The following is a 196,124-nucleotide window of genomic DNA, read 5'->3' as shown; positions in this document are numbered from 1 at the left end:
AATGCGCGAAGTCCATCAGGGCCCGAGGTCGTTTAATCCTCAATTACAGGCCGGATATATGGGCGCAATATTTTCTTTATGTTACTGGTGAATTTTTTCTTGCAATACGGGGCGGACCATATATGACCCCGTTCTGCCCCGCCGTACGGTCGTTATTTTAAATTTTCCCAAGCATCGGGCTCATTGCAGGCATTTCTGATAATTTTATCGTCAGCTTTAGAAAATGTTTTAAAAATACGAGATTTATCCTTAATGAATTTTGTAGGTAGCTTTAGCCCTTTTCTTATTACAGATTCGCGATTGAAGCCACCTATAAAATAATCTAGAAGCTTTGGTAGTTGGATAGTAAAAGGTGTTTGCGTGCCTAATACAGTTATTTCACTACCATCGCCATTGTAATAAAAATCAAATTCAGGATCCCCAGGATAAAACCAAGTACAAATCAGGTGTTTTTCACCAGGCTTAATGTTGCCTCTAAATACTTTGACAACATCCACTTTTAGTATGACTACAGATAACGATTCTCCAGAAGAAGTGACAAATCCATTATCAATCTTTTTATAGCCATCTGTTTTTGCGAAAAAAATAGTATCTGATTCAGGCACAGAAATTGATTCGACGACAACTAAAAACCTTTGATTGTTAGCTTGCACATAAAGCGGTATAAATAAAACAACGACTGTTAATATCAAAAAATAGCGACCTAATTTATTGAAAATTATTTTCATAATAGTTTCTGTATTTTTGTTTTAGCGCATCACTTGCATGATCATACTCTTCGTTAAATAATTCAGGAGTAAACCGAGGATCAGAGGGAAAAGCATTATATTCCAACTTGTACGCATCTGCTTCATCAAAGCTTATTGGAGGGAGATGCGAAATTTCGTGTAAAACCGCAGCAGGCTTATTACAAAAATAAATATTTGGATCTAACTTAAAGCTTAGATAAATAATTGGTTTATCAGGATGTCTTCCGCCACAACTGTCTTTATAAATTGGAGGAGGTTCACAACTGACAGTAGCACTATCTAATGTTGATTGAAACTTATCGCCAATGCCGAATTCATTTGCTTTTTTAGTAGCAACTTCACAGTAATTTTTTACCTTTTTCTCTTGTCTAGGAGAGCAACCTAGAGTTTTATATAGACCCAAAGGATCAATAAAATTAACCGGATTATTCTCAACATAGGTGTAGGTATTAATCCCCCCCGCCAACCCAATCGGGTCCGATTGCAAATAGCGGCCGAGTTCGGGCGAGTAATAACGGGCCATATTGTAGTGCAGGCCGGATTCGGCGTCGAAGTACTGGCCGGGGAAGCGCAGGTTCTGGCTGATGGCGGCTGTGGTGGTCTGCATCAGGCCGAAGGGTTGGAGTTGGGCGGCCCAGACGGTTTGCCCGGCGGCGTTGCTGGCTTTCAGCGGCACGCCCAGGGGGTGGTTGTGAAAGTAGTAGATCGGGCTGTTGGCGGCGCTGCCGTCGATGCGGGCCAGCGGTTGGCCGTCCAGGTAGGCGTAGTGGCTGGGCGTGCCGGCGTTTTCGGCCAGTAGCTGGCTGCCGGCGTAGGCGAAGGTTTGCAACGGTTTGCCCGGCCGGGTTTTGCCGACCCGGCGGCCGAAGGCGTCGTAGGCGTAGCCGGCCAGTATGCTAGTGCCGCCATTGATCTGCACCAGACGTTGGTCCGCGGCGTACAGGTAATCGACCGGCGTGCTGAGCACATTCCAGAACGACGATTTCAGTTCGGTTTGCGAGCGGTCGATTGCGCCGCGGGCGTCGCTCCGGAAGTGGTTGAGTTGTTGGCTGGTCGCTGGGCTGCCCATCACCGTCCCCAACAATTGCTGGCTGTCCGGATCGTACCGGTAATCCGCCGTGCCGCCGCCAGGGCTGGATTGCTGGGTACGGTTACCCACCGCATCGTATTGGTAATTTTGATTTTGCAGCGGATTGGCATGGCTCAGAGCGGTTAACTCCCCTACGGCGTCGTAGGTGTAAGTTTGTTGGGCCAGACTGGCGGTTTCGTCGTTGCTCAAGGTCATGTTACCCAGGCTGTCGTAGCCGTATTGCTGGCGGAACAGGTTGCCGGCGGTCTGCCGGGTCAGGCGGTAATCCAGGTCGTATTGGCGGCTGTCGCTGAGGCCGTTGCCGTAGGTCAGGCCGGCGACCGGGCCGAACGGCAGATGGACGATGTTGTCCGCCAGCAGCCGGGTGGTGGTGGTACCGGATACGGTATCGGCGACTTGCAGGCGGCGGACTTGTCCGGCGGCGTCGTATTGGTATTGCAGGCGGCGGCCGCTGGCGGGCTGGGTTTGGACGAGGCGGTCGTCGGCATCGTAGCCGAAAGCCAAATCGCTGAGTACGGCGCCATTGGATGGTTTGCGTACCGCGCTGCCGAGCAGGTTGCCGCGCAGGTCGAATTGGTAGCGGGTGGCGATATCGCCGCGGCGGGCGTCGGTCAACCGGCCTTGCTGACCGGCAATATTGCCGGCAGTGCCGTCGTAACCGAATTCGGCGTCGGCTTCGCTGCCCGGATAGTCGATGCCGAGCAAGCGGTTGAGGGCGTCGTATTGGTAGAGGGCGGTGACGTTGGCGGCGTCGGTGGTTTGAGTCAGGTTGCCGGCGGCGTCGTAGGCGTATTGAGTCGCGCCGGTGTTGGGGCTGTCGAGGCGGGTCAGGTCGCCCAGGCCGTTGTAGGTGTATCCGGTGTTGTGACCGGCAGCGTCGGTGACTTGGGTCAGGCGGTCCTGAGCGTCGTAATAGTAGTCGGTCTGGCCGTTCAAGGCGTCGGTGGTGCGGATCAGCCGGTCCAGGCTGTCGTATTGGCGCTGGTTGACGTGGCCCGCGGCATCGGTGGTTTGAGTCAGATTGCCGTTGGCGTCGTAGGCGTAGCTCGTGGTTTGGTTGTAGGCGCCGATGTCTTGTTGCAGGCGGGACAAGGCGTCGAATACCCGACTGCGGGTTTTGACGACGGAGCCGCTGCTATCGAGAATCTCTTCTTTGGTCCGATTGCCGATGGCGTCCAGCGTGTAATGAATCCGCCCGCCCAAGGCGTCGGTAATTTCGGTCAGGCGGTGGGCGGCGTCGTAGGTGTAGCGGAAAAACACGCCGCTGGGCCGGGTGACTTTAGTCAAATTGCCGGCCGAATCGTAGTCGTAGCGGCTAATGTTGCCACCGACATTTTTTTGGGTCAGCCGGCCGCGGGCGTCGTAAGCGAAGCCGATCAACAAGCCGTTGGCTGCGGTCAGACCGAGCGGACGGCCGTTGGCGTCGTAGGCGGTAAAGGTGGTGGTGTGGCCCAAGGCATTGCTGATCTGCCACAGGTCACCGATATGGTGGGCGGCCGCGGTATCGGTGTAATAGCGGTAGCTGGTGACGTCGCTAACGTCGGTCCGCGGGCCGTCGGCGGTCAGAATTTGGCCGAGGCTGTTGTAGGTGTAACTCCAACTGCGGCTTTGTTGGCTCGCGGTATCGGTGACGGTCTTGCGCAGCAGGTTGCCGCCGGTGTCGTAACTGAAGCTTGTGCGGCGGCCGGCTTCGTCGATTTGAGTCGGCAGCCGGTAGCTGGCGTGCCACTGGGTACTGACTTTGCGGATGCTGCTGCCCGCGGTTGGGTTGTACGCCGCTAAATTGGCGGGACAACCGGAACCGGCCGGCAAGCCTTCCAGGCGCACGGTTTCCAGGTTGCGGCTCAGGTCGTAAGCGTAGCAGCTGAGGTTGCCGTTGAAGTCGGTTTGGCTGGCAAGGTTGCCGTTGGCGTCGTAGCCTTGACTCCGCGAAATTGAGATACCACCATTCGTGGTTTGATTAATGCCTGTCGCTTTGCGCACGTTTAGCACATTTTGAAACGTAAAATGTTTAACCGTGTTAAAGCTATCCTTCGCATCAGTCGTACCGTCTCCGTTATACGTCAACTCAACTTGTTCAACATCTCCGGCGTGCTTAGAAAGGTTTGCCCGGCCTTGGGTATCGTAGGACCATGTTGCATAGCGATTGCCGTTTTCGTCGGTAATGCCCGTGAGCGCATGAGGAAACGATGTGTTTTCGTAGTGATATTGGCGAACGCTGTTATCCTGATATTTAACTTGACTGAGGTTACCCGAATTATCGTATTGATACTTGGTGGTCAATCCATCGGGGTAAGCGATGCTACTGATTCTGTTTGCTGAGTCATAGGTCAATTGCAGACTATGACCGAAAGGACCGGTAACCGCAATTAGCCGTTGATTACCGTCGTATCCATATGAGGTAACTCTACCGTCCGGCGTCATACTCGATTGAATACGTCCTTTATTGTCGTAACGTTCTTTCGAACCTTGGCGGTCGGCCAGGGTAAAACCGTTGCTATCTTGCGCCAAAGCCAATTGAGTATCGGCATCGCCGGTCCATAGACCGTTAACTAATTTAAATACTTCCGATCGGCCGTCGGCCTGATTGATTGCAACTCCAGTGCCTGTAACGATTAAACTGGAGCCAAGTTGATGGGACCACCCGTAGCCTAATTGATTTGCGGATCGAAACATATTTCCGCTGTTATAAAACCGAATAAAAGACAATCCGGTGCCGACATCGGCATAATCTATTTCTTTTTGAAACTTGTTCCCGGTTGCTGCATCGCACGGATTTCCAAGCTGCGTCGTAATGTTTCCTTTATTGCAATCGCCAGACTCCCCCATGCTTTTGCGATTATCAGCTCCAGGACAGGTGTTGTTTGCATAGTCCGGTGGCGAGCCGTCTGGACAAGAAAGATTCGCTCTACATGCAAAGCCTCCACCGCAGCTCGTATTCGTACAGCGAATAATTAAACCCTGCCCGATATTAGTACACTGAGATGGGGTTAGATACATATCGGGATGCCCTGGCCATCTTATATGCCAATCATCAATACGCCCGGTTCCGGATGGAGGCATTGACAATTTTCCGGGGGCATAACCGTAGTCATACCAACTATCGATGGTTGCAGGATAAGTTGCATGCGCTAGAGGCCCGAAACACAACAGCGCAATAAAAAACAAATCCAATTTTTTCATCAATGTTGAACTCACCGTTCTAATCTCCATTTTAGGTCCGCCAGAATTGCATCTGAACTATTCGGCAATTCCGTTTTTACATTTAACCGCTGAGCCAATCTACCAAAGTGCCTTGTAAGCATATCCTCTCATGCGATTAGGCAAAGTCTGTAGTGCCTGATAAAAATCGACAACCGAGTAAATGGTATCGATCCGGCAGCGAGACGCAACGATCACGACCGATGCTTCTAACGGCAGTATCCTATAGGCTCGCCTTATCGAGTTGAAGACATTCCAAAAGGGCGAGTTCAATTCGGTTTACGAGCGGCCTACCACGTCGGATTGAGCATTCCGGTTTTGCAGCCTGCTGGCGAGGAAACGGCATTGGCATAGCCGCCTATACTTGGCAAGTCCTAATTTTGCGAAGCGCAACCATGGCTCCGGAAGACGATATTACCCGTATGCTGCCGCTGGACGACGTCACCATCATCAAGTCGCGTCCGCAACGCCGGACCTCGGACGACGTTCCGGAGGCTGAAGATCATTACGGCGGCGATTATGCGTTGCGCGGCGCGGTCGGTGCCGGCGGCGTCGGCCGGGTGTTGCTGGGTTTCGATCAGCGCATCGGCCGGGAAGTGGCGATCAAGGAAATGCTGGATCAGGCCGCCAACGAAGACATGGCCTTGAATGCGCGCTTTCTGCGCGAAGCCCGTATTACCGGCCGGCTGGAGCATCCGAGCATCGTCCCGGTCTACGACCTGGGCGTCAAACAAAGCGGCGCGCCGTATTACGTGATGCGGCTGGTGCGCGGCGATACGCTGGCCAAGGCCCTGAAAGAATGCAACAACGAGCCGTTGGCCGAACACGCCTTATCCAAACGCCTGGCCCTGCTGGACCGGGTGATCGACGTCTGCGAGGCCCTGGCCTACGCCCATTCCAAAGGCGTCGTGCACCGCGACCTCAAACCCGGCAATATCGTGTTGGGGCCGTTCGGCGAGACCATCGTGCTGGATTGGGGCCTGGCCAAAGTGGAAAACGAAGCGGAAACGCCGCTGCCGGCGTCGCACCCGCAACACCACGACGCCGACCTGACCCAATTCGGCGACATTCTCGGCACACCGGCCTATATGGCGCCGGAGCAGGCCGATCCGGAGTTTGGCGAGATCGATGCCCGCTCCGACGTGTTCGCCCTCGGCTGCATCCTTTACTACCTGCTGAACGGCCGGCCGCCGCTGCAAGGCAATGCCGACCAGATCATGTCGCAATTGGTCTCGGCGGCGTCGATGCCGGACGCCCGCAATCCCAAACTGGCCGCCCCGGCCGAATTGATCGCGATCTGCAACAAGGCCCTGTCCAAACGCCAAAGCCTGCGCTTTAAAGACGCCGGCGCGCTGGCCGAAGAGTTGCGAGCCTTCCGCGACGGCCGCCTGGTCAATACCTATGCCTATACCCGCGGCGAATTGCTGCGCCGCTTCATCGCTCGCAACAAACTCGCGCTGTCGGCCAGCGCCGCGGTGTTGGTTTCGATCCTGGCCGGCGCCGGATTGGCTTTTAAATTCGGGGTCGAAGCGCATCAAGCCCGGCAATTGGCCGAAGCGGAAGGCGAAGTAGCCAAGCAACAGCAGCAACGCGCGGAACAAGCGCTGGCCGACGTGACCCGCATTTCCAACGCCAACCTGAGCAGCGCCGACACGATTGCCGCAAAAATCCGCGCCGAATTGGAAAACACTCAGGCCGGCTTGGTGCAAACCGCCGCGCAGTTCAAATCCGCCGCCGAACTGGCCGGCGCGGGGCCGTTACTCGAAAGCTTGTTGGCGCAATTGCCGCGCCTGACCAGCGTAGCCGCAACCCGCGCACCGGGTACCATCGTCGCGGTAGCGCCGGCCAAATACCGGCAAGCGATCGGCAGCGATACTTCGCAATTGGAGCACAACCGGCAGGTATTGCAAACCGGCGAACCGGCCCTCAGTCGAGTCTATCCGGCACCGGAAGGCTATCAGGCCATCACCTTGGTGGCCCCTGTCAGAATCGGCAACACGCTAGCCGGCTTCGTTTCCGGACGCTTTAAAGCCGCCGAGTTATTGGGTGAGTTATTGGCACCGGAACTGCAACTGCCGGGCCGAACCATCTGGGTGATACAGGACGACGGCTTGATTTTGTTCGATACCGACCGCGACGAAATCGGCCTGAATCTGTTCCGCGAGGAACGCTACGCCGCGTTGCCGGAATTGCGCGAACTGGCCAGACATATCGCCGCCCAGGATGCCGGCGTCGGTTACTACCAGAATCCGGCTGCATACAGCGGCCGCCGTATTGGCTCATGGGTCAGCCTGAGACCGGTCGCCAACCGGGAATGGAAAGTCGTGGTACTGGAAGCGTGGTAAGCCAGACCAGAAACCGCGAGCGCGCCGCGTCCGGACCCACTATACTAAGCGCGATTCGCTTACGTCGTTGATACTGCCGATGCTCAAATCTTGTTCGGATTTTCGGATTTGCCGTTCCGCCGGCCCGTGGCTGCTGGCGCTAGCGCTTGGTCAATTGGCCGGTTGCGCCAGCACCGAGAAGGCGCCGCCGCCGATGACCCTGCCGCAAACCGAAGGCGGCAACCGGATGGCCGTGGCCGAAGCGCTGCAATTGCAGGGCGCGCCCTATGTTTACGGCGGCGAGTCGCCCAGCGAAGGTTTCGATTGCAGCGGCCTGGTGTATTACGTGTACTACCGCCAAGGTTTGCGCCTGCCGCGCGATACCCAATCGTTGGCCCGGCAACTGCCGGCCGTAGCGCCGGAACAGCGCCTGCCCGGCGACCTGTTGTTTTTCAATACCGAACGACCCTACTCCCACGTCGGCATTTATATCGGCGGCGAACAATTCGTCCATGCGCCGAGCGCCCGCAGCGGCCGGGTCATGGTCTCCGACCTGCGCCAGCCGTATTGGCGCGAGCGCTTCATCGGCGTGCGCCGGCCGCTCAACCGCCAAGCCTTGTCTTTCAACGACCTTGGCGCCGGCTGCGGCTTCAATTAAATTTGGCGTTTACCGCCAATCAACGCCGAAAACTCGTCGGCCGGCATCGGCTTGCCGAACAGATAGCCTTGCGCCTGCTTGCAATGGTTTTGCCGCAAATACTTTGCCTGTTCTGCAGTTTCCACACCCTCGGCGATAACTTCGAACTTTAGAATCCCGGCGATCGAAATGATCACTCGCACGATCGCCGCGGCATCGTCGTCGTGCATGATGTTGGCGACAAAGGATTTGTCGATCTTCAGTTTGTCGAATACGAACTGTTTCAGTTGGTTCAAACTGGAATAGCCGGTGCCGAAATCGTCGATCGATATCTGCATCCCGGCGTTTTTTAAACGCGCCAGAATTTCACGCTTTTGCTCCGGATGGCGAATGAACAGGCTTTCGGTCAATTCCAATTCCAGATACTCGGCCGCCAGCCCGGATTCGCGCAAAATCGCGATAACTTGTTCGGCGAAACCGTCCCGGTCCAACTGCTTGGCCGAGACGTTGACCGCGACCACGAACGGCGGATGGCCGCTTTGTTGCCACTGCCGGTTCTGCCGGCAAGCCTCGCGCAGCACCCAGGCGCCGATCTCTTCGATCAAGCCAATCTCCTCCGCCACCGGAATAAACTGGTCGGGGGATATCATACCCAGCTCCGGATGCCGCCAACGAATCAAGGCCTCGGCGCCGATCACGCGGCCGGAATCCAAATCGATCTGCGGCTGGTAATGCAGAAAGAATTCGCGGCGCTGCAAGGCCCGGCGTAAATCGCTTTCCAGGCGCCATTTGCTGGAAACCGCAAACTCCATGCTCTGTTCGTAGAAGCAAAAGGTATTGCCCTGCTCCTTGGCCCGGTACATCGCGGTGTCGGCGTGCTTAACCAGCAGGCCGCTGTCCTTGCCATCGTAAGGGGACAAGGAAATGCCGATACTGGAGCTGATATAAAACTCCTGCCCCATCAACGCGAAGGGCTTGGCGATGGCATTACAGATTTTTTGCGCCACCGCCGCGGCATCCTGCGGATTGCCGATATGCTCCAGCAACAGAATGAATTCGTCGCCGCCGAAGCGCGACACCATATCCTCGCGGCGGACGCAGGCCTGTATCCGTTCGGCGGCGGCCTTCAGCATCAGGTCGCCGACATCGTGGCCCATGGTGTCGTTGGTCAATTTGAAGCGGTCCAGATCCAGAAACAGCACCGCGTGCTGGGCCGGCACCGCCGCCGGTTTGGCCAGCACCCGGTTCAAGCGCTCCATAAATTGCACGCGGTTGGGCAGATTGGTCAACGGATCGTGGTAGGCCAGCCGATTCAGGCTGCGCTGGCTTTGGCTGGCTTTCAGCAAATGGGCGATGCGCTTGCGCAACACCGTGAAATGAATCGGCTTGGGAATGAAATCGTTAGCGCCGGTGGAGAAGGCCAATTCGACCGAATGTTCGTTCTCCAGTGCCGTGATCATCAGAATCGGCACCTCCGCGCCGTGCGGCAATGCGCGGATGGCTTTGCAAGCGGCGAAACCGTCCATTTCCGGCATCATCGCGTCCATCAAAATCAGATCGGCCATTTGCCGCGCGCACAGAGCCACGGCCTGCCGGCCGGTGACGGCCAAATCGACGGTATAGCCGTCCTGTTGCAAGATGTCCTGCAAAGCCACCCGCAAAACCCGGTCGTCGTCGGCCACCAGCACCCGCGGCCCGATCTGCGCCAACGCTTGCTCGCCGGCCGGCTCGGCGTCGATTTCCACCAGCAGCAGCCGTTCCAGCGTGCGGAACTCGGTCAGCAAGCTCTCGGCCATGCGCTCGGCGCCCGCGGCCAAGGCGCCGCTTTCGGCCGCCAATTCCAATTGGCGGGCCGTTGCCGCCAGTCTTTCCGCGCCCAAACTGCTGGCGGCGCCTTTCAAGGCGTGCGCCAGCTCCCGCAACCGGCCCAAGTCCGCGTCCCGCACTGCCTGACTGATTTGCGCGATCTGCGGCGGCGCATCCTCCACAAAAAAGTGGATCATTTTGGGGTATGCGCCGCCGACTTCCTCGCGCAGTTGTATCAAGCTTTCGCGGTCCAGGGTCGCCGGTTCGGCTCCGGCAGATGCCGTCGCGGCATCGCTTGCCTCGGCCAGCGGCAGCCGCCGATTTTCGCTGTGGTTAAGCAATTTTTGCCGCAAGGCCTTCAGCTTGATCGGTTTAGCCAGAAAATCGTCCATGCCGACGGAACGACACTGCTCTTCGTCGCCGCGCAGGGCGTTGGCTGTCATCGCGATGATAGGCACCCGACCCGGCGCCCCCGGTAACGCCCGGATACGGCGCGTGGCTTCAAAGCCATCGATGCCGGGCATGTGGCAGTCCATCAGTACCACGTCGAACGCTGCGCCTTCCGCCCTCTCCAAGGCTTCCGCCCCGGAGGCCGCGATTTGGTAACGGCAACCCAAGCGTTCCAGCATGCCGGCCGCCACCATTTGCCCGGCCCGGTTGTCCTCCACCACTAAGACGTTCAAGGCCAATGCCGATCTGTCGAAGGCCGCTTGCAATTCTTCACCACCGGTTAAGACCTGCGAACAATCGGCAGTCAATACGTCATATAGATCGGCCGCCGTTACTTCCCCAGGAAAACGGACCGCTAAATACGGTAAATCGGGCAGCCCTTCTACGGAGGCGGAATGATTCAACACGATGAACCTGGTCTCCTCCCAGCCGCCGCCAATCCGCTCCAGCCATTGGTGTGCCGAAGCGCTTGCCATATCGACCACTGCAAAACGGTAGGCTTGACCCTGGTCGCGGCCGACCTGCAACAGTTCAGCCGCATGACAGTCGAAACCGCTAAGGTGGTAACGAACCTGCCATTCTGCGAGATTGCCCGTCAGGAAACGGCCGGTTTGCTCGTTATCGGTCACTACCAGAATGTTCAGGTGAGCAAAACAATCCCGTCGCGCATTGGACAAGATTACGCTACCGCCCGGAGCCCGGAACGGTAAACTAAACCAAAACCGACTCCCAAGGCCAAGCCGGCTGTCGACCCCGATGTTCCCGCCCATCAGCTGTACCAGCTGTCGGCAAATTGCCAGTCCCAGGCCCGCACCTTCGTAGTGGCGGGTAGTGGAGCCGTCGGCTTGCACGAAAGCGTCGAAAATCCGGTCTTGCGCCTCTGCCGGAATCCCCATGCCGGTATCGGTAACGCTAAACGTCAATAGCAATTGGCCGTCGCCGGCCGACGACGACGCCACGCCGATTTCGATCTCGCCTTGATCGGTGAATTTCAGTGCATTACCGACCAAATTGAGCAAAACTTGGCGGACTCGGCTCGCTTCGCCGGTCAGCTGTTCCGGCACACCGTCGGCAATTTCATAGCGCAGCTGCAGGTTCTTGCGTCTGGCCTGGGCCGCCATCAGTTCGACCACCTCCTGCACGATTTCCTGCAACACGAAATCGCTGGACTGGGACTTCAACATGCCGGACTCGATCCGCGAAAAATCCAGAATGTCCTCGATCAATTTCAGCAGAGCTTCGCCGGCGTTACGAGCGACTGTCGAGTATTCCAGTTGTTTGGGCGTCAGTCCCATGTCTTGCAACAACTCCAGCATGCCCAACACCGCATTCAACGGCGTCCGCAACTCGTGGCTGACATTGGCCGCGAATTCGCCTTTCAAGCGGGCCGATTCCAAAGCTTTGTCGCGTGCGCGCTCCAATAACTCCTCGCGGGTCTCCAAGACCTGCATCATGGCATTGAACGCCGCCCCCATGTCGGTAATATCGCGCGGCCCGGACAATTTTGCTCTGACATGCTTCTCGCCGGCAGATGCCTTGCCCATCCGCTTCGCCAATTGCTGGATCGGCAAGGTCAGGCGGCGGGCCATGGTCAGCAAAAACACGAAAGACACCAGGGCGGCGGCGGCGGAAACCGCCAGGGTGACGAATTGAATCTGCCGTTTCATTGCCAGCAAGGAGCGTTTGCCGACCGCCAACCGCACATAGCCGATCAGTTCCTGCGCCGGGCTCTGCGCCTCGAACGGCGACGCCGTTTCCCCGCCGCGTCTGGCGAAAACCGGCGCAGCAAAATACCAAGCGCGTTCTGTTTCCGCCACCAATTGCAAGGTTTCGGGCCAAACTGAACCGTTGTCTTCCGCCGGCAACGCCGACTCGCCCATCTCCAGCAAAGCCTGACGATCCGTGTTGTAAATCGCCACCCCCCTGACATCCGGCGAAGACAGAAACCGTTTGGCCGGTTCTTCGGCATTTTCGCGGCTGGCATAGAGCAGAGCCACGGTGCTTTGGGCGGCGAAGGCTTCCGTCGACTGCCGGCCTTGCGCCAACCATTTGTCGCGGACCACGCCGTACGACAGCTCGGAGATACCGAACGAGGACAACAACGAAACCACTAAAAGGCCGCAAGTAAAGGCTACTGCCAGTTGCTGCAGAAAACTCGACCGGCGAAAACTGAACCCCAATCTTGGCGGCATCGGACTTAAGGCGTCGGAAAAACCATCGCGAACTCGCGCCGCGTCTGATTGGAAAACTGTAAACCCAGGTGCTCGGCCGTGCGTAAGTTGACGGCCACCAGCAAATCCTGCAGCAACTTGACCGGCTCGAGTCTGCCGCCCGGTTGGGTTTGTTGGATCGCCATACTAGCCAGACTGCGACCCATGCCGAAATTGTCCGGATATAAGGAGAACAGTGCGCCTTTACGGACGTGGTCCAGATTGCTGGAAAACACCACGAAATTCTTTTCCCAGGCCTCGCGCAGCACTTCCGGAAACAGCGACTGCTCGTCCAATACCGCATTTTCCCGCGGCAACCACAAAGCAATCGAATTATCCTTGACGTCTACCAGTATCTGGCGGAAAGAGTCGGATGCATCGCGCACACTGGCAGTCGGCTGGGCCTGCAACACCAGCCCGCGTTCCTGGGCGGCTTTTTCGGCGTGCCGAATCTCCCAGGCGGTTTGGCGAGGATCGTAAATCACCGTTATTTTCTTCACATTCGGCACCAGTTTTTTCAACTGGTCGAACATCGCTTCCGGTGCCGGTGTCAGGCTGATACCGGTCAATCCCTGTGGTGCTTCTTCCGGCCGGACAACGGTGGCGCCAATCACCACCGGCAACACCCCGACCAGGCCCTTGGCCATGGCCAAGCCGGCCCGGCCCAGTGTAACCACCACGTCGATGCGATCGTTCTTCAAGTCGGCGATCAGCCGTTCGGGCGAGGTATCGCGCTCGCTCAGCAAATAATGGGCAACCGGCCGGCCCAGTTCCTGCTCCATGCCGCGAGCGATTTCCAAAAACACCGAACGGTAGGGTTCGCGCACGTCCGGGTAGACGATCGCCACCGCGGGCGCTTGCGCCAACGCTTTCGCACAGCTGCACGCCAAAACCAGGGTCAGCCAAATCGGTAACATTATTCGGTCGAACAAATTCGCTCCTGGGTTATGCTTTCGCTGGGAAGGGGGGGCAGTGGCCGGCGCCTCAAAATTTCACGCTGATTTCGCCGTAGAAACTGCGCGGCGCCAACGGCAAGTCGTTGGGAATGCCGGGCTGCGGACTGCCGGCCAAACTCGGTTCGCGGGCGCTGACGTCGAATAAATTGCGCACCGAGAAGGCCAGTTCCATATGCTTGGCCAGATTTTGCCGGCGCAGGGTCAAATCGACCCAGGTGTAGTCGGCCACCGGCTCACGGCTGTCGCCGAAACTGCGGCTGCGGCCGACGATCCATTTGGCCTGCGGGCTGAAGCTCCAGTCGGGTAAAAACTGCCAGTTCATCCTAAGATAAAGCTGATGCTGCGGCCCGTAACCGGCATCGTGATGCAAGGTTTCGTCGCGGCTGCGCTGGTAGGCGTAGTTGCCGACCAATTTCAGGGTATCGGCCGCCTGCCATTCCGCTTCGAATTCGCCGCCGTAACCCTGTTGCGCCCCGCGGTTCTGGGCCGTGGCGGTGGTGGCATTGCTATCCGGCACGAAGCGGATGATATCTTTCCACCAGTAGCCGAAAAAATTCAGGCCCAGACGTAAACCGTCGGCCGGGCGGTAATCGAAGCCCAATTCCAGATTCTCCATGGTCTCCGGCTTGAGTTGCGGATTGCCGATCTGGGCCGGATTGTTCAGGATGTACATTTCCTGGAACGACGGCGCCCGAAAGGCCGAACCGTACATCAATTTTGCGGTCAGGTCGTAATCGGCCTCCCAGATCAAGGCCGCCCTGGGGTTGAAGGTATTGCCGAAATCGGAATAGCGGTCGTAGCGGGCGCCGGCGGTCAAAGTCCAGTCGTTGGCGAAATTCCACTGGTCCTGAAAAAACAGGTAGGCGATTTTACGGTCCACTTCCGGAATGAAGGTCGACGCAGTCCCGGACACGTCGATTAGCGGAATGCCCGGCAACGACGGTATCGGCAGCCCGGACCCCGGATCGATGCCGAAATTCTGACTGACGCGGGCCTGGAACAGGCTGTCGTAATTGAAGCCGATCCCGCTACGGATCTGGTGCCGGCGAAAACCGCTGTAGGCCAGCATCTGGCTGATTCGGACGTGGCGCTCCCACACTTCCGGATTGCCGATATAGCCGTTCGGAAACGTGACCGGGGCGCCGGCGCCGATTTGGCCGTTGGCGCCGATCGGCAACCGGGTACCGGGCGGAAACAAGGTCAGATTGCGTTCTATTTCCTGGCTGGTTTCGAAATAGCTGGCCTGGCTGGTCCATTCCCAATTTTCGATATCGGTATTTTGGTAGGTGATATCGGCGTTCCAGCGGTCGCTGCCGTAGCGGGCCGTCGAATCCAGCGTCTGGGCCACGCCGGAACCGACCCCGAAATTGCCGCGGTGTTGCAGGCCGCCGCGAAATCGCCAATGGCCGCGCGCCAAATCGATACGGGCGTCCAGGTTCTCGCGCGACAGGCTCAGCGGCCCCGGCGCCAGCGAGGCGCTAGTACCGAACAGCCGGTCGAACTGGGTTTGCAAATCGGCATCGACCACCGCATTTTGTCCGGCGGTATTATGGTATTCCACCGCCAAAGCCACGTCGAAGCCGGCCCACTCGGCGCCGTGCAAGGCCCAACCGTCGTAGCTATCGAAACTGCCGACGCGGCCGCCGATTTCGCTACCGTCGATGTCCTGGCGGGTTTTGGTGATGACGTTGATTACCCCGGCGAAGGCGTCGGCGCCGTACACTGCGGAGCCCGGCCCACGCACCACTTCGATCCGGGCGATATCGCGGATCGGCATGCCGCCCCAAACTTCGCTGCGGCTGCCGGTGTAGGAATTGGTGATCGGGATGCCGTTGACCATCATCAGCACCTGTTGATTGAACTGCGAGAAAATCCCGCGGAAGGTGTAGATCGGGTTGTAACCGATGGTATTGCGCTGCACATGCAAACCGGGCACGGTTTCCAGGACTTCGTCGATATCGGTGGCGCCGATGGCTTTGATATCGTTGGCGGTAATCACCGTGGCGATCGACGGCGCTTGCGAAATCGGCTGTTTGTAGCCGGAGGCGATACTGACCATTTCCTCGCCGCCGTAGATCTGCGACAGCGCCCGCTCCTCCTCTTCGGTCGACACCGGTTGCGCCGTAGCGGCCGTGCCAAAGCAAGCGGCGCAGACGGCGAGAAACAGAAAGCGGGGCATGGTTAACTCCTGGGTGAAATCTTTTTTGGATTAATTGTTATCGATCACCACAGCCAGCGAGCATACAACAAAGATCCCGCCGAGTGTCACTAGGGGCAATTTTAGACTAAATCGACCGAGCCCGATGCCAACGCCATCGCTGGCCGGATACCGGCCGGCCGCTACTCGAGAACCGGCGGATTTGCCGGGTGCGCCGCCATCGGTGGCGCTGGAGGGGAGTTAAACGCCCGGCGCGGATAGCCGCCGGGCGGGAAAGCAAGGCGTTCGGCTAGCTCAAACTACGCCAGCCATTCGACCACTTGCTCCAGGCTTTGCCGGGTTTTCGGCCGCGGCGGCGGATTTTTCCGGTAACCGAAAGCCACCATATACGCCGCCACCCACTGCGCGAGATCGACACCGGCCTGTTCGGCCAGAATCCGCTCGACTTCGGCACGCTCGAAGCCCTCGATCGGACAGGAATCGATACCGATCAGCGCCGCCGCCGTCATCATATTGGCCAACGGCAGATAGGTTTGGCGGGTGGCCCAATCGGTCAGCGTGCGCTCCGATCCCAGCAGATCGAAATCGCTGCGCTGGAATTTTTCGATCAGGCCGCTACGCAACTGAATAATGTCTTCCGGATAGTGCTGGACTTCGCGCATCATGTACTGCAGATAGGCGCTGTCGTAACGCATGAAGTAACTCTTGCGCACCAGGGTCAGCACTACGTGGCTGGCGGTCGGCAATTGCTTTTGCCCGCCCCAGGTAAATTCGCGCAGCGTTTCGCGCAATTGCGGATTTTGCACCACCAGAAACCGCCACGGCTCCAGCCCGAACGAACTCGGCGACAGCCGGGCCGTTTCCAGGATAAAGTCGAAATCGGCGCCGGGGATTTTGCGTTCGGCGTCGAATTCCTTGCAGGCGTGGCGGAAATGAAACGCGTCGAGAATGTCCTGTTTGCTAACGGCCATGACTTACAAGCTATCGCCCACTTCGCGTTGGTAAAACGGCCATTTGGTGACATGCAGATGCTTGCGGATCGGCGTCTTGATCACCGACACGCACAACGCGATCGAAAACAGGCACCAGACCGCGCAATACTCGTTTGGATCGTCGGTGGTAATGTCGGAAATCCACGGCCCTATCAAATAATGGAAGGCGACGAAACGCCAGGAACCGTAAATGATCGGCAAATAAAACGCCGCCAGGATATAGGCAAAGGCATGCAAGCCCCAGTTGAAGCCGAGCAACCATTCCACCGGCTGCGACATCAACCCGTTCAACGGCATTTGCCAGGCGATGTGCCAGGCGCCGGATACCGAGCAAGTTTGGGTACCGCAGAAGCCTTCGGTACCCGGCACGCAATCGCCGGCCCAGGCGAAAGGGTACATTTTGATCAGCATCGCCAACGAACTGATCGCACACAGCGTATAGACCGTGGTGCGAATCTTTAACTTGACGCTTTCCGGCACGAAGTACATCGCCACCATATTCACGAAGAACGGCTGAAACGCGATATGTAGATAGCCAAGCAGGGTCAACACCTGATTATTAGGGTTATCGCATAAATCGATATAAACGTATGTCGCCGCCTGTAGCAGTTCCATCAACGCAAAATAGGTCAACGGAATCCACAGCTCTTTTGACTCGCCCTTGTACGCCACGAAAACGGCGGTTGCTAAACCTGCGGCAGCCAAAACGCCTGACGCCTCTCCACTCCAGCACATCGGAAAACACCCCTTTGTTATATTTTTAGTTATTAGGTACGGATACCTTTTCCGACTCGAGACCGGAACGGCAAAGATAGCCATGGTTCTAATTGTGAACCAGTCACAAAGGGGCGAAATTATTACATAAAACCGTAGCCGCTAAGCCGGATTTTGCCGTCGGCTCAGTACAAATCCAACGGGTCGACATCCAGAGACCAACGGACTTTTTTTGCCTCCGGGAGTTGGTGGATTCTGGGGACCAGTGCATCCAACAAGCGGTGCAAATCTTTGCGCTGCGCACTTTGCAACAACAATTGGTAACGGTAGGCGCCGGCGCGCCTTGCCATCGGTGCCGCAACCGGCCCCAAGACTTGGGTACTGCCGGCACCCAGCTCGGCGATTGCGCTGCAGACGGCCTGCAGAAACCGGCGCGGCGCATCGCTGCCGGCCGCTTGCGCCCGCAACAGGGCCTGGTGGCTGAACGGCGGCAAGCAAGCCTGGCACCGCTCCTGCAATGCACTGTCGGCAAAGGCGCGGTAACCCTGCCGCAACAAGGTATTCAGCAGCGGATGTTGCGGCTGGCGGGTCTGCAAAATCACCCGGCCCGGCCGCTCGGCCCGCCCGGCCCGGCCGGCCACCTGCACGATCAATTGCGCCAGGCGCTCCGCACCGTGAAAGTCGATACTGAACAGGCCGCTATCGATGTCCAGAATCGCCACCAGCGTCACGCCCGGAAAATGGTGGCCCTTGGCCAACATCTGGGTACCGAGGATGATGTCGGCCCGGCCGGCGTGGATTTGCTCCAGATAGCCCTCCAGTGCGCCTTTGCGTTGCGTCGTGTCCTTGTCCAGCCGCACTAGGTGTCGTTCCGGGAACAATTCGGCCAGAGTCTGCTCGATACGTTCGGTGCCGAGCCCCAGCGCCTGCAATTCGCCGGTGTTGCAGGCCGGGCAGAGTTTGATCAGCGGATGCTCGGCACCGCAATGGTGACAGCGCAACAATCGCTCGGCGGAGTGGATCACCAGATTGGCGTCGCAGCGGCGGCAGCGCGATACCCAGCCGCAACCGTGGCAGATTTGTACCGGGGCGAAACCGCGCCGATTCAGAAACAGCAATACCTGCTGCCCGTCGTCCAATGCCGTACGCATTTCCGCCAACAACGGTTCGGACAGGCCGGATTGCAGCCGCTTGTTGCGGATATCCAGTAACTGAAAGCTGGGCGCCACCGCCGCGCCGGCCCGGTTCGGCAAATGCAGCAAGCGGTAGCGGCCGTCGGCGACATTGGCCAGACTTTCCAGCGACGGCGTGGCCGAGCCCAGCAATACCGGAATATCCAGCATCTTGGCGCGGGCCACGGCCACGTCGCGGGCGGAGAAGCGAAAGCCCTCCTGCTGTTTGAACGAGCTGTCGTGTTCTTCGTCGAGAATGATCAGGCCCGGCCGCTGCATAGGAGTGAACAACGCGGAACGGGTACCGAGCATGATCGCCGCCCGCCCCTGCTGCATACTCAACCAGGCCTGCAAGCGCTGACTGTCGGTGAGTTTGGAGTGGGTCGCCACCATAGCCACGGCGAAGCGGCGACGAAAGCGTTGTTCGAGTTGCGGCGTCAGACTGATTTCCGGCAACAGCACCAAGACCTGCTTGCCCTGCGCCAATACGCTGGCAATGATCTGCATATAGACTTCGGTCTTGCCGCTGCCGGTGACGCCCTCCAGTACTGCAACCGAAAACCGCCCCAATCCACCAACCACATTGTCTATCGCCGCTTGTTGCTCGGGATTGGCAAGCAACGGCGACTCGGCGACCGGATCTGCCGCGGCCGGCGTCAAATCCAGGCGCTCGACCAAGCCTTTATCCAGCAAAGCCTTCAATGCCGCCCGCGCGTCGGTAAGCGCGGCATCCGGCAACGGCCCGGTCTGCAAGCGTTGCAACAGGGCCAGTTGCTTCGGCGCTCGGCGCAGTTGCTGCAAATCGGTTTGCCGGCCCAAACGGCTGAGGCCGTATCCGTATGGTAATTCCAACAGGGCCGGCCGCCCCTGGCGCAATGCGACCGGGAACGCGGCGGCCATTACTTCGCCGAGCGGGTGATGGTAATAGCGGGCGGCCCAGTGCAGCAGTTTCATATCGGCCTCGGACAACAGCGGCACCGAATCTAAAACCGCAATTGCCGGCTTCAGACGCTCGACGGCTACGGCCGACTCGGCCGCCACGGCCAGCAAAACTCCAACTTGCGAACGCCTGCCGAACGGCACCAGAACTCTGCTGCCCGGACCCAACTCGGCCCCGTCATATCCTGCCGGCGGCAAGTAATCGAAGATGCGATCTAATGGTACGGGCGCCGCAACTTTCAAAATTAGTTTGTTGGAGGCGTCACAGTTGGACATATTTGATGAGGCGTTTTTGATATAGCGCCGCTAAGTGTTTAACGACATTGAAAAAACTCGAGTTACCCACAAAATCTGTGGATAACTCTGTGGATTAGCTTTAAGCCCTGCCGCTTAGTGTCGGTTTTTATTACAATTTTTTTAAATTGGGCAAATTTCAGCCAGACAACTAATCCAATTAAAATCAACAAGTTACCAGAAAAACTAATCTGTGTTATTTGTCGGCAGGCACCGAAATAGGTCGACAGCGGGCGCGCCCCGTTTTTGTGCATAACCTGTTGAGCGACTGTGTCGATACGACGCAATCGCGCAAGGCTTGCCACCCGGCAACGGCTTCATTCGCTGACCGGGCGATCGCCGCCGTTAACGAATTGCAATCCGCCCCAGGCCGCCAGCAACAGAAACGCCAACAAGGTCCAGGCCGGAATACTGAAACCCAACAGAGTCCAATCCACTTTCGCGCATTCACCGGTACCGCTCAGCATCAATTTGACGGTATCGGCCAACGGAAAATGCTGAAACATGTATTCCAGACCCGGACTGCATTCCGGCACCTCTTCCGGCGGCAAATGCTGCAGCCAAACGTGGCGAGCCGAAACACTGGCGCCGCTCAAGGCAGTAACGGCGCTCACCACCGCATAAACCTTACGGCCGCGATTATGCAGGCCGGCCAGCAAGAACACGACGCCGGTCGCCAAGATTGCCAAACGCTGGGATATGCATAGCGGGCAAGGCTCCAGCTCTTCGACGAATTGCAAATACGCGCCGACGCCCAACAGCGCGGCGCAAGCCGCAAAACCCAGTAAGAAAGCAATGCGGGGGCTCAGTTTTATAAAATTCATACGCAAAAATTAGCCAAGTAGAGTGAACGAATCGGTTAAGGTACGGCCTGCCGGACTGGCACCCTGAGGCCCAATGCCGTTTGGTTGCGCCGCTCGCGCCGCCCGGATGGGTGCGCAGTTTGAGGTAAGCGGGCGGTTTAAGCGTTCGCTGCCGGACCAGGCTGAAGACCAACCGTTAAGCCTTAGCTTACTAAACCATCTCCGCCCGAGCCGGGAAATCCACCCCCGCACCGGACTTGCGGATAACATTACCACCTTTAACCCCCGGTTTAATTGCCGCATTTTTCCAGCGTCGCAGCCGAAATACAGGATACCACCGATGCCGTCAGTTGAATTAGCCAGCCTGATTGGAGCCAGCCTGCTGTTGATCAGCGTTTTCTCCAGTAAGTTGGCGGCCAAGGTCGGCATTCCGTCCTTGCTGTTCTTTCTGTTGACCGGCTGGCTGATCGGCGAATTCGGCGGCCCGGAATTGCGTAGTCCGGAAATTGCCAAGTTTATCGGCGATTTCGCGCTGATATTCATTCTATTCACCGGCGGCCTGGATTCGCATTGGCCCAACATCCGGCCGGTGTTGTGGCAGGGACTGTGTCTGTCGACGTTCGGCGTCTTGATCACGATGCTGTTGCTGGGCAGTTTCGCCTGGTTTATTTTGGGCTCGTTCAGCACCTTTTCGCTGGGCGTGCACGGCATCAGCCTGCAACAGGGCTTGTTACTGGCGGCGATCGTCTCGTCCACCGACGCGGCGGCGGTGTTTTCGGTGCTGCGCTCCAGCCACATTGCCTTGAAAGGCAAATTGCAACCGCTGCTGGAACTGGAATCCAGCAGCAACGACCCGATGGCGGTATTGCTGACGGCCAGCCTGCTGAATTACTCGGCCGGCGGCGAGGCTGCGTTTCTGCAGGGCGGCAGCTTTCTGGCGATCCAATTGACGATAGGCGTCGGCATCGGCTACGCCGCCGGCCGCTTCATGGTCTGGCTGCTCAATCACCTGGGTCTGAGTTCGGCCGGCCTGTATGCCATCGCCTCGATTGCGTTGGTGTTGTTGACTTACGCAGTCGCCACCTTCACGCACGGCAACGGCTTTTTGGCGGTTTACGTGGCCGGCATCGTCGCCGGTAACCGCAAGGTGATTCACCAGCAGTACATCAACGCCTTTCACGACAGCTTCGCCTGGCTGATGCAAATCATCATGTTTTTGACGCTGGGCATGCTGTCGGTGCCTTACGGCGCCGAACTGCCGGCCCTGGCCAGCGTCGCCATGGCAATCAGCTTGTTCCTGATGTTCGTGGCGCGCCCGGTCAGCGTCTTCGTCAGCCTGTGCTGGGCCGACATCGGCTTCAAGGAAAAACTGCTGGTGTCCTGGGTCGGCCTGCGCGGCTCGGTGCCGATCGTGCTCGCGACATTTCCGTTGGCGGCCGGTGTGAATGAAGCGGGCGAAATTTTCGTGCTGGTCAGCTTTATCGTGGTGATGTCGGTGTTGCTCCAGGGCTTTTCACTGGCCGTATTTGCGCGCTGGCTGGGCTTGGCCGAGAAACGCTAGCCGGCAGCGCGTCGCCTATTTGGGACCAACATGGCAATACTCGTTTTCGACGTCTTGTTTGAACGCCCTGATTTCCCGAGACGGGCCCAAAATGACCAAAATATCGCCGACGTTGAGCCGACGGTCGATTTCCTCGCCGACGAAGTGCAAGCGGTCGCTGACCTTTTTATTGACGATGCCGATCAGCAGTAAGTTGTATTGCGACCCCAGTTCCAGTTGACTGGCATGCATGTTTTCCAGAAAGCTGTGCTCTGGAATCGCCACTTCGGCCAGATGCAAATCGTGGCGGCCGAACACGGTGTGGTCGAAAATTTCGGTGATATCCGGCCTTTTCAACATGTCGTGAATCTTGCGGCCGCAGATTTCATAAGGATCGATAATCTTATTGGCGCCGGCCGCAATCAGCTTCTCGGCCGATTCCGGGCTATCGACGATGGCGACGATGTTCAGATTCGGGTCCAGCGCCCGCGCCGACAGGGTCAGGAACACGTTTTCCGAATCGGTATCGAAAAAGCAGAACAATGTATCGATGTGGCCGCCGACGCCGGCCAGCCGCAAATCGTCGTCGCTGCGGAAATCGATGTTGGCGGTCTCGAAGCCGTTTTCCCGCGCCAAGGCGGCTTTGACCGGGTCGTGGTCGATCACCACGATCCGGTAAAACTCCTTATCCAAGCGGCTGATGGCCTCGAACGACAGCCGGTTATAGCCGAACACGGCGATCTGTTTCATATCGACTTCCTGGCAAACAGGCGGCGCTGCTCGACCTGATCGCGAAAGTGGTCGATGCCGTACTTACGTCCCAACAGCACCAGGATGTCGCCGCGACGCAAAATGAACTGACGGGCCGGATTGAAATAAAAATGCTGCTGGTTCACCGGGTACTTGTTCTTGTGTTTCAAATGAATCGGATTGGCGCTGATCACGCCGAGCAAAGTTAATTTACGTTGCTCCAGATCGAGCTGGCCGATATTTTGGTCCTCCAACGGCGATTTCTCGCTAACCAACACCGACTCCATCACAATGTCGCTCTGGCTTTGCAGAATGCCGGAAATCGCTTCGAAGGCCACCGGCTGGCCGACGAACTCCGCAGCCAACATCCCGGCGATTTCGAACGGCCGGATCACCTGGTTGGCGCCGGCCTGATACAACTTGTTAACGTTGTCGTGGCGGTTGGCGCGGGAAATGATGCGTAATTCCTTATTCAAATGCCGGCTGGTCAGCGTGATGTAGACGTTGACCACATCGTCGCCGGTAATGCACAAAATCGCCGTCGCCCCGCGGCAAATGCCGGCATTCAGTAATACATCGTTATTGCTGGCATCGTTTTCGATGGCTAAATACCCGCGCGATTTTGCGGCCTGCACCTTGAACGGCGATTTGTCGATGATGACGAATTTCTTCTGCTCTTCGTGCAAATGACGGGCAATTTCCTGGCCCACCCGGCCGAAACCGCAAATAATGATGAAGTTATCGTAATGCGCCAACTCGGCATAGGTGCGGCTTTCCCGGACCGACAGCATTTTTTCGCTGAAGGCGGCAATCAGAATCGAGGTGAAGAACGACAACACGCCCAGACTGGCCAGAATCAGAAAAATCGTCACCCACCGCCCGCCGGTAGTCTGCGGGGTAATATCGCCGAAACCGACGGTCGCCAGCGTGACGACGGTCCAATAAAACGCATCGAACAGGGTGTTGACGCCGGCATTATTCTGGTATTCGAACATGTAAATCGACACGCTGGCGATGAAGACCAGAAAGCAGGTAAAGATCAACAGTGTGGTCAATTCGAAACGCTTGCTGGCCAGCGCGTCGGCAAACAACTTGGCGCTATCCGAGTATCGGAACAGCTTGAATAAGCGGAAAATAATGAAAATCCGCAAAATGTCCAGCGGCCGGTAACTGGGTAGAATTGCCAGTACGTCGATCACGGCAAATACCGAGGTAACGTATTCCAGATCCTTGGCGACCAGTTTTTTGTAGATCCCTGACAGCTTGAACGGCAGATTCAGGTACAGGGCTTTTTCGTATTCTTCGATCACGATTTTGTAGGTGTCGGAATAAATCCAGCCCCTGAGCAGATATTCGACGATGAACACCATCAGAATCGCCAGCTCGAAATAACCGCCCATCTTGCTGTCGGTGTGCTCGATGTCGTAGATCAAAAAGATCACGCTCGACACCAGCAACAGGATCATCGTCGCATCGAAATACTTTTTGCGCCGGCTTTGCCGATTTTCCAGCAAATCGAAAAAGAACGCCTTGCTGCACTTGTACCAGTGCGCCGCTTTCAGGTAGTACGCGCAATAAACGACGAGTTTGGCGAACATGCTTATTTCTTGAATTCGATGACTTTGCTGGCAGGATTAAGATTGATTTCGTCGATCACGCAGTGCGGTCCGGCTTGCAAAATATACATTACCGCATCGACCACGTCGTCGGCATGCAACGCTTGGCCGGCCTGCTTGCCGGGCATAAATCCCAACGACTCGAAAAATTCGGTATCGACCATACCGGGGTTGACCAGCGAGACCCGCACCGGACTCTTGCCGCATTCGTCGCGCAAAGCCTGGCTGAAACCGCGTACGGCGAATTTGCTCGCGCAATAAATGCTGCCGTTACGACTGCCTTTCAACGCGGCCTCGGAACCGATGTAAACCAAATTGGCGAAGGGACGCTGCTTCAGCTTGGGTAACAACAAACGGGTCAGACAGGCTTGGGCGGTAAAGTTGACCGTCATCAGCCGTTCGATCTGCGCCGCGGAAAACTGCTCCAAGCCGCCGAACTGGCCGTAGCCGGCGGCAAACACCGCCGTGTCCAGTTCCGGCGCCAGTTGCTGTATTTGTCTGGCGGCGGCCGGTAAGCGTTCCAGTTCGGCCAAATCCATCTCCACCGCGGCAAAACCGGGATGCTCGGTCTGGAATCGCCGGCCATCGCGCGACAAGCCGACCACGCGATGGCCCTGGGCCAACAAACGCCGGGCTATCGCCCGACCGATACCAGAGCTGGCGCCGGTGACCAGCACGTTGCGTTTTACAGCGTGCATGGAAAAAACGCATCTTGCGGGATGTATTCCAGCAGCATCCGGCTGCAGTCCGCCATCATGGCCTGCTCCAGCTCGGCCCGGTAGCTCACCATCCCCGCCGCGGTTTGAAACGGGCTGGCAAACAATTTTTCGTCCGGGTACAACTTGTGGATTTTCTTGAAATACTGATCAGGCAAGCGAAACACCCCCAGGCTGGCCGAATGCAGTTTGAACGGATCGATCTTAGCGAACACCTGCTCGAATAGCTCGCGGTAAATCTGCCGGTAGTCGTGCTGGTAGATCACCGGATCGAAACGTAACCCGATCGGCCAGCCCTGCCGCTGCAGTTTGGCTGCCGCTTCGATACGTTTGGCGACGGGAGGCGCCTTGGCTTCGACTTTGTCGGCCACGACGTCCGGCGCCAGACTGAATGCCACCACGCAGCGCGCCACCGGCTGCCGGTTCAGCAAGGTTCTGATCTGGGTACTCTTGGTGCGCAGTTCCAGCCAGGCGTTAGGCACATCGGCGAACAGCGGCAAGAACTGTTCGGCAAAACCGGTGACCGGCTCGAAAGCCAGGCTGTCGCAATCGTAGCCGGAGAAAAAATACACGTCGTCTGCCGGCGTCTCGGCGCAAATCTCGCGAATCCGGGCCTGAAAATCCTCGTAATTGACGAATAACACGTAATTGGCCGACTGGTACATGCCTTGCAGAAAGCAATAGCGGCAGTCGTACAGGCAGTTCAGCATGTGGGAGAAGTAGTAATTGCGCTGACCGCCGATGCCGTAGCCGGCAGGCGCCGGTAATACGAATTTCTGGAATTTCTCGGCCAAAATCAGTGCCGGGCGTTGCTTTTGCAGGCGAAAATTCTGCGCCTTGGGATTGAACACTTCGCCGAAGCGCTCGCAAAACACGGTCCGCGCCTTCGGAAAACGCTCCCGAATCGCCTGAGCACGCGGGTGAGATTCGACAGCGGATTCGATGTACAAGGTATCTATCATCGGCAGCGGCACGGAGGCGGAATTGGCCCGGCATTATAAAGGATGGCGGGCCTTAGGGAGCGGAACATGCCGTCTGCCCCCAAGGGCGGGAGACTGTCGACCGCTTAGGTGTCGTCTTTCGCCGGCACGGCCGATAAATCGGTTGTAGCCGACTTGGCTGCCGCTTGCTTGCGGAATCGGCGTTTTTGCCATTGCGCGACGAAGTAGGCGCTGCCCGAGAGCGTACCGGCGGCAGTCGCCAACCAACCGAAGATCGGCGCCAGCGTGACGATCAACGGCTCGTCCACCAAACCCAGCCAAACTCCGAATGCGCTCAGTCCGGTTGGTTGCACCGCCGCGGCGGCAGCGGCGGACAAGCCGGCAACAATGCCGGTGGCCATAGAGACATGTTCAATGCGGGCGGCGATTCGTTCGTGATCCATGAGCGACAAACCAATAACTAACAACGGACTGCTTGCATTTCAGTGCGGATTGAAATTGGCCCGCATCCAAATGCCGATTACAAATTATTCAATCTTACTCCAAAACGGCCAATCCGCAATCCCAGAATTATTTACTTAAAAGAAATAATAAATGAATTTTTGACACCATTGTAAACCCGAAAAACAAAGCATAAAGTTAACCCAACGCAGCCACTCGCCGATCCCCGATCGAAGGAGCAAAAAAATGAACACCCCCACTTTTTACCGCGACATCACCACCGGCCTGTTTTTCGTTGCCGGCATTCTGAGTTTCGTATCCGGACAATTCATTCTATCCACCATGCTGTTCGGTACCGCGTCTCTAACGGCCAATTTGCAAACAGCCAAACCGGTGCGCGTCTGATTTTGTTGTGCCTCCTCGATGTGAAGAAGTAACCTCGACGGCCCCCACTTTTGCTCAAGGTGGGGGCTCTTTTTGTCGCCCCCCAACCTTGCCGAAACGGCCTCGCCTTGCACCGCGTCACGGCTTCTGCCGATACAACAACCGATTGAAATGATCGGCGTCCAGCGGCGGACTGAATAAATAGCCTTGTACTTCGTCGCAGGCCAAATCCTTTAGAAACGCCAATTGCTCGTCGGTTTCCACCCCTTCCGCCAACACCGTAAGCCGCAGACTATGGCCCAAAGCCAATATTGAACGGGTAATCGCGCTGTCGTTGGCGTCCTGGGGGATATCCATCACGAAGGGGCGATCGATCTTCAATTTGTCTACCGGTAAACGCTTCAAATAACTCAGCGAAGACTGGCCGGTACCGAAATCGTCGATCGCCAATGCCACGCCCAGGCCGCGCAACGCCTCCATGACCCGGATGTTGCGCTGCGCCTGACGCATGATGTAAGTCTCGGTAATCTCCAGCTCCAGATAGTGCGGCGATAAGCCGGTTTCCGCCAAAACCCGGCCCACCATTTCCAACACATCGCTGCGTTCGATTTGCGCACCCGACAAATTGACCGCCATCCGCTTGAAGCTAGTGCCGCCCTCGATCCAGGTCCGGGCTTGGCGGCAGGCTGTGCGCAACACAAACTCCCCGATCGGGACGATTAAATCGGAATCTTCCGCAATGACGATAAACTTGTCCGGCGGGATCATGCCCCGCTCCCGATGCCGCCAGCGCACTAAGGCTTCCGCCCCGATCAGCGCGCCGTCCGCCAGCGCATACTGCGGCTGGTAGTGCACCTCCAGTTCGCCGCGTTCCAAGGCATCGCGCAATTCGCCCTCCAGAAACAAGCGCTCTTTGGCCCGCTCGGTCAAATGCGATTCGAAAAACTGAAAATTGCCGCGCCCGCGTTCTTTCGCTTGATACATGGCCAGATCGGCATGCTTGACCAAGGTGGTGTAGTCATCGCCGTGGCCCGGAAACAGGCTGATGCCGATCGAGGTGCCGATTTCCAACTTATGGCCTTGTACCAAAAACGGTTGCGCCAGCGCCTGCAACACCTTGCCGGCGACAATTTCGGTATCGCCCAAGCTGGGATTGTTATCCAACAGGATGATGAACTCGTCGCCGCCCAAACGCGCCACGGTGTCGCCTTGACGCAAACTATCCTTCAAACGCTGGCCGGCCATCCGCAGCACCTCGTCGCCGACCGGGTGTCCCAGGCTGTCGTTGACGTGTTTGAATCGGTCCAAGTCCAGAAACAGCAATGCCAGGGATTGTTTGCTGCGGCGGGCGACCGCCAAGCCATGTTCGCAACGCTCGCGAAAAAACTGGCGGTTGGGCAAATCGGTCAACGCGTCGTAATAGGCCAGATAATGGATGTGTTCCGCGTTCTGCTTTTGTTCGCTGAGATCGTAAAACACACTGATGTAACGAATCACCCGGCCGTCGCTATCGCGTACCGAAGAAATGTTCTGCCACAGCGGGATCAACGCGCCGTCCTTGCGCCTGTCCCAAATCTCGCCTTGCCATTTCCCTTCCCGCCGCAACGAAGTCCATAGATTTTGGTAAAACTGCTTGGTATGGCGGCCGGACTTCAGCACGTTCAGCTTGCGGCCGATCACTTCCTCCGGCGCATAACCCATAACGCTACTAAAGACTTGGTTGATCTTCAGAATCTGGGCCTTGGCATCGGTAATCAGAATTGCATTCAGACTGTTATCGAACACGCTGGCCGCCAGGCGCAATTGCTCGTCGACCAATTGTTGATCGGTAATGTCCTGCACGGTACCGACCGAACGCAACGGCCGGCCCTCGGCGGAGTAATAATTCTGGGCGCGAACGTGCACCCATTTGACGCGGCCGTCGGCAAACCGTAAGCGGTACTCGATATCGTAGGGCACCAGGTTGTCGACGGATGCTTTAAAAACCCGGTCGACTTGCTCGCGGTCGTCAGGATGCACCAAGGCCAAAAACGCCTCGTAACTCGGCGGAGGCTCCGCCGGTTCCACTTCGAAAATCGGAAAAACCTCGTCCGACCATGCTAAGCGGCCACTGGCCAAATCGAGTTCCCAATGGCCCAACTGCGCAATGTGCTGAGCTTCTTTCAACAAGCTCTCGCTGCGGCGCAGACGCTCTTCCTGTTGCTTCAATTCGGTAACGTCGGTGGCACAAATCACCGCCCCCTCTTCCTTGCCTTGCGGGTTGTGTAGCAAAACCCCTTTCAACCAGTAGTGGCGAAAACTTCCGTCGCCGCTGCGCAAGCGGTGTTCCGCGGCATAAACGCCGCGGCTGCGCACCATCTCGTACAACGGCGAGTAAATCGGCCAGGGCACCTGCCCAAGCTCGGTCTGCAGACGTTGCACCTCGGCCGGATGCAGCCAACCGTCGGCCGCGCCTTGATGCAAAACCTGTTCCGACTCCGCCAATTCCTGGGCGCAGAGCTGGTTGATCTGACGCACCTTTCCCTCCGGGCCGAGAACGATCATCAGCGCTCCGGTACTATCCATTACCCGCTCGATAAAATCGCTTTGGTGGCGGTATAGCCGATTGGCTTCGCGCAAGGCATTACTTTGCGACTCCAAGGCTTTTAACATCGCGTCGGTATGCTCGGCATCCTGGCTCATCTGCTGCTCCAACGCCGCATTGGCCAGCCTTAAAGCGGTTACTTCGGTCCGTAACCGTTCCAATTCCTGCTTCAGCTCCGCCTCGGTCATGTCGATTCGATCTCGAAATACCCGCGCAGCAAGTCCACCGTCCGCTCGACCGCCAGGGCGACCGGCGCCGACAAACCAGGCCGGAACGAGACCACGCTGGCGGCTTCCGCAGTGACGACGCGTAAGGCGGGAGGCGCCTCGGGCAATGCTGCGAGAGCCCGCAACAGAAAGCCGACACCGTGGCCGTGGCCGACCGCTGTCGGTTCCGTAGCGATCGCTGCCGCCGGCAATTCACGCAGCCTGCCGGGTTGGCCGGCCGGAGCCGAAGCGTCGACAATCACCGCTTCGCAGCAATCCTGAAACAGGACCAGCGCGGAAAGGCCCGGCGTACCGGCATCGAACAAGCGCAAATCGCCGGGCTGCGGCAACTCGGCCAAGCGGCGATAGACGGCCGGCCCGAAGCCGTCGTCTCCGTGCAGGGGATTACCGAAACACAGAATATGCCGCACGCCGTCACGCCTCGCTTGCTCAAGCCGAAAAATGGCGTTTTTTGCCGGTATCCAGCATATGCACGGTGCAGACCAGGCAGGGATCGTGAGAACGAATGATGTGGCCGATTTCTATCGGGTCATCCGGATCCTGTACTGCGACGCCGACCAAACTTTGCTCCCAATGGCCCGGCAGGCCGTTACTGTCGCGCGGCGACGCGTTCCATGCGGTGGGCGTGACGATTTGATAGCGGGCAATCGCGCCGTCCTTGATCTTTACCCAGTGCCCCAAGGCACCACGCGCGGCCATGATCAGACCAAAACCCTCGCCGTCGACCTCGGCCGACTTGCCCGGGTTGAAGATATGCGGTTGGGAAAAATCGACGCTCAATTCGTCCAGCATCCGCCGAGCGCAAATCAGTTCGTAGGCGATGCGCCGTACCCTGGCGAATTGCCGGAGCCAGGCATTGCCGCCTTCCAACGCGTGCAAAGACTCGATCAAGGCATCGCCCCCAATCAATAATTCGGCCAACGGTCCGGTCTGAACCGCCCTATCGCCGTAACGCGGCGCCTTCGCCCAGGTATAGCGGTCGCTATTGGGTTGGAAATCGGGAATGGTTTCGCCGTTTGACGGATGCAATCCGCCTGGGTAAGGCTTGAACCAGGAGTGTCGCACATGTTCGTTAATCATCTGCTGATCCAACGGCGCAATCTGGCCGCTATCGCCGTCGAAAAACCCTCCCGGCACCAGCCGGTCCTGCGGCTGCTCCGGATCGCACCAGGCGCCGTAACTCAGCATATGCGGCGTGCCGGCCGCCATGCGTTGCAAGCCGAGCCCACGCGCACTACGGCTCAGCAAGCCGAGCGCACTGGCGGCATGGGCCGGGGTTTCCAGCCAGCTGAAATAAGCATCGGCACTGTCCAGCGCCAACCAATCGTCGAGCCCAGCGCCGATAACGGTCTGCTCGTACCAACGCTGAATCTCATCCAATACCGCCCGGCAGGCAATAATTCGGCGCAGGTCTGGCGGAGTGGTGACGCCGCCCGGCAACATGTAAGAAGAATGCGGCCATTGCCCGCCGAATTGGGCGACGATCTCGACCGCCTTGCGGCTCAGCGCCAGCGTCTGCCGGTAAACCGAGCCGCGAAACGGCTCGAAGGCATCCATCAGCTCGGCAAACCAAGGCCGGTCGCTATAGCGGGGGTTGCAGAAGTCCGGGGTAAAGAATAGAAAGGTCTGACGCAGATCGTTCTGTATGCCTTCCGCGATCAGGCACAGATTGCGGATGCGTACCGCGTTGGGCGGCACCGGCAACTGCCAGGCCTGTTCCAGCGCCAAAACCGCCGAATACAGATGCGCCGTGCCGCAAATACCGCAGACGCGGGGAGTGATGACCAATCCGTCGCGCGGCGCCCGACCCAACATGATCTGCTCGAAGCCGCGGTAAAGAGTGCCAACCGTGCGCGCCTGGCTGACGACGCCATCCTCCAACTCGACAGCGATTTCCAGATCGCCCTCGACTCGATTCAAACTCAGGTTCAGTTCAATCTTGGCCATCAGACATCCATTTCTTTGTTGCGCACCCGCGCCGGTGCCGCGGCTCGGGCCAGATTCTTATAGGCCATATAGCGGGAACGCTCGACCCCCAACGGCAATTGGACCGGGATCTCGCCGACTTTCGGCGTGGCGAACAGATCGGCGTCGCGCGGAAAATTCGGTGAGGTACAGCCGAAACAAGGCACACCGGCCCGCGTTTTACTGCTCACGCCATTCCACAGATCGCTATTGCATACCGCCTGCGTCATCGGCCCCTGGCAACCCAGATTGAAAAACAGACAGGCGCGACCGCCCGGCTCCAGTTCTTCAATGTCGTATTCGTGGTATTCGTTACGGGTACAGCCCTGATGCACCACGGTATTGAAGAAGGCCTGCGGCCGATTCAACTCGTCCAACGGTAACGACCAGCCGGCCGCCAAGCCGGCCAGGGTCTGCGTCATCGTGTGCGGATGCGCCGGACAACCGGCGACATTGACGACCGGCAGGCCGCGTCGCGACCGCCATTCCGGCGGCAGCAAACCGCCCGGCCGGTCGCGGTCGAATTGCAAGCCGACGCAGTCGCCGGGATTGGGCGCAGCGGCATGGACGCCGCCAAAGGCGGCGCAGGTTCCCATCGCCACCACAACCCCGGCCCGCTGCGCCAACTCGCGCACCATGTCCATTTTCGCCGTGCCGCGGTAACTGTCGTACAAACCGGTGCCGCGCGGGGCTGTGACGATACTGCCTTCCACGCATAAAATATCCAGCGCTTGCTCACCGGCGACGATGCTCCGATAGAGCTCGTCGTGCTGGCGCATCGGTTGATGGGACAGCGACGGATGCCAAAGCATGTCGATGCCGCAGTCTGACAGCAAGTGCTCCAAACTTGGCGCCTCTGCCGACAGAATAGTTAAAGATTCACCGCCGCAGGCGCCGGTTTGTAGCCAGAATAAGGTAGCCATAGGTGTTCCTCGAGCCCGGGTTTCAAGACTTAATCTTAATCAAACAATAATTTGAGCGCCAATTGAAACGCAAAACCGGCCGTCAAAACTTGGCGATGCGGCAAACGGGTTTGGGCTTAAGCCTTTTGCGCCGGGACTAACCTTTCAACACCCAGGGAAAATACGTCAGCACCAATTCGGCGATGGTTTTGTTCAACTCGGCATTCTGGGCGTTGACGTATTCCACTTTCTCGTAGAGTTTCAACGAATCGCCAACCGCCGGCATGCTGAATTCGCACATCGTAAACAGCGAATAACACCAGGCGTAAATCACCGGGATATTGGACTTCAGGTGTTTTTGGGTTTCTTGTTGCAACCATTTAATCTGGTCGGTTTTGCTTTGCTGGGTATCGATGATTTCGATGGTAATGTCGGGGAACTCTTTCAGGGCTCTGGCCTTGATGGTTTTGTCTTCTGCAATGTGCTTGTTGTCGAACACATTCAGCGTCATACCCTTTCTATCGACGATATTCGGGATGTCGCCGTGGCGTCCGGAACACACCTTGAAATTCTTATGGCCTTGGGAGCGCAACAACGCGACCAGCGGCAACCAGGAGTTTTCGCCGGTTATCGTCACCGACAGGTAAAGCTGGCCGACCTGGACCCAGGGACAATCTTCGTCTTTGACCTCGCCCGATAACAGATTCTTACTGACCACGCTCGGCTTTGCGGTCGAGTTGTGGTTGTACAAGGTATTGGTCGGTTTAGTCGCCATCCGGAAGTCCGTAGCAAGATCGATTTGGATTTTTCAAGTGTAGTCGGACAAATCCGAAAATCCATCCGCGACCGAGTCCAGACGGGGTGGACCAGGGCCTTGCAGCGGGGATACCGAGAGTAGCCAAATAGATAAAACCAAGCCAGCTTTGAAGCGCTCCATAGCTTGAACGTCCGATATTTGACCGCGCGCACCCAATATGGGCTCAGGCTGCCTATACTGGGTGCAGTTTCCGCAGCCGCGTATTGTCAGACCGGCGATGCCGCGCGCTCCGGAACCGGTGCCTGTAGGCCTGTGTCTGCGCATACTGGTAGAATTGGCGTTTTTAACTCGTTTGCGATCATGCGTCTAATCCGAGGCCTAAATCATCTGGAGCCGTTACGCAACGGCTGCGTATTGACGATCGGCAACTTCGACGGCCTGCATCTGGGCCACCAACTGGTCATCACCAAACTGGCCGAACACGGCCGCCGGCTGAATTTGCCGACCGTGGCGATGGTGTTCGAACCGCAACCGCTGGAATATTTTTTGGCCGATCACGCGCCGTCGCGTCTGACCCGCTTGCGCGAAAAAGCCATTCAATTCGCCAAGTTGCCGATCGACGAATTGCTGGTGATGCCGTTCAACCGCAGCCTGGCCGATTACGACGCCGAGCAATTCATCGCCGACATCCTGGTACGGCGGCTGAACGTCAAACACTTGGTGATCGGTGACGATTTTCATTTCGGCAAGGCCCGGCGCGGCAACTTCGCGCTATTACAGCACCGCGGCGAAACTTACGGATTCAGCGTGGAGGATAGCCACTCCTTCGAATTGGCGGGGTCACGGGTCAGCAGCACTTTAATCCGCGACGCGCTGGGGGAAGGCGATCTGGCTCAGGCCAAATCGATGCTGGGCCGGGATTACTCGGTCTGCGGCCGGGTCGCTCACGGCGACAAACGCGGCCGCGAGCTGGGGTTCCCGACCGCCAATGTGCGGATGCAGCGCAAGAACACGCCGATTGTCGGCGTCTACGCGGTGACGATGACCGGGCTCGACAATGCCGAATATCGGGGAGTCGCTAACGTCGGCTCGCGGCCGACCGTCGATGGCGGCTCCAAAGTGGTACTGGAGACGCATTTATTCGATTTCAACCAGGATATTTACGGCCAATACGTCGAAGTGCATTTCAAGCACAAACTGCGCGACGAAACCCGCTTTGCTTCGCTCGATCAACTAAAGCAGCAGATCGGTCTCGATGTGACAGCAGCCAAACAGTTTTTCGAAAACACCGATAATAGATGACCGACGATTCGTTTGTCCGCTCGCCCTGTATCCGCAATTGTTGCCTGGACGACAACGATATTTGCCTGGGCTGCTTTCGCTCGCTGGATGAAATCCGTTCGTGGAGCAGTTCTGACAACCCTACCCGCGAACAAATTTTGCGCCGCGCCGAACAGCGGCGCCAATCGTATCCGCAAGCATCTTTTTTTCGGCCTAAGGACCGGTAACCATGACAAATACTACCGAAGACGAATTGGTCCGTAAGGCCTTAAAAAACATCAAAATCCCTCCGGCCCCGCACGTACTGGACAAACTGCATAAGGAACTGCAGAAAGACGATCCGGAACTGGACGCCATCGCCGAGATTCTGGCACAGGATGTCGGTTTATCGGCGCTGGTACTGCGTAGTGTGAATTCGCCGTATTTCGGTTTGCGCACCAAAGCGGTATCGATTCAGCATGCTACCTCGTTGCTCGGCCTGCGCAATATCGTCAATATCGTCGCCGGTCTGGCTTTGCGACGGGTATTCGAAGAAAACGAAGGCGCCAATCCGCCGAATTTTTGGGATTCGCCGCTAAACGTGGCAATGGCTGCGACCGCCATCGCCCGCGCCGTGTTTTATCCGCGCCCGGACGAAGCCTATATGCTGGGCTTGTTCCACAACGCCGGCCACCCGCTGCTGACCCAGCATTTCGCCGGGTATGCCGAGTTCATGTCGCAGCATATCAATACGCCGGAACAGTCGATTTGCACTGCGGAAGACCGCCAATACCAGGTTGAACATGCCGTGCTGGGCTATTTTCTGGCGCGTGCCTGGGGCTTGGAGAAGCGCATCGCCAATGTGATTCGCGACCACCACCAAGTTAAGTCGCGCTTCTCCGCGCGCGATCGCGGCGACGCCAGCGAGCTCAGTTTGCTGGCCATCCTGAAAATGGCCGAACATATCGATAAATTGTTTTGGGGCTATCAACCGGATTACGAATGGCTGGAAATCCAGGACTTGGTGTTGAATTTTGTCGGCTTAAGCGAGAAAGACTTCGCCGATCTGCACCAGGACATTGCCGACAACGTGCTGGGCGGCTTCACCCGTTAATCCGACGCTTGCCCAGTACCGGCCTCAGGTCCAGCCAGTACGCCAGCGCCAGATAAATCAGCATACCCAAACTGCCGCAAAGCCAAACATCCCATTGGTATTGCGCCACCGCGTAACGGTCGGCGCCATACAGGCCCAGCCCCAACGCAAAGTAAAACCCGATCTTGAGCAACGGGTAATCGACCGGATAATAAATCCGGCCCAAGCCCCAGGACAACGACACCATAAATCCATAACAAACCAGCGTGGCCCAGGCGGCACCAACGTAGCCGTAGTCCGGAATCAGCAGGATATTCAACGCCACTGTGACGCCGGCACCGGCCAGCGCCACCCAGGCGCCGAGGCCGGTGCGGTCGCTCAGTTTGTACCAGACCGACAAGTTGACGTAGATGCCGAGCAGCAAATTCGCGATCAACAAGATCGGCACCACGGCCAGCCCCTGGCGAAATTCGGCGCCGATGAAATATTGGAACAGGTCGATGAACAAGGCCACCAACAAAAAGATCGACACGCCGGCAATCACGAAATATTTCATCACCAAGGCATAGGCGCGTTTAGCGTCGTCCCGGCCGGCATAAGAAAAGAAAAACGGCTCGCCGGCATAACGAAAGGCCTGCACGAACAAGGTCATCAAAATCGATAATTTGTAACAGGCGCCGTAAATGCCCAACTGTTGCAGATTGGTTTGCAGATCGTAGGGCAACAGCAGCTTCAAAATCGCCCGGTCCAGCATTTCGTTGACCATACCGGCCAGACCGATCACGATCATCGGCAGCGAGTAGCGCAGCACCGGCGCCAATACCGCCCGCTCCAAAACAAACGGCACGGCGCGGAACTGCGGCAGCAGCAGCAACAACTTAGCGGCGCTGGCCGCCAGATTGGCGATAAAGATGTAACCGACGCCGACTTGCGGATCGTAGTAACGGCCGATCGCGCTATCCGGCCAAATTGCCGCCAGTTTGGGCCAGAGCAGTAACAGCAATAAATTCAAACCGATGGCGATCAGAATCTCGGCCATTTTGATGCCGGCAAAGCGCCAGGCCCGATTCTCGGCCCGCAGTTTGGCGAACGGCAAAGCCGACAAGGCATCCAGCGCCAATATCCAGGCAAACCAGAGCGGATATTCCGGATGCTGCGGGTATTGTAACCAGGCCGCCAAATCTTCCCGCCATAACCAGACGCCGCCGGCAAAAGCCAAATTGGCGAGCAGCAACAGGCTCAGCGCGTTGCGGTAAACCCGTTCGTCGGCGAATTCCGGCCGCTGCCGAAAGCGGAAATAGCCGGTTTCCAGGCCCAATACCAGCAGCACTGCAACAAAGCCGGCATAGGCGTAGAACTCCGAGACGACGCCGTATTCGCCGGTGCTGAAGGTGTAGGTATAAAGCGGCACCAGCAGGTAATTCAGGAAGCGGCCGAGGATACTGCTCAGGCCGTAGACGGCGGTTTGGGATACGAGTTGGCGTAATGACATGGATCGATAGTGTCGACGAAAGCCGCGGTGCGGCCGGTGGAGCTATTGTATGCGGTTACGCCGGTGCGGCGGGACCGGACTGCGCGCAGGCATGTTCGATCAAGATCTCGGCGGCTTCGCGAGCGGCGCGCATCGGCGCCGAACCGCGCTGCATCTGCTCCCTTACCAGTGCACCGGCAATCAGCATCGATAAATGTTTGGACAAATTATCCGGATCGCGAGCGCCGGCCTCGGCGGCCAGCCTCGCCAGCAAGCGGCGAAAACCTTCGGAGAATTCAGCAGCCGCCTGCTGTACCGGGCTGCCAATCTCGGCGAATTCGGCCGAGGCATTGATGAACGGACAGCCGCGAAAGGCCGGGCTGGCTTGCAGCCGTTCGAACACGTCGAATACAGCCAGCAGCTTTCGCTGCGGATCGTCGCCGGCTTGGGCCAGTTCCGCTTCGATAACCTCCTGTAAATTGGCCCGGCTTTTACTCAAATGCGCGACCACCAAGTCGTCCTTGGACGGAAAATATTTATACAGGCTCATCTTGGTGGTGCCTGCGGCCTTGACGATGGCATCGACGCCAGTGGTTTTTATCCCTTGGCTGTAAAACAGTTCCGAAGCGACGTCGAGGATATGTTGCTGAAGATTACGGGCCATACGCAGATATTTGCAAAAACGGAGTTGCAACTATACCGACCGGTCTGTATTATTGCAACAGACTGACCGGTCTGTTCTGAAAACACTTTTACTTGATGGAGATCATTCGATGATTACTTTATACGGCATAGCAATCAGCAACTATTACAACAAAGTTAAACTGGCGTTGATGGAAAAGGAAATCGCCTTCGTCGAGGAAGCCTTACGCCCGAGCCAAACCGAAGCGGTGTTGAAACGCTCGCCGCTGGGCAAGGTTCCGTTCATCAAAACCGCAGAGGGCTATTTGTCGGAATCGCAGGCGATTTTGGAATACCTGGAAGACGCGTTTCCGCAACATCCGCTGTATCCGGCAAACGGATTCGAACGCGCTAAATGCCGGGAGTTTATCCAGCACATCGAGCTGAACGTGGAACTGATTGCCCGCCGTCTGTATGCGGAAGCGCTATTCGGCGGCAGCGTGTCGCAGGAGACCAAGGATGAAGTCCGGCAAAAACTCGACACCGGTTTGGCCGGCTTGGCCAAAATGTTGAAACTGGCGCCTTACGCGCTGGGCGATTCGTTCACCGCTGCGGATGTCGTCGCCTGGCCGCATTTGCAACTGGTCGGCTTCGCCACCCAAAAGATTTACGGCGAAAACCTGGTCAACAGCCACATTCCGGGCATCGAGAGCTATATGCAACTGATCGAAAGCCGGCCTCACGCGCAAATCGTAGCCGCCGACCGCGCTGCAGCGCTGGCGGCGTTTTTCGGCAATCAGTAACCGGCTTTTAGCCGCCGGCTTCGAGCGCTTCGAATCCGGCGGCGCAAGCCTGCAACCGCTAGCGGAGGTAATGAACTACGTTGAAAAGAAAAGCTCGCCCAGCACACGCGACTTTTTCTGTATCATCATCCGGACCACAACCCACCAAATCGCCAGTATGCAGTATGTTTTGATTATTCACGAGGTCGAGTCTTATCCGGCATGGAAGACCATTTTCGACCAAGCGGCGGGCATCAGAAAAAGTGCCGGCGAAATCAGTTACCAATTGCTACGCTATGACGAGGATGCGAACAACATCGTCCATTTTTCGCAGTGGTCTTGTTTGGAAAAGGCCCGCCGCTTTTTCGAATCGGCGGAACTGCTGGAAATCCGCAAGCACGCCGGAGTGAAAGCGCCCAATTTTATTTATTTGCACGAGCTAGAACGTTGTACGCTGTAGCACCGCGCTTTACCGCCGCGATTCGCTTTTGGAGTTCGTATGCTTGAAGTGGCCATTCTCGATATTATTCCGGGCAAAGAGACCGATTTCGAGGCGGCATTTGCGCTCGCATCGGCCATCATTGCCAATAGCCCGGGCTATATCTCGCACCAACTGCAACGCTGCGTGGAAAATGAGAGCCGCTATCTTCTGTTGGTGAACTGGCAAACCCTGGAAGCGCATACCATCGGCTTTCGTTCGTCCCCCGAATATCGGGAATGGGCGAGCTTACTACACCATTTTTACAGCCCATTTCCAACAGTGGAGCACTACCAACTGGTTCTTCAACCAGGAAGCTAACCTAGCGCCCAATGCTCCCTTCACTCAGTCCAGGCAACCCAACCCCCAACCCAGATGCAGATACGAGAAGCCGTAATATCCGATGCCGCAGCCCTGTTGCACTTGTTCAACCAGCTTGATGCCGAAACCGATTTCATGCTGTTCGAACCCGGCGAACGCCAAACCACCGAGTCCGAACAACAGGCGATCATCGCGGCGTTTGCCCAAAGCGAGCGGCGTTTCATGTACGTCGCCGAAACGGCAGGCGACATAATCGGTTTTTGCGTGCTGGTAGGCAATCAACAGCGGCGGAACGCACATACGGCATCGCTGGTGATCGGGGTGATCAAGTCGCATTGGCGGCACGGTGTCGGCGCGAAGCTGTTGGAAGCTGTTATCGACAAAGCCGATACGGCCGGAATCGAACGCATAGAACTGACCGTGCGCACCGACAACCAGGCGGCGCTGGCGCTGTATCAAAAGTTCGGGTTCGCGATCGAGGGCGAAAGAATCGGTTCGCTTAACATCGGCGGCAACAGGTTTAACGAATTCTATATGGCCAGGTTTTAACGATGCGTTGCTTAGGATCATCGGTGGACACCGACCGGAACCGCAAAATTGCGTTTGGAATGGGCGAAATAGACTACACGCCAAGAACGCGACCTTATCCCGTATAGCAGCAGATTGACCCGGCGCCGAATTCAGGCCGGCCAAAACAGTATCGATCGCCGCTAGCCGGGCACTGTAGCCGACGGGCGCCAAGTCAGCTTTCGTCCGGACCGGATCAATACACCAAGCTGGCATCCATTTTCTCGCGTAACGCGTCCAGATATTCCGGACCCACCGCGAGTTCGTGCCCGGAATCCTTCAGCGCGACCTTGTAGACTTCGTTCTCGCCCGGCCGCGGCCGCAAGCTGCGGATCTGGCGGATATTCACCAAGTGGCTGCGGTGAATCTGCACCAAGCCCAGTCCGGGGTATTTGTGCTCCCACTCCTTAAGCGCGCCGTAAACGCCGTCCAGAGCCGTGCCGTTACTGAGCTGGATGCGCAAACTGTTGGCGGCGTTATTTTTGGCGACAAATACGATTTCCTGCGGATCGACGTATTCCACATGGGTTTCGCGCTCGTCGAAGCGGTTGACGATGCGGTGGCGGATTTTGATTCGCTGCGGCAAGGCTGCACCAGCGACTGCGGTCTGCACCGCCTGGCGCCGAATCCAGTTCAAGGCTTCGTCGACCTTGGCATCGTCCAGCGGTTTCAACAAATAATGGGCTGGATGCAGTCGGTGCGCCTCCACCGCGGTCTGCGGATGACCGGTGATGAAGACGATCCACGGCGCGGCCGGCAAGCTGTTGATGGCGTAAGCCAGATCCAGCCCGGCGCGCTCGCCTTCGGTCTGAATGTGGATATCCAAAAACACGCCACTGATATTCCTATCGGCTTGCAAAGCCGCCCAGGCGTCCCGTGCGCCGGCCGCTTCGGCGACCGGCTCGAAATCCGGATGCCGGCGGCGCAAAATATCTTTCAGTTCGTCTCGGGCCAGATATTCGTCGTCGACGAGCAATATGCGTTGTTTGTTTACCATGTTGTGGTCCTCTTCGGAATGGTCAAAACGACTTCGGTACCGTGACCCGGCCAACTATTGATGACCAGACAGGATTGGCGCGGAAAGGCCAGCTTCAGGCTGCGCTTCAGTTGGTACAGGCCGCTACCGTTGCCGGCCGCGGATTCCACCGGCCGGTTGCCCAATTCTTTCAAGCGCGGGTCAGCAATGCCGCAACCGGTATCGCTGACCCGCAAGGTCAGGGTTGCGCCGTGGTCGACGCCGATGATGTCGATTTTCAACGGCCGGTTTTGGCCTTGCATCCCGTGCAGCAGTGCATTCTCGGCCAGGGTTTGCAGGCAACGCGGCGGCAATTGGCACGGCAACAGTTGCGGCGAGATATTGCGTTGGAATCGAAACGCGTCCGGAAAGCGCAGACGCTGGAAATCCAGGTAACGTTCGACTTGGGTAATTTCCTGTTGCAGCGAGATCGAATTGGCGCCGGTGTTGGTGCGGGTATCGTCCAGGAACCGTGCCAGCTTGACGACGTACTGCGCCGCGGCGTCGGGATCGCGCCGAATCAAGGCCTTGATCGCATTCAACGTGTTGTTCATGAAATGCGGTTCGATTTGCGCGTTCAAGGCCCGCAGTTCGGCTTGGCGGGCCTGATTGACCAAGCGGTCGCGCTCCAGATCCTGCATCACAAACAAGAACGACAACAAGCCGAAGGTATTGACCACCGCCACCGGCAGCGCGGTCTCCACCACCAGCGCCAGCGCGTCGGCTATCGGCGTCACCAGCGCCAACAAAACCGCTTTTTGCATCAGAGTACCGATCAAGGCGATGAACGCCGCACCGCGCAAGCGTTTGGCCAGGATCGGCCACCAGCGTACCGCCAACCCGGCCCAAACGCCCTGCAGCAGTGTCGCCACGGCGCTGGCTTCGCCGGCGAAACCGCCTAACAGGTAACGCTCGCCGCCGGCGGCGAGACCGGCGCCGAAGCCGATCCAGGGTCCGCCGGTGATGCCGGCCGCCAGCACCATCAAATCGCGAAACCCGATCACGGCCTGCGAATGTTTCAATGCATCCGACAAGTCCGCCGGCCAGGCGATGCGCTTGCCCAATTGGTGAATGTCCAACAAAAACCCGCTATGGGTGCCGATCATCGCAAAGATGCCAAAAAACGCCGAACACACCAAACGGTTGCGCCACAGGTAACTGTCGCCGCGCAAGGCCTGCCTGAGCCAGTCGATCCGAATCGATACGTGGGCTGCAATCAACACCACGCACACCCGTTGCGACAGTTGCGCGGTATTGTCCAGCCAGTGGAACAGCATTTCGTTGGCGATGGGGTAGTGCATGGCGTGTCCTTGTTTTGCTTATTTCCGACTATTCCGTTCCGGCTCTCCGCTAACACAGCGGCAGTTGGCCAAAATCGGGTACGACTTCAACAAACCCGGCTTAACGCCACATTAAAACCGGGCTGGTATTTATCTTCCGCCGCCGGCAAGGCCATTGCCGGATTTCGCCACCGTTTCCCGGCGTTTGAACATCGATTGCCGCCTTTTCGTTCAGCCGGGCTGGCGCTTGGCTACCGATGCTAAATACTGCCGGCGCGGCTGAAGCAAAACACCGGGTACTCGACAACACCGGGAAACCCAAGTTGAAAACCGACGAACCATCCGCCGCTCGCGGCAACCGCGGCCGTAACATAACAACCCATATCGGAGGCACCATGAAACGCTCATTAGTTTTGTTGCTCTTACAACTGTTTCTCGCCGACTACGCGCAAGCCCAGGCTTCCCAGCCGCCGCCGGAGCAAGTGCAATTCGGCCGGGAGGCACTGCAATGCACTGCGTTCAGCCCTTACGTCGGCAGCCTGACGCCGGAGCACGGTCCGCCACCGTCCCGGCAATTGATAGACGGTCTGCTCGACCAGCTTATCGAGCAAACCCCATTCCGCTGCATCATGACTTACGGCGTCATCAATGGCCTCGGCGAAGTATTCGCCTCGGCCCAAACCCGGCATCTTAAAGTCATCGCCATCGTCTGGCTGGACAAGGATATAGCGATGAATACCCGCTCCATCGCCGCTGGCATCGAGACGGCCAAATCCTACCCGGAGACGATTATCGCTATGAGCTGCGGCTCGGAAGTCCGCACCCGCCACGGCAACCGTTTCGACGGCGAAATCTTGCGCTGCATAGACAGTTTGCGCCGGGCCGGGGTCCGCCAGCCGCTCACAACCATCGACACCTGGTGGGAATGGTGCGACCGCAGCCTGACCTGCCGGCCAACCTTGTTTGCCGACAAGGTGGACTGGATAGGCACCAATATTTTTCCGTGGTGGGAGAATAAATTTTCGCCGATCCATTCCTGCACGACCGCGGAACAAGCCGCCGATTTCCATATCGCCCGGGTTGAGGATCTACGCCGGACCTATCCCGACAAAGACGTGGTGATAACCGAATTCGGCTGGCCGAACGGCCCGGAAGGCGGCTCGGAAACCAATCGCCACACCGGCCAACGTTGCGGGATCGCCAACTCGGAAAATCAGGCTTTGGTGGTGCGTTCCACCTTCGAAAAACTGGCGGAACGGGGGTGGTCCGGCGTCGTGTTCGAAGCCTTCTCCGAAAACTGGAAACCGGGCAGCGAAGGGATTTTCGGTAGTTTTTGGGGGCTATGCCAAGGCCTGGAACCTTATTCCTGCCTGCAACCGTTCGCCGACAAAGAACATTGAAGCAACAGACTACTCAAGCAACGGTGGGGAACAAGCCCCACCGTTGCCGGCAAACTCGATGGGCTTGTGTACAGATCAGCAACGAAACTCCGGCAAAAATACCGATTTTGCTTTCCAATTATCGCTCCAGCGTTTGTAAGCCTCCTTGGCGGAATGGCCGGCGCCGATCGCCAGCGGGCAAGAACAAACCCAGATATGTTTGATCAACTTCATCTTCGGTTTAGTCATGAGCGGATACTCCGTGTTGTTTGCAATTGGTTCGGGCGGCATTCTGGCCGCGCTGCCTTACAAATTGCTTAACGAACCGACGCTTCAACGTGACCCAGGTCCGTTACCGGCACCAATATCAAGCCACTTTCACAGTCACGCGACATGCAATATTTTTTGTTTTAATTCGACTGGATAGCAAAAATTTGACGGACTTATAACGCTAGAGTAGATTGCAAAAGCCTTCGCCTCAAAAGTTTACGCTGTTTCGCTCAGAGGCTCTCAACTCTACAGGAGGTTTTATGCATTGCTTTGCCCGACTGCGCACTATCGCCACCACACTCGCCTTGATTTTAATGACTCAACCGACGCTGGCCGGCACCATCCTGTCGCCGGTGGCGGTGATCAACAATACGATAGGCAATTACAAAGGCATCGCGGGGTTTCCGGCCAATACCGACGAGACGCCGATGTTCAACCAATCAGGCCTTTCGTTGAACTTCACCAGCGGCGCCACCGATTTCGCCGCATACATCGCCTCAAATCCAACCCATATCGGCGGCACGCCGGAAATCGGCAACGGCTGGATCAGCCCGGCTTTTTGTCCGTGCACTGGCATTCTGGATTTCGACTTAGGCGCCAACTACAGCATCAAACAGATGGCGTTATGGAACATGGCTTCCAACAGCGGCGCCAATGTGGCGGAAATCAGCCTGTATAGCTCGACGACCGCCGATTTCGCCAACCCCACTGCGGTAGGTTCGTTTACCAATCCGGAAATGCCGGACGATAACCGTCCGCGCGCACCCTATCCGGCAACCGTATTCGACCTGGACGACTCGGTCGGCCGCTACGTCAGATTGCAGATCCATACCTATTACGACGCTTACCTGGTTTCGGAAATCGGCGAAATCGCATTCGACGTCAGCGCCGTACCGCTGCCGCCGATGCTATGGCTGTTTGCCGCCGCCTGCTTCGGCATCCTTAGCGCTGGCAGGCCACAGCGAATCGCGCTACCGAGTTAGCTCGCTACGAAATCCGGCGCCCTGAATCGCTCGAAGCGGCGCCGGTGCCCGAGGAAATGCCCGCTGACGGTTCCCCTCGTTAAAAACTGCCTGTAAAATCCGCCGACTTCATTACCGCGATTACCGGGAGCAGCGCAGTCATGGGCAGAGCCTATCAAAACCGAAAAGTATCGATGGCCAAAACGGCCGACGCCAAAACCAAGATTTACAGCAAATACGGCCGCGAAATCTATGTGGTCGCCAAGTCCGGCGGCGTCGACCCGGCCGGCAATCTGACCTTGCGCGGTTTGATCGACCGGGCCAAGAAGGACCAAGTACCCTCCCACGTGATCGAGAAGGCGCTGGACAAGGCCAAGGGTGCCGGCGGCGAGGATTTTGCCCCGGCGCGTTACGAAGGTTTCGGCCCCGGCGGCTGCATGGTCATCGTCGACTGCCTAACCGATAATCCGAACCGCACCTTCAACGACGTCCGCCTGTGTTTCACCAAAACCAAGGCCAAGATCGGTACGCCGGGTACGGTCGGCCACATGTTCGACCACTCGGCGATTCTGGCGTTCAAGCACGACGACGAAGACGCGGTGTTGGAGGCCTTGCTGAATGCCGACGTCGACATCACTGACATGGAAAACGACAACGGCAAACTCACCGTTTTCACGCCGCATTCGGATTATTTCAAGGCTAAACAAGCCCTGTTGGACCTGCTGGGAGAGATCGACTTCGAAGCCGACGAGATTCAGTTTTTACCGAAAGGATCGACGCCGATCAGCGGAGATGACGTAGCGATGTTCGAAAAATTTCTGGATATGTTGAACGATCTGGACGACGTGCAAAACGTCTACCACGACGCCGAGTACTAAAGCTCAAGTCTGACTACGATCCAGCCAATGCTCGACCGCCGGCGCCCGGTAGTCGGCGTAGCGATCCAGCAGCGCTGACGGCTCGGCTTCCACCATCAACATCGCCCGCTGCTGCGGTTTGACGAATTGTTCGGCAGTAACATGATCCAGGAATCGAATCAACGTATCGTAATAACCACCGATATTCAGCACGCCGCAGGGTTTGTCGTGGAAGCCGAGCTGAGCCCAGGTCCAGATTTCGAACAGTTCTTCCAGGGTACCGATACCGCCAGGCAACGCGATAAAACCGTCGGCCAACTCGGCCATCCGCATTTTGCGTTCGTGCATTGATGCGGTGACGTGCAACTCGGTCAAATCGGGATGAGCCACTTCCTTGGTCGCCAGGGCCTGCGGAATTACGCCAACCACACGGCCGCCAAGTTCTAATACCCGATCCGCGACCACGCCCATCACGCCGATACCGGCGCCACCGTAAACCAAACGCAAATCGCGCTCGACCAAGGCTTCGGCCAGTCGCCGGGCGCCGGCGGCGTAAATTTCGCTACGGCCCGGACTCGAACCGCAGTAAACACAGATACTGCGTATGGCAGCCATTTTTCAAATCCCAAAAGATTGTTCGGTGCAAAAAGGCAGCGATTGCCGATAGATTCCGTCCGCCCCGCCGGCTGTTGGGCTGAAAGCGTTCAGTCGCCGCGGTCGGAATCCGCCGACGAATCGCCGTCAGACTTATCGCCGTCGCGGCTTTCCTTGGCCAAAACCTTGGTCGCAAAAAACAAACCGCCGACCAAGGCCAGCACCATTACCACCTCTAGCAACATTCTCATCATAACGGCGACCTCTTGGCTGAAGTTGGCGTAACGGCATCCGGGCGGATGCTGCAGCCGACGTTTTAGACCTCGGTCAGGCCGCTGTCAACCATGCCGCCGTCAGGGTTAATCGCCGGTTTTGCCTTGCTTCAAGTCATTTTCCAATTGTTCGTGCGCCCGCTCCAACTTGGCGAATACCCGCAAAATGTCGGTGGCGGAGAGGATGCCGACCAATTTGTCTTTTTCGATGACGGGCAATGCGCCGATGCGGTGGTCGGCCATCATCGCCGCCGCGGCCGAAGCCGGCGTTTCCGGCGTCACAGTGTAGACACCGCGGTGCATGATGTGCACGACTTTCTGCGAGACCACGTGCAACTGGGTATTGTCCTTGCTGGCTTCGACGGCGTTGGAATTGCTTTTCGGGCCCAAGGCCTTATACAAATCGCGGTCCGAGACGATACCGACCAGTTTGCCTTTCTCGACCACCGGCAGATGGCGGATTTTTTCGTAGTGGATCAAAAAAAACACCCGATCGATTAGGTCGTGTGGTTCTACGGTAAACACCTTGGTGGTCATCAATTCCGAAACTAGCATGTCGCTCTCCGATACGGGTTCAAACCTTTAAAAAGGATCCGGTTATTGGCTAATGGTCCGAGCATCGGCGGCAAAAATCAAGCGCCGCATCCCGGCAAATACAAGGGGCCGAACACATCCAGATGTGTCAGATACAAACGCATATCGAACTCCATCTGCCGGTAACCCGGCTGCATATGTTCGCACAGCTGATAAAACGCTTTGTTGTGTTGCTTTTCGCGCAAATGGGCTAATTCGTGGACGACGACCGTATCCAGCACCGGCAGCGGCGCAGTTTTAAATACCGACCCGATGCGGATCTCTGTTTTGGATTTCAATCGTCCGCCCTGTACCCGCGAAACAGTGGCGTGCAAGCCCAAAGCCTGGTGCTCGATATCGATTTTGTCGTCGTATACGATCTTGCCGATGGGCGCGGATTGGCGCAGGAAGCGGTTTTTCAAATCCATCACATACGCATACAGCGCTTTGTCGGATTTGATGTCGTGGGCCAGCGGATATTTTTGCAACAGAATTGCAGTCATGCGACCGCTATCGAGCAAACGACCGACTTGGTCCAGGACGTCGGTAGGATAGCCGGCCAAGTATTTCAGCGGCGGCATAAGCTTGTAGCCGCCGGCATCGGAATCCGCACCGGTCACTCCCAGGGCGGTTCATCACCGTCGTAAGCGACGAAGTTGCTATCGGCCGGTTGGGTGATATTTGGCGCCAGTGCCGAAACGGGCGCGACGGAACCGGTCTTGGCAGCGCCAGCTTGCGCGGATGCCAACCACTGACCAAACGGCTCCAGGTCCTTACCGGCCGGGACGTACCATTTTTTGTTAGCGGCATCCCACCGCGCCCCAAGCGCTTTCGCGGCGTCTTTTTGCGCGTAAGGCACATTCAAATAGGTTTTTGCAGCCGTGGTCATACGATGCGCGGCGAAGTCGAAGTCTCAATCATGCCGGCATTGTAAATGATTGGCCGCACCAGCCAAACCGTCAATCGTCGGCTAAACGCAATTCTTTCCGTGCGCGGCCGGCGCCGGAGGCAAGCAATCAGTTTTCCCGATTCTTCCGGTTTATGTTGATGTTGCTGGCAAAGGTGGTCGTGGCGAACAACAGCGACGAAATAATAAACTCGCCGGATAAGAAGCCGACGATTCCGGTGATGAAGGCCAAACCGTTCAAAAGATCTTTTTGTGCGTTAGTCATGGTCTACTCCAATAGTCAAACCCATGGCTAGACTATAGGGGCGACCCATTTAATTAACAATGCCGCAAATAATGCACACATTGTTTCTCAAGATCGCACAAAAGCCAGCAAGCGAGCCCCACGGCCCCAGCGCTCACTCCCGGGGCCACTTGGGATTTCGCATCTTCGGGGCTTGGCCGCTGATCTCAAAGGGGGCGGCGAAAACGACTGCCGGACATTTAGCCTGGTGCCTATGCACCCGGTTGTCGGCACTAGCCAATCGCTGCGATTGGCCTGGCCTGGATCGGCTCGACTAGGACCGGGCTGCCCCATAAGGCCGAAACCACCGAACTGGCGTTGCTGCCCGCCGCGCTGGACAGGAAACGGGTGCGCGCCGGCTCCGAGCGCAATGCCGAGGCTCGTTGATTGCCCAGGCGCCGAGCCAATTCCTTGGCCACCGCGGTGGCTGGATCGATGATGGCCCGCTCGGGACCGATGATTTCTCTGACCAGCGGCAGTAAAAACGGATAATGGGTACAGCCCAACACAATGGTATCGGCTCCGGCCGCCAGTAGCGGCGCCAGATAGGTTTCCAGCAACGCCCGGCTGGCGGGACTATCCAACTCGGCTTTTTCCACCTGCTCCACCAGGCCGGGGCAAGGTTGCAACAGGATATCGACGTCCTGGCCATATGCCGCGCACAGCCGGGCCACGTTGGCGCTAGCCAGGGTCTGGCGAGTCGCCAACACGCCGATCACGCCGGATTGGGTGATGCCGGCGGCCGGCTTGATCGCCGGCTCGATCGCCACCACCGGCAGCGGGCACCAGGCGCGCAGTTTTTCGATCGCCACGACGGTAGCGGTATTGCAAGCGACGACAATGGCCTTAGCGCCCTCGTCGATTAAAAATCCGGCAATGGCCGCCGACCGGTCTTCGATGAAACCGGCATCGCGGTCGCCGTAAGGCGCGTAACCGGAATCGGCCACGTACAGCAAATCTTCATTGGGCAACTCGGCGCGGATCGCCCGCAACACGGACAATCCGCCCACGCCCGAATCAAATACGCCGATCGGCGCGTCGGCGGCAGGCATTTTCATGATAGAACTGATGACGAACTTGGTTTGGTAAACGCTATTGGCCGGTAACTATATCAGCATCGGTACCAGATCGGGGGCGTGCGCTCGAAACCGATGTATATGACAATCGGCAACTGTTTACGCCGCAACCGGCTCGAGCATAAGCAAGTCACCCCGGTTCATGCTAACGTAGCCGCAGATACCAGGAACAGAATTAACGACAGCCATGCCCCCCGATCAATTTCAACGCAAACTACTGGCCTGGTTCGATAGCCACGGCCGCAAGGATTTGCCCTGGCAACACGACATCAACCCTTACCGGGTCTGGATTTCCGAGATCATGCTGCAACAAACTCAGGTCGCCAGCGTGATCGGCTATTACGAACGCTTCATGGCGCGCTTCCCGTCGGTGCAAAGCCTGGCCGCCGCCGAACTGGACGAAGTTCTGCAATACTGGTCGGGGCTGGGCTATTACGCCCGCGCCCGCAACCTGCACAAAGCTGCGCAAATCGTCGCGGCCGGTGGCGGCGAATTTCCGCAAACATTGGCCGGCATGTGCGAATTGCCCGGCATCGGCCGCTCGACGGCCGGCGCCATTCTCAGCATCGCCTGCGGCCAGAGCCAGCCGATTCTGGACGGCAACGTCAAACGGGTGCTGGCCCGCTACCACGCCGTTTCCGGCTGGCCCGGGGAAGCCCGCGTCAGCGAGCAGCTATGGCAAATCGCCGCCGAATACACACCGCCGCAGCGCACCGCCGCCTACACTCAAGCCATGATGGACCTGGGCGCCACGCTGTGTACCCGCAGCAAACCGTTGTGCGAAATCTGTCCGGTCGCAGCCGGCTGCCAGGCCCGGCAGCAAGGTTTGACCCGGCAATTGCCGCAAGCCAAACCGCGCAAGGCTTTGCCGATCAAACAGACTTACTGGCTACTGCTGCAAGACGCGGACGACCGCATCCTGCTGGAAAAGCGGCCGCCAACCGGTATTTGGGGCGGTTTGTGGAGCCTGCCGGAATTCGACGACATGGCTGCGGCCGGCGACTGGTGTCGGCAGCAGGGCCGGACCGAACAAACCCCGCAAGTGCTGCCGACCAGGCGCCACACTTTTTCCCATTACCACCTGGATTACACGCCGCTGCTGGCCAGACTGGAAAACCCCAGAAACAATGTGATGGAAGCGGATCGGACGGTTTGGTATAAAGCCGCCGACTTTGCGTTACTTGGCTTGCCGACACCGGTCAAGCGCCTGCTGCAACAACATTATCCCGAGGATTATTATGACGAGAATGGTTAAATGCGTGAAACTGGGCATCGAAGCGGAAGGGCTGGATGCGCCGCCGTTTCCTGGCCCGAACGGCCAACGCATTTTCGAGCACGTCTCGAAACAGGCCTGGAAAGACTGGCTGGCGATGCAGACGATGATCATCAACGAGCGCCGCCTGGCCAGTTTCGACCCATCGGCAAAAAAGGTATTGGAAGCGGAGCGCGAGAAATTCCTGTTCGCCGGCGGCTTCGAAATGCCGGAAGGTTACGTACCGAAAAAGGATTGAACCGCTGGGCGGCGCGGCCGGTTTCAGGCCCACCGCCCTGCACAACTTTTGTCCATCCGATATCTGAGCGTAAATTTGACAAGCGGGGCTTCACTGGCAGACTGGCGAGCGTTATCAACCGTGCCAGGAGACAGCCATGAGCGCAACCGTAGCCCCGCAAATTCAATCGATGCGCACCGCTCTCAGCGACGCCAATTGGGTCGGCCGCATCGTCGACGTGTTTTACGCCAAGATGCTCGACGACTACCGCATCAACCGCTTCTTTTTCAGCAAACCGGCATCCGAACAAACCGCGGCGCTAAAGACTTACCTCAAGGCTTATTTCAGCAGCTTCAATAGCAAAGACGCAGCGGTTCTGGAAGCGCTGGACCAGTATTTCACGGTGGCTTTTGCCCGCACCAACGCCAAGCCCAGCCTGGTCACCGGCAACGATTTCGCATTTTTGCTGGACATTATCGGCGGTCAGGAAATCAGAACCATCACACTGCTATGTCCAGCGCACAGCTTCCTGATCAAGCTGGGACCGGATGACTTCCATTACGACATTGTGATGGAACATCTGAACGCAACCCTGCAGCAATTGAACGTCGCCGACGATCTGGCTTACCAAATTTTGGCCTTGGCCGAAAAAGGCCGAAACGGATTGCTTGCGCGCGGCAGCGAAGCCAAAAAAGCCGCCTGACGCACTAATCGTCGGTACGGCAACCTCAGCGCAAAATATCGTCGCCTGAGGTTCTGGCGTAATCTTCCGGGAAAGCGGTTTGGATATGAATTTCTTCGCGACTGCTACCCGGCAGTTTGCAAACCAGGATAAACAACTGCACGATAAAGCCGTCGCCCTTGTGGGTGGATAGCCAGTCGAACGACGTTTGGGCGCCCTTGGTTTTCGGACGATACACAGTGAAGATGTCGAAATCGCGCCCTTTGCGTAATACGACGCCGCGAATTTCGACCTTTTTGCATTGCGGATTGTTGAGCTTGGCCAACTCAATCTGGCCCGGCACCGAATTCAACACCTCGTGTACGGCCTGGATCAGGTGTTTGCGAGAACCGAGTAGAATCGAATCTTTCGCCGGTAACTTGGCGCCGCCGCGCGAGAAAAAATCCTCGCGCGCCTCGGTGTGTAGCGAGATGGCGTGACCGGGCTTGGCGACAGCGGCGGCCAAGTCGGGCCGCGGCCGGCCCTCGCTGTCGCACAATATCCGGTGAACTTCGTCCAGGCCGTAGGGACGGTTATAAGCCATCGCTTGATTCCTTTCCGAAAACCGGCCGGCCCGAACTTTACTTCTTCACGTACAAGTCGGTGATCGTGCCTTCGATCATCTCCGCCGCGAAGGCAAAGGTTTCCGACAGGGTCGGATGCGGATGGATGCTGAGGCTGATGTCGGTGGCATCGGCGCCCATTTCCAACGCCAACACCGCTTCGGCCACCAATTCGCCGGCGCCGGGACCGGTAAAACCGGCACCGAGAATGCGGCCTGTGGCTTTATCGGTCAGGATTTTGGTCAAGCCTTCGCTGCGGCCCAAGGCCAGCGAACGGCCGGACGCGGCCCAGGGGAAGGTGGCTTTGTCGTATTCGACGCCTTGTTGTTGGGCCTGGGTTTCGGTTAAACCCATCCAGGCCACTTCCGGGTCGGTGTAAGCCACCGACGGAATGGTCAGCGCGTCGAAACCGGCTTTGTGGCCGGCAATGGTTTCGGCGGCAATCTTGCCTTCGTGAGTGGCTTTGTGTGCCAGCATCGGGTTGCCGACAATGTCGCCGATCGCAAAAATATGGCTAACGTTGGTGCGGCCTTGTTTGTCGACCGGAATGAAACCGCGCTCGTCGACATTGACGCCGGCCTTGTCGGCATCGATCAGCTTGCCGTTGGGGCGGCGACCGACCGCGACCAATACCGCGTCGAAGGTTTCGCTTTCCGGCGCGTCTTTGCCTTCCATCGCCACCTTAATGCCGGCATCGGTGGCTTCCATAGCCTTGACGCTGGTTTTCAGCCACAGGTTGTCGTACTGCTTTTTGATCTTGCGTTGCAGCGGCGTGACCAAATCCTTGTCGCAGCCGGGGATGATCTGGTCCATCAGCTCGACCACGCTGATTTTCGAACCCAATGCATGGTAAACCGTCGCCATTTCCAGGCCGATGATGCCGCCGCCGACGATCAGCAGTTTCTCCGGCACGCTGCTCAGACTCAACGCGTCGGTGGAGTCCCAAACCCGCGGATCGTCGTGCGGGAAGCCGGGAATTTTGGTCGGCTGCGAGCCGGCGGCGATGATCGCGTTGTCGAAAGTCACGGTCTGGATACCGGACTCGTTGGTCACGGTCAGGCTGTTGGCGCCGGCGAATTTGCCCTCGCCGTGAATCACCGTCACCTTGCGCTGTTTAGCTAGTTTGGCCAGACCGCCGTTCAGGGTTTCGGTCACGCTCTGCTTCCAGCTTCTGACTTTGTCCAGATCGATTTGCGGCTTGCCGAAACTAACGCCGTGCGCGGCCATGTCCTCGGCTTCGTGGATGATTTGCGCGACGTGCAACAATGCCTTGGACGGAATGCAGCCGACGTTCAGACAAACGCCGCCCAATACCGGATGGCGTTCGACCAAGACCACTTGCTTGCCCAAATCGGCGGCGCGAAACGCCGCGGTATACCCGCCCGGGCCGCCGCCCAAAACCAGAACTTCGGCGTGAGTTTGTGTATTGCTCATGAAATGGAACTCCCTGAATGGTGAAATCGGTTACCGCCGCCTTCGGCAAGCTGGCGCATAGCGTATGCGACGATTTTACCGGTTACCGCGCAGGATAGAAAATTAATCGACCCCGGCCAAGAATCCGCTGATTCGGCAGGGGCGATTGGACGGGAATTCGGGACGGTAGCCGCAGCTCGGTCGACCTGCGGCGCTTGCTGCCAAAGACCCTATTTATTCATCGCGATGATGTTGTTAATCAAGCTCTTGCCCGGAAAATCCATCATCACCATACCGATCCGCTTGCTGACCCGGATATTGAGATTCAGGGTTTGGTAAACCTGATTCAATGCGGCGTAATTGGTACGCAGATTGCGCAAAAATTGGCTGCTCAGCGGATTGGTACCGAGAAAGGCGATCGAACACAGCTTGCCCAGGCAATTCACCCGCGGAAAATCCGGATAGGTGTTGGGATTGGTCAACGTGGTCAAGCCGGTCATCAACTGCGGCGCATCGGTTTGCGGCGAACTTTTGCCGCTGGCGGCGAAGTACGGAAAACCGCCGGTGGAACCGGTCAGACAGCGGTTAATATAGATTTTGTCCTGGTCGCCACTGGCGGCCGCCATGAATTGGGTCCTGGCCTTTTCCCAAACCCCGTACAAGTCCCAATTGCTATTTAAAGGGCAGTCGTCCGGCGCAGTACCCTGCCGCTCCAGCTCCCTGAAGTTGATACCCTGCCGGGTCGATTCCGCGAAGTTTTGCAGCAGCACGACCTTGCCGCGTACCGTGCCTAGCGCCGGATTGAAGTTGCCGCCGGGTTGCCAGAACAGGCCGGGATATTTGGCGGTAATCGCGTCGTAGGTCTGACGGAATTCGCGGGTATTGCCGGTCGGAGTCGATTCTTCCTTGACCCGCATCACCACAGTTTCGCCGGGGTGTTGCGTCAAAAACGCCTGCACCGCGTCGAGTACGTCGGTAAAACTGGCTTTTTGGTAAACCGTTCCGTGGTAAATCAAAAAGTTGTTGTTGACGTGGCGGCAACGGATATCCAATACCCGGATGCCGGCTTCGAGTTGCTCGCGCAGATCCATGGATTGGGTTTGCGGAACATCGCCGCCGTACAAAGACATCGTGTCGTGAGTACCCGGTAAGGATAGCTGGCTTAGTTTCAGCGTATCCGGCAGTTCGGCCAGCCAGTCCGGGTTGTAGGCGCCGTTGTCGGCGTCGTGGGAATAGGCTTCGCGGTCGATCACGGTGGCGGCTTCGGCGTTGACGGCGACCAGGCCGGCGATGGCGAATGCGGTTAGCGTGGCGGTGAATTTCATGGCTATCTCCTGGTTTTGGTTATCGGGTGCCGAAGTTCAACTTCGGTTAACCGATAACAGTCAAACCGCGTGCCAATACAGCAAGTACAACCCAGGATATTGATTTATATCGCTTATTTTAGATTCAGCGCGGAATTTTCCGCAGCAGACGTATTCCATGCTGCACGAAATACCGTAGATCTACCTTATGTCGTGCGACTCCTTTCCAGAAATAGTCGCAATCAATCGGCTTGCCGAAGCGGGGAAAGGGCGCTATTTGGCTCATGCTTTTCGACCCCAGCGTTGCAGATCAATTCTTTCCGCCTAGCGCTAGCGTTTCAGGCGGGCGGACCGCCAAAAACCGCAGAGCCCCCATCCAAATAGCCAGAAAGCCCCCGGCAACGGCACAGTTTGCAACACCACATTATCCAATCCGGCGGTTTCGACAATACCGTTGGTAAATTCACCGTGGATGTATAGCCCGCTCAAATTGGATAGCACATTGCGGAAGTCGTTTTCACTGGCAAAGCCGCCGGTCGAGGTACCCAACCTCCATTCGGACGACGGCGTAAAGCTCAAACCAATGTGCGTCCAACCACTATTGGGTACGATGTCTGGATTGCGCTTCCAAAGCAAGCGTAGGCCATTCCCGACCAACATGACGTCGGTAGTCTGCCAATTTACGTCGCCGTTGCGGTAGGTCAAATCATAGGACAGACCGGTGGCCGCCGACTGAGCCCCCAGAAATGCGCCCGGCGCGGAAAAGGTAAAGTCGCCGGCATCCGGGTCGTTTGCGGCAAGATAGTTGCCAGGGTTGCCGCCGCCGGTCATGAAACTGGGCTGGTATTGACCGACAATCCTGTAGTCGTTCTGGCTAAAATCGGCAAAGCTGACGATTTGCCAGCTCTCGCTGTCGACATCGAACGAACTGGTCACACTGGCTTGCGCCGGTTGCAAAATCAGCGCGAACACAACGTTAAAATAGAATAGACGGGCTAGTTTCATCTTCACTTCTCCCAGGGCAAACAACCCGGTATTTTCGTTAGCGTTAATCCGCGCCAGCGCAGACTAACAGCCGCAGTCAGGCACGCTCTCGTGAAATATTAGCAGGCTGTCGAAATTAGTTGGTACCGATTCCAAATAAATACCAATGCCGAAAGCCTCCACGGGCGACCATTTTCAAACCATCCTTTCGCCGCCTACGGTCCCGCCCTTAACCGACAACCGCGGAAAATTAAGGCCGCAGCGCGCGCGTCACGTAAAAAATTACATGTCGGTTTTAACGGTCTTTGTTAAAATATTCGACGTTACGGAGTGTAGCTCAGCTTGGTAGAGCACTGCCTTCGGGAGGCAGGGGCCGGAGGTTCGAATCCTCTCACTCCGACCAAATTTTCCGCAGATTTACCCTCGGTTTCGTTTGCCATGAAACCGGCCCCCGCCATTCGACCTCCCCGGAAATGGATAAAGCTTTCAGCCTTGGCTGAGCATCATGATCGAATACAAGCGCCCTATCTACTGCGCATCCGGTTTTTCGATTAACCAAGTCGTTTCTCGCGCTGGCACCTTACCTTTCAAGCCGCCTTCAACTACAGTGCAGGCCAACGGCGTCAAGCGGAAATTGCCGGCATAAAGGTCGCGCACTTCGTCGGCAGCCACAGAAAACGGCGGGCCTTCCGCCAGCATTTGGTCGTATTCGTATGCCACCAACAACTGCGGCGCGGCGCCAGTCAAGCCAGTCAGATGGGCTGCGTATTTTTGCCGGATTTCGGCGGGCAAAGCGACTAAAGCGGCACGGTCGTAAACCGCGTCTACCGGACCGAGCAGGTCAGCCGACAGCTCGAAAATATCACCGACGAACAGGTCGATGTTACCCGCCCGATAATGCCATAGCGGGCCGGCCGATTGAGTTTGCGGCGCCAGTTCCAGTTCGTCGAACAATTCCTCGACCGCGATCTTGCTCAATTCCGCGCCGGCGACGCGGAAACCGGATGCCAGCAACCAGGCGATGTCGCGGGTTTTACCGCACAAGGGCAGCATTACCCGGCTGCCGATCGCCAAATTCAATTTACCGAAATGGGCCACCAATAACGGGTTGGCCTGTTGCTGATGAAAGCCGATTTCGCGGCGCTCCCATTTTTGGTGCCAAAAAGTCGCATCCATGTTTTCTCCTCACGGGTTCGGGGTCATTGCCATGCCGCCGCGTTGCATCGGGCATTGCGGCGCATGGGGTTCCAGCTCAGAATACGAGCTCAAGCCGACTTTAAGTCAAGTATTAATTTCGAAAGGAAAGCGGATGGATATTGCCGAAGTTGCACGGATTTCCGGATTGCCGGCGTCCACGTTGCGGTATTACGAGGAAAAAGGCCTGATCCGCTCCAGCGGCCGGGTCGGCCTGCGGCGGCAGTTCGATAACGCAACGTTGCAAAAGCTGGGGCTGATCGCTTTGGGCCGGCGCGCCGGGTTGTCGCCGGACCAGATTGCCACGATGTTCTCCGCCGACGGGACGAACATCGACCGCGATGTGTTGCGCACTCAGGGGCTTGAATCGGATCGCAGAATCCAGGAATTGACCGCGACTCGCGACGGTTTGCTTCATGCCGCGGACTGCAACGCGGCCAGCCATTTCGAGTGCCCGAAGTTTTTACGCTTGCTGAAAACTTCTACGCATAAGGCAGGAACAGGCCGAATCGGGAAAAACTTCAAGCACGGCGACTAGCGCGCCGCAAAGTTTTCCCGACCCGCACGGAATCAATGCCTGGACAGCAATTCGCCGATTTTGGCGTCCAATTGCTCCGGCGTGGTGTTGCTGGGGAAAGCCGAGATTAGTTCGCCGTTACGGCCGATCAGATATTTATGAAAGTTCCATTGCGGCGCCTGGCCGCCGGCCTCGGCCAGTTTCCGGAAGAAGAGGTTGGCATTGGCGCCGGTCACCGCGCTTTTCTCCAGCATCGGGAAGGTCACGCCGTAATTGATGTAACAAACTTTCGCGGTTTTTTCGGCCTCGTCGAATTCCTGATTGAAGTCGTTGGACGGAAAGCCCACCACTGCCAAGCCGCGATCCTTGTATTTTTGATATAGCGCTTCCAGACCTTTGAATTGCGGGGTGTAGCCGCAATTACTGGCGGTGTTGACCGCCAGAACCAGTTTGCCCCGGAAGGCTTGGCAAAAGTCGATTTGTTCGGTGGATCGCAACCGGGCCATTTTAAAGTTCAGCAAGTCCGCGCAGGTTTCGGCGCCGAACGCCGGCAGCGCCACGCCGCAAATACTTAGCAATAACATAAAGGTTTTCATAGTCGTGCTCCGCTGTAACCAGGCAGGCCAGTTTACCGGGCTGCCCGGCAAGTCAAGCGCCGATCTTGAACTGGTTAATCAAACCGTTCAGATTTTCCGCCAGCCGATTCAGATGACTGGCGGCTTGCGTGGTTTGTTCCGCGCCGGTTGCGGTTTGTTCCGACAGGCTGGTGATGTGGATGATATTGCGGTTGATTTCCTCGGTGACGGCGCTTTGCTGTTCCGAAGCGCTGGCGATCTGCAAATTCATCGCGTCGATCGTCGCTACCGAGCGGCTAATCGATTCCAACATCTGCATGGCATCTTGCGAGCGCTCGACGCCGATCTGGGCTTGATTACAGCTCTGCTGCATCACCCTGACCGCCTCGCGCGTACCGCTTTGCAATTGGGCGATCATGTTTTCTATCGTTGCAGTGGATTCTTGGGTCCGGCTGGCCAGGCTGCGCACCTCGTCGGCTACCACCGCGAAACCGCGGCCGTGCTCGCCGGCTCTGGCCGCTTCGATTGCCGCATTCAATGCCAGCAGATTGGTCTGTTCGGCGATGCTTTTGATCACATCCAACAACGCGCCGATCGATTCGCTGCTCTTTTCCAGATTTCGAATCACGTTAGCGGCCGCTTCGACGTCGCGCGCCAGTTGGCTGATGGCCTGGGTAGTGCCTTGCACCACATTTTTGCCGTTTTTGGCTTGTTCGTTGGCGCTGCTCGCCGCTTGCGCCGCATTGTTGGTAGTAGACGCCACTTCGTGGATCGTCGCGCTCATTTCGGTGACCGCCGTCGCCACCGAAGCGGTTTCCTGGCGCTGGCGATCGATGTGGGCAGCACTTTGGTTAGCAACGCTATAGACTTGCTCAGAAGACACACGCAAGTCGGTACTGGTGAGCATGATCTCGCGTAGCAGGGCCGAGCTGGTTTCGACCATCGCATTGAAGTTTTTGCCGATTTCGCGCATTTCGTCTGCGGAATCGATAGCCAGGCGTACCGTCAAATCGTTTTTGGCGATGCGCTGGGTTGCACTATTGATCAGCGCGATATTCCGGTTAACCGAACGGGTCAACCCGGCCAGCAGCAGCACGACGACGAACAGCACGCCGGCCACGCCAGCCACGGTAAACTGCAAAGATTGGTTAGCCGCGTCGGCACGGGCTGCGAACAGCGCACTCAGTTCGTGAATCAGACCGTCGTAAAGTCGGTAAGACTGGGTGATGGCTTCGGTCGCAGTCTGAAACACGCTGTCGCTACCGACGTTGACGGTCTCGCTTTCCAGCAATTCGCGGCGGATTAAATCCTGCATTGCTGTCAAGGCCTGGTTATGGTTTTGGATCAAGCTCTGCAGTTTGGCGCCGACCGCGGGATTTTCGGCAGCCGCCACCCTTAGGCCACTATCCAGCTTATGGGCATAGGTGCCGATATTGGCCATCGAAAGCAGCAGTTTATTTTTCGCTTCGGGGCTGAGTTGGCCTTTCGCCGCAACACCGGAAGCCAGCGCTCGGGTTTGGCCCATGAATTCGATCAGTTGCGGTAAATCCGCCGTCAGCGCGAAACCCAGATGAAAGCTGTCCAGCTTCGGATCGAGGATGATGCCGGACGTATTGGCGATATGGGTGATCAAATCCAGACCATCGGCAATCAAGTTATTGTGGGCTCCTATCACTGCGCTCAGTTCCTGATCCATCGCGTTGGTTTGGACTGTTTCCCATTGCTGCTTGAGTTTGTCCAACCGCTCCGCGGTTCTCAGGAGGGAAGTTGCCGTTTGGTCCAGCCGCGCCAACTCGGTGAAATCGGCGTTGATCTCCTGGCGCTTGCCGACGATACGTTCCTTGAACTGTCCGGCGCCGTTGCGGTAAGCGTTAGTCATGCCCCGGTGCTGTTGAATATGCTCGATCGGCAATCTCAGCAGCTTGATATAGTCCAGGCCCAGCCGCTCGCCTTGCAGATATTCGGCTTCGCCGACAAATTGCTTGACCAAAATACTGCCCATCGCCAGCATCGGGATCAAGACTATCAAGAACAACAACGTGAATTTGGCCGGATAACTCAGTCTATTCATCAGCGTCACGGCCGGAGCAATCAAAAAATCCATAAATTAAGCCCATGTAATTAATTGCTGCCAAGTATAGGCAAGGATTGTTCCGAACGTATTCGCAGCCGACAAATTTAGATGCTAACCCAACGCTGAGCAGCCGGCCGCCAATCCCGCATAATTAGACTGGTTTTATCGCATCGGCAGCCCCTCGACCGAAACGCGCAAAGTCAGTCGACTCAAGACCAGCCGACATGACCCGGCACCGAGCCATCCGGCTTCTTTCCGCAGGAAGCGATGGGGTATGGCAAGATACGCATCGGGCAATTGATTTCTGCCGGCAAACCACGTAATTTTCAGCTCCGGCGACGGCCGAATCCCAATCGAAAAAAATAATAAGAGGGTAAAACATGTCAAACCCCTGCCGGACCCTGCCGGGTTACCGCCCATTAAAACGCTTGCGTACTGCGCTGGCGATTGCCCAGGGCACCAGCTTGCTGTCCACGCTATTGAACGAATTGGAAACCACGGTTTCTCACGATCAGACCAAACGGGTCACCTACATGACCGGTTTATATTCGCGGATTCACCGCGAAATGTTCAGCGACTGGAAAGAACAGCCCACGGTCCCGCACCGCCCCGGCACGATGCCGGAGGCCGATAAGCGCAAGCAATTCCGGATCGCCATCGAGCGCTTGGTGCTCGACGGCGACAGCAATCGCGACAGTGCGATTTTCGACAACAACGGTTTTGTTATTTACAGCGAAGACATCGCCGAGCGGCTGGCGAGCTTTTACCACTCGTTAAGGGTAATCAGGCCATTTGCTTACGGCAACCGGATCACACTGGACTTCTTTATCACCGCATTAGGCAATCTGCCGGCCTTCAAAGCGGTTTACGACCAAGGCATCGATTTCCGCCGCCTGACCGCGGAAGACGCTCGGGTGTTACACAATCACGCCAGCCAGCACCGGGCATTGAGCCGAGCCTTCCAACACGCGCTGGATTGTACCCGGACCAAACACCTGCGCAATCACGCCAACCGCTACGGCAGATGGCCGGAGAACAAGCGCTTTTTGCTCGGCATTCCATTTCTGTCCCACACCACACCGGACGGCATCGAATGCCTGCTCACCGTCACAGGCGGCCTGGTGCCGTTGTCGAGCATTTCAGCCGAGCAACTGATCGCCGGCCAGCATTTCGCGGACAACCCGCTCAGTGTGTCGGAACACGTGATCGGTTATCTGCCCGGCACCGAGGACTTGCGCGCGCCGGGCAAGACCGAGGTCGACGCGATTCCGGTCCGTAGCGATGGGATTGCGCCTTTGTTTTGCCTGGACGTCAACATGTTGACCGGTTTGCGCTCGCCGAGTCAGGCCGAACTGCTCGACCTGCTGCGACAGTGTGGCGGAGAACAGGCTAACTTGTTCTTATTGGCGGACAACCCGTCTTTAAAAGACAAGATGCTGACCGCCGCCCAGCGGGAGACAAGGCTGCGGCGCACGGTGGAAATCGCCTACGACCGGCTTGGCAAAATCAACCGCATCCTGATGGCGGCCTGCGATGCGATCTTTACCGGTAAAACGCCGGCAGCGGAACCGCAGTTTTTAATGAGTATGGGCGGGGCTGGGGCCGGCAAAACCGCGGTAGAGGAAATTGCCGGCGCAATTTGCGGCGATAACTTCGTCATCGCTTCGCTGGACGAATTTCGCAAGCTCAGCGATTTATATCGTCTACTGACCGCCGCCAATCACCACAGCGACGATTACATTTACATCGAACCCTTCGCCAACCGGCTACGCGACCTGGTAGCACAAAGGGCTCGCGAACAACGCATCAACATCTTGTACGACGGCACCGGTATTCCTTACCATCCGCGTTATTCGACGATTATCGGCCAATTCCTGGCGGCCGGTTTTCGCACGCAGATTGCCGCAGTAGACGCTTTCTTGGTGAAGCCGGCCGGCCGGGAGTTGGAGCTATCGCGCTCCGGTGTGGTAGGCAGCGTCAAAACCCGGTTTCACGCGAGCGGCCGCGCCTTGCCTTGGGTTGTGACCATCGACAAGCACATACGCTCGCCGCAAGAGTTTTTGCACGCACTGGAAGACACGGCAGTGTCGAAAATATCGCTGTTCGCCAACGACGGCGAGCGCGACCGGCACTATCTGGTTGCCGAAAGCTTTCTGTTGGACGACGGCGAATTGGATCACCTGCAACAACAGCAGCTGAATGGCAACCTGGCATCACATTTACTCGACTTGACCCGCGCGCATCCCGATTCCACCTTGAAAAGCCTGGCCGGCACTGACGAGCAACGCTTGGCCGGTTTACTGGCACGCAACAGCGACATCGGCGAAGACAACGTCGGCTATTTGGTATACAAGGGCGCCGAAACCAACCGGGTATTGGCGATCTACCATTTGCGCCGGCTAATCGACTTCGTCGAGAAACGCCAACTCAATCCAAACGCATCCGGCGAAGAGGGCTTGCTGCATAAACCGGCCGCATCGGCATTTCACATCGATCCTTACGCAAAGGACTCCTGGGTGACCCGATTGCAAGGCAGCCTCGAATGAAGCCTATTGTCCTTTGGTTCAGTCACAGTTAAGTTTTAGCCCAGTATGATTGTCTGCAACACTTTTTTACTCCTTGGAGACAATCTATGAATGTGACAGCCATTTTCAAAAGCGCGGCGATGGCCGGCATATTAACGTTATCGTCGGCATCCGCGCTGGCCGCGCCGACCAGCTTTAATTTCACCCGCATCACCAGCAACGGCACCGAAGATGTCGGTAGCCAGTTGCAAATGGACGTTTACAACAATACCGACGCCGCGGCATTTTTGAATCAATCCCTGACCAACAAAATCCTGTTTACTTTTGCCAACAGTGCCCAGATCGCTGCCAACATCGCCGAAGTTTATTTCGACGATAGTGGCTTGCTGGCTTCGCAAACCTCGATCTTCAATAGCCTGAGCGGTTTTACCTCTTTCAGCCCGGTAAGCTGGACCAAACCCAACGGAACCTTGAAAAACGTAGTATTGCCGGGCGGCAATAACGCAGTTCCCGGTTTCGCGCCTACGCCTTATTTCGGCGCCAATGTCGACCCGGGCAATCCGAATCTCGGCGTGAATACCAGTTCCGATCTACTAGGAATCCTGGTCTCGCTAAATAGCGGCTACAGTTTCGACGACGTCACGACCGCTCTGACCCGTGGTGCGTTGCGGATCGGTTTGCACGTCAGATCAATCGGCGCGGCGGGCAACAGCGATTCTTTTATCAATAATTTGGCGCCTACCGACACCGTTACCGGCGTGCCGTTGCCGGCAAGCGCCTGGATGTTCTTGAGCGGCGTGGTGGGATTTTTGGGCTGGCAACGCCGCAGAACCCTCGCTTAATTTTCCGCACTCCAGGCATTGAACGGCCCGCTTCTGCGGGCCGTTTTCATTCCCCTTCCCGAATTTCGGCAAACCTTTCTGTTTGAATTTGCGCTTGGCTTTTTCCTGATTTCCTGCCGACAGCTACCGCACAACTCCCGCTAGCGGTACAGCCAGATCAATGCGCATTTTTTCATTGCCGGAAACTCCCGTTTCAGCCCGCGAGATTGCAAATAACCGGCTCCGTGCTATACATTGGTGCGTTAGGCAGAAATTGCCGATTCAGATTTCATTCAACACGGGCGGGACCATGGAAATTCAATCGAAGTTATTAGGCAACCAGGAAATCAATCCGGAAACCATCATCAATTTTCCGCGCGGCCTGCCCGGTTTTGAAGATCAAACCCGTTTCAAACTGTTCCATCAGGAAGGTAGCGAAATCGTATATTGGCTGCAATCGGTGGACAATGAAGACCTGACCTTCTCGGTCGCACATCCTGCCCATTTCAACATCAACTACAACTTTACCGTGACCGATCCCGAGGAAGACTTGCTGCAAGTTGCCCCCGGTGACGAATTGGTAATTCTGATCCTGCTGCATAAGGACAACGAGCAGGAGAACGGCAAACCCACTATCAAGGGTTCGATTAAATCGCCGATCTTGATTAATGCCAACAAACGGATCGGCATGCAAAAGATACTGGTGGCAATAGAGCAGAGCATTACACTGACCGAGAAAGTCAGCGAAATAGACGTATCTGAAGCCTAAAAAGGCTATCGGCCGCCGCATCAACCGCGGCGGCCGATCGAATCAGGCGGCCTGAACAGGAATGGAATGACTGGAATGAGTGATTTTGTTGTTGCCGTCGAAGTAAACCAAAGTCGGCTTGTAGTTTTTCAGTTCCTTCTCGTCGAGACTGGCGAAGGCGCAGACGATAATTAAATCGCCGGGGCATGCCAAACGGGCGGCCGCGCCGTTAATCGAGAAAATGCCCGAGCCCTCTTCGGCACGGATAGCGTAAGTAGTAAAACGCTGGCCGTTGTTGATGTTATAGATATGGATTTGCTCGTATTCCCGGATCCCTGAAAAATCCAAAATCTTGCCGTCGATCGCGCATGAACCCTCGTAGTCCAATTCCGAATTGGTCACGCGGGCGCGATGCAGCTTGGCTTTAAGCATGTTTATGTTCATGGTAAGCAAGTTCCAATACTAGGGCAGGCGATTATGCCTGAAATCGGATTGGCTATCAAATTTAAGCATTAGCATTTTTGCGCGAAAACCCTGCATCTTCAAGCGCTTGGCATACAAAAATACACATTGTCTATCAGGCGGGTAGAACCCAATTTGGCGGCGGCCAACACCACCAGCTCCGTATCGCCGGGTCCGGCCGGCTGTAAGTCGGCGATCCGGCAGACCGAAAAATAATCCACGTTAAATCCGGCCGCTCGCAACGCGTGTTTACCGCCGTCCTCCACCGCTCGATAATCGGCCGCTCCGGCCAGCAAGGTATCGCGGGCTTCAATTAAAGCCCGGTATAAAGCCGGCGCAGTTTGCCGCTGCAGCTCGGTCAAATAACCATTGCGCGAACTCATCGCCAAGCCGTCGGCTTCCCGCACGGTCGCTACACCCTGCACCGTAACCGGAATATTCAAATCGGCCACCATCTGCCGAATCAGAGCCAACTGCTGAAAATCCTTTTCCCCCATCAACAACCAATCCGGTTGAACCATGTTCAACAACTTGCAAACCACCAGGGCGACGCCGTCGAAATGACCGGGCCGGCTGGCACCGCAATGCAAAGCAGATAGCCCCGCAACCGACACCCGGGTTTGCGAAGCCCGCGGATATATTTCGGCGACACCGGGCAAGAACAATAAGTCGGCGCCGCAGGCGGCCAATTTTTCCGTATCCTGGGTTTCGGTGCGCGGGTAGCTGTCGAAGTCTTCGTTCGGGCCGAATTGGGTCGGATTAACGAAAATACTGGCGACAACCCTGTCCGCTTGCGTCTTGGCGGTTTCGACCAAATGAATATGGCCGGCGTGCAGATTGCCCATGGTCGGCACGAAGCCGATGCTCTGGCCGGCTTGCCGCCATTGCCGAATGATTTGCCTTAACTCGGCGACGTTATCGACCGTTTGCATGGATTAGTAGCTGTGTTCCAAACCGGGGAATTGCGCGGCTTTAACCGCCTGATGGTAACGGCCGACAGCGTCTTCTATGCTGGCCGCACCGGCCATGAAGTTGCGGGAGAAGCGGGGCCGATTGCCGGCACCGATGTTGAGCATATCGTACAACACCAGTACCTGACCGTCGCAGTCGACGCCGGCGCCGATACCGATCACCGGAATGCCCAGGGTTTGGCTGATTGTTTTGGCCAGCGCAGCCGGCACGCATTCCAGCACCAACAGCCCGGCCCCGGCTTGTTCCAGTTGCTGCGCCTCTCGCAAGATAGCTTCGGCCTGCGCAGCGTCGCGGCCTTGCACCCGATATCCGCCCAAGCGGTTGACCGATTGCGGCAGTAAACCCAGATGGCCGCAAACCGGCACACCTTGGTCCACCAGAAAACGCACCACGTCGATTTTTGCGCCCTCCAGCTTGACCATCTGCGCCATGCCTTGCTGCATCAAGCGCGCAGCATTGGCCAAGGCTTGGGTTGGTTCGGCGTAGCTGGCAAACGGCAAATCGGCGACGATGAAAGCCCGTTGCGCCGCGCCTGCCACGCACCGGCAATGGTAAGCCATGTCGTCGACCGTGACCGGCACGGTGCTATTGGCACCTTGGATCACCATGCCCAACGAATCGCCGACCAGCAGCACGTCGATTCCGACCTGGTCCAACAGCGCCGAGAAACTGGCATCGTAAGCGGTCAGGCAACTAATCTTCTCTCCGTTACGCTTCATCGCGGCCAAATCGCTGATGGTCAGACTTTTTGCGGTATCGGCGTAAAGTTTCATGGCTCCAGCCTCTGTAAACCGGCCTGAGGGCAAGCAGCCAGTAAGTCCGCCAGCGGCCCGAACCCTGGGATAGGCAAATCGGCCGGCGCGATGTCGGCCAACGGATACAGCACAAACCCCCGTTTCGCCATTTCCGGGTGCGGTACGACCAACTCGGCTTCGGTGATTATGCTTGACCCGTAAAGCAGAATATCCAGGTCCAGCGTCCTTGCCCCCCAGCGAACCAAACGCAAACGGCCATGGGCGGTTTCGATAGCCTGCAATTGGCGCAGCAACTCGGCTGCCTCCAGACTCGTGGATATTTTCATCACCGCGTTGACAAAGTCGGGCTGATCCTGCGGACCAACCGGCGTGCTAAGGTACAGCGGCGAGAAGGCCAATTCGGCGACGCCGGCTAGCGTCGCGATCTCGGTCCGCGCTTGCTTGAGTTGTTCGACCGGATTGTCCAGATTGCTTCCCAGGCCGATATAGGCTTCGACGCCGGGATTCAGCGCCGTCATTGCGGATTGGCGACCGGCTTGGTTCGAGAGCGGTAGCGGCCGGATTTGCGGTTGCGCGGTTTGCCGCCGCCGGATTTGCCGGGCGCAGTCATTTGTTTGCGCAATTCCTCGTCGGCCTCCTGGAACTGCGCCCACCATTCCACCAGTTGCGGATCGGCGCCGCCGGTTTCCGCCCGCAACTGAAAGAAATCGTAAGCCGCCCTGAATTTAGGCTGCTCCAGCAAGCGATACGGCCGGGTGCCGACGGTGCGGGCAAACTTGGGCTGCATGAACCAGACATCGCGCATCGACTGCGTGATGTGCCTGGGCATTGCGGTGATTTTGATTTGCCGCGCCAAAACTTCGTTGGCGGCGTTTTGGTAAGCCAGCGTCTCGTTTTCGCCGTTGCCGATGCGCTTTTGCGCGGCGACCTGCAGCGGCTCCCACAGCAGTGCGGCCAGCAGAAAATAAGGCGTCAGCGTCTTGCCGTCGTTATAGCGCCGGTCGGAGTTTTCCAGCGCTCGAATCAAAAACAGACGCGGAAAGTCCTGTTCCTGGGTAGTCAGACAGCGCTCGGTCTCCGGGAACAAAATTCCGAACAAGCCGTAATGCCGGAGCATTTCGAAGGTTTGCAAACCGTAACCGGCCAAAAACAGCTTTAATACCTCATCGTAAAGCCGGGCGGAGGGAATGCTTTTCAGCAAGTCGGCCTGGGCGTGAATCGGTTTCTCGGTGTCGGGATGCAGCGTAAAGCCCAATTTGACGGCAAAGCGAATGGCTCTGATCATCCGCACCGGATCTTCCCGGTAACGGACTTCCGGATCGCCGATCAGGCGCAACACCCCGGCCGCGTGGTCCTGCATACCGCCGGTGTAATCGACCACCGAAAAATCCCGGATGTTGTAATACAGGGCGTTGACCGTGAAATCGCGACGCCAGACGTCTTCTTCCAACGTTCCGAACACGTTGTCGCGCAGCAAGCGGCCGTCTTCGTGCACCACTTGGCGGTCGGATTCCTCGTTATCGGCGCCGCCGCGAAAGGTGGCGACTTCGATGATTTCCCGGCCGAAGAAGACATGGGCCAAGCGGAAGCGGCGGCCAATAATGCGGCAATTGCGGAATATTTGTTTCACCTGCTCCGGGCTGGCGTTGGTCGCCACATCGAAATCCTTGGGCTCCCGTCCCAGCAGCAAGTCCCGTACGCAACCGCCGACCAGATAGGCTTCGAAATCGGCTTTTTTCAAGCGCGTCAATACCTTGAGTGCGTTCTCGCTGATTTGGGTGCGGGAGATGCAGTGCTCGGAACGCGGATAAATCTTCGCTCTATCGGCAACGACCGGCTCACTGACCGATGGTGCGGCCAAACTCACGGGTGCAAAGATCTTTTTGATGAAGCTAAAAATAATTGTATTCCTTTAATTGATTGAAACCTGCCAAACCGTGTGGCTGCAGCACGCGCAGCTATCAGGCTTTATCATAACACCTCGCCAGAATTAAGCTCAATCGAGCACTTTCTTTTACATTCCCTTGTGTTGAATGTAGAATTCGACCATGCGCCGCGTACCGGCGTAATACCTTGAATACCAGTCAAGCCCGCACCCATTCGTCAGGCCGCGGGCACTTTACTTCGGAGTGTGGAGCGTATGTTTAAAAAGATGTTGCTGGGCTTTGTCGACCGCCCATTGTTCACCAGCCTGTTTGTTGCCGATTTCGCGATCTTGCTGTTCCATCGGCCGCCTTTCGTGTTTTCCATCGCCATGGTCGGCGCATTGGTCGGAATGAGCATGTACATGGGACAAAAACTGGCCCTGTTCGAACAATAATTGCGCAGAGCAAATCCACCGAGCCAACCCGAACCCGGCACCGCTGCCATAGCGAGGCCGGGTTTTTTACGCCGCATGGGAGCCGTCATATACGACGCACTGCTTTTGTTGGCTGTGCTGTTCCTGGCTACTGCACTGGCGCTACCCTTCAACGGCGGCGAGGCTTTCGCGGCAAGCCAAGTGTTGTATCCTATTTATCTATTGACCGTAAGCTTTGCGTTTTACGGCTGGTTTTGGACCCACGGCGGCCAAACCCTAGGCTTAAGGGCCTGGAAAATCAAAGTCGTCTCCGCCAACGCTCAACCTGTCGGCTGGCCGCAAGCCATCCTGCGTTTTTTCAGCGCGCTGTTATCCTGGGCCTGTTTGGGCCTGGGTTTTCTCTGGTGCTTGTTCGACAAGGACCGCCAAGGCTGGCACGACCGCCTGTCCAAAACCCGCGTGGTTTACTGCGAAGAAAAGCGCTGAAGCCAAAATCGGATGTGCTATATTCCCGGCTCCATCTTCTTCATGAGCCGGGAGCACACAATGAAAACAATAACAATAGCCCTATCCCTGTTTGCCGCATTGACCGCCGCCAATGCCGTTGCCGACGTGAAGTTGGCGGACAACGCCAAGCTGCTGGGCAAATGGCAGGTCACTGCCGAATCCCTCGCCCTGGATAGAGAGAAAAAACCGCTCCGAGTAACCTGGGAATTTCAAAAAGACGGCACATTGGTCACCACCGGCGAAGATGCCCGTAGCGGCATCGGCGAAATGACCATTCCGATTAAATACAGCGTGGCCGACGGCTTGATCAAAAAGCAAGTCACTCCGGGCCGGGAAAAATACGAAGACTGCGCCGTCGTGGAACTGGACGAAAAAGATATGGTATTGAAATGTAAATTTCTCTATCTGTTCATGACCCGCAAATAAAACCCGCTTTCGCTCGAGCCGGTTGCCGCAGAGCAACCGGCGCCTTCGGCCGGTTCCTCCACTCACTATGCACCTGCCTTAGCTGGCCCGTTTCACCGCGTACAACGCGCAACAAAACACCAAGGTACTCGGCAACATTGCCATCAACATCGGATTCATGTCGTAAACCAAACCGACATGGCCGGCAATCCGGTCGAAAATATTGAAGGTCATGCCGATCACAATACCCATCATGATCCGCGCTCCGGTACTGACGCCGCGGCCGATGCCGATCACGAACGGCGCCGAGACCATCAACATCACGAAGGTGACGAACGGATTAATTAACCGGCTCCAAAACGCCAGCTCGTAACTTTGCGACTTCTGATTGTTCTGTTTCAGAAAATCGATATACATGAACAGATCGTACAGCGACAGGTTGTCGGAATTGACCACGGCCACTTTCAGCAGATCGGAGTCTATCCCAGAACGCCAAGCCTGCTGTTCCTGAGCGCCGGCGAGTATTTGCTGCGGCGTGACTTCCGAATGTTTGACCCCCTCCAACCGCCATTGCTTGTCGCCGAGAAACTGGGCGTGCTCGGCCTGAGTCACGCGCTGCAGATGTTTATCCTCGCCGACATCGTAAATCCGCACGTCAGCCAATGACCCGTCGTCCAGAATTTTGCGGACATTGATAAAACTGTCGCCTTCCCGCAGCCACATGCCGTATTGGGACCGCATCACCACGCCGTCGTGCAACGCCGTCGTTTTCAGCAACTGCGCGGCGCGTTCGCAAGGCGGCGCGACGAATTCGCCGACCAGGACCGCTACCACCACCAGCACCAGCCCGGCCAGCATAATGGTGCGGATGATCCAGGCCACCGACAGTCCGGCACCGCGCATCGCGACGATTTCCCGGTTGTTAGCCATCGCCCCGACCACGAACAGGCTACCCAACAGCGCCGAAGACGGCACCAACTCGTAAAATACCCGCGGCGAAGTCAAGGTCAGAAACCACAAAATGGTCTGCAAATTGTAGCCGCCCTGGCCCAGGTCCTTTAATTCGTCGCTGAAGCTGAACAGATTGAACAAGGTCAACAACAAAATCACCGCCACCAGCGATCCTTTCACGACTTCCTTGACGATATAAAGCGTTAACACATTCATCCGGCAACCTTTCCTGTCAGACTTTGCAAGCACCAGCGCCAACCGTACAGGCGGATCAGCATCGCTATCCCCAGTAACAATAACGCCGTATCCACCCAAAAATAACCGACCCAAGCCGGCAACGCGCCGCTGATGACCCAACTATGATTGACCCGCTGCAGGTTGCCGTAGACGAAGTAAATGCCGAAGGCGACCAGCATGCTGCCGTAGATGCCGCCGCGCGGCGACAGTTTGGCCAGCGGCACCGCCAGAATCGCCAGCAACACCACCCCCAGCGGCGTATTCAAGCGGTCTTGAACTTCCGCAATGTCGCGCAATTCCGGCGACACCCATAAGGCCCGGGTCGGGATCGCCTCCCGGCCCAGACTCAACACCGTGACTTTCTTTTCGATCAATACCGAATATTCCTGGAAGGCTTCGATCACGAAATCCTTATTGCCGGGTACGCCCATCACCCGCTGGCCGTTTTCCAACACTAAATACAAACCGCCCGGCAGATTTTTCAGCCAACCCGATTCGGCATTGACCACGCCGAGCTTGCCGCCCTGCTTGTTTTGCACAAACACATGGTGCATGCGGCCTTCGTCGTCCACCGTTTCGGTATAGAAAATCAATTCGCCGTCGCTGTATTCGCTGAAACGGCCAGCGGAAATACCGCGGATATCGGCATTTTGCTTGTCCTGGTGCATCAATTGTTCGGTTCGCGCCTCGGCCCACGGCGCCGCGAACATCGACAGCCCTACGCCGACCAGGCTGAGCGGAACCACCAGCAAGAATACCGACCGGTAAATCGTGAACGCCCCGCCGCCGGCCGAGGAAATGGCCGACATTTCCTGTTCTCGGTACATTCGTCCCAACACCATCAACACCGCCATGAACAAGGCGGCCGGTAAAAACGCCGTGGTGGCAATCACGATTTTCATGCCCAGCAAGGTCATCACCGTCTCATTGGCGATATTACCCTCAATGGCCTGCGCCAGCACCCGAATGAATTTGCGGCTGACGATAATCACCACCAGCACGGTCAGCACCGCCGTGACCGTGAAAAACAACTCCTTGATGATCATTTTATCCAGCACGGTCAACAGCCGAAACGGCCGGCCGGAACTGGGCATTGTGCGCTCGACGCTCAAAGACTCTCTCCCGATATTCTCATGTATAATCGGTCGCAATACCGCTGCAACCGGCAGAAACCCTCAATCCAAGACACTTGATAGTGGATGTATCAAATGGACTATTCTATAGAAAGCGCCCCCTTAGACAAACTGCAAAGCGATTGCCTGCTGCTGGGTATCTACGAAAACCAGCAACTCAGCCCGGCGGCCGCGGCCATGGATGCGGCGCAGGGCGGCCTGATCGGCAAACTGATCGCGCGGGGCGACATCAAGGGCAAAAACGCCGAAACCCTGTTGGTCAACAACCTGGCGGACGCTAATATCGCCCGCCTCGTCCTGGTCGGCTTCGGCGAGCGCGGCAAAGTCAGCCGCAAACAATACCGTAAGGCGTTGGCCGCCGCGGCCAAAACCGTTAAAGACAGCAAAGTGCAAAACGCCTGCAGCGCGTTGCTGGATATCGATGTCGGCTCTGCCGACAACCAATGGCAAGCCCGGCAAATCGTCGAAGTTTTCAACGACGGCCTGTACCAATACAGCGCCACTAAAAAGGTCGACGATAAAATCCCGCTGCAACAGCTGAGCATCCTCGCCAACGACAGCCAAAAAGCCGCCGCAACAACCGGATTGCAGCAAGGCGTCGCGATCGCCTTGGGCGTGGAGCTGACCAAGCAATTGGCCGACTTGCCCGGCAACATCTGCACCCCGACCTATCTGGCCGAACAAGCCTTGGCGCTGGCCGGCCAGCACGAACTGCTGAGCTGCGAAATTCTGGAAGAAAGCGACATGGAAGCGCTGGGCATGGGCTCGTTCCTGTCGGTGACCCGCGGCAGCCGCCAGCCGGCCAAACTGATCTGCCTGGAGTATCGGGGCGGCGACAAAAACGCCAAACCCATCGTGCTGGTCGGCAAAGGCCTGACCTTCGACGCCGGCGGTATTTCCTTGAAACCCGGCCAGGGCATGGACGAAATGAAATACGACATGTGCGGCGGTGCCAGCGTGCTGGGCATCATCCGCGCCGCCAGCCTGTTGAATTTGAAACTGAACATCGTCGGCCTGGTGCCGTCCTCGGAAAACCTGCCGGACGGCGCCGCCAACAAACCGGGCGACATCTGGACCAGCATGTCCGGCAAGACCATCGAAATCTTGAACACCGATGCCGAAGGCCGCCTGATCCTGTGCGACACGCTGACCTACGCCAAAAAATACAACCCGGACGTGATCATCGACATGGCGACCTTGACCGGCGCCTGCATCGTTGCGTTGGGCCGGGTACCGAGCGGCTTGTTCGGCAACGACGACAAACTCTGCAACGAACTGATCGGCGCCGGCGAAACCGCCTGCGATTTGCTGTGGCGGATGCCGATCTGGGAAGAATACCAGGAACAACTGAAATCCAATTTCGCCGACCTGGCCAACATCGGCGGCCCGGACGGCGGCAGTATCACCGCAGCGGTGTTTCTGTCCAAATTCGCCGAGGAATACCGTTGGGCCCACATCGACATCGCCGGCACCGCCTGGCGCACCGGCGCCAACAAGGGCGCCACCGGCCGGCCGGTGCCGTTGTTGGTGCAATACCTGCTGAACCGGGCTCAGGCCTGATTCACCTCAACCGGGAGCGGCGGCCGCGCCGCTCCGCCTAAACCGCCATGACCGCCGCCACCGACAGCGCACTGCCTGAAGTCAGTTTCTACGTGCTCGGCACGCACGACCAGCAGCAACGCCAGGAATTCGCCTGCAAATTGATCGAGAAAATCTACCGTAGCGGCTTTTTCTGCTACGTGCTGGCCGAATCGGCCGAGCAGGCGGAGCAAATCGACAAAGCCTTGTGGACTTTCCGCGCCGGCAGCTTCGTACCGCATCAAATCTACCGCGGCTTGCCGCCGCAATATCCCGGCACGGTTTTGATCGGCGGCAGCGAGATTCCGGACGCCTGGCGCGGCGTAATCGTCAACCTGTCGTCGGCATTTCCGCCCGCCGAACCGCCGACCGAACGGATTTTGGAAATATTGGACAACAGCGAGGAGTCCAAACAAGCCGGCCGCCAGCGTTACCGGCATTACCAACAGGTGGGTTTATCGATCAACACTCACAAAATGTAGGGTGGGTACGCTAGTGCCCACGCGTTAAAGCCTTGAAAGTGGCGGACAAAGCTTTTCTGTCCACGGATAAGAGGAATAGTCCCAATGCCGCGTGGGCACAAAAACCGTGCCCACCCTACGAAACTAATAGTACCTACGAGTTCTGTGAGACAAACCGGTATGTTGCGCCAAAGCGATGACGGGGTCCAACCAAAAATTTTGCTTCGCCGTTTTGCGCCTGCACGTGAACGTGCATTCTCGGCTCTTCCCGAGAGAAAAAATAAAACCGAAAACCGGCTTCTTTAAAAACAGTTGGGCTCATATCAACACCTTCGCTCGTGTCGTAGCCCCGATTAGCGAAGCGTAATCGGGGAGATGAGGCTCAACTTTCGTACGATTACGCTTCGCTAATCGTACCTACGAGCTCTACTCCTGGACTCACCTACAAATTCGCATGCGGCAGAGCAGATACGTTCAAGGTTGAGCGCGATGAGTAGGTACTGCATCTTTGGAGGGAGCTGATCGTAGGTTGACGGCTGCGGTACGACTTTACACATCTGGTGCAGCATATCTACGGAAAGATGTACGGCCTTCTGCCCAAACTCAGGTAAAGCATTGTAGAGGTCGGAGACAACCTTTTGCGACAACGATGACGATAAGTCGTGTGCGAAGTCGTTGCGTAGCTTACCGATCCGTTTTAGCGCTCCCCTGAATTTTGCATCGAACCCAAGGCAACAAGCGAGTTCAACCTTCTTCGCGTAGCTGAGGTCGAGATCGGCCAGGAATTTTGGTTCGACAACTGTCAATTCCAAAAACTCGCTCAGTTGAGCCTCAATGTAAAGATGCGAACGGATTACAGATCCGACCTCATCTTCTGCGAGTAGTGCCGAAACAAATTCAACATTGATAGGCTTTGATTCGGTCATACGACTATCAGTGGCTGACGTTAAAGTCAGAAACTTGCGTACAGCAGGCCGTAAGCAAGTTGGAATTGTTAGCGACTAATGATTTAGAGGCTGACATGAGAATGGATTTAGACAATTCTGGTGACCTGTTTCGTTGCATGCGTCTTTGTTGAGTGCGTTCGAAATAATCTGACAGCTTTTCATGTCGTCCATAAACCCGTGGATGGTGGCAACGTGATCTTCTGGATTGTTCCACTTGATCACAGCGTAATCTGGGGAACCTCCGATCTTGTTTTTGCTAAAGAATTTTCTAGGTACATCCAAGTTGGAACTCTGCCCGCACCCTGACAGTAAAGCCACAAGAGAAAATCCGATCAGCAATAAGCGAGTTGGCATGAATGCTCCGGTGTGTTAACCGCTAACAATTAGTTAAGTCGTTTATGTAAATCACCCTAAATCGTTGACTATACGGCAAAGCGCCGGCTTGCTCACCCCGCCCTCTCAATCATCCCCTCAACCTGCTTGGCGAACGCCTTCAAATCGCCTTTCTTGACCGTGGCGCGCGGGATCACGATGGCCGCGTCGATATCGACGTAGATGTAGACGTAATCCTTGTGCTTTTCGACCCGCAGCATGTCTTTCCACGGGGTTTTGCTTTTGCCGCCGGGGGCGCGTTCCTGCAGGAATTCCGGCTCGACGCTCAGCCAGTGGATACCAAACAACGCTTTCTTTTCAGCTTCGGTGTATTTGTCGAAAAATTGCCGGCGCATGTCGATCTTCATGATGAACGGCGAAGCAATCGCCCAGGCCAGGGCCAGAATCGTAATATAGGCCGTGGTTTTCATGTCCACGTAGTAGACGTAATAAAACAGCGCAATCGCCATCATCACACCCGGCGCGAAGATGCGGTTTTGGCGGAGTTTTTTCTGCATTTCCGGGTCGTTTTTCAGGCGCTGTTCATTGAAATGAACCAGGTCTTCTTCGCGGAATTCGTATTCGATTTCTAACATTTGAGTTACTCGATCAATAGAGGGGTTAGTGCATTTTCATTTTGGCGTGGGTACTTCGCCGGAACAGGTTCGACAAAGTCAGCATCGCGGTGCGGAAATAGCCGTGGATCGCTACCTGGTGCATTTTGTACAAGGACAGATACACCATATAGGCGATGAAGCCGCCGACGCTGACGGTGCCCATCAAACTGCCCATCAGGCTGCCGACGGTGCTGAATTTGCCCAACGACACCAGCGAGCCGTAATCGCGGTAGACGAATTTGACGCCCGGTTTGCCTTTCAGGCGGTTCACAATGGACTTGGCGACGGCCGATGCCATTTGATGGGCGGATTGGGCGCGCGGCGGCACGTTGCCGCCATGGCCGACCCATTCGCAGGCGGCGCAATCGCCGATTGCAAAGATATCCGGATCGCTGGTCTGCAGGGTTTGGTCAACCACCAATTGATTGATGTGGTTGGTTTCCAGGCCGTCCAGGTTTTTCATCCAGTCCGGCGCCTTGATGCCGGCCGCCCAGACTTTTAAATCCGCTTCGAATACTTCGCCGTCGTAGGTGTGCACCTCGGTTTCGGTCACTTCGGTAACTTTACGGCCCAGTTTCAGCTGAATACCGAGTTTGATCAGTTGCTCCTGGGTAGCCTGCGACAAGCGCGGAGGCAATGCCGGCAACAACTGGGTGGCGGCTTCGATGATGGTGATGTTGACGTCTATCGACCCCTCTAAGCCGTAAGTGGCCAGTAATTTGGTCACGTGGTGCAGCTCGGCGGACAATTCCACCCCCGTCGCCCCGGCGCCAATAATCACGATAGACAACGGCTTGTCGCGCTGACGACTCTGGTTGGCGTAGGACTGCACGTAGTAGGTTTCCACCAACTGTTTCTGGAAACGGAAAGCTTCCTTGGTGGTATCGATGAATCGACAATATTTATCGACGCCCTTAATGCCGAATGTATTGCTGACGCTGCCGACCGCCATTACCAGCGTGTCGTACTTGAACCGGCGTTGCGGAATGATCTCTTCGCCTTGCTTATTGGTAATCGAGCTGACGATGATTTCCTTGTTTGCCCGATTTAGCGCCTCCATTTTGCCGAACAGGAAACGGAAATGATTGCTGTGCGCCTGAGCCATGTACTCGATTTCTTCGGCTTCGGCCAACGTACCTGAGGCCACCTCGTGCAATAAAGGCTTCCAGATATGAGTCGATGCGGCGTCAAGTAAGGTAATTTCGGCCTTGCCGGCTTTACCGAGCTTTTGCCCCAGTTCCGTGGCCAATTCCAGACCGGCCGCGCCACCGCCGACGATCAATATCTTGTGTTTTTCCGCCATGCTGTTCCCCCCACGAGTGATGCCCGGCCTAATCAGGCACAGAATGCGCCGTCCCTGCGTTGTTTTGAATTCCCTTGCTCGCGGCATTATAACCAATCGCATCCCGGCTGGCCGATTTTGACGGGCTGAGTCGCGCGCCGATGCCATAGTGCCGTGTCAGCGCATGCGGACGGCACGAGTTTTTAATAAACCGTTAAGTTTGGCAAACGACCATGCCGCCGAGTCCTTTGGAAAAGGACCGACTATGTTCAACCACTTAAATTACGACATGGCTTCGAAATATCTGCCGCTGAGGCTACTGGCTTCGATAGTATTACTGGCCGGATGCGCCTCCGAACCGCCGCTGCCGCCTTCGGATTCGCAGGCACAATTACCGTCTTACCGCGATCAGGCGCTGTATAACCAGCCTTACACGGTAAAAGGCAAAACTTATTTTCCGTTGCTGAGCCGGCACGGTTACCGGGAAGTCGGGCTGGCGTCCTGGTACGGCGCCGAATCCGGCGAGCGCACCGCCAACGGCAACCGTTTCAAACCCAACGGCCTGACCGCCGCCCACAAGACGCTACCGATACCGTCCAAAGTCCGGGTCACCAATCTGGCAAACGGCCGCCATATCGATGTCACGGTCAACGACCGCGGCCCGTTCGTCGCCGATCGTTTGATCGACTTATCGCACGGCGCCGCCAAACGCATCGGCGTTAACGGCTTGGCGCAAGTGTCGGTGGAAATTCTGGATGCCTCGCCCGGCTCGCGCTGAGCGGGGCGAAGTCGAAACATAACCGCGCGGTAGCGGTTAACCAAGGCGGTTAGTGAAACGCTCGTCGCCGGGCTGCGACAAAACCGGCAAGCGCCGAACCGAATAGCCAGACCGCTCCCGGCAGCGGCACCACTTGCACCGCGGCATTCACCCTATCCGGCGCGAAGTCGGAAATCTGGCCGAAACCGGCCGGTTGCGAACCGTCCCGCGGCCACAGGTTCCAGGTATATCCGGACTTACTGAAACCGGCGGACGGCAGCCAACTGCCCAAGATGTCCAGACTCAATTTAGCGCCGTCGATTACGGCCGTACCTGCTGCGAACGGCGTCGAAACGACCGGTTGCGGCACTAACAGATTCACCGCGCCGCTGCCGTTGGTATTGATCACGACTACCGAGTCGAACAATACATTCGGCAGACCGCTCGCCGCAAAGCGGCCGGTGCCGGCGCCGCGGTCGAAACCCAATACGTAAAGGCCCCCGGGGGAGGTGCCGATTGCAGCGGCAAAGGTGCTTTCGAAATGAAACACATCGGTTTGCGGGTTGTAAGTGACCGATGCGCTAACCACATCCAAATCGCCGGCCTTACTGCCGGCATATCCGGCCAGATAGTCGCCGGTGGCATCGTTCACTACACTGGCTTGTGCCTGTACCGAAGCGCTGAACATCACTGCGGCCACTAGTCGTTTTACAGTTGTCAATCTCATATCTCCGTCCTCTTTGGTGAATATCAATCGAATGCGGCGACCGACGCTAACCCGCGAATCGCCCATAGGTCTGACTGGTTTATCGGTTTCGGCATGAAGTTGCCGGCAAGGAGCGCGCCGTTCTGAATTCGCAAGGCGATGGAAACCAAACCCGGCGTCGCTCTAACGTTAATTCCCGGCAAGAGCCGGAAGTTCAAACCGGCGACAAATCAACGGTAGACAAACGTACCCCGGTACCAATAACTAAGGCCCCACCACGGATGGCGGATTTCGAAGTCCAAATAAAATCGGTCGGTTGCGGTGGCATGCTCCCTGATCGTTGCCGAACCCAATAATAACCAGTCAGGGATCGGCACGACCCAATTGCCGCATTGCCAGAAGTGGCCTTGACTGCGGTAGACCAAATCGCCGTTTTCGACCGTGACCCTTAAGCGCAGGCCGAAACCGAAGCCGATGTATTCGGCCAATTCGTTTTCGGCGACATAAGCCATCCGCGAATTGAAGCAATCGCTGCGGCCGTCCGGATAATTCAGTCTGCGCCGCCACATCAACCCGGCGGCATCGGCAGTTTTATCCACTTCAGCATGCGCCGCCGGCGCCGGCCACAACAATAAGCCGCCGAACAGATGGATTAGCCAGATTAACGGAAACAGGTAAGCCGGATAGCCGATCTGCATCGTGCCGGCCAATCCGCTACGTTCACCGTCACCGATCCGGTAATGGCGTTGAATCGCTTCCGGCAATTGTTGCCAATCGTCACCTAACACCTGTTGCATCAATAGTTTGGACATGGTTCAACTCCACAGAGAATTGTGAAACACCATCAGTGTGGTGATGCCGATCATGCCGAAAAACGCCGGCACTCCCAGCCATAACCAGATATTGGCGTAATAGTGGTAAATCGACGGCAACGGCCGGCCTTGAGCCAGCGAATCGGCGGCGATATCGCGCATCCGGATTTGCAACACCACGACCGGCAGCCAGCACAAGCCGGTGAGCAGATACAGCAACACCGTCCACCACAACCAACCTTCGCCGAACGAGGCCGATAATTGCTCGGCCAGCAACACGCCGGTCAGCGGCTGAATGATGACGGTCGGTGTGGTGAACCACCAGTCCGCCAGCACTACGTGCTTGCTGGTAACGGCAATCGCCGCATGATCGCCGGTTTTGTCGGCCATTACTTTATAGAACACCGTGCCGGAACCCAGGCCGAACAACACGATTGCGCTCAAGATGTGAATCAATTTCAAGGTCAAATAAGTCATGGCCGCTCTCCGTCCAAGATCCGGTAAACCAGTAAACACATTAAAAACGGTAGATTTTTCAATAAGGGCCCGAACGGGTGAAACACGAACTCCGGTAGCCGCCAGGCCACCATCAAGCTATATCCCAGCACGATATAAAACTGGCACAGCAGCAGTGCGGGTAAGCGTATCCGCGCCAGGGTCATCAGACCCATTGCAATGTCCAGCGCCGCCAAACCGTATAGCGTCAGCGGCGCGGCGATGCCGCTGATGCCGGTAGCCGCCAACAAGGCGTAGCTGGCCTGATGCGGATAGAAAAATAGCGAGGTGATGCCGCTCCACAACCAGACCAAGGCAATGCTCCAGCCCAGCAATGGCCGCAAAAAGTACAAATTGGCATGCCAGCGTTCAGCTTGAGACGCATCGTCGGCGAACATCCGCTTTGCACTCAGCGGCGACCTGCCCAATAGCTCGATCAACGGCGCCGGATCGGCTGTGCTACCGCGTTGCAACATCGCCAGGTTGTCCCGGCTCAGTATCGGTTCGGCCAATGCGCGGCCAAAGCCGGCGCCAATCGCCGCGTAGCGTTGCGGCAGGAGCCATGCGCCGGCTCGGGATTTACCCAGACGCAGTCTGAGGCCTTGCAGCCAATCGGCATAACTGATGGGCTCCGAACCGACCAGCGCGATCGTTCGCCGCCCGCCGCAGCCCGGTTGCAGGCAGCGGCATACCGCGGCGGCGACATCGTCGACATGTATCGGTTGCAGCACCTGCTTGCCGCCTTCCGGCAACAGATGCACCGGCAGGGCCGCCAAGGCCTGGAACAAGGCATGGCTGCGGCCGCCGGGGCCGTAAACCAGCGACGGTTGCAACACAAACCAATCCAAGGGCAGTTCGCTCAATGCATCGTCGGCGGCTTTCTTGCTCAAGTGGTACGCCGAGGCCGCCTGATCGTCGACACCTAAGGCCGAGAGTTGCACGATCTTGCGAACGCCGGCCATGGCGCCGGCCCGAAATAGTGCAATGGGACTTTGGCTATGTAATTGCTGAAAACTTTGCCGCGGACCGGGGGCGATGATGCCGACGCAATTGACGATCGCATCGATACCTTGCAAATGCGGCAACCAGTTTTCGATTTGGTCAGCCTCGGCAAAATCCAGCGCCAGCGGCGTCAGCAGCGGACTTTCAAGCCGCAAACGCTGCGGCCGCCGGCAGCACGCCGTGACGCGGTGCCCCTGCTCCAATAACGCCAGCGCAATCGCACGGCCGATAAACCCGGTGGCGCCGGTTAACAGGATGTTCATAACCGCCTCCCGCGCACCGGTTCTGAAATTGGCGGACAGACCAGCCGCACGCGAGGTAAACACCAATTGATCAGTGAAAAATTCATGGCTTTGCTCCAAAAGTTGAGGGCGGGCTCAGCTTAAGCCGAGCCAGAGGCCGTAACTTCCGGAGTGATAGGACTGGAATAAAAAATTCCGCGTTAAAATTAAACCTATCAATTACAACGGGTTATCGTTTTACAAAATGATAAAAACGGAGTTCTTGCCGGATTCAGGAAGGCGGTGGCGAGTGGATTTTCCGGTATTGTCCCGGCGCCATGCCGACAATTTCCCGAAATGCGGCATAAAAATTGGATTGGGTGTTAAACCCCACCGTCAGCCCGATCGACAATACCGACACCTCCGGTTCGGTGACGAGCAGCTGTTTGGCGTCTTCGATGCGCTGTTCGCGGATATAGCGGGAAAAGCCCTGGCGAAATTCGGTATTGATCAGTTCCGACAATTGGTGCTGACTCAACGTCAATTGCTCGGCCAGCAAGGCCAGATTTAAGGTATCCAGCCGGTAGAGTTTGTCTTGCCGCATCAAGCGCTCCAGTTCGGCCAGCTTCTTCGGCTTATCCACATTTTTCAAGGTCGATTCGGCGTACGCCGCCTGCACGGCCTCCGCCACGTCGGCGGTAATCGCCGGGAAACGCAACAAGGTCAGCGTCACGGCAAAAAACGCCAGGCCGACCAATATGCTGTAGGCCTGGATGAAATCGGCCGTCGCTAACAGCGGCCAGATGAATCCCAACAACAATACGGCAACCGCGATCGCGAACAAGGTTGCGAGCGCGACCAGTTCCAGCCGAAACCGCCGGCGTTCCGCACGCAAGCGGTACACGGCATGTGCCAGCCAGATCAAATACGCGCTGCCGAGCAAAAATGCGCCGGGCACTGCAAGCGGTTGCGGCAATAAGGGGCAGAGCGGCAGTGGCGCGGCGTGCAACAGGTCTCGCCAACGGTATTGCACGTCGGCCTGCAGCAGATGCCGGCTGAAGAAATAAAAACTGGGAGCGACCAGATAAAGCGCCACCCAATAAGCTGCCGCATGCAGAACATCATATGCCTGAGTCAGCCAAGCCAGGTGCGCAGTTTGGATCGCGACCAAACCGGCAATCAACACGAATCCGGCACATCGCGCAGGCCAAAATAGAGACTCACGGCTTTGCAATAAATTGCCGGCAACCAGCAACAGGGCTGCGCCGAACGAGAATCCGATACTTAACAGGGCTGCAATCTGCATCAAAACCGCCGAAATCGCAAAATCCAGAGTTTAGCGGCTATCGGCCGATCCGCCATCTTGCAGATCGGTCCGGACTACCGCCGGCCGGCGTTAGCCGCTACAATCGCTTGGCCCAATTCAGCGGAAACGGCTATGGCTTTAGCGGAAAAATTACACCTGAGCGTTGCGGACTACCTGCAAGGCGAGTTGCTCAGCGAAATCAAATACGAATATATCAACGGCGAAGTTTATGCGATGGTTGGCGTTAAACGCGCTCACGATACCGTTGCGACGAATCTGATTGCCTTTTTGCATCACCATTTACGCGGGACACCTTGCCGTGTGCATTCCGGAGAAATGAAAGTCCGCGTCCAAACCGCCAGCGACGACTGTTTCTTCTACCCGGATCTGCACGTGACCTGTTCGGCGGCGGATACGGCAGAACATTACAACAGCCGGCCGAAACTGATCATCGAAGTCTTGTCCGACGCGACCGAACGCTACGACCGGGCCGAGAAATTCCACCATTACCGCAAGCTGGAAAGCCTGGAAGAATACGTCCTGGTCGCCCAAGACACGCAACGCGTCGAATGTTACCGCCGTAGCGAACAATGGGATTTGCAGCTTTACCAAGCTGGCGAGCAGGTCAGGTTCGAATCGGTCGGGTTCGAATTGCCGGTCAAGGAGATTTATGAAGGCGTCGAATTTGGCGAACCGGCAACGTCGGCCGTCTCGACTTAAACCAAGAATGACTAAGCGACGCCCTCGAACCGGTGGGCAATCCCCTGCATCACCAGAATCAATACGACGCCGGCCAGAATAAAACCGATCTGCTGCAGCGAGGTTTTGATGTCGGTCTTTTGATGTAAAGATGGAATCAGATCGGCCACGGCGATGTAGATAAAGCTCGACGCCGCCAGCGTCAGGAAATAAGGCAGGACATCGTGCAAATCGCCGAGGCTGAAATAGGCCAGCACACCGCCGATCACCGTGGCCAGACTGGCCAGGATGTTGTAAAACAAGGCCTCGCCGCGGCGGTAGCCGCTGTGCAGCAGAATCGCGAAATCGCCGACTTCCTGCGGAATTTCGTGGGCGGCCACGGCCAGGCTGGTGACAATGCCGAGCTGGACGTCGGTCAGAAACGCTGCGCCGATCAACACGCCGTCGACGAAATTATGAATGCCGTCGCCGAGGATGATGAACATGCCGGCCGGCCGGTGGCCGGCTTGAGCGCCGTGGCTGTGGCCATGGTGGTGATCGTCGTGAGAATCTTCGCCGTGCGCCTCGCAGGCGTTGGAATGGCAGTGGCGCCAGACCAGCAGTTTTTCCAACACGAAAAAACCGAGAATGCCGGCCAGGATGGTCGCCGACAGCGTCGATAATTGTTGCGGCTCTACTTCCTCGAAGGCATGCGGGATCAAGCCGCAAAATGCCCCGGTCAACAACGCGCCGATGGCGAAGCTGATGCCGTGCGGCAACACGTTTTTTTGCTGAGCTTCCGGCAACAGCAAAAACACGGCTGCCGCCAGTACGCTCAAAACCCCGCCCAATGCGGTAAACAAAACGATAAACAGCAATACGCTCAAGAAACTCTCCAGATCAAACTGGCCATGCGGCCGGTGGCGGCACCGTCGCGGCGGTAGGAGTAAAATCGGGCCGGATCGGCCACGGTGCAATAATCGCCGCCGAACACCCGCTCCACGCCCAGCCCGGCCAGTTGCCGGCGCGCCAGTTGGTAAATATCGGCCAGCCATTTGCCGGGGCCATGGGCGGTGAACGCTGACGCGTGGTGGGCGTCGTCGGCCAAAAACGCCTCGCGCACCTCGGTGCCGACTTCGAAATGCTGCGGGCCGATCGCTGGCCCCAGCCAGACCGAGACCTCGCGGCAAACCATGCCGTGCAGGGTCTGGCCGATCACCCCGGCCTGTAAGCCGCGCCAACCGGCATGCGCCGCGGCGATTTTTTCGCCGCCGTCGCCGCAAAACAATACCGGCAGGCAATCGGCGGTCAACACCGCGCAGACCACTCCGCTTCGGTCGGTATAGCTGGCATCGGCGGTCGCTAGGCCCTGCACTTGGTCGGCCTTGACCACATCGATGCCGTGCACCTGTTGCAGCCAGACCGGTTCGGCCGGCAAATCCAGCAGCTCGCGGATGATCTGCCGGTTACGCTGCACATGTTGCGGATCGTCGTTGACGTGGCCGGCCGGATTCAGGCTGGCGTAGCCGCCGATGCTGACGCCGCCGCTACGCAACGTGACTGCCGCCCGCACATTGGCCGGCAACGGCCAATCAGGCTTGATCCAGTTCATTTTCGCCCAGTAACTTGATCAGATTGGCCATGTCCTCCGGCAGCTCTTGCTCCCATTCGCAATAGTCGCCGGTCTCCGGGTGTTCCAAACCCAGTTTGGCGGCATGCAGGGCCTGGCGCTTGAAATTGCGCAACGCTTCGGCCAGGGCCGGGCCGCAATCGGCCGGCATTTGAAAGCGGCCGCCATAGACCGGATCGCCAACCAGCGGATAATTGATATGGGCCATATGCACCCGGATCTGGTGGGTACGGCCGGTTTCCAGTTTGCAGCGGATCAAGGTATGGCGCTTAAAGCGTTGTTCCAACCGATAATGGGTAATCGCTTCCTTGCCGTCGCGCCGCACTGCGTTGCGTTTGCGGTCTACCGGATGGCGGCCGATCGGCGCGTTGACCGTGCCGCCGGCGGTCATCCAGCCTTTGACCAAGGCCAGGTATTCGCGATGAATGGTGCGTTCCTGCAGTTGTTCGACCAGGCTGTTATGGGCTTGCAGAGTCTTGGCCACCATCAGCAGGCCGCTGGTGTCCTTGTCGATCCGATGCACGATGCCGGCGCGGGGCAGAGTTTCCAGTTGCGGCGCATGGTTCAACAAGGCGTTGACCAGCGTGCCGTCCCAATTGCCCACCGCCGGATGCACGACCAGACCGGCGGGCTTGTTGACGATCAGCAGCGAGGCGTCTTCGTATTTAATGTCTAACGGAATTTCCTGGGCGGCATATTCGATAACCCGCTCGGCTTCCGCGTCGAGTTCGATTTCTTCGCCGCCGTCCAGCTTTTCGCGGCCCTTCATGACCTCGCCGTCCACCAGCACCCGGCCGGCCTTGATCCAGGTTTGCAATTTACTGCGCGAATAATCGGGGAACACCTCGGCCAAACACTGGTCCAGCCGCATACCCGCCAGTTCCTCGGGAACCCTTGCCGTCAATATCGTCATAGTCGTTTTTAAGTTATACTCGCGGCCCAAATGCTGCCAAATGCCGCAAAAAACCAACAATATTACAACGTGTTGATAAACGTATGCGATTAGTTTTAGTAAAAACCGTTTTCGCCGCCAGCCTGATCGTGCTGCTGCCAGCGTGCGAAACCTTGGAAGCATTTTCCGGCAAGGGCTCGTCCAGCGAGAAGGAAGAGGAATACGCCGGCTGGGACGACAAAACCTTCCATGAAAAAGCCAAGGAAGCGCTGGACAACAAAAACTACTCGAAGGCGGTGACGCTTTACGAAGCGCTGGAATCGCGCTACCCCTTCGGCGACTACGCCGCCCAAGCCCAACTCAACGTCGCTTACGCTTACTACAAGAACGACGATCCGGAAGCCGCGATTGCCGCCGCCGACCGCTTCATCAAGATCCATCCGCGCAATCCGAAAGTCGATTACGCCTATTATTTGAAAGGCTTGATCAACTATAACCGCGGCATCGGCTTTATCGACCGCTTTTTGCCGACCGACTCCTCGCAACGCGATCCCGGCCCGGCCAAAGACGCTTACGACAACTTCCAGGAACTGATCCGCCGCTATCCGAATAGCGAATACGCCGCCGACGCCAAGCTGCGCATGGTCGCGCTGCGCAACAACATGGCGATGTACGAAGTCCACGTCGCCGATTACTACATGCGGCGCAAAGCCTACATCGCTGCCGTCAACCGCGCCAATTACATCGTCAAGGAATATCAGCGTACCCCGGCAGTACCGTTCGCGCTGCAAATCATGCAGGACGGCTATCGCCAATTAGGCATGGATGAACTGGCCGCCGACGCCGAACGCGTGTTTAAACTGAACTACCCGAACGGTGCGCCGCAAGGCAACTACAAGGATGAAGGCGCAATTCAAAAACTTTGGGATGCGATGGGCCTGGACCAATAAGCGGTTGAGCGCTTTATCCGTTTTAATCCGATGCGGCGGGCTGGGCTTGTTGCTCGGTTACGCTGCCGGCGCCGGCGCAGCGCCGCCGCCGTTGTTTCAAAACCGCTTCTTCCCGCTGTCGCAAACCAACGAACTGTTGTGCGCGACCAGCCAACAGCAATACACCCCAACCGCGGCGCTGGCCGACATCATCCGGTTCTACGAAGCCGAACATCCCGGCCTGCGCAGCCAGGCCGTCGCAGTATTGACCGACCATAAAAACCAGGACCACCTGGACGACCTGGCCGATTACCGCGAAGACTGCACCGGTAACGCCGCCGGCGAGTTGTGCGTGCTGGAAAAATACTGGGGCGACCGCGAAGCCGCCTGGCGGGCGCTGGCCTTGTTTTACGATACCAAAACCGTGGTCAAGCACAGCGACGACTATCGCTACCAAGTGAAACGCTTCTCCGCCGACCACTTGCGCATCTTCGAAAAAGCCATCCGCAAGATTCCGGCCTTTCTGCGGCAGAGTATCAGCAAGGCCAAACCGGTAGATAAGCTGGAACAGGAAATCGCCGATAAACCGACGGCGATGCAACAACTGATCCGCGACGCATTTCAGGAAGACTACAAAAACAGTATTTGGCAGGATCACACCCATCCGTTGACACTGGTACCCGGCATCGGTTTTCGCTCGCAGACCGTGGCCCAGGTGTTCAGCGGCCAGAATCTGATCGTGTTTACCGTCAAGGCCTTCGACAAGGGCAAGGAAGGCGGCACTTACCGCGATATCGGCGTGCAGTACCTGATCGATTTCCGGCTGCCGATCGTGGTGCACGAGATCGCCCATACCATCGACAATTTTCATTTCTGGAACGGCGAGGACGACCTCTACTTCTTTTACAAGTACCACAAGATTTCCAACGACGCCGAGATCATGAAAATCATCGCCCAAGCCCAGTTGGCGCTGTGGCCGTCGAAATGGTTCGAAGCGTTCGAATATCTGGGTGAAGTCAATCAGGGCCGCTACGACGGCAACACCCAGGAAAAGCTGGCGGAACTGGTCGCGCAATACGTGTTGATTCCGGAACGCCTGCAACAAAGCGCGCCGGCCGCTTACCGCTGGCTGCGCGACGATATTTTCCGCGGCATCGAATACCAGGGCTACGACCGCTGCGATCGGCCGCTGACCAAGCCGCTGAATTGGTGGCAATACGCCACCGGCAAGATGCTGGGCCAATAAGCGCTTTGTGCTATGCTGCCGGCGTTTTTCCAGTCCATTTCCGCCCGTTAGCCATGAAAAAACCGCAAACCTTGTCGCTGCAAGAACAACTGTTGAAATCCGGCCTGTCCAACGACGCCAAACTAAAGCAGGTCAAAGCCGAAAAGCGCAAGCAAACCAAACTGGAACGCAATAACGGCGTCGAGATTGTCGACGAAGTGAAACTGAGCGCGGAACAATTGCGCCAGCAACAGGCCGAACGCGACCGGGAATTGAACCGGCAACGCAAGCTGGCCGAAGAACAGAAAGCGTTGGTGGCGCAGATCAAGCAAATCGTCGACTTGAACCGCATCGCCCAGGACGCCAACGGCGTGGCCTATAACTTTACCGACGTCAACAAAGTCAAAACCCTGTATGTTTCCGAAAAAGTCCGCGACGCCTTGAGCAACGGCCGGGCCGGCATCGCCAAAACGGAAAACCGCTACGAAATCGTCCCAGCCGAAGTGGCGCGAAAAATCCAGCAACGCGATGCGGCCAGCGTGGTGGTGTTGAATGACGCCAACCACGACATTGCCGTGGAAGACGACCCTTACGCGGCGTATCAGATTCCGGACGATTTGATGTGGTAGCCCGCAGCCGAGAAGCGATCATACCGCCTCCAGCGGTCGCTATAACTGAGCCGACTCTCAGTCGCCGCTTTCGCCCTGCATCGCCAATGCCGCCTGATATAGCGGCTTCTTGCGCTGGCCGGTGATCTCCACCGCCAGCGCCACAGCAGTTTTGATCGAACATTCCTGCAGCAACAACGCCAATATTCGCCGCTCTTCGTCGCTGATCAAATCGGATTTTTCCGCCGGCGGGCTGCCGGCAACCACGACGACAAACTCGCCTTTGCGCATGTTTTCGTCGGCTTGCACTCGCGCCAACACCTCGCTCAAGCCACCGTCGGCGATGGTTTCGTGCAGTTTGGTAATTTCGCGCGCGACGACAATGCGGTGGTCTGCCGGAAACACGCTCAGCATATCCTCCAGCGCCGCCTGAATCCGGTGGCTGGACTCGTAAAAGGCCCAGGTCGATTCGTCGGCCAGCTTGTCTCGAAAAAATTCGCGTCGGGCCGAGCCGGTGCGCGGCAGAAAACCCTCGAAACTGAAGCGACTGGTCGGCAAGCCGGCTACCGACAATGCGGCGATCAAGGCGCAGGCGCCCGGTATCGGCGTTACCTCGATGCCGTGCTGGCGGGCCAGTTTGACCAGCGGCAAACCTGGATCGCTGATGATCGGCGTGCCGGCGTCGGAGACCAGCGCGACGGATTGGCCCTGCTGCATCCGCTCCACCAGCCCTTGCGAGGCTTTGTCCTCGTTGTGTTGGTGCAACGAGGTCAGCGGCTTGTTGACACCGTAATGCGAAAGCAACATCTTGACGTGTCGGGTGTCTTCGGCGGCGATCAGATCCACTTGTTTTAATACTTCCAAGGCCCGAAAGCTGAAATCGGCCAGATTACCTATCGGCGTGGCAACCACGTATAATTTTCCGTACATTTGTTTTTCCAGGCCCTCTCATGTCCGCATCTAAACTGGGCGCCATTATGCCGCGTCGCTTGCCGAGCTGCTGTTTTTTCGGCCTGCTGCTGCTCAGCGCCTGTGCCGGCGAACCGCCGGCCCGCAAACCGCAATTCGAAGTCAAGCCGCCGGCCAGCGCCAAACGGCCGAAACCAGCGGAAGCCTCGGCTGCCGCGCGCAGCTACCGCTTGCAAGACAGCCGTAGCGGAGTGCGATTGCTGGATGCCGATACCCGCCTGCAAGCCGGCGACAGTGCCGGCGCCCGCCAGGCGCTGGACGCAGTCAACCCGGCCGAACTCAATCCGGAACAAACCAGTAAATACAAACTGATCGACGGCCAGATTGCGCTGAGCATGGGCGATGCCGAAACCGCGGTGCGCAAATTGGAAGGGGTAAGGCCGGCGGTGCTGGCGGAAACGGACCAGATCGCCTATTACCAGTCGATGGCTTTTGCCCAGTCATTGCTCGGCGATGTGCTGGCCGGCGTGCGGATGCGGTTGAAGCTGGGCCGGCTGTTGACCGACCGCGACCGGCAAAAGCAGAACATCATCGCCATTCTCGACGCCCTCAGCGTATTGCCGAGCGAAACCCTGAGCACGACCGCCTCGGTCGCCGACGAACTGAGCGGCTGGATGGCGCTGGCCAAAATTCTGAAACAGCGCAATATGCCGGGCTTCGATAGCGCCGGCCAAATCCAGCAATGGAAGCAAACCTTTCCCGGCCATCCGGCCAATGCCGACTACCTGCAAGCCTATCTGAACGGCGCGCCGGCCGTCGCCGCAGAAGCCGCGCCCGAGCCGGACCAGCAAACGCCGCAACCGGCGGCGACTGCGGCCAGCGGCCCGCTGATCGCGGTACTGCTGCCCAATTCCGGCCAGTATGCGACGGCCGGCAAGGCGATCAGAAACGGCCTGGCCACCGCCTATCGCCTGGCGGCCAGTGCCGCGCCGCAACCGGCCTTGAAATATTACGACAGCGACAGCGGCGACATCGTCGCGCTCTACAAACAAGCCGTCGCCGACGGCGCCAAACAGGTGATCGGCCCGTTGGTGAAGGAGCAGATTCAGACCCTGGCCGACAGCGGCGACCTGAGCGTGCCGGTGCTGGCCTTGAACCATGTCGAGAACCTGAGTAAAGCCAACCTCTACCAATTCGGCCTGAGCCCGATCGACGACGCCGAACAGTTGGTATTGAAAGCTCGCCGCGACGGTTTGCAGAACGCCGTGCTGTTGACCCCGGAAACGCCGCAAGGCCAACGTATCCGCCATTATCTGATGTCGGCCTGGCAAGCGGCCGGCGGCGCCGTACTTGGGGTACAGAGTTACGATCCGAAATCGCGCGACTTCAGCGCCGTGGTCAAAGCCCTGCTGGCGCCGAGCGTGAATACTGCCGGCGCGAAACAGACTTTGGCCGTATTCATCAGCGCCGGACCGGAACAGGCGCGGGAGATTGCGCCGCAACTGCGCTATAGCCAAAGCAGCGAGCTTGCGGTTTACGCGATGCCCAACATCTACAGCGGCCGCCCCAATCCGGCCAAAGATACCGATTTGGGCAAAATCACGTTTTGCGATGTACCCTGGCTGTTCGGCGAGGTCTACGGCGGACCGCTCAGCCAGCAGGCGTTGCAAAGCGCCTGGCAAGGCCTGAGCGACAGCCAAATCAAACTGGTGGCGCTGGGTGTCGATGCCTTCAACGTATTGGGTCAATTAGGCCAACTGGGTACCGCGTCTTATCCCGGCGCTACCGGCCGTTTATCTTTAAACGGCGAAAACCGCATTACCCGCAAATTGGCCTGTGCCGAATTCAAGGCCGGGGTACCGGCTGCGGCCGCTTACCTCGAATAATGCTGTTCGGCAAACCCAAACCGGCCCATCTGCAAAAAGGCGCCGGCGCCGAACAAAGGGCGGCCACCCACCTGCAACAACAAGGCCTGCAACTGGTCTGCAGCAATTTCCGCTGCAAGCACGGCGAGCTGGATCTGGTGATGCGCGACGGCGCCGTGCTGGTCATCGTCGAAGTCCGCTACCGCAAATCGGAGCAATTCGGCGGCGCGTTGGCCAGTATTACCGCGCAAAAGCAGGCGCGCATCGTCGCGGCCACGCAACACTATGTCATAATCAACAACCTGAGCCATTGCGCGATCCGTTTCGATGTCGTGGCAATCTCCGGCGATAACCGCCTCAATTGGATCAAAAACGCGTTTCAAACCTGAACTATGAGCTTACAAGACCGCATCATCGCCCATTTTTCCGACAGTATTCAAACCAAGCAGAATGCGATGGCCAGCTTGTGCGAACTGATCGAATTCGCCTCGCAGAAAATCGTCGAAGCCTTGGTCAACGACCGGAAAGTGCTGACCTGCGGTAACGGCGGCTCGGCCGGCGACGCCCAGCACTTTTCCTCGGAAATGCTGAACCGCTTCGAACGCGAACGGCCGGCGCTACCGGCGATCGCCTTGACCACCGACACCTCGACCATCACTTCCATCGCCAACGATTACCACTACGACGAAGTGTTCGCCAAACAATTGCGGGCGCTGGGTCAGGCCGGCGACATCCTGCTGGTCTACACCAGCAGCGGCAATTCCGGCAATATCGTCAAGGCCGTCAAAGTCGCCCATGATCGCGACATGACCGTCATCGCGCTGAGCGGGAAGGACGGCGGCGCTCTGGCCGGCGTGTTGAACGAGACCGATATCGAGATCCGGGTGCCGTCCGATTCGACGGCCAGGATTCAGGAAGTGCATTTACTGATCTCGCACTGCCTGTGCGATTTGATCGACCACCAATTATTCGGCGGCTAAGCCGCAGGACCCGACTGGCGAACACGTTATGGAATCACCCTGGGAAAATCTGCTGCTGGGTCTCTTGGCCCTGCTGATCCTGTTCTGGATGCGACCCGGCGTCAAAGCCGCGATAGAGCGCAGCAAAAACAGTCCGTCCGATTGGCCGGGGGTGATCGTGCCGCTGCTTGCGGTGGCAATGTTCGTCCTGTTTTTAATATCGATGGTTTGACATGAAACACGAAGATTACGACGACGCAGAATTCGAAGACGAAGACGATTTCGAGGACGACGGCTACGACGACCGCACCCAATTTGCCTACGACGACGAAGTCGAGGAAGAGGACGAAGTCGAATATTACGCGGTCCGGCCCAACAAGACCCGCATCAAAAAAGAGATTGCGGCGATTTTCGCCATGGCGGAAGAAATCAGTGCGTTGGCACCGGCCCACATCGCCGAGTTCGAATTGCCGGAGAACATCGAGAAAGCGCTATGCGACGCCGGCAAGATGGGCCGCAATGCGGCGAAAAAGCGCCTGTTAAAGTACATCACCGGTCAGATGCGCGAATTGGATGTCGACGCGATCCGGGAAAAGCTGGCGCGCTTGAAAAACCGCAGCGCCCACGGCGTGCGCGAACACCACCAGGCCGAGCGCTGGCGCGACCAACTGCTGAGCGAAGCCGGCAATGCCGCGCTGACGCAACTGGTGTCGGAATTTCCGGAGGCCGATACCCAGCATCTGCGCCAACTGCAACGCAACGCGCTGAAAGAAGCCAAGGACGCCAAACCGCCGAAGTCGGCGCGCCTGCTCTACAAATACCTGAAACAATTGATCAGCGACACCGGCCATTCCACCGCAGCCGACGCGGCAGAGCCGGAAGACGATTCGGACTGATCCAGCAATCTCTCAATCGGTCAAGTTTCGCATCTGGCCGAGAATCCAGCTCTGCCGTTTCAGCACATAAGCGCTGGGTTGGTCGGCCTTGAGCAAGATCGGATTCGGCAGCGTGGCAGCAAGCAATGCCGCTTGCGCCGCCGACAACTGCCGGGCCGGAATACCGAAGTAATGCCGACTGGCGGCCTCGATACCGAACAGGTGATCGCCGAATTCGGCGATGTTCAGATACACCTCCAAAATCCGCTGTTTGTCCCACAGCGCCTCTATCAGTACGGTAAACCAGATCTCCAAGCCCTTGCGCACGAAGTGTTTCGCCGGGCTCAGAAACAGGTTTTTCGCCACTTGCTGGCTAATCGTGCTGGCGCCGCGCAATTTGCCGCCGCGTAAATATTGCTGAAAAGCTTTGCCGATCGCATCGACGTCGAAGCCGTTATGCTGGTAGAACAACTGATCCTCAGAGGCGATCACGGCATGAAAGGCATGCGCCGAAATCCGCTCGCGGCCGACCCAATGCTGATTGATCGGCCGATAAGCCCTGCCTTCGGCCAGATCGTCGATATGCTGGTGCAGCATGAAGGCCGAAGTCGGCGCCGGCAAAACCCTTAGCGCCGCGACCAGCAACAGGGAACTGGCCAAAAAACACCACACTGCGACACTTGCCAGACGTTTCAAGCGCCTGGGCCAACTGAGAGTCGGCTTGGACCGGCGAGGAGACGGAAAGCGATAGCGTGCCGGATGACGAAAGTGGTTCACAAGCGATGCCAGATAATCAACAGGCTGGTTATTATCCACGATTCAGTGGCATAGCGAATCCCGGTCGGCACAGCGTACAGCCGCTTTCCCTTCCGACAATCCGAAACAGCGCACCGGCACCAAAAAAGTGCAACAAATTCGGTCGCCGTTGCGGCGATCCGCAGCCGCCAGAGCGCGACCAAGCAGACCAAGCGCAAAGAAGTGTGGCAAATCGCCTGAATTTTGGCGTTATTTATGGCATTTAACATAGATTAGATTGATTTACGCGCTTCCGATCCGCCGGCCACACAGAAAATCAAGCACAAACAAAATTGGCACGAATAGTGTTATATAAAATGCGGCATCAAGGATGTTAAGTTCTCTCCCCCGTGAACATGGAAAACAACGACGCCAGGGAATACCTGGATAGAAGCGTGGACGAAACACTTCTATCCAGGCAAGGATGGTCTCTTTTCTGATTCATTCGGCCCCAAGCCGAGCCAAATTTGGTTTTCACTCTGGTGCAAACCGCACCGAAAAACGCCTCCGCGGTCCAATCCCATTGTCAGCCGGCTAAGCAGCGTCAGGCCTTGCGCCATTGTGTTGCAGGCTTGCAGCCGTGGCGCAGAAAGAAGTGCCGCCCCCGCCACTACGGAAACGGCAATGAGGAAGGCTGGGAACGACTTAGTATTCCAGCTTCAATGAGCCCATCGCCGAAATCGGCGCGCCGACGTTGGCCGTCGGTATCCATGAGGTCGAGCCGGTGAAATATTCCTTGTCCAGCAAGTTATAGACATTGACCTGCGCGGTCAGGCGGGTTTTGCCGATCGGCTGCACATAAGCCGCCATCGCGTCCAGCCGGGTGTAACCGGGCAACTGAAAGCTATTGGCGGTGTCGCCCTCGCGTTTGCCGACCACTACGCCGCCCAGGCCGGCCTTGAAATGCTCGGTAAATTGGTAGCTTCCCCACAGGCTGGCTTGATGCTCTGGCACGTTCAACAGACGATTGCCTTCCGTGCCGTTGTTGTCTTTGGTAACCCGGCCGTCGGTATAGGCATAGGTCGTGACCAGACTGAAGTTATCGCTGAGTTGGCCTTTGATATCGACCTCGATGCCCTGGCTGCGCGCTTCGCCGATCGCCACCTGGTCCAACGGATCGGGCGTGCTGAGGTCGGCGGTCAGCATATTGGTTTTTTTCAGGTGGTAGTAAGCCACGGTGGACGACAGCCGCTTATCGAACAGCTCGGTCTTGAAGCCGATTTCGTACTGCTCGGCCGATTGCGGCTGAAAGGTACCGCCGGTCAAGCCATTGCGGCCGTTGTTACTGCCGAAGGATTCGACGTAATTGCCGTAGACCGACAACCAGTCCCACGGCTGGTAGAGGATGCCGACCCGAGGCGTGAATTTGTCCTCGTGGCGCATGCTGAAGCCGTCCTTGGTGGCTTCCCAGGACGTGCCGCCGAAGCCGCCGTAACCGGCCATGTCGTAGCGGCCGCCGCCCATGATGTGCAATTTGTCCCAGAGCGTGATCTGGTCTTGAAAATAGACGCCGTACCAATCGTCGCGCTCGCGCCAGAACCAGTTGGGCCGGATTGCGTTGACTGCGGCGACATCGATCGTGTCATAGCGCGGATTGTCGATATCGAAGGTCGAATTGATCGGATCGCCCCAATCGCTGGAAGCAAACATGTTATCCGGCGCATCCTGGTTGAAGAAAAACCAGTCGCCGCCGACCAACACGTTGTGTTTCAGGCCGTAGGTCTCGAATTTGCCGGTCAAATCCAGACTGGTCGAATACGAGCGCCGCTCTGAGGTCCCGGTAATGACCCAGCGCCCCAAGGTGCGGCCGTCCGCATTCAGCTTGCCATTCGGTCCCGGCCCGCCGAAGACAATATCGGTTTCGTCCCACTGGAATTTATGCTTGATCGCCCAATCGTCGTTGAATTTGAAGCTCCAGTCGGCGTAAACCAGGGTATTGTCCTGGCGCGGCCGAAACGCCGGATCGCCGGTGAACAAATTGCGCCGGCCCACCACCGGCCTGTTGTCCAGCACCGGCACGCCGTAATCGTCCATGTAATTGTCGTGACGCTTTTCGATGTCCAGGTTGGCCTCGAAGCGGTCGTTCGGCCGCCAGGTCAGCGAAGGGGCGATGAATATACGTTCGTGATCGACGATGTCGCGAAACGACTCGCCGCTATCGTAGGCGCCGTTAAAGCGGTAGAGTAGGGTTTTTGCACTATCCAGCGGCCCGGTGGCATCGACGGTGGTGCGGTACTCGCTGAACGAGCCGAATTGCTGCTGCAGCGCGTAATACGGCGTGGCTAACGGCTTTTTGGTCACGTAATTAACCATGCCGCCGGGCTGCAAGCGGCCGTACAGCACCGCCGCCGGACCTTTCAGCACTTCGATTTGCTCCATGTTCGACACGTCGAATTTACCCATCGAGCGCCGAAAGCCGTTCCGGTAGTTTTGTTCGCCGGAGTCGAAACCGCGGATGATAAAGCTTTCGTACATATCGGCGGTACCGTAGGCGCGTTGCACGCCGCTGACGTTATTGATCACGGCATCCTCGAAGCGGACCGCCTGCTGGTCGTTCAAAATCGCGCGGGGCACGACTTGGACCGAGACCGGCGTGTCCATGATCGCAATATTGGTCTTGGTCGCGGTGGACGCGTTCGGCACCGCATATAGCTGGTTGAACGGATTGTTCGGATCGTAAGCTCTGTTACCGACCACGTTGACCGCCGGCAATGCGGCCGGGTCCGGCCGGTAATTCAAAGCCTGTTTTTCGATCACCACGTTGCCGTTTTCGGCAATGCGGTAACTCAAACCGCTATCGCGCAGCAAGAGTTGCAGCGCCGCTTCCGGTGTGTAACTGCCGCGTAGCGGCCGGCTGCTCAGGCCTGCGGCGATCGAGGCATCATAAACCAGTTGCAGGCCGGCGCTTTCGGCCAGCCGGTTCAAGGCCGTTGCCAAGGCGCCTGCCGGTATGTCGAACGGCCGGGCGGCACTGTCGGCGTGGGCCAGCGAAGCCGCAAGGCCAACCCCCAGCGCCCAAGCCGCAACCTGGTTTTTCAATCCGCGGCCGGCGCATCTCTTCGTGGTTCTAACGATCATGCATTTCCCTCTAAGGTTGTTATCGGATGGCTGATACTGCTTTTGACGCACTAGCAGCCGAAAACAGGAGGTGAGGAAACGCAAAAACCGCAATCCGCCGCAGAAAACGCCGCCGGTTACCGGTGTAGCAGAATCAAATAGTCGCCGAGGCGGGAGGAACGAATGTGTAGAGAAGATTCCAGTGCGGCCAGTACTGCCAGCGGCTGGTCGGTACGAAATACGCCGCTGACCCGGCGTTCGGCGAGCGCCGCATCGCCGATCAGCAATAAACCGCGGTGGTAGCGGTTCAACTCGGCGACGACATCGCCGAGCGGCCGGTTTTCGAATACCAGCTTGCCGCGGCGCCAGGCCGTGGCGGCCAGCTGGTCGACGGCACTCGCCGGGCCTATCCCGGCTTCCCGGCTAAACATCGCCTGCTCGCCCTCCGCCAGCACGCCGTGCTGGCGGCCCGAGCCGCGTTGCACATCGAGGGCGACACTGTGCTCGGTGACACCAACCTCGACATTGTCGCCGTCGACACGCACGTTGAATGCGGTGCCCAACGCGGTGATCAGGCCGTCGCCGGCCTGCACTTGAAACGGTCTGGCCGGGTCGGGACTGACTTCGAACAGCGCTTCGCCGCGCAGCAGCGTCAATCGGCGCTGGCCGGCGCCGAATTGAACCAGCAGCGCGCTGTTGCCGTTCAAATGCACGGCGGAACCGTCGCTGAGGGCAATATCGCGCACTTCGCCGAAACCGGTATGAAAGTCGGCGCGCAAACCCAGGGACAACGGGCTCAACCACCACAGTGCCAAACTCGCCGCCAACGCCAACGGTAACCGGGCTCGCTGCCGGATTTTCGCCGAAACCGGTTTTGGCGGCTGGAGCGGCAAATCGGCCGCCACCGGACCCAAACCCGGCTCGACTTCCGCCAGATCGCTCCACAACTGCTGCAACCGGCGATAGGCTTCCGCGTGGGCGGCGTCGGCGGCCAGCCAGCGCTCGAATTCGGCCAGCAGCGCGGGATCGTCGCTAGCGCCGTCCAATTTGACCCACCAGGCGCGAGCCTCGGCCTTGACCGATGCCGGGATTTTCATCGCGCAGTCTCGCGCCGGGATTGCAGGAGGCGGTCGCGCACTAGCGGTTGGGGAGCGGATATGTTCATCGGCGGCATCATGGTGGAAGCGTTGCCATTATAGGACGCGCGCTGGCGCAAAAACAGGAAGGCCGCTAGTCGTCGCAGTCCTGCAATGCCGCCAATGCGTTGCGCAGATGTTTTTCGACCATATTGCGCGAGATCCCCAAACGCTCGGCGATCTCGGCATGGCTCAGGCCGTCGTATTTACGCATGACGAACACCGTGCGGCATTTCGGCGGCAGCCGTTCTACCGCAGAAATCAGCCGGTGCAAACGTTCGCGGGCGGCGTTGATTTGTTCCGGATCGGCCGTACTGTCGACGCCGGAATCGGCCTCTGCGCCGTCTTCGTAATGCGCATACTGCTCGCGCACCTGGCGGCGGCGTTCGTAATCGGTCGCCAGATTGGCGGCGATTCGGTGCAGCAAGGCGCGCGGATTCTCCGCCTGGCGCCACAAGTCGCCGGCCAGCATGCGCTGATAGGTTTCCTGGACGATGTCGCCCGCCGTGTCCAAACAGCCGCAACGCCTGAACATGACTCGGCGCAATTCGTCGTCGTAGGTTTTGATCAGATCGGAAATATCAAGAATAGTGCTCATGGTCCCGGCCAAGCGAAGCGATGGCCGGAAGCAACCAAAACTCGTGCCAGATCGGCATCAACACCTGTCCGAACAAGGCCTTAGTAATCTTGGGAAAATTTCTCGGCCGATTCGGCCCGAAAAAATAAGCGATATGCCGCAGCGGAATGGATTGCTTAACATAGTTTAATAAAGTCGGCCGGAGCGCGCTCGCTTCAAGCCCGCCCGGCTTCAGCCCATTTCCCCGCACTTTGCGCGGGCCGACGACTCAAGGCTCTGCGGGCGTCGCCGGTGTCGGCTCGACTGCGCTGGCCTTGGCGCCAAGCACATTGCGGTCCATCTCCAAGGTAACGGTGTTGTTTTGGTGCAAGACCAACGGCGCCAACGCCCGCCATTGCGCGTCATCCAGTTTGCGGAAGGCCGCGAAGAAACCGATCTTGCGCGTGTCTGCGGCGGGCTCGATCGGCAAGGTTTTCTGTTCGCCGGGCTTGATCAGCAATTCCTGCTTGCGCAGCAAGTCGCCACCTAGAGCCAGCTGCTCCTTATCGAACAAGGTAAAGAAATCCGCGGCGGCGAAACCGCTCTGTTCGCGCAGTTCGTAAATCCGCAGCAATACCGGCGAGGCTTTGCCGGCTGCATCCGGATTCAATTGCTTGCCGGCATTGATTTGCAAGGTCAACTGCGTCGGCGGGACCGGTGGCGGCAGCTCCGGCGTCTCGGCGCAAGATGCCAGCATAACGCTGCATAAAATCGGTAGGAGTCTGGATAGCGGCATAAAAATACTCTCTAGGGAAAATCGCGATATCGGCATTCTGCCATAGACTCGGTACATTGCGTGCGCCGCCAACGCGGCGGTAAACGCCTAGCCGGTCAACGTGCCTTCCGGCTCGGTACGCCCGACGCCACTTTGCAAACTACGCAGAAACTCGTTGGCAGGCAACGGCCGACTGTAGAGATAGCCTTGAAACAACGCGCAGTGCTGTTGCTTCAGAAAATCCACCTGTTGCTGGTTTTCGACGCCCTCGGCAATCGTCTCCATCCCCAAGCCGTCGGCCAGGGCCAAAATCGCCCGGACGATAGCCTCGCTGCTGTCGTCGGTATCGAGCTGGCGGACGAAGGACTGGTCGATTTTCAACACGTCCAGCGGCAATTGCTTCAGATAAGACAAAGACGAAAAGCCGGTACCGAAATCGTCCATCGACAGAGTCAAGCCCAGGTCTTTCAATTGCTGCATTCTCGCGACGCAGCTTGCCACATCGCCGATCACGACCGACTCGGTCAATTCCAACTCCAGCCAACACGGATCGATGCCGGTCGAGTGCAAAACCGCCGCCACCTTTTCCACCAGGTCGGACCGTTTGAAATCGATAGCGGACAGGTTGACGGAAACCCGCAATGGCTCGAAGCCTTGCTGATGGCAGAATTTGACCCACAGGCAGGCCTGTTCCAGCACCCAATCGCTGATTTCGACAATCAAGCCGGTCTGCTCCGCCAATGGAATGAATTTGGCCGGCGAGACCATGCCCAATTCGGCATGCTGCCAACGAATCAAGGCTTCGGCGCCGACGATGCGACCGTTCCAGTCGACCTTGGGCTGGTAGTAAACCAGTAATTCCTGGCGGGAAACGGCCTCGCGCAACTCGTGTTCGAGTTTGATATTTTCCAACGCGGCGGCATTCAGTTCCGGCGAGTAAAACCGGAACACGCCGCGGCCCTCGCTTTTGGCGTGGTACATTGCGGCGTCGGCATTTTTCAGCAAGTCTTCGACATTGTCGGCGTCACCGGGGAACATGGCGATGCCGAGACTGGTGCCGATCTTGACCGGCAATCCGGCGACGACCAGGGTGCGCTGTATCGCAGCCAGTATCTTCTCGGCGATGGTCGTGACGAAGCCGGCCGGGTTGCCGTGCTGATGCAAATCGGACAGCACGATCACAAATTCGTCGCCGCCCATCCTGACGACCAAATCGGTTTTGCGTACGCATTGCAAAAAAATCCGCGCCGCCTGCGCCAGCAACTCGTCGCCGGCCGTGTGGCCGAGCGAATCGTTGATATTCTTGAACCGGTCCAGATCAAGGAAAAACACCGCAACCTGCGACTCGTCGCGCCGGGCTCTATCCAACTCCTGTTGCAGCCGGTCGTGCAACACCAGTCGATTGGGCAAATCGGTCAAAGGATCGTAATGCGCCTGCCGGTAAAGCTTTTCTTCCCAGGCCGCATTCGACAAGGCCACGGCGATGCGGTCGGCAAAATCGGCCGCGGCTTGTCTGGCCTCGGCCGAAATAGTGTTCGGCGCCTTGTATCCCAAGCAAAGCAAGGCCGCCAGAGCACCGTTGATCGCCACCGGCACGATCAGATATTGCCAAGCCCCCTCGCCGCGCAAACGTTGCAGATAGGCCGACGGCGCCGGCCGGTTCGGTTCGAGCGCCAGGAGCTGGATGCCGGCTTCGAGCAATCCGGTAAAATCCTGCTGCTCCAGAAACAAAGGCTCTTGCGACAGCTCGACCGCTTGACCGCCGCTACGGACGCGGATATTGCCGAGCGCCAAGTGTACCGGGTCGATATCGGCTATCGCGATCATCTCGCAGCCGAGGATGCCGGGCAGGCGGTTCAATACGATTTCGATAATGTCCCCGGCGTTCAAGGCCGACAGAATGGTGCGGTCGATTTCGGCCATGGCCTCGAGCAGATCGAATTGACCGCGCAAGCGTTGGGTCATGGCATTGAACGAATCGGCCAGGGTTTCGAACTCGTCCCGGCTATCGATCAGGACCCTGGTGTCGAAATTGCCCGCGGCAATGTCCTGTGTGGCGGCTTTCAGGCTGGCCAGCGGCGTCAGGTACTTGCCGATCATACGCATACTTAGATAAATGACCACCAGCAACGCCAGCGCCGTCACCGGCGGGTAAATCTCTCTGAATTGGCGCATGCCGGCGAACGCCACCGCAGCCGGCTGGCTTTGGACGATGACCAGATCGGAACCGGCAAACAAATTGCCGACCGGCAACTTCCAGGAGGCGGTCAAATAGGTTTCGTTACCGATTTGCCAATCGAATTGGTCGCTGTTGAGCTGTGCCAGCCGGTCTCTGGCGTCGGCCGGCAGCCCGTACTCCGGCTCCGATGCGAACAATAGCTGGCGGCTGGCGGCATCCATGATCCATAACAGATTGTTCGGATCGATGTTTTCCGCTTCCCACAATTGTTCCGGCTTTAATTCCACCATCAAGATCCCAGCTTCCGGGCGGTTTTCGACCAGATTGACGGCCATCCACAAGCTGTAGCTGCCGCTCCGGTTCGCGGCCGCTCCGATGAAGGTCTTGCCGGCCCCGACTAACTTCAGCTCTTGCTCGCCGAGTTCCGGAACCTCGCCGGCATCGGCAGCTGGGGAAAGCGTTGCCCCGTTCGGGCCTAGCAACACCGCTTCGGCAAACTGGCCTTGTAACCATTGTCGATGTTCCTCGCCGATTGCCGCGCCGCCGCCATTATCGCCGGCTTGCTCCAGCCGCATGGCGGCTATGCGTAGCGACTTGTCCAAAAAGATCAAGCGGCCGATCAGGCCGTAAGCGTAATCCTTACAACTGCGCTGCAAGGCTTTGCCGGTTTGGCCGCGCAGCTGGGTTTCGACCTGGCGGTAGGATAGTCCGCCCAACAGCAGGATTGGTATCAGCGCCGCCAGGACGAACGACAGTAAAATCCGCCGCGCCACCTTACTATTGAAAATCGGCAGCGTCCAGTTCATCGCCGCTAACTCAAAAATCGGCCGCCAAACCGACAAATGCGCCGTCGCGGGCAATAATGATGTCGTCCACACTGTCTTTCTGGCTGATTCGTGGTTTGGTCACGCCGTTTTTGCCCATGCTGTACAAATCGTAGTTGGTATTGATCGGATTCAAGGCGCCGTCTTTGCGGACATCGCCCATCACGCCCGGATCGCCGTTAACGATATTCAGATAGACATAGGCCTTGCCCCAGGGATCGATGCCGCCATTGGGCAAGGCGGTGCCTAAAGCTGCCAGCGAGTCCGGATAGCGGAATTCGCGGGTGTAATAGCGCTCAATCTCGGTCTGGATGGCCATGATCTCGCTGATCGCCAACGAATTTCGGGTCCGGTCGATATAGCCGTTATAAGCCGGAACGGCAATCGCCGTCAGGATGCCGACGATCGCGGTGGCAATCAGTGCCTCGATTAAGGTAAAGCCGGATCGTTGGAGTTTGCGGTTGAACATACTTACGAATATTTCTCGGGAAGTCACAGTAGTGTTAAAAGAAAGCCGGTTAAGGCAGCAAAACGGCTTCAGAGTACCGTAAAAAAGCGTTAGCTATAAACCGATAATCAAAAATACCCGTATCCCTCACAAAACGGTCACTGTCAGCCGACCGGAAGTATAGCGAGGCATCGGCGTTTGTGGGATTGGCCCCAGGGTTTAGCTCGCCGGCATTAGCAATGGGCCGACGATCGAAGCCGCCTGCCGGAAGGAATACAACGCTTACGGTTTCAGCGTCCACCGGTATTCGGCATCGCCCGCTTGCAACGCCAAGGGCACCCCCTGCAACCAATACGGCTGCTGGTCCATATAAAACTCGGACAGCGGATGACCGGACTGGCCGCCGGGCATATGCAGAATGCCGTCTTGCCAATGCCCCGGCGAGACCACCAAGCGCTCGCTGGCGGCAAAATTGGCGCCGGCCACCCGGACGCAATATCCGGTGCAACCGGCCAGCGTCTGCTCCGGCATGTTCAAAAACGCCGCCAGAAACGGCATCGCCTTACTGAACGGATGCGCATACGCGGCCTTGTTCTGCGAACCCCAGGTCAGATCGGCCAATTTTTTGCCGGGATTGCGCGCCAACAATTTGCCGGCAGCGGCTTGCAGTTGGGCTGCGACAAAGCCATCCCAATCCCGATATTTGGCTGCGTCCGGCAACAGGGCCGGATCGGCAGCGCTCAGCAAGGCCTGCAGCGGCGTATCGACGTAATTCCAGGCGTAGCTGAACTCGGGATCGGCTTGTTTGCAAGCGGCCAGAAACGGCGGAATTACCGCTTCGATCAGCTGTTTGCGAAACTCGACCAATAACGGCAACCCCAAACTGTCGGCATCGGCACGGCCGTTCCAGGCCAGCAAATAAGCGCGAATCGCCGCCGTTTCGGCTTGCGCGGCCGGATCGATACCATTAAGCGCGTGCAAGGCCAGTTGCCGGTAGTAACCGAAAAACTCGGATTCGGTATCCAATTGCAGATTGAATAGCGACCATTCGTCGTGCAATGCCGTTTGCCGCAGTTTTTGCGAAATCCGGAACGCCCGGTAACCGTTGGCGAACTGATGGCCGATCACGACCGGATAGTCGGCGCCGAACCGGCGCTCGTTGGCCGAGGCCAGAAAGCCCTGCGCCGGGTCCAGGTTGCGCGGCATCCGTTCCGGCGGCAAATAGCCGCTCCAACCGGTGTTGCCGTCGGCCCAGGAGGTGCTGACCGAACCGTCGCCGCCGAAGCGCAACGGAATTTTGCCGGTCAGGGTCCAGGCGATCCGGCCGCCGTTATCGGCAAACAGCACGTTCAGCTGCGGCACACCGGCGCGGTTGGCGATGGCCAAGGCCTGCTCGAAGTTTTGGCTCTGCTCCAATTCCAGCCATTCGGTATTGACCGCTTCCGTGTCCAGCGCCGCCCAGCGAATCGCGACCGCCCGGCCCAGCAAAGGCTTATCCGCGACCGGGCCCCAGCGAGTTTCGCGGACCACCAATTCGCGTTCGCCGCCGCCTTTGATTCGAATCGTCTCCCGGCGTTGCTCGAAAGCGCGCCAGCCGTCGCCGTCGCGGTACTGTCCGGCATGCTCCGGATCGGTTTCGAGTTGGACCAAATCCAGAAAATCGCCGCCGAGATTGGTCACCCCCCAGGCCAAATAGCGGTTGCTACCGGCGATCAGAAATGGCGTACCGGGCAAGTTGACGCCGACCGCTTCCACGCCCGGATACGCCAGCTCGATCCGGTACCAGATATTGGGGACGTTGATGCTCAAATGCATGTCGTTGGCCAAAATTGCCCGACCGTCCGCGGTTTTGCGGCCGCTGACCGCCCAGGCATTGGAGCCGGCCAGGCTTTCGCCGGCAGCGGCGTCGGCCAATTGCGGCCCAACCCTTCCACTCTGCGCCAACAACGGCTGCAAGATTGCGGCGGGCACCGGCTGCGACGGCCGCAAAGAGGCTCCCGCTTGCAATAGTTGATCGGTATAGCGGTCGGTATCCGGCGTGAAAAAAGCGACGGCGGCCGCAGGCAAGCTGCGTTGCATCACGCTCAACATCCGCTCGCTCTGCTCGGCGCGCGCGGTCAGCGTTTCGAACATGCCGAACATCATCAGCAAGCAATCCTCGGCCTGCCAGAGCTCCGGACTGTAACCGAGGGCGCCGAACTCGAACGGTAACACCCTGGCTTGCATCAGATAGCTGTTGACCCCGTCGGCGTAAGCTTGCAAATACTCGCGGTGCGTGACCGGCAATGCCGCAAAAACGCGGCCGGCGCGGAGCTTAAAACCGTAAATCCGGGCCTGCTTGTCGCTGTCGAAGGCCTTGTCGCCGAAGACTTCGGCCAACCGGCCGGCATTCTTACGCCGCATCAAATCCATTTGAAACAAACGGTCGCGGGCGGTGACATAACCCAGCACCCGCACCGCGTCGGTCCGACTAGCGGCATGAATCGACGGAATACCGTGCAGGTCGGTTGCGACCGCCGCCGGCGCCGCCAACTGCGGCAAGCGGCGCTCGCCATCCAGCGCCGGCAACGAACTATGCAACCAGGCGTAGCCCAGGCCGCTAATCCCCAACAACAATGCCGCCCCTGCACTGGCCAAATTGACCCAGATTTTTTTAGCTTTAGCCATGCCTAACCGCTCCCGTCGAAATCGCAGAGGGTTTTACCCGAGATTCGGACAAACGGCAACGGCCGCTGCAGTTTGCTGGAGTTACGGCAATTTCGGACGGGCTGCCGCTAAGGAATCCGTATTACGCCACTACTCCCACTCAATCGTCGCCGGTGGCTTACCCGAAATATCGTAAGTCACCCGCGAAATGCCCGGCACTTCGTTGATGATGCGACGGGAAACCAAGTCCAGGAAGTCGTACGGCAGATGCGCCCAGCGGGCGGTCATGAAGTCGATGGTTTCCACGGCGCGCAGGGCGACGACGTAGTCGTATTTGCGGCCGTCGCCCATCACGCCGACCGATTTGACCGGTAGAAACACTGCGAAGGCTTGGCTGACTTTGTCGTACAGGCCGTGGTTGCGCAGTTCGGCAATGAAGATGTCGTCGGCGCGGCGCAACAGGTCGGCGTAGGATTTTTTGACTTCGCCGAGAATGCGCACGCCCAGGCCGGGGCCGGGGAAGGGGTGGCGGTGGATCATGTCGGCGGGCAGGCCCAGTTCCAGGCCGAGTTTGCGCACTTCGTCCTTGAACAGTTCGCGCAGCGGTTCGACCAGTTTCAAGGTCATGTTTTCCGGCAGGCCGCCAACGTTGTGATGCGATTTGATCAAATGCGCCTTGCCGCTCTTGGCGCCGGCCGATTCGATTACGTCCGGATAGATGGTGCCTTGCGCCAGCCATTTGGCGTCGGTCAGTTTGCCGGCTTCCTCGTCGAAGATTTCCACGAACAGGCCGCCGATGATTTTGCGTTTCTGTTCCGGATCGTTGACGCCGGATAACGCGCTCATATAACGCGCTTCGGCATCGACCCGGATCACTTTGATGCCCATATGCTGAGCGAACATCGCCATGACCTGGTCGCCTTCGTGCAGGCGCAGCAGGCCGGTATCGACGAACACGCAGGTCAGTTGCGAGGCTATGGCGCGGCGCAGTAACGCGGCAACCACCGAGGAATCGACGCCGCCGGACAAGCCGAGAATGACTTGGTCGCTGCCGACTTTTTCCCGCACCGCCTTGATGCTGTCTTCGATGATGTTGCTGGAATTCCATAGCGCCGCGCAGCCGCAGATGTCCAAGACAAAACGACTGAGGATGCGGCCGCCCTGCTTGGTGTGGGTGACTTCCGGGTGGAATTGCAGCGCGTAGAAATTACGCTCTTCGTCGGCGATGCCGGCAATCGGCGCGCCGTCCGAGCTGGCGATTAGTTTAAAGCCTGCCGGCAGTTCGACCACGCGGTCGCCGTGGCTCATCCACACGTCCAATAGACCAAAGCCTTCCGCCGAGACCTGGTCTTCGATTTCCTTGAGCAGTTTCGAGTGGCCGCGGGCGCGGATTTGGGCGTAACCGAATTCGCGGTGGTCGGACGATTCGACCTTGCCGCCCAATTGTTCGGCCATGGTCTGCATGCCGTAGCAAATACCCAGCACCGGTACGCCCAGTTCGAACACGGCTTGCGGTGCGCGCGGAGTGTCGCTGCTGGTCACGGTCTCCGGGCCGCCGGACAGGATGATGCCCTTGGCGCCGAAGTTTTTGACCTCTTCGTCGCTGCTGTCGCAGGAATAGATTTCGCAGTACACACCGATTTCGCGGATGCGGCGGGCGATCAGTTGCGTATATTGCGAACCGAAGTCGAGGATCAGGATTTTGTCGGAATGGATGTTGGCGGCGGCAGGATTCGTCACGGTGTAACCTTCGATGATGCTGGAGAGGCCTTAACCGGTTAAGGCCTGTTTGTGGCTATTGGCGCGGTCGGCTGTCACAGCAGCCGATGGTCGCGATAAAGTTGATCGAGCAAAGCTTTACTGTCGGCGACTTGCTGACTCAAGTTGCGCTCGGCAATGGTACGTTGCAACTTTTTCACAAATCGCAAATACGGCGCCGCCCGCATGTAATGGCGCAAATTGGTATGGCCTTTGACGACGGTACTGATCCGCTCGGCATTGCCCGGCAGTCGCCAATCCGTTGCGGCAGCGGTGGCGGCAGGCTGGAAGAACATGGTCAGATTGCCGCCGTCCGCCGACAGCAAATGGCCGACCGCGTGCAGGCCGGCTTTTTCGCCCATTTTCTGCAGCGTCTGCACATTGAAGTTGAACAAATGCGCTTCGTGGAAACTGCTGGCCGGCGATTGGCACACCGCTTCGACATTCGGTACTTCCACGACCAAGGTCGCGTCGGGTTTCAGCAGCTTGCGCAAAAAGCCGAGTACCGAACCAGGGTCCGCGGTGTGTTCCAGCACATGCCAGATCGTGATCAAGTCGAAGCTGGCATCGGTAAAGTCGCCGTCCTGGACAAAGCCGACCTGCAAGTTCAACTGGTACTGGGCTTTGGAGTATTCGGCATAGCCTTTATTCGGTTCGATACCTTGAATGTCGTGGCCCAAGGCCTGCATCAGGTAAGCGAACTCGCCGCCGCCGGTGCCGACATCGAGCATGGTCTTCCGGCTTTGTAGTAAATGCTTGATCTTGTCGTGACGTTCGATCGCCACTCGGCCGGCACGCAATATGTGTTTGGCTTGCGGCGCGTAGGTCTTTTTGTAGTCCAGCCGGTACTCTTCTTCGTAAAACTGGCGCGGATCGTGCGGAAACGGATCGCTCCAGACTAAGCCGCACTGGTCGCAGATCACGGTGCGCAATTGGGCGCCGCTTCGGCTACGCATGGACAGTACGCTGACATGGTGATTGCCGCATAAATTGCAGGGGGTCGAAGAAGTTTCTGACATTGCGCTTACGAGGTTGTGAGGGTTGAGATTCGCACCGGACCGGCTTGGGTCCGGTGCGCAAACCGGGGCGGCCGGTTTAGTTCATATGGTAATTGGGCGCTTCTTTGGTAATCGTCACGTCATGGACGTGGCTTTCACGCATGCCGGCGTTGGTCACGCGCACGAACTGGGCGTTTTCCCGCATCTCGGCGATGGTGCTGTTGCCGGTATAGCCCATGCTGGAACGCACGCCGCCGAGTAACTGGTGGATGATGGCCAACACACTGCCTTTATAAGGCACCCGGCCTTCGATGCCTTCCGGCACCAGTTTTTCGACCTGCTCGGTGTCTTCCTGAAAGTAGCGGTCGCTGGAGCCTTGTTGCTGAGACATGGCTCCCAACGAACCCATGCCGCGATAGGATTTATAGGAGCGGCCCTGGAACAGTTCCACTTCGCCCGGCGCTTCCTCGGTACCGGCGAACAGGCCGCCCAACATCACGGCATATGCGCCAGCCGCCAAAGCTTTGGCGACATCGCCGGAATAGCGGATACCGCCGTCAGCGATCAACGGCACGCCGGTGCCTTTCAACGCGGCGGCTACGTTCGCGACCGCGGTGATTTGCGGCACGCCGACGCCGGCGACGATGCGGGTAGTGCAAATCGAGCCGGGACCAATACCCACTTTGACGCCGTCGGCGCCGGCTTCGACCAGGGCTTTGGCCGCCGCCGCGGTGGCGATGTTGCCGCCGATGACTTGCACTTGCGGAAAGTTTTGTTTGACCCAGCGCACTTTGTCCAGCACGCCCTGGGAATGGCCGTGGGCGGTATCGACGATGATGACGTCGACGCCGGCTTCCACCAAAGCCGCGACCCGCTCGCCGGTATCGGTTCCGGTACCAACCGCAGCACCGACCAGCAAGCGCTCCTGCTCGTCCTTGCAGGCTTGCGGATTGTCTTTGGCTTTCTGGATGTCCTTGACCGTGATCATGCCGCGCAAATGAAAGGCATCGTTAACGACCAACACCTTTTCGATGCGGTGGGTATGCAATTTCTCGATCACTTCTTTATGGCTGAACGATTCGTTTACCGTCACCAGTTTGTCTTTCGGCGTCATGATCTGGCTGATCGCCACCTCCAGCCGGGTTTCGAACCGCAAATCGCGGCTGGTGACGATGCCGACCAACTCTTCGCCGTCGACGACCGGCACGCCGGAGATGTTTTTCGCCCGGGTCAATTCCAATACTTCCCGCACCGTGACATTGGGCGATACCGTAATCGGATCCTTGATGACACCGCTCTCGTATTTTTTCACCCGTCTGACTTCCGCCGCTTGTTGTTCGACGGTCATGTTTTTATGGATGATGCCGATGCCGCCTTCCTGAGCGATCGCAATCGCCAAGCGGGCTTCAGTGACGGTATCCATCGCCGCCGACACCAGCGGGATATTCAATTTGATTTTGCGGGTGAGCTGAGTTTTCAACTCGACTTCGCGCGGCAGCACGCTGGAATGGGCGGGGATCAATAAGACGTCGTCAAAGGTGAGAGCTTCTTGAATGATTTGCATAAATCACACCTGGGGGCTAATCGTGGATAAGCCAGCCATTGTACAACTTTACTGAGGTTCCTAAAAACCCGAAATAGTCAAGGACTTACTCGCCCCGGCTGTTTTGCGCCGAAAGCGCCGCAACAATCGCATGATATTCCGCCATTTTGGGACGATGCAGGAATATGCCCAAGGCATGCATCGTGCTGAATATGTATAAGGTATTGAAGCCGTCGCCCAGCACAATCATGATCGGGCCGAACAGGCCGACCCATTCGATCAGGGCCTGGCTGACGGTTATCGTTGTGAAATAGCGTTGCCCCGCGCTTCTCGGGCCGGGCATGGTCTGGTTCAGCCGCAACAAGACATGCCTGGTCAGATTGGTCAACGGAAACAATACGATCGCGACGCCGTACAACACGCTGCGCAGCAACACGCGACGCTCTTCGCTGACCGCGATCTGCAGCTCAGCCCCCCAGACATGGCAAACAACATTGTAAACAACCAGCATGAGCAGCATCGCGGCGCAGACCAGCCAATGGCTGCGCAGAGCGGTGGACGGCAACGGGGAGGTGACGGACATTAAACACTCCTGTCGAGGCGATTACGGTAATCGCGCAGAATAACAACAAAGGCCACGAAATCGTAAGCCGCGTGGATCACGATCGGGGTCAGCAGATTGCGACCGCCGCCGTAATCGAGCAGGGCCCCCAAATATAAACCCATCAGGAAAGCCAACAGCGCATACAAAGGCGTTACGGCGTGTACCAGGGCAAATACCGCGTTGCTGCACAGCAGACCGAGTTCGGCATTCCAGCGCAATTCCAGCCAGGGTTGCAAGAAGCCGCGGAACAAGGCCTCTTCGGCGAAGCCGGCGATACAAGCCAAAACCAGCAAGTCGGCCCAATGCCGGTCGCTCAACCTGGCGCCCAGAGTATCCAGTAGCAATTCACGGATGGCTTGCAACGGCGGATACGCCAGACGTTGCAATGCAAAAAACAACAACAATAACGGCAAAGTCGCCAGCAACCCGATTGCCAGGGCACTTTCCGAAAAATACAAGTCCTGAAACGGATCGACATCGGCCAGCCAGCCGAACAGCACGGCCAAGCCGGCCAATGCCGACTCGAAATAACAAGCCGCGTTAAAAAAATTTTGGGTGGAGAACGGGCTGGTTTTCATCTGCGAAAGCGGTCTAGGTCGACAAGGGCTGAAAATTCTAAACAAAAACCGTTAGAATTGGCAGGGCTACATCAGGAGCGGCAAACATGAACTGCTTTATTTACAAAAGCCTGAAGAAGGACGAACTTTACCTTTACTTGGATAAAAAAGACGATTTTTCGGCCGTGCCGGAACAACTCTACAAAAGCTTTGGCCGGCTCGAATTCGTCATGGAGCTTGAATTGACGCCGGAACGCAAGCTGGCGCGCGCCGACTCGGCCAAAGTCATCGCCAGTCTACAGGCCAAAGGCTTCTTCGTGCAGATGCCGCCGGCGCTGTTCTCCCCGGTCCAGCCTGCTGCGGCCCGGCAACTACACTGAAAGCGAGCTAGCCAACTTAATCCGTGCTAACATGCCGCCATTCGGCCGCCAGGGCCTTTTTGCACTTATCCGGATACGTAACACATGTCAGACAATTCATTCGCACTCGAAGAAGACGCCAAGTCTAAAGGCATACTCTGGGGTTTCGGTACGCTGATAGGCATCGTCGTTGTGGTCATGTTGATTTTAGGCGAATGGTGGAGCCGTGAGCCCGAGCAATTCAACGTTCAGGATGAAGCGATCGAACGCATGAATGTGACCCATACCGACCAAATGCCGATCGGTTACGTTTACGCCAATACGCTGGCCCACATCGCCGACGTCATTCTGTTCAAAGCCGGCGGCTACCTGTCCAACGACGTCGCGCCTCCCGGCCTGTTTTGCGACAACATCCAAAGTTTCGAATACGGCGCACTGGTCATGCTGCGCGACGGTACCACCGCCTTACGCAACCACTTTGCCAGAGACCAGTCTCAATCCGCGGAAGACCCGGATTTAGCCAAAGCGGAGCCTTACTTCTACTACGAACGCAATTCCTGGGCCTTGCCGTCCACCGAGTCCGAATATATTAAAGGTATCGAGGCATTACATGCCTATATGTCGCGGCTGCAAAATCCGACTTCGACCTCGAGAGCAGCCCAGTTCCATTCCCGCGCTGACAACTTGTGGCAATATACCGAAGTCGTGATCAAGCGCCTGGGCGGTCTGTCGACCCGTCTCGCCGCCAGTACCGATAAATTTGCCGGCGCTGCGCACGGCGACCCATCGAATCCGGTCGACATCAACATGCCGACCATCGGCCAGACGCCTTGGATGGAAATCGACAACGTATTCTACGAAGCGCGCGGTTCCTGCTGGGCCTTGCTGCACATCCTGAGAGCCATCAAACACGACTTTTCCGACATTCTGTTGGACAAACGGGCGATGAACACGCTGGATAACATGATTCAGGCGCTGGAAAATGCGTTGACGCCGACTTTAAGTCCGGTGGTGCTGAACGGCGACGGTTTCGGCGTTTTTGCCAACTACTCGCTGGCCATGGCCAACTACATTGCCCGCGCCAATGCGGCCGCACTGGACTTGCGCGACGTGATGAACAGAGGTTAAACCGCGGCCATGCAAGAACAGATCAACGAGAATTTGAAAAAAATCGAAACCTGGAAACGGGTGATCTTCATGCTGGTTTTCGCTGCGATAGACAGTTTGGTCAAACTGCTGTTGTGGCTGGTGATTTTGCTGCAGGTAGGTTCGGTACTGTTTACCGGTGCGGCCAACGCCAACATCCTCAGTTTCGGCCGCAGCCTGTCGACCTACCATTACCATATCCTGCTGTTTTTAACTTTCAATACCGAGCAATTGCCGTTTCCGTTTTCCGATTGGAACGAAACCGCCAAGCTGGAGCAGCTCGACAAACCGTAAACGCCGATGGACGACCGTCCGCGCAAAATCATCCACATCGATATGGATGCGTTTTACGCAGCGGTCGAACAACGCGACCATCCGCAATACCGGAACAAGCCTATCATCGTCGGCGGCAGACCCGATTCGCGTGGCGTGGTAGCCACCTGCAGCTACGAAGCCCGCCAGTTTGGCGTACGTTCGGCCATGCCTTCAGCCCACGCCTACCGGCTTTGTCCGCAGGCGATCTTTGTCAAGCCGCGTTTCGACGCCTACCGCGAAGCCTCGGCCCTCGTCCGCGACGTTTTCGCCCGCTACTGCGACTGCGTCGAGCCGCTATCTCTGGACGAAGCCTATCTGGACGTCAGCGATTCTGAGCTTTACCAAGGCTCGGCCACGCTATTGGCCAAGCAAATCAAACAAGACATCCTGAAGCAAACCCGTCTGATTGCATCGGCCGGCATTTCTTACAATAAATTTCTGGCCAAACTCGCCTCGGATATGGGGAAGCCGGACGGACTGTACCTGATTCCTCCGGAACAAGGCCCCGAATTCGCCGAGAAACTGGACATCGGCCGGTTTCACGGCATCGGTCCGGCCACCGAACAGAAAATGCGCGATTTAGGGATCAATACCGGCAAGGACTTGAAAGCCGTACCATTGGCAATCTTGCACCAACATTTCGGCAAGGCCGCCCGGCATTATTTCAATATTGCCCGCGGCATCGATTTGCGCCCGGTTCGCGCCGACCGGGTTCGTAAGTCGGTCGGCGTGGAAACCACCTTCGAACAGGATTTGGCCGATCTCGCCTCGATTCAGCGGCAGTTGCAGGCTCTGATGCGCACCGCGTTGCAGCGATTGGCCGAGAAAGGCCTGACCGCCTATACCCTGACGGTAAAAATCAAATTCCAGAACTTCGTGCAAATCACCCGCAGCCGCACCCTAAACGAGCCGGTCGCCGAGAACCCGGCATGTGCATTGCTGCTGACCGAGTTAATCAAAAACACCCCGGTGGGTTCCAGCAAAGTCCGTTTGCTTGGCGTAACGCTATCCGGCTTGGACAACGAAGCCCCTCACGCTAAGCCTTATCGGCAGTTGGATTTATTCGATTATTCGTAAGCGACAAAGGCTTTTAAAACCCGGCATAGACCGGCGTTCATAGAATTAAGAGTTCGCCGCAGTCCGTTTGGAATTTATCACCAAGCCTAGTGCGCCAACTCCAAACAGCGCAAACGGTGCCGGTAAAGGCACTATTGTGACGGGGGCTGTTCCCAATCCATTGGTACCGGTAATCGATATGTGTCCGGATCGAACAAGCACCAGATCACCACCGCCTTTCGGCTTCAACTCTCCGCTGATATTCCGAATCCCCGCTCCGGCACTGCCTCCTGTGATGTTGGCGCCAGGCTGTACGAAGACAGCACCAGAGCCATTGAGATCGAATTGCTGCCAAAACAGTTGACGACCGGGCTTGACGCCGATTTGATCCGATAGTCGCGGATAGGAAATCGATAACGACGGCACTGGCGAAGTTTGTGAGTGGTCAAGCGCGGCTTGGGCCGAACTACAAAATAAACCCAAACCAGATATTAGCAAATGAAGGGCGCGCATCGTTTCTCCTCTCTAACGGCTTGACTGTATCCTAACAAGCAATTGAGTCATTTCCGTGACATCGAGCAGGAATTGGAGCGTATCGACTAAGAACCGATAGCGGCAACCGAAAAAGCCGAATCAATCGATCGCAATCTCGTCGCTCGCCTTATCCGGCGAGCTGTTGATAACCGCGTCTGATGGCCTGAGCCAGCTCATGCACCGCCATCGCGTAATGGGTGCTGTGGTTGTAGCGGGTAATCACGTAGAAATTCGGGTGTCCCAATAAATATTCATCGGTGTGTTGGTGCCTGAGCAACAACAATCGGAGCGGATAATCGCAGCCGCAATTGCCGGCAGGTTCGATACCGGCTTGCAGCAACGTACCCAGCGGATATTCGCGATCGATACCCGGCTCCAAACTATCGATACCGCTGTAGCTGCCGCGAGTGTTACTAACCACCGGCTGCTCGCTACGCCAGCCGTGCTGGGCAAAATAATTGGCGACACTGCCGATCGCGTCCTCGGGGTTCCATAAGTCACGCCGACCGTCGCCATTGAAATCCACTGCCCATTGCAAAAAGCTGCTGGGCATGAATTGGCCCAGCCCCATCGCCCCGGCGAAGGAGCCGACCGGCTTGGCGGGATCGATGCCTTCGCCGCGCGTCATCACCAGAAAACTCTCCAGCTCGCTACGAAAAAATTCGCCGCGGCGCTGGTAATCGAAACCCAGCGTGGTCAGCGCATCGATCACCCGGTGATTGCCGACGAAGCCGCCGAAGGTGGTTTCCACCGCCAGAATACCGAGAATGTATTCCGCCGGAACGCCGTATTGCCGGCTGGCGCGCTGCAAAGCGGCCTGGTGCGTCCGCCAGAACGCCACGCCGGCATCGATATGGCGGGCATCCAGAAATTGGGAACGGTAACGGGTCCAGCCGCCTTTGCTGGGCTTGCCTTTCAAACCTTGGTCGGACTTGGCCAGATAATCCAAGGTCCATTGTTTGCGTTTGGCTTGCGAGAACAAACCGTTCAAATATTCCCGATCGAAGCCGTGCTTTTGCACCATCTGCTCGATAAATTGAGCCAATGCCGGATAAGCGGCGTAATCGCCGCCGACCGCAGCGGCCCGATAGCTGCCGATGCTGGCATAGGGCCTAAGGTCGGGCTGGACCTTGACCGATTGGCTGGGCGGGTTGGGTTTGACCGGTGCCGACGTTCGCAGTTGGCTACGCGGCGGCTCGGAAGCACAGCCGAATAGAAGTGTGGCCAACGCTGCGGCAGCGGCAAATTTGAGTATCGAATTCGGTGTGGCTAAGTCTGGCAAAACGGCTAAATCCGGGGTTTATTTATAAAGGCTGCCTCCGTCTTCGTCGCTCTCGGCCAACGTCATGCCGGCGGTTTCGAAATTGACGTTCTCGGCGCCCAATTTGATCATCAGGCGGACTTCGTTGCGGGAGTCGGCAGCGTGCAGAGCATCTTCATAACTAATTTTACCGGCTGTGTACAGATCGTAAAGCGCTTGGTCGAACGTTTGCATGCCATGCTCGCGCGAGCTCTTCATCAATTCTTTCAATTTATGCACCTCGCCCTTACGAATCAAATCGGCGACTAGCGGCGTATTCAACAGAATTTCGATGGCTGGATAACGGCCTTTGCCGTCAGCGCGCTGAATCAATTGCTGAGCGACGATGCCGCGCAAATTCAAAGACAAGTCCATGAACAACTGGCTGTGCATGTCTTCCGGGAAAAAGTGCAGGATGCGGTCTATGGCCTGGTTGGCGTTGTTGGCGTGCAAGGTACAGACGCACAGGTGGCCGGTCTCGGCAAAGGTTATCGCGTGTTGCATGGTCTCGCGGGTCCTGACCTCGCCGATTAGAATCACATCCGGCGCTTGACGCAGCGTGTTTTTCAAAGCGACTTCGAACGATTCGGTATCCAGCCCCACTTCGCGCTGGGTAATGATACAACCCTGGTGAGGATGAATGAACTCGATCGGATCTTCGATGGAAATGATGTGGCCGCTGCTGTTCTCGTTGCGGTGGCGGATCAAGGCCGCCAGCGAGGTCGATTTACCGGTGCCGGTCGCACCGACAAACATGACCAAGCCGCGCTTGTGCATGATCAATTCCTTCAACACCGGCGGCAGATGCAGCTCTTCCGCAGTCGGAATCGTAGTTTCAATCCGGCGCAACACCATGCCGGCCGAATCGCGCTGGGTAAAGGCGCTGACCCGAAACCGACCCAGACTGTGCGCGCTTAACGCGAATTGGCATTCCTTGGTGTTTTCGAATTCGTCGCGCTGGCGTTGCGACATGATGCCGAGCACCAGCTTCAGGGTTTGTTCGCTGGTCAGCGACGTCTTCGAGACTTCGACGACTTTGCCGTTGACTTTCATCGACGGCGGCCGCCCGGCGGTAATGAATAAATCCGACGCCCGTTTTTCCACCATCAATGCCAATAGCGCGGTAAAGTCCATCAGGCCTCCTCGTTCATCAGCGGAACATGTCTTTATTGACGGCCCGAGTCATCGCCGCCTTGGCGGTAATCAGGCCCTTGTCGACCAGCTCTTTCAGGTTTTGGTCCAGCGTCTGCATGCCGTCCTTACGCCCGGTCTGAATCGCCGAATACATCTGCGCCACCTTGGCTTCGCGGATCAGGTTGCGGATCGCCGGGGTACCGACCATGATCTCATGCGCAGCGATCCGGCCGCCGCCGACCTTCTTCAGCAGTGTTTGCGAAATAACCGCCTGTAACGACTCGGACAACATGGCCCGGATCATGTCTTTCTCGGCCGCCGGGAACACGTCGATGATCCGGTCTATGGTCTTGGCGGCCGAAGTGGTGTGCAAGGTGCCGAACACCAAGTGGCCGGTTTCGGCCGCAGTCAGCGCCAGACGAATGGTTTCCAGGTCACGCATCTCGCCGACCAGGATGATGTCCGGGTCTTCCCGCAACGCCGAGCGCAAGGCTTCGTTAAAACCCAGCGTATCGCGATGCACCTCGCGCTGGTTAATCAGCGATTTCTGGCTTTCGTGAACAAACTCGATCGGATCTTCGACCGTGAGGATGTGGGCGTAATCGTTGTTGTTGATGTGGTTGATCATCGCCGCCAACGTGGTGGATTTACCGGAACCGGTCGGTCCGGTCACCAAAATCAAACCGCGCGGCTTGGTACACAGCTCCTGGAAAAACTTGGGCGCATCCAGCTCTTCCAGGGTCAAGACTTTCGACGGAATGGTCCGGAATACCGCGCCGGCACCGCGATCCTGATTGAAGGCGTTGACCCGGAATCGGGCCACACCGGGCAAGGCAAACGAAAAGTCGGTTTCCAGAAACTCCTCGTAATCGCGGCGCTGCTTGTCGTTCATGATGTCGTAAATCAGCGCGTGCACTTCCTTGTGGTTCAGGGCCGGGATGTTGATCCGGCGAATGTCGCCGTCCACCCGGATCATCGGCGGCAAGCCGGCGGAAAGGTGCAAGTCGGAAGCTTTATTCTTGACGGAGAACGTCAACAGTTCGGCGATATCCATGGTCGATTCTCAATGGTGAAAATGTCGCTGCCAAGAATAGTACACATCCGGAAACTGGCAGCCGGCAAAGCCGATATTTCCGGGGCAGAGTCTTCAGACAGCCGTTTGCCGCAGGAGACTCGGCCGAATTGCCGGCCCACCGGCCGGCGTTGAGCGCTAGCGCGGCGGCGGCATTAGATTCCCTCCAGAATGCTTTTCTTCTTCTCCGCATATTCCTCGGCGGTGATCAATTCCGCCTCGAACATTTTCTTCAGTTGCGCCAGTTTTTCCATCGGGTCGGCTGCCGCTGCCTGGGCGGGCGCGGGCGATGCGGCGGCTGGGGTGTTCATCGCTTGCGCCAGATTTTGGCCAAAACTGATGCCGGCACCCAAGCCCATTCCGACCCCGGCGCCGCCGCCTTCGTTGCGGGCGGCTTCGCGCATCGCCTCCAGTTGCTGGATCCGGGCGTAATCCAGACCGACCTCCTTGGCCGCCTGAGCCTCCGCGGTCATATCGGCGATACGATTGACGCGCTTCAGGGTTTCCTCGTCGAAGTCGGTGCCTTCGATCCGAAAATCGGTGATGGTAAAACCGAGATCGGCGAACTGCGGCAATAATTTTTGCAGCACGCCGGCGGCGATTTCCTCGCGGTTGGTGTCGATATCCAGATAACCGAAACGGCTGGTCGCCAGAAAATCGGCCAACGGCTGGCTGAGGCGGGCGACAATGACGTTGCGCAATTGGTCGGTGGTAAACAGGTTTTGCTCGCCGACCACGTTGACGAAGAACTGCGCCGGTTCGGCCAAACGGTAACTGTAATTGCCGAAAGCTCTCAAACCAACCGGGAATTTGTAGGTCGGGTCCAGATATTTGATCTGCGAGCTGGTTCCCCATTTCTGATCCAGAATCACAGTCTTGCGATAAAAATAAATCCCGACCTTGAACTGGCTTTCGAAAAACTGCATGAAGCTGGCAATCGTGGTCCAGAACGGGATGTTATCGGTTTGCAGGTTGTAGGAGCCTTCGCTGTCGAATACCGCTTGCACCTTGCCGCGGTAGACGAAAATGCAACCCTGGCCGGGGCCGACGATCAGTGTCGAGGCGTTCTTGATTTCGTCGCCGTTGTCGCTCCATTGTTGGAACAGCGCATTGGGCGCCGGATTTTGCCATTCGATGACCGAACGCAATTGGCGTTGCAAACCGTCGAAAAGTCCCATGAGAGTCTCCTGTGGATTTTGAATTGGGTCTCGGATGGCGCGTCGCGCCACCGCCGCCATCAGATCGGCACACTCCCGGTGAACAACACCATTCTGCAAAACGACTAGACTTAGCCGCAGAACGGATTTGCAATGCCCCGGCCGCAACCGAGGCTATTAGAAGTGCCAAGCGGCAACTCTGAGTATAGATCAAGCTGGAACAAGCCTATGAAACAGTATTTGGCGCCGGCCTACCAAAGCCGGCTGTGGGACGCGATCAAAAACCTGGAAAACGACTCGCAGGCCGAAGCGGTAGTGGTGTTTCGCGCCCGCTCCGGCGACTATGCCTCGGTACCGTTGCTATGGGGCTTGGCCGCGGCCTGGTTGGCTTTCACCCTGATAATGTACGCGCCGGTTTATTTCGAGAATTGGCTGGTCTATTACGCGCCGCTGGCGATGTTTGCGCTCGCCTATGGCGTCGGTTCGCTGCCGGCGGTCAAACGCTGCAGCGTCAGGCGGTCGACGCGGGACAAGCGCGTCGAAATCATGGCCAGAGCCATTTTCCAGAAAGGTGGGATTCAACATACTCGGGACAAAACCGGCTTTCTGGTGTATTGCTCGTTGCTGGAACGACGGGTGTTTCTGTTGCCGGACCGCGGCTTGGAGCTGGCTATCCCGCTTGCAGTATGGCAGGAATTGCAAAGCGAGTTCGACCGGATCTTCGCCGAGCGCCAACCGGAACAGTGTCTGTTAAAGGCGCTGGGAAAAGCGGCTGCCGCGTTCGCCCGCTACCTGCCGGTGCGCGCTGGCGACATCAACGAACTGCCGGACCGGCTGGATATCGACCTATGAAAAAGTGGCTATTGCTCCTGGCGCTGGCCGGTCTGGCCATTTCTCCACCGTTGCCGGCCCGGCCAGGCGGCGGCCATTCCAGCAGCTCGCACAGTTCGTCGAGTTCGCACAGCTCCGGCGGCTGGTCGCATTCCGGCTCCAGTTGGAGCACGCACGACAGCTCCGGCAGCTCGTCCGACAGCGCCCATCCGATGTCGTCGCTGGAAGCCTTGATTTTGTTCATCATCATCGTCGTGATTGTTATCATCGTGCTTCGCAGCCAAGCCGGGGCTAGGAGCATGGTGACGGCCCCGCCGGCGCAATACCGCGCCCAACGCCAACAAAGCATTGCCGAGCAAATCGCAGCATTGAAACAGGCCGACGCCAATTTCTCCGCGGTGGTGTTTTTGGATTTTGCCCATTCGCTGTACTGCAAATTCTACGAATATTCCACCAAGCCGGAGTTCAGCTACCTGTCGCCGTTCTTGAGCACCGAGTTGCAAGGCCATTTCCAACGCTCGCAACCCTGGACCGTCAGCGAAATCGTCGTCAACAGCCTGCGTTGGCTGGAGATCAGCACTGCCGGCAGCGAAACCGACACCATTACCGTCGAATTCGACGCCAATTACACCTTGGATTTGCAGGACCAGCGTTCGCGCTATGCCGTGGTCGAGCGCTGGCAGTTTTACCGGCGCAAAGGCCTGTTATCGGGGGAACCGGAGAAAATACAAAGCGTGAACTGTCCGCAATGCGGCGCGCCGGCCCATTTCACCGACGCCGGCGTCTGCGGTTATTGCGGCGCCAACGTACAAAAGGGCGACGCGCAGTGGTGCCTGGGCAAACGGGTCGTGGTCGCCACCCATGCGGTGCCGGCTGTGGCAGGACTGGCGGCGTACGCCGAAGAGCAGGGCACGCAAGCCATCACGGTCAAGCAAGCCGACCTGATCGAACAGATGAACCGCTGGCAGCAGCGTTACGGCATCGGCGAGTGGCAGCAATTCTGGTTGCCGTTCGAGAACGACGTGGTACGCAATTATTTTGCGGCGATATACGGCCACTGGAGCCGGCGCGACTGGCAGGCGGCTCGGCACCTGTTATCGGACCGGCTCTACGAAACCAATGCCTTCTGGCAGAAAATGTATGTCGAACGCGGCTGGTTCAACCGACTGGAGCATCTGCGTATCGAGCAAATCGTGCTGGCGAAAATCGACAGCGACAAATTTTACGAGGCCATCACGGTACGCATCTTCGCCGCCTGTAACGACTACACCGAAGACGCAGCCGGCAAGATCGTCGGCGGTTCGAAAACATCGCTCAGGCGTTTTTCAGAATACTGGACCTTCGTCCGCCGTAGCGGTAAGGAGCGCCAAGACAAACCCTACAGCCTGAGCCAATGCCCCAGCTGCGGCGCGCCGGCCGACAACATGGGCCAAAGCGGCGAGTGCGGTTACTGCGGCAGCAAAATCAGCACCGGCCAATTTTCCTGGGTTTTGTTTCTGATCGAACAGGACGAGGTGTATTGCGGTTAAAGTGGCCGCCGTTTGAAATAGACGTTTGCAGCCGCAAACACCTCATGAACTCTTGAGCAAGCCGGCTTTGCGAGCGCAGCAATGCGGTGTTAAAATCCGCGCGCCGATTTGCCTGCAGTGAAGCAGGCGATTCGCGTCAACGGGGACGCTGGATGGCTGGTTTGCAAGGTTACGCTTTCGTCCCTCGCTTTGTTAAAATCCGCCGACTTTTTGCCCCGCGGCCGCCTGCTTGCAACCAGGACCAACCGCCGCCCGTTCCAATGCCGCCGGATTTAACACTATGCCGCTCCCACCGCTCGAAACCCTATTCCGCCGCGAAGTCCTCGCGCTGTCGGCGTATCATGTCGCCGACGCCAGCAATTACATCAAACTCGACGCGATGGAAAACCCCTATTTATGGCCGGATGAAATCCAACAAACCTGGCTGGAGCATCTGAAATCCTGTCCGCTGAACCGCTATCCGGATCCGGAAGCGAAGGACTTGGCCGCAGCACTACGTCGCAGCAACGCCATTCCGGAAGACTCCGCCATTTTGCTCGGCAACGGGTCCGACGAAATCATTCAAATCCTGCTGATGGCCCTGCCCAATACAGCTGCCGTGTTGGCACCCGAGCCCGGCTTTGTTATGTATAAGCAAATCGCCCTCAGCCTGGGTTTGCGCTACCGCGGCGTGCCGTTATTGGCAGAAAGCTTCGATCTGGATTTGCCAGCGATGCTGGCCACCATCGAAACCGAACAACCGGCCGTAATTTTCCTGGCCTATCCCAATAATCCGACCGGCAATCTGTTCGATCCGGCGGCTATCGAAGCGATCCTGGCCGCTGCGCCGGGCGTGGTGGTGGTGGACGAGGCATATGCGCCGTTTGCCGACGCCAGCTTCATCGAACAGTTGCCGCAACACGACAATCTATTGGTAATGCGCACCGTTTCCAAACTGGGTCTGGCCGGTTTGCGGCTGGGCTTTCTGGCCGGCCCGCCCGCCTTGCTGGCACAACTGAACAAAGTCCGGCTGCCTTACAACATCAACTGCCTGACCCAGGCCACTGCATGTTTTGCGCTGGACCATCCGCAGTTTCTATTGGACCAAACCCAACTGATTCGCGAACAGCGCGGCATTGTCATGCAGGCCTTACAAACCATGGATTCGGTCAAAGCTTACCCCAGTGCGGCCAATTTCATTTTATTCCGCACACTGTCTAAACCGGCGGATGCGGTCTTTGCCGGTTTGAAACAGCAAGGCGTGCTGATCAAGAACCTATCCCCGCAGGGCGGAATGTTGGAAAACTGCTTGCGGGCGACGATAGGCAAACCGGAGGAAAACCAGGCCTTTTTGCAGGCCCTGAATGCCGCGCTGGCCTAGGCCGATAAGCGCCGCAACCCCCGCGCAATAACAGTTTCAATAAACACGGCCAGTAAGGTATATTTGCCGGACAATTATAAAAATTGATGTAGCTCTAAAAAATACATCGTCACGCAACAGGAGTATGTTTTATGAATCAAGAAGGCGTCGATACGTCAAAGCGCCAATTTCTGACCTCGGCGCTGTCGGTGGTTGGAGCCGTGGGTGCCGGTTATCTGGCGGTGCCCTTCCTCTCGCAAATGCAGCCCAGCGCCAAAGCCATGGCGGCAGGCGCACCGGTCGAGGTCGACATCAGTAAAATGGAGCCCGGCCAATTGATCCGGGTGGCTTGGCGCGGCAAACCGGTATGGGTCCTGAACCGTACTCCGGAAGTGTTGACGACGCTGGCCACGCTGGACAGCAAACTGGCCGATCCGGTGTCCAACGAATCCCTCCAACCCGAGAACAGCAAAAACTCGGTGCGCTCGATCAAGCCGGAAGTTTTTGTCGCGATCGGACTGTGCACTCATTTGGGCTGCTCGCCCACCTTCCGCCCGGAAATCGCCCCCGCCGATTTGGGTAACGACTGGAAAGGCGGTTTCTTCTGCCCCTGCCACGGCTCCTGGTTCGATTTGGCCGGTCGCGTATTCCGCGGCGTACCCGCGCCGACCAATCTGGAAATTCCGCCCTACCGGTATGAAACCGACAATCTGATCGTCATCGGCGAAGACAGCGAGGCTAAAGCAGCATGAAGCAAAAAATGAATCAATACAGCGACTGGCTGTTGGAGCGGTTTCCACTCTCCGATTTGTGGAACGAACACATGGCGCATTACTACGCGCCGAAAAACTTTAATATCTGGTACTTTTTCGGCTCGCTGGCGCTGCTGGTACTGGTCAACCAGTTCGTCACCGGCATTCTGCTGACGATGAACTACAAACCGGACGCCAAACTGGCGTTCGACTCGGTCGAATACATCATGCGCGACGTCAACTGGGGTTGGCTGGTGCGCTACATGCACTCCACCGGCGCCTCGGCGTTCTTCATCGTGGTCTATCTGCACATGTTCCGCGGCCTGGTTTACGGCTCGTTCAAGCAACCGCGCGAGCTGATCTGGATCTTCGGCATGCTGATTTTCGTCTGCCTGATGGCCGAAGCCTTCATGGGCTATCTGCTGCCATGGGGTCAGATGTCCTACTGGGGCGCACAGGTAATCATCTCGCTGTTCAGCGCAATCCCGGTGATCGGCGACGAATTGTCGCTGTGGATACGCGGCGACTACGTGGTCTCCGATGCGACGTTGAACCGCTTCTTCGCCTTTCACGTCATTGCCGTGCCGCTGGTGTTGCTGATCCTGGTATTCCTGCACATCGTCGCACTGCACGAAGTCGGCTCTAACAACCCGGACGGCGTCGAGATCAAGAAAAACCTGAACTGGAAAGGCAACCCGGTCGACGGCATTCCGTTCCATCCCTACTACACCGTCAAGGATATCGTCGGCGTCGGCGTGTTCATGTTCTTCTTTGCGACGGTAATTTTCTACATGCCGGAAATGGGCGGCTTCTTCCTGGAACACGCCAACTTCATTCCGGCCGACCCTTTAAAAACGCCGGAGCATATCGCCCCGGTCTGGTATTTCACCCCGTTCTACGCAATTTTGCGTGCGGTGCCGGATAAGTTCGCCGGCGTCATCGCCATGGGCGGCGCCATCGTCGTGCTGTTCATGCTGCCTTGGCTGGACCGTAGCCCGGTCAAATCCATCCGCTACCGTGGCGGCCTGTTCAAAAAAGCGGTGCTGTTGTTCGTCATCGCCTTCGTGGGTCTGGGCTATCTGGGTACGCAACCAGCCACCCCCGGCGCCACAATGGTAGCCCGGGTACTAACTGCGGTTTATTTCGGCTTCTTCCTGTTGATGCCGTTATATACCCGCTGGGAAAAAACCAAGCCGGTACCGGAGCATCTGACTCCGCAACCAACGCTGGAAGACCGGATTCCGGCCGTCAAGGCATTGATCGAAGAAGTGGTGGAGGTCCGTCAGGTTCCCGATAATTTGGGCGGTACGATTCCGAAAAAAGGCCCGAACTGGTCCGGTATTCAAGCCGTGCTGATTCGTTTTGCAAAGAACCTGAAAAAGAGCCTGGACTAAGCCATGAAAAAGACACTCTACACTCTTTTGTTTTTGCTGCCTTTCAACGTACTGGCCAGCGGCGGAGGTATCAAACTGGACAGCGCCGACATCGATCTGAGCGACATCCAATCCCTGGAACGCGGTGCGAAACATTACGTGACTTACTGCTTGGGCTGCCATTCGGCCAAGCATATCCGTTACAAACGTATCGCGCTGGATTTGAAACTGGACGAAGCGGAAATCTTGAAAAACGTCGCGCCGTTGGGCGCCGGCATCTACGATCAGATGCATTCGGCAATGAATGCGCACGATGCAGAGAAATGGTTCGGCACCACGCCGCCGGATTTGTCGCTGATCGCCCGCTCTCGCGGCGCCGACTGGCTATACAGCTATCTGCGCAGCTTCTACAACGATCCATCGAAACCGTTGGGCGTGAATAACGCGGTGTTCAAGGATGTGGGCATGCCCAATGTGTTCTGGCAATTGCAGGGCAGCCAAGCGGCCGAAATCCACAAAGTTGAGGGCCAGGAGATGGTAACCGGCCTGCACTTGGAACAACCGGGTCAATTGTCGCCGAAAGAGTTCGACAAATTGGTCAACGACCTGGTCAATTTCCTGGTCTACGTCGGCGAGCCGGTACAACTGGAACGGCAACAAATGGGTAAATACGTGTTGTTTTTTATCTTGATGTTCATCGTCTTGGCCTACCTGTTGAAAAAGGAATACTGGAAAGACGTGCACTAAACGCTCCGCCAGACCGCAAAAAACCGGTATCGGTGTCACCGATACCGGTTTTTTTATGTCCGGACTTCCCTAAATCAATGCCGGAACGGGGTCCTGCCTAGCGCCGGGACGCCGTTCGGTAGCGGTCCGACCGGCTCGCCCCATCCGATATTGGTTTTGTTGGTTTTTGCCTTATCCGGCGCCACCTTGGGCGGTGAGAGTTTTCTACCGCTCATCAATTGATCGATCTGGCCCTTATCCAGGGTTTCCCAATCCAGCAAGGCCTGAGCCATGTTGTGCAAAATATCGATATGCGTCTTCAGGATGGTTTCGGCGCGGTGGTAATTGCTGGACAGCATCCGCCGAATTTCTTTGTCGACGAATAGAGCCATCTGTTCCGACATCGGCTTGGCCTGCGGCCCGAAATAACCGCTATCGCTGTCGCCGCAATCCATCGGCCCCAAGCGGTCGGATAGACCCCATTTGGTCACCATGTTCCGCGCCAATTGGGTGGCGCGCTGGATATCGTTGGAGGCGCCGGTAGTGACTTTGTCTTTGCCGTAAATCAGCGCCTCGGCGATCCGACCGCCGAACAGACTGGAAATCTGGCCTTCCAGCTTTTCCTTGCTGGCGCTGTATTGATCGCGCTCCGGCAGGAACATGGTGATGCCCAAGGCGCCGCCGCGCGGCATGATGCTGACTTTATAGACCGGGTCATGCTCCGGCACCAGCCGACCGACGATGGCGTGACCGGCTTCATGGTAGGCTGTCATCAACAGTTCTTCGCGGCCCATGATCATCGTGCGTTTTTCCGCGCCCATGATGGTTTTGTCGCGCGCCTTGTCCAAGTCGTTCATGGTCACTTCCCGCTGGTTGTTGCGGGCGGCAAACAAAGCGCCTTCGTTGATCAGGTTGGCCAACTCGGCCCCGGAGAATCCGGGGGTACCGCGAGCTAACGCATTGATATCGACATCGGCAGCCAGCGGCACCCGGGCGGCATGTACTTTCAGGATTTGCTCGCGACCTTTGATATCCGGCAAGCCGACCTGCACTTGGCGATCGAAGCGCCCCGGCCGCAGTAAGGCTTTGTCCAATACGTCGACGCGGTTGGTGGCGGCGATGACGATAATACCTTCATTGCCGTTGAAACCGTCCATTTCCACCAACAATTGGTTCAAGGTTTGTTCGCGTTCTTCTGCTCCGCCCATATTCCCGGAACTACGTTGGCGGCCGACCGCGTCGATTTCGTCGATAAAAATGATGCACGGCGCGCGCTTCTTGGCGTTTTCGAACAAGTCCCGGACACGCGAAGCGCCGACGCCAACAAACATTTCGACGAAATCGGAACCGGAGATCGAGAAGAACGGGACACCCGCCTCGCCGGCAATGGCTCTGGCAATCAAGGTCTTACCGGTACCCGGAGGGCCGACCATCAATACGCCGCGCGGAATCTTGCCGCCCAGCGCTTCGTATTTACCGGGGTCTTTCAAGAAATCCACCAATTCCACCACGTCTTGTTTGGCTTCCTCGGCGCCGGCGACATCATCGAAACGCACCTTGACTTGGTCTTCCGTCATTAATTTGGCGCGGCTTTTGCCGAAAGCGTTTTGGCCGCCGGCACCCATTTGCTGCTTACGCATGAAATAAATCAATACGGCAATCAACAACAGGGTCGGAATCCAAGAGTAGAAAATTTGCAGAAAACTCATTTCGTTTTCCGGCCTTTCAACCTTGATTTTGACGCCATATTCCAGCAAGTCGTCGATCATACGCATATCGCCGGGGTTGTAGGTGCTGAATTCGCTACCGTTATGGCGTCGGCCGCGGATAGAACGGCCGTCGATCACAACCTCCGCGACCGATTTACTACGGACGTCGAGAATGAAGTCGGAGTAAGACTCGTCGTTTTGCTTGTGATAGGCGGAAGAGGTCGGATCGAAAGCGGCAAACAGTGCAATTGCGATACCGGCCAGGACGAACAGCGGGATGAGAAATTTTTTCATGATAGGCCCCCCGATGAGGATGCAAGCCGCGACCGCGGCGGAAAAACAGCCGACTAGCTTAGGCGTCGATTGTTTATCCTATTCATGCAAATTTCAGTCCAATTGCCTAATTGGTGCACATTCTCGTAACAATTTCACGCCGTCGGCTTTCCCGGCAGCGCCAAACACCCGTTTTACCTGGCCTGAGCACCGCTTGCGGGCGGTGCTTTGTCGTTAAAAACATTTCCGCGCAGTGTGACCGGAACCTGATCGCAACACGCGAATTCGGCTGCGAACCATACCTGCGGCCCGCCGAGCATGAAGCGCTATACGTTTTTCCGGGCGGCGATCGATCCGATTCCGAACCGAAAAACGGCAATAGTGCCAAAAACGGGCAAGCGCGATCCAAGCTGGTGCAATTCCGGCGTGGTCGCGGGTATAGCGACACCTTTTTGTAGTCTTTGCGACAACTTGACCGACACCGGTCGCGGCATTTTAGGTTGGATTTGCTACAAAGTTAACATTTCGCGTGAACTGAAAAAATAGTTTGTTTTGCATTTGTTTTGCATATATCATTTTTACAAAACAAATACAGAACAAAAATGAACCTTACCCGTAAACAACAAGAAATTTTCGACTTCCTGCTGCAAAACCAGGAACAGTTCAACCATCCGCCAACGCTGGAGGAACTCTGCGCGGCAATGGGCTTGAAATCGCGCGGTTCGCTGCACAGCCAAATCAAGGCGTTGATCGACGCCAATTTGGTCGAAGCACCGGAGCGCAAACAGCGCGGCATCCGTTTGACCGAATACGCCAAGGCCATGACCAAGCCGGCCGAGCCATCCGAGCTATTGCCCTTCGTCGGATACATCGCCGCCGGCAAACCGATCGAAGCCATCGAAAACATCGCCTACATGGCAGTGCCGGAACAGTTGAAAACCGGAAAATCCTGTTATGTGTTGCAGGTCAAAGGCGATTCGATGCTGGAGGAAGGTATTTTCGACGGCGACTGGGTCGTCATCGAACAACGCAGCCACGCCCGTAACGGCGAGATTGTGGTGGCCTTGGTCGACAAGACCGAAGCCACATTGAAATTCATCGAGCAATATCCGCACGAAACCTTGCTGATACCCGCCAATTCCACGATGCAGGCCCTGCGCTACAAACCCGAGCAAGTGGAAATCCAAGGCGTATTGGTCGGACAAATGCGGAGTTACACCCACCACCACTAACGAGGAAACCTTATGCCGCGCCAATCAGTCCATATGCGAGACCAAAAAGCCAACCAATTAGCCATGCACATTCGCGCCGACCGCCAGGCGGCGCTCAACATGATCGAGGAAATCACGCTGGTCGTCGTGTTGTGGGGCGTATTTTTGCTGGCGGCCGGCTGATGCGCTTCGCCGATAGCGGGTTTCACCGGGAGAGGTCGGCGCGCCATGTATAAACTTTGTTTTTACGTGCCGGCCAGCCACGTTGAAGCCATCAAGCAGGCGCTATTCGAACAGGGCGCCGGCCGTATCGGCGATTACGATCGCTGCTGCTGGCAAACGCTGGGCCAGGGCCAGTTCCGCCCGTTAGCCGGGAGCGAGCCGTATCTAGGCGCGATCGATCGGCTGGAAACCGTCGCCGAGTACAAGGTGGAAATGGTGTGCGCCGACCACGTTATCAAAACCGCCGTGCAAACCCTGCTAGACAGCCATCCCTACCAACAACCGGCCTACGAAATTTATAAAATCCTGAATCCGGAAGATTTGGCATAACCCGGCCGATACGGCCGGCGTCAATGCCCTCCGTCGCCGTCGTCGCCTTCCTTCTTGCTGATCTCTTCCAAAGCCAGACTGCCCAGCGCTCCGGTTTGTTTGGTAGCCGAACCCAAACCCTCGCTCAAGTTGATTTTCAATTTCAGATTATTCGGCGAATCGGAATTGCGCATCGCTTCTTCCAGCGAAATCACACCGCTTTTATACAGCTTCAACAGATGGCTGTCGAAGGTCTGCATACCGACGTTTTCCGACTTTTCCATCGCTTCCTTGATGGCGTGAATGTCGCCCTTATGGATCAAATCGCTGACCAGTTTGGTGCCCAACAGGATTTCGATCGCCGCCACCCGCTTACCTTCTATGGTCGGCACCAGGCGTTGCGAGACAAAGGCCTGCAAATTCAAAGACAAATCCATCAGTAATTGCGGCCGGCGCTCTTCCGGAAAGAAGTTGATGATCCGGTCCAAGGCCTGGTTGGCGTTATTGGCATGCAAGGTCGACAGGCATAAATGCCCGGTTTCGGCAAAGGCCAACGCATGCTCCATGGTTTCCTGGCTGCGGATTTCGCCGATCAGGATCACGTCTGGCGCTTGGCGCAGCGTATTTTTCAAGGCGTCTTCGTAGCTTAGGGTATCGACCCCGACTTCGCGCTGATTGACCAACGAGCGTTTATGCGGATGCACGAATTCGATCGGATCTTCGATGGTGATGATGTGGCCCGACGAATTGCTGTTGCGGTAATCGATCAAGGCCGCCAGCGAAGTCGATTTACCGGAGCCGGTGCCGCCGACGAACAAAATCAGGCCGCGCTTTTCCATGATTTTGTCTTTCAAAATCTGCGGCAGACCCAAAACATCGGCATTCGGGATATCCACCTTGATGTTGCGGATCACCAAGGCATAACAATTGCGCTGCTTGAAAATATTGACCCGGAACCGGCCGATGCCCTCTTCAGTGATGGCCAGATTCATCTCCGGCACGTGCTCGAAACTGGCGCGTTGCTCGTGGTCCATCACGCTGTCGGCGATTTGCTTGATCCGCTCCGGGGTAAGCTTGACGTTTTCCAACGGCTTCAAGGTGCCTTGGAATTTGGCGGCCGGCGGCGCGCCGGCCGTCAAATACAAATCGGAACCGTCGTGCTGCACCAGGATTTTCAAATAGTCTCTAAATTCCATACCGGCCAATCTCGCGTTAAAAAATGTTCAAAGTTTAGGTCAACAGCCGGACATGTGAAGGCCGAGACGATTGGCCGGCACGAATTAGTCCGGAAAATCTTTGCCATCGCCACCGCTTACTCGTCTATCCTTGCGTCTTTTACAATGCGGCGGACGCCATGCCCCACACTCGTTTCAAGCTGAATGACCCGTATGCCGAAATCGACTGGCTATACGGCATTGTCGCGAGTATCGATGACGCGGTCCTGGTGCTGGACGCCAAGCACCAGATCCTATACGCCAATCCCGCCGCCGAATCGCTGTTCGGACTCGCCGGCCGCAAGCTCGCCAAGGTCGGCGAATGGCAACCGGCCCTATATCATGCAGACCGGACCCGGCGCTACCTGATCGCAGACGAGTTGTGGCCGGCCACCTCGCATGCCGCCGAAGCTTCGGCCGTGATCGACCTTTACCTGAGCAGCACTGACAATACCTGGATTCCGCTGTCGCTGAAAATTCGCCGGATCGACAGCCCGCAAGGCCAAGCCCACTTGTTGCTATTCTCGTCCCGGCCGCCGAGCCCGCCCCCTGCGCCGGCAGAATCCGCGGCCGAAGTGCTGGAGCACAGCCCGAATTTGAGTGCGGTTCTAAACCACATGCCGGCCATGATCGGTTACTGGGACCGGAATCTGCACAACCGATTCGGCAACACGGCCTACGAGGAGTGGTTCGGTTTTACGCCGAGCAGCATGCTCGGCAAGCACATCCGCGACGTGATCGGCGATAAATTGTATGGCTTGAACCAACCCTATCTGGAAGCCGTTTTAGCCGGAGAACCCCAGTTTTTCGAACGCACCATCGTCGATGTTTCCGGCAGGGAGCGCTACACCCAGACGGCCTATCTGCCCGATCACGGCGACGGCCGGGTCAACGGTTTTTTCGTACTGGTGACCGATGTCACCGAATTGAAGTCTGCCCAAAAAAGGATCGGCGAATCGGCCGCCAGCCTGCGGGCGATATACGACAACCTGCCGTTCCTGGCCTGGATGAAAGACCGCGACGGCCGTTACCTGCAAGCCAACAAGCATTGGTTGCAGGCGGTCGGCATCAAAGAACTACAGGCGCTAGACGGTATTACCGATTACGACATCTGGCCGCGCGAACTGGCCGAACATTATCTGGCAGTGGACCTGGAGGTCATGCAGAACCGTCGTCAAATCCAGCTCACCGAACGCGCGTTCGACGCCGGCCGCGAAACCTGGACTGAAACGATCAAATCGCCGGTGATCGGCGAAAGCGGCGAAGTGCTCGGCACCACCGGACTGGCCAGAGACATTACCGAACAACGCGTCGCGGAAGATACCTTGCGTAACTACAGCGAGCGCTTGCGGCTGGCCACCCAGGCCTCGGCCATCGGCATCTGTGAATGGGAGATCGGCAGCGGTCAAGCCGACTGGGACCCGCGCATGTACCAGATGTTCGGTATCGCCCAAGGCACGCCGATCGATTACGAGGCTTGGGCGCAACTGGTAGTCCAGGAAGATTTGCCGCGCTGCAAGGCCAAACTGCGCAAGTTGATTCACGACAGGCGGGAACAACATTGGGAATTCCGCATCCGCCGCCAAAACGACGGCAGTTTGCGCTACATCCAGGCGGCCGCCATCGTCGGCAGCGGCCCGAACGGCGAGCAGCAAAAAATCGTCGGCGTTAACATCGATGTAACCCGCTACAAAACCATCGAGAACGCCTTACGCGACAGCGAAGCCCATCTGGCCCACGCCCAAGCACAGGCTCATCTGGGCAGTTGGCGGTTGGACGCCGACCGCACCAGCTTGCATTGGTCGGACGAAAACTACCGGATATTCGGCACTCCGCTCGGGGCCGCCGTCACCTACCAACATTTCCTGGACTGCGTGCATCCGGACGACCGGGCTTTTATCGACCAAGCCTGGCAGGCGGCGATGAACGGCGCGCCGTACGATATCCAGCACCGGATCCTGGTCAACGGCGAGCTCAAATGGCTGCGGGAACGGGCCGAACTCGACTTCGACAGCCAGGGCCGGTTTCTGCGCGCGGTGGGTACGTCGCAAGACATTACCGAGCTGAAAGAAATCGAACGCGACCTGGAATACTCCCGCTCCCGATTACGGCAACTCTACGCCCGCCGCGAAAAAGCCCGCGAAGAAGAACGCAGACGCATCGCCCGCGAGATCCACGACGAACTCGGCCAGATGCTGACCGCACTGCGCATGCAGATCTCGCTGATGCGTCTGCGGTTCGCCGAGGGCAACGCCGAACTGGCCGAGAAAATTCGCGATACGATGCTGTTATTGGACAAAACCATAGAAGTCACCCGCGACGTAGCGACCTCCTTACGGCCGTCGGCGCTTGAAATGGGCATCGTGCCGGCGCTGCAATGGCACATCAAAAAATTCTCCGACCAATCCGGCATTGCCTGCGATTTCAGTCATCCCGACAACGGCCCGGAAATGGACGAAGAATGCGCAACGGCGTTATTCCGCATTGTCCAGGAGTCGCTGACCAACGTCCTGAAGCATTCCGGCGCAGACAAGGTTAAAATTCGCATCGCCATGGAGCCCGGCTTTTACTACCTGGAAATTTGCGATAACGGTCGGGGATTCGCTGCATCGGACGCCAGGAAAGCCCAATCGTTCGGTTTGATCGGCATCCAGGAACGCGCCATTATGCTGGGCGGCACAAGCGAATTCCTCAGCAACCCGGACACGGGCACGACCATTCGGGTCCGGGTTCCGGCCACCCCCAACAGATACCTTTTATGATTCGACTGCTCATAGCCGACGACCACGCCATCGTGCGTAGCGGGCTCAAACAATTGTTCGCACTGAACGCGGACATCGAAATTGGCGGCGAAGCCGAAAACAGCGAACAACTGCTGGACTGCCTGCAGCGCTGCACAGTAGACCTGGTTCTGCTGGATTTGAACATGCCCGGCCCGGGCGGCTGCGAAACGATAAGCCGGATCCGGCGGGAGTTCCCGACGCTGCCGGTGCTGGTGTTGAGCATGCACAACGAGCTGCAAATCGTTAGCCTGGCGTTGAGGGCCGGCGCCAAAGGTTACCTGACCAAAGACAGCGACCCGGAAACGCTGATGGCCGCCATCCGCGCAGTCGCGGCCGGCCAACGCTTTATCGACCCGAAGCTGGCCGAAAAATTGGCCTTTGCCGACATAGTAGCCCCGGAATCGAAACCGCACCCAAAACTGTCTGCCCGCGAGTTTCAAATTCTGCAAATGCTGGCCAACGGCAAAGGCATTACCGAAATCGGCCAGGAACTGGCAATCAGCAACAAAACCGTCAGCACTTACAAATCGCGGCTGTGCGGCAAATTGCAAATCAATAATACGGCGGAATTGATCCGTTATTACGACGCCCAAATTTGGCAGCCTTAGCCCAGGCCATCTGTTCGCCGTTCGCACTCGCCCCGGCTTACGGCAACGGACACATGCGCAAGCCCTTGTTATTTGTGGGCTTTTACAACCCGTCGCCGCATTCGGCTTAACCCTGAACGCCTAATCCGCAGTATAATGCTGCGTTTTTTCCGTTAATTCCCCCCCGTTATGAGTCAACAACGAAAAGCCGTGGCGCTGATTTCCGGCGGCCTGGATTCCATGCTGGCCTGCCAGACCATCATGAACCAGGGCATCCATGTCGAAGGCATCAACTTCTTTACCGGATTTTGCGTCGAAGGCCACACCCACGCCATCCGCAAGCAGGATGCCGACAAGGTCAAGCGCAACAACGCACTGTGGGTAGCCGAACAACTCGGCATCAAGCTACACATCATCGATATCATCGAAGAATACAAACAGGTGTTGCTGAATCCCAAACACGGCTACGGCGCCAATCTGAACCCGTGCCTGGACTGCAAGATCTTCATGGTCAACAAGGCCAAACAGTGGATGCAGGAAAACGGCTTCGATTTCATCATCACCGGCGAAGTGGTCGGCCAACGGCCGATGTCGCAGCGCAAGCAGACCATGCCGATCGTCGCCGCCGAATCCGGTGCCGACGACTTGCTGGTGCGGCCGCTGTCGGCGCAAAATCTGCCGGCCACCTTGCCGGAACGCGAGGGCTGGATCAGCCGCGACAAGATGTTCGGCTTCAGCGGCCGCTCCCGCAAACCGCAAATGAGCTTGGCCAAAGAATTCGGTTTTGCCGACTACGCCCAACCGGCCGGCGGCTGCTGCTTCCTAACCGACGAAAGTTATTCCTTAAAATTGACCGACCTGTGGCAGGCCCGCGGCAAGCGCGACTACGATCTGGACGACATCATGCTGTTGAAGGTCGGCCGCCATATTCGCCCCCGCCCGCATTTCAAAATCATCGTCGCCCGCGAGGATGGCGAAGCCCGCTTCATGAGCGGCTATAAAAAAGAGTTCGTCAGCATGCATTGCACCAGCCACCGCGGGCCGTTGGTGCTGATCGACGGCGAAGTCGGCGAAGACGATTTGGCCTTGGCCGGGCAAATCCTGGCACGTTACGGCCAGGGCCGCGACGCCGAGCAAGTCGAAGTGACGATACGCGACCGCGCCGGTGCCGAACGTAATATTTTCGTAACGCCGTTGGCAGCCGAGCAAATTCCCGAGGAGTGGTTCGTATGAGCGAATTCACGTTAAACGCACGCCGGCTGCTGTGCCCGTTGCCGGTGATCCGCACCCAGGACAAGGTCAAGACTTTACAGCCCGGCGACGTATTGACCGTGGAATGCACCGATCCAGGGGTGATGCAGGATATTCCGGCCTGGTGTCGGATTAATGGGCATCAGGTGTTGGAGACTCGTGCGGGTGATGGGGAGTATGTGATTGTTTTGGAAGTGGGTTGAGTTTTTGGTTGTGTCGCTATCGCGACGGCTTGATTTGATGTCGGGTCTCGGCCCGACAGCCGAGTAACTTTTCTTTGTTTGGCCAAAGAAAAGTCACCAAAAGAAACGCCACCCGGACGCCGCTTTTTCCCTGCGCTCCTCGCTTTCGACGGGGATCGACAGAAGGGGCTTCCTGCCCCTCTGTCGATGTGCGGCATCCCTGCCGCACCCCTACGGGCCATTCCCGCCGAAAGCTCCGGTGCTCGGCGCGGCATACGGGAGAAAAACCGTCTCCTTAGAAATTGCGGACACCAGATGATATACAGAAACCGTTTAATCATATTTGTTAGACACCATCATGACTTTTCGCCTTCTGTCGTTAATGTGTTTGTTAGTCTGCTCTCTGCCTGTAGTCTCGGAGACATGCCTTCATTACGGCGGAAATCCCGTTACCCTCAGCGGAAAGGTAAAGCTACAAACATCCTTTGGGCCTCCTAGCTATGGAGAAAACCCAAATTCCGATTCTCGTGAAACTCAAGCAATCTTACTTTTGGAAAAACCAATTTGTGTTGGGTACAACCCGAAGGATTACGAAGAAGCAGAACAAAATCAGCATCAAGTAACGCTTGTCCCCCTTGGCAAAGAGAATCTTAAAGACTATGAAGGAAAACAAATTACGGTCCAGGGCACGTTGTACCATGCATTCAACGGGCACCATCGCACGCCAGCTTTAATCGAAATCAAGCACATTGAACGTGCTAGAAAAAAGCAATAAGGAGCAATCCTTAGGTCAATAGGCGAAGCCGTATTGCGCCGCATGTTGGCCTTCGATTTTTCGGTGCATTACGCTATCGCTAATGCACCCTACGAGGGTTGAACAAAAGGCTGTGGTGTGTAAATTACTTGCCAAATTCCGGGATGGTTTTGGCCCCGTATGCCGCGCCGAGCACCGGAGCTTTCGGCGGGAACAGCCCGGTAGGGTGGGCACGGCTGTTTGTGCCCACGCGGATTTATAGTTATCGACTCAAAAAGGCGGGCAAAAAAGCGTTGCCCACCCTACGTTTTATTATCGAGTTAAGGTTGATACCAGCAAGCACATCCAAATTCCGGGATGGTTTTGTTCCCGTATGCCGCGCCGAGCATCGCAGCTTTTGGCGAGATAAGCCCGATAGGGGAGCGGCATGGATGCCGCTCGTTTTCGGAGGGCTAAGGATAGCCCTTCCGAAAACCCTCGCCAAAAGCGAGAAGCACAGGGAATAAGCGGCGTCCGGGTCGCCTTTTCTTTGGATACTGTCTTTTGGCGACGCAAAAGAAAGTATCGCGGTTGTCGGTCCGCGAACCGACATTAAAATATTCGTCGCGATAGCGACACAACAAAATTAGTTAATCAGTCTAACAAGGTAAACAATGGCAGTCGGAGACACCTCATTTCCTGAAATGTATGCCGTCCAAGGCATCAAACTCGGCTCCAGTAACGCCGGCATCAAACAAACCGTGCGCGACGACATCTTGGTCATCGCAATGGCCGAAGGCGGCAGTTGCGCGGCGGTATTCACCCAAAACGCCTTTTGCGCGGCGCCGGTACAGGTCGCCAAGGCGCATTTGCCGATGAACCCGCGCTGGCTGCTGGTCAACTCCGGCAATGCCAATGCCGGCACCGGCAAGCAAGGCTTGCAGGACGCCTTTGCCTGCTGCGCCGGTTTGGCTGGAGAAGTCGATGCGTTGGCGCAGCAAGTGCTGCCGTTTTCGACCGGCGTGATCGGCGAACCGCTGCCGGTGGAAAAACTGGCGGCGGCGCTGCCGGCCGCGGTCGCCAATCTGGCGGAATCGCACTGGGACCGGGCGGCGCGAGCAATCATGACCACCGACACCTTTCCGAAAGGCGCCTCGTTGAAGCTCGACATCGGCGGCCATCCGGTCGCGATTACCGGCATTTCCAAAGGCGCCGGCATGATCCAGCCCAATATGGCGACGATGCTGGGCTTTATCGCCACCGACGCCAAAATCGAGCAGGGTCTGCTGCAAGAGTGCCTGAATGCGGCGGTCGAGCAATCGTTTAACCGGATCACCGTCGACGGCGATACTTCGACCAACGACGCCTGCGTGGTATTGGCCAGCGGCTGCAGCGGCGCGCCGGAGATTTTGCCCGGCAGCGAGCATCTGGCGGCGTTCAGCGCAGCCTTGGCCTCGGTCTGCAAACGGCTGGCGGAATTGATCATTCGCGACGGTGAAGGCGCCACCAAGCTGATGCGCATCATCGTCGAGCAAGCCCGCGACAGCGCCGAAGCGCTGCAAGTGGCAAAAACCATTGCCCATTCGCCGCTGGTCAAAACCGCGTTCTTCGCCAGCGACCCGAACTGGGGCCGGATATTGGCCGCCGTGGGCCGGGCCGGCGTCGAAAATATGGAGCTGGAGAAAATCGAGATTTACCTGGGTACGGTCTGCATCGTCGAAAACGGCGGCCGCGCGCCGTCTTACACCGAACAGGACGGCCAGCGGGTCATGAGTCAGCAGGAAATCGACGTCACGGTGCGTTTGGGCCGCGGCTCGGCCAGCGAACAGGTGTTGACCTGCGATTTTTCCTACGATTACGTCAAAATCAACGCCGAATACCGCACTTAATTCCGCCCATGCTCCAGCCAAATAACGTGGTTCACGTCGCGGTCGGCGTCGTTCGCGACACGGCCGGTCGGATACTTATCGCCCGACGCGCACAACACGCGCACCAGGGCGGCTTGTGGGAGTTTCCCGGCGGCAAGCTCGAACCCGGCGAGCCGGTGTTGCAGGCCCTAGCGCGGGAGCTGGAGGAAGAGGTCGGGATTCGGGTCGCCGCTGCCGAGCCTTTGATCAAAATCCGCCACGATTACGGCGACCGCCGGGTGTTGCTGGACGTCTGGAACGTCAACTCGTTCAGCGGCGAAGCCCGGCCCTGCGAAGGCCAGGCCATGCAATGGGTTAGCGCCGGCCAGCTTTCCGACTTCACCTTTCCGGCCGCCAACCTGCCTATCATCGCCGCCGCCCGGCTGCCGGCGTATTACGCCATCCTGGAAGGTCCGGACGCGGAAACGGTCATCGCCAATTGCCAACGCATCATCGACAACGGCGTCAAATTAGTGCAATTCCGGGCCAAAACGCTAAGCGCGAATGACAAACAAACCGTGCTCGAACGGGTATTGCAGCAATGCCGGCACCATGCCGTCGAGGTGCTGGTCAACGCCGATCTGGATTTGGATATTAGTCAGGCGCAAGGCATCCATTTGAGCAGCCGGGCCCTAATAAGACTGGATCGACGTCCGTCCGGAATGCGCTGGGTCGCCGCGTCTTGCCACAATGCATGGGAGCTGCAGCATGCGCTGGCGATTGGGGTGGATTTTGCGGTGTTGGCGCCGGTCATGCCGACCGCATCGCACCCCGACACGCCACCATTGGGCTGGCAACGCTTTAGCGAACTACTGGAGTGCGCCAACTTGCCGGTCTTCGCCTTGGGCGGTTTGAGCCGGCAGGATCTGATGCAGGCGCAAGCCGCCGGCGCCCAAGGCATAGCCGGCATCAGCGGTTTTTTGGCTTGAAGCGGCCTCTCGACAAAATCCCTTATTGCTGTTGACTATCACGTCCGAGCTTTGCAGCCACCTCATATCGGGCCGCAGTCAGACTCAGCACCGGGTGTGTTAACCCACTTCACCGTCATCGAGGTTCGGCAGGTCGGGGTTTTCGTCGTCCCAAACCGGCGGACCGGGAATCTTGTGCGCTTCGGTGGCCCAATCGCCGAGGTCGATCAGCTTGCAGCGCTCCGAGCAAAACGGTTTGAATTTTTCGGCGGCAACCCAGGCCACCGGTTTACGGCAGGTCGGGCAGGCGACTTGCGGCGGGGACTGCGCGGCCATCAGAACATGCAGCGGGTCAAATGGAATTCGACATCGTCCTGGGTTTGGCACGGCCGGTTCTCATCGGCCGACGGGATCATGAAGCGAATGCTGAAGCGGTGTTTGCCGCCGCTGATCTCGGCGAAACAGCGCTGCTCCGGTTGCAAAGCCACGCGCAGCAACTGCACCGGATGGTTTTTGTTGTCGAGCGCCAGTTGAAAAAAACCGGCTTTGGCAAGCTCCGGGGTTGGAATACTGCTTTGACGGATGAAGCCTAAAATCAGGTCGATCGCGACCCGGATATCGACAAACGGTTGGGTCCAACGCTCCAGATCTTTCTGCTGCTCTGCTTCATCCTGCTCCAGCCAGTAATGAAACGCCGGCAGATCGAACGAGCAACTGCCGCCGGGTATCGAATTACGCTGCGAGATACTCTGAAACAAATCGCTTTCCATCACGCTGATGCCGATCTTGCCGTTGGCGCTGTATAAATTGCGGCTGGCCTGATTCAAGTCGGCCAGAATTTCCTGCAGTTTTTCGTCGTCGACGCCGTGATTATGGGCCAATTGGTTCAACACTTTGGTGTGGCGGTCCAATTCTTTGATCAATTCGGATTTAAGATCGCTGCGGCTGAAGATGGTCAGAATATCCAACAAGACGGAGATGGCGGCGCGTTTGTCGAAAACCGAAGCGCCCAACATGAAATGGCTGAGCTGTTGAAAGAGCTGCTCCAAGCGCATAAACACACGAATTCGTTCGTTAAGCGGGAATTCGTAGACTATTTGTGTATTCAAGCCGGTGGTGTCCTGGCGGTGGCTAAAAAAATGTAGGAATTGTGCAGGCTTTTAACCTGTTCTGCAAGCAGCTCCGGCCCGGCGCTATTGTCGATCACATCGTCGGCGCGGGCCAGCCGTTCCGGCCGCGACATCTGACTGGCCACGATGGCCTGCGCCTGTTCGGCGCTGAGTTTGTCCCGGGTTACGACCCGTTCGATCTGCAGGGGTTGCGGACAATCTACCACCAGGATCCGGTCCACAACATAAGGATTTTTAGATTCGAGCAACAACGGCACCGCAATCAGGCAGTAATCGGCCTGCAATGCCGCCACATCGGCGGCGATACGGGCGTATACCCGCGGATGCATGATGGCGTCCAGCCGCCGCTTTTGCTCCGGATCGGAAAAGATCGCCTCGCGCAGCTTGGGCCGATCCAGGCTGCCGTCGGTTTTCAACATGTCGGCACCGAATGTCTGGACGATGGCTTGCAAGGCCGGCTCACCCGGTTCAACCAAGCGGCGGGCGATCAAATCGGCATCGACCACCGGCACGCCCAAGTCGGCAAACAGACGGCATACCGTGGTTTTGCCGCAGCCGATGCCACCGGTCAAACCGATTTTCAACATCGGTCACAGACCTGCAAGCCGCAGATACCAGGCATTCATTTGCTCACCCCACAATAGCGCCAGCCACCCGGCCATAGCCAGATAAGGCCCGAACGGAATCGGCTTGGCCGCATCGCGCCGGCAGGACACGATCATCGCGATGCCAACCACCGCACCGACCAGGGAAGACAACAAGATTATCAACGGCAAATATTGCCAGCCCAGCCAGGCGCCGAATACGGCCAGTAATTTGAAATCGCCGTAACCCATGCCGTCCTTGCCGGTCAGCAATTTAAAGCCGTGGTAGACGCTCCACAAGCTTAAATAACCGGCTACCGCGCCGACGATACTGTCGCGGCTGTCGGCAAAAATGCCGAACACGCTGAGCAGCAAACCCAGCCAGACCAAAGGCAGCGTGATCGAGTCCGGCAGCAATTGCTGGTCGATATCGATAAAACTCAGTGCAATCAGACACCAGGTCAACGGCAACGCAAACGCCAGCGCCCAGCCGTAACCCAGTTGCCAAGCGACCAGCGCCGAACACAGGCCGGTAAAGGCCTCTATCGAAGGATAACGCCAACCGATTTTGTTGCCGCAGTTGGCGCATTTGCCGCCGAGCAGCAAGAAGCTCAGGACCGGGATGTTTTGATAGGCTTTGATTTCGGCTTTGCAAGCCGGGCAGTGCGAAGCCGGCAATAACAGATCGAAACGCTCGCCCGGGGCTTCGGCTGGCAATTCCAGGTATTCGCGGCACTCGCGCCGCCACGCAGCCTGCATCATCAGCGGCAGCCGGTAAATCACCACATTCAGAAAACTGCCGACCAGCAAGCCGAGTACTAAAGCGCTTGCGGCCAGAAAACCGGGAGATTGAGCTAAGACATTAAACAACATAGGTAAGCAGTAAAGACTGGCCGGTCCGCCGCCTGCTAATAGGCCGGAACCGGCATCAGGTTAGATAGCGGCGCCCAATTTGAAGATCGGCAAATACATCGCCACGATCAAACCGCCGACCAAAATCCCCAAGATCACCATGATGATAGGCTCCATCAAACTGCTCAGGTTGTCGACCAAGTTATCGACCTCTTCCTCGTAAAAGTCGGCAACCTTGTCCAGCATGGCATCGATCGAACCGGATTCTTCGCCGATCGCCACCATCTGTACCACCATATTCGGAAATATGCCGGTGGTTTCCAAGGCGAACTTCAATTGCTGGCCGGTCGCAACATCGTCGCGCACCTTCATCACCGCCTCGTAAAACAAGATGTTACCGCACGCGCCGGCCACCGAAACCAAGGCTTCGACCAAGGGTACGCCGGCGGCCGACATGGTCGAGAGGGTTCTGGCAAAGCGGGCGATGGCCGATTTTTGCAAAATCATACCGACCACCGGTATTTTCAACAGAGTCCGATCCAGAAAATGGTTGAAGGCCTTCGAGCGCTTTTTAAAGTAGGTAAAGGTGTAGCCGGCGACAAATAGCACGCCGACCACGGCCCACCACCATTCCTGTACCCAGGCCGACAAATCGATGACGAATTTGGTGAACGCCGGCAAATCGGCGCCGAAGCCTTTGAACAAGTCCTCGAACACCGGCACCACGAACACCAGCAAAATGGCCGTAACGATAAACGCCACCACCAATACCGCCACCGGATAGGTCAACGCTTTCTTGACTTTTTTCTTGATCGACTCGGTTTTTTCCTTGTAAGTGGCAATCTTATCCAACAAGGTTTCCAATACCCCGGCGTGTTCGCCGGCTTCGACCAGATTGCAAAACAAGGCGTCGAAATAGAGCGGCTTACGACCCAATGCTTGCGCCAGCGTATCGCCACCCTCGACGTCGGCTTTGATCGACAACAGCATTTCCGACATGCTGGCGTTGTCGTGGCCCTTGCCGATGATATCGAACGACTGCACCAACGGTACGCCGGCCGCCAGCATGGTCGCCAATTGGCGGGCAAAAACGGCAATATCTCCCGGCGTGATTTTTTGCACCCGCGGACTGAACAAGGGTTTCGCCTTGGGTTTGATGCCGATCACCCGGATGCCCATCCGCCGCAGCTCGGCGCGAGCGATCACTTCGCTTTTGGCACTGATAGTGCCTTTGGTTTTCCGGTTTTGTTTGTCGAAACCGTCCCAATTGAATTCGATCTGCTCTTCTTGTTTTGCCATGATTATTCCGTGGTGACGCGGTCAATTTCTTCCAGCGAGGTGATGCCCTGGCGGATTTTCAACAAGCCGGAGGTGCGCAAATCGTTGATGCCTTCGCTGCGGGACAATTCGGCCATCTCCATCGCATTGCCGCCGCGCAGGATCAAGGCCCGCATTTTTTCGGTGATCGGCATCACCTGGTAAATACCGACCCGCCCTTTGTAGCCGTTATTGCAATGCTCGCAGCCCACCGGACCGTATATCTTGAAAGTGCCAAGTTCTTCCTTTTTGAAGCCGGCCGAGATCAGCGCGCTTTCCGGGTAATCCATTTCCTTCTTGCAATGCTCGCACAGACGCCGCGCCAAACGTTGCGCCATAATCAGCAAAACTGCCGAGACGATATTGAACGGCTCTATCCCCATCTGTACCAGCCGGTTGATGGTCTGCGGCGCGTCGTTGGTGTGCAGCGTCGACAACACCAAGTGGCCGGTTTGGGCTGCTTTGACCGCAATACTGGCGGTTTCATAGTCGCGGATCTCGCCGACCATGATGATGTCCGGGTCCTGCCGCAAGAATGCTTTGAGCGCTTCGGCAAAAGTCAACCCGGCTTTAGGGTTGACGTTGACCTGGTTGATGCCTTCTACAGTGATCTCTACCGGGTCTTCGGCCGTGGAAATATTGGTTTCGACGCTGTTCAGAATATTCAAGCCGGTATACAGCGACACCGTCTTACCGCTACCGGTCGGCCCGGTGACCAACACCATCCCGTAGGGTTTATGAATCGCATCCAGGAAATTTTTCTGCTGTTCCGGTTCGAACCCGAGTTTTTCGATACCGATCTGGGCGCTGGTCGGATCCAGAATCCGTAACACCACTTTTTCGCCGAACAAGGTCGGACAGGTGTTGACCCTGAAGTCGATGGCGCGGTTTTTCGAGATCTGCATCTTGATCCGGCCGTCCTGCGGCACCCGCCGTTCGGCGATGTCCATCTTGGACATGACTTTCAGTCGGGAAATGATCCGATTGGCGATACCGACCGGCGGACTCGCCACTTCCGACAGTATGCCGTCGGCGCGGAAGCGGATGCGGAACCGCTTCTCGAACGGTTCCATGTGAATATCCGATACGCCGCGCTTGATCGAATCCAGCAAAATCTTATTCACGAAGCGGACGATAGGCGCGTCGTCGATATCCGAACCCATAGCGTCTTCGGCCGGCTTGGCCTCGTCGCCGGCGGAAATATCGATGTTGTCCAGATCGTCGTCGAGCAGATCCTTCATCGACGTATCCGCGGCTTCCAGCGCCGTGTCTATCATTCTGATCAGTTTGTCTTCTTCGACCAGAATATTTTCGGTGTTGTGCCGGGTGTGGAACTTGATCTCGTCCAGGGCCTGGAAATTAGTCGGGTCGGCCGTCGCGACGAACAAACGGTTACCGCGTTTAAATAGGGGTAAGGCGTGGTGCTGGCGAATCAATTTTTCGCTGACCATTTTGATCGGCAGAAACGCGGGATCGATCGCGTCCAGATCGAAAAACGGCACGCCGAATTCGGCCGAGGCCAGCGTGGCGATGGTTTTGCTATCCGCGTATTTGTGTTCGACCAAATAGCTAATGAACGCCTGTTTGCGCTTTTGCGCCTCCTGTAAACAGGTCGCTGCCGACTCTTCTGTCAGCAGCCCCTTCTGAATCAGGCACTTAACCAGACCGCTAAAATGAATGTTGGAAGGTGCTGTCGCCATGAAAAAAGGTCAAGATTGGTTTTACTGCAGCTTTGTGCTGCAAATATAGATGAAGTAAGGATTTTATCCAAACTCGACACAGGATGTCGGCAACGGGCCGGCTACATAGCCGCGGGCGATAAATGCAGGGAGGCAGCCGCCGGAGACCGGCGGCTGCAGAGACAACGCTTAAACTTCGTGATAAATCGCGGCGCCTTCTTCGAGAAATTGCTTGGACTTCTCTTCCATGCCTATTTTCAAAGCTTCCGCTTCTTCCAGGCCTTTTTGCTCGGCATAGTTGCGCACGTCCTGGGTGATTTTCATCGAGCAGAAATGCGGGCCGCACATCGAGCAGAAGTGAGCAACCTTGGCCGATTCCTTGGGCAGGGTTTCGTCGTGGAAAGAACGGGCTTTCTCGGGGTCCAGCGCCAAATTAAACTGGTCTTCCCAGCGGAATTCGAACCTAGCCTTGGACATCGCGTTGTCGCGGATCTGCGCGCCGGGGTGGCCTTTCGCCAAGTCGGCGGCGTGGGCGGCGATTTTGTAGGTGACGATGCCTTCGCGGACGTCCTGCTTGTTGGGCAAGCCCAGATGCTCTTTCTGGGTCACATAGCAGAGCATCGCACAGCCGTACCAGCCGATGTTGGCGGCGCCGATCGCCGAGGTGATGTGGTCATAGCCGGGGGCGATATCGGTGGTCAAAGGCCCCAAGGTATAGAACGGCGCTTCGAAGCAATCTTCCAGCTGCTTGTCCATGTTGACCTTGATCATTTGCAACGGCACGTGGCCGGGGCCTTCGATCATGGTTTGCACGTCGTGTTTCCAGGCGATTTGAGTCAGTTCGCCCAAGGTTTCCAGCTCACCGAACTGGGCGGCGTCGTTGGCGTCGTAAATCGAACCCGGACGCAAGCCATCCCCCAACGAGAACGACACGTCGTAGGCTTTCATGATTTCGCAGATTTCTTCGAAATGCGTATACAGGAAGCTTTCGGTGTGGTGCGCCAGGCACCATTTGGCCATGATCGAACCGCCGCGGGAAACGATGCCGGTCAGGCGTTTGGCGGTCAGCGGCACGTGATGCAGGCGCACGCCGGCATGGATGGTGAAGTAATCGACGCCTTGCTCGGCTTGTTCGATCAAAGTGTCGCGGAAGATTTCCCAGGTCAGTTCTTCGGCCTTGCCGTCGACTTTTTCCAGCGCTTGATAAATCGGCACGGTGCCGATCGGTACCGGCGAGTTGCGTAGAATCCATTCGCGGGTTTCGTGGATGTTTTTGCCGGTGGATAAGTCCATGATGGTGTCCGCACCCCAGCGGATGCCCCACAACATTTTTTCGACTTCTTCTTCAATCGAGGAAGTGATCGCCGAATTGCCCAGGTTGCCGTTGATCTTGACCAGGAAGTTGCGGCCGATGATCATCGGCTCCAATTCCGGGTGGTTAATGTTGGCCGGAATAATGGCCCGGCCGCGCGCCACTTCGGAGCGCACGAATTCCGGGGTGATGAAGGACTGAATGTTGGCGCCATAGGAAAAGCCGGGATGCTGGCCTTGGTAACGGTCACGCATCGCTTCGAGGTTCTGGTTCTCGCGGATGGCGATATATTCCATTTCCGGCGTGATGATGCCTTTACGGGCGTAATGCATCTGACTGACGTTATGGCCGGCTTTGGCGCGGCGTGGGTTGCGGGTCAGTTCGAAACGCAGGTGTGCGGTCTTGGGATCGTGCAGCCGCTCGTGGCCGTATTTTGAGGTCGGGCCGCTCAATAACTCGGTGTCGCCGCGCTCTTCTATCCATTTACCGCGCACCGAACCCAGGCCTTGGTGCAGGTTGATGTCGACATTCGGGTCGGTATAAGGGCCGGAAGTGTCGTAGACGAAAATCGGCGGATTTTTTTCAGCGCCGAAATGGGCCGGGGTATCGGACAGATTAATCTGCCGCATCGGCACCCGCATGTCGGGACGGCTGCCCTGGATGTAGATTTTTTCCGAGGCGGGGTAGGAATCGATTCTTACGCTACTGCCGGTGTCGGTAGTAATTTCATTGCGGACAGCGCTCATGCTTATCTCCAAAAACAGAATAAATCGCGAGCGCAGGGAAGGATTGGCTTTCCTACGCCGGCATTAACCGGATCAGGTTCGAAGGGTTTTTCTCAGCTTCCGCTCTGGAATTGGGCGGAAACACCCCTAGCCTTTTAGGTGGGTCGGTAAGTTAAATGATAATTAGGGCAATTGCAAGCTCGGTTAACGCCCCGGTAGCGGCAAAAATCTTATAAAACAATAGGTTTTATTTCCTGTCGCCAGCTGCAATGCAATTGCTATGATAACCGGCACCCGATCCAACCATTGCCCCATGACCGATCAACCAACTTTTACCGACCTCGATCGCGGATTCGCCCGCTTCCTCGCCGAACGCAGCCGCTTGAGCGGGGCAAAAAAAAACCGCTTCGAAGCCTTGCTGCTGCAGTTATCGGCCCAACAAGGCGCCGGCCATAGCTGCATAGCGATCGACGCGGAGGACATGGCTGTAGTGATGGCCTCAGGCCTGGCCTCCACCGGCAAAACCACACCGTTGATTGCCGAAACCGAGCGCCTGTATTTGCACCGCTATTGGCATTACGAGGAGCGCCTGGCGAGGCAACTTGCGGCACTGGCCCGACAAAAATTCGATACCGGACATCTCGCAGCCAGCCTCGACCGCTATTTCCCAAGCCAAGGCGACGAAATCGATTGGCAAAAAACCGCAGCGCAAGCGGCGGTTAGTCAGGCCCTGAGCATCATTACCGGCGGCCCCGGAACCGGCAAAACCACGACGGTGCTGAAAATTTTGACCCTATTGCTGGAAACCAGTCGCCAAGCATTACATATCGCCCTGGCCGCACCCACCGGCAAAGCCGCGATGCGCCTGCAAGAGTCGATTGTCGCCAACAAACCCGGTCTGGCTTGCGTCGACGAATTGAAAGACCGAATTCCGGAACAAGCCCACACGCTGCACCGGCTGCTCGGCGCCAAGCCGCCGACGCCGTATTTCCGCCACGACGCCGAAAATCCGCTGCCTTACGATGTGGTGGTGGTGGACGAAACTTCAATGGTCGATCTGGCGTTAATGAGCAAATTGGTCGATGCGCTTAAACCAGGATCGCGTCTGATTTTACTGGGCGATAAAGACCAGCTGGCCTCGGTCGAATCCGGCTCGGTCTTGGCCGACCTAGCCGCCGGCCTGGCCGAGCGCACGGTGGAACTACAAAAATCGCATCGGTTTCAAGGCCGCATCAAACAACTCGCCATCGCCGTGAACTGCCAGGATGCGGATCAAGCCTGGCAACTACTGCAAGAGCCAAGCCCGCCGATTAGGCGCCTGACCGGCGATCCGATCGATTGGATCATCGAAAATTATGCCGAATACCTGCAGGCGATTCCGAACGGCTGCGACCCGACTGAAATTTTCGCCGCCTTCAACCGCTTTCGGGTGCTTTGCAGCAATCAACGCGGCCATAACTCGGTCGGCGAGATTAATCGGCGGGTAGAACTGGAGCTGGCAAACCGGGGCAAAATCCGGCCCGGCTCGACATGGTACGCCGGCAAACCCGTCATGATTACCGCCAACCACGCCGGCATGCAATTGTACAACGGTGATATCGGCTTATGCTTGAGCGACCCTGAACAAGGCAGCCAGCTCCGGGTATTTTTCCAGCGCGGCGAGCAATTCCGTAAAGTGTTACCGGCCCGGCTACCGCCCTGGGAGACAGTATTCGCGATGACGATCCACAAAAGCCAAGGCTCGGAGTTTGAAAACATCTTGATTGCGTTACCGGATGTCGTGAATCCGGTGCTGAGCAAGGAGCTGTTGTACACGGCGATCACCCGCGCCAAGCAATCGGTGGCGGTCAGCGCCGACCAAGCCATCTTCAATGCCTGCGTCGACCACCGGGTTACCAGACACAGCGGCCTGGCCGCAAAATTGCAGACTTACGCTTCCGGACCAAACTGATGAAATCGATAAAAAAACGCAGCAAACGCTTATTGGCCGACATCCAAACCACGGCAGACCGATTGGAGGCTCTGTGCGCAGACTTGGATTTGCTACAAGGCTTGTTCGAAACCGCCAGCCAAATTGGCGATTGCGCCGCTAAAATCGCCGAACAGATTTCCGCCGCCCATAAAACCGAAGCGGCGGCAACGCTGGCTCAGTCGCCGGAATTGGCCCGGTTAGCGGATTTTGTGGATATGGACGCGATCAGCCTGCTGGAAGAGCGCATATTTGCCGCGCAGACCAATCTGGAGGAAGGTGAAATCGGCGTTTTTTTTCAACAGCTCCTGGAAAAGTCGGAGACGTTGTACGCAACGCTGACGGAAAACATCCAGCAACTGCTGACGCTGGCGGAAGAAGCCGAAGAGGGTTAATGACTACGTTGCACCGAAAAGTGCGCCAGCGCTTCGAGGGCTTGTTTGTATTCCGAATCCGGCAGACACTCCAGAGCGGCAATAGCCAGCCCAGCCGCGCGTTCGGCACACTGCTCGGTATACTCGATCGCATTGGTCGCTTTTACGACTTCGTACACGTCATTGAACGCCTCGCGCGAACCCTGCCGGATCGCATTGACCACGATTTGCGACTGACGCTGGTCGCCGTGTTGGATGGCGTAAATCAGCGGCAGGGTCGGTTTGCCCTCGGCCAGATCGTCGCCAAGATTCTTACCCAGCTCCTCACTATTGGCCTTGTAATCCAGGGCGTCGTCGATCAACTGAAACGCCACACCCAGTTGCTGGCCGTAAATCGCCAAGGCTTCTTCGGTCGCTGCATCCGCGCCTGAAACCACGGCGGCCAACCGGGTGGCCGTGCTGAATAGAATCGCCGTTTTGCGGGCAATCACTTCCAGGTACTTGGCTTCGCTGGTCTCCGGGTTGTTGCAGTTCAACAACTGCAATACCTCGCCTTCAGCGATTGCGGTAGTGGTCTTGGACATGATGGCCATCACCCGCATGTTGTCGGTCCGCACCATCATTTCGAACGCACTGGAATATAAATAGTCGCCGACCAAGACGCTGGCTGCATTACCCCACACCGCATTGGCGGATTCTTTACCGCGCCGCAACTCGGACTCGTCGACCACATCGTCGTGCAGCAAGGTCGCGGTGTGAATGAATTCGATCACGGCCGCCAGTATCAAGTGGCGCTCGTCGACCTGTCCCAAAGCCTTTGCTGCCAGCAACAGCAACATCGGCCGTAACCGCTTGCCGCCGTTACCGATGATGTAATGGCCGATTTGATTGATCAGCACAACATCGGAGCTCAGTTCGTTTAAAATCAACCGGTCAACCGCCTGAGTCTCGGCGGTGGTTAAATTTTTAATCGAATCGAAATCTATCGGGGCTGAAGCTGGCGTAGAAACTTTAGCTATCATGAAATATTGGGCTAATCGCCTGTCGACGCGTGACGTAAATAGCCGGTCATGCTATGAATATTCGTAGGTAGTGTCAATAGTACCCGACCAACGCGAAAGAGCCGCAACCTTCCTATCAGGAATTTAGGTTTGACGTAAGCCTTGTGAAAAAATATAATCTGCTGTTCACTTTTAACAGATTATGCTTGATGGAGCTTACGCCGATGTATGCGGTAATTCAAACAGGTGGTAAACAGTATCGTGTCGCAGAGGGTACTACCTTAAAAATAGAAAAACTCGAATTAGGCGCGGGCGACAGCGTAGAGTTCGACAAGGTGCTGATGGTGCAATCAGGCGACTCTGTAAAAGTAGGTCAGCCTTTTGTTCAAGGCAGCAAAGTGACCGCGACTGTTGTCTCTCAAGGCCGCCACAAAAAAGTCAGAATCATCAAATTCAGAAGACGTAAGCACCACATGAAACAAATGGGGCACCGTCAATATTACACAGAAGTGCAAATCACCGGCATTTCGGCATAACTTATCCGAGGATAAAACATGGCTCACAAGAAGGCAGGCGGTAGTACCCGCAACGGTCGCGACTCTAACGCACAACGACTGGGCGTCAAACGTTTCGGCGGCCAAGTCGTAAAAGCTGGCAACATCCTGGTTCGCCAACGCGGCACCAAGTTCCACGCTGGCGACAACGTCGGCATCGGCAAAGACCACACCCTGTTCGCATTGGCCGACGGCAAAGTGGTTTTCGTTGAAAAAGGCCCGCAAAACCGCAAATACGTCAGTATTGCAGCAGCGTAAATCCCGATTGTGCCTTGGCACATTCGATCCGAAAAGCCTCGTTTCATAGCGGGGCTTTTTTGTTTATACCGGTAGATTATGAGATTTGTTGACGAAGCGGAAATCCGCGTAGAAGCAGGCGACGGCGGCAACGGCAAAGCCTCGTTCCGCCGCGAAAAATACATCCCCCTGGGCGGCCCGGATGGCGGTGACGGTGGCGACGGCGGCAGCGTTTACCTGGTCGCCACCGAAAACGTCAACACTCTGGTCGATTTCCGCTACCACTCGGTACACCGCGCCCAACGCGGCGAAAACGGCGGCAGCCGCGACTGCACCGGCAAAAAAGGCGAAGACTGCTTCGTCGCTGTGCCGCCGGGAACCATAGTCTACGAAGCCAACACCGGCGAGAAAATCGGCGACCTGACCAAACCCGGCCAACAGTTGCTGGTGGCCAAGGGCGGCTTTCATGGCCTGGGCAACACCCGCTTCAAAAGCAGCATCAACCGGGCTCCGCAACAGACCAGCAAAGGCTCCCCCGGCGAACATCGCATACTACGCCTGGAATTGATGGTCATCGCCGACGTTGGCTTACTCGGCATGCCGAATGCCGGCAAATCCAGCCTGATTCGCACCGTGTCGTCGGCCAGACCCAAAGTCGCCGATTATCCGTTCACGACGCTGCATCCCAATTTGGGCGTAGTTCGGGTCGACGACTTGCGCAGTTTCGTCATCGCCGACATCCCCGGCGTCATTGAAGGCGCCGCCGAAGGCGCCGGCCTGGGCTTACAGTTTTTGAAACACTTGTCCCGCACCGGCCTGCTGTTGCACATGGTCGACATTGCACCCTACGAAAGCGACGAAACGCCGGTCAGCGCCGCCCGCAAAATCATTCGCGAAGTCGAAAAATGGAGCGACGAACTGGCGCACAAGCCACGCTGGCTGGTGCTGAATAAAATCGATAACGTGCCGGACGACGAAGTCGAAGCCCTTAGCCAAAGCATCGTCGCCGAACTGGGCTGGACCGGGCCGGTGTTTCTAATTTCCGCCCTGAAAAACCAGGGCACCCAAGCCTTGATGTACGCCATCATGGATTTCCTGGAACAACAAAGAGCCCGCACAGAAGATACGCAACAGGAGTTGCCAAGTGAGCCGTTCTGATTTTTGCCAAACCAAACGCGTTGTCGTCAAAATCGGCAGCTCCCTGCTTACCGACGGCGGCCGGGGCCTGAACAAACCCGCCATCGCCAACTGGGTCGCACAAATGGCCGCACTCAGACAACGCGGCGTCGACGTGGTGTTAGTCTCATCCGGCTCTGTCGCCGAAGGCATGGTGCGATTAAAACTGAAAGCCCGCCCGAAAACCCTGCACGAACTGCAAGCCGCCGCCTCCGTCGGCCAAATGGGCCTGGTGCGCCGTTTCGAAGACGAATTCCAGCTTCACGAACTGCTCGCCGCCCAAGTACTGCTGACCCACGACGACCTGTCAGACCGCCAGCGTTATCTAAACGCCCGCAGCACCTTGCTGACCCTGCTGCAATTCGGCGTAGTGCCGGTGATTAACGAGAACGACGCGGTTGCCACCGAAGAAATCCGCTTCGGCGACAACGACACCCTGGGCGCGCTGGTTGCCAACCTGGTCGAAGCCGACCTGTTGATTATCCTGACCGACCAGACCGGCTTGTTCGATGCCAATCCCAGCCTGAATCCGGATGCCAAACTAATTTCGGAAATCAGCGTTAACGAAAGCCTGCTCGACGACGTGGCCGGCGGCAGCATCAGCGGCCTGGGCCGCGGTGGTATGTACACCAAGGTGCGCGCCGCCCGCCTGGCGGCGCGCTCCGGCGCCGCCACCGTCATCGTCTCGGGCAAGCTCGACAACGTAATTCCGGCAGTATTCGACGGCGCCCAACTCGGCACCTATCTGATCCCGAACATCGCGCCGCTGGCGGCCCGTAAACAATGGCTGGCCGGCCAATTGCAACTCAAAGGCAGCGTCATCTTGGACGACGGCGCTGTCAAAATCCTGAAAGAAGCCGGCAAAAGCCTGCTGGCGGTCGGCGTCAAAGCCGTGCATGGCAGCTTTCAGCGCGGCGATTTGGTATCTTGCCACGACCTGCAAGGCAATGAAATCGCCCGCGGCCTGATCAATTACGGCGCCGAAGACGCCGCCAAAATTGCCGGCAAAGCCAGTAGCGAATTTGAAGCACTCCTCGGCTACGCCGACGACGCCGAACTGATCCACCGCGATAATCTGGTCTTGATCTAAAACAGCCCGGATTGGCAAAGTCGCCAAGCCGGCCTACACCAGCTTAAGTATTCTGAATCACAATATTCGGAAAACGGCCGCTGTAATCCTTGGTCCGCATTGCCAATTTGGCGGCCATTTTGCGGGCGATTGCCTTATAAATTTGCGCCGGCCGCCCGTCCGGATCGGCCACCACCGATGGTCGGCCGCTATCGGCATATTCCCGGATATGGATATCCAAGGGCAATGCTCCAAGCATATCCACTTTGTTTTTCGCCGCCATCGCCACGCCGCCGCCCTGGCCGAAGATCGCCTCTTCGTGGCCGCAATTGCTGCAGATGTGCATGCTCATGTTCTCAACCAGGCCCAAAATCGGCACATTCACCTTTTCGAACATGCCCAAACCGCGCTGAGCGTCGATCAGCGCGATGTCCTGCGGCGTGGTGACGACCACGGCTCCGCTGACCGGAATCTGCTGCGCCAGCGTCAGTTGAATATCGCCGGTACCCGGCGGCAGGTCGATAATCAGATAATCCACGTTGTCCCATTGAGTTTGGGTCAGCAACTGCTGTAGCGCGCCGGTCACCATCGGCCCGCGCCAGATCATCGGCTGGTCCGGATCGACCAGATACCCGATGGACATGGTCTGGATGCCGAAGGAGACCTTCGGCTTCAGCATTTTGCCGTCCTCGCTGTCCGGTTTACCGGACAAACCCAGCATGGTCGGAATGCTCGGCCCGTAAATATCGGCATCGAGAATGCCGACATTGGCGCCCTCGGCGGCCAACGCCAAGGCCAAATTCACTGAGGTGGTGGACTTGCCGACGCCACCCTTGCCCGATGCCACCGCGATAACGTTTTTTACGTTGGGCAACGGTTTCAGCGTCTTTTGCACCGAATGGGACACAATATTGACATTGACCACAACATCGACTTTGCCCACATCGGGCAGCGCCTGCAGGCGCCGCGTCAATGCTTCGCGCAATTCTTCCTCGTAGCTTTTGGCCGGATAACCCAGTTCGATCGACACGCTGACATCTTGGCCTTCCACGCCGATCTTCTTGACCGATTTAGCCGAAACCAAGTCGGTTTCGACATTCGGATCGATGAAACTTTTCAGTAAATTTTCGACAACCGCCTTGTCAATGCTCGCCATGCAGAACTCCGGATCAAATAGGTAATAACCGAGTAGTTTACTGCGAATTCGCTACCGCTCAAGCCATTTATCCTGCGCCGGCCCGACGAACGTTGCCCGCAAACCAAGCGGCCACACAGCCGGCCGCCTCAAGCCCCTGCACCGCCAAGCCAGCAGCACCACGTCATCGCATCAAACAAATCACCGCAACATGAAAAATAAATTTTACTTTTATAATAAAAAGTTATAGAAATATTCTAACGTTTAGAGTTAGATTCATTCATCTTAATTCGCTCTTAATCGCCACCTCATCTGACTTTAATTTGCATCGTTTAGTGTCAAACACCTGATTTTGAACATTTAACAGACACATGACTCGACCCGCCGCCACGCCAAACAGCATCGCATCGCCCAAAGCGTTAGCCGTCTCGGCGCTGCTATTGAGCCAATTGCTGTCCGGCTGCCAAAGCTTGCAGATATTCCAGCAGCCCGAGCCGGAAACCATCGTCTGGAACAGCAAAGCCGAAGACCTGCCGATACACGAATTCAGCCTGAGCCCCGGCCAAAACATGGTCGGCGAGTTGGCCAGCATCACCAGCGCCGAAAACGACACGCTGTCAGACATCGGCCGCCACTACGGCTTGGGCTTCAACGACATCGCCAATGCCAACGCCGGCGTCGATCCCTGGACATTGTCCTCGGGCCAGAACGTATTATTGCCGCTCAGCTTCATTCTGCCGGACGCCCCACGCAAGGGTATCGTGCTGAACCTGGCCAACATGCGCATGTTTTATTATCCAAAGAACGCGACCAACAGCGTGCTGACTTATCCGGTGGGCATCGGTCGTCAAGGCTGGCACACGCCGCTAGGGCAAACCCAGATCGTCGCCAAGAAAGCCAATCCGGATTGGACCGTACCGGCATCGATCCAACGGGAACATCAAGCGCAAGGCACGCCGTTGCCCAAAGTAGTCCGCTCCGGGCCGGACAACCCGCTAGGCGATTACGCCATGCCGCTTGGCTTCAGCGGTTACCTGATCCACGGCACCAACAAGCCCTACGGCATCGGCATGCAAGTCAGCCACGGCTGCGTGCAACTCTACCCGGAAGATATCGAAACGCTGTTCGGCAAGGTCGAGATCGGCACGCCGGTCAATATCGTCCACCAACCTTATCTGGCAGCGTGGCGCGACGACATGCTGTATCTGGAAGCGCATCCGCCGCTGGACAAATGGGAGAAACAAACAAAGCAGCTGCAAAAAGACATTCGCAAGAAGCTACAACAACTTGCCGCAGCCAAAGGCGCCGAGATCGACTGGAGCAAAGCCGACCTTATTCTGCGGCGTGCCGACGGCATTGCCACGCCAGTCTTGGCCGGCAGCCCCGACCTAGCGGAGTTACGCGCCAACGCCATTCCGTTAGCCCGCCCGGACAAGCTATTCGGCCAACCGATCCCGTCGGAGTTAAGCGATAGCGACTGGGCCATTCAAGCGGCGGTATTCGACAACGCAACCGATGCGCAAAAGCTGGCCGCGATGTTAAATCACCAAGGCCCGCCGATCCCAGCGCACAAGGTCGCCAAAGACGGCAATTATCAAGTCGTGGTCGGACCGCTGAAAAACAAAAAAGAGGTCAAAATTGTTGCCCAACGCATCAAGCAGAATTTTGATATGGACGTGACACCGCTCGCCCCCAGACGAGCGGCGAAAAACTGAGCGAAAAGCGCTACGGCTCGAGCCGCTTCACCCCGGAGTACCTGCCGAGCTTACGCCGACTTCCGAATCGGCTGGCTAAATTTGGGCACGCCAACGATTTCGCCCCGACGCAAGTGCAAATACTGCAAACCCATCAGCGTGGAAATATCGTCATATTCCACCCACACCACCTTGGCCTCGCCTTCTTCTTCGAGCTCCTGAAAATCGAAACTGACAACCGTGCCTTCCTCGACCTCTATCCTGCCCAACATGCGAATCATGATGCCGTCTATCGACACATTCTCGGTATTGAACGCATAATCGGTGTCGTTGAACACGATATGACCGGCGGCAGAAATGCTCTTCCGATACGCTCGGCGCCTATAGAGCAAGCTATCGACGTCGTAAGTTAGGTTGCGGAATTCGATCGCAATCTGAAATCCGGCATCGACCGACTCCGCCCTGACCACTTCGGCTTCGCCCGCCAAGTTGATTTCAGGCAGATAAAAGTCGACGATAGGCGAAACTTGCAAGACCCTGAAAATGTCCTTGATGCCGGCAAACGAGGGCTTGACCTTTAACAGCGTCAGCACGCCGGTGATCGATAGATTAAGCACCAAAATTTCATGCTCTTCTTGACCTAGGTACAAAAGTCCGTGGCTAGCAAGGCTTTTTCGGTAGGCGCGGTTTTCGGTGGCGAACATGTGTTAATCCTTGTCTCAGGCCATGTTTTACTGGGCTGGAAAGCCCTGAACATGATCGAAAGACCTTATGTATTTTTAATGAATTCTGATTGGGTATGTTAAACAAATTTTTTTGTCTGGCAAGCTTAGCCGTTTTGTCGGCCTGCGCAAGCCTACCGCCGAAAAACCCGGAAAACATCTGCCAAATCTTCCGCGAGAAAGAAGACTGGTACCAAGCCAGCCTCAGCTCCGCCCGGCGCTGGGGCGTGCCGATCGCGGTGCAAATGGCCATCATCAATCAGGAATCCAGCTTTGTCGCCGACGCCCAACCGCCGCGGCCGCTGATTTTAGGATTTATTCCCTGGTTCCGTTCGAGCAGCGCTTACGGGTATCCGCAGGCCAAAGACGAAACCTGGGCCGATTACCAAAAGCAAGCCGGCAACTGGTGGGCAGACCGCGAAGACTTTGCCGACAGTTGCGACTTCGTGGCCTGGTACTGCGCTACCAGCAACCGCAAACTCGGCATCCCGACCTCGGACGCGCAAAAGCTTTACTTGACCTACCACGAAGGACTGGGCGGCTTCCAGCGCAACACCTACCTGTCGAAACAATGGCTGATGAATACTGCCAAAAAAGTGCACCAACGCGCATTACGCTACGACGCACAACTGGCCGGCTGCCGGCAGGAGCTGGAAGCCAAAAACTGATAAACTAGTCCCCCCATTAATCCGATTCCGTCAAGCCGGGGCGCGCGCAAATCCAACACCGCGCCCCCGGATTTAACGGCACAACCACCTACCGGAGTATTCATGAAGTCTATGAAACAACGAGTTATCGCCACATTAATCGCATTTATCACAGGATTTATTATGTTCTCACTGGCCAACGCCAACACCCCAGCCGAAAACAAAGCCGCCGGCGAAAAATACCTGGCCGACAACGCCAAAAACGCCGGCGTAACCACCACCGCCAGCGGCCTGCAATACCAAGTATTTACCGAAGGCACCGGCGCAGCGCCCAAAGCCAGCGACAACGTCACCGTTCACTACAAAGGCACCACCATTGACGGTAAAGAATTCGACAGCTCTTACAGCCGCGGCGCACCGGCCACGTTCCCGCTGAACAGAGTCATCGCCGGCTGGACCGAAGGCGTTCAGCTGATGAAAGAAGGCGCCAAATACCGCTTCTTCATCCCTTCCAACCTGGCCTACGGCGAACGCGGCGCCGGCCGCGACATCGGTCCGAACTCGGCGCTGATTTTTGATGTGGAACTGATCAAGGTAAACTGAACGCTCGCCCCTTCTGCAAAGGAAACTCAGAATATCCAATGCAGAAGGGGATAAGACTGACAAATAGCTCTATCAAGAAATCTGTGCCACCTATTCAACCGGCAAAATTTCCCACAACGTTACCGATGATGGAGCCAAATCCGCAACCGGTAAAACTACAGCCCCGTTCGTCACGGGAATTTGAGGCAACCTTACCGCCCTAAGCGTTTTGGCGTTAAGGACAGAAGCTCTATTTAGACTGTTATTCAATTCCACCAAGTAAGGGTTGGCTCGCCTTTCATCAATCACGGATTTAATTACAGTTACTTTTGATGCTTTAAACGGTAAATTTCGGATGGTTATTTGCGTTTGCTCAGGAATGGACAATTCTCGCGCGTTCAAGAAGTCCCAATTTTGATTAAATACAATCGCTGCAACCTCTGACGAATTTGCTCCCGCAACGACCCCAATCGAGCCATTTCTGACCGGAACCGTTTTAACCCTTTGATCAGGTAATTTAGTAAACATCATCGCAACACTGTGCAGGGGTTTGGGAGCTCCGCCATCTTGGTGAAAGAAACTTGCCCACTTCCAATTATTCTCGACAAACTCCGGCGGAACCTGATGATCTATAAAACTTAAAAGGGCACCCTCTTCAATACCGCTCTCAGTTGCATCCAGCAAAAAACGAGCCGTCCAAGCAGCACCTACGTTAGTGCCGTTGATGATGCCTCTCGCTGTTTCGGTACCATAGTGAACTCCCCATTCTGAGAAAAATATCGGCACATGTTCAAGGCCCACCCGACTTAAAGTATCGTGAACATGTCTGGAAAATTCGTCGATTGATGGATATCTGCCAAATTTTGGCAAACCGGTGAGGGACTGGTTAAGACCGTAAAAATGAAAGGAAAAAAAATCCAACCGCAACTTCCTATTTGCCACGTCCGATAGAAACTGATCAGCCCAGTTTAACTTGCCAAAGCCAAACGAGTACGGACCGATTGCCGGGCCGCCAATTCTAAAATTAAGCTCCGGATGCTCGCGCCCGAGTTTATCCGCCGCATTTGCCCATGCAGTGTATAACTTTAAATATTCATCATACATTTTTGGAGACGCGTTCCAAACGCTTTCCCCTAAAAGCCAAATCTGGCCATTGACATCAGGTTCGTTCGCTACTTCAAAATCCACCTGCGATATACCGTGTTCAACCGTTACGAATTCCAAAAATGCATATGCATAATCTTCGTAGACGCTCCAATCAGATATCCCGTATTTCGCACCATTCGCTCCGACTTTTAACAGAGCCGTTTGAGGATATTGACCGACCACGATATGAGGAATAAGGTTCTTAGCTTTGCAATTGTCCAATTGCGTACCCAAAGCACCGTCTGTAAAGTCAAAGTAGACTGCATTTGTATCAGGATCTACTCTAACCCCATTTCTAGATTCAATACTAATTAATCTAGCTTTTGATATTCCCAACGGTTCGAGCAATTTCAACGATACGGCCGAATCAGGAATTGGCCATGTCGCCTCCCGGAAATACTCACGCATTTGCTTAATATCTGCGCGTTGAGAAACGTTATACTTTGTTTGAGCATCCACAACAATTGACTGAAATGCAATACATTCATGGACAGTACCAATCATAAATATTGCCAATAGTGCGAAATTAAAGCCCAACCTACCGGATGAGGCTTTATCGACTGAGACATACCCGTACCCACACTGCCGCAACAACCGCATTGCCAGCCAACTACCAAAACTAAATTTGCTTAACTTCATTTCTAACTCCTTATTTCAGTTGCACTAAACCCAAGAAAAACTCCTCATCCTTAGGCATTGATAGCTTGAGATTAACTCTCAAATCCATTCCAGGATACAATTCCAAACTAATTTCTACACTTTTAGAATCCCACCGGATTAATTCGGAACAACCGCGCCGACAAATATGAAACGGTTGCGTGCCAAGCAATTACTCACGACTCAACCGATCAACCAACCGCCCCAGGATTTGATCTTTTTTTAGGTTATCCAGCGCAAACTGGCGAGCTACTTTGTTAAAACCACCCTCTTTTATTTTTGGCAAACTCAACAATGTTGATTTTATTTCAGAGACCAAAGCCTCGGTATTCTCAGGTTCGATACGTTTGGATATACCTGGATATTTTTCGCACAAAACTCCAAGCTCAGTATTCGATTCGGCAGTTATAATGCAATTTCCGCCCACAGCAAGAATCGCTGTGAGTTTAGAAGGCAATACCGCATCCGCCGCTCCTTTCTTTTGTATAACAAGATGAACATCGGCCAACGCTAATAAATCCGGCAAATGCTGATACGGTTGCAACGGAAAAAATTTCAAATTGGTTAATTGCAACTGCATCGCTAATTCCTTTAACTCCGGCAGGGCAGCCCCTGTTCCAACCAGAATAAACAGAAGTCCGGCATGATCACCCAGTGCCTTAGCCGCATGAAGTACCATTTCCAACCCCTGCTTTTTGCCGATATTCCCCGAATATAGAACGACCTTAGTATCGTCACTTATTCCCCATTTTTTTCTATAAAAGTCGGCGTTACCGTTTGGAGTAAGAAAATCGGTATCGACCCAGTTTGGAAAATAAAATAACTTCTCACTATTGCCAACCTTTCGCTCGGCATTACGCAGCATGCTGTAGGATATGCTCGAAATAACATCAAACCGACGCATAAACCAACGCTCTACCCATTTTGCCAAATTAGATATCCATCCGGAGTTACCCATACCTAACCCAAGCATTGCATCTAGTTCGAAATCTTGAATATGCAATACAGATTTGCAGCCGCGTAACTTGCTAAATAACAATGCACCAGGAGCGCAAAAAAAAGTTGGCTCTATGCAAAAAACAGCATCCGGTTTCCAAAGCCACTGCCTAAATACCGCGGGGGCACTAAAAAGGGCAAAACTCAACAGATGCAATAACCTCGTAGTGGTACTTGGCGTTTTAGGTACGAATAAAGGACAGCGATATACAGAAACTCCATTTATCGACTCCGTCATATAGAACCAACTTTTATAGCCGCTTCCGACCTTCCATTCGGGATAATAAGGAGGCGCGCATACCACTCTCACCTCATGGCTGCCCGAGGCCAACCACTCGCACATTTCGCCAGAATATTTACCGATGCCAGTTAATTCCGGAGCATAATTAATACCGTAAAGAAGAATTTTCATAGCAAATTAGGCCTAATCGGTTCAGTAAAAAATACAAATCGCAAACTTTTTAACCTTAAATTCCAAGTCGAAAACCTGTCTTGGTTTCATTTCGCGATACGCGGCTTAATTGGCTTTGCAGGATATCCCACACAAACCATTCCCGATGGCATATCATTCAATACTGTGCTCCTGGCACCTATGACGGCACGTGCGCCAATAGTAATACCTGGAGCTATAAATACATCCGTCGCTATCCAAACCTCATCTCCAATGTTAATTTTTCGTTCAAATATTTCGAACGAATCCTTGGTGTAATCGTGCGAAGCTGTACATAAATAAGATCTTTGAGAAATAACGGCATTATTTCCTATTTCAATTTCGCCGAGCGTATAAAGCTCGACGTCGTCGCCAATCCATGAATTATCGCCGATAGTCAATTTCCAGGGGTAAGTGACTTTCACCGACGGACGAACGATTACGCTATTTCCTATTTTTGCGCCAAATAACCTGAGCAAAAATCGCCGCCAGCCATATAAAAACTGAGGGGAGCAGGCAAATAGCGTTGCCTGAGTCATCCACCAAAGCTGTACTATAAAAGCATTTCTGCCGCGGAAGTTTTTTGGTAGAACGAACTTATCTAATTGCTGAACCACTATTTACTATCACATTTAAAAGGAAAACGCGGATTTTTAAATCCAATACATTCGAAATCACAAAATTCAACACTACGAAGACAGATCGGCTGCCGAATTAACAGTGACAGCATCAAGCAAACTGTTTGCCGCTTTAGTAATTTCAAACCTCTCAATAAAACAGCGAAAGGCATTTTCTCGCATGCTGGATTTGGCATCGTTGTCCAAACTTTGCCAATCCGAAATCAACTTCACACATCCCGGCAATGTATCGTCAACCACCAATCCGGCTTGATCTTGTTTTATCTCATGCCAAATATTGACTTTATTACTAATTAAAACCGGCAAGCGGCAAGACATGGCCTCGGCCACAACGATACCGAAATTTTCTTGATGCGACGGCAAAATAAACGCCTCCGCCGAGAGATAAGCCCCCCATTTCAAATCACCGGATAACATACCCGTCCAGGTAATCTTATGTGTTATATCCAGTTTTTCTGCGAGCGACTTTAACTCAATCCCCCAACCAACTTGGCCCGGACCGGCAATAACAAGTTCAAGCTCCGAATCGCTTCCGCAGACTTGGGCAAACGCCTCAATCAATAGATCGATTCCTTTCTTTGGATGAATACGACTTAAAAACAGCAAAAAACGCTTTCCCGCCAAGCTTGGAAATTGATTCAAAAATAGTTGCCGTTGTTCGTCGGCACTGCCTTGATGACCTAATGTCCCAAAATTAACGACCTGTTCGTTGCAGCGGTAAAGCCAAAACGACTGCCTGGCTAATATCTTCTCCTCCTGGCAGGTAAATAACACTTTTTCGGCATCGCGTAATACGAGATATTCTGCCCAAGGCCAGTAAAGCCATTTTTTCAAATGCTTTAGCGGATATCGCCGCTTAAACCACGGATCCAACATTCCATGAGTAAAAACGAAATATGGCACATTCTTATTTCTTAGAATATTTCTAACCGCAAAACCATGATATTGCCACAAACCCTCTACTATCACGGCATCGTAGCGATGGTAATTTTGCTCCAACCACAGGCTAAGTCCTTTTGCATATCCATAATTGCCACTACCCGGGCCAACTGCATATACCTTCAAAGGAAGCTGCGTTATATAGTCGGCTTGATCACCATCAAGACTGAGGACATCTATTTCATGACCCATATCTTTTATAACTAGAGAGCTCTGCTTTAAAGCCTCTACAGGCCCCCCACTCTCAGGATTAACCGTTCTGATAACTCGTAGTATTTTCATTAATTAAACTAAATAACAAATCCCGTCGAGCGCCTAAAATAGGCAAACTCGCTCTCTTCAAGGTTTTTGACAAAACGCGCCGGCGTACCGCCGTATAAAGCACAGGGCACATCCATTTTTTTATTAATCGTGGAGCCAGCAGCCAGAATACTTTTTGCGGGAATGGACGTACCTCCCAGCAAAATACACCCGCTGCCAATGAAGCAATACTCTTCTATCGATACCGGTTCGGATGACTGCCGGCACGACCTAAGATCTATGCTGTGTGTAAGAATCGTTGATCTGAAACCTGCGAACGTTGAAAACCGCTTAATTTCGACTCTATTGGTACAATCGATCAGATGTCGGTTGGTAATAGCCGCATGCTCACCTAAAATCAAATCAGGCAATCTATTGCCAACCTGATGCTTGAAATGCTCGGAATTCGAATTTGCCGGAAACGCTGAAATCCAATTCAAATTACCTATACTGGAAAACGAGCCCAATTCAAGTCTGCTCAAGCCTTTAACTGCATTCAGACTGCCGATTTTGGCACCGTCAGCCATTGATAATTTATCGACAAAAATCCACGACAGACCGATACTGCTTGAAGGAGCCAATTCGTATTTGAAGAGCCAACTATAAATTCGCCTCTTTAAAAACCATGGCAAAAAAATAACAACTAGGCTAATTATCTTTTTCACTTCTATTAAACACCTAAGAATATAACAAATGACCCGCGAGTTTAAACTTCACTGTTTATAATAGATTAATTTAACATCCTTCCGTAAATCTTACCTCGCATTAAGCGCTCCCACAAAGCGACCGGATTCTCCAAAAATCGCAAAATCTTGTAAAACACTCCAACCCAGTTATCAAAAGATTGGCGCGACCTACCCATTATTTTTTGAAAAATGCGAGCACTATAGTTTTGTATCGCTTGATCGAGCTTTTTCGAAGCGGTTATAGAAACACTATGTAGACGATATCCACTCCAAAATTTATTGACCACACCAAATCGGAGACCATGAAGAGCCATATCAACAAACAACTCACCGTCCCAATTTGAACGGTTTTCCTTATTAAATCCGGAGACTTTTTGAAAAGCCGCTTTACGAAAAAAAGTAGACGGCTGATTTATTATGCAGGCCCCGTACGCATACCGAACCAGGGCCATAGGTTGCGAAAAACTTCTACGCAAAACCAAATCGTTGCCATCGATGATATATGCATGCCCGGAGACCACATCGATATCCGGATGCTGACTCAGATAATCGACAGCCTGCTTCAATGCACCAGGATAAAGAATGTCATCGGAATTCAAAAATCCGAAAACATCTCCAGTAGCATAAGAAAAACCTTTGTTTAACCCGTCACTTGGACCTTCGTCGGCTTCGAAAATTATTTTATCTATTTGGCCGCGATATTTATCAATTAAATCTCTACTTCCGTCCGTGCTTCCTGCGTCAATTACTATATACTCAAGATCGACCTCCTTTCTTTGCTCAATAACGGAGAGAACTGTTCTCTCGACAAACTCTGCCTGATTGAATGATATTGTTACAATAGATACCTTCACAACGTATATCTCTCTGATTAAATTAATTAGCCAAATTATAGCAGAAAAAAAACTGGAGCAACCTTTAACGATTGCATATCACTCTGATATTGCATATTATTATGAAATAGTTATTTTATACAAAACCCGATAACTAGATATTCCCTTTCTTGTTACAGGCCATCCCGATCAACCGCATTAAGACCAGCCGAATACCGGAGCGCATCATGACCACACACTTTTTCAGCACCTTGCAACGCAGTAACTCTATCAAAATAGGCTTAGCGATAATTTTGGCATCAATAGCAACCTGCCAAACCAGCTCGGCATCCAACAGTTTTATTGTCGAGTCGCAAACAATATACAACGCATCAAATCAGGACGATCTGAAATTAATGCGCGATTATTTTCGAGTATCCACATGGACGGCTCCATTCACGAACAGCACATGGCAAATGCTAAAGCCGCTGGAGGTTTATAAAGCTCGCTTTCTAGGCTTGGAACCCTCAAATATCGCCCGACTCGATCCTATCACAAACAAATTACAATACGATTTCTCCAGAGTTTGGGAGTCAAAAGCCCTGAAAGACTGTAAGACATACGGCCTTATCCCCCACATCGTCGTCGGCCATAGTCCGCAAGCCGCATTCGCCACCAGTTCGAACGAAAAAAAATATCGCGGCATCTCCAATTGGGCGGCTTACGAAGAATACGCTTACGCCTATTTGGAGGCGGTGACAATCAAGAGCAACATTCTGCAAGCCGACTTCGAAGTAGGTAACGAACCGGACATTAACGGCGAAGCATGGCTACTTGAAACAAACCTTCAAAATAGCGACCCCAGAATGTACGACGCCTATATAAAACTGTACGCAGCCTGGAGCAAAGCCGCCGATAAACTCGCACACACATACCCTGAACTGAAAATTCGAATTGGCGGCCCAAGCATAACTTTTTGGGACCACGCATTTGCAAAATTCAATTGGGCGGAACAATTTATCAAAGATGTTGCCTCGCAACGCCTAAGGCTAGACTTTATCTCATTCCACTATTATGGAAACAATCAGGCTTTGACCGGCCTCACCGAGTTCGGAAAATTTCCTTCTGTAGCCGCCCAAGCCGCCGAATTTCGCCAACATTTAAAAACTTATAATGTAAAAAACGTTCCGCTTTATTTAACGGAGTGGGGCCCGAGCTGGCACACAAACGAAAAACCGGAAGGCATTATCAACGGTAATAATGTCGGCGCAGCGTGGACCGCCCGGTTTCTCCTGACTGCAGTCGAAAACAATATCGACGAAGGCCTATTACTTTTATTTCGAGACAATTCCGATCCCAAAACCCTAGCCGACAACTGGGGCTGGCCGGCGCTATTACTGGCTGACGCCGTGACACCAAAGGCGCTTTACAATGTCGCACTGATGTTTAACAAATTAACCGGCCACCGCGTAAAGACCACTCCGGTACGGCAAGGCAACATCGGCATAATTGCCGGCGCAGACTCGTCCAAGGTCTCGATTCTCGTCTTCAATCAAAATTGGGATTTTCAGGACACCAAAGATTTGGCTGCCGCAGAGCAATTGGAGCTTACTGTCGACCAACTGCCTTTCAATACGACCGCAGCCAAAGTCACTTACTATGTCGTTGATGAAACGCACGCTAATTCGCACTACTTGCAAAAAACCAAAGCCAAAGCTTCTCTAAAATCCGCCACCTTGCAACCCATAGCTACTCAAGATATACCCCTCACAAACGGTTCTATAAAACTGTCGTCGGTCAATTTGGAGCCGTCTTCCGTAACATTATTCGAAATCACAGCCGCAAATCCTTAACAGTTCTTGAGGCTATTCGGACGATGCGATTCGCTATTAGCCATTGTTAGCGAATCGATCGTCCGACGAGAGCCATTAATTCTTTGTAGAAAACATCAATCCCATTTACTGGATAGCGCCACAGACTATCGATTACACTTTAATTCGAAATCCCATGACCCATTCTGGCAGATCTCCTTAACGATATTAACTTTCCAATATTAGCGTCCTGAATTCTTCTCATTTCTGGATTCGTTAAAAAGCAACTCCATTTTGCCCGAGTATGCCCAAGCTTCAATTGCAGATCGAAACCTCCATTTTGACGACCGGAACCAGCCCAATATAACCTGATAATATTGAAGATATCTTTAAAAAAAATTCTGGCTGCAAATATTGCAAATACTAACACCCTATCGACCGGAATATTTCTGGCGCTAAGCGAGTATTTGTAGACGAATAATTCCGAAGCGCCTATACCTTCGTGCATTTTAATCAACCTGTCGAAATTGAAACGGACTGGGTCCACGGCATGAGTAACCAAAATATCGTCCTGATACCATACTGAATTTCCGGCAATAACCACGGCATGGACAATCTCCGAATCGTCGCCGGCAAGTTGTCTGGCTTGGGCGCGCCCCACTAGAATCGGTGCAAAACCCGAACTGAATATTGCCTTGATCTCTTCGGTTCTCACCGCCATACCGGCCCCCCAGACACTGCTGCCCGAGGCCAATATTCCAGACTCGAAAGGCAAATGGCCTATGGCGAAATATCCCGCATACTTTTGAATAGCCGACGGGATTTCATACGTTTGAGGCAATGCCGTTGCGCAACCAAATAAGCCGAGGTTCGGATGTTCGACAAATACCCTTTCCGCCACATCGAAATAATTTAAAGCCGGCCAGTTATCATCATCCAGAAAAGCGATAAAACGCCCCGAACTCGCCATAACTCCGGCAATACGCGCATACATTAACCCAGGTCGGCTTTCTGGAACCACTTTAAGCCCGGAAAATCCATTCTCCGCCGCCACTTCCCTGGCAAAATCCACAGTGTGGTCAGTGCAAAGATTGTCGACGACAATTATCTCGACGCTTCCGGCAGTTCGATTTTCAACCGCAGCCAATATTTTGTGCAGAGTTTCTTTTATTCGAGCTTCGCTGTTATAGCAACAGACGACCACACTCCAATCAATCATATATGTTCTCGGTTGTTAATCCCAGCATCCGACCGCTCATTTTTATAGTACCGCCGTTAGAACCACTTTCAGATTAGTCTGTTTTAAACTCCAAATTATCGAATCGCCCATCCATTGAGTTCAAAAACACATTACGATTTTTACCGTAGGAGTTATCGAACATCGTTAACTTCTTGCCTAATAGTGCCGAAGCGATCGATACATGTAGTCGATCTGAAATAATATGGTCGGCTTGGTCGAGTGTGGCCAGAAATTCCCGTGCGATTAAATCGGCTTCGAATCGCTGGGAATAATATGACGAGTGTTTTGACGAGATATCCAACTCGCTAGGATATTTACCGGCCTGTTTTGCCTCGACGTCGACTCGCATCAACGTCATAGTGCCATCGCTTTTCGGCTTGATTTTTAACAACGCCTGCCGCCAGTTGAGATAAGCTTTCAAAAGCCGCGGATGCAACAACAGTTGCAAGCGTAGCCAATTTATATTTAGGCGTTGATTTAACTGCACCAAATCGAGACCGAACACCAAATCGTGCGTTAAGAACACGTTGGCGTTCGTAGCGTATTTTTGGGCGTGCTCGTAGCTTTCTTTTTCGCGGCAAAACAAGTAAAACCGCTTATCGAGCTTTTGCAGAATATCTTCATTACCGCGTATGGAATGCGGCAGTAAAATAAATTTGCTGACATTTTGCTGCAAACTCTTTTCAATAACATTTCTCGCTTGACTGTATTCAGGGATGAAGTTTCCACCGCCACTAAAAATAACAACATCTCCAGGGGATATTTCGCCATTAACCTGAATTGACGACAACAATCCAAGTCGGTCAAATAATTGCCACGCCGCGGCAGCTATCAACCCATCGCCAGCATTACCGTGATTAGGGATATACCTAATCACACTGTAGTTTTTTAGCTCCTTTAATGTCGAGCACAACTCATTCAAACCAATTTCGTTATGTACCGCTGTCATAATATTAAAGTCCTTAAATATACTTATCTCTATAAACTACGATTTCTTATCAACCCGCTTTAAAACCAGACAAATTAGCCATCTTTTCTCTGGCCAGAATAAAATCGGTTCTAGTCGGAAAAAATCGGGGCAATGGTAAATTCGCCACCCATTTGAACATCAACATGCTCATGCCCAGCCGGACGCAAGCGCTCAACAACATAACCAGCGATAGCGACAAGGCAATGTGCTCGCGCGGCATCCAAAAAATAAGCAGCAAAACCGGACCGACCGCAACGACCTGGCGCAACAAGACCACGCCAGGCCGGCCGGTAGCGTTGAATTGCTGGGCCAAAATCCAGCTTGCGTTGCCAATCACGCACTCAAGCAGCAATATTGCGAAAGGCAGCGCCACTTCGGCAAAGGCGTTGCCGTACACCAAAGACAACAGCCACGGCGAAACATAGCCCAACAGTAGGGCAACTAGCAGTAACGGCAGAAAGCTAAATCTAAAAACCAATTGAACCACTTCGGTCAGCCGGGCTGCATCTTTGCCGGCAAATCGGGCGTAGAGCGCGGTTGACATGGCTTCCTGCACACTGCCGATCAAGCGCGAGGTCGCATAGGCTACGCTATACAAACCAAACTCCTTGGTAGTGCCGATCGCATAGAGCGTTAGCTTATCGATATTTAGCAGCAGCAAACTGAGTAGCGCGGTGCCGTGAAATTTAAATCCGCTCGAAATATAACCGACCGCGCTGACCCGCCCCGCACCGGAAGCAGTTTCCTGTTGCGAGCGGATCAGCCTGAAGCTGACGATGCTCATACTTACCAGCGTAACAAGCGTTGCCCCTAACTGCGTCCATAGGATATTGGCGACTGTCAATGCCTCCAAATCCACCAGAACCAACAATGCCAACAACGTAATAACCGCCAGCGCCAACCGGCCGCTGTTGAATGCCGACAATCCGGGCGACAACTGGCTAACCGCCGAAGCATAAGCATTTGCCGCGGTCAGCCCGGTCAACACCAACAGCGGCAGAAAGATGGATGGCTGAATTGCAGATCCATAATCCGCCCCGGCGACCGCCAGGGCCAAGGCAATGGCGACAATACAAACCATCGATAGCGCAAAATAACGCCGACCTGGAAACGACGCGTCGATTCGGCACGCGTAAACAAGCGCCGCTCCCAGGCCCAATTGGCTGACACCGGAGGCCAGCGTCATGACCAGTTGGGCGGCGGACAGCACACCTCTTCCCTCCGGCCCCAACCAACGCGCACTGATTACGCCCGATATAAAAGTCGCCAACATCAAGCCGGCAGTGGACAGTATGGTTTTCAGCCAACTCTTGGCCAAAGTAGGGGCCGCATCGCCGGCACTAATCCGCGCCGCCCTCGCTAACACAGCTTCCCCGAGGCGGATACCGCCCAACTCGATAAAACGGTACAGCAGGTAGCTAAGCCCATAGGTTGCCGGCACCGCCGCCGCCAATGCCAGACAGGCCCTGATCCAGGGCTGTTGCGAAACAAAATCCGGCAATCCGGTCAGGTAGGCCACCACTGGAATCACAACTAGCAAGTGCAATAGGTAAACCGAGTACGACACCCGGCCTAACCATTGGCAAACCGGCGTCGATAGCAGCCACGGCATCAAGTACTTGAGTTTGTTGAACGCCCCCCCAGCCAACAGTACCGGCGACGCGCACCAGTAGAGCAGAACAACCAGCAAGCATTGAGCGGCCAGTGCGCCATGAGACACGTGAGCCGGATGTAAGTAAGCCGCTATCACAGGCATCGCCAACGCCATCAGCGCAAAGCGCCGCAAACACCAACAACGCGACCACGCCACCAACATACCGGCAGCGAATAACAGAAATTTTAGCGGCAAGGCCGCCGGCATTATGTATGCCTCAAAATAAGAGGCATGGGCGGCAAACGCCATAACCGAACACGTTAGAAGCAAGGCAAGCGCAAATCCGGTTTTGGCCGCCAACCAAAATAGGAGCGGGAATACCGCATAATATTGCGCTCCTAAACTAATACTCCAATCGGGTAACGGCGTAGAAAAACTGAAATACGGGAGTAAACCGAACATAAATGAGACATGCAATAGCACATTCAGAAAGCTACGATCGGAAGACCTCGCCAATGGCGTCGCAGTTTCAGGCCAAACTTGAGCTATGGCGTGACGCGCCTCACCGATGAACGGCCCCAACAAAAACGCTATCGCCAAACACAGGTAATACAACGGCGCTATCCTGAAAAAACGCCGCAGCCAAAACAGCCGCCAAGTTTCCGCCGCCTCCCAAGGCTCTTGCTGCCGCCGCTCGACGTAATGCGAAGTCATCAGAAAACCGGAAATCAAAATAAACAAATCGACTGCGATATCGCCACGCCCGAGCAAAGGAACGTTACACTGCACCAGCAAAAAAACATGCGACAAAAGCACCCACGCCGCGGCCGTGCCGCGTAGCCCTTCGAGAGCCGGATACCAAAATCTCTTTCGCATAGTTTCGTGTTCCATTAATAATTTACAGTCCGATCAAATAGTGCCCGCAACTACCACCCCATGAACCAAGGCCTGTCCCCACGTGTTGCCCAATACGGTAGACAATGGGCTAAGAACGTATCCCCTAATTTGCAAAGCAACTGGCGGCAGAGCTTTTGCAAACACCGCCTTTAACCTGATTCTCAGTAGCGGTAGCCTTTAATTCAGTATTGAGGCTGGCTTCTTAGGGCCGAAAATAAATAACGTTCAGTTCAACTTATAGCGATTGAACGAATCAACCCCATTCCGCCGTATCGAAGATATTAATATCCCCGACATAGCCAATCTCCAACCATTGCAGTTTATTATGCAAATATCGCTAACAAACTAATTGGCTTTGCGCCGCTCTATGGTTAGCGAACAAACAATTGCCACTGCCATCGCGATACCCAGGCGGTGATTTCCGGAATAAGGGCTCATCACTAAATTCCACGCCGAGCCAAATAAAGTAATGATGTATATTGGCGTCAAGTAATCGAGATACCTGCCAAAGACCACGTATTTCATCGACGCAAGCAACTTATAACCAAAAAACAAGAAGAAAAAGGCGGACAAAATGCCACCTTCCATCCAGCTTTGCAAAATCTGCGAATGCGGCATGAAGGTATCTGTATATTGAATATAGGTTTGCCCTAAATGCCGCAAATCCTTTTCCGTTTCCTTCCGATACATCTCCGCATATTTTTTGGTTCCCTGCCCCCATGAACCAAAGCCGATGAACGGCGAATCGGTTATCGCGATGAATCCGATTTTTAACGCGCCAAAACGCTCCACATTGGACGCCCCTCTACGGTCGCTATATTCATCGCCGGTTTGCGCCATCGCTATCAATATCATTAAAAGCACGACAATACCGGCAATAACGAACTTGGCCATATTTCGGGCGCTGATATTGAGCCTTACCGGATTCGCCTTCCGGACCCACAACAAACCCGCCAATAGCAAGCTGATTGCCCCCTGCGAGCGAGAATCCATATAAATACTGACCAAACCGAAACAGACAATTAAGCCAATTGTCATCAGATTCGGCAAAAAATAACCCAACAACAACACCAACATTAATATCGCACGACCGTAACCTTCCAGCTTCCAGGTATAGTTATTCAATACAATACCGTGCGTTTGCAGGTAAATAAGGGTGCCGATGGTGACCCCAAAAATGTACCACCAGATATAGCGTTTATCGCTACCCGCCATTACGCTTAATGCCAATAAATCACTTAACAAAACAGCATTACGCCCCCAGGCGCGCAAATAATTTTGCTGCGAGGTACCAGCGATTAAATCGGAAATCATATAGCCTGCTATCATGACCATTCCGGCCAGGAAGAATTTCCAGAATATCGCGCTTCTTAGGGTGGACGATGCCTTGCCAGAAACCACAAGCATAATGGCAAACACCGGCAAAACTAATTCCGCGGCATACAGTTCGCCCATCAGATTCAAAACATATTTAGTCGGCAAACCGCATACAAAAGCGAACAAACTAAAAAAAGTTAAATTCAGCTTATCAGCGCTTATAGGGGATGTAGAACCAACTGACTGAATGCGCGAATTTACTATCATGAATAATCTACATAACGTAGGCTGTTATTTATATAAAAATTAGGCGCTATTTTTTAATTTAAACAGGCAATTAAAGCCCATCTAACCGACGCCTAACTACTGAATACCGCCTACACCGGTAGGACTGCTTTATTGCCGCGACCATATAACCGTAGCAAGTAAATTCAAAACACACATGGCGGCTAAAGCGCCGCAAGCGTCGGCCAGCAAGTCCCAAGCACTAGCGGCGCGCGAGGGAACTGTCATCTGGTATCCCTCTTCTAAGACCCCCACCAGCAATGCAATCCAAAATGGCGGAGCAAATACCGATATCCTAGACTTACCTTGCCTGCTTAACCAAAACACGCCGATGAAAAAGGCGAGTGCAGCAAATGCGACAAAGTGGGCGACCTTATCTAGCCCTGGCGTATTGGCAATAATTTGCGCAGGCGGTTGCGAGGACTCGATAAATAACGCTAACACCCATGCCACACATAACAATATGAGCGTTACTTGCATCTTTTTGCTAAAGGGCGAATTGATCGTATTCAAGTAAACCGCCATTCAGAGCAATCGCCTATATACGCATAAAGTTGCAAAGCACTGTTCCCGGCAGTCCTAGTAAAAATCAAGCTCGCGTTACATTTTGGTGCATGCCGTTTGAACGATAGATCAAATCGGCCGGCTCTATTCCGCACTTTTAGCTTAATACGCCTGCTGCCCAATAAACCCCTTGAAAATCGTCAATATCACGATCTTGATATCCAAAATCACCGACCAATTGCGGATGTATTCCAGGTCGTGGTGGATGCGGGCTTCCATTTTGTCGATGGTTTCGGTTTCGCCGCGGCAGCCGCTGATTTGGGCCAGGCCGGTGATGCCGGGTTTCATTTTATGGCGCAGCATGTAGCCCTGGATTTGCTTGCGGTAGTATTCGTTATGGGCGATGGCGTGCGGGCGCGGGCCGACTACGGACATGGTGCCGCTCAGTACGTTCAGAAATTGCGGCAGTTCGTCCAGCGAGGTGCGGCGCAGGAAGCCGCCGAGCGGCGTGACCCGGCTGTCGTTGGCCGTGGCTTGTTTGACGTTGTCGCCGTTTTCGCACACCGTCATCGACCTGAACTTCCAAACTTCGATCGGTTCACCTTTCACGCCGTAACGCAGTTGTTTGAAAATCACCGGTCCCGGCGAGGTGAGTTTGATGGCGATGGCGATCAGCAGCATCGGGATGGCGATCAGCGGCAGAATCACCGCGCACAGCAATAAGTCTTCCAGCCGCTTGGCGGTGCCGTCCAGCGACGAATTCAGGGGCGTGTCGAATACGCTGACCACCGGAATCCCCTTGACGCTGCTGAGTTTGGATTGCATCAAGTTGAACGTAAAAAAGTCCGGCACGATATTGACCGACACCGTGCTGTCGGCCAGCTCCTGCACCAATTGGTTGATACGTTTTTCCGCGCGTAGCGGCAGCGTGATGTAGATGTGGTCGATTTCTCCGTGTCTGGCCCGGTCCAACAGTTCCTTGAAATCGCCGATGATGTTGTCGACCATGTCTTCCTGTTCCCGGCGCTGCTTGTTTTCGATCCGGTCGTCGAAAAAACCGATGAATTGGTAGCCCAGCCAGGGCATTTCGGTCAAGGCAACGTTCAGCCGCCGGCCCAGGCCATTGCCGCCCAGGATGGCGTAGGTACGGGTGTTGATGCCATGCAGGCGGAGATAGGACAAGGCGGAGCGACGCAAGGTATGCAAGACAATGATGCTGAGCGGCGCCAATGGCAGCCAAAGTTCCATCACCTCGCGGGAATATTCGAATCCGAAATCGAATACAAAAAAGCCGCCGGCAACCAGAGCAAAGGCAAAAATCCATGACAGCAAGATACGGATCGCATCGTCGAACATCGGATCGCCGCGCCAACCGTGGTATATCTCTTGATGTTCGGCGAAGATACCGAACAGCACGGTGCAAACGATGAATAAGCCCAGGTATTCCTTGGTGAAAGGCTCCCGGTAGACGTGCAATGACAAGTAAAGCGTGATGAAGATCAGCGCGGTATCGGTCGCACGTTTGATGCTTTGCAATTCGGGCCGTAGCGGCCGGATAAATCCTTTTGGGCGATACTGAGTCATATCAATACTTTTAGCCAAGTTAACTTCACGTGTCTGCCTGAATTATAGAAGCATACACCTGGCTTATTTCGGCTTAATGAAAGCTTAATAAACTGGGGACGCTCTTTTCTCGCTGCGCAGGCCGCTGATTTGCCGGGCCATTTGCGGTTTCGCACCCGGTTTTGGGGGCTTTGAGACCGCAATCTCCTTGTAGTTGTTTGCTCCCTTCTCAATTAAGGGATGCGTTTTTTATGAGGACCAACGGAAGCGGAAAACGCCATTTCGTCGCAGTCCGCGATAGAGGTTATAACCGCTATCGGTGATGCCGTCCAGTCCAAACTTGGCCAACAATCCCGTCCGTCGGGAACCGATGCCGGTGAAAATGTAGGATAGGCGGCGTTCTTCTGTTATTTTTTACGCTTTTAAGAACCAACCCAGCCAATCGTCAACCATGAAAAACTCTTTCGTTTCCCAAAAACCCATTCCGGTTCGCGACCGCTTGATTATGGCGCTGGATGTCGCCAGCATCGCCGAAGCCCAAGCCCTGGTCGAAGAGCTGGGCGATGCGGTGATTTTTTATAAAGTCGGCATGGAATTGTTCATGTCCGGCGATTATTTCGGTTTTATCGAATGGTTGAAGGCGCGCGAAAAGAAAGTCTTCGTCGATCTGAAATTCTTCGACATTCCGGCCACGGTCGGCCGGGCGATCAAGGCTCTGAGCAATAAAGGCGTGGATTTGGCTACGATACACGGCAACGATTCGATCATGGAAGCCGCCGCCGCCGCCAAAGGCGACCTGAAGGTGCTGGCCGTAACGGCACTGACCAGCCTGGACCGCGGCGACCTGGACGACTTGGGTTTCCAATGCGACGTCAAAGAATTGGTGTTGTCCCGGGCCAAGCGGGCGCTACAAATCGGTTGCGACGGCATCGTCTCGTCCGGCCTGGAAGTGGCGATGATCCGGGAACAGCTCGGCGACAAACTGCTGGTCATCACCCCCGGCATCCGTCCGGTCGACAACCGCGAAGACGACGACCAAAAGCGCGCGGTCAGCGTCGAGCAGGCCATCCAAAACGGTGCGGATTACATCGTCGTCGGCCGGCCGATCCGCGACGCCGCCGACCGCAAGGCGATGGCGGAAACAATCCAGAGCCAAATCGCGGCGCAGTTCGCATAAGCTTTGGCGCCGGCTTGCCCCTGCCGCGGAACGATAGTCGATGTCGTTCAATTAAAAGCGGTAGGGGCGGGCCCTGGCCGCGGTCAAACGCCTTCGGTCGCAGGCAGGGCCTGCTCCTACTGCAAATGACTCAGGACGATAACCGGGGATTTAGGGCCGGCACTGGCCCGATGCGCGCCACGCGCATCTTAAAATTTCACTCGCCGGCAAAAGTGGGCATAATGCTCCGGTTTTTTAGTGCGCAGAACCAGCCATGCAATGAAACCAGCGGCCAACATATATTTGATCGGTTTGATGGGCGTCGGTAAGACCACCATCGGCAAACAGCTCGCCAAAACGTTGCAATGGCCGTTTTACGACAGCGACAAGGTGATCGAGGAATGCACCGGCGTGGATATTCCGACCATTTTTTCCTACGAAGGCGAAGAGGGCTTCCGTTTGCGCGAGCAGGCGGTGATCCATCATTTGTCGATGAAGCAGGGTATTGTCATGGCCACCGGCGGCGGTGCCGTGATCAAACCGGAAAACCGCCAAGCCTTGATCGAAAACGGTTTCGTGGTCTATCTGCAATGCTCGATCGACAAAATTCTGCATCGCACCAAACACGATACGCAACGGCCGTTATTGCGCACCGAAAATCCGCGCCAACGTTTGCAAACCCTGCTGGCCGAGCGCGACCCTTTATATAGCGCGTGCGCCGATTTCAAAATCGATTCCGGCGTGCTGCCCACCAAGACTGTCGTCAAAACCATTTTGCAGCAGTATCAGGCTGCTCTGGAAGACCATGAAAGAATTGCGAGTTGATTTAGGCAACCAGCGCAGCTATCCGATCTACATCGGTTCCAAGCTGCTGGAGCAACCCGAGCTCTTGCGCCGGCACATCCGGTCCAAGCAAGTGTTGGTCCTCACCAACGAAACGATTGCGCCGTTGTACCTAGCCAAAGTGCTGGCGGGCTTGGCCGATTATCAAACCGATAGCGTGGTGCTGCCGGACGGCGAACAATACAAAACCCTGCACTATCTGGAAAAAGTCTTCGACGGCTTGCTGACCAACAAATTTAGCCGTAACGCCACCTTGATCGCGTTAGGCGGCGGCGTGATCGGCGACATGGGCGGCTTTGCCGCGGCCTGCTACCAGCGCGGCATCGCTTTCATCCAGATTCCGACCACATTACTGGCGCAAGTCGACTCTTCGGTCGGCGGCAAAACCGGCGTCAACCACCCGCTCGGCAAAAACATGATCGGCGCCTTCTACCAGCCGCAATGCGTGATCGCCGACGCTGACGTGCTCGATACATTGGACGACCGCCAATTATCGGCCGGCTTGGCGGAAGTCATCAAATACGGCCTGATCCGCGACCCGGAATTTTTGCAGTGGCTGGAAGCCAACTTGCCGCAATTGCTGGCCCGCGATAAAGCCGCGCTGGCTTACGCCATCGAGCGCTCCTGCATCAACAAAGCCGAGGTGGTCGGCGAAGACGAATTCGAATCCGGCGTGCGCGCGACCTTGAACCTGGGCCACACCTTCGGCCATGCCATCGAAACCGGCTGCGGTTACGGCCAATATCTGCACGGCGAGGCGGTCGCGATCGGCACCTGCTTCGCCGCCGATTTATCGCGGCGCCTGGGCTGGTTGAACGATGCCGACGTGGCGCGGATCGTCGCCATCTTCAAAGCTGCCAAACTGCCGGTGACGCCGCCGGCCGAGATGACCAGCGAGCAATACATCGATTTGATGGCGGTCGACAAGAAAAACGTCGACGGCAAGATTCGAGTGATTTTATTGGAAGCGGTCGGCAAGGCGTCGTTGCCGGTCAACGTCGATTTGGCCCAGTTGCAAGCCACCTTAAACGGCTATGCTGGATAACGACGACCTCACCTACAGCTACCAACGCCGGTCGGTGAATAACAGCCCCGAGCGCGCGCTGATCACACTGGAGCGTTCGCAAAAACTCGACTTGCTGCTGCATTTGCTGGCAAACCTGCAGCAGTCGTTGATCGTCTGCGGCCCGGCCGGCATCGGCAAATCCACGCTACTGGAAACCGTCCGCCAAAACCGCAAGGACTTGTGGGACGTTGCCCTGTTGCAAGCCACGCCGAACGCCAGTTTCGAAAGCCTGATCGTCGAGTCGCTGCGCGACCTGAAGCTGAAAACCGCTTCCGCTTTCGACATCAACGCCTTGCGCGACGCCTGCGCCCGCCGCAAAGTGGTGCTGCTGATCGACGACGCCGGCGAACTCGGCCCCGGTTTGCTGACCATGCTGATCGAATTGGCCGACTCGATTCCGGGCCTGCGTCTGGTGTTCGCGATGAACCACGACCAATTTCACATCAAAAGCGGCACCGACAAGCTGGTCGAAGAATGCCACTTCATCGAGTTGCCGCCGTTGAGCCGCAAACAATGCGGCGAATATTTGCAGAATTTGTCGGCACAACCCGGCGCGGTGCTGTCGTTCAATGCCATCACCGACAGCTTGGTAGAGCAGGTATATCGCGACACCCACGGCATTCCGGGCAAGATTCTGGCCGAGTTGCCCAAGCTGGCCCATTACCAAGGCCGCAAAACCGCCCGGACCGGGCTGTGGCTGGGCATCGCCGCAATTGCGGCCGGAGCGGGTTATGTCGGGTTCAGCTTGCTGCCTACCCAACAGGCGCCGCAGCCGTTACCGGCACCGGTTGCCTTGCCCGAGCCGGCCAAACCGGTTGAGCCGGCGAAGCCAGCGACTGCAGCCGAGCCGACTCCGCTAGCGCCGCCGCAACCGGCGGAGACAGAACCGGACACTGCTGCGCCGGCAATTCCGGCTGCCGAACCTCCGGCTCCAGCGCCACCAGCCGCGTCAAACCAGGCGCCGAGCCAGCCCCAAATTCCGGCAACGGTGCCGGCCGCAGCCGTTGCGCCTGCCGAACCCGCCCCGGCGCCGGCCAAAACCGGAACGCCGGTGGCGGCCGCGCCAAACCAGGCCGCCGAGACGGCGACTACTGCACCGGCTCCCGCCGAGGCCCCGGCAAAACCGGCCCCAACCGAACCCGCCGTTGCTAAAGCCACTGTCGAGCCCGCGCCTGCGCCGGCAGCGCCGCCAACACCCGCGGCTCCGTTAAAACCGGCCGAACGCAAACCCGGCAAACCGATCTCCGACGGCGGCGACTACGATTGGATCATGACCCAGCCGCCGAATAACTTTACCTTGCAGGTCATGGTGCTGTCCGACAAGGCCGCCGTCACCCGCTTTCTGAAAAAATACGCCGACTACCGCGATGCGTTAACCTACTATCCGATTAACAAAGGCGAGCAAGAAAAATACGTGCTGATTTACGGCTCGTTTGCCACGGCCGCCGAGGCGCAACAATTCAAGGCGGTCATGCCCAACGAATTCAAACAGGCGCTGGAAAAACGCTTTCGTGCCGTGCAAAAAGAAAGCCGCCGCTGATTCATACCATCCCACCGAAACATGAGCCAACTACAAAACGATTTATTCCTGCGCGCCCTGTTGAGACAACCGGTCGAACGCACCCCAAGCTGGATGATGCGCCAAGCCGGACGCTATTTGCCGGAGTACCGCGCCGTACGCGCCAAAGCCGGCAGTTTCATGCAACTATGCACCAATCCGGAATTGGCCTGCGAGGTGACCTTGCAGCCATTGGAGCGCTACGGCTTCGACGCGGCGATTCTGTTCTCCGACATTCTGACCATCCCGGATGCGATGGGCCTGGGCCTGTCATTTTCCGAAGGCGAGGGCCCGCAATTCGCCCGGCCGGTTCGAACCGCCGCCGACATCGCCAACTTGGCAGTCCCCGATCCGGAAGCCGAATTGCGCTACGTGATCGACGCGGTGCGCCTGATCAAAACCAATTTGCAAGGCCGGGTGCCGCTGATCGGTTTTTCCGGCAGCCCATGGACGCTGGCGACCTATATGGTGGAAGGCAAAAGCAGCAAGAGCTTTCAAAAGGTCAAAAGCCTGATGTTCGAGCAGCCGCAGTTGATGCACCAAATGCTGGACACCCTGGCGCAGGCGGTTGCCGCCTATCTGAACGCGCAGATCGCCGCCGGCGCCGATGCGGTGATGGTGTTCGACACCTGGGGCGGCATGCTCAGCCATGCCGATTATTTGGAGTTTTCCTTGCGCTATGCCCGGCAAGTCAGGGACTTGTTGCAAACTCAGCGCGACGGCAAACAAATTCCGACCATCCTGTTCACCAAAGGCGGCGGTTTGTGGCTGGAAGCGATGGCCGACAGCGGCTACGATGCGCTGGGCCTGGATTGGCAGACCGATATCGGTCAGGCCCGGGCCAGAGTCGGCGACCGGGTGGCGTTGCAGGGCAACATGGACCCGATCACGCTCTACGCCAAACCCGACGTGATCCGCGCCAAAGTCGGCGACGTGCTGGCCGGCTTCGGTAACGGTTCCGGCCACGTATTCAATCTGGGCCACGGTATATTGCCGGATATCGATCCGGAGCACGTCAAGGCCATGGTCGATGCGGTCCGCGAATTGAGTCCGCAATACCACGCCTCCGGCGCCTGACGCGGCGCGTTCGATCGAGACCGCGGCATGTGGTTGCAAAAACGTCTTCAACTGACCGCCAAACCGCGCGGGTTCCATCTGGTGACGCGGGAAATCGTCAGCCAACTGCCGGAACTGGACCGGATCGAAATCGGTCTGGCCCACATTTTTCTGCAACACACCTCGGCGTCGCTGGCGATCAACGAAAACGCAGACGCCGACGTCCGCCGCGATCTGGAAAGTTATTTTTCCCGGGCCGTAGCCGAAAATGAACCCTATTACCGGCACACGCTCGAAGGTCCCGATGATATGCCGGCGCACATTAAAACCGTCATTCTGGGGAGTTCTCTGTCCATCCCCATCAGCGACGGCCAATTGGCACTGGGTATCTGGCAAGGCATCTATTTATGCGAGCACCGTAACCACGCCGGCAGCCGCAACATCATCGTCACGCTGCACGGCGAATAAAGAGGTATTTATGAAATTGATTAGATCGACGGCAATCCTGGTTTTGGCATCATTCGGTTTTTCGGCCTGCGCCGAACAACCCGCGGCCGGCGGCCCGGAAATGACCGTTTATCGCAGCCCGACCTGCGGTTGCTGCGGCAAATGGCTGGAACACGCCAGACAAAGCGGCTTCAAGATCAAGGACGTGATCAGCGACGACATGGACGCGATCAAAGCCCGCTACGGCGTCCCGGAAAAACTGGCGTCCTGCCATACCGCGATAGTCGACGGCCATGTGGTCGAAGGTCATGTCCCGGCCGGCGACATCCAAAAAATGCTGCAAGCCAAGCCCCAAGTCACCGGTCTGGCCGCGCCCGGCATGCCGATGGGCAGCCCCGGCATGGAAATGGGCGGGCGCCAGGATGCCTACCAAGTGGTTTCGTTCGACAAATCAGGCAAAGCCGACGTATTTGCCGAGCACGGCGACAAACGCTGATCCCGCAATGGCCGGACATAAAGCGCTGGTAACCGGGGCCACCGGTTTCATCGGCGGCGTACTTTGCGGCAAGTTAAAACAACTTGGCTATACCGTGGTCAGCGCCGGCCGCGCCGACGCCGCCGATTTTTATTGGGATCTGGCGACCGCTGCGGACGCGCCCGACCTGCTCGGTGCCGGTGTCGACACGGTGTTTCACTTGGCCGGAAAAGCCCATGCGCTGGCCGAGAATCGGCAGGACGCGGCGGAGTACCGACAAATCAACAGCGAAGCCACGCGCAAACTGCTGATAGCGGCGCAGCGGGCCGGCGTGCAGCGCTTCGTCTATTTCAGCAGCGTCAAGGCGGCAGGCGAAGACAATCGGCAACCGCAGGACGAAACCGCCGCAGCGCCGGCCGCCGATCCTTACGGCCAGTCCAAATACGCCGCCGAACAATTGGTTTTGTACGGCGGCTATGTGCCGCATCCGGTCGTGATCAGGCCCAGCATGGTCTACGGCAACAGCGGCAAAGGCAATCTGCCGCGGATGATAGAGACGATCCGGAAAGGTCTGTTTCCACCGCTGCCGCCGGGCAACCGCCGTTCGATGGTGCACGTCGACGACGTCGCCGCCGCGGCGATACTGGCTGCGGAACTGCCGCAAGCCGCCGGCCAGGTTTATATCGTGACCGACGGTCAATGCTATTCCACCCGCGACATCTACGACCTGATCCGCGCGGCGCTCGGAAAGCCCCCGGTTAGCGGGTCGCTGCCGTTACCGTTGTTGCAGGCAGCCGCCAAATTCGGCGACCTTTACGGCCGTCTCGCCGGGCGGCGTTTCCCGCTGGATAGCGACAGTTTGGATAAATTAACCGGCTCGGCCTGGTATTCGTCTGCTAAAATCCGCCGCGATTTGGGCTACGAGCCCGAGCATACGCTCCGCGACACCTTGCCGGAGATCATTCGTTATTTAAGCCATCGGGCGTGATGCTACTTTTCTGCGTTATTTTCGCGCTGTCGGCGCTGCTGACCGGCCTGATCCGCCGCTATGCGCTCGCTAATCAAGTTCTGGATATTCCCAATCAGCGCAGTTCGCATAGCGTACCGACCCCGCGCGGCGGCGGTTTGGCCATCGTGCTCGGTTTTAGCGCGGCCTGCCTGTGGCTGTTCTCGACCGCTCAACTCGGCCCAGAGCGTTTTGCAATGCTGGCCGCGGCGCTGCCGGTAGCAGGCGTCGGTTTCTGGGACGACCACGGCGGCGTGGCCGCGCGCTGGCGCTTTGCCATCCACTTGTTGGCTGCTGCATGCGGCGTCAGCCTGTTGCAAGGCTTGCCGCCGCTGTTGGTGCCGGCACCGTTCGACGCCATGCTCGGCCTGCGCTTCTTCAATCCAGGCTGGCTCGGTTATCCGCTCGCTATTCTGTTTCTGGTCTGGGCACTGAATTTGTTCAACTTCATGGACGGCACCGACGGCATCGCCGCCTCGGAAGCCGTCTTCGTCGGCCTGGCGCTGGCCGGCTATCTGCTAAACCTCGACCGCGCGCTATGCACGTTAGCCGCCGGTCTGGCGGCGGCGAGTGCCGGTTTTTTGTGCTGGAACTGGCCGAAAGCCAAAATCTTCATGGGCGACGTCGGCAGCGGTTTCGTCGGCCTGGTGTTGGGCTTGCTGATCTTGCTCGCCGCGCAACAGGCGGCGGTATTGTTGTACTGCGGGCTGATCCTGTTCGGCCTGTTCGTGGTCGATGCCAGTTATACCTTGGCCTACCGCCTGATTAGCGGCCAACAGTGGTACGCGGCGCATTGTTCGCACACTTACCAGCACGCCGCCAAACGCTACGGCCATTTGCCGGTACTGATGGCTTGCTGGGCCATCAATCTGGGCTGGCTGCTGCCATGCTCGGTCTGGGCCTTTTTGCATCCGTCCCACGCCCTGGCCGCACTGGCCGCCGCCTATCTGCCCTTACTCTATCTGGCCTACCGTTTCCAGGCCGGCCGCACCGGGTTCGTCGCATCGTGACATTCCACTTCCGCTCGCGCACTACCATTTTTCTGCACGACCTGTGCATGATCCCGCTGGCCTGGTTCGGCGCCTATTGGTTGCGATTCAATCTGCAGCAGATCCCGGACGAATTTTTTTACCCGGCCTTGTTGTTTTTGCCGCTGGTGATGGCGATTCAAGTCACGCTGTTTTGGGTGTTCGGGCTTTACCGCGGGGTCTGGCGCTTTTCCTCGCTGCCGGATCTAATCCGGATCGGCAAGGCGGTATTGGCCGGCATCTTCCTGATCGCCTCGTCGCTGTTCTTGTACGACCGGCTGGCGGGCGTGCCGCGCTCGGTAGTGCCGCTTTACGTACTGACCTTGTTCTCGCTACTCAGCGTGCCGCGTCTGGTATACCGGTTCTGGAAGGAACGCGCCTTCGTCGATCGGATCGGCCGGAGGGCCCTGATCGTCGGCGCCGGCGCCGCCGGCGAAATGCTGATCCGCGATCTACTGACCACGCCGGACAGCGGCTACGTGCCGGTCGTGTTTGCCGACGACAATCCGGCCAAATTCAGGCGCGAAATTCGCGGCATCCGGGTTGCCGGCAATGTCAGCCAGATTCCGGCTCTGGTCAAGCAATGGGATATCGAGGTGGTACTGATCGCGGTGCCATCGGCCAGCGACGCCCAAATGCAGCGCATCGTCGAAATCTGCGAGACCAGTAAAGTACCCTTCAAAACCCTGCCGTCGGTCAAGGAATTGCTCAGCGGTGCCGTGGCCAAGACCGCACTGCGTAACGTATCGATCAAGGACATTCTAGGCCGCACGCCGATCAAGCTGGATTGGCGGGGAATCAAGAGCCACTTGCACGGCAAGACCGTGCTCGTTACCGGCGGCGGCGGCTCGATCGGCTCCGAACTTTGCAAACAACTGGCCGGAACCCAGCCGCGCAAGCTGATCGTGTTCGATCAATGCGAATTCAACCTGTACAAAATCGACGCCGAATTACAGCGGCGCTTTCCGGAGTTGTTGCGGGTTGCCGTGCTCGGCGACGTTGCCGATCCGGTCGCGGTACAGCGGGTGATTCGCGAGCAGAAGCCGGAAATCGTGTTTCATGCCGCTGCCTACAAACACGTGCCGCTACTGCAAAACCAGGTGCGGGAAGCGCTGCATAACAACCTGATCGGCACCAAAATCCTGGCCGAAGCCGCCATGGCCGCCGGAGTGGCCCGCTTTGTATTGATTTCCACCGACAAGGCGGTCAACCCCACCAACGTGATGGGTGCCACCAAACGCGCCGCCGAAATCCTATGCCAGAATCTGGATCGCCGCGGCAGCACCCGTTTCACGACGGTGCGGTTCGGCAATGTCCTGGACTCGGCCGGCAGCGTGGTGCCCTTGTTCCGCGAACAAATCCAGGCCGGCGGTCCGGTCACAGTGACTCATCCGGACATCACCCGCTACTTCATGACCATTCCGGAAGCCTGCCAACTCATCATGCAGGCCGAAACCATCGGCCAGGGCGGCGAAGTTTTCGTGTTGGACATGGGCGAGCCGGTCAAAATCAGCTATCTGGCGGAACAGATGATCCGCCTCAGCGGCAAACAGCCGGGCACCGACATCAAAATCGAATACGTCGGCCTGCGCCCCGGCGAGAAACTGTACGAGGAGCTGTTTCACGAACAGGAACAACTGCTGCCGACCGGCCACGAGAAACTGCGCCTGGCCAAAGCCCGAATTTACGACAGCGAAGAATGGAGCCAGCGAATCGAGTCCTTACAGCAGGCTTGCGCCTGCCGCGATAACGCCGCGCTTTTGGCCGACTTGCAGAGTTTGGTGCCGGAATTCGAGTGCCGGCCTTAGCCGTGCCGCTCCCCGATCCGATAGCAGTACAAGCGAGTAGCGCGCCGGTCCGCCAGATGGATTTCAGCGCTAACCGGCCAATCGGGTAGCGGAAACGACGACGACACGAACAGGCTGCCGGGCCGCATTTCCTGCTCCAGTTTCCGACCCAGGCGCCGCATCACCGCCGGCGACAGGAAGGCAAACACCAGATCGAACCGACCCAAATCGCAATCCCAGAAACTGCCGCCGACGACCGTGGCATTGACCAGCTTCCGGCACCGCCAACGCGCCGCCAGATAGGGCAGCGGCGCCCGCTCCTGCGCCGTCACCCGCAACTCGGGCATGGTTGCAGCCAAAGGCGCCGCCACGCTGGCGACGCCGGCGCCGAGGTCGATAAACGCCTGGGCCCGCTCCCGCACCGCAATATCCCGCAAGGCTGCTGCGACGGCCGGCGAGGACAAAAACAGCGGCACGTCGCCGCCGGCCGTTCCCCAGAAGACCAAAGCCATCAGCAAACCCGCGCCCAGATAAGCCCAGGCCGGCAACTGCAGGCTGACAGCGAACAACACGGCGGGGAAAAATAGCAGATGGATCGGCAGCCACCACAAAGGCTGCCGCAACAGACGGGATAACAGCGCCGCAATCGCAGCTTGCCACGCCGGCGCCCAGCGCACTTCCAATATGTCCGGCCAGAGACGAAGCGCCAACCAGACGCCGGCCAGCGCCAGCAACTGGCTGATCGCCGCTTTCAGCAATTGCACGGCAATAGATGCAGCGGGAAGCGGCTAGTGCGTAGCCGGCGGGCCGGTGACTTTGATGTTCTGCTGCACCGTCGGCGAGACGCTGGGCAAACTCGGCGTCGCCTCCGATGCGGTCGGATCGGCGCCGTCGTGCAGCACCTGGTTTTCGGTTTTCTTGTTCATCACCACAATCGATATCCGCCGGTTCATCGGATCGTTCGGATTCTCCAGCTTATAGGGAATACTCGAGGCCAAGCCGACCACGCGCAACACCTTATCGTCGTTCAGGCCGCCCTGGTTCAATTCGCGGCGGGCGACGTTGGCGCGGTCGCTGGACAATTCCCAGTTGGAATAGCCGGTGCGGTTGCTCGGGAACGGCAGGGCATCGGTATGGCCGTTGATCGAGACCTTGTTCGGCAGCTCGTTGATGACCGGCGCCAGCTCGCGCAGAATGGCCTGGGCGTAACTTTCGATCCCGGAGCTGGCCAGCTTGAACATCGGCCGGTTTTGGGCATCGACGATCTGGATTTTCAAGCCTTCCGGCGTCGACTCCAGCTTGATCTGGTCTTTGTATTCGCTGAGCTTGGTATTGGCTTCCAGCATGTCCTCGATTTTTTCCTGCAACTCCTCCAGCTTCTTTTTTTCCTGCTCCTCGGCCAGTTTTTGGATATCTTCCGGTGTCGGTTCGGCCGGCGGCGCTTCGCCCTGGTGCACCTGGCCTTCGTCCTGCGATTTCAAATCCTGGCCGCCGGCCTGGATGATGTTGGTGCGGTCGCCGGAGCCCTCACCGGGGTTATTGGCTATCGCTATACCGAACGGATTCTGGAAATATTCGGAAATACCTTTTTTGGTGACTTCATCGGTGGTACCGAGCAACCACATCAACAAAAAGAAGGCCATCATTGCCGTCACGAAGTCGGCGTAGGCGATTTTCCAGGCGCCGCCGTGATGGCCGCCGTGACCGCCTTTCTTGACTTTTTTGATGATAATCGGTTGTTCGGCCATGCTCGCTTACCCCTTATTTACCGCCCTTCAAGGCTTCTTCGAGTTCGGCAAAGGAGGGCCGGGCAGAATGCGGAATCGCTGTGCGCATGAATTCCACCGTCATCGCCGGCGAAGTACCTTTGGCGCAATTCAACAGGCCTTTCTGGGTGCATTTGTAGGCATTGCTCTCTTCTTCCAGTCGGGCTTCCATCACCGACGCCACCGGACCGATAAAGCCGTAAGACACCAAAATACCGAGGAAGGTACCGACCAGCGCCGCGGCAATCAGTTTGCCCAGTTCGGCCGGTGGAATACCCACCGATTCCATGGTGTGCACCACCCCCATCACCGCCGCGACGATACCGAAAGCCGGCATGCCGTCGCCGACTTTTTGCACGGCCTTGATCGGCTCGTTACCCTCGGCGTGGTGGACCTCGATCTCGGCGTCCATGATGTCTTCGAGCTGGTTGACGTCGACCCCGGTCAGGATCAAACGCAGTTTGTCGCAGATGAATTCCATCAAATGGTGATCGTGAACCACCTTCTCGCCGAATATCGAGCTGCCTTCCGGATCGTCGACAACCTTTTCCAGCGACAGCAAGCCTTCCTTGCGCGCCTTTTGGCTCAATGCGTTAAAACTCATCAACAGCTCCATGTAGTAATCCTTGGTATAGGTGCTGCCTTTCAAGGTGGCGGTACCGCCGGCCATGGCCGCTTTACTGACCGTCAGCGAGTTGCTCGCCAAAAAGGCCCCGAACGCCGAACCGACGATAATCAATACTTCCACCGGCTGCCAAAGCACACCGAGGTGTCCTCCCGCCATCAGGAAGCCGCCCAACACGCAGCCCAAAATGACCACATAACCGATGATTACAAACATGGTTGCCTCTACAACAAAAAGTTAAATCCAATTGGCGCCGGACCGGCCCGGCGGACGCGACCGCCTAAGTCTAGCCCAGCTTGGCCGGACTTGCGCTCAGGCAGCGTGGTCGGCTTTTTTCAGCACCAACTTGCTGATCGCCGGCAACACGATAAAGGTACACGTCATAATCCAGAAAATACCGATGGTGATGACCAGACCCATGCTGGAAATCCCCTGGTGCGGCGAAAACGCCAGGCCGACGAAGCTGGAAATTGTAGTCAATGCCCCGTAAAACATGCCGCGCGCGGTGCTGGATTGATAAATATTTTGTTCTTCCGACAAGGAGTGGTGCAGTTTTTCCACCATATGGATACCGTTATCGACACCCAAGCCCATCAATAAAGGCAGGGCGATGATATTGGCGAAATTGATCGGCGTGCCGGTAAATACCGTGGTCGCCATCGTAAACAAGCCGGCCAGCACCAGCGGCGCCATTACCAGCAGGGTATCGACCACGCTGCGGCGGATTAACATCAGCAGCACCGCAATCGCCACCAGGGCGATGATAATGGCTTCCTGGAAGGCGCCGATCACGGCTTTCATCGACTCCCAATACATCACCGGCAAATCGGTCGCGTTCGGCGCCACGGCCTGCACGTCGACGATGAAACGCTGCAGATTGACCAAGTCGTTCAAATCTTCTTTCGGGAAAATCTGGATCCGGTACAAGCCATCCTTACTCAGCCAACGCTCCCTGATCTCGTCCGGAATGCTTTCCGGCACGATTTCGGCGGCACGGAAACCGGTCAGCAATTCGTTCATTACGGTTGGCAGCGTACCGAGTAACGAAGTCTGAATTTTCTCGATGAATACACCGCGATCCGGCTGCATCCGCGCTTCCAGTTCCAGCTGCACATCCAGCAACTCCTGCTTGAAGCGGCTCAAGGACTGAATATCACCCGGATTGGTCTTTTTCGGCAGATTGGCGTCGATCGCCGCAATCATGCGTTTGATGGCCGGCAACGGATCGGCGCCGCTTTTCAATTGCGGAAACGACTGGCTTTGCGGCCCCAGCGCCAGCGCCATATCGTCGATCACGCCAAGCTTTTCCTCCTGGTCTTCCGGGACGAAATCGAACAGGCTGACGGTCTTATCGACGGTTTTCAGGGCCGCTAATTTGGTTTGCATGGCTTTGGCTTCGGCTTCGCTTTTGACCAATACCGTCAATGTCATCGGCGAGGTTTCCCGCTCCTTCATCAATTCCTTGAAGGCAACCACCGACTCGGTATGCGGGTCGCGCAGATTCAGCGGATTGAAATCGGTCTTGACCTGGAACACGAAATACACCGCGGCGATTGCGCCGGCCAGGGTCAGAAACGAGATCGGCTTGGCGTAGTGCAGGGTAAAGTGGGCCAGGGCCAGCGACAATTTGGAGGCGCCGGGCTGCTCGCCGTGCAGATTGTGGTAGGGCGGATTCGGCAGCACTTTCAGTAACACCGGCAACACCGTCAGCGTGACGAACAGGCAGATAAACAAACTGGTACCGGCCAATAAACCCAGCTCCGATATACCCTGGTAATCGGTCGGGATAAACGCGTACAGGCCGATCGAGGTGGTGCCGGCGCATAAAATCAGCGACGGACTGGTCGCCAGCAAGGCGGAACGGATGGCCTTACCTTTGTCGCTGCCGTGCAGATCCAGATTGTCCCGGTAACGCAGGCAAAAATGGATGGCGTATTCGACGCCCAAACCGATGTTGGACACGGCGAAGGCCACCGAAATCAGGTTCAACTGTTTCACCGCGACCGAGGCGAACAAGCCGCAAAACACCATGCCCAGCGCCAGCGTCAGCAGCGTGGCCAGCATCAGCAGCCAGGAGCGGTAAGCCACCAGCAGAATGCCGCAGACCAACACCACCGAGAAAATACTGGCGGTGAAAGTACCCTCGCTCATGCCGGCCATTTCGTCGTGCTCCAGGCCGACTTCGCCGGTGATCCAGACTTTGACGGCCGGCATGTTCGGGTCCTGAATTTTATTGGCCGCCCTGCGGATCACGTCAATCGCCGGCTCGACCGGCAGAATCTGGCTGAAATCGAATTTGGGGGTGACGAAGATAAAGGCCTTGTCGGACTGCTCTTCGCTGATCTTGTTTTCGGCGATCAATTTTTGCCAGGACAGCAGGTCGGTCTCGCCGTTCAGGGTCTTGTGCAACGAATTGCTGACTTTGTCGATCAAGGACATCAAGTCGATCGGCACTTCCTCGGTCTTGGTTTCGGCGTTCAGCGCGTCCTCGAAAATCGAGAAAAAACCGTTCAGACTCGGGTCCTGCGAAATCCGGCCGATGAAGGGCTGGGCTTGGGCCAAGGTAACCGAGAAATCCTGCAATTTGTCGGCGTCCAGATACAGCAGGCCGTTGCGTTGAAAGAATTCGTTTTCGTCGGGCCGGTAGACCTTGGTGAAATGGTCAGTATCGGCGCGCAATTCCCGGCCCAGGCGCCGGGCCGCCGCTTTGGTCAGTTCCGGACTGGACGATTCGATCACCAGCAGCAGCGTATGCACTTCCTGGCCGAACTGCTGCTCGAACTTGCGCCGGTTTTGTTGAAACGGCGCCTCCGGCGCAATCAATTCGGCGGTATCGGTATTCACGGTCAAGTGGTTGCCGGTGTACTGCAAAGCCCAATAAGCCGCCAGCACCGAAATCAACAGCACCAGGACAGGGGAATACAGCAGCCAATTACCCCAGCGGTAGGCGAAATGCCCCAAACGGTTTTCCAAAGACATAGTTACCCACTCACCACGGTATCGATCAAATAAAGCGTGTAAGCCGCGTACACCGCCAGCAGCACGCCGCCTTCGACACGGTTGATGCGGCCCTGCTCGCGCTTGCCGGCATAACCCAGCGCAAACAGCGACGCGGTCAGCAAGGCCATCAGCGGCCAATCGCGGTTGACGATTTCGACCGGAATCGACATCGGATGGATCGCGCCGGCCAAGCCGACCACGGCCAAGGTATTGAACAAATTGGAACCGATGATGTTGCCCAGAGCCAGATCGTGTTCGCCTTTGCGGGCCGCGGCTATCGACGAGGCCAATTCCGGCAGCGAGGTGCCGATTGCGACGATGGTCAAGCCGATGATCAAATCGCTGACGCCCAGATTCTGCGCAATCGTCACCGCCCCCCACACCAACAGCCGGGAACTGATCATCAGCAGCAATAAGCCGCTAACCAGCCAGATCGTGGCCTGGGCAAACGACATAGTGTGCTCTGCCAACTCTTCCGCCACTTCGTCGGCCAACACGTCAACCTTCTGCTTCAGGCCCTGGCGCACCATCCAGGTCATTACCCCAACGAAAACCGTCAATTCCAGTATGGCATCGGTCCGCGACAAACTACCGTCGTAGAGCTGGCCGAAGGCGAATACCGTCACGCCCATCAATACCGGCAATTCTTTCTTGATGATTTGCGAGTGAACCACGATAGGGCTGATCAAGGCCACCGTACCCAGGATCAAGGCGATATTGGTAATGTTGGAACCGTAGGCGTTACCCAAAGCGATACCCGGATTACCTTGCCAGGCCGATAAGGCCGACACCGTCAATTCCGGCGCCGAGGTGCCGAAACCGATGACCACCATACCGATCAATAGCGGCGACATGCCCAGAAAACGCGCGATCGCGGCGGCGCCTTCCACAAAAATATCGGCACTCCAGACCAATACCACCAGACCGATGACTATCATCAACAACGGCAACGCCATAACCTACCCTTCAATGTTAAAGATCAAAAAACCAAACCCGCCGCAAGCGTGGCGGAAAACCTCAATCAACGGTCCACTGCACCAGACCGCTGTAGGCCGTTGCCAACACGACGATACCGAACACAATCCGGTACCAGGCGAAAATAATGAAATCGTGGTGGCTGATGTAACGCAGCAAGCCCTTCACCGCCACCAAAGCGCTGACGAAAGCGGCGGCCAGACCGATCGCAAACGACAACACGTCGTTATCGGCTTGCAGCAAATCGCGGTGTTTATATAAGTCGTAAACGCTGGCCACCACCAGCGTCGGAATCGCCAGGAAGAACGAAAACTCGGTGGCCGCCTTGCGCGACAAGCCGAACAGCAAGCCGCCGATAATGGTCGAACCGGAGCGCGACATGCCCGGAATCAGCGCGAAAGCCTGGGCAATCCCCAACTTCAACGCATCCAGCGCCGACAAATCGTCGACGGATTCGACCCGGACTTTGTGCTCGCGCTTTTCGGCCCAGATGATGATGAAGGCGCCGACGATGAAGGCCAACGCCACCGGCACCGGTTTGAACAGCGTCGCCTTCAGGAATTTGCCGAACAACAGACCCAGCGCCGCCAACGGCACGAAGGCGATGGCCAGATTCAACACGAACTTTTGCGCCTGCCGCTCAGTAGCCAGGCCGCTAAGTACCGAACCGATCTTGGCCCGGTATTCCCAGCAAATGGCCAGGATCGCGCCAACCTGAATCACGATGGTGAACAGCTTGGCTTTGTCGTCGTTAAAATTCAGCAAATCGCCGGCTAGAATCAAGTGGCCGGTGCTGGAAATGGGCAGGAATTCGGTTAACCCTTCGACGATGCCGAGGATCAGGGATTTGACGAGTATTGAGATATCCATATTAAGTCAGCGCTGAGTGCCAGCCGGCACGGTGGTTGGGGTCGACCGACGATGCGCCCGAACAAAGCCGTTACGGCCGCATCAAAAGCCACGTAAACGGGGCGGAATTATATTCGAAAACTCAATTATCCCGTAACTTTAGCCGCAGTAGTTCAAGCAATTCACGCACAAAATCGGCCCCGGCGGCGACCTGATCGCACCGCCAAATCGGTTTTGCCGGGATTCCGCCGATCTGTCAGAATCGGCCGCAAACCGCTGTAACGCCGGGAGAGTGCCAGCCATGACCACGCAATATCCGCAGCTGATCCGGGCCCTGTGCGATCCGGCACGCTACCCGCATCCGGTCCGCAAGGTCGAGGTCCTCGAAACCCACATTTCCTGGGTGCTGCTGGCCGGCCGTTATGCTTATAAAATCAAAAAGCCGGTCGATCTGGGATTCCTGGATTTCAGCGACCTGCCCAAACGGCGATTTTTCTGCGACGAAGAACTGCGACTGAACCGGCGTCTGGCGCCTTCTCTTTATCTGGCAACGGTTGCCATCGGCGGCAGCGCCGAACAACCGGAAATCGGCCGCGAACCGGCCATCGAATATGCGGTAAAAATGCGTCGTTTTGCGGTGGATAAAACCCTGGACCACCTGTTCTGCCGCCAAGCGCTGGCGCCGGAACATCTCGACCGCCTGGCTCAAAGTCTCTCCGCGTTTCACGCCGCACTTCCCCCGGCAACAGCCGATTCGGTTTACGGTACGCCGGCCGCGGTGATGGCCCCGGTCAGACAAAATTTTCAGCAATTGCGGTCGCTGCTCGAAACGGCGGATTGGCCAATGCTCGACCGCTTGGAAACCGGCTGCGAAACCGAATACGCCGCCGGTGCGGCCCTGATCGGCGAGCGGCGCCAACAAGGCCGCATTCGCGAGTGCCACGGCGATCTGCATCTGGGCAATATCGTGCTGTTACGCCAGCGGCCGGTACCCTTCGACGGCATCGAGTTTGCGCCGGAACTGCGCTGGATCGACCCGATCAACGACGCCGCCTTCCTGGTGATGGACCTATTGCAGCGCGGCCGCGGCGATCTGGCCTACCGCTTTCTAAACGCTTACCTGGAATACAGCGGCGATTATGCCGGCCTGGGGCTGCTGCGGTTTTACCTGAGTTACCGGGCGACGGTGCGGGCCAAAGTCGCCGGCTTTCGTTTGGCGCAGAGCGGCGATCCGGCCGCCAAACGCGAGTGTCTGGCCTACCTGGAACTGGCGAGCAGCTGCCTGACGCAACGCAAACCGGCGCTGATTGTGATGCACGGCCTGCCCGGCAGCGGCAAAAGCCGCGTCGCCCAATGGTTATCGCAGCGATACCGTTTGATCCGGCTGCGCTCCGACGTCGAGCGCAAACGCCTGTTCGGCCTGCAGCCTCTGGCGTCCAGCCGGTCTGCAACCGGCAGCGGCATTTACCGGGCCGATGCCAGCCGGCAAACCTATGATCGGCTGCTTGAACTGAGCCGGAATTTGCTGGCCGCCGGTTTCGGCGTGATCGTCGATGCCGCGTTTCTGCAATACGATCAACGCCAGCCGTTTCGGGAGTTAGCGGCACAGATCGGCGCCGGATTTGCGTTGGTCTCGGTTGAGGCCAAGCCTGCTACCTTGCACCAGCGGATAATCGAACGCCAGGCCGCCGGCAACGATGCGTCGGAAGCCGGCCTGGAAGTACTGGAGCACGCCCGCCGGAACCTGGAAGCCTTACAGGTCGACGAAACCGCCGGTAGCGTAGTATTCGATAACAATGCCGACCGGCCGGCAGCGGAGGTTAGCAGTGAATTCCGGCGGCAATTGGCCGAACTGGCCGGATTGAGGGCTGAACCGTGAAAGCGATGATTCTGGAGCGTGCCGGCACCCCGCTGCACCTGACCGATATTGATTTGCCGGTTCCGGCGGCCACTCAAGTGTTATTGAAAGTCCGCGCCTGCGGCGTCTGCCGCACCGATCTGCACATAGCCGACGGCGAACTGGACCGACCCAAATTACCATTGATTCCCGGCCACGAAATCGTCGGCGAAGTGATTGCTAAAGGCTCCGGGGCCGACCGTTTCGGCGTCGGTCAGCGCGTCGGCGTGCCGTGGCTGGGCCATACCTGCGGCAGTTGCCGGTATTGCCTGAGCCGGCGGGAAAATCTGTGCGAAGCCCCCGGCTTTACCGGCTACACCTTGGATGGCGGCTATGCCGAATACGCGGTCGCCGAACAGGATTACTGTTTCGCGCTGCCGGAAAAATACGGCGACAGCGAAGCCGCGCCGCTGCTCTGCGCCGGCCTGATCGGCTACCGCTCGCTGGTCGCCGCCGGCGATGCCACAACCCTTGGCATTTACGGCTTCGGCGCCGCCGCCCACCTCATTGCCCAGGTCGCCGTCTGGCAGGGACGGCGCGTATTCGCCTTCACCAAACCCGGCGACTGCGCCGGCCAGGATTTTGCCCGGCAACTCGGCGCCGAGTGGGCCGGCGATTCGACCCAGCCGCCGCCGCACGCGATGGATGCGGCAATCCTGTTCGCACCGGTCGGATCGTTGGTACCGGAAGCGCTACGGCAGGTCGTGAAAGGCGGAACCGTGGTTTGTGCCGGCATCCATATGAGCGAGATTCCGGCCTTTCCCTACTCGATCTTGTGGGGCGAACGCACGCTACGTTCGGTCGCCAACCTGACCCGCCAGGACGGCGAAGCCTTTCTGGCGATAGCCGCGCAAGCACCGCTCAAAACCCACGTCCAAACTTTTGCGTTGGCCGAGGCCAACCTGGCCCTGGCGCAATTGAAAAACGGCCGAATCCAGGGCGCGGCGGTTTTGATCCCCTAAAATCAGGCCGCATTTATCCGCTTGACGGCAAAAGGATTTTCTTGCCGCTACCGCTTGGACATCGGCCAAATCGAGGTAAATTAGCTTTCGAGGGCCGGCATTTCCTAGCCCAGGCGATCTTTGTTAGAATCGCTGCCGATTCAAAGAAAAAACACCCTAAAAAACACCACCCTAAGCCATGAATAAAAAGAAAATTATAATATTCGCCGTTTGCTTGGCCGGTCTGCTTGCCATCCAAATCAAGTTTTTCCTGCCCTTCATGTACGACATCGCCGCATCCGACCTGTTTTTGGTCGAGAGCAAAGACGTTGCCAATCCCATGGCAATCAGCACCGACATGACCGCTATGGCCTTCGGCCACTGCAACACCCACATCAAGCAAAACGCGGAAGAAGGCCAAAACCTGACTTTCGCCGCGCAGCCGACCAACGCCTGGAGCTTGGGTAATTACGAATACATCGTCAATGCCGACGTCGAAATCAGCGGCAAGGACAGTCCGGCAACATTGCGCCACTACGCCTGCCGTATTCAATACGAAAAAGGCGACGACACCTCCGGCGCCGCCGACTTCGAAAACTGGTCGGTGGAAGGTATCGGCGGCCTGACCGACTGAGCCGCATAAGCAACACCGGACAGCACCAACAAAAAAGCCCGCCTGGCTCAGCAGCCTGGCGGGCTTTTTTTATGCGATTGAGCGCTGGCTCTGCTGGCACCAACGCTCAGAAGCTATAAGAAATTCGCCATAAACCGTCCGCCCGGCTTGCAGGAAAAACGCCGAATATTCCCGATCCAAAAGGTTGTTGACCGAAAAAACTACGACGGCGTTCCGGCAACTTCACTGTGAAGCAATAACACCCACCTTGTATAAAAACCCTTCGATAATTCTGCACCGCCTTACGCCAACCGTTATACGCCGCACCGCGGGAAGTCACATGATAAAGCACGCCTGAAAATTCGATTTTGATGCGCCGGGCCATAAACGGAATATGGTCGTAGTGCAACCAATGCTACTAAGCTAGACCTAATGGAATGGTCCGCCCCACTTCACCAACCGGCTCAAGTGGGCCAAGATAGTCATTTTAAAATGACAGTTGAATTAGCGCAGATCATGAAAGAAACAAAAAATAAAGAGATCAAGGTA

At 56.4% G+C, this 196,124-nt stretch carries 187 protein-coding genes, 1 tRNA gene, 1 pseudogene and 1 riboswitch; of the genes and pseudogenes, 82 read left to right on the top strand and 107 right to left on the bottom strand.

The features are described from left to right. Positions 1 to 152 precede the first annotated feature (152 nt). The 3 genes and pseudogenes from AC0IM9_RS10465 to AC0IM9_RS10455 all read right to left on the bottom strand — a co-directional run. Positions 153 to 728, bottom strand: coding sequence for a hypothetical protein (locus AC0IM9_RS10465; RefSeq protein ID WP_482803954.1), 576 nt, complete (start codon positions 726 to 728; stop codon positions 153 to 155). Continuing rightward, positions 709 to 3,822, bottom strand: a complete 3,114-nt coding sequence (locus AC0IM9_RS10460) for an RHS repeat-associated core domain-containing protein (protein ID WP_482803957.1) — start codon at positions 3,820 to 3,822, stop codon at positions 709 to 711. The genes AC0IM9_RS10465 and AC0IM9_RS10460 overlap by 20 nt, the downstream gene beginning before the upstream one ends. A gap of 138 nt (positions 3,823 to 3,960) precedes the next feature. After that, a pseudogene (locus AC0IM9_RS10455) lies at positions 3,961 to 4,668 on the bottom strand (DUF6531 domain-containing protein); the annotation flags it as partial. Positions 4,669 to 5,435: 767 nt separating this feature from the next. Between AC0IM9_RS10455 and AC0IM9_RS10450 the strand changes: the two are divergent. Both AC0IM9_RS10450 and AC0IM9_RS10445 read left to right on the top strand, forming a co-directional pair. Continuing rightward, positions 5,436 to 7,385 (top strand): serine/threonine protein kinase, encoded by a 1,950-nt coding sequence (locus AC0IM9_RS10450; protein ID WP_482803953.1) that lies wholly within the window; start codon positions 5,436 to 5,438, stop codon positions 7,383 to 7,385. Positions 7,386 to 7,464: 79 nt separating this feature from the next. Then, the gene (locus tag AC0IM9_RS10445; RefSeq protein WP_482803952.1) at positions 7,465 to 8,022 is read left to right on the top strand and encodes a C40 family peptidase; all 558 of its coding nucleotides are present in this window, start codon (positions 7,465 to 7,467) and stop codon (positions 8,020 to 8,022) included. Here the strand turns inward: AC0IM9_RS10445 and AC0IM9_RS10440 are convergent. The 7 genes from AC0IM9_RS10440 to AC0IM9_RS10410 form a co-directional block, all read right to left on the bottom strand. Continuing rightward, positions 8,019 to 12,449 carry an EAL domain-containing protein gene (locus tag AC0IM9_RS10440; protein ID WP_482803951.1) on the bottom strand — a complete coding sequence of 1,477 codons (4,431 nt, stop codon included), beginning with the start codon at positions 12,447 to 12,449 and terminating at the stop codon, positions 8,019 to 8,021. The two genes, AC0IM9_RS10445 and AC0IM9_RS10440, sit on opposite strands and share 4 nt — an antisense overlap. Positions 12,450 to 12,454: 5 nt before the next feature. Continuing rightward, positions 12,455 to 13,384: an ABC transporter substrate binding protein gene (locus AC0IM9_RS10435; RefSeq protein ID WP_482803950.1), complete on the bottom strand. Its 930-nt coding sequence runs from the start codon at positions 13,382 to 13,384 to the stop codon at positions 12,455 to 12,457. A gap of 67 nt (positions 13,385 to 13,451) precedes the next feature. Beyond that, complete coding sequence (locus AC0IM9_RS10430) at positions 13,452 to 15,602, bottom strand: TonB-dependent receptor plug domain-containing protein (RefSeq protein ID WP_482803949.1); 2,151 nt, start codon at positions 15,600 to 15,602, stop codon at positions 13,452 to 13,454. A 278-nt stretch (positions 15,603 to 15,880) separates the two neighbouring features. After that, positions 15,881 to 16,552, bottom strand: a complete 672-nt coding sequence (locus AC0IM9_RS10425; RefSeq protein ID WP_482803948.1) for an NAD(P)H-dependent oxidoreductase — start codon at positions 16,550 to 16,552, stop codon at positions 15,881 to 15,883. Between the two features lie 3 nt (positions 16,553 to 16,555). Next, positions 16,556 to 17,308, bottom strand: coding sequence for a DUF5765 domain-containing protein (locus AC0IM9_RS10420; RefSeq protein ID WP_482803947.1), 753 nt, complete (start codon positions 17,306 to 17,308; stop codon positions 16,556 to 16,558). A gap of 164 nt (positions 17,309 to 17,472) precedes the next feature. Beyond that, the gene (locus AC0IM9_RS10415; RefSeq protein WP_482803946.1) at positions 17,473 to 19,674 is read right to left on the bottom strand and encodes a primosomal protein N'; all 2,202 of its coding nucleotides are present in this window, start codon (positions 19,672 to 19,674) and stop codon (positions 17,473 to 17,475) included. 335 nt (positions 19,675 to 20,009) lie between these two features. After that, the gene (locus tag AC0IM9_RS10410) at positions 20,010 to 20,516 is read right to left on the bottom strand and encodes a disulfide bond formation protein B (RefSeq protein WP_482803945.1); all 507 of its coding nucleotides are present in this window, start codon (positions 20,514 to 20,516) and stop codon (positions 20,010 to 20,012) included. A 319-nt stretch (positions 20,517 to 20,835) separates the two neighbouring features. Between AC0IM9_RS10410 and AC0IM9_RS10405 the strand changes: the two genes are divergently transcribed. Further along, entirely contained in the window at positions 20,836 to 22,056 is a 1,221-nt protein-coding gene (locus tag AC0IM9_RS10405; RefSeq protein WP_482803944.1) for a potassium/proton antiporter, read from the top strand. A 15-nt stretch (positions 22,057 to 22,071) separates the two neighbouring features. On the opposite strand, the gene AC0IM9_RS10400 is transcribed toward AC0IM9_RS10405, so the two are convergent. From AC0IM9_RS10400 to AC0IM9_RS10380, 5 genes are all read right to left on the bottom strand, one after another. Then, positions 22,072 to 22,785: a potassium channel family protein gene (locus AC0IM9_RS10400; RefSeq protein ID WP_482803943.1), complete on the bottom strand. Its 714-nt coding sequence runs from the start codon at positions 22,783 to 22,785 to the stop codon at positions 22,072 to 22,074. Beyond that, a complete protein-coding gene (locus tag AC0IM9_RS10395; protein WP_482803942.1) occupies positions 22,782 to 24,383 on the bottom strand; it encodes an NAD-binding protein in 1,602 nt (533 codons plus the stop codon). Before AC0IM9_RS10395 ends, AC0IM9_RS10400 begins: the two co-directional genes overlap by 4 nt. Before the next feature lie 2 nt (positions 24,384 to 24,385). After that, positions 24,386 to 25,099: an SDR family oxidoreductase gene (locus AC0IM9_RS10390; protein ID WP_482803941.1), complete on the bottom strand. Its 714-nt coding sequence runs from the start codon at positions 25,097 to 25,099 to the stop codon at positions 24,386 to 24,388. Then, on the bottom strand, positions 25,087 to 26,079 hold the full coding sequence (locus AC0IM9_RS10385; protein WP_482803940.1) for an SPL family radical SAM protein: 993 nt from the start codon (positions 26,077 to 26,079) through the stop codon (positions 25,087 to 25,089). Before AC0IM9_RS10385 ends, AC0IM9_RS10390 begins: the two co-directional genes overlap by 13 nt. Before the next feature lie 104 nt (positions 26,080 to 26,183). After that, positions 26,184 to 26,501: a hypothetical protein gene (locus tag AC0IM9_RS10380; protein WP_140912727.1), complete on the bottom strand. Its 318-nt coding sequence runs from the start codon at positions 26,499 to 26,501 to the stop codon at positions 26,184 to 26,186. A 244-nt stretch (positions 26,502 to 26,745) separates the two neighbouring features. On the opposite strand from AC0IM9_RS10380, the gene AC0IM9_RS10375 reads away from it, so the two are divergent. Beyond that, entirely contained in the window at positions 26,746 to 26,904 is a 159-nt protein-coding gene (locus tag AC0IM9_RS10375; protein WP_186289590.1) for a hypothetical protein, read from the top strand. A 117-nt stretch (positions 26,905 to 27,021) separates the two neighbouring features. On the opposite strand, the gene AC0IM9_RS10370 is transcribed toward AC0IM9_RS10375, so the two are convergent. The 5 genes from AC0IM9_RS10370 to AC0IM9_RS10350 form a co-directional block, all read right to left on the bottom strand. After that, positions 27,022 to 29,655 (bottom strand): sensor domain-containing protein, encoded by a 2,634-nt coding sequence (locus tag AC0IM9_RS10370; protein WP_482803939.1) that lies wholly within the window; start codon positions 29,653 to 29,655, stop codon positions 27,022 to 27,024. Beyond that, complete coding sequence (locus tag AC0IM9_RS10365; protein WP_482803938.1) at positions 29,652 to 30,104, bottom strand: hydrogenase maturation protease; 453 nt, start codon at positions 30,102 to 30,104, stop codon at positions 29,652 to 29,654. The genes AC0IM9_RS10370 and AC0IM9_RS10365 overlap by 4 nt, the downstream gene beginning before the upstream one ends. Before the next feature lie 19 nt (positions 30,105 to 30,123). After that, complete coding sequence (locus AC0IM9_RS10360) at positions 30,124 to 31,641, bottom strand: nickel-dependent hydrogenase large subunit (RefSeq protein WP_482803937.1); 1,518 nt, start codon at positions 31,639 to 31,641, stop codon at positions 30,124 to 30,126. After that, complete coding sequence (locus tag AC0IM9_RS10355; RefSeq protein ID WP_482803936.1) at positions 31,641 to 32,582, bottom strand: NADH-quinone oxidoreductase subunit B family protein; 942 nt, start codon at positions 32,580 to 32,582, stop codon at positions 31,641 to 31,643. Before AC0IM9_RS10355 ends, AC0IM9_RS10360 begins: the two co-directional genes overlap by 1 nt. A gap of 136 nt (positions 32,583 to 32,718) precedes the next feature. Then, a complete protein-coding gene (locus AC0IM9_RS10350; protein ID WP_482803935.1) occupies positions 32,719 to 33,336 on the bottom strand; it encodes a hypothetical protein in 618 nt (205 codons plus the stop codon). A gap of 342 nt (positions 33,337 to 33,678) precedes the next feature. Here AC0IM9_RS10350 and ribF point away from each other — a divergent pair, with 342 nt between their 5' ends. Genes ribF through AC0IM9_RS10335 form a run of 3 tightly spaced genes read left to right on the top strand, consistent with a single transcriptional unit; the run spans position 33,679 to position 35,692 of the window. Beyond that, the gene (gene ribF / locus AC0IM9_RS10345; RefSeq protein ID WP_482803934.1) at positions 33,679 to 34,620 is read left to right on the top strand and encodes a bifunctional riboflavin kinase/FAD synthetase; all 942 of its coding nucleotides are present in this window, start codon (positions 33,679 to 33,681) and stop codon (positions 34,618 to 34,620) included. Next, positions 34,617 to 34,826: a DUF1289 domain-containing protein gene (locus tag AC0IM9_RS10340; RefSeq protein WP_445371757.1), complete on the top strand. Its 210-nt coding sequence runs from the start codon at positions 34,617 to 34,619 to the stop codon at positions 34,824 to 34,826. Before ribF ends, AC0IM9_RS10340 begins: the two co-directional genes overlap by 4 nt. 2 nt (positions 34,827 to 34,828) lie before the next feature. Continuing rightward, complete coding sequence (locus AC0IM9_RS10335) at positions 34,829 to 35,692, top strand: HDOD domain-containing protein (RefSeq protein ID WP_140912734.1); 864 nt, start codon at positions 34,829 to 34,831, stop codon at positions 35,690 to 35,692. On the opposite strand, the gene AC0IM9_RS10330 is transcribed toward AC0IM9_RS10335, so the two are convergent. Beyond that, positions 35,682 to 37,163: a lipopolysaccharide biosynthesis protein gene (locus AC0IM9_RS10330; protein ID WP_482803933.1), complete on the bottom strand. Its 1,482-nt coding sequence runs from the start codon at positions 37,161 to 37,163 to the stop codon at positions 35,682 to 35,684. The two genes, AC0IM9_RS10335 and AC0IM9_RS10330, sit on opposite strands and share 11 nt — an antisense overlap. A gap of 55 nt (positions 37,164 to 37,218) precedes the next feature. Further along, positions 37,219 to 37,806 carry a TetR/AcrR family transcriptional regulator gene (locus tag AC0IM9_RS10325; RefSeq protein WP_482803932.1) on the bottom strand — a complete coding sequence of 196 codons (588 nt, stop codon included), beginning with the start codon at positions 37,804 to 37,806 and terminating at the stop codon, positions 37,219 to 37,221. Between the two features lie 109 nt (positions 37,807 to 37,915). Here AC0IM9_RS10325 and AC0IM9_RS10320 point away from each other — a divergent pair, with 109 nt between their 5' ends. The 4 genes from AC0IM9_RS10320 (at position 37,916) to AC0IM9_RS10305 (ending at position 39,893) form a co-directional block, all read left to right on the top strand. Next, the gene (locus AC0IM9_RS10320; protein WP_140912737.1) at positions 37,916 to 38,566 is read left to right on the top strand and encodes a glutathione S-transferase family protein; all 651 of its coding nucleotides are present in this window, start codon (positions 37,916 to 37,918) and stop codon (positions 38,564 to 38,566) included. Positions 38,567 to 38,636: 70 nt separating this feature from the next. After that, on the top strand, positions 38,637 to 39,005 hold the full coding sequence (locus AC0IM9_RS10315; protein ID WP_482803931.1) for an antibiotic biosynthesis monooxygenase: 369 nt from the start codon (positions 38,637 to 38,639) through the stop codon (positions 39,003 to 39,005). Positions 39,006 to 39,044: 39 nt separating this feature from the next. Continuing rightward, on the top strand, positions 39,045 to 39,344 hold the full coding sequence (locus AC0IM9_RS10310) for an antibiotic biosynthesis monooxygenase family protein (RefSeq protein WP_482803930.1): 300 nt from the start codon (positions 39,045 to 39,047) through the stop codon (positions 39,342 to 39,344). A 54-nt stretch (positions 39,345 to 39,398) separates the two neighbouring features. Continuing rightward, a complete protein-coding gene (locus AC0IM9_RS10305; protein WP_482803929.1) occupies positions 39,399 to 39,893 on the top strand; it encodes a GNAT family N-acetyltransferase in 495 nt (164 codons plus the stop codon). A gap of 214 nt (positions 39,894 to 40,107) precedes the next feature. Here AC0IM9_RS10305 and AC0IM9_RS10300 read toward each other — a convergent pair whose 3' ends face one another. Continuing rightward, positions 40,108 to 40,908 carry a LytR/AlgR family response regulator transcription factor gene (locus AC0IM9_RS10300; protein WP_482803928.1) on the bottom strand — a complete coding sequence of 267 codons (801 nt, stop codon included), beginning with the start codon at positions 40,906 to 40,908 and terminating at the stop codon, positions 40,108 to 40,110. After that, complete coding sequence (locus tag AC0IM9_RS10295; protein ID WP_482803927.1) at positions 40,902 to 42,227, bottom strand: LytS/YhcK type 5TM receptor domain-containing protein; 1,326 nt, start codon at positions 42,225 to 42,227, stop codon at positions 40,902 to 40,904. Before AC0IM9_RS10295 ends, AC0IM9_RS10300 begins: the two co-directional genes overlap by 7 nt. 374 nt (positions 42,228 to 42,601) lie before the next feature. Between AC0IM9_RS10295 and AC0IM9_RS10290 the strand changes: the two genes are divergently transcribed. After that, positions 42,602 to 43,606: a glycoside hydrolase family 17 protein gene (locus AC0IM9_RS10290; protein ID WP_482803926.1), complete on the top strand. Its 1,005-nt coding sequence runs from the start codon at positions 42,602 to 42,604 to the stop codon at positions 43,604 to 43,606. Between the two features lie 75 nt (positions 43,607 to 43,681). Here the strand turns inward: AC0IM9_RS10290 and AC0IM9_RS10285 are convergent, their stop codons facing one another. Further along, positions 43,682 to 43,834, bottom strand: a complete 153-nt coding sequence (locus AC0IM9_RS10285) for a hypothetical protein (protein WP_186289592.1) — start codon at positions 43,832 to 43,834, stop codon at positions 43,682 to 43,684. Between the two features lie 281 nt (positions 43,835 to 44,115). Between AC0IM9_RS10285 and AC0IM9_RS10280 the strand changes: the two genes are divergently transcribed. Next, positions 44,116 to 44,838 carry a hypothetical protein gene (locus tag AC0IM9_RS10280; protein WP_482803925.1) on the top strand — a complete coding sequence of 241 codons (723 nt, stop codon included), beginning with the start codon at positions 44,116 to 44,118 and terminating at the stop codon, positions 44,836 to 44,838. 140 nt (positions 44,839 to 44,978) lie between these two features. After that, positions 44,979 to 45,695: a YebC/PmpR family DNA-binding transcriptional regulator gene (locus AC0IM9_RS10275; protein ID WP_445371768.1), complete on the top strand. Its 717-nt coding sequence runs from the start codon at positions 44,979 to 44,981 to the stop codon at positions 45,693 to 45,695. 3 nt (positions 45,696 to 45,698) lie between these two features. Here AC0IM9_RS10275 and AC0IM9_RS10270 read toward each other — a convergent pair whose 3' ends face one another. The 7 genes from AC0IM9_RS10270 to murI form a co-directional block, all read right to left on the bottom strand. Then, a complete protein-coding gene (locus AC0IM9_RS10270; RefSeq protein WP_482803924.1) occupies positions 45,699 to 46,289 on the bottom strand; it encodes an LOG family protein in 591 nt (196 codons plus the stop codon). 89 nt (positions 46,290 to 46,378) lie between these two features. Further along, a complete protein-coding gene (locus AC0IM9_RS10265) occupies positions 46,379 to 46,522 on the bottom strand; it encodes a hypothetical protein (RefSeq protein ID WP_482803923.1) in 144 nt (47 codons plus the stop codon). Between the two features lie 105 nt (positions 46,523 to 46,627). Continuing rightward, complete coding sequence (locus AC0IM9_RS10260; protein ID WP_482803922.1) at positions 46,628 to 47,095, bottom strand: CBS domain-containing protein; 468 nt, start codon at positions 47,093 to 47,095, stop codon at positions 46,628 to 46,630. A gap of 77 nt (positions 47,096 to 47,172) precedes the next feature. Then, the gene (locus tag AC0IM9_RS10255; RefSeq protein ID WP_482803921.1) at positions 47,173 to 47,694 is read right to left on the bottom strand and encodes a M48 metallopeptidase family protein; all 522 of its coding nucleotides are present in this window, start codon (positions 47,692 to 47,694) and stop codon (positions 47,173 to 47,175) included. Positions 47,695 to 47,729: 35 nt separating this feature from the next. Next, positions 47,730 to 48,002 carry a DUF5710 domain-containing protein gene (locus AC0IM9_RS10250; RefSeq protein WP_482803920.1) on the bottom strand — a complete coding sequence of 91 codons (273 nt, stop codon included), beginning with the start codon at positions 48,000 to 48,002 and terminating at the stop codon, positions 47,730 to 47,732. A 127-nt stretch (positions 48,003 to 48,129) separates the two neighbouring features. Further along, positions 48,130 to 48,285 carry a hypothetical protein gene (locus AC0IM9_RS10245; RefSeq protein ID WP_186289594.1) on the bottom strand — a complete coding sequence of 52 codons (156 nt, stop codon included), beginning with the start codon at positions 48,283 to 48,285 and terminating at the stop codon, positions 48,130 to 48,132. A 251-nt stretch (positions 48,286 to 48,536) separates the two neighbouring features. Continuing rightward, positions 48,537 to 49,361 carry a glutamate racemase gene (gene murI / locus AC0IM9_RS10240; RefSeq protein WP_482803919.1) on the bottom strand — a complete coding sequence of 275 codons (825 nt, stop codon included), beginning with the start codon at positions 49,359 to 49,361 and terminating at the stop codon, positions 48,537 to 48,539. Between the two features lie 205 nt (positions 49,362 to 49,566). Between murI and mutY the strand changes: the two genes are divergently transcribed. From mutY to AC0IM9_RS10225, 3 genes are all read left to right on the top strand, one after another. Then, positions 49,567 to 50,634 (top strand): A/G-specific adenine glycosylase, encoded by a 1,068-nt coding sequence (mutY, locus tag AC0IM9_RS10235; RefSeq protein WP_140912749.1) that lies wholly within the window; start codon positions 49,567 to 49,569, stop codon positions 50,632 to 50,634. Further along, positions 50,618 to 50,890 (top strand): oxidative damage protection protein, encoded by a 273-nt coding sequence (locus AC0IM9_RS10230; RefSeq protein WP_140912750.1) that lies wholly within the window; start codon positions 50,618 to 50,620, stop codon positions 50,888 to 50,890. The genes mutY and AC0IM9_RS10230 overlap by 17 nt, the downstream gene beginning before the upstream one ends. 136 nt (positions 50,891 to 51,026) lie before the next feature. Then, the gene (locus AC0IM9_RS10225; protein WP_482803918.1) at positions 51,027 to 51,572 is read left to right on the top strand and encodes a globin family protein; all 546 of its coding nucleotides are present in this window, start codon (positions 51,027 to 51,029) and stop codon (positions 51,570 to 51,572) included. Positions 51,573 to 51,597: 25 nt separating this feature from the next. Here AC0IM9_RS10225 and AC0IM9_RS10220 read toward each other — a convergent pair whose 3' ends face one another. The 4 genes from AC0IM9_RS10220 to AC0IM9_RS10205 all read right to left on the bottom strand — a co-directional run bounded on the left by AC0IM9_RS10220 (position 51,598) and on the right by AC0IM9_RS10205 (position 55,875). Then, on the bottom strand, positions 51,598 to 52,134 hold the full coding sequence (locus tag AC0IM9_RS10220; RefSeq protein ID WP_482803917.1) for a hypothetical protein: 537 nt from the start codon (positions 52,132 to 52,134) through the stop codon (positions 51,598 to 51,600). Positions 52,135 to 52,171: 37 nt separating this feature from the next. Beyond that, a complete protein-coding gene (gene lpdA, locus AC0IM9_RS10215) occupies positions 52,172 to 53,587 on the bottom strand; it encodes a dihydrolipoyl dehydrogenase (RefSeq protein WP_482803916.1) in 1,416 nt (471 codons plus the stop codon). A gap of 209 nt (positions 53,588 to 53,796) precedes the next feature. Next, a complete protein-coding gene (locus AC0IM9_RS10210) occupies positions 53,797 to 54,891 on the bottom strand; it encodes a phosphatidylinositol-specific phospholipase C (protein ID WP_445371778.1) in 1,095 nt (364 codons plus the stop codon). 309 nt (positions 54,892 to 55,200) lie between these two features. Then, positions 55,201 to 55,875: a laminin B domain-containing protein gene (locus AC0IM9_RS10205; protein WP_482803915.1), complete on the bottom strand. Its 675-nt coding sequence runs from the start codon at positions 55,873 to 55,875 to the stop codon at positions 55,201 to 55,203. A gap of 305 nt (positions 55,876 to 56,180) precedes the next feature. Here AC0IM9_RS10205 and AC0IM9_RS10200 point away from each other — a divergent pair. Beyond that, positions 56,181 to 56,257 (top strand) — tRNA-Pro (locus AC0IM9_RS10200). Between the two features lie 125 nt (positions 56,258 to 56,382). Here the strand turns inward: AC0IM9_RS10200 and tmpT are convergent. Continuing rightward, positions 56,383 to 57,030 (bottom strand): thiopurine S-methyltransferase, encoded by a 648-nt coding sequence (gene tmpT, locus AC0IM9_RS10195; protein WP_482803914.1) that lies wholly within the window; start codon positions 57,028 to 57,030, stop codon positions 56,383 to 56,385. A 133-nt stretch (positions 57,031 to 57,163) separates the two neighbouring features. On the opposite strand from tmpT, the gene AC0IM9_RS10190 reads away from it, so the two are divergent. Further along, complete coding sequence (locus tag AC0IM9_RS10190; protein ID WP_482803913.1) at positions 57,164 to 57,586, top strand: helix-turn-helix domain-containing protein; 423 nt, start codon at positions 57,164 to 57,166, stop codon at positions 57,584 to 57,586. Positions 57,587 to 57,618: 32 nt separating this feature from the next. Here the strand turns inward: AC0IM9_RS10190 and AC0IM9_RS10185 are convergent, their stop codons facing one another. Together AC0IM9_RS10185 and AC0IM9_RS10180 are read right to left on the bottom strand one after the other, a co-directional pair. Further along, positions 57,619 to 58,161 carry a glutathione peroxidase gene (locus AC0IM9_RS10185; RefSeq protein WP_482803912.1) on the bottom strand — a complete coding sequence of 181 codons (543 nt, stop codon included), beginning with the start codon at positions 58,159 to 58,161 and terminating at the stop codon, positions 57,619 to 57,621. A gap of 52 nt (positions 58,162 to 58,213) precedes the next feature. Further along, positions 58,214 to 60,211 carry a methyl-accepting chemotaxis protein gene (locus tag AC0IM9_RS10180; RefSeq protein WP_482803911.1) on the bottom strand — a complete coding sequence of 666 codons (1,998 nt, stop codon included), beginning with the start codon at positions 60,209 to 60,211 and terminating at the stop codon, positions 58,214 to 58,216. A 383-nt stretch (positions 60,212 to 60,594) separates the two neighbouring features. Here AC0IM9_RS10180 and AC0IM9_RS10175 point away from each other — a divergent pair, with 383 nt between their 5' ends. The 3 genes from AC0IM9_RS10175 (at position 60,595) to fliW (ending at position 64,329) form a co-directional block, all read left to right on the top strand. Beyond that, the gene (locus tag AC0IM9_RS10175; RefSeq protein WP_482803910.1) at positions 60,595 to 62,760 is read left to right on the top strand and encodes a zeta toxin family protein; all 2,166 of its coding nucleotides are present in this window, start codon (positions 60,595 to 60,597) and stop codon (positions 62,758 to 62,760) included. An 86-nt stretch (positions 62,761 to 62,846) separates the two neighbouring features. Then, the gene (locus AC0IM9_RS10170; RefSeq protein ID WP_482803909.1) at positions 62,847 to 63,581 is read left to right on the top strand and encodes a VPLPA-CTERM sorting domain-containing protein; all 735 of its coding nucleotides are present in this window, start codon (positions 62,847 to 62,849) and stop codon (positions 63,579 to 63,581) included. A 289-nt stretch (positions 63,582 to 63,870) separates the two neighbouring features. Then, on the top strand, positions 63,871 to 64,329 hold the full coding sequence (fliW, locus tag AC0IM9_RS10165) for a flagellar assembly protein FliW (RefSeq protein ID WP_140912762.1): 459 nt from the start codon (positions 63,871 to 63,873) through the stop codon (positions 64,327 to 64,329). A gap of 42 nt (positions 64,330 to 64,371) precedes the next feature. On the opposite strand, the gene panD is transcribed toward fliW, so the two are convergent. The 5 genes from panD to pcnB form a co-directional block, all read right to left on the bottom strand. Continuing rightward, positions 64,372 to 64,752 carry an aspartate 1-decarboxylase gene (panD, locus tag AC0IM9_RS10160; RefSeq protein ID WP_140912763.1) on the bottom strand — a complete coding sequence of 127 codons (381 nt, stop codon included), beginning with the start codon at positions 64,750 to 64,752 and terminating at the stop codon, positions 64,372 to 64,374. A gap of 98 nt (positions 64,753 to 64,850) precedes the next feature. Further along, a complete protein-coding gene (panC, locus tag AC0IM9_RS10155) occupies positions 64,851 to 65,702 on the bottom strand; it encodes a pantoate--beta-alanine ligase (RefSeq protein WP_482803908.1) in 852 nt (283 codons plus the stop codon). 3 nt (positions 65,703 to 65,705) lie between these two features. After that, a complete protein-coding gene (gene panB, locus AC0IM9_RS10150) occupies positions 65,706 to 66,515 on the bottom strand; it encodes a 3-methyl-2-oxobutanoate hydroxymethyltransferase (RefSeq protein ID WP_140912765.1) in 810 nt (269 codons plus the stop codon). Beyond that, the gene (folK, locus tag AC0IM9_RS10145; protein WP_482803907.1) at positions 66,512 to 67,015 is read right to left on the bottom strand and encodes a 2-amino-4-hydroxy-6-hydroxymethyldihydropteridine diphosphokinase; all 504 of its coding nucleotides are present in this window, start codon (positions 67,013 to 67,015) and stop codon (positions 66,512 to 66,514) included. Before folK ends, panB begins: the two co-directional genes overlap by 4 nt. Then, on the bottom strand, positions 67,012 to 68,364 hold the full coding sequence (pcnB, locus tag AC0IM9_RS10140; RefSeq protein WP_260839333.1) for a polynucleotide adenylyltransferase PcnB: 1,353 nt from the start codon (positions 68,362 to 68,364) through the stop codon (positions 67,012 to 67,014). The genes folK and pcnB overlap by 4 nt, the downstream gene beginning before the upstream one ends. Positions 68,365 to 68,637: 273 nt before the next feature. Between pcnB and AC0IM9_RS10135 the strand changes: the two genes are divergently transcribed. The 3 genes from AC0IM9_RS10135 to AC0IM9_RS10125 are packed head-to-tail and all read left to right on the top strand — an operon-like array spanning position 68,638 to position 69,729. Beyond that, the gene (locus tag AC0IM9_RS10135; protein WP_140912768.1) at positions 68,638 to 68,817 is read left to right on the top strand and encodes a hypothetical protein; all 180 of its coding nucleotides are present in this window, start codon (positions 68,638 to 68,640) and stop codon (positions 68,815 to 68,817) included. Continuing rightward, on the top strand, positions 68,818 to 69,282 hold the full coding sequence (locus tag AC0IM9_RS10130) for an RDD family protein (RefSeq protein ID WP_482803906.1): 465 nt from the start codon (positions 68,818 to 68,820) through the stop codon (positions 69,280 to 69,282). Positions 69,283 to 69,342: 60 nt separating this feature from the next. Continuing rightward, complete coding sequence (locus AC0IM9_RS10125; protein ID WP_140912770.1) at positions 69,343 to 69,729, top strand: hypothetical protein; 387 nt, start codon at positions 69,343 to 69,345, stop codon at positions 69,727 to 69,729. 78 nt (positions 69,730 to 69,807) lie between these two features. Here the strand turns inward: AC0IM9_RS10125 and lptG are convergent, their stop codons facing one another. Both lptG and lptF read right to left on the bottom strand, forming a co-directional pair. Continuing rightward, on the bottom strand, positions 69,808 to 70,875 hold the full coding sequence (gene lptG, locus AC0IM9_RS10120) for an LPS export ABC transporter permease LptG (RefSeq protein ID WP_140912771.1): 1,068 nt from the start codon (positions 70,873 to 70,875) through the stop codon (positions 69,808 to 69,810). Further along, entirely contained in the window at positions 70,872 to 72,008 is a 1,137-nt protein-coding gene (gene lptF, locus AC0IM9_RS10115; RefSeq protein ID WP_278210343.1) for an LPS export ABC transporter permease LptF, read from the bottom strand. The genes lptG and lptF overlap by 4 nt, the downstream gene beginning before the upstream one ends. A gap of 96 nt (positions 72,009 to 72,104) precedes the next feature. On the opposite strand from lptF, the gene AC0IM9_RS10110 reads away from it, so the two are divergent. Next, a complete protein-coding gene (locus AC0IM9_RS10110) occupies positions 72,105 to 73,589 on the top strand; it encodes a leucyl aminopeptidase (protein ID WP_482803905.1) in 1,485 nt (494 codons plus the stop codon). A 47-nt stretch (positions 73,590 to 73,636) separates the two neighbouring features. Beyond that, positions 73,637 to 74,089, top strand: a complete 453-nt coding sequence (locus tag AC0IM9_RS10105) for a DNA polymerase III subunit chi (protein WP_482803904.1) — start codon at positions 73,637 to 73,639, stop codon at positions 74,087 to 74,089. Positions 74,090 to 74,222: 133 nt separating this feature from the next. Here the strand turns inward: AC0IM9_RS10105 and AC0IM9_RS10100 are convergent, their stop codons facing one another. The 4 genes from AC0IM9_RS10100 to AC0IM9_RS10085 all read right to left on the bottom strand — a co-directional run bounded on the left by AC0IM9_RS10100 (position 74,223) and on the right by AC0IM9_RS10085 (position 77,307). Next, on the bottom strand, positions 74,223 to 74,390 hold the full coding sequence (locus tag AC0IM9_RS10100; protein WP_445371792.1) for a DUF4160 domain-containing protein: 168 nt from the start codon (positions 74,388 to 74,390) through the stop codon (positions 74,223 to 74,225). A gap of 85 nt (positions 74,391 to 74,475) precedes the next feature. Next, positions 74,476 to 74,994, bottom strand: a complete 519-nt coding sequence (locus tag AC0IM9_RS10095; RefSeq protein ID WP_445371793.1) for a hypothetical protein — start codon at positions 74,992 to 74,994, stop codon at positions 74,476 to 74,478. Between the two features lie 467 nt (positions 74,995 to 75,461). Then, positions 75,462 to 75,983: a YcxB family protein gene (locus AC0IM9_RS10090; protein ID WP_445371794.1), complete on the bottom strand. Its 522-nt coding sequence runs from the start codon at positions 75,981 to 75,983 to the stop codon at positions 75,462 to 75,464. Between the two features lie 25 nt (positions 75,984 to 76,008). Beyond that, positions 76,009 to 77,307, bottom strand: a complete 1,299-nt coding sequence (locus AC0IM9_RS10085; protein ID WP_278210336.1) for an NAD(P)/FAD-dependent oxidoreductase — start codon at positions 77,305 to 77,307, stop codon at positions 76,009 to 76,011. A gap of 244 nt (positions 77,308 to 77,551) precedes the next feature. On the opposite strand from AC0IM9_RS10085, the gene AC0IM9_RS10080 reads away from it, so the two are divergent. After that, positions 77,552 to 78,064, top strand: a complete 513-nt coding sequence (locus AC0IM9_RS10080; RefSeq protein WP_482803903.1) for a septal ring lytic transglycosylase RlpA family protein — start codon at positions 77,552 to 77,554, stop codon at positions 78,062 to 78,064. Between the two features lie 49 nt (positions 78,065 to 78,113). Here the strand turns inward: AC0IM9_RS10080 and AC0IM9_RS10075 are convergent, their stop codons facing one another. The 5 genes from AC0IM9_RS10075 to AC0IM9_RS10055 all read right to left on the bottom strand — a co-directional run bounded on the left by AC0IM9_RS10075 (position 78,114) and on the right by AC0IM9_RS10055 (position 82,585). Beyond that, the gene (locus AC0IM9_RS10075; protein WP_482803902.1) at positions 78,114 to 78,770 is read right to left on the bottom strand and encodes a VPLPA-CTERM sorting domain-containing protein; all 657 of its coding nucleotides are present in this window, start codon (positions 78,768 to 78,770) and stop codon (positions 78,114 to 78,116) included. Between the two features lie 209 nt (positions 78,771 to 78,979). Further along, positions 78,980 to 79,561 carry a DUF4166 domain-containing protein gene (locus tag AC0IM9_RS10070; protein ID WP_482803901.1) on the bottom strand — a complete coding sequence of 194 codons (582 nt, stop codon included), beginning with the start codon at positions 79,559 to 79,561 and terminating at the stop codon, positions 78,980 to 78,982. A gap of 3 nt (positions 79,562 to 79,564) precedes the next feature. Next, on the bottom strand, positions 79,565 to 80,038 hold the full coding sequence (locus tag AC0IM9_RS10065) for a DUF2269 family protein (protein WP_445371797.1): 474 nt from the start codon (positions 80,036 to 80,038) through the stop codon (positions 79,565 to 79,567). Beyond that, a complete protein-coding gene (locus AC0IM9_RS10060) occupies positions 80,035 to 81,321 on the bottom strand; it encodes an SDR family oxidoreductase (RefSeq protein ID WP_445371798.1) in 1,287 nt (428 codons plus the stop codon). The genes AC0IM9_RS10065 and AC0IM9_RS10060 overlap by 4 nt, the downstream gene beginning before the upstream one ends. Before the next feature lie 250 nt (positions 81,322 to 81,571). Beyond that, entirely contained in the window at positions 81,572 to 82,585 is a 1,014-nt protein-coding gene (locus tag AC0IM9_RS10055; protein ID WP_482803900.1) for a helix-turn-helix transcriptional regulator, read from the bottom strand. 132 nt (positions 82,586 to 82,717) lie between these two features. Here AC0IM9_RS10055 and AC0IM9_RS10050 point away from each other — a divergent pair, with 132 nt between their 5' ends. Further along, positions 82,718 to 83,305, top strand: coding sequence for a Uma2 family endonuclease (locus AC0IM9_RS10050; protein ID WP_482803899.1), 588 nt, complete (start codon positions 82,718 to 82,720; stop codon positions 83,303 to 83,305). An 11-nt stretch (positions 83,306 to 83,316) separates the two neighbouring features. On the opposite strand, the gene AC0IM9_RS10045 is transcribed toward AC0IM9_RS10050, so the two are convergent. From AC0IM9_RS10045 to rluD, 3 genes are read right to left on the bottom strand one after another with little or no spacing between them, the layout of a single operon-like run. Then, positions 83,317 to 84,150, bottom strand: a complete 834-nt coding sequence (locus AC0IM9_RS10045; protein ID WP_445371801.1) for a ZIP family metal transporter — start codon at positions 84,148 to 84,150, stop codon at positions 83,317 to 83,319. Continuing rightward, positions 84,147 to 84,875 carry a peptidoglycan editing factor PgeF gene (pgeF, locus tag AC0IM9_RS10040; protein WP_445371802.1) on the bottom strand — a complete coding sequence of 243 codons (729 nt, stop codon included), beginning with the start codon at positions 84,873 to 84,875 and terminating at the stop codon, positions 84,147 to 84,149. The genes AC0IM9_RS10045 and pgeF overlap by 4 nt, the downstream gene beginning before the upstream one ends. Next, positions 84,856 to 85,806: a 23S rRNA pseudouridine(1911/1915/1917) synthase RluD gene (gene rluD, locus AC0IM9_RS10035; RefSeq protein WP_140913489.1), complete on the bottom strand. Its 951-nt coding sequence runs from the start codon at positions 85,804 to 85,806 to the stop codon at positions 84,856 to 84,858. The genes pgeF and rluD overlap by 20 nt, the downstream gene beginning before the upstream one ends. 83 nt (positions 85,807 to 85,889) lie before the next feature. On the opposite strand from rluD, the gene AC0IM9_RS10030 reads away from it, so the two are divergent. Genes AC0IM9_RS10030 through AC0IM9_RS10020 form a run of 3 tightly spaced genes read left to right on the top strand, consistent with a single transcriptional unit; the run spans position 85,890 to position 88,568 of the window. Further along, complete coding sequence (locus AC0IM9_RS10030) at positions 85,890 to 86,735, top strand: outer membrane protein assembly factor BamD (protein WP_445371803.1); 846 nt, start codon at positions 85,890 to 85,892, stop codon at positions 86,733 to 86,735. Between the two features lie 4 nt (positions 86,736 to 86,739). Next, a complete protein-coding gene (locus AC0IM9_RS10025; RefSeq protein ID WP_482803898.1) occupies positions 86,740 to 87,960 on the top strand; it encodes a hypothetical protein in 1,221 nt (406 codons plus the stop codon). 53 nt (positions 87,961 to 88,013) lie between these two features. Further along, positions 88,014 to 88,568 (top strand): DUF2058 domain-containing protein, encoded by a 555-nt coding sequence (locus AC0IM9_RS10020; RefSeq protein ID WP_482803897.1) that lies wholly within the window; start codon positions 88,014 to 88,016, stop codon positions 88,566 to 88,568. Positions 88,569 to 88,625: 57 nt separating this feature from the next. Here AC0IM9_RS10020 and rsmI read toward each other — a convergent pair whose 3' ends face one another. Beyond that, entirely contained in the window at positions 88,626 to 89,477 is an 852-nt protein-coding gene (rsmI, locus tag AC0IM9_RS10015; RefSeq protein ID WP_482803896.1) for a 16S rRNA (cytidine(1402)-2'-O)-methyltransferase, read from the bottom strand. Positions 89,478 to 89,497: 20 nt separating this feature from the next. Between rsmI and AC0IM9_RS10010 the strand changes: the two genes are divergently transcribed. The 5 genes from AC0IM9_RS10010 to yjgA are packed head-to-tail and all read left to right on the top strand — an operon-like array spanning position 89,498 to position 93,176. Beyond that, positions 89,498 to 91,342: a penicillin-binding protein activator gene (locus AC0IM9_RS10010; protein ID WP_140913485.1), complete on the top strand. Its 1,845-nt coding sequence runs from the start codon at positions 89,498 to 89,500 to the stop codon at positions 91,340 to 91,342. Continuing rightward, entirely contained in the window at positions 91,342 to 91,710 is a 369-nt protein-coding gene (locus AC0IM9_RS10005; protein ID WP_140913484.1) for a YraN family protein, read from the top strand. Before AC0IM9_RS10010 ends, AC0IM9_RS10005 begins: the two co-directional genes overlap by 1 nt. Before the next feature lie 3 nt (positions 91,711 to 91,713). Then, positions 91,714 to 92,301: a phosphoheptose isomerase gene (locus tag AC0IM9_RS10000; RefSeq protein WP_054763367.1), complete on the top strand. Its 588-nt coding sequence runs from the start codon at positions 91,714 to 91,716 to the stop codon at positions 92,299 to 92,301. Between the two features lie 28 nt (positions 92,302 to 92,329). Then, the gene (locus AC0IM9_RS09995) at positions 92,330 to 92,512 is read left to right on the top strand and encodes a hypothetical protein (protein WP_140913483.1); all 183 of its coding nucleotides are present in this window, start codon (positions 92,330 to 92,332) and stop codon (positions 92,510 to 92,512) included. A gap of 1 nt (position 92,513) precedes the next feature. Further along, entirely contained in the window at positions 92,514 to 93,176 is a 663-nt protein-coding gene (gene yjgA, locus AC0IM9_RS09990; RefSeq protein WP_278210318.1) for a ribosome biogenesis factor YjgA, read from the top strand. A 12-nt stretch (positions 93,177 to 93,188) separates the two neighbouring features. Here the strand turns inward: yjgA and mtgA are convergent, their stop codons facing one another. Then, a complete protein-coding gene (gene mtgA / locus AC0IM9_RS09985; RefSeq protein ID WP_140913481.1) occupies positions 93,189 to 93,932 on the bottom strand; it encodes a monofunctional biosynthetic peptidoglycan transglycosylase in 744 nt (247 codons plus the stop codon). On the opposite strand from mtgA, the gene AC0IM9_RS09980 reads away from it, so the two are divergent. Continuing rightward, a complete protein-coding gene (locus tag AC0IM9_RS09980) occupies positions 93,908 to 94,177 on the top strand; it encodes a hypothetical protein (RefSeq protein ID WP_482803958.1) in 270 nt (89 codons plus the stop codon). The two genes, mtgA and AC0IM9_RS09980, sit on opposite strands and share 25 nt — an antisense overlap. Positions 94,178 to 94,595: 418 nt before the next feature. Here the strand turns inward: AC0IM9_RS09980 and AC0IM9_RS09975 are convergent, their stop codons facing one another. The 12 genes from AC0IM9_RS09975 to AC0IM9_RS09920 form a co-directional block, all read right to left on the bottom strand. Further along, entirely contained in the window at positions 94,596 to 97,028 is a 2,433-nt protein-coding gene (locus AC0IM9_RS09975) for a TonB-dependent siderophore receptor (protein ID WP_482803895.1), read from the bottom strand. Positions 97,029 to 97,144: 116 nt separating this feature from the next. Beyond that, positions 97,145 to 98,104 (bottom strand): FecR family protein, encoded by a 960-nt coding sequence (locus tag AC0IM9_RS09970; protein WP_482803894.1) that lies wholly within the window; start codon positions 98,102 to 98,104, stop codon positions 97,145 to 97,147. Positions 98,105 to 98,237: 133 nt separating this feature from the next. Next, positions 98,238 to 98,741, bottom strand: a complete 504-nt coding sequence (locus tag AC0IM9_RS09965) for an RNA polymerase sigma factor (protein WP_140913478.1) — start codon at positions 98,739 to 98,741, stop codon at positions 98,238 to 98,240. Between the two features lie 247 nt (positions 98,742 to 98,988). Continuing rightward, complete coding sequence (gene tssJ / locus AC0IM9_RS09960; RefSeq protein WP_482803893.1) at positions 98,989 to 99,495, bottom strand: type VI secretion system lipoprotein TssJ; 507 nt, start codon at positions 99,493 to 99,495, stop codon at positions 98,989 to 98,991. A gap of 87 nt (positions 99,496 to 99,582) precedes the next feature. Then, positions 99,583 to 102,459, bottom strand: coding sequence for an EAL domain-containing protein (locus AC0IM9_RS09955; protein ID WP_482803892.1), 2,877 nt, complete (start codon positions 102,457 to 102,459; stop codon positions 99,583 to 99,585). Between the two features lie 10 nt (positions 102,460 to 102,469). Beyond that, positions 102,470 to 102,946 (bottom strand): type IV pilin protein, encoded by a 477-nt coding sequence (locus AC0IM9_RS09950; protein ID WP_482803891.1) that lies wholly within the window; start codon positions 102,944 to 102,946, stop codon positions 102,470 to 102,472. A 261-nt stretch (positions 102,947 to 103,207) separates the two neighbouring features. Beyond that, the gene (locus AC0IM9_RS09945) at positions 103,208 to 105,592 is read right to left on the bottom strand and encodes a penicillin acylase family protein (protein ID WP_482803890.1); all 2,385 of its coding nucleotides are present in this window, start codon (positions 105,590 to 105,592) and stop codon (positions 103,208 to 103,210) included. A 129-nt stretch (positions 105,593 to 105,721) separates the two neighbouring features. Further along, complete coding sequence (guaA, locus tag AC0IM9_RS09940; protein WP_482803889.1) at positions 105,722 to 107,311, bottom strand: glutamine-hydrolyzing GMP synthase; 1,590 nt, start codon at positions 107,309 to 107,311, stop codon at positions 105,722 to 105,724. A gap of 74 nt (positions 107,312 to 107,385) precedes the next feature. Continuing rightward, the gene (locus tag AC0IM9_RS09935) at positions 107,386 to 108,348 is read right to left on the bottom strand and encodes a class I SAM-dependent methyltransferase (protein WP_482803888.1); all 963 of its coding nucleotides are present in this window, start codon (positions 108,346 to 108,348) and stop codon (positions 107,386 to 107,388) included. Between the two features lie 76 nt (positions 108,349 to 108,424). Then, the gene (guaB, locus tag AC0IM9_RS09930) at positions 108,425 to 109,891 is read right to left on the bottom strand and encodes an IMP dehydrogenase (RefSeq protein WP_140913472.1); all 1,467 of its coding nucleotides are present in this window, start codon (positions 109,889 to 109,891) and stop codon (positions 108,425 to 108,427) included. A gap of 85 nt (positions 109,892 to 109,976) precedes the next feature. Further along, the gene (locus AC0IM9_RS09925; RefSeq protein ID WP_482803887.1) at positions 109,977 to 110,453 is read right to left on the bottom strand and encodes a hypothetical protein; all 477 of its coding nucleotides are present in this window, start codon (positions 110,451 to 110,453) and stop codon (positions 109,977 to 109,979) included. Continuing rightward, complete coding sequence (locus tag AC0IM9_RS09920; protein WP_482803886.1) at positions 110,453 to 111,052, bottom strand: CPBP family intramembrane glutamic endopeptidase; 600 nt, start codon at positions 111,050 to 111,052, stop codon at positions 110,453 to 110,455. The genes AC0IM9_RS09925 and AC0IM9_RS09920 overlap by 1 nt, the downstream gene beginning before the upstream one ends. A gap of 86 nt (positions 111,053 to 111,138) precedes the next feature. On the opposite strand from AC0IM9_RS09920, the gene AC0IM9_RS09915 reads away from it, so the two are divergent. From AC0IM9_RS09915 to dinB, 4 genes are all read left to right on the top strand, one after another. After that, entirely contained in the window at positions 111,139 to 111,411 is a 273-nt protein-coding gene (locus tag AC0IM9_RS09915) for a YcgL domain-containing protein (protein ID WP_278210302.1), read from the top strand. Between the two features lie 84 nt (positions 111,412 to 111,495). Further along, the gene (locus AC0IM9_RS09910) at positions 111,496 to 112,518 is read left to right on the top strand and encodes a DUF2333 family protein (RefSeq protein ID WP_140913468.1); all 1,023 of its coding nucleotides are present in this window, start codon (positions 111,496 to 111,498) and stop codon (positions 112,516 to 112,518) included. A gap of 9 nt (positions 112,519 to 112,527) precedes the next feature. Beyond that, positions 112,528 to 112,830, top strand: a complete 303-nt coding sequence (locus AC0IM9_RS09905) for a DUF4389 domain-containing protein (RefSeq protein WP_140913467.1) — start codon at positions 112,528 to 112,530, stop codon at positions 112,828 to 112,830. 6 nt (positions 112,831 to 112,836) lie between these two features. Continuing rightward, entirely contained in the window at positions 112,837 to 113,928 is a 1,092-nt protein-coding gene (dinB, locus tag AC0IM9_RS09900) for a DNA polymerase IV (protein WP_482803885.1), read from the top strand. A gap of 45 nt (positions 113,929 to 113,973) precedes the next feature. Here the strand turns inward: dinB and AC0IM9_RS09895 are convergent, their stop codons facing one another. The 5 genes from AC0IM9_RS09895 to AC0IM9_RS09875 all read right to left on the bottom strand — a co-directional run bounded on the left by AC0IM9_RS09895 (position 113,974) and on the right by AC0IM9_RS09875 (position 119,125). Then, positions 113,974 to 114,420 carry a hypothetical protein gene (locus AC0IM9_RS09895; RefSeq protein WP_140913465.1) on the bottom strand — a complete coding sequence of 149 codons (447 nt, stop codon included), beginning with the start codon at positions 114,418 to 114,420 and terminating at the stop codon, positions 113,974 to 113,976. Between the two features lie 148 nt (positions 114,421 to 114,568). Continuing rightward, positions 114,569 to 115,723 (bottom strand): lytic murein transglycosylase B, encoded by a 1,155-nt coding sequence (mltB, locus tag AC0IM9_RS09890; protein ID WP_482803884.1) that lies wholly within the window; start codon positions 115,721 to 115,723, stop codon positions 114,569 to 114,571. A gap of 18 nt (positions 115,724 to 115,741) precedes the next feature. After that, positions 115,742 to 116,875 (bottom strand): PilT/PilU family type 4a pilus ATPase, encoded by a 1,134-nt coding sequence (locus tag AC0IM9_RS09885; protein ID WP_278210298.1) that lies wholly within the window; start codon positions 116,873 to 116,875, stop codon positions 115,742 to 115,744. Positions 116,876 to 116,891: 16 nt separating this feature from the next. Further along, a complete protein-coding gene (locus AC0IM9_RS09880) occupies positions 116,892 to 117,929 on the bottom strand; it encodes a type IV pilus twitching motility protein PilT (RefSeq protein ID WP_054759731.1) in 1,038 nt (345 codons plus the stop codon). Positions 117,930 to 118,102: 173 nt separating this feature from the next. Then, positions 118,103 to 119,125, bottom strand: a complete 1,023-nt coding sequence (locus AC0IM9_RS09875; RefSeq protein WP_140913463.1) for an SPFH domain-containing protein — start codon at positions 119,123 to 119,125, stop codon at positions 118,103 to 118,105. A gap of 207 nt (positions 119,126 to 119,332) precedes the next feature. Between AC0IM9_RS09875 and AC0IM9_RS09870 the strand changes: the two genes are divergently transcribed. The 6 genes from AC0IM9_RS09870 to AC0IM9_RS09845 all read left to right on the top strand — a co-directional run bounded on the left by AC0IM9_RS09870 (position 119,333) and on the right by AC0IM9_RS09845 (position 125,675). Continuing rightward, entirely contained in the window at positions 119,333 to 119,956 is a 624-nt protein-coding gene (locus AC0IM9_RS09870; RefSeq protein WP_482803883.1) for a hypothetical protein, read from the top strand. Then, positions 119,953 to 121,464 carry a TIM44-like domain-containing protein gene (locus tag AC0IM9_RS09865; protein ID WP_482803882.1) on the top strand — a complete coding sequence of 504 codons (1,512 nt, stop codon included), beginning with the start codon at positions 119,953 to 119,955 and terminating at the stop codon, positions 121,462 to 121,464. Before AC0IM9_RS09870 ends, AC0IM9_RS09865 begins: the two co-directional genes overlap by 4 nt. Before the next feature lie 280 nt (positions 121,465 to 121,744). Beyond that, positions 121,745 to 122,824: a histidinol-phosphate transaminase gene (gene hisC, locus AC0IM9_RS09860; protein WP_482803881.1), complete on the top strand. Its 1,080-nt coding sequence runs from the start codon at positions 121,745 to 121,747 to the stop codon at positions 122,822 to 122,824. A 131-nt stretch (positions 122,825 to 122,955) separates the two neighbouring features. Next, positions 122,956 to 123,555, top strand: coding sequence for a ubiquinol-cytochrome c reductase iron-sulfur subunit (gene petA, locus AC0IM9_RS09855; RefSeq protein WP_140913460.1), 600 nt, complete (start codon positions 122,956 to 122,958; stop codon positions 123,553 to 123,555). Beyond that, positions 123,552 to 124,949 carry a cytochrome b gene (locus AC0IM9_RS09850; protein WP_278210293.1) on the top strand — a complete coding sequence of 466 codons (1,398 nt, stop codon included), beginning with the start codon at positions 123,552 to 123,554 and terminating at the stop codon, positions 124,947 to 124,949. Before petA ends, AC0IM9_RS09850 begins: the two co-directional genes overlap by 4 nt. A gap of 3 nt (positions 124,950 to 124,952) precedes the next feature. Then, positions 124,953 to 125,675: a cytochrome c1 gene (locus tag AC0IM9_RS09845; RefSeq protein ID WP_140913458.1), complete on the top strand. Its 723-nt coding sequence runs from the start codon at positions 124,953 to 124,955 to the stop codon at positions 125,673 to 125,675. Between the two features lie 74 nt (positions 125,676 to 125,749). On the opposite strand, the gene ftsH is transcribed toward AC0IM9_RS09845, so the two are convergent. Continuing rightward, complete coding sequence (ftsH, locus tag AC0IM9_RS09840) at positions 125,750 to 127,657, bottom strand: ATP-dependent zinc metalloprotease FtsH (protein WP_140913457.1); 1,908 nt, start codon at positions 127,655 to 127,657, stop codon at positions 125,750 to 125,752. Positions 127,658 to 127,954: 297 nt separating this feature from the next. Here ftsH and AC0IM9_RS09835 point away from each other — a divergent pair, with 297 nt between their 5' ends. Genes AC0IM9_RS09835 through AC0IM9_RS09820 form a run of 4 tightly spaced genes read left to right on the top strand, consistent with a single transcriptional unit; the run spans position 127,955 to position 129,399 of the window. Beyond that, complete coding sequence (locus tag AC0IM9_RS09835) at positions 127,955 to 128,182, top strand: hypothetical protein (protein WP_482803880.1); 228 nt, start codon at positions 127,955 to 127,957, stop codon at positions 128,180 to 128,182. Between the two features lie 56 nt (positions 128,183 to 128,238). Then, entirely contained in the window at positions 128,239 to 128,868 is a 630-nt protein-coding gene (gene lexA, locus AC0IM9_RS09830; protein ID WP_482803879.1) for a transcriptional repressor LexA, read from the top strand. A 12-nt stretch (positions 128,869 to 128,880) separates the two neighbouring features. Further along, positions 128,881 to 129,030: a hypothetical protein gene (locus tag AC0IM9_RS09825; RefSeq protein ID WP_186289641.1), complete on the top strand. Its 150-nt coding sequence runs from the start codon at positions 128,881 to 128,883 to the stop codon at positions 129,028 to 129,030. A 45-nt stretch (positions 129,031 to 129,075) separates the two neighbouring features. Then, a complete protein-coding gene (locus tag AC0IM9_RS09820; RefSeq protein ID WP_482803878.1) occupies positions 129,076 to 129,399 on the top strand; it encodes a YqfO family protein in 324 nt (107 codons plus the stop codon). A 20-nt stretch (positions 129,400 to 129,419) separates the two neighbouring features. Here the strand turns inward: AC0IM9_RS09820 and AC0IM9_RS09815 are convergent, their stop codons facing one another. Next, positions 129,420 to 130,574 carry a PilT/PilU family type 4a pilus ATPase gene (locus tag AC0IM9_RS09815; RefSeq protein ID WP_482803877.1) on the bottom strand — a complete coding sequence of 385 codons (1,155 nt, stop codon included), beginning with the start codon at positions 130,572 to 130,574 and terminating at the stop codon, positions 129,420 to 129,422. A 158-nt stretch (positions 130,575 to 130,732) separates the two neighbouring features. Between AC0IM9_RS09815 and AC0IM9_RS09810 the strand changes: the two genes are divergently transcribed. The 7 genes from AC0IM9_RS09810 to AC0IM9_RS09780 all read left to right on the top strand — a co-directional run bounded on the left by AC0IM9_RS09810 (position 130,733) and on the right by AC0IM9_RS09780 (position 138,964). Continuing rightward, entirely contained in the window at positions 130,733 to 133,354 is a 2,622-nt protein-coding gene (locus tag AC0IM9_RS09810) for a sensor histidine kinase (protein WP_482803876.1), read from the top strand. Further along, on the top strand, positions 133,351 to 133,983 hold the full coding sequence (locus AC0IM9_RS09805) for a response regulator (RefSeq protein WP_278210281.1): 633 nt from the start codon (positions 133,351 to 133,353) through the stop codon (positions 133,981 to 133,983). The genes AC0IM9_RS09810 and AC0IM9_RS09805 overlap by 4 nt, the downstream gene beginning before the upstream one ends. 168 nt (positions 133,984 to 134,151) lie before the next feature. Then, positions 134,152 to 135,195: a tRNA (5-methylaminomethyl-2-thiouridylate)-methyltransferase gene (locus AC0IM9_RS09800; RefSeq protein WP_140913450.1), complete on the top strand. Its 1,044-nt coding sequence runs from the start codon at positions 134,152 to 134,154 to the stop codon at positions 135,193 to 135,195. Further along, positions 135,192 to 135,416: a sulfurtransferase TusA family protein gene (locus AC0IM9_RS09795; protein WP_445371829.1), complete on the top strand. Its 225-nt coding sequence runs from the start codon at positions 135,192 to 135,194 to the stop codon at positions 135,414 to 135,416. Before AC0IM9_RS09800 ends, AC0IM9_RS09795 begins: the two co-directional genes overlap by 4 nt. A gap of 337 nt (positions 135,417 to 135,753) precedes the next feature. After that, a complete protein-coding gene (locus tag AC0IM9_RS09790) occupies positions 135,754 to 136,170 on the top strand; it encodes a DUF4431 domain-containing protein (RefSeq protein ID WP_482803875.1) in 417 nt (138 codons plus the stop codon). A 632-nt stretch (positions 136,171 to 136,802) separates the two neighbouring features. After that, positions 136,803 to 138,017, top strand: coding sequence for a bifunctional glutamate N-acetyltransferase/amino-acid acetyltransferase ArgJ (argJ, locus tag AC0IM9_RS09785; RefSeq protein WP_482803874.1), 1,215 nt, complete (start codon positions 136,803 to 136,805; stop codon positions 138,015 to 138,017). Between the two features lie 8 nt (positions 138,018 to 138,025). Further along, complete coding sequence (locus AC0IM9_RS09780; protein ID WP_482803873.1) at positions 138,026 to 138,964, top strand: Nudix family hydrolase; 939 nt, start codon at positions 138,026 to 138,028, stop codon at positions 138,962 to 138,964. 99 nt (positions 138,965 to 139,063) lie between these two features. Here AC0IM9_RS09780 and AC0IM9_RS09775 read toward each other — a convergent pair whose 3' ends face one another. The 7 genes from AC0IM9_RS09775 to thiC form a co-directional block, all read right to left on the bottom strand. Next, positions 139,064 to 139,279 (bottom strand): DNA gyrase inhibitor YacG, encoded by a 216-nt coding sequence (locus AC0IM9_RS09775; protein ID WP_482803872.1) that lies wholly within the window; start codon positions 139,277 to 139,279, stop codon positions 139,064 to 139,066. Further along, entirely contained in the window at positions 139,279 to 140,052 is a 774-nt protein-coding gene (gene zapD / locus AC0IM9_RS09770) for a cell division protein ZapD (protein ID WP_140913444.1), read from the bottom strand. The genes AC0IM9_RS09775 and zapD overlap by 1 nt, the downstream gene beginning before the upstream one ends. Continuing rightward, entirely contained in the window at positions 140,049 to 140,660 is a 612-nt protein-coding gene (coaE, locus tag AC0IM9_RS09765; RefSeq protein ID WP_482803871.1) for a dephospho-CoA kinase, read from the bottom strand. The genes zapD and coaE overlap by 4 nt, the downstream gene beginning before the upstream one ends. A 3-nt stretch (positions 140,661 to 140,663) precedes the next feature. After that, positions 140,664 to 141,530, bottom strand: coding sequence for a prepilin peptidase (locus AC0IM9_RS09760; protein ID WP_482803870.1), 867 nt, complete (start codon positions 141,528 to 141,530; stop codon positions 140,664 to 140,666). 60 nt (positions 141,531 to 141,590) lie between these two features. Continuing rightward, positions 141,591 to 142,808 (bottom strand): type II secretion system F family protein, encoded by a 1,218-nt coding sequence (locus tag AC0IM9_RS09755; RefSeq protein ID WP_140913441.1) that lies wholly within the window; start codon positions 142,806 to 142,808, stop codon positions 141,591 to 141,593. Positions 142,809 to 142,810: 2 nt separating this feature from the next. Further along, positions 142,811 to 144,526 (bottom strand): type IV-A pilus assembly ATPase PilB, encoded by a 1,716-nt coding sequence (gene pilB, locus AC0IM9_RS09750; protein ID WP_140913440.1) that lies wholly within the window; start codon positions 144,524 to 144,526, stop codon positions 142,811 to 142,813. Between the two features lie 168 nt (positions 144,527 to 144,694). Continuing rightward, complete coding sequence (gene thiC, locus AC0IM9_RS09745) at positions 144,695 to 146,563, bottom strand: phosphomethylpyrimidine synthase ThiC (protein ID WP_140913439.1); 1,869 nt, start codon at positions 146,561 to 146,563, stop codon at positions 144,695 to 144,697. A 32-nt stretch (positions 146,564 to 146,595) separates the two neighbouring features. Next, positions 146,596 to 146,701, bottom strand: a riboswitch (TPP riboswitch). Positions 146,702 to 146,855: 154 nt separating this feature from the next. Between thiC and recD the strand changes: the two genes are divergently transcribed. Both recD and AC0IM9_RS09735 read left to right on the top strand, forming a co-directional pair. Next, on the top strand, positions 146,856 to 148,493 hold the full coding sequence (gene recD, locus AC0IM9_RS09740; protein WP_482803869.1) for an exodeoxyribonuclease V subunit alpha: 1,638 nt from the start codon (positions 146,856 to 146,858) through the stop codon (positions 148,491 to 148,493). Continuing rightward, positions 148,493 to 148,906 (top strand): hypothetical protein, encoded by a 414-nt coding sequence (locus tag AC0IM9_RS09735; protein ID WP_278210259.1) that lies wholly within the window; start codon positions 148,493 to 148,495, stop codon positions 148,904 to 148,906. The genes recD and AC0IM9_RS09735 overlap by 1 nt, the downstream gene beginning before the upstream one ends. Here AC0IM9_RS09735 and ispB read toward each other — a convergent pair. After that, complete coding sequence (gene ispB, locus AC0IM9_RS09730) at positions 148,903 to 149,907, bottom strand: octaprenyl diphosphate synthase (RefSeq protein ID WP_278210256.1); 1,005 nt, start codon at positions 149,905 to 149,907, stop codon at positions 148,903 to 148,905. The two genes, AC0IM9_RS09735 and ispB, sit on opposite strands and share 4 nt — an antisense overlap. Before the next feature lie 203 nt (positions 149,908 to 150,110). On the opposite strand from ispB, the gene rplU reads away from it, so the two are divergent. From rplU to proB, 4 genes are all read left to right on the top strand, one after another. Beyond that, on the top strand, positions 150,111 to 150,422 hold the full coding sequence (gene rplU, locus AC0IM9_RS09725) for a 50S ribosomal protein L21 (RefSeq protein WP_140913501.1): 312 nt from the start codon (positions 150,111 to 150,113) through the stop codon (positions 150,420 to 150,422). Positions 150,423 to 150,440: 18 nt separating this feature from the next. Further along, a complete protein-coding gene (rpmA, locus tag AC0IM9_RS09720; protein WP_140913435.1) occupies positions 150,441 to 150,698 on the top strand; it encodes a 50S ribosomal protein L27 in 258 nt (85 codons plus the stop codon). A 78-nt stretch (positions 150,699 to 150,776) separates the two neighbouring features. Beyond that, positions 150,777 to 151,835, top strand: a complete 1,059-nt coding sequence (gene cgtA, locus AC0IM9_RS09715) for an Obg family GTPase CgtA (protein ID WP_482803868.1) — start codon at positions 150,777 to 150,779, stop codon at positions 151,833 to 151,835. Next, on the top strand, positions 151,822 to 152,943 hold the full coding sequence (proB, locus tag AC0IM9_RS09710) for a glutamate 5-kinase (protein ID WP_482803867.1): 1,122 nt from the start codon (positions 151,822 to 151,824) through the stop codon (positions 152,941 to 152,943). Before cgtA ends, proB begins: the two co-directional genes overlap by 14 nt. 43 nt (positions 152,944 to 152,986) lie before the next feature. On the opposite strand, the gene apbC is transcribed toward proB, so the two are convergent. After that, the gene (apbC, locus tag AC0IM9_RS09705) at positions 152,987 to 154,078 is read right to left on the bottom strand and encodes an iron-sulfur cluster carrier protein ApbC (protein ID WP_482803866.1); all 1,092 of its coding nucleotides are present in this window, start codon (positions 154,076 to 154,078) and stop codon (positions 152,987 to 152,989) included. A 350-nt stretch (positions 154,079 to 154,428) separates the two neighbouring features. Here apbC and AC0IM9_RS09700 point away from each other — a divergent pair, with 350 nt between their 5' ends. Next, positions 154,429 to 155,772, top strand: a complete 1,344-nt coding sequence (locus AC0IM9_RS09700) for a L,D-transpeptidase family protein (RefSeq protein WP_482803865.1) — start codon at positions 154,429 to 154,431, stop codon at positions 155,770 to 155,772. Positions 155,773 to 155,822: 50 nt separating this feature from the next. Here AC0IM9_RS09700 and AC0IM9_RS09695 read toward each other — a convergent pair whose 3' ends face one another. After that, on the bottom strand, positions 155,823 to 156,455 hold the full coding sequence (locus AC0IM9_RS09695) for a PilZ domain-containing protein (protein ID WP_482803864.1): 633 nt from the start codon (positions 156,453 to 156,455) through the stop codon (positions 155,823 to 155,825). A gap of 95 nt (positions 156,456 to 156,550) precedes the next feature. Here AC0IM9_RS09695 and AC0IM9_RS09690 point away from each other — a divergent pair, with 95 nt between their 5' ends. Beyond that, a complete protein-coding gene (locus tag AC0IM9_RS09690; protein ID WP_482803863.1) occupies positions 156,551 to 157,141 on the top strand; it encodes a transglycosylase SLT domain-containing protein in 591 nt (196 codons plus the stop codon). A gap of 102 nt (positions 157,142 to 157,243) precedes the next feature. Then, positions 157,244 to 157,723: a BamJ family beta-barrel-assembly machinery protein gene (gene bamJ, locus AC0IM9_RS09685; RefSeq protein WP_278210248.1), complete on the top strand. Its 480-nt coding sequence runs from the start codon at positions 157,244 to 157,246 to the stop codon at positions 157,721 to 157,723. A gap of 90 nt (positions 157,724 to 157,813) precedes the next feature. Here bamJ and AC0IM9_RS09680 read toward each other — a convergent pair whose 3' ends face one another. The 6 genes from AC0IM9_RS09680 to AC0IM9_RS09655 form a co-directional block, all read right to left on the bottom strand. Next, on the bottom strand, positions 157,814 to 159,487 hold the full coding sequence (locus tag AC0IM9_RS09680) for a GH39 family glycosyl hydrolase (protein ID WP_482803862.1): 1,674 nt from the start codon (positions 159,485 to 159,487) through the stop codon (positions 157,814 to 157,816). Between the two features lie 190 nt (positions 159,488 to 159,677). Further along, entirely contained in the window at positions 159,678 to 160,913 is a 1,236-nt protein-coding gene (locus tag AC0IM9_RS09675) for a glycosyltransferase WbuB (RefSeq protein WP_482803861.1), read from the bottom strand. Between the two features lie 86 nt (positions 160,914 to 160,999). Further along, positions 161,000 to 161,548, bottom strand: a complete 549-nt coding sequence (locus tag AC0IM9_RS09670) for a putative colanic acid biosynthesis acetyltransferase (protein ID WP_445371848.1) — start codon at positions 161,546 to 161,548, stop codon at positions 161,000 to 161,002. Positions 161,549 to 161,620: 72 nt separating this feature from the next. Further along, positions 161,621 to 162,790, bottom strand: coding sequence for a glycosyltransferase (locus tag AC0IM9_RS09665; protein ID WP_482803860.1), 1,170 nt, complete (start codon positions 162,788 to 162,790; stop codon positions 161,621 to 161,623). 8 nt (positions 162,791 to 162,798) lie between these two features. Next, positions 162,799 to 163,473, bottom strand: a complete 675-nt coding sequence (locus AC0IM9_RS09660) for an acyltransferase (protein ID WP_445371850.1) — start codon at positions 163,471 to 163,473, stop codon at positions 162,799 to 162,801. Between the two features lie 65 nt (positions 163,474 to 163,538). Continuing rightward, positions 163,539 to 164,348: a glycosyltransferase family 2 protein gene (locus tag AC0IM9_RS09655; protein WP_482803859.1), complete on the bottom strand. Its 810-nt coding sequence runs from the start codon at positions 164,346 to 164,348 to the stop codon at positions 163,539 to 163,541. A gap of 206 nt (positions 164,349 to 164,554) precedes the next feature. On the opposite strand from AC0IM9_RS09655, the gene AC0IM9_RS09650 reads away from it, so the two are divergent. Further along, positions 164,555 to 166,159 carry a GH39 family glycosyl hydrolase gene (locus AC0IM9_RS09650; RefSeq protein ID WP_482803858.1) on the top strand — a complete coding sequence of 535 codons (1,605 nt, stop codon included), beginning with the start codon at positions 164,555 to 164,557 and terminating at the stop codon, positions 166,157 to 166,159. A 139-nt stretch (positions 166,160 to 166,298) separates the two neighbouring features. Here AC0IM9_RS09650 and AC0IM9_RS09645 read toward each other — a convergent pair whose 3' ends face one another. From AC0IM9_RS09645 to AC0IM9_RS09620, 6 genes are all read right to left on the bottom strand, one after another. Continuing rightward, positions 166,299 to 167,336, bottom strand: coding sequence for a glycosyltransferase (locus AC0IM9_RS09645; RefSeq protein WP_482803857.1), 1,038 nt, complete (start codon positions 167,334 to 167,336; stop codon positions 166,299 to 166,301). A gap of 73 nt (positions 167,337 to 167,409) precedes the next feature. After that, positions 167,410 to 168,306: a polysaccharide pyruvyl transferase family protein gene (locus AC0IM9_RS09640; protein ID WP_445371854.1), complete on the bottom strand. Its 897-nt coding sequence runs from the start codon at positions 168,304 to 168,306 to the stop codon at positions 167,410 to 167,412. Positions 168,307 to 168,355: 49 nt separating this feature from the next. Then, complete coding sequence (locus AC0IM9_RS09635; protein WP_482803856.1) at positions 168,356 to 170,797, bottom strand: acyltransferase family protein; 2,442 nt, start codon at positions 170,795 to 170,797, stop codon at positions 168,356 to 168,358. A gap of 366 nt (positions 170,798 to 171,163) precedes the next feature. Further along, positions 171,164 to 172,273, bottom strand: a complete 1,110-nt coding sequence (locus AC0IM9_RS09630) for an O-antigen ligase family protein (RefSeq protein WP_445371856.1) — start codon at positions 172,271 to 172,273, stop codon at positions 171,164 to 171,166. Between the two features lie 258 nt (positions 172,274 to 172,531). Beyond that, positions 172,532 to 172,933: a VanZ family protein gene (locus AC0IM9_RS09625; protein ID WP_482803855.1), complete on the bottom strand. Its 402-nt coding sequence runs from the start codon at positions 172,931 to 172,933 to the stop codon at positions 172,532 to 172,534. Between the two features lie 153 nt (positions 172,934 to 173,086). Beyond that, a complete protein-coding gene (locus tag AC0IM9_RS09620; protein ID WP_140913414.1) occupies positions 173,087 to 174,508 on the bottom strand; it encodes an undecaprenyl-phosphate glucose phosphotransferase in 1,422 nt (473 codons plus the stop codon). 430 nt (positions 174,509 to 174,938) lie between these two features. Here AC0IM9_RS09620 and pyrF point away from each other — a divergent pair, with 430 nt between their 5' ends. From pyrF to AC0IM9_RS09570, 10 genes are all read left to right on the top strand, one after another. After that, positions 174,939 to 175,664, top strand: coding sequence for an orotidine-5'-phosphate decarboxylase (gene pyrF / locus AC0IM9_RS09615; RefSeq protein ID WP_482803854.1), 726 nt, complete (start codon positions 174,939 to 174,941; stop codon positions 175,662 to 175,664). Positions 175,665 to 175,922: 258 nt separating this feature from the next. Next, positions 175,923 to 176,468 (top strand): shikimate kinase AroK, encoded by a 546-nt coding sequence (aroK, locus tag AC0IM9_RS09610; RefSeq protein WP_140910714.1) that lies wholly within the window; start codon positions 175,923 to 175,925, stop codon positions 176,466 to 176,468. Next, positions 176,449 to 177,531 (top strand): 3-dehydroquinate synthase, encoded by a 1,083-nt coding sequence (gene aroB, locus AC0IM9_RS09605; RefSeq protein ID WP_482803853.1) that lies wholly within the window; start codon positions 176,449 to 176,451, stop codon positions 177,529 to 177,531. The genes aroK and aroB overlap by 20 nt, the downstream gene beginning before the upstream one ends. Further along, the gene (locus tag AC0IM9_RS09600) at positions 177,521 to 179,092 is read left to right on the top strand and encodes an AAA family ATPase (protein WP_482803852.1); all 1,572 of its coding nucleotides are present in this window, start codon (positions 177,521 to 177,523) and stop codon (positions 179,090 to 179,092) included. The genes aroB and AC0IM9_RS09600 overlap by 11 nt, the downstream gene beginning before the upstream one ends. A 21-nt stretch (positions 179,093 to 179,113) precedes the next feature. Further along, entirely contained in the window at positions 179,114 to 180,187 is a 1,074-nt protein-coding gene (gene hemE, locus AC0IM9_RS09595) for a uroporphyrinogen decarboxylase (RefSeq protein WP_140910717.1), read from the top strand. Positions 180,188 to 180,214: 27 nt separating this feature from the next. Continuing rightward, the gene (locus AC0IM9_RS09590) at positions 180,215 to 180,634 is read left to right on the top strand and encodes a secondary thiamine-phosphate synthase enzyme YjbQ (protein WP_140910718.1); all 420 of its coding nucleotides are present in this window, start codon (positions 180,215 to 180,217) and stop codon (positions 180,632 to 180,634) included. Between the two features lie 10 nt (positions 180,635 to 180,644). Beyond that, positions 180,645 to 181,109, top strand: a complete 465-nt coding sequence (locus AC0IM9_RS09585) for a DUF411 domain-containing protein (RefSeq protein WP_482803851.1) — start codon at positions 180,645 to 180,647, stop codon at positions 181,107 to 181,109. Between the two features lie 7 nt (positions 181,110 to 181,116). Beyond that, complete coding sequence (locus tag AC0IM9_RS09580; protein ID WP_482803850.1) at positions 181,117 to 182,076, top strand: NAD-dependent epimerase/dehydratase family protein; 960 nt, start codon at positions 181,117 to 181,119, stop codon at positions 182,074 to 182,076. Next, positions 182,076 to 183,104 (top strand): MraY family glycosyltransferase, encoded by a 1,029-nt coding sequence (locus AC0IM9_RS09575; protein ID WP_482803956.1) that lies wholly within the window; start codon positions 182,076 to 182,078, stop codon positions 183,102 to 183,104. The genes AC0IM9_RS09580 and AC0IM9_RS09575 overlap by 1 nt, the downstream gene beginning before the upstream one ends. Further along, positions 183,101 to 184,930: a polysaccharide biosynthesis protein gene (locus AC0IM9_RS09570; RefSeq protein ID WP_186289466.1), complete on the top strand. Its 1,830-nt coding sequence runs from the start codon at positions 183,101 to 183,103 to the stop codon at positions 184,928 to 184,930. Before AC0IM9_RS09575 ends, AC0IM9_RS09570 begins: the two co-directional genes overlap by 4 nt. Here the strand turns inward: AC0IM9_RS09570 and AC0IM9_RS09565 are convergent. The 6 genes from AC0IM9_RS09565 to AC0IM9_RS09540 all read right to left on the bottom strand — a co-directional run bounded on the left by AC0IM9_RS09565 (position 184,927) and on the right by AC0IM9_RS09540 (position 192,145). Next, on the bottom strand, positions 184,927 to 185,673 hold the full coding sequence (locus AC0IM9_RS09565) for a hypothetical protein (RefSeq protein WP_482803849.1): 747 nt from the start codon (positions 185,671 to 185,673) through the stop codon (positions 184,927 to 184,929). The two genes, AC0IM9_RS09570 and AC0IM9_RS09565, sit on opposite strands and share 4 nt — an antisense overlap. A 24-nt stretch (positions 185,674 to 185,697) precedes the next feature. Continuing rightward, complete coding sequence (gene motB / locus AC0IM9_RS09560) at positions 185,698 to 186,657, bottom strand: flagellar motor protein MotB (RefSeq protein ID WP_140910722.1); 960 nt, start codon at positions 186,655 to 186,657, stop codon at positions 185,698 to 185,700. Between the two features lie 13 nt (positions 186,658 to 186,670). After that, complete coding sequence (motA, locus tag AC0IM9_RS09555; protein ID WP_140910723.1) at positions 186,671 to 187,516, bottom strand: flagellar motor stator protein MotA; 846 nt, start codon at positions 187,514 to 187,516, stop codon at positions 186,671 to 186,673. A gap of 96 nt (positions 187,517 to 187,612) precedes the next feature. Then, positions 187,613 to 190,279, bottom strand: a complete 2,667-nt coding sequence (locus tag AC0IM9_RS09550; protein WP_482803848.1) for an MMPL family transporter — start codon at positions 190,277 to 190,279, stop codon at positions 187,613 to 187,615. 2 nt (positions 190,280 to 190,281) lie between these two features. Beyond that, positions 190,282 to 191,256 carry a calcium/sodium antiporter gene (locus AC0IM9_RS09545; protein WP_278210218.1) on the bottom strand — a complete coding sequence of 325 codons (975 nt, stop codon included), beginning with the start codon at positions 191,254 to 191,256 and terminating at the stop codon, positions 190,282 to 190,284. Positions 191,257 to 191,317: 61 nt separating this feature from the next. Next, the gene (locus AC0IM9_RS09540) at positions 191,318 to 192,145 is read right to left on the bottom strand and encodes an undecaprenyl-diphosphate phosphatase (RefSeq protein WP_445371870.1); all 828 of its coding nucleotides are present in this window, start codon (positions 192,143 to 192,145) and stop codon (positions 191,318 to 191,320) included. Between the two features lie 280 nt (positions 192,146 to 192,425). On the opposite strand from AC0IM9_RS09540, the gene AC0IM9_RS09535 reads away from it, so the two are divergent. The 3 genes from AC0IM9_RS09535 (at position 192,426) to AC0IM9_RS09525 (ending at position 195,596) form a co-directional block, all read left to right on the top strand. Then, positions 192,426 to 194,003: a bifunctional aminoglycoside phosphotransferase/ATP-binding protein gene (locus AC0IM9_RS09535; RefSeq protein ID WP_482803847.1), complete on the top strand. Its 1,578-nt coding sequence runs from the start codon at positions 192,426 to 192,428 to the stop codon at positions 194,001 to 194,003. Between the two features lie 5 nt (positions 194,004 to 194,008). Beyond that, positions 194,009 to 194,983, top strand: a complete 975-nt coding sequence (locus AC0IM9_RS09530; RefSeq protein ID WP_482803955.1) for a zinc-dependent alcohol dehydrogenase family protein — start codon at positions 194,009 to 194,011, stop codon at positions 194,981 to 194,983. Between the two features lie 178 nt (positions 194,984 to 195,161). Next, positions 195,162 to 195,596, top strand: coding sequence for a hypothetical protein (locus AC0IM9_RS09525; protein WP_140910729.1), 435 nt, complete (start codon positions 195,162 to 195,164; stop codon positions 195,594 to 195,596). Positions 195,597 to 196,124 lie beyond the last annotated feature (528 nt).

Source organism: Methylomonas sp. Uni0011 (assembly GCF_056850255.1).
Note: the sequence above shows the minus strand (reverse complement) of the source record. Positions and strands in the feature narration are given on the sequence as shown.

What these genes read in the sequence shown, in the direction of transcription:
- AC0IM9_RS09885 (WP_278210298.1), bottom strand. Translation starts at nt 116,875, where the DNA reads ATGGACTTTACCGCGCTATTGGCATTGATGGTGGAAAAACGGGCGTCG.
- AC0IM9_RS10370 (WP_482803939.1), bottom strand. Translation starts at nt 29,655, where the DNA reads ATGACCGAGGCGGAGCTGAAGCAGGAATTGGAACGGTTACGGACCGAA.
- hisC (WP_482803881.1), top strand. Translation starts at nt 121,745, where the DNA reads ATGCCGCTCCCACCGCTCGAAACCCTATTCCGCCGCGAAGTCCTCGCG.
- AC0IM9_RS09825 (WP_186289641.1), top strand. Translation starts at nt 128,881, where the DNA reads ATGCCGCGCCAATCAGTCCATATGCGAGACCAAAAAGCCAACCAATTA.
- AC0IM9_RS09540 (WP_445371870.1), bottom strand. Translation starts at nt 192,145, where the DNA reads ATGGATATCTCAATACTCGTCAAATCCCTGATCCTCGGCATCGTCGAA.
- AC0IM9_RS10360 (WP_482803937.1), bottom strand. Translation starts at nt 31,641, where the DNA reads ATGGCCAAGATTGAACTGAACCTGAGTTTGAATCGAGTCGAGGGCGAT.
- apbC (WP_482803866.1), bottom strand. Translation starts at nt 154,078, where the DNA reads ATGGCGAGCATTGACAAGGCGGTTGTCGAAAATTTACTGAAAAGTTTC.
- AC0IM9_RS09775 (WP_482803872.1), bottom strand. Translation starts at nt 139,279, where the DNA reads ATGGCCGCGCAGTCCCCGCCGCAAGTCGCCTGCCCGACCTGCCGTAAA.
- ispB (WP_278210256.1), bottom strand. Translation starts at nt 149,907, where the DNA reads ATGATAGCTAAAGTTTCTACGCCAGCTTCAGCCCCGATAGATTTCGAT.
- AC0IM9_RS10095 (WP_445371793.1), bottom strand. Translation starts at nt 74,994, where the DNA reads ATGACCGAATCAAAGCCTATCAATGTTGAATTTGTTTCGGCACTACTC.
- AC0IM9_RS09880 (WP_054759731.1), bottom strand. Translation starts at nt 117,929, where the DNA reads ATGGATATCGCCGAACTGTTGACGTTCTCCGTCAAGAATAAAGCTTCC.
- rsmI (WP_482803896.1), bottom strand. Translation starts at nt 89,477, where the DNA reads ATGTACGGAAAATTATACGTGGTTGCCACGCCGATAGGTAATCTGGCC.
- AC0IM9_RS10210 (WP_445371778.1), bottom strand. Translation starts at nt 54,891, where the DNA reads ATGAAATTCACCGCCACGCTAACCGCATTCGCCATCGCCGGCCTGGTC.
- AC0IM9_RS09895 (WP_140913465.1), bottom strand. Translation starts at nt 114,420, where the DNA reads ATGCGCGCCCTTCATTTGCTAATATCTGGTTTGGGTTTATTTTGTAGT.
- AC0IM9_RS10020 (WP_482803897.1), top strand. Translation starts at nt 88,014, where the DNA reads ATGAAAAAACCGCAAACCTTGTCGCTGCAAGAACAACTGTTGAAATCC.
- AC0IM9_RS09795 (WP_445371829.1), top strand. Translation starts at nt 135,192, where the DNA reads ATGAGCGAATTCACGTTAAACGCACGCCGGCTGCTGTGCCCGTTGCCG.
- AC0IM9_RS10295 (WP_482803927.1), bottom strand. Translation starts at nt 42,227, where the DNA reads ATGCACTACCCCATCGCCAACGAAATGCTGTTCCACTGGCTGGACAAT.
- AC0IM9_RS10250 (WP_482803920.1), bottom strand. Translation starts at nt 48,002, where the DNA reads ATGACCACGGCTGCAAAAACCTATTTGAATGTGCCTTACGCGCAAAAA.
- AC0IM9_RS10445 (WP_482803952.1), top strand. Translation starts at nt 7,465, where the DNA reads ATGCTCAAATCTTGTTCGGATTTTCGGATTTGCCGTTCCGCCGGCCCG.
- motB (WP_140910722.1), bottom strand. Translation starts at nt 186,657, where the DNA reads ATGGCCGAACAACCGATTATCATCAAAAAAGTCAAGAAAGGCGGTCAC.
- AC0IM9_RS10405 (WP_482803944.1), top strand. Translation starts at nt 20,836, where the DNA reads ATGCCGTCAGTTGAATTAGCCAGCCTGATTGGAGCCAGCCTGCTGTTG.
- AC0IM9_RS09935 (WP_482803888.1), bottom strand. Translation starts at nt 108,348, where the DNA reads ATGTCAGAAACTTCTTCGACCCCCTGCAATTTATGCGGCAATCACCAT.
- AC0IM9_RS09645 (WP_482803857.1), bottom strand. Translation starts at nt 167,336, where the DNA reads ATGATTGATTGGAGTGTGGTCGTCTGTTGCTATAACAGCGAAGCTCGA.
- AC0IM9_RS09975 (WP_482803895.1), bottom strand. Translation starts at nt 97,028, where the DNA reads ATGATCGTTAGAACCACGAAGAGATGCGCCGGCCGCGGATTGAAAAAC.
- AC0IM9_RS10400 (WP_482803943.1), bottom strand. Translation starts at nt 22,785, where the DNA reads ATGAAACAGATCGCCGTGTTCGGCTATAACCGGCTGTCGTTCGAGGCC.
- AC0IM9_RS09665 (WP_482803860.1), bottom strand. Translation starts at nt 162,790, where the DNA reads ATGAAAATACTACGAGTTATCAGAACGGTTAATCCTGAGAGTGGGGGG.
- AC0IM9_RS09965 (WP_140913478.1), bottom strand. Translation starts at nt 98,741, where the DNA reads ATGAGCACTATTCTTGATATTTCCGATCTGATCAAAACCTACGACGAC.
- AC0IM9_RS09545 (WP_278210218.1), bottom strand. Translation starts at nt 191,256, where the DNA reads ATGGCGTTGCCGTTGTTGATGATAGTCATCGGTCTGGTGGTATTGGTC.
- AC0IM9_RS10315 (WP_482803931.1), top strand. Translation starts at nt 38,637, where the DNA reads ATGAACTACGTTGAAAAGAAAAGCTCGCCCAGCACACGCGACTTTTTC.
- AC0IM9_RS09805 (WP_278210281.1), top strand. Translation starts at nt 133,351, where the DNA reads ATGATTCGACTGCTCATAGCCGACGACCACGCCATCGTGCGTAGCGGG.
- ribF (WP_482803934.1), top strand. Translation starts at nt 33,679, where the DNA reads ATGCGTCTAATCCGAGGCCTAAATCATCTGGAGCCGTTACGCAACGGC.
- rluD (WP_140913489.1), bottom strand. Translation starts at nt 85,806, where the DNA reads ATGACGATATTGACGGCAAGGGTTCCCGAGGAACTGGCGGGTATGCGG.
- AC0IM9_RS10380 (WP_140912727.1), bottom strand. Translation starts at nt 26,501, where the DNA reads ATGGATCACGAACGAATCGCCGCCCGCATTGAACATGTCTCTATGGCC.
- panB (WP_140912765.1), bottom strand. Translation starts at nt 66,515, where the DNA reads ATGAAACTTTACGCCGATACCGCAAAAAGTCTGACCATCAGCGATTTG.
- AC0IM9_RS10320 (WP_140912737.1), top strand. Translation starts at nt 37,916, where the DNA reads ATGATTACTTTATACGGCATAGCAATCAGCAACTATTACAACAAAGTT.
- AC0IM9_RS10170 (WP_482803909.1), top strand. Translation starts at nt 62,847, where the DNA reads ATGAATGTGACAGCCATTTTCAAAAGCGCGGCGATGGCCGGCATATTA.
- AC0IM9_RS09850 (WP_278210293.1), top strand. Translation starts at nt 123,552, where the DNA reads ATGAAGCAAAAAATGAATCAATACAGCGACTGGCTGTTGGAGCGGTTT.
- guaB (WP_140913472.1), bottom strand. Translation starts at nt 109,891, where the DNA reads ATGCAAATCATTCAAGAAGCTCTCACCTTTGACGACGTCTTATTGATC.
- AC0IM9_RS10190 (WP_482803913.1), top strand. Translation starts at nt 57,164, where the DNA reads ATGGATATTGCCGAAGTTGCACGGATTTCCGGATTGCCGGCGTCCACG.
- thiC (WP_140913439.1), bottom strand. Translation starts at nt 146,563, where the DNA reads ATGAGCGCTGTCCGCAATGAAATTACTACCGACACCGGCAGTAGCGTA.
- AC0IM9_RS09915 (WP_278210302.1), top strand. Translation starts at nt 111,139, where the DNA reads ATGAACTGCTTTATTTACAAAAGCCTGAAGAAGGACGAACTTTACCTT.
- lpdA (WP_482803916.1), bottom strand. Translation starts at nt 53,587, where the DNA reads ATGAGCAATACACAAACTCACGCCGAAGTTCTGGTTTTGGGCGGCGGC.
- AC0IM9_RS10185 (WP_482803912.1), bottom strand. Translation starts at nt 58,161, where the DNA reads ATGAAAACCTTTATGTTATTGCTAAGTATTTGCGGCGTGGCGCTGCCG.
- AC0IM9_RS09780 (WP_482803873.1), top strand. Translation starts at nt 138,026, where the DNA reads ATGCTCCAGCCAAATAACGTGGTTCACGTCGCGGTCGGCGTCGTTCGC.
- AC0IM9_RS10340 (WP_445371757.1), top strand. Translation starts at nt 34,617, where the DNA reads ATGACCGACGATTCGTTTGTCCGCTCGCCCTGTATCCGCAATTGTTGC.
- AC0IM9_RS10105 (WP_482803904.1), top strand. Translation starts at nt 73,637, where the DNA reads ATGACCGCCGCCACCGACAGCGCACTGCCTGAAGTCAGTTTCTACGTG.
- hemE (WP_140910717.1), top strand. Translation starts at nt 179,114, where the DNA reads ATGAGCCAACTACAAAACGATTTATTCCTGCGCGCCCTGTTGAGACAA.
- folK (WP_482803907.1), bottom strand. Translation starts at nt 67,015, where the DNA reads ATGACGGCGCTGAATCCCGGCGTCGAAGCCTATATCGGCCTGGGAAGC.
- AC0IM9_RS09845 (WP_140913458.1), top strand. Translation starts at nt 124,953, where the DNA reads ATGAAAAAGACACTCTACACTCTTTTGTTTTTGCTGCCTTTCAACGTA.
- AC0IM9_RS09695 (WP_482803864.1), bottom strand. Translation starts at nt 156,455, where the DNA reads ATGTTCGCCACCGAAAACCGCGCCTACCGAAAAAGCCTTGCTAGCCAC.
- AC0IM9_RS09620 (WP_140913414.1), bottom strand. Translation starts at nt 174,508, where the DNA reads ATGACTCAGTATCGCCCAAAAGGATTTATCCGGCCGCTACGGCCCGAA.
- AC0IM9_RS09525 (WP_140910729.1), top strand. Translation starts at nt 195,162, where the DNA reads ATGAATAAAAAGAAAATTATAATATTCGCCGTTTGCTTGGCCGGTCTG.
- AC0IM9_RS09800 (WP_140913450.1), top strand. Translation starts at nt 134,152, where the DNA reads ATGAGTCAACAACGAAAAGCCGTGGCGCTGATTTCCGGCGGCCTGGAT.
- argJ (WP_482803874.1), top strand. Translation starts at nt 136,803, where the DNA reads ATGGCAGTCGGAGACACCTCATTTCCTGAAATGTATGCCGTCCAAGGC.
- AC0IM9_RS09925 (WP_482803887.1), bottom strand. Translation starts at nt 110,453, where the DNA reads ATGTCCGTCACCTCCCCGTTGCCGTCCACCGCTCTGCGCAGCCATTGG.
- AC0IM9_RS09650 (WP_482803858.1), top strand. Translation starts at nt 164,555, where the DNA reads ATGACCACACACTTTTTCAGCACCTTGCAACGCAGTAACTCTATCAAA.
- dinB (WP_482803885.1), top strand. Translation starts at nt 112,837, where the DNA reads ATGGACGACCGTCCGCGCAAAATCATCCACATCGATATGGATGCGTTT.
- AC0IM9_RS09790 (WP_482803875.1), top strand. Translation starts at nt 135,754, where the DNA reads ATGACTTTTCGCCTTCTGTCGTTAATGTGTTTGTTAGTCTGCTCTCTG.
- AC0IM9_RS10000 (WP_054763367.1), top strand. Translation starts at nt 91,714, where the DNA reads ATGAGCTTACAAGACCGCATCATCGCCCATTTTTCCGACAGTATTCAA.
- AC0IM9_RS09630 (WP_445371856.1), bottom strand. Translation starts at nt 172,273, where the DNA reads ATGGGCGAACTGTATGCCGCGGAATTAGTTTTGCCGGTGTTTGCCATT.
- AC0IM9_RS09530 (WP_482803955.1), top strand. Translation starts at nt 194,009, where the DNA reads ATGATTCTGGAGCGTGCCGGCACCCCGCTGCACCTGACCGATATTGAT.
- AC0IM9_RS10080 (WP_482803903.1), top strand. Translation starts at nt 77,552, where the DNA reads ATGTTCAACCACTTAAATTACGACATGGCTTCGAAATATCTGCCGCTG.
- cgtA (WP_482803868.1), top strand. Translation starts at nt 150,777, where the DNA reads ATGAGATTTGTTGACGAAGCGGAAATCCGCGTAGAAGCAGGCGACGGC.
- recD (WP_482803869.1), top strand. Translation starts at nt 146,856, where the DNA reads ATGACCGATCAACCAACTTTTACCGACCTCGATCGCGGATTCGCCCGC.
- AC0IM9_RS09865 (WP_482803882.1), top strand. Translation starts at nt 119,953, where the DNA reads ATGAAAAAGTGGCTATTGCTCCTGGCGCTGGCCGGTCTGGCCATTTCT.
- AC0IM9_RS10450 (WP_482803953.1), top strand. Translation starts at nt 5,436, where the DNA reads ATGGCTCCGGAAGACGATATTACCCGTATGCTGCCGCTGGACGACGTC.
- rplU (WP_140913501.1), top strand. Translation starts at nt 150,111, where the DNA reads ATGTATGCGGTAATTCAAACAGGTGGTAAACAGTATCGTGTCGCAGAG.
- AC0IM9_RS10070 (WP_482803901.1), bottom strand. Translation starts at nt 79,561, where the DNA reads ATGTCCAAACTATTGATGCAACAGGTGTTAGGTGACGATTGGCAACAA.
- AC0IM9_RS10440 (WP_482803951.1), bottom strand. Translation starts at nt 12,449, where the DNA reads ATGCCGCCAAGATTGGGGTTCAGTTTTCGCCGGTCGAGTTTTCTGCAG.
- AC0IM9_RS10310 (WP_482803930.1), top strand. Translation starts at nt 39,045, where the DNA reads ATGCTTGAAGTGGCCATTCTCGATATTATTCCGGGCAAAGAGACCGAT.
- tssJ (WP_482803893.1), bottom strand. Translation starts at nt 99,495, where the DNA reads ATGCCGCTATCCAGACTCCTACCGATTTTATGCAGCGTTATGCTGGCA.
- AC0IM9_RS10125 (WP_140912770.1), top strand. Translation starts at nt 69,343, where the DNA reads ATGAAAACAATAACAATAGCCCTATCCCTGTTTGCCGCATTGACCGCC.
- AC0IM9_RS09575 (WP_482803956.1), top strand. Translation starts at nt 182,076, where the DNA reads ATGCTACTTTTCTGCGTTATTTTCGCGCTGTCGGCGCTGCTGACCGGC.
- AC0IM9_RS10300 (WP_482803928.1), bottom strand. Translation starts at nt 40,908, where the DNA reads ATGGTAAACAAACAACGCATATTGCTCGTCGACGACGAATATCTGGCC.
- AC0IM9_RS10100 (WP_445371792.1), bottom strand. Translation starts at nt 74,390, where the DNA reads ATGAGCCCAACTGTTTTTAAAGAAGCCGGTTTTCGGTTTTATTTTTTC.
- AC0IM9_RS09680 (WP_482803862.1), bottom strand. Translation starts at nt 159,487, where the DNA reads ATGAAGTTAAGCAAATTTAGTTTTGGTAGTTGGCTGGCAATGCGGTTG.
- AC0IM9_RS10410 (WP_482803945.1), bottom strand. Translation starts at nt 20,516, where the DNA reads ATGAATTTTATAAAACTGAGCCCCCGCATTGCTTTCTTACTGGGTTTT.
- AC0IM9_RS10220 (WP_482803917.1), bottom strand. Translation starts at nt 52,134, where the DNA reads ATGGCTTATAACCGTCCCTACGGCCTGGACGAAGTTCACCGGATATTG.
- AC0IM9_RS10090 (WP_445371794.1), bottom strand. Translation starts at nt 75,983, where the DNA reads ATGTTAGAAATCGAATACGAATTCCGCGAAGAAGACCTGGTTCATTTC.
- AC0IM9_RS09870 (WP_482803883.1), top strand. Translation starts at nt 119,333, where the DNA reads ATGAAACAGTATTTGGCGCCGGCCTACCAAAGCCGGCTGTGGGACGCG.
- AC0IM9_RS10075 (WP_482803902.1), bottom strand. Translation starts at nt 78,770, where the DNA reads ATGAGATTGACAACTGTAAAACGACTAGTGGCCGCAGTGATGTTCAGC.
- motA (WP_140910723.1), bottom strand. Translation starts at nt 187,516, where the DNA reads ATGTTTGTAATCATCGGTTATGTGGTCATTTTGGGCTGCGTGTTGGGC.
- lexA (WP_482803879.1), top strand. Translation starts at nt 128,239, where the DNA reads ATGAACCTTACCCGTAAACAACAAGAAATTTTCGACTTCCTGCTGCAA.
- AC0IM9_RS10335 (WP_140912734.1), top strand. Translation starts at nt 34,829, where the DNA reads ATGACAAATACTACCGAAGACGAATTGGTCCGTAAGGCCTTAAAAAAC.
- AC0IM9_RS10385 (WP_482803940.1), bottom strand. Translation starts at nt 26,079, where the DNA reads ATGATAGATACCTTGTACATCGAATCCGCTGTCGAATCTCACCCGCGT.
- AC0IM9_RS10060 (WP_445371798.1), bottom strand. Translation starts at nt 81,321, where the DNA reads ATGAACATCCTGTTAACCGGCGCCACCGGGTTTATCGGCCGTGCGATT.
- AC0IM9_RS10065 (WP_445371797.1), bottom strand. Translation starts at nt 80,038, where the DNA reads ATGACTTATTTGACCTTGAAATTGATTCACATCTTGAGCGCAATCGTG.
- AC0IM9_RS10005 (WP_140913484.1), top strand. Translation starts at nt 91,342, where the DNA reads ATGCTGTTCGGCAAACCCAAACCGGCCCATCTGCAAAAAGGCGCCGGC.
- AC0IM9_RS10415 (WP_482803946.1), bottom strand. Translation starts at nt 19,674, where the DNA reads ATGTCCAACTGTGACGCCTCCAACAAACTAATTTTGAAAGTTGCGGCG.
- AC0IM9_RS10325 (WP_482803932.1), bottom strand. Translation starts at nt 37,806, where the DNA reads ATGGCCCGTAATCTTCAGCAACATATCCTCGACGTCGCTTCGGAACTG.
- AC0IM9_RS10270 (WP_482803924.1), bottom strand. Translation starts at nt 46,289, where the DNA reads ATGGCTGCCATACGCAGTATCTGTGTTTACTGCGGTTCGAGTCCGGGC.
- petA (WP_140913460.1), top strand. Translation starts at nt 122,956, where the DNA reads ATGAATCAAGAAGGCGTCGATACGTCAAAGCGCCAATTTCTGACCTCG.
- AC0IM9_RS10265 (WP_482803923.1), bottom strand. Translation starts at nt 46,522, where the DNA reads ATGATGAGAATGTTGCTAGAGGTGGTAATGGTGCTGGCCTTGGTCGGC.
- aroB (WP_482803853.1), top strand. Translation starts at nt 176,449, where the DNA reads ATGAAAGAATTGCGAGTTGATTTAGGCAACCAGCGCAGCTATCCGATC.
- AC0IM9_RS10275 (WP_445371768.1), top strand. Translation starts at nt 44,979, where the DNA reads ATGGGCAGAGCCTATCAAAACCGAAAAGTATCGATGGCCAAAACGGCC.
- AC0IM9_RS09675 (WP_482803861.1), bottom strand. Translation starts at nt 160,913, where the DNA reads ATGAAAATTCTTCTTTACGGTATTAATTATGCTCCGGAATTAACTGGC.
- AC0IM9_RS10245 (WP_186289594.1), bottom strand. Translation starts at nt 48,285, where the DNA reads ATGACTAACGCACAAAAAGATCTTTTGAACGGTTTGGCCTTCATCACC.
- AC0IM9_RS10255 (WP_482803921.1), bottom strand. Translation starts at nt 47,694, where the DNA reads ATGCCGCCGCTGAAATACTTGGCCGGCTATCCTACCGACGTCCTGGAC.
- bamJ (WP_278210248.1), top strand. Translation starts at nt 157,244, where the DNA reads ATGAAGTCTATGAAACAACGAGTTATCGCCACATTAATCGCATTTATC.
- AC0IM9_RS10435 (WP_482803950.1), bottom strand. Translation starts at nt 13,384, where the DNA reads ATGTTACCGATTTGGCTGACCCTGGTTTTGGCGTGCAGCTGTGCGAAA.
- AC0IM9_RS09760 (WP_482803870.1), bottom strand. Translation starts at nt 141,530, where the DNA reads ATGTTGTTTAATGTCTTAGCTCAATCTCCCGGTTTTCTGGCCGCAAGC.
- AC0IM9_RS10055 (WP_482803900.1), bottom strand. Translation starts at nt 82,585, where the DNA reads ATGCAGATTGCAGCCCTGTTAAGTATCGGATTCTCGTTCGGCGCAGCC.
- AC0IM9_RS09945 (WP_482803890.1), bottom strand. Translation starts at nt 105,592, where the DNA reads ATGGCTAAAGCTAAAAAAATCTGGGTCAATTTGGCCAGTGCAGGGGCG.
- rpmA (WP_140913435.1), top strand. Translation starts at nt 150,441, where the DNA reads ATGGCTCACAAGAAGGCAGGCGGTAGTACCCGCAACGGTCGCGACTCT.
- AC0IM9_RS10430 (WP_482803949.1), bottom strand. Translation starts at nt 15,602, where the DNA reads ATGCCCCGCTTTCTGTTTCTCGCCGTCTGCGCCGCTTGCTTTGGCACG.
- AC0IM9_RS09995 (WP_140913483.1), top strand. Translation starts at nt 92,330, where the DNA reads ATGGAATCACCCTGGGAAAATCTGCTGCTGGGTCTCTTGGCCCTGCTG.
- AC0IM9_RS09585 (WP_482803851.1), top strand. Translation starts at nt 180,645, where the DNA reads ATGAAATTGATTAGATCGACGGCAATCCTGGTTTTGGCATCATTCGGT.
- AC0IM9_RS09635 (WP_482803856.1), bottom strand. Translation starts at nt 170,797, where the DNA reads ATGCGAAAGAGATTTTGGTATCCGGCTCTCGAAGGGCTACGCGGCACG.
- AC0IM9_RS10010 (WP_140913485.1), top strand. Translation starts at nt 89,498, where the DNA reads ATGTCCGCATCTAAACTGGGCGCCATTATGCCGCGTCGCTTGCCGAGC.
- AC0IM9_RS10355 (WP_482803936.1), bottom strand. Translation starts at nt 32,582, where the DNA reads ATGGCTACCTTATTCTGGCTACAAACCGGCGCCTGCGGCGGTGAATCT.
- AC0IM9_RS10285 (WP_186289592.1), bottom strand. Translation starts at nt 43,834, where the DNA reads ATGACTAAACCGAAGATGAAGTTGATCAAACATATCTGGGTTTGTTCT.
- AC0IM9_RS10290 (WP_482803926.1), top strand. Translation starts at nt 42,602, where the DNA reads ATGAAACGCTCATTAGTTTTGTTGCTCTTACAACTGTTTCTCGCCGAC.
- murI (WP_482803919.1), bottom strand. Translation starts at nt 49,361, where the DNA reads ATGAAAATGCCTGCCGCCGACGCGCCGATCGGCGTATTTGATTCGGGC.
- AC0IM9_RS10330 (WP_482803933.1), bottom strand. Translation starts at nt 37,163, where the DNA reads ATGTCATTACGCCAACTCGTATCCCAAACCGCCGTCTACGGCCTGAGC.
- AC0IM9_RS09815 (WP_482803877.1), bottom strand. Translation starts at nt 130,574, where the DNA reads ATGGAATTTAGAGACTATTTGAAAATCCTGGTGCAGCACGACGGTTCC.
- AC0IM9_RS10050 (WP_482803899.1), top strand. Translation starts at nt 82,718, where the DNA reads ATGGCTTTAGCGGAAAAATTACACCTGAGCGTTGCGGACTACCTGCAA.
- AC0IM9_RS09590 (WP_140910718.1), top strand. Translation starts at nt 180,215, where the DNA reads ATGTGGTTGCAAAAACGTCTTCAACTGACCGCCAAACCGCGCGGGTTC.
- AC0IM9_RS10085 (WP_278210336.1), bottom strand. Translation starts at nt 77,307, where the DNA reads ATGGCGGAAAAACACAAGATATTGATCGTCGGCGGTGGCGCGGCCGGT.
- AC0IM9_RS09875 (WP_140913463.1), bottom strand. Translation starts at nt 119,125, where the DNA reads ATGGGACTTTTCGACGGTTTGCAACGCCAATTGCGTTCGGTCATCGAA.
- AC0IM9_RS09835 (WP_482803880.1), top strand. Translation starts at nt 127,955, where the DNA reads ATGAAGCGCTATACGTTTTTCCGGGCGGCGATCGATCCGATTCCGAAC.
- AC0IM9_RS10280 (WP_482803925.1), top strand. Translation starts at nt 44,116, where the DNA reads ATGCATTGCTTTGCCCGACTGCGCACTATCGCCACCACACTCGCCTTG.
- AC0IM9_RS10180 (WP_482803911.1), bottom strand. Translation starts at nt 60,211, where the DNA reads ATGAATAGACTGAGTTATCCGGCCAAATTCACGTTGTTGTTCTTGATA.
- yjgA (WP_278210318.1), top strand. Translation starts at nt 92,514, where the DNA reads ATGAAACACGAAGATTACGACGACGCAGAATTCGAAGACGAAGACGAT.
- AC0IM9_RS10465 (WP_482803954.1), bottom strand. Translation starts at nt 728, where the DNA reads ATGAAAATAATTTTCAATAAATTAGGTCGCTATTTTTTGATATTAACA.
- coaE (WP_482803871.1), bottom strand. Translation starts at nt 140,660, where the DNA reads ATGTTGAAAATCGGTTTGACCGGTGGCATCGGCTGCGGCAAAACCACG.
- AC0IM9_RS09700 (WP_482803865.1), top strand. Translation starts at nt 154,429, where the DNA reads ATGACTCGACCCGCCGCCACGCCAAACAGCATCGCATCGCCCAAAGCG.
- AC0IM9_RS09535 (WP_482803847.1), top strand. Translation starts at nt 192,426, where the DNA reads ATGACCACGCAATATCCGCAGCTGATCCGGGCCCTGTGCGATCCGGCA.
- AC0IM9_RS09735 (WP_278210259.1), top strand. Translation starts at nt 148,493, where the DNA reads ATGAAATCGATAAAAAAACGCAGCAAACGCTTATTGGCCGACATCCAA.
- AC0IM9_RS10260 (WP_482803922.1), bottom strand. Translation starts at nt 47,095, where the DNA reads ATGCTAGTTTCGGAATTGATGACCACCAAGGTGTTTACCGTAGAACCA.
- tmpT (WP_482803914.1), bottom strand. Translation starts at nt 57,030, where the DNA reads ATGGATGCGACTTTTTGGCACCAAAAATGGGAGCGCCGCGAAATCGGC.
- AC0IM9_RS09950 (WP_482803891.1), bottom strand. Translation starts at nt 102,946, where the DNA reads ATGTTCAACCGCAAACTCCAACGATCCGGCTTTACCTTAATCGAGGCA.
- AC0IM9_RS10175 (WP_482803910.1), top strand. Translation starts at nt 60,595, where the DNA reads ATGTCAAACCCCTGCCGGACCCTGCCGGGTTACCGCCCATTAAAACGC.
- AC0IM9_RS10205 (WP_482803915.1), bottom strand. Translation starts at nt 55,875, where the DNA reads ATGAAACTAGCCCGTCTATTCTATTTTAACGTTGTGTTCGCGCTGATT.
- mutY (WP_140912749.1), top strand. Translation starts at nt 49,567, where the DNA reads ATGCCCCCCGATCAATTTCAACGCAAACTACTGGCCTGGTTCGATAGC.
- AC0IM9_RS09970 (WP_482803894.1), bottom strand. Translation starts at nt 98,104, where the DNA reads ATGAAAATCCCGGCATCGGTCAAGGCCGAGGCTCGCGCCTGGTGGGTC.
- AC0IM9_RS09810 (WP_482803876.1), top strand. Translation starts at nt 130,733, where the DNA reads ATGCCCCACACTCGTTTCAAGCTGAATGACCCGTATGCCGAAATCGAC.
- AC0IM9_RS09690 (WP_482803863.1), top strand. Translation starts at nt 156,551, where the DNA reads ATGTTAAACAAATTTTTTTGTCTGGCAAGCTTAGCCGTTTTGTCGGCC.
- AC0IM9_RS09580 (WP_482803850.1), top strand. Translation starts at nt 181,117, where the DNA reads ATGGCCGGACATAAAGCGCTGGTAACCGGGGCCACCGGTTTCATCGGC.
- AC0IM9_RS09910 (WP_140913468.1), top strand. Translation starts at nt 111,496, where the DNA reads ATGTCAGACAATTCATTCGCACTCGAAGAAGACGCCAAGTCTAAAGGC.
- AC0IM9_RS10420 (WP_482803947.1), bottom strand. Translation starts at nt 17,308, where the DNA reads ATGTGCTGGAGTGGAGAGGCGTCAGGCGTTTTGGCTGCCGCAGGTTTA.
- AC0IM9_RS10225 (WP_482803918.1), top strand. Translation starts at nt 51,027, where the DNA reads ATGAGCGCAACCGTAGCCCCGCAAATTCAATCGATGCGCACCGCTCTC.
- AC0IM9_RS09640 (WP_445371854.1), bottom strand. Translation starts at nt 168,306, where the DNA reads ATGACAGCGGTACATAACGAAATTGGTTTGAATGAGTTGTGCTCGACA.
- AC0IM9_RS10350 (WP_482803935.1), bottom strand. Translation starts at nt 33,336, where the DNA reads ATGGCGACTAAACCGACCAATACCTTGTACAACCACAACTCGACCGCA.
- AC0IM9_RS10135 (WP_140912768.1), top strand. Translation starts at nt 68,638, where the DNA reads ATGTTTAAAAAGATGTTGCTGGGCTTTGTCGACCGCCCATTGTTCACC.
- AC0IM9_RS09755 (WP_140913441.1), bottom strand. Translation starts at nt 142,808, where the DNA reads ATGGCAAAACAAGAAGAGCAGATCGAATTCAATTGGGACGGTTTCGAC.
- fliW (WP_140912762.1), top strand. Translation starts at nt 63,871, where the DNA reads ATGGAAATTCAATCGAAGTTATTAGGCAACCAGGAAATCAATCCGGAA.
- AC0IM9_RS09905 (WP_140913467.1), top strand. Translation starts at nt 112,528, where the DNA reads ATGCAAGAACAGATCAACGAGAATTTGAAAAAAATCGAAACCTGGAAA.
- ftsH (WP_140913457.1), bottom strand. Translation starts at nt 127,657, where the DNA reads ATGAAAAAATTTCTCATCCCGCTGTTCGTCCTGGCCGGTATCGCAATT.
- AC0IM9_RS10230 (WP_140912750.1), top strand. Translation starts at nt 50,618, where the DNA reads ATGACGAGAATGGTTAAATGCGTGAAACTGGGCATCGAAGCGGAAGGG.
- AC0IM9_RS10425 (WP_482803948.1), bottom strand. Translation starts at nt 16,552, where the DNA reads ATGGCCGTTAGCAAACAGGACATTCTCGACGCGTTTCATTTCCGCCAC.
- AC0IM9_RS09550 (WP_482803848.1), bottom strand. Translation starts at nt 190,279, where the DNA reads ATGTCTTTGGAAAACCGTTTGGGGCATTTCGCCTACCGCTGGGGTAAT.
- AC0IM9_RS10110 (WP_482803905.1), top strand. Translation starts at nt 72,105, where the DNA reads ATGGACTATTCTATAGAAAGCGCCCCCTTAGACAAACTGCAAAGCGAT.
- pgeF (WP_445371802.1), bottom strand. Translation starts at nt 84,875, where the DNA reads ATGAACTGGATCAAGCCTGATTGGCCGTTGCCGGCCAATGTGCGGGCG.
- AC0IM9_RS09955 (WP_482803892.1), bottom strand. Translation starts at nt 102,459, where the DNA reads ATGAACTGGACGCTGCCGATTTTCAATAGTAAGGTGGCGCGGCGGATT.
- AC0IM9_RS10375 (WP_186289590.1), top strand. Translation starts at nt 26,746, where the DNA reads ATGAACACCCCCACTTTTTACCGCGACATCACCACCGGCCTGTTTTTC.
- AC0IM9_RS09820 (WP_482803878.1), top strand. Translation starts at nt 129,076, where the DNA reads ATGTATAAACTTTGTTTTTACGTGCCGGCCAGCCACGTTGAAGCCATC.
- AC0IM9_RS10395 (WP_482803942.1), bottom strand. Translation starts at nt 24,383, where the DNA reads ATGTTCGCCAAACTCGTCGTTTATTGCGCGTACTACCTGAAAGCGGCG.
- AC0IM9_RS09600 (WP_482803852.1), top strand. Translation starts at nt 177,521, where the DNA reads ATGCTGGATAACGACGACCTCACCTACAGCTACCAACGCCGGTCGGTG.
- lptG (WP_140912771.1), bottom strand. Translation starts at nt 70,875, where the DNA reads ATGAATGTGTTAACGCTTTATATCGTCAAGGAAGTCGTGAAAGGATCG.
- pilB (WP_140913440.1), bottom strand. Translation starts at nt 144,526, where the DNA reads ATGGCGACAGCACCTTCCAACATTCATTTTAGCGGTCTGGTTAAGTGC.
- AC0IM9_RS09920 (WP_482803886.1), bottom strand. Translation starts at nt 111,052, where the DNA reads ATGAAAACCAGCCCGTTCTCCACCCAAAATTTTTTTAACGCGGCTTGT.
- aroK (WP_140910714.1), top strand. Translation starts at nt 175,923, where the DNA reads ATGAAACCAGCGGCCAACATATATTTGATCGGTTTGATGGGCGTCGGT.
- AC0IM9_RS10305 (WP_482803929.1), top strand. Translation starts at nt 39,399, where the DNA reads ATGCAGATACGAGAAGCCGTAATATCCGATGCCGCAGCCCTGTTGCAC.
- panD (WP_140912763.1), bottom strand. Translation starts at nt 64,752, where the DNA reads ATGAACATAAACATGCTTAAAGCCAAGCTGCATCGCGCCCGCGTGACC.
- panC (WP_482803908.1), bottom strand. Translation starts at nt 65,702, where the DNA reads ATGCAAACGGTCGATAACGTCGCCGAGTTAAGGCAAATCATTCGGCAA.
- AC0IM9_RS10030 (WP_445371803.1), top strand. Translation starts at nt 85,890, where the DNA reads ATGCGATTAGTTTTAGTAAAAACCGTTTTCGCCGCCAGCCTGATCGTG.
- AC0IM9_RS10390 (WP_482803941.1), bottom strand. Translation starts at nt 25,099, where the DNA reads ATGCACGCTGTAAAACGCAACGTGCTGGTCACCGGCGCCAGCTCTGGT.
- pyrF (WP_482803854.1), top strand. Translation starts at nt 174,939, where the DNA reads ATGAAAAACTCTTTCGTTTCCCAAAAACCCATTCCGGTTCGCGACCGC.